General features: G+C 71.2%; 139 protein-coding genes and 2 pseudogenes (1 of these 141 only partly in view). 81 read left to right on the forward strand and 60 right to left on the reverse strand.

The window, feature by feature from the left end; all coding sequences use genetic code 11:
* The 6 genes from AWX74_RS12380 to priA form a co-directional block, all read right to left on the reverse strand.
* Positions 1-50: the start of an anthranilate synthase component I gene (locus AWX74_RS12380; protein WP_091275314.1), read on the reverse strand. Its footprint begins 1,498 nt before the window's first position; the window shows 50 of its 1,548 coding nt (coding positions 1-50); it begins with the start codon at positions 48-50; its stop codon lies beyond the left edge, outside the window.
* A complete protein-coding gene (gene hisI / locus AWX74_RS12385; RefSeq protein WP_091275318.1) occupies positions 47-493 on the reverse strand; it encodes a phosphoribosyl-AMP cyclohydrolase in 447 nt (148 codons plus the stop codon). Before hisI ends, AWX74_RS12380 begins: the two co-directional genes overlap by 4 nt.
* Positions 494-657: 164 nt before the next feature.
* On the reverse strand, positions 658-2,436 hold the full coding sequence (locus tag AWX74_RS12390) for an ABC transporter ATP-binding protein (protein ID WP_091275776.1): 1,779 nt from the start codon (positions 2,434-2,436) through the stop codon (positions 658-660).
* Between the two features lie 140 nt (positions 2,437-2,576).
* Positions 2,577-4,742, reverse strand: coding sequence for an ABC transporter ATP-binding protein (locus AWX74_RS12395; protein ID WP_091275779.1), 2,166 nt, complete (start codon positions 4,740-4,742; stop codon positions 2,577-2,579).
* Positions 4,743-5,053: 311 nt separating this feature from the next.
* The gene (gene hisF / locus AWX74_RS12400) at positions 5,054-5,818 is read right to left on the reverse strand and encodes an imidazole glycerol phosphate synthase subunit HisF (protein ID WP_006544432.1); all 765 of its coding nucleotides are present in this window, start codon (positions 5,816-5,818) and stop codon (positions 5,054-5,056) included.
* On the reverse strand, positions 5,815-6,567 hold the full coding sequence (priA, locus tag AWX74_RS12405) for a bifunctional 1-(5-phosphoribosyl)-5-((5-phosphoribosylamino)methylideneamino)imidazole-4-carboxamide isomerase/phosphoribosylanthranilate isomerase PriA (protein WP_091275321.1): 753 nt from the start codon (positions 6,565-6,567) through the stop codon (positions 5,815-5,817). The genes hisF and priA overlap by 4 nt, the downstream gene beginning before the upstream one ends.
* A 97-nt stretch (positions 6,568-6,664) precedes the next feature.
* On the opposite strand from priA, the gene AWX74_RS12410 reads away from it, so the two are divergent.
* From AWX74_RS12410 to AWX74_RS12420, 3 genes are read left to right on the forward strand one after another with little or no spacing between them, the layout of a single operon-like run.
* Positions 6,665-7,642 carry an ABC transporter permease gene (locus tag AWX74_RS12410; RefSeq protein WP_091275325.1) on the forward strand — a complete coding sequence of 326 codons (978 nt, stop codon included), beginning with the start codon at positions 6,665-6,667 and terminating at the stop codon, positions 7,640-7,642.
* Between the two features lie 38 nt (positions 7,643-7,680).
* The gene (locus tag AWX74_RS12415; protein ID WP_091275328.1) at positions 7,681-8,532 is read left to right on the forward strand and encodes an ABC transporter permease; all 852 of its coding nucleotides are present in this window, start codon (positions 7,681-7,683) and stop codon (positions 8,530-8,532) included.
* Positions 8,529-9,563 carry an ABC transporter ATP-binding protein gene (locus tag AWX74_RS12420; protein WP_091275332.1) on the forward strand — a complete coding sequence of 345 codons (1,035 nt, stop codon included), beginning with the start codon at positions 8,529-8,531 and terminating at the stop codon, positions 9,561-9,563. The genes AWX74_RS12415 and AWX74_RS12420 overlap by 4 nt, the downstream gene beginning before the upstream one ends.
* A 34-nt stretch (positions 9,564-9,597) precedes the next feature.
* Here the strand turns inward: AWX74_RS12420 and hisH are convergent, their stop codons facing one another.
* The 4 genes from hisH to hisD all read right to left on the reverse strand — a co-directional run bounded on the left by hisH (position 9,598) and on the right by hisD (position 13,513).
* Positions 9,598-10,212, reverse strand: a complete 615-nt coding sequence (hisH, locus tag AWX74_RS12425; protein WP_091275335.1) for an imidazole glycerol phosphate synthase subunit HisH — start codon at positions 10,210-10,212, stop codon at positions 9,598-9,600.
* Positions 10,209-10,796 carry an imidazoleglycerol-phosphate dehydratase HisB gene (gene hisB, locus AWX74_RS12430; protein WP_054564230.1) on the reverse strand — a complete coding sequence of 196 codons (588 nt, stop codon included), beginning with the start codon at positions 10,794-10,796 and terminating at the stop codon, positions 10,209-10,211. The genes hisH and hisB overlap by 4 nt, the downstream gene beginning before the upstream one ends.
* 66 nt (positions 10,797-10,862) lie before the next feature.
* Entirely contained in the window at positions 10,863-12,221 is a 1,359-nt protein-coding gene (locus AWX74_RS12435) for a histidinol-phosphate transaminase (protein WP_091275338.1), read from the reverse strand.
* Complete coding sequence (gene hisD / locus AWX74_RS12440; RefSeq protein ID WP_091275341.1) at positions 12,218-13,513, reverse strand: histidinol dehydrogenase; 1,296 nt, start codon at positions 13,511-13,513, stop codon at positions 12,218-12,220. Before hisD ends, AWX74_RS12435 begins: the two co-directional genes overlap by 4 nt.
* Before the next feature lie 268 nt (positions 13,514-13,781).
* Here hisD and AWX74_RS12445 point away from each other — a divergent pair, with 268 nt between their 5' ends.
* Entirely contained in the window at positions 13,782-14,495 is a 714-nt protein-coding gene (locus tag AWX74_RS12445; RefSeq protein WP_091275344.1) for an O-methyltransferase, read from the forward strand.
* Positions 14,496-14,537: 42 nt separating this feature from the next.
* On the opposite strand, the gene AWX74_RS12450 is transcribed toward AWX74_RS12445, so the two are convergent.
* The 4 genes from AWX74_RS12450 to AWX74_RS12465 form a co-directional block, all read right to left on the reverse strand.
* The gene (locus AWX74_RS12450) at positions 14,538-15,407 is read right to left on the reverse strand and encodes a YqjF family protein (protein ID WP_091275346.1); all 870 of its coding nucleotides are present in this window, start codon (positions 15,405-15,407) and stop codon (positions 14,538-14,540) included.
* A 25-nt stretch (positions 15,408-15,432) separates the two neighbouring features.
* Positions 15,433-16,380, reverse strand: coding sequence for a polyphosphate kinase 2 (gene ppk2 / locus AWX74_RS12455; protein ID WP_091275350.1), 948 nt, complete (start codon positions 16,378-16,380; stop codon positions 15,433-15,435).
* 461 nt (positions 16,381-16,841) lie between these two features.
* Positions 16,842-17,387 carry a PaaI family thioesterase gene (locus AWX74_RS12460; protein ID WP_091275352.1) on the reverse strand — a complete coding sequence of 182 codons (546 nt, stop codon included), beginning with the start codon at positions 17,385-17,387 and terminating at the stop codon, positions 16,842-16,844.
* Between the two features lie 159 nt (positions 17,388-17,546).
* Positions 17,547-18,053: a MazG-like family protein gene (locus tag AWX74_RS12465; RefSeq protein ID WP_091275358.1), complete on the reverse strand. Its 507-nt coding sequence runs from the start codon at positions 18,051-18,053 to the stop codon at positions 17,547-17,549.
* 255 nt (positions 18,054-18,308) lie between these two features.
* Here AWX74_RS12465 and AWX74_RS12470 point away from each other — a divergent pair, with 255 nt between their 5' ends.
* Together AWX74_RS12470 and AWX74_RS12475 are read left to right on the forward strand one after the other, a co-directional pair.
* Entirely contained in the window at positions 18,309-18,911 is a 603-nt protein-coding gene (locus AWX74_RS12470) for a TetR-type transcription factor C-terminal domain-containing protein (protein ID WP_226930988.1), read from the forward strand.
* A gap of 718 nt (positions 18,912-19,629) precedes the next feature.
* Positions 19,630-21,648 carry an MFS transporter gene (locus AWX74_RS12475; protein WP_091275367.1) on the forward strand — a complete coding sequence of 673 codons (2,019 nt, stop codon included), beginning with the start codon at positions 19,630-19,632 and terminating at the stop codon, positions 21,646-21,648.
* A gap of 194 nt (positions 21,649-21,842) precedes the next feature.
* On the opposite strand, the gene AWX74_RS12480 is transcribed toward AWX74_RS12475, so the two are convergent.
* Positions 21,843-23,201, reverse strand: coding sequence for a lamin tail domain-containing protein (locus AWX74_RS12480; protein ID WP_242666197.1), 1,359 nt, complete (start codon positions 23,199-23,201; stop codon positions 21,843-21,845).
* A gap of 477 nt (positions 23,202-23,678) precedes the next feature.
* Between AWX74_RS12480 and AWX74_RS12485 the strand changes: the two genes are divergently transcribed.
* The 6 genes from AWX74_RS12485 to AWX74_RS12510 all read left to right on the forward strand — a co-directional run bounded on the left by AWX74_RS12485 (position 23,679) and on the right by AWX74_RS12510 (position 36,076).
* Entirely contained in the window at positions 23,679-26,711 is a 3,033-nt protein-coding gene (locus AWX74_RS12485) for a TIR domain-containing protein (protein ID WP_165615577.1), read from the forward strand.
* A 284-nt stretch (positions 26,712-26,995) separates the two neighbouring features.
* On the forward strand, positions 26,996-28,378 hold the full coding sequence (fsxC, locus tag AWX74_RS12490; RefSeq protein ID WP_242666198.1) for an FxsC protein: 1,383 nt from the start codon (positions 26,996-26,998) through the stop codon (positions 28,376-28,378).
* A complete protein-coding gene (gene fxsT, locus AWX74_RS12495; protein ID WP_091275377.1) occupies positions 28,375-32,349 on the forward strand; it encodes an FxSxx-COOH system tetratricopeptide repeat protein in 3,975 nt (1,324 codons plus the stop codon). Before fsxC ends, fxsT begins: the two co-directional genes overlap by 4 nt.
* An 18-nt stretch (positions 32,350-32,367) precedes the next feature.
* Positions 32,368-33,351, forward strand: coding sequence for a hypothetical protein (locus AWX74_RS12500; protein WP_091275380.1), 984 nt, complete (start codon positions 32,368-32,370; stop codon positions 33,349-33,351).
* Positions 33,352-33,503: 152 nt separating this feature from the next.
* The gene (locus AWX74_RS12505) at positions 33,504-33,764 is read left to right on the forward strand and encodes a hypothetical protein (RefSeq protein ID WP_091275382.1); all 261 of its coding nucleotides are present in this window, start codon (positions 33,504-33,506) and stop codon (positions 33,762-33,764) included.
* 254 nt (positions 33,765-34,018) lie between these two features.
* The gene (locus AWX74_RS12510; protein WP_091275386.1) at positions 34,019-36,076 is read left to right on the forward strand and encodes an HEXXH motif domain-containing protein; all 2,058 of its coding nucleotides are present in this window, start codon (positions 34,019-34,021) and stop codon (positions 36,074-36,076) included.
* On the opposite strand, the gene AWX74_RS12515 is transcribed toward AWX74_RS12510, so the two are convergent.
* The 4 genes from AWX74_RS12515 to AWX74_RS12530 all read right to left on the reverse strand — a co-directional run bounded on the left by AWX74_RS12515 (position 36,057) and on the right by AWX74_RS12530 (position 41,729).
* Positions 36,057-37,175: a hypothetical protein gene (locus AWX74_RS12515; RefSeq protein ID WP_091275388.1), complete on the reverse strand. Its 1,119-nt coding sequence runs from the start codon at positions 37,173-37,175 to the stop codon at positions 36,057-36,059. The genes AWX74_RS12510 and AWX74_RS12515 overlap by 20 nt on opposite strands.
* 260 nt (positions 37,176-37,435) lie before the next feature.
* Positions 37,436-38,116, reverse strand: coding sequence for a response regulator (locus AWX74_RS12520; protein WP_091275391.1), 681 nt, complete (start codon positions 38,114-38,116; stop codon positions 37,436-37,438).
* Positions 38,113-39,372: a sensor histidine kinase gene (locus AWX74_RS12525; RefSeq protein ID WP_091275395.1), complete on the reverse strand. Its 1,260-nt coding sequence runs from the start codon at positions 39,370-39,372 to the stop codon at positions 38,113-38,115. The genes AWX74_RS12520 and AWX74_RS12525 overlap by 4 nt, the downstream gene beginning before the upstream one ends.
* A gap of 101 nt (positions 39,373-39,473) precedes the next feature.
* Positions 39,474-41,729 carry an MMPL family transporter gene (locus tag AWX74_RS12530; protein WP_091275399.1) on the reverse strand — a complete coding sequence of 752 codons (2,256 nt, stop codon included), beginning with the start codon at positions 41,727-41,729 and terminating at the stop codon, positions 39,474-39,476.
* A 256-nt stretch (positions 41,730-41,985) separates the two neighbouring features.
* Between AWX74_RS12530 and AWX74_RS12535 the strand changes: the two genes are divergently transcribed.
* On the forward strand, positions 41,986-42,939 hold the full coding sequence (locus tag AWX74_RS12535; RefSeq protein ID WP_242666199.1) for an LmeA family phospholipid-binding protein: 954 nt from the start codon (positions 41,986-41,988) through the stop codon (positions 42,937-42,939).
* Complete coding sequence (locus tag AWX74_RS40695; protein ID WP_193209712.1) at positions 42,936-43,073, forward strand: hypothetical protein; 138 nt, start codon at positions 42,936-42,938, stop codon at positions 43,071-43,073. Before AWX74_RS12535 ends, AWX74_RS40695 begins: the two co-directional genes overlap by 4 nt.
* A 106-nt stretch (positions 43,074-43,179) precedes the next feature.
* On the opposite strand, the gene AWX74_RS12540 is transcribed toward AWX74_RS40695, so the two are convergent.
* Positions 43,180-44,406, reverse strand: coding sequence for an oxygenase MpaB family protein (locus AWX74_RS12540; RefSeq protein ID WP_091275403.1), 1,227 nt, complete (start codon positions 44,404-44,406; stop codon positions 43,180-43,182).
* A gap of 398 nt (positions 44,407-44,804) precedes the next feature.
* Positions 44,805-46,118 (reverse strand): amidohydrolase family protein, encoded by a 1,314-nt coding sequence (locus AWX74_RS12545; RefSeq protein ID WP_242666200.1) that lies wholly within the window; start codon positions 46,116-46,118, stop codon positions 44,805-44,807.
* 100 nt (positions 46,119-46,218) lie between these two features.
* Between AWX74_RS12545 and AWX74_RS12550 the strand changes: the two genes are divergently transcribed.
* Positions 46,219-47,283 carry a zinc-binding dehydrogenase gene (locus AWX74_RS12550; RefSeq protein WP_242666201.1) on the forward strand — a complete coding sequence of 355 codons (1,065 nt, stop codon included), beginning with the start codon at positions 46,219-46,221 and terminating at the stop codon, positions 47,281-47,283.
* Between the two features lie 357 nt (positions 47,284-47,640).
* Here AWX74_RS12550 and AWX74_RS12555 read toward each other — a convergent pair whose 3' ends face one another.
* The 5 genes from AWX74_RS12555 to AWX74_RS12575 form a co-directional block, all read right to left on the reverse strand.
* Complete coding sequence (locus tag AWX74_RS12555; RefSeq protein ID WP_091275407.1) at positions 47,641-48,198, reverse strand: MarR family winged helix-turn-helix transcriptional regulator; 558 nt, start codon at positions 48,196-48,198, stop codon at positions 47,641-47,643.
* Between the two features lie 50 nt (positions 48,199-48,248).
* Positions 48,249-49,373: a nitronate monooxygenase gene (locus tag AWX74_RS12560; protein ID WP_091275411.1), complete on the reverse strand. Its 1,125-nt coding sequence runs from the start codon at positions 49,371-49,373 to the stop codon at positions 48,249-48,251.
* Positions 49,374-49,911: 538 nt separating this feature from the next.
* Complete coding sequence (locus AWX74_RS12565; protein WP_050796006.1) at positions 49,912-50,643, reverse strand: SDR family NAD(P)-dependent oxidoreductase; 732 nt, start codon at positions 50,641-50,643, stop codon at positions 49,912-49,914.
* 182 nt (positions 50,644-50,825) lie between these two features.
* Positions 50,826-52,055, reverse strand: coding sequence for a cytochrome P450 (locus tag AWX74_RS12570; RefSeq protein ID WP_091275795.1), 1,230 nt, complete (start codon positions 52,053-52,055; stop codon positions 50,826-50,828).
* Between the two features lie 115 nt (positions 52,056-52,170).
* Positions 52,171-53,130 carry a hypothetical protein gene (locus AWX74_RS12575; RefSeq protein ID WP_091275415.1) on the reverse strand — a complete coding sequence of 320 codons (960 nt, stop codon included), beginning with the start codon at positions 53,128-53,130 and terminating at the stop codon, positions 52,171-52,173.
* Between the two features lie 104 nt (positions 53,131-53,234).
* On the opposite strand from AWX74_RS12575, the gene AWX74_RS12580 reads away from it, so the two are divergent.
* On the forward strand, positions 53,235-54,200 hold the full coding sequence (locus AWX74_RS12580; protein WP_091275419.1) for a TIGR03619 family F420-dependent LLM class oxidoreductase: 966 nt from the start codon (positions 53,235-53,237) through the stop codon (positions 54,198-54,200).
* Positions 54,201-54,307: 107 nt separating this feature from the next.
* On the opposite strand, the gene AWX74_RS12585 is transcribed toward AWX74_RS12580, so the two are convergent.
* The gene (locus AWX74_RS12585; RefSeq protein WP_091275422.1) at positions 54,308-55,426 is read right to left on the reverse strand and encodes an LLM class flavin-dependent oxidoreductase; all 1,119 of its coding nucleotides are present in this window, start codon (positions 55,424-55,426) and stop codon (positions 54,308-54,310) included.
* 129 nt (positions 55,427-55,555) lie between these two features.
* Here AWX74_RS12585 and AWX74_RS12590 point away from each other — a divergent pair, with 129 nt between their 5' ends.
* From AWX74_RS12590 to AWX74_RS12615, 6 genes are all read left to right on the forward strand, one after another.
* Positions 55,556-56,134, forward strand: a complete 579-nt coding sequence (locus AWX74_RS12590; protein WP_207550300.1) for a TetR family transcriptional regulator — start codon at positions 55,556-55,558, stop codon at positions 56,132-56,134.
* Positions 56,135-56,577: 443 nt separating this feature from the next.
* Positions 56,578-57,744, forward strand: a complete 1,167-nt coding sequence (locus AWX74_RS12595) for a steroid 3-ketoacyl-CoA thiolase (protein ID WP_091275425.1) — start codon at positions 56,578-56,580, stop codon at positions 57,742-57,744.
* Entirely contained in the window at positions 57,744-58,349 is a 606-nt protein-coding gene (locus tag AWX74_RS12600; RefSeq protein ID WP_091275428.1) for an EthD domain-containing protein, read from the forward strand. The genes AWX74_RS12595 and AWX74_RS12600 overlap by 1 nt, the downstream gene beginning before the upstream one ends.
* 58 nt (positions 58,350-58,407) lie before the next feature.
* The gene (locus AWX74_RS12605) at positions 58,408-59,520 is read left to right on the forward strand and encodes an NDMA-dependent alcohol dehydrogenase (protein WP_091275431.1); all 1,113 of its coding nucleotides are present in this window, start codon (positions 58,408-58,410) and stop codon (positions 59,518-59,520) included.
* A gap of 4 nt (positions 59,521-59,524) precedes the next feature.
* On the forward strand, positions 59,525-60,622 hold the full coding sequence (locus AWX74_RS12610; protein ID WP_091275433.1) for an NAD-dependent epimerase/dehydratase family protein: 1,098 nt from the start codon (positions 59,525-59,527) through the stop codon (positions 60,620-60,622).
* A 441-nt stretch (positions 60,623-61,063) separates the two neighbouring features.
* Positions 61,064-61,897 carry a TetR/AcrR family transcriptional regulator gene (locus tag AWX74_RS12615; protein WP_242666202.1) on the forward strand — a complete coding sequence of 278 codons (834 nt, stop codon included), beginning with the start codon at positions 61,064-61,066 and terminating at the stop codon, positions 61,895-61,897.
* An 89-nt stretch (positions 61,898-61,986) separates the two neighbouring features.
* Here AWX74_RS12615 and AWX74_RS12620 read toward each other — a convergent pair whose 3' ends face one another.
* Complete coding sequence (locus AWX74_RS12620; protein WP_091275436.1) at positions 61,987-62,466, reverse strand: RrF2 family transcriptional regulator; 480 nt, start codon at positions 62,464-62,466, stop codon at positions 61,987-61,989.
* Between the two features lie 88 nt (positions 62,467-62,554).
* Here AWX74_RS12620 and AWX74_RS12625 point away from each other — a divergent pair, with 88 nt between their 5' ends.
* Entirely contained in the window at positions 62,555-63,802 is a 1,248-nt protein-coding gene (locus tag AWX74_RS12625) for an MFS transporter (protein WP_207550301.1), read from the forward strand.
* Positions 63,803-63,865: 63 nt separating this feature from the next.
* Here the strand turns inward: AWX74_RS12625 and AWX74_RS12630 are convergent, their stop codons facing one another.
* Positions 63,866-64,759: an SDR family oxidoreductase gene (locus AWX74_RS12630; protein ID WP_165615578.1), complete on the reverse strand. Its 894-nt coding sequence runs from the start codon at positions 64,757-64,759 to the stop codon at positions 63,866-63,868.
* A gap of 237 nt (positions 64,760-64,996) precedes the next feature.
* Between AWX74_RS12630 and AWX74_RS12635 the strand changes: the two genes are divergently transcribed.
* Entirely contained in the window at positions 64,997-65,710 is a 714-nt protein-coding gene (locus tag AWX74_RS12635; RefSeq protein ID WP_091275441.1) for an alpha/beta fold hydrolase, read from the forward strand.
* Between the two features lie 76 nt (positions 65,711-65,786).
* Here AWX74_RS12635 and AWX74_RS12640 read toward each other — a convergent pair whose 3' ends face one another.
* Positions 65,787-65,969 carry a type II toxin-antitoxin system HicB family antitoxin gene (locus AWX74_RS12640; RefSeq protein WP_165615594.1) on the reverse strand — a complete coding sequence of 61 codons (183 nt, stop codon included), beginning with the start codon at positions 65,967-65,969 and terminating at the stop codon, positions 65,787-65,789.
* A 275-nt stretch (positions 65,970-66,244) separates the two neighbouring features.
* On the opposite strand from AWX74_RS12640, the gene AWX74_RS12645 reads away from it, so the two are divergent.
* Positions 66,245-68,908, forward strand: a complete 2,664-nt coding sequence (locus AWX74_RS12645; protein WP_091275443.1) for a WD40 repeat domain-containing serine/threonine protein kinase — start codon at positions 66,245-66,247, stop codon at positions 68,906-68,908.
* 371 nt (positions 68,909-69,279) lie between these two features.
* Here AWX74_RS12645 and AWX74_RS12650 read toward each other — a convergent pair whose 3' ends face one another.
* Positions 69,280-69,888: a TetR/AcrR family transcriptional regulator gene (locus AWX74_RS12650; protein ID WP_091275445.1), complete on the reverse strand. Its 609-nt coding sequence runs from the start codon at positions 69,886-69,888 to the stop codon at positions 69,280-69,282.
* A 717-nt stretch (positions 69,889-70,605) separates the two neighbouring features.
* Between AWX74_RS12650 and AWX74_RS12655 the strand changes: the two genes are divergently transcribed.
* From AWX74_RS12655 to AWX74_RS12665, 3 genes are all read left to right on the forward strand, one after another.
* Positions 70,606-71,805, forward strand: a complete 1,200-nt coding sequence (locus tag AWX74_RS12655) for an RICIN domain-containing protein (RefSeq protein WP_165615579.1) — start codon at positions 70,606-70,608, stop codon at positions 71,803-71,805.
* A 96-nt stretch (positions 71,806-71,901) separates the two neighbouring features.
* Positions 71,902-73,038, forward strand: a complete 1,137-nt coding sequence (locus AWX74_RS12660; RefSeq protein WP_131799451.1) for a hypothetical protein — start codon at positions 71,902-71,904, stop codon at positions 73,036-73,038.
* A 185-nt stretch (positions 73,039-73,223) separates the two neighbouring features.
* Positions 73,224-73,874, forward strand: coding sequence for a LuxR C-terminal-related transcriptional regulator (locus AWX74_RS12665; protein WP_091275456.1), 651 nt, complete (start codon positions 73,224-73,226; stop codon positions 73,872-73,874).
* 1,243 nt (positions 73,875-75,117) lie between these two features.
* Here the strand turns inward: AWX74_RS12665 and AWX74_RS42280 are convergent.
* Entirely contained in the window at positions 75,118-76,254 is a 1,137-nt protein-coding gene (locus AWX74_RS42280; RefSeq protein ID WP_091275463.1) for an ATP-binding protein, read from the reverse strand.
* Between the two features lie 9 nt (positions 76,255-76,263).
* The gene (eccCa, locus tag AWX74_RS12680; protein ID WP_091275466.1) at positions 76,264-80,322 is read right to left on the reverse strand and encodes a type VII secretion protein EccCa; all 4,059 of its coding nucleotides are present in this window, start codon (positions 80,320-80,322) and stop codon (positions 76,264-76,266) included.
* 62 nt (positions 80,323-80,384) lie between these two features.
* On the opposite strand from eccCa, the gene eccD reads away from it, so the two are divergent.
* The 9 genes from eccD to AWX74_RS40705 all read left to right on the forward strand — a co-directional run bounded on the left by eccD (position 80,385) and on the right by AWX74_RS40705 (position 95,363).
* The gene (eccD, locus tag AWX74_RS12685; protein WP_091275470.1) at positions 80,385-81,842 is read left to right on the forward strand and encodes a type VII secretion integral membrane protein EccD; all 1,458 of its coding nucleotides are present in this window, start codon (positions 80,385-80,387) and stop codon (positions 81,840-81,842) included.
* 1 nt (position 81,843) lies between these two features.
* Positions 81,844-83,361, forward strand: coding sequence for a type VII secretion protein EccB (gene eccB / locus AWX74_RS12690; protein ID WP_091275473.1), 1,518 nt, complete (start codon positions 81,844-81,846; stop codon positions 83,359-83,361).
* A gap of 103 nt (positions 83,362-83,464) precedes the next feature.
* Positions 83,465-83,785: a WXG100 family type VII secretion target gene (locus AWX74_RS12695; protein WP_091275478.1), complete on the forward strand. Its 321-nt coding sequence runs from the start codon at positions 83,465-83,467 to the stop codon at positions 83,783-83,785.
* Between the two features lie 123 nt (positions 83,786-83,908).
* Positions 83,909-84,205, forward strand: a complete 297-nt coding sequence (locus AWX74_RS12700) for a WXG100 family type VII secretion target (RefSeq protein ID WP_091275481.1) — start codon at positions 83,909-83,911, stop codon at positions 84,203-84,205.
* Between the two features lie 196 nt (positions 84,206-84,401).
* Positions 84,402-84,935: a hypothetical protein gene (locus tag AWX74_RS40700; protein WP_091275484.1), complete on the forward strand. Its 534-nt coding sequence runs from the start codon at positions 84,402-84,404 to the stop codon at positions 84,933-84,935.
* Between the two features lie 3 nt (positions 84,936-84,938).
* Positions 84,939-87,968, forward strand: coding sequence for a hypothetical protein (locus AWX74_RS12710; protein ID WP_091275487.1), 3,030 nt, complete (start codon positions 84,939-84,941; stop codon positions 87,966-87,968).
* Between the two features lie 145 nt (positions 87,969-88,113).
* Entirely contained in the window at positions 88,114-88,554 is a 441-nt protein-coding gene (locus AWX74_RS12715; protein ID WP_091275490.1) for a YbaB/EbfC family nucleoid-associated protein, read from the forward strand.
* Positions 88,551-88,889: a hypothetical protein gene (locus AWX74_RS12720; protein WP_091275493.1), complete on the forward strand. Its 339-nt coding sequence runs from the start codon at positions 88,551-88,553 to the stop codon at positions 88,887-88,889. Before AWX74_RS12715 ends, AWX74_RS12720 begins: the two co-directional genes overlap by 4 nt.
* 24 nt (positions 88,890-88,913) lie before the next feature.
* Complete coding sequence (locus tag AWX74_RS40705) at positions 88,914-95,363, forward strand: hypothetical protein (protein ID WP_091275496.1); 6,450 nt, start codon at positions 88,914-88,916, stop codon at positions 95,361-95,363.
* Here the strand turns inward: AWX74_RS40705 and AWX74_RS12730 are convergent.
* Positions 95,346-96,725: an IS630 family transposase gene (locus AWX74_RS12730; RefSeq protein ID WP_193209640.1), complete on the reverse strand. Its 1,380-nt coding sequence runs from the start codon at positions 96,723-96,725 to the stop codon at positions 95,346-95,348. The two genes, AWX74_RS40705 and AWX74_RS12730, sit on opposite strands and share 18 nt — an antisense overlap.
* Here AWX74_RS12730 and AWX74_RS12735 point away from each other — a divergent pair.
* The 4 genes from AWX74_RS12735 (at position 96,717) to AWX74_RS12750 (ending at position 133,080) form a co-directional block, all read left to right on the forward strand.
* Entirely contained in the window at positions 96,717-125,702 is a 28,986-nt protein-coding gene (locus AWX74_RS12735; protein ID WP_091275500.1) for a hypothetical protein, read from the forward strand. The two genes, AWX74_RS12730 and AWX74_RS12735, sit on opposite strands and share 9 nt — an antisense overlap.
* Before the next feature lie 143 nt (positions 125,703-125,845).
* Positions 125,846-127,189, forward strand: coding sequence for a hypothetical protein (locus tag AWX74_RS12740; protein ID WP_131799452.1), 1,344 nt, complete (start codon positions 125,846-125,848; stop codon positions 127,187-127,189).
* A gap of 377 nt (positions 127,190-127,566) precedes the next feature.
* Positions 127,567-129,240, forward strand: a complete 1,674-nt coding sequence (locus tag AWX74_RS12745; RefSeq protein ID WP_091275505.1) for a hypothetical protein — start codon at positions 127,567-127,569, stop codon at positions 129,238-129,240.
* Between the two features lie 39 nt (positions 129,241-129,279).
* On the forward strand, positions 129,280-133,080 hold the full coding sequence (locus AWX74_RS12750) for an AAA family ATPase (protein WP_091275509.1): 3,801 nt from the start codon (positions 129,280-129,282) through the stop codon (positions 133,078-133,080).
* A 109-nt stretch (positions 133,081-133,189) separates the two neighbouring features.
* Here AWX74_RS12750 and AWX74_RS12755 read toward each other — a convergent pair whose 3' ends face one another.
* The 3 genes from AWX74_RS12755 to AWX74_RS12765 form a co-directional block, all read right to left on the reverse strand.
* Positions 133,190-133,852 (reverse strand): sigma-70 family RNA polymerase sigma factor, encoded by a 663-nt coding sequence (locus tag AWX74_RS12755; RefSeq protein WP_091275815.1) that lies wholly within the window; start codon positions 133,850-133,852, stop codon positions 133,190-133,192.
* A gap of 309 nt (positions 133,853-134,161) precedes the next feature.
* Positions 134,162-136,129: an Hsp70 family protein gene (locus AWX74_RS12760; protein ID WP_114476379.1), complete on the reverse strand. Its 1,968-nt coding sequence runs from the start codon at positions 136,127-136,129 to the stop codon at positions 134,162-134,164.
* A gap of 78 nt (positions 136,130-136,207) precedes the next feature.
* The gene (locus AWX74_RS12765; RefSeq protein WP_091275512.1) at positions 136,208-137,065 is read right to left on the reverse strand and encodes an SGNH/GDSL hydrolase family protein; all 858 of its coding nucleotides are present in this window, start codon (positions 137,063-137,065) and stop codon (positions 136,208-136,210) included.
* A 187-nt stretch (positions 137,066-137,252) separates the two neighbouring features.
* On the opposite strand from AWX74_RS12765, the gene AWX74_RS12770 reads away from it, so the two are divergent.
* The 4 genes from AWX74_RS12770 to AWX74_RS39960 all read left to right on the forward strand — a co-directional run bounded on the left by AWX74_RS12770 (position 137,253) and on the right by AWX74_RS39960 (position 139,060).
* The gene (locus AWX74_RS12770; protein ID WP_242666203.1) at positions 137,253-137,849 is read left to right on the forward strand and encodes a DJ-1/PfpI family protein; all 597 of its coding nucleotides are present in this window, start codon (positions 137,253-137,255) and stop codon (positions 137,847-137,849) included.
* Between the two features lie 62 nt (positions 137,850-137,911).
* The gene (locus AWX74_RS12775; RefSeq protein WP_091275517.1) at positions 137,912-138,247 is read left to right on the forward strand and encodes a hypothetical protein; all 336 of its coding nucleotides are present in this window, start codon (positions 137,912-137,914) and stop codon (positions 138,245-138,247) included.
* A complete protein-coding gene (locus tag AWX74_RS12780; RefSeq protein ID WP_091275521.1) occupies positions 138,244-138,849 on the forward strand; it encodes a hypothetical protein in 606 nt (201 codons plus the stop codon). The genes AWX74_RS12775 and AWX74_RS12780 overlap by 4 nt, the downstream gene beginning before the upstream one ends.
* Positions 138,836-139,060 (forward strand): hypothetical protein, encoded by a 225-nt coding sequence (locus AWX74_RS39960; RefSeq protein ID WP_165615565.1) that lies wholly within the window; start codon positions 138,836-138,838, stop codon positions 139,058-139,060. Before AWX74_RS12780 ends, AWX74_RS39960 begins: the two co-directional genes overlap by 14 nt.
* An 87-nt stretch (positions 139,061-139,147) precedes the next feature.
* Here the strand turns inward: AWX74_RS39960 and AWX74_RS12785 are convergent, their stop codons facing one another.
* On the reverse strand, positions 139,148-140,104 hold the full coding sequence (locus AWX74_RS12785) for an SDR family NAD(P)-dependent oxidoreductase (RefSeq protein WP_091275523.1): 957 nt from the start codon (positions 140,102-140,104) through the stop codon (positions 139,148-139,150).
* 187 nt (positions 140,105-140,291) lie between these two features.
* Here AWX74_RS12785 and AWX74_RS12790 point away from each other — a divergent pair, with 187 nt between their 5' ends.
* From AWX74_RS12790 to AWX74_RS12810, 5 genes are all read left to right on the forward strand, one after another.
* Positions 140,292-142,019: an FAS1-like dehydratase domain-containing protein gene (locus tag AWX74_RS12790; protein WP_165615582.1), complete on the forward strand. Its 1,728-nt coding sequence runs from the start codon at positions 140,292-140,294 to the stop codon at positions 142,017-142,019.
* Positions 142,016-143,197, forward strand: a complete 1,182-nt coding sequence (locus AWX74_RS12795; RefSeq protein WP_091275530.1) for a lipid-transfer protein — start codon at positions 142,016-142,018, stop codon at positions 143,195-143,197. The genes AWX74_RS12790 and AWX74_RS12795 overlap by 4 nt, the downstream gene beginning before the upstream one ends.
* A complete protein-coding gene (locus AWX74_RS12800; RefSeq protein WP_311983804.1) occupies positions 143,194-144,969 on the forward strand; it encodes an AMP-binding protein in 1,776 nt (591 codons plus the stop codon). Before AWX74_RS12795 ends, AWX74_RS12800 begins: the two co-directional genes overlap by 4 nt.
* A gap of 535 nt (positions 144,970-145,504) precedes the next feature.
* Positions 145,505-147,637: an NACHT domain-containing protein gene (locus tag AWX74_RS12805; RefSeq protein ID WP_165615583.1), complete on the forward strand. Its 2,133-nt coding sequence runs from the start codon at positions 145,505-145,507 to the stop codon at positions 147,635-147,637.
* Between the two features lie 277 nt (positions 147,638-147,914).
* Positions 147,915-148,832: a hypothetical protein gene (locus AWX74_RS12810; RefSeq protein WP_131799453.1), complete on the forward strand. Its 918-nt coding sequence runs from the start codon at positions 147,915-147,917 to the stop codon at positions 148,830-148,832.
* A 7-nt stretch (positions 148,833-148,839) separates the two neighbouring features.
* On the opposite strand, the gene AWX74_RS12815 is transcribed toward AWX74_RS12810, so the two are convergent.
* The 4 genes from AWX74_RS12815 to AWX74_RS12830 form a co-directional block, all read right to left on the reverse strand.
* A complete protein-coding gene (locus AWX74_RS12815; RefSeq protein WP_226932087.1) occupies positions 148,840-149,760 on the reverse strand; it encodes a cyclase family protein in 921 nt (306 codons plus the stop codon).
* A gap of 61 nt (positions 149,761-149,821) precedes the next feature.
* Positions 149,822-150,982, reverse strand: coding sequence for a thiolase domain-containing protein (locus tag AWX74_RS12820; RefSeq protein ID WP_091275543.1), 1,161 nt, complete (start codon positions 150,980-150,982; stop codon positions 149,822-149,824).
* Positions 150,979-152,121 (reverse strand): lipid-transfer protein, encoded by a 1,143-nt coding sequence (locus tag AWX74_RS12825; RefSeq protein ID WP_091275546.1) that lies wholly within the window; start codon positions 152,119-152,121, stop codon positions 150,979-150,981. Before AWX74_RS12825 ends, AWX74_RS12820 begins: the two co-directional genes overlap by 4 nt.
* A 1-nt stretch (position 152,122) precedes the next feature.
* Complete coding sequence (locus AWX74_RS12830; RefSeq protein WP_091275549.1) at positions 152,123-153,163, reverse strand: Zn-ribbon domain-containing OB-fold protein; 1,041 nt, start codon at positions 153,161-153,163, stop codon at positions 152,123-152,125.
* 320 nt (positions 153,164-153,483) lie between these two features.
* On the opposite strand from AWX74_RS12830, the gene AWX74_RS12835 reads away from it, so the two are divergent.
* The 9 genes and pseudogenes from AWX74_RS12835 to AWX74_RS12870 all read left to right on the forward strand — a co-directional run bounded on the left by AWX74_RS12835 (position 153,484) and on the right by AWX74_RS12870 (position 162,760).
* Complete coding sequence (locus AWX74_RS12835; RefSeq protein WP_091275553.1) at positions 153,484-155,685, forward strand: ABC transporter permease; 2,202 nt, start codon at positions 153,484-153,486, stop codon at positions 155,683-155,685.
* A gap of 73 nt (positions 155,686-155,758) precedes the next feature.
* Positions 155,759-156,205, forward strand: a pseudogene (locus tag AWX74_RS42475) (ATP-binding cassette domain-containing protein); the annotation flags it as partial.
* A 210-nt stretch (positions 156,206-156,415) separates the two neighbouring features.
* Complete coding sequence (locus tag AWX74_RS42480; RefSeq protein WP_369812861.1) at positions 156,416-156,517, forward strand: ABC transporter ATP-binding protein C-terminal domain-containing protein; 102 nt, start codon at positions 156,416-156,418, stop codon at positions 156,515-156,517.
* Complete coding sequence (locus AWX74_RS12845; protein WP_242666204.1) at positions 156,514-157,311, forward strand: ABC transporter ATP-binding protein; 798 nt, start codon at positions 156,514-156,516, stop codon at positions 157,309-157,311. The genes AWX74_RS42480 and AWX74_RS12845 overlap by 4 nt, the downstream gene beginning before the upstream one ends.
* Complete coding sequence (locus AWX74_RS12850; RefSeq protein ID WP_207550302.1) at positions 157,308-157,808, forward strand: hypothetical protein; 501 nt, start codon at positions 157,308-157,310, stop codon at positions 157,806-157,808. Before AWX74_RS12845 ends, AWX74_RS12850 begins: the two co-directional genes overlap by 4 nt.
* A 1-nt stretch (position 157,809) precedes the next feature.
* Positions 157,810-158,979, forward strand: coding sequence for an acyl-CoA dehydrogenase family protein (locus AWX74_RS12855; RefSeq protein ID WP_091275560.1), 1,170 nt, complete (start codon positions 157,810-157,812; stop codon positions 158,977-158,979).
* A gap of 78 nt (positions 158,980-159,057) precedes the next feature.
* A complete protein-coding gene (locus AWX74_RS12860) occupies positions 159,058-160,251 on the forward strand; it encodes an acyl-CoA dehydrogenase family protein (RefSeq protein ID WP_091275564.1) in 1,194 nt (397 codons plus the stop codon).
* Positions 160,252-160,314: 63 nt separating this feature from the next.
* Complete coding sequence (locus AWX74_RS12865) at positions 160,315-161,514, forward strand: acyl-CoA dehydrogenase family protein (RefSeq protein WP_091275567.1); 1,200 nt, start codon at positions 160,315-160,317, stop codon at positions 161,512-161,514.
* 7 nt (positions 161,515-161,521) lie between these two features.
* A complete protein-coding gene (locus tag AWX74_RS12870; RefSeq protein ID WP_091275571.1) occupies positions 161,522-162,760 on the forward strand; it encodes an acyl-CoA dehydrogenase family protein in 1,239 nt (412 codons plus the stop codon).
* On the opposite strand, the gene AWX74_RS12875 is transcribed toward AWX74_RS12870, so the two are convergent.
* Positions 162,695-163,729 carry a helix-turn-helix domain-containing protein gene (locus tag AWX74_RS12875; protein WP_193209724.1) on the reverse strand — a complete coding sequence of 345 codons (1,035 nt, stop codon included), beginning with the start codon at positions 163,727-163,729 and terminating at the stop codon, positions 162,695-162,697. The two genes, AWX74_RS12870 and AWX74_RS12875, sit on opposite strands and share 66 nt — an antisense overlap.
* Positions 163,730-163,818: 89 nt before the next feature.
* On the opposite strand from AWX74_RS12875, the gene AWX74_RS12880 reads away from it, so the two are divergent.
* The 3 genes from AWX74_RS12880 (at position 163,819) to AWX74_RS39480 (ending at position 166,518) form a co-directional block, all read left to right on the forward strand.
* On the forward strand, positions 163,819-164,433 hold the full coding sequence (locus tag AWX74_RS12880) for a dihydrofolate reductase family protein (protein ID WP_091275587.1): 615 nt from the start codon (positions 163,819-163,821) through the stop codon (positions 164,431-164,433).
* Positions 164,434-164,566: 133 nt separating this feature from the next.
* A complete protein-coding gene (locus tag AWX74_RS12885) occupies positions 164,567-165,358 on the forward strand; it encodes a TetR/AcrR family transcriptional regulator (protein WP_091275590.1) in 792 nt (263 codons plus the stop codon).
* A 581-nt stretch (positions 165,359-165,939) separates the two neighbouring features.
* Positions 165,940-166,518, forward strand: a complete 579-nt coding sequence (locus AWX74_RS39480) for a hypothetical protein (protein ID WP_131799454.1) — start codon at positions 165,940-165,942, stop codon at positions 166,516-166,518.
* Between the two features lie 63 nt (positions 166,519-166,581).
* Here the strand turns inward: AWX74_RS39480 and AWX74_RS12895 are convergent, their stop codons facing one another.
* Both AWX74_RS12895 and AWX74_RS12900 read right to left on the reverse strand, forming a co-directional pair.
* Positions 166,582-167,574 carry an LLM class flavin-dependent oxidoreductase gene (locus tag AWX74_RS12895; RefSeq protein WP_091275596.1) on the reverse strand — a complete coding sequence of 331 codons (993 nt, stop codon included), beginning with the start codon at positions 167,572-167,574 and terminating at the stop codon, positions 166,582-166,584.
* A gap of 30 nt (positions 167,575-167,604) precedes the next feature.
* Positions 167,605-168,396 (reverse strand): crotonase/enoyl-CoA hydratase family protein, encoded by a 792-nt coding sequence (locus AWX74_RS12900; protein ID WP_091275828.1) that lies wholly within the window; start codon positions 168,394-168,396, stop codon positions 167,605-167,607.
* A gap of 248 nt (positions 168,397-168,644) precedes the next feature.
* Between AWX74_RS12900 and AWX74_RS12905 the strand changes: the two genes are divergently transcribed.
* A complete protein-coding gene (locus AWX74_RS12905) occupies positions 168,645-169,991 on the forward strand; it encodes a CaiB/BaiF CoA transferase family protein (RefSeq protein WP_242666205.1) in 1,347 nt (448 codons plus the stop codon).
* A gap of 77 nt (positions 169,992-170,068) precedes the next feature.
* On the opposite strand, the gene AWX74_RS12910 is transcribed toward AWX74_RS12905, so the two are convergent.
* Positions 170,069-171,208 carry an LLM class flavin-dependent oxidoreductase gene (locus AWX74_RS12910; RefSeq protein WP_091275598.1) on the reverse strand — a complete coding sequence of 380 codons (1,140 nt, stop codon included), beginning with the start codon at positions 171,206-171,208 and terminating at the stop codon, positions 170,069-170,071.
* Between the two features lie 285 nt (positions 171,209-171,493).
* Between AWX74_RS12910 and AWX74_RS12915 the strand changes: the two genes are divergently transcribed.
* Positions 171,494-172,972 (forward strand): aldehyde dehydrogenase family protein, encoded by a 1,479-nt coding sequence (locus AWX74_RS12915; RefSeq protein WP_091275832.1) that lies wholly within the window; start codon positions 171,494-171,496, stop codon positions 172,970-172,972.
* An 18-nt stretch (positions 172,973-172,990) separates the two neighbouring features.
* On the forward strand, positions 172,991-174,082 hold the full coding sequence (locus tag AWX74_RS12920) for a Zn-dependent alcohol dehydrogenase (RefSeq protein ID WP_207550303.1): 1,092 nt from the start codon (positions 172,991-172,993) through the stop codon (positions 174,080-174,082).
* Between the two features lie 109 nt (positions 174,083-174,191).
* Here the strand turns inward: AWX74_RS12920 and AWX74_RS39965 are convergent, their stop codons facing one another.
* Positions 174,192-174,686 (reverse strand): hypothetical protein, encoded by a 495-nt coding sequence (locus tag AWX74_RS39965; protein ID WP_157474206.1) that lies wholly within the window; start codon positions 174,684-174,686, stop codon positions 174,192-174,194.
* A gap of 556 nt (positions 174,687-175,242) precedes the next feature.
* Here AWX74_RS39965 and AWX74_RS42485 point away from each other — a divergent pair.
* The 4 genes and pseudogenes from AWX74_RS42485 to AWX74_RS12940 all read left to right on the forward strand — a co-directional run.
* Positions 175,243-175,452, forward strand: a pseudogene (locus AWX74_RS42485) (helix-turn-helix domain-containing protein); the annotation flags it as partial.
* Between the two features lie 264 nt (positions 175,453-175,716).
* Positions 175,717-176,514 carry a hypothetical protein gene (locus tag AWX74_RS41210; RefSeq protein ID WP_091275601.1) on the forward strand — a complete coding sequence of 266 codons (798 nt, stop codon included), beginning with the start codon at positions 175,717-175,719 and terminating at the stop codon, positions 176,512-176,514.
* A gap of 131 nt (positions 176,515-176,645) precedes the next feature.
* A complete protein-coding gene (locus AWX74_RS12935) occupies positions 176,646-176,912 on the forward strand; it encodes a type II toxin-antitoxin system Phd/YefM family antitoxin (RefSeq protein ID WP_091275604.1) in 267 nt (88 codons plus the stop codon).
* The gene (locus AWX74_RS12940; protein ID WP_091275607.1) at positions 176,902-177,369 is read left to right on the forward strand and encodes a type II toxin-antitoxin system VapC family toxin; all 468 of its coding nucleotides are present in this window, start codon (positions 176,902-176,904) and stop codon (positions 177,367-177,369) included. Before AWX74_RS12935 ends, AWX74_RS12940 begins: the two co-directional genes overlap by 11 nt.
* Before the next feature lie 30 nt (positions 177,370-177,399).
* On the opposite strand, the gene AWX74_RS12945 is transcribed toward AWX74_RS12940, so the two are convergent.
* Positions 177,400-179,127 (reverse strand): N-acyl-D-amino-acid deacylase family protein, encoded by a 1,728-nt coding sequence (locus tag AWX74_RS12945; protein WP_091275611.1) that lies wholly within the window; start codon positions 179,125-179,127, stop codon positions 177,400-177,402.
* Positions 179,128-179,131: 4 nt separating this feature from the next.
* Positions 179,132-180,406, reverse strand: a complete 1,275-nt coding sequence (locus AWX74_RS12950) for an amidohydrolase family protein (RefSeq protein ID WP_091275614.1) — start codon at positions 180,404-180,406, stop codon at positions 179,132-179,134.
* A 366-nt stretch (positions 180,407-180,772) separates the two neighbouring features.
* Between AWX74_RS12950 and AWX74_RS12955 the strand changes: the two genes are divergently transcribed.
* Together AWX74_RS12955 and AWX74_RS42835 are read left to right on the forward strand one after the other, a co-directional pair.
* On the forward strand, positions 180,773-182,164 hold the full coding sequence (locus AWX74_RS12955; RefSeq protein WP_242666206.1) for an ABC transporter substrate-binding protein: 1,392 nt from the start codon (positions 180,773-180,775) through the stop codon (positions 182,162-182,164).
* Between the two features lie 100 nt (positions 182,165-182,264).
* On the forward strand, positions 182,265-185,792 hold the full coding sequence (locus tag AWX74_RS42835; RefSeq protein WP_242666207.1) for an AMP-binding protein: 3,528 nt from the start codon (positions 182,265-182,267) through the stop codon (positions 185,790-185,792).
* Positions 185,793-185,811: 19 nt separating this feature from the next.
* Here AWX74_RS42835 and AWX74_RS12970 read toward each other — a convergent pair whose 3' ends face one another.
* The 6 genes from AWX74_RS12970 to AWX74_RS12995 form a co-directional block, all read right to left on the reverse strand.
* Entirely contained in the window at positions 185,812-186,186 is a 375-nt protein-coding gene (locus AWX74_RS12970; protein WP_091275620.1) for a DUF5615 family PIN-like protein, read from the reverse strand.
* Entirely contained in the window at positions 186,183-186,413 is a 231-nt protein-coding gene (locus AWX74_RS12975; RefSeq protein WP_091275623.1) for a DUF433 domain-containing protein, read from the reverse strand. The genes AWX74_RS12970 and AWX74_RS12975 overlap by 4 nt, the downstream gene beginning before the upstream one ends.
* Positions 186,414-186,830: 417 nt before the next feature.
* A complete protein-coding gene (locus tag AWX74_RS12980) occupies positions 186,831-188,030 on the reverse strand; it encodes a flavin reductase (protein WP_091275625.1) in 1,200 nt (399 codons plus the stop codon).
* Positions 188,027-188,743 (reverse strand): acetoacetate decarboxylase family protein, encoded by a 717-nt coding sequence (locus AWX74_RS12985; RefSeq protein WP_091275632.1) that lies wholly within the window; start codon positions 188,741-188,743, stop codon positions 188,027-188,029. The genes AWX74_RS12980 and AWX74_RS12985 overlap by 4 nt, the downstream gene beginning before the upstream one ends.
* A 66-nt stretch (positions 188,744-188,809) precedes the next feature.
* Positions 188,810-190,273 carry an aldehyde dehydrogenase gene (locus AWX74_RS12990; protein ID WP_226931000.1) on the reverse strand — a complete coding sequence of 488 codons (1,464 nt, stop codon included), beginning with the start codon at positions 190,271-190,273 and terminating at the stop codon, positions 188,810-188,812.
* Between the two features lie 203 nt (positions 190,274-190,476).
* Positions 190,477-191,685: an amidohydrolase family protein gene (locus tag AWX74_RS12995; RefSeq protein ID WP_091275635.1), complete on the reverse strand. Its 1,209-nt coding sequence runs from the start codon at positions 191,683-191,685 to the stop codon at positions 190,477-190,479.
* Positions 191,686-191,905: 220 nt separating this feature from the next.
* On the opposite strand from AWX74_RS12995, the gene AWX74_RS13000 reads away from it, so the two are divergent.
* Complete coding sequence (locus tag AWX74_RS13000; RefSeq protein ID WP_091275638.1) at positions 191,906-192,670, forward strand: M50 family metallopeptidase; 765 nt, start codon at positions 191,906-191,908, stop codon at positions 192,668-192,670.
* Positions 192,671-192,861: 191 nt separating this feature from the next.
* Here the strand turns inward: AWX74_RS13000 and AWX74_RS13005 are convergent, their stop codons facing one another.
* On the reverse strand, positions 192,862-193,917 hold the full coding sequence (locus AWX74_RS13005) for an IclR family transcriptional regulator (RefSeq protein WP_091275642.1): 1,056 nt from the start codon (positions 193,915-193,917) through the stop codon (positions 192,862-192,864).
* Between the two features lie 195 nt (positions 193,918-194,112).
* Here AWX74_RS13005 and AWX74_RS13010 point away from each other — a divergent pair, with 195 nt between their 5' ends.
* From AWX74_RS13010 to AWX74_RS42005, 5 genes are all read left to right on the forward strand, one after another.
* Positions 194,113-194,970, forward strand: a complete 858-nt coding sequence (locus AWX74_RS13010) for a TauD/TfdA dioxygenase family protein (RefSeq protein ID WP_165615585.1) — start codon at positions 194,113-194,115, stop codon at positions 194,968-194,970.
* Positions 194,971-195,114: 144 nt separating this feature from the next.
* A complete protein-coding gene (locus tag AWX74_RS13015; RefSeq protein ID WP_242666208.1) occupies positions 195,115-196,197 on the forward strand; it encodes an ABC transporter substrate-binding protein in 1,083 nt (360 codons plus the stop codon).
* Complete coding sequence (locus AWX74_RS13020; RefSeq protein WP_091275653.1) at positions 196,194-197,147, forward strand: ABC transporter permease; 954 nt, start codon at positions 196,194-196,196, stop codon at positions 197,145-197,147. The genes AWX74_RS13015 and AWX74_RS13020 overlap by 4 nt, the downstream gene beginning before the upstream one ends.
* Positions 197,144-197,947: an ABC transporter ATP-binding protein gene (locus AWX74_RS13025; protein ID WP_207550304.1), complete on the forward strand. Its 804-nt coding sequence runs from the start codon at positions 197,144-197,146 to the stop codon at positions 197,945-197,947. Before AWX74_RS13020 ends, AWX74_RS13025 begins: the two co-directional genes overlap by 4 nt.
* A complete protein-coding gene (locus tag AWX74_RS42005) occupies positions 197,877-198,170 on the forward strand; it encodes a helix-turn-helix domain-containing protein (protein ID WP_091275656.1) in 294 nt (97 codons plus the stop codon). The genes AWX74_RS13025 and AWX74_RS42005 overlap by 71 nt, the downstream gene beginning before the upstream one ends.
* A 7-nt stretch (positions 198,171-198,177) precedes the next feature.
* Here the strand turns inward: AWX74_RS42005 and AWX74_RS13035 are convergent, their stop codons facing one another.
* On the reverse strand, positions 198,178-198,699 hold the full coding sequence (locus AWX74_RS13035) for a hypothetical protein (protein ID WP_091275660.1): 522 nt from the start codon (positions 198,697-198,699) through the stop codon (positions 198,178-198,180).
* Positions 198,675-199,046, reverse strand: coding sequence for a hypothetical protein (locus AWX74_RS13040; protein ID WP_193209725.1), 372 nt, complete (start codon positions 199,044-199,046; stop codon positions 198,675-198,677). The genes AWX74_RS13035 and AWX74_RS13040 overlap by 25 nt, the downstream gene beginning before the upstream one ends.
* A 1,026-nt stretch (positions 199,047-200,072) precedes the next feature.
* Between AWX74_RS13040 and AWX74_RS42500 the strand changes: the two genes are divergently transcribed.
* The 3 genes from AWX74_RS42500 (at position 200,073) to AWX74_RS13060 (ending at position 203,537) form a co-directional block, all read left to right on the forward strand.
* Positions 200,073-200,630, forward strand: coding sequence for a helix-turn-helix transcriptional regulator (locus tag AWX74_RS42500; RefSeq protein ID WP_091275665.1), 558 nt, complete (start codon positions 200,073-200,075; stop codon positions 200,628-200,630).
* Positions 200,631-200,635: 5 nt separating this feature from the next.
* A complete protein-coding gene (locus tag AWX74_RS13055; protein WP_091275850.1) occupies positions 200,636-201,046 on the forward strand; it encodes a VOC family protein in 411 nt (136 codons plus the stop codon).
* A gap of 70 nt (positions 201,047-201,116) precedes the next feature.
* A complete protein-coding gene (locus AWX74_RS13060; protein WP_091275669.1) occupies positions 201,117-203,537 on the forward strand; it encodes an ATP-binding cassette domain-containing protein in 2,421 nt (806 codons plus the stop codon).
* 89 nt (positions 203,538-203,626) lie between these two features.
* Here AWX74_RS13060 and AWX74_RS13065 read toward each other — a convergent pair whose 3' ends face one another.
* Positions 203,627-204,628, reverse strand: coding sequence for an SPFH domain-containing protein (locus tag AWX74_RS13065; protein ID WP_091275673.1), 1,002 nt, complete (start codon positions 204,626-204,628; stop codon positions 203,627-203,629).
* Positions 204,629-204,961: 333 nt separating this feature from the next.
* Positions 204,962-206,215 carry an ABC transporter substrate-binding protein gene (locus AWX74_RS13075; protein ID WP_165615586.1) on the reverse strand — a complete coding sequence of 418 codons (1,254 nt, stop codon included), beginning with the start codon at positions 206,213-206,215 and terminating at the stop codon, positions 204,962-204,964.
* Between the two features lie 504 nt (positions 206,216-206,719).
* On the opposite strand from AWX74_RS13075, the gene AWX74_RS13080 reads away from it, so the two are divergent.
* Positions 206,720-208,582, forward strand: a complete 1,863-nt coding sequence (locus AWX74_RS13080; RefSeq protein ID WP_091275684.1) for an ABC-F family ATP-binding cassette domain-containing protein — start codon at positions 206,720-206,722, stop codon at positions 208,580-208,582.
* Positions 208,583-209,016 lie beyond the last annotated feature (434 nt).

Below are 209,016 nucleotides of genomic sequence, written 5' to 3' on the forward strand. Positions count from 1 at the left end.
GCGAGCTGGTGGAACTCCTCGCGGGTGGGCGTGATCACGCCGGTCGTCATCGACCTGCTCCCCTCGTCGACGCCGTCACGGAGGCGCGCTCCCCGGCCGACGCTGCCGCGGCCGACACTTCCGCCGCGGCCGGGCCGGCCTCGACGGGCAGCTCCCGACCGACGAAGCAGGTGCGCTCCCCCGTGTGGCAAGCCGCCCCTACCTGGTCCACCCGGACGAGCACGGTATCCCCGTCGCAGTCGAGAGCGACCGAGCGAACCCACTGCACGTGCCCGCTGGTGTCCCCCTTGACCCAGTACTCGGACCGGCTTCGGCTCCAGTAGGTGGCGCGGCCGGTGGTGAGGGTCCGGTGCAGCGCCTCATCGTCCATCCAGCCGAGCATGAGGACCTCGCCCGTGTCGTACTGCTGGGCTACGGCCGGGAACAGACCCGCCCCGTCCCGCTTGAGCTGGCGGGCGATGGCGGGATCGAGAGCTGAGGCTGGTGCGGTCACCCACCCTATTCTGCCTGCCGCGGCGAGGCCGGCCGCGAGCCCGCGCTGTGAGCCGGCCCCATGAGCCGGCCGCGTGACCCGACGCTGTAACCCGACGCTGTGAGCCGGGCGCGACCTGGCGCCCCTGGCGCCGGCGCACCTGCCGTCGGCGGGCCGGCACGCCGTCAGCGGGAGGAGACTCCGGCGGCCCAGGACTCGTGCAGCCGCCGGTACACCCCGGGAACCGCGACGAGGTCGGCGTGCGTGCCGCGCTGGACGACCCGGCCCGCGTCCACCACGATCACCTCGTCCGCGGCCTCGGCCGTCGAGAGCCGGTGCGCGATCGTGACGGACGTCCGGTCGCGGGTCAGGGCCAGCAGGGCCGAGGCGATCCGGACCTCGGTGGCCGGGTCCACCGCGGAGGTCGCCTCGTCGAGGACCAGCAGGTCCGGGTCGGCCAGCTGGGCCCGGGCCAGCGCGACGAGCTGGCGCTCGCCGGCCGAGAGCAGATCGCCACGTTCACCGACCCTGGTGGCGATCCCGGCCGGAAGGCCAGCGAGCCACTCCCCCAGCCCCAGCTGCTCGAACGCCACCATGATCTCCTCATCGGTGGCGTCGGGGCGCCCGTAGCGGACGTTGCCCGCCACGGTCAGGTCGAACAGGAAGCCGTCCTGCGGCACCATGACCACGCGGCGGCGCAGCGAGTCGAAACGCACCTCACCCAGCGGGACGTCGCCGATCAGGACGGTGCCGTCGGTGGGGTCCATCAGCCGGGTCAGCAGCTTCGCCATGGTCGTCTTGCCGGAGCCGGTCTCGCCGACGACCGCCACCCTCGTCCGGGCCGCCAGGTCGAGGGTCACGTCGTGGAGCACCGGCGGTCCGCCCGGGTAGGCGAAGCCGACCTGGTCGAACCGGACGCCCAGCGGGCCGTCCGGCAGCAGGCGCCCTCCGCCGTCGGCACCGGGGTCGCGGATGTCGGTCGGCGTGTCGAGCACGTCGACGACCCGCCGGAGCCCGGCGATCGCGTTGGAGCCCTCGTTCAGCACCTCGGTCAGCGACTGGATCGGCATCACGAACAGCGTCAGCAGAAACAGGAAGGCCACGAGCTGGCCGGTCGTCAGCGAGTCGTCGACGCCGAGCGCGACCCCCAGCACGACCACCGACGCCGTCGTCAGCGCGGCGACGATCTCCACCCCCGCGAACACCCCGGCCACCAGCGTCTGCGCCTGGGTCTGCGCGACCCGGTAGTCCTCCACCGTGGTCCCGATCCGTCGGGCGGTCCGCTGCTGCGACCCGTACGCGCGCACCACCTGTGCGCCCACCACGGACTCGGCGATCGCGCCGAGCATCTCGCCGACCCGCTCCCGCACCACGCCGTACCGGCGGGCCAGCCGCTTCTGGAACCGGTGGGTCGCGAGGACCAGCGGCACGAAGAACGCGTACACCACCAGCGTCAGCTGCCAGGAGTAGACGAACATCAGGACCGTCGCGATGACCATCTGCCCCAGTGAGACGATCAACATGACGCCGCCGAACTGCAGAAACTGCGACATGGTGTCGATGTCGGTGGTCACCCGCGAGGTCAGCGACCCGCGCCGCTGCTCGGACTGGCTGAGCATCGACAGGTCATGCACGTGCCGGAACGCCCGGACCCGCAGGGTCGCGAGCGCGCTCTCCGACAGGCGGTAGAGCCGGACGTTCATCCGGTAGGCAGCGACGGCGGTGACTCCGATGGCGACAGCCGCGAAACCCACCGAGATCCCGATGACCCCCAGGTCGGCTCCGCCATCCCACACACCGCGGTCCAGTGCCTGCTGGATGACCACGGGGACGACCACCTTGCCCACCGTGGCGATGATCGCCAGTCCGAGCGTGCCGAGGATCCCGGCGGTCAGCTCCGGCACCAGCCGGTGCAGCCGGCCGAGGGTCGCCCACAGCCCCTCGCCCACCGCGCCTCCACCCATCACTGCACCACCGCCCACGGCCGCACCACCGTGCACCGCGCCATCCCTCACCGCGCCATCCCTCACCGCGCCGGCGCCCACAGCAGCACCAGGACTCACGGCACCGCGACCCACGGCACTGCGACTCACGGCACTGCGACTCACGGCGCGACCTCCGGAACGGCCGGAACCGCGGCGGCCGGCGACCGCCCGTCCGCCGCCTCGTCGTAGGCGGTAAGCAGCTCGGCATAACCAGGCGAGCGATTCAGCAGCTCCCGGTGCGTGCCCTGCGCGACCACCCGGCCGCCGGCCAGGAAGACAACCTCGTCCGCGAGCTCGACCGTCGAGCGGCGGTAGGCGACGATCACCACCGTGGCGGCGCCGGCCCGGGCCCGCAGATCGGCGAGGATGGACGCCTCGATCCGCGGGTCGACGCTGGAGGTCGCGTCGTCCAGGATGAGCAGCCGCGGGTGGCGGACCAGCGCGCGGGCCAGGCCGATGCGTTGGCGCTGGCCGCCGGACAACGTGGTTCCTCGCTCGCCGACGCGGGTGTCCAGGCCCGCGGGCAGCGCGCGCACGAAACGGTCCGCCTGGGCGCGGCGCAGGGCCTCCCAGATCTCGTCGTCGCCCACGTCGAGGCCCAGCGCCACGTTGGCCCGCACGGTGTCGTCGAACAGGAACGTCTGCTGAGGGACGAGCGCGACCGCGCCGGTGACCTCGCCGGCCGCGAGCTCGGGCAGGTCCACCCCGTCGAGACGGATCGTGCCACCGCTCGGGTCGATGAGGCGGGCGAGCAGGTTCACCAGGGTCGACTTGCCCGAGCCGGTGCGGCCGGTGAGCGCCACCACCCGGCCGGGCGGCACGTCGAACGTGACGCCGGACAGCGCCGCCCGCCCGACGCCCACCGCGTCCAGAGCGTCCACGGCGTCGGCGGCGACGTCCACGCTGTCGGCAGGATCCACGGTGCCGGCGGGGTCGGCGACGTCCTCGGCGGTGGGCCGGCCCGCCGCCGGCGCGGGATACCGGTAGCCGACTCCGCTCACCTGCAGCGCGGCCGGACCGGACCCGGCGAGCTGGGCGGTGCCGTGGGTGAGCCCGCCACTCGCCGCGAGCACCGCCGCCACCCGCTCATGACCGACCACCGACCGCGGGAGCTCGCCGAAGACCCATCCGATCGCCCTGATCGGAAACGCCAGCAGGGTGAACAGGTACGCCACCCGCACCAGCTCGCCGACGGTGAGCGAGCCGGCGTCGATACGGACCGCGCCGACCACGATCACGGTGAGCACGCCCAGGTTGGGCAGCGCCTCCATGACCGGGTCGAACATCCCGCGGATCCGGCCGGCGCGGACCATCGCGTCGCGCAGCTCCTGCGCCTTCACCTCGAAGCGGGACGTCTCATCGGCCTCCCGGCCGAGCGTCTTGACGACCAGCGCCCCGTCGAACGACTCGTGCGCGACGCCGCTGACCTCACCGCGCAGCTGCTGAACCCGCCCGTACAGCGGTGACACCAGGCGCCCGTAGATGATGTTGACGGCGCCGAAGGCGGGGAACACCACACACCCCACCAGTGCGAGCAGCGGGTCCGTCGCGACCAGCAGCCCCAGTGCGGCGGCCAGCATGACCAGCACGCCCGCGGCGAACGGCAGCGGCGCGATCGGTGCCCAGGTCGCCTCGACGTCGGCGTTCGCGTTCGACAACAGCGAGCCGGTCGAGTGCCGCTGATGCCATGCCAACGGCAGCTGAAGGTACTGGCGGGTGACCCGGCGCCGGTAGGTGGCCTGCAGCCGGTACTGCATCATCCCGGAGACCAGTCGGCGCAGGAACAGGCCGCACGCGCGCGCGAACCCGATGCCGACCATGATCGCACCGGCGCCGAGCAGCGTGCTCCCGTCGGCGTGCCCGTCCCGGATGCTCGGGACCACCACCCGCTCGGTGATCTCGCCGAGCGCCAGCGAGCTCGCCACCGTCGCCAACGCGTACAGCGAGCTGCCGACGAAGGCCGCGGCGAAGATCCGCGGCTCCTCGCGTACCGCGTTCGCGAGGATGCCCAGCCCGCGCCCGATCACCCCGGGTGCGTGACCGCCCGCGCCCGCCACCGCCGGACGGGCCGCCCTGGCCCGGGGCGCAGGAACGTCAACGGTGGCGGCTGTGGCGCCGGTGGCACCCGCGGCGGCGTCCGCCTCCGCGGCCACGGCCTCGGCCTCGGCGGCTGTTACGGCCTCGGCGCCATCCGTGGCACCCGCGGCGACATCCGCCACGCACGCCCGCGCCCGTCTGCGGGGAGCGAGGCTGGCTGCGACGCTGGACGCGAGGTCACCGGGCACCGCACTCCTCCGTTTCGCGGTCGCTGTCAGACCGCCGATCACCAGCATCGACTGCTCGTCACCAACGCGGCTGTCCTGGCCAAAAGTCCCGGTCAGCAGGTCAGCGGGTCCGAGCACCCGGTGGGTGGGTCGTTGTTTCACGGCGGCCGTGGCCGGTGGACGCCCCCGCGGTTCTCCGGCGCGCCGCCATCCTGGCCTGCCGCGGGGGTGTTTCACACCGTCATGGGTGAGCTGACCTCAGCTGGACAGCCGAAGTTCCGTCAACGTTCGCGCGGTGCTCCCCCACAGCGCCGCGCTCGCCCGGCGGCGCGTCAGCGCACCGGGATGTCCGCGTCGCGCAGCTCCTTCTTCACCTCGGAGATCCGCATCCGCCCGAAGTGGAAGACGCTGGCCGCGAGCACCGCGTCGGCTCCGGCCGCGACGGCGGGGGCGAAGTGGTCGAGCCGACCGGCCCCGCCGCTGGCGATCACGGGGACGTCCACCGCCGCCCGCACCGCACTGATCATCTTCAGGTCGTAGCCGTCCTGCGTGCCGTCGGCGTCCATCGAGTTCAGCAGGATCTCGCCGGCGCCCAGCTCGACGGCGCGCGCCGCCCATTCGACCGCGTCGATGCCGGTACCGCGACGCCCGCCGTGCGTCGTCACCTCGAACAGCGGGCCACCCGGCTCACGGGAGCGGCGCGCGTCGACGGAGAGCACGATGCACTGGCTGCCGAACCGCAGCGCGCACTCGCGGACCAGCTCCGGGCGCGCCACCGCGGCCGTGTTGATGCCGACCTTGTCGGCGCCGGCCCGCAGCAGCCGGTCGACGTCGTCGACCGCACGCACTCCCCCGCCGACGGTGAGCGGGATGAAGACCTGCTCGGCGGTGCGCCGGACGATGTCGTACGTGGTCTCCCGGTTGCCGCTGGACGCGGTGATGTCCAGGAAGGTGAGCTCGTCGGCGCCCTCGGCGTCGTAGAGCCGGGCCATCTCGACCGGGTCACCGGCGTCGCGCAGGTCGGTGAAGTTCACACCTTTAACAACCCTGCCGCCGTCGACGTCGAGGCAGGGGATCACCCGGACCGCGACCGTCACGGCGAGCCCGGTGCCGTCCCCGCCGCCGCACCCGCGCCCGCCGCGACGGACAGGGCCTCGGGCAGGGTGAACGCGCCGGCGTAGAGCGCCTTGCCGATGATGGCGCCCTCGACACCGGGCACCGCGGCGATGGCACGCAGATCGTCCAGGGAGGAGACCCCGCCGCTGGCGACCACCGGCCGCTTCGTCGCGGCCGTCACGGCCCGCAGCAGCTCGACGTTCGGACCGGTCAGCGTTCCGTCCCGGCGGACGTCGGTGAGGACGTAACGGGCGCACCCGTCGGCGTCGAGGCGGGCGAGAACCTCGTAGAGCTCGCCGCCGTCACGCGTCCAGCCGCGGGCGGCGAGGGTGGTTCCGCGGACGTCCAGGCCGACCGCGATCCGGTCGCCGACGCGGTCGATCGCCGCGCGGACCCAGTCCGGGTTCTCCAGCGCGGCGGTGCCGATGTTGACCCGGGTCGCCCCGGTCGCCAGCGCGGCGTCGAGGGACTCGTCGTCGCGGATGCCGCCGGAGAGCTCGACGGCGACGTCGACGGAGCGCACGACCTCGGCGATCAGCTCCCGGTTGGAGCCACGACCGAAGGCCGCGTCGAGATCGACCAGATGGATCCACTCGGCGCCGTCACGCTGCCAGGTCAGCGCCGCCTCACGGGGGTCGCCATAGGAGGTCTCGGATCCGGCCTCGCCCTGGACCAGACGGACGGCCAGGCCGTCAGCCACGTCCACCGCGGGTAGCAGCGTCAACGTCACGCGCCCACCCTACGGGTCGCGGCCCCACCTGGCGCAGACCACACGGGCTCACGCAAAACGTCTCCGCACCCGCGGCCGGCATTCTAGGTTTGCAACGATGATTCCCGACCGGGTGAATCCCCCACCGGCACAGGCGAATCTGGCGACGCTGCCGGCGTCCGCGGAGCCGGCGACAGCGGCGGCGGCAGCGGCGGCACCCGCCGAATCGCCCCTCCCGACGCGGCTGGTCGGCAGCCTGGCCAGTCCCGGCAGTTCCGGCAGGCTCGGCAGCGCGTGGGAGTCGGCGCGGATGTGGGGCGCGATCTCGTCCGCCTCCGCACGCCGGCTGGTCAGCTACCGGGCGGCGATCCTGGCGTCGATCGTGTCGAACATCGTGCTCACCGTGCTGCGCGGGCACCTGGCGCTGGCCGTGTGGACGCACCGCCCGGGCCTCGCCGGCTACGACAGCACCGCGGCGGTCACCTTCACCGTGCTCGGGCAGTCCCTGGTGACGACCTTCGCCGTCTTCGGCGGAATGATCGACATCCCCTGGCGGGTCCGGAACGGCAGCATCGAGGTCGACCTGGTCCGGCCGCTGGGCTTCCAACGCTGGTACCTCGGGCTCGAGGTGGGGCGGGCGGCCGTGTACCTGGCCAGCCGCGCCCTGCCGGCGGCGATCGTCGGGGTGCTCCTGTTCGACCTGCGGCTGCCGCGCACAGCCGGTGCGGCGGCCGCCTTCGCCGTGAGCCTGGGGCTGGCGCTGCTGGTGAGCTTCGGCCTGCGCTATCTGGTCGCGCTCAGCGCGTTCTGGATGACCGACTTCCGCGGCGTGCAGGCGGTCTCGGCGCTGGTGATGATGTTCTTCTCCGGGGCGGTCCTGCCGCTCGTCCTGTTCCCGGGCGCGCTCGGCACCATCGCCGGCCTGCTGCCCTTCGGCGCCGTCATCCAGACCCCGATGGACCTCTACCTGGGCACCGCGGACGACGGCCCGGTCCGCGCACTGGCCTTCCAGGCCGCCTGGGCCCTCGTGCTGCTGCTGGCCGGGCAGGCGCTGACATCCCGGGCGATCCGGCGTCTGGTGGTGCAGAACGGTTGACGAGCGGCGCGGAACCGATGGCCAACGATGCGGGACGGATGTCCGGTGGCGCTCGCAGCGCCGCCGGCGGCGGGCGGCTCGGTCTGGTGCGCGACGAGGCCGCGCTCTACCTGCTCCTCGTCCGCGCGGCGTTCCGGTCGGCGGCGCAGTACCGCGTCTCGCTGGTGATGTACACGCTCGTGGAGATGGCGGGCGCCGCGCTGGACCTGGCCACGATCGGCATCATCTTCGCCCACCTCCCCGACCTCGACGGGTTCGCGCTGTCCGAGGTCGCGTTCCTCTACGGGTCCTCCGCCCTGCCCTTCGCCCTCGCCGAGGCCCTGGTGGGCCCGCTTGACCAGCTCGGCTGGCAGATCAAGGACGGAAGGATGGACGCGACGCTCACCAGGCCGGTCAGCGTGCTCGTGCAGAGCGCGACGATGGACTTCTCGGCCCAGCGGCTGGGGCGTCTCGCGCAGCCCGCCGCCGTGTTCGCGGTGAGCCTCGCCGCGCTCCCGGTGGACTGGAGCCCCGGACGGGTCGCGATCCTTCCGATGATGGTCCTCTGCGGAACGGTGATCAGTATCAGCCTCGCGGTGGGGGTGGCCGCCGTCCTGTTCGTCGCCCCGGATGCCAGCGTCGCGATCGCGGCGGTCCGCCAGGGCTCGGCGCTGGCGACCCAGTACCCGCTGACGATCTACGGCCGCCGGATGGCGATGCTGCTGACGTTCGTCTTCCCGGTCGCCTTCGTGAACTGGCAGCCCGCGCTGTTCGTACTCGGCCGGCCCGACCCGTTCGGCCTGCCGGGCTTCACCGGCTTCCTCTCGCCGCTGGTCGCGCTGGCCAGCTGCCTGGCCGCCGGGATCGCGTGGAGCGCCGGGATCCGTCACTACCGCGGGGAGGGTGGTTGATCCTGTCATCCGATGCTTCCGTGATCGACGTCAGCGAGGTCACCCGTACGTTCGTGCTGCGGCGGAGGACGGGGTGGATGCGGCGGGAACGCAGCGACGTCCACGCGGTCCGCGACCTGTCGTTCAGCGTGCGGGCCGGGGAGATGGTCGGGTACCTCGGGCCGAACGGCGCCGGCAAGAGCACCACCATCAAGATGCTGGTCGGGATCCTCACCCCGTCCGCGGGGCGGATGCGGGTCGCCGGGCTGGACCCGTCCCGGCAGCGGCTGCGCCTCGCGCGGCGCATCGGTGTCGTGTTCGGGCAGCGGTCGGCGCTGTGGTCGGATCTACCACTCCGCGACAGCTTCGACCTCATCCAACGGATCTATCGAATCCCTCCGGCGCGATACCGCCGGAACCTCGACGAGTTCATCGAGCTTCTCGATCTCGCCTCCTTCATCGACACACCGGTCCGCCAGCTCTCCCTCGGGCAGCGGATGCGCGGCAGCGTCACCGCCGCCTTCCTGCCCGAGCCCGAGATCGTCTACCTGGACGAGCCGACCATCGGCCTCGACGTCGTCTCGAAGGCCGCCGTACGTTCCTTCCTCGCCCGCACCAACCGGGAGTCGGGGACGACGATCCTGCTCACGACACACGACATGACCGACGTGGAGCAGCTGTGCCGACGGGTGATGGTCATCGACCACGGCCGGCTCGGCTTCGACGGCACCCTGGACGAGCTGCGCACCCGGATCGGCGGCGTCCGGACGCTGCGGGTCGACCTCGCCGAGCCGCATCCGCCCATGACGATCGAGGGCGCCCAGGTCGTGCGGGTGGACGGCGCCCGGCAGTGGCTGGAGTTCAGCTCCCAGGACAGCGCGGCTCCGCTGGTCAGCGCGGTCGCGGCCCGCTACCCGCTGGTGGACCTCGCCGTCGGCGAACCGGCGATCGAGGACGTCGTCGCACGCCTTTACACCACCGACCGCCTCCCGGCCGTGCCGCCCAGCCGGACGGACCCGGACCCGGCGCATCCGCCGAGCCCGGTGCGCTGACCGGTCAGCTCGCCGTGCGTCAGTTCAGCGTGCGTCAGTTCAGCGTGCGCAGCCAGTTCTCCAGCACATGCGCGCCGGCGTCACCGGACTTCTCCGGGTGGAACTGGGTCGCCATCAGCGGGCCACGCTCGACCGCGGCCGCGAACGGCTCGCCGTGCTCGGCCACGGTGTCCCCCGCCTGGGGCCGAGCGGCGTAGGAGTGCACGAAGTAGAAACGCGTGCCCGCGTCCACACCGGCGAACAGGACGGACTCCGCCGGCGGGGCGACCAGGTTCCAGCCCATGTGCGGCAGGACCGGAGCGGACAGCCGGTCCACGCTGCCCGCGAGCACGCCGAGGCCCGCCGTACGCACCCCGTGCTCGTCCCCGACCTCGTAGAGGATCTGCATGCCGACGCAGATCCCCAGCACCGGCCGGCCGGACGCGAGCCGCTCGTGCACGACGGCGCCGCCGCCGATCGCCTCGATGCCCGCCATGCAGGCCGCGTACGCGCCGACCCCGGGCACCACGAGCCCGTCGGCGGCGCGCGCCGCGTCGAGATCCGCGGTGACGGTCACCTCCGCGCCGACCCGGGCGACCGCCCGCTCGGCCGAGCGCAGGTTGCCCGAGCCGTAGTCGAGGACGACGACCTTCGGACGGGCGCTGGTCAAAGCACACCCTTCGTCGAGGGAACCCCGGCGACCCGCGCGTCCAGGGCGACGGCGTCGCGCATCGCGCGGGCGACGGACTTGAACTGGGCCTCGACGACGTGGTGCGCGTTGCGCCCCGACAGCACCCGCACGTGCAGCGCGATCCGCGCCGACGCGGTGATCGACTCGAAGACGTGCCGGGTGAGCGTCGTGTCGTAGGTGCCGATCAGCCCGACCAGCTCCGGCTCGACATGCACGCAGTAGGGCCGCCCGGAAAGATCGACGGCCGACTGCACCAGCGCCTCGTCGAGCGGGACCGTCGCGTCCCCGAACCGCCGGATGCCGGCCTTGTCACCGAGCGCCTCGCGCAGCGCCGCACCGAAGGCGATCGAGGTGTCCTCGACGGTGTGGTGGGCGTCGATGTGCAGGTCGCCCTCGGTCCGCACGGTGAGGTCGAAGCCGCCGTGCTTGCCGAGCTGCTCCATCATGTGATCGAAGAACGGGACGCCGGTCTCGGACGAGGCCAGGCCCGTCCCGTCGAGATCGAGCTCGATCAGGACGTGCGACTCCTTGGTCTTGCGCTCGATCCGAGCGGTTCGCGCCATACGTGTGTGATCCCTCGTGGGTCTTGAACGTCTACTACGTGTTCGACGGCGTCGGTGCTGTTCGAGCTATCCGACCACGCTGGTGCCGGCCGGCGCTGCGGGCCCGGTCCGCAGCAGCGACGGGTTACCCGTGAGCACCGCGCGCAGGGCGGCGAGGAAGGCGTCCGTCTCGGCGGGCAGGCCCGCCGTCACCCGCAGCCAGCCGCCGAGGCCGACGTCCCGCACGAGCACCCCGGCGTCGAGCAGGCCCTGCCACACCGCCCGCTGGTCGGTGAAATGCCCGAACAGCACGAAGTTCGCGTCGCTCGGCGCCACCTCGCACCCGAGCTGCGGCAGCTCCCGCGCGAGCAGGTCGCGCTGGGCCTTCACCGCCTCGACCGTGCCGAGCAGCTCGTCGGCGTGCGCCAGCGCGGTACGCGCGATCGCCTGGGTGAACGACGACAGGTGGTAGGGCAGCCGGACCAGCGCGAGGGCGTCGACGACCGCCGGATGCGCCGCGAGGTACCCGACCCGGGCTCCGGCCAGCGCGAACGCCTTGCTCATCGTCCGCGTGACGACCAGGCGGGGGTGATCCGGCAGCAGGGTGAGGGCGCTGGGCACGCCGGCCCGGCGGAACTCCGCGTAGGCCTCGTCCACCACGACCACCCCGGAGCCCACCTCCTCCATCGCGTCGCAGGCGGCGGAGATGACATCCAGGCCCAGGGCGGTGGCGGTCGGGTTGTTCGGCGAGGCGAGGAACAGCAACGCCGGCCGGTGCCGGTGGATCGCGCCGGCGACCCGCTCGGCGTCGAGGGTGAAGTCCTCCGCCCGCTGCTCCCCGACCCAGCCGGTGGCGGTGGCCAGCGCGATCAGCCGGTGCATCGAGTACGACGGCTCGAAGCCGACCGCCGTCCGACCGGGCCCGCCGAACACCTGGCAGAGCTGCTGGAGGATCTCGTTGGACCCGTTCGCCGCCCACACCTGGGCGGTGTGCACACCGAAACCGGCGTCCGAGGTCAGGTAGTAGGCGAGATCGGCGCGCAGGGCCTCGGCGTCGCGGTCCGGGTAGCGGTTCGCCTCCGTCGCGGCGAGGGTCGCGGCCTTCCCCAGCGCGTCGACCAGGCCGGCCGACGGCGGATGCGGGTTCTCGTTCGTGTTCAGCCGGACCGGGACGTCGATCTGCGGCGCGCCGTAGGGCGACAGGCCGCGCAGGTCGTCGCGCAGCGGCAGGTCGTCCAGCGTGACCACGCGCCGCGCCGGACGTCCGCCCGACGTCGCCGCACCCGACCGGGATCCGCGGTCGAGACCGGGGCCCACGCCCGGACCGGCCCCCAGGCCCGCGGCCGGCGCGGAGATCGGCTCCACCCGCATCCCGTCGAAGGCGGGGGCGTCGGCCTCGAGGGGGCCGACGGCGTCGCTCGTCGCATCCACCGAATCTTCGGTCATCGTGCCCGCACCTCCACCGCGTCGACGTGCCCGGTCAGATCCTCGGCGGTGCCGAGCGCGGCGATCCGCGGTGCGATGTCGGCCAGCGCGTCGGCGTCGCAGGAGACGACGTGCACCTGCCGCTGGAAGGCGGACACCGCGAGACCACCGGAATGCCGTGCCGTCCCGCCCGTGGGCAGGACGTGGTTGGAACCAGCCAGATAGTCACCCAGCGGAACCGGGGCGTACGGCCCGACGAAGATCGCCCCGGCGTTGCGCACCCGGGCGGCGACCGCCGCCGCGTCCACCGTCTGGATCTCCAGGTGCTCCGCCGCCCAGGCGTCGGCGACGGCCAGCCCGGCGTCGAGGTCGGCGACCAGCGCCACCGCACCCTGCCCGGCCAGCGCCTCCGCCACCCGCTCGCGGTGCCGGGTGCGGGGAACCTGCTTGTCCAGCTCGACATCGACGGCGTCGGCGAGCTCGACCGAGGTCGTGACCAGCAGACAGGCCGCCATCGGGTCGTGCTCGGCCTGGGCGATCAGATCGGCGGCGACGAAATCCGGCCGGGCCGAGTCGTCGGCGAGAATCGCGACCTCCGTCGGGCCCGCCTCCGCGTCGACGCCGACCACGCCTCGCAGCAGCCGCTTCGCCGCCGTGACGTACACGTTGCCGGGACCGGTGACCACGTCGACCGCCGGGCAGCTCTGGGTGCCGTGCGCGAACATGGCGACCGCCTGTGCCCCACCGGCCGCGTAGACCTCGTCGACGCCGAGCAGCGCACACGCCGCCAGCACCACCGGATGCGGCCGGCCGTCGTTGTCCACCTGGGGCGGCGAGGCCACCGCCAGCGAACCGACACCGGCCTCCTGCGCGGGCACCACGTTCATCACGACGCTGCTCGGGTAGGCGACCCGGCCACCCGGCACGTAGAGGCCGACCCGTTCCACCGGGATCCACCGCTCGGTGACCGTCGTGCCGGGGGCGACCTCGACGACGACCGGCTCGCGCAGCTGAGCCCGATGCACCAGCCGTGCCCGCCGGATCGCCTCGGTCAGCGCGTCACGCACCGCCGGCTCGAGCGCCGCCAGCGCGGCCTCGAGATCCTCGGCCGGCACCCGCAGGCTCGCCGGCCGAACCCGGTCGAACCGCTCGGCGGCATCGAGGACAGCCGCGTCACCGCGGGCCCGCACATCATCACAGACCGGGCGCACCGCCTCGATCGCCACGTCGACGTCGACGGCCGCCCGCGGGATGAGGCGGCGGACCTCCGAGGCGCTGGGTCTCACGGAACGCAGATCGAGCCTTCTGAGCACGCCCCCGAGAGTATCGGCCCCACCCCCGGTCGGAGCAGTGGAATTCTTCGGGAATACCCACCGTGACACATGAAGACCCTGATCAGGCATCTTTTCCGGAGAAGTGACAGACCGACAGCGTGGTGTATCCACCATGTGCCCGTCGCGTGGTTGCCGCCCACCGCCGCCCACCGCCGCCCACCGCTGCCTACCGCTGCGTGCCGCTGCCTGCCGCGGCCGGCAACCGCGCGGGCGGCCGGACGCCGAGCCACTTCGATAGCCTCGACGCGTGACCTCCCGTTCGGACATCCCGCCCGCCGACGGGCACTCCTTCCACGGCAAGTCCGGTTTCCTGCCCCCGCAGCTGTATCGGTACCTCGTCACCCACGGGTCACCGACCGACGACATCCTCGCGGACCTCACGGCCGAGACCGCGGCCCTGGGCGGCGCCGCCGGGATGCAGATCCCCGCCGATCAGGGCGCCCTGCTGACGATCCTGACCGCGGCGATCGCGCCGTCCCGCGCCATCGAGATCGGGACCTTCACCGGCTACTCCTCACTGTGCGTGGCCCGCGCCCTGCCGCCCGGCGGCCGGCTGCTGTGCCTGGACGTCAGCGACGAGTGGACGTCCATCGCCCGGCGCTACTGGGAGCGGGCCGGGGTGAGCGACCGGGTGGAGCTCCGCCTCGGCCCGGCAGCCGAGTCGCTGGCGCAGCTGCCCGCGCGGCCCACCTTCGATCTCGCCTTCATCGACGCCGACAAGGAGGCGTACCAGGCCTACCTCGAGCTGCTGCTGCCCCGGCTGAACCCGAACGGCCTGATCATCGTGGACAACGTCCTGCAGTCCGGGCAGGTGCTCGCCGAGGACGGAGCCGAGACCGAGGCCAGCCCGAACGTCGTCGCCATGCGGGCCTTCAACGAGGCTCTCGCCCGTGACCGGCGGGTCCAGGTCGTCATGCTGCCCGTCGCCGACGGGCTGACCCTCGCCCGCAAGCTGCCGTAGGCCCACCGACCGACTCCCACCGGGCGGGCTGGCCGGGAGCGGTCACAGGTACCGTTCCGGGCGGCCGATCCGCACCTGCACACCGGGCGAGTAGTGCATCAGCGGCTCGACCACCGGCGGGGTGAACCCGGCCGCGCGCAGCAGCCCGTCGTCGAGCTCCACGGGATCCGCCCGATGGAGCGGCCAGGGCTCGTGGCAGGCCGGCACCGTCCGATGGCTCGACCCGGTCGAGCTGTAGAGGCGCCAGCGGGCGGTGAGAAAGTGATCCAACGGGCTGAGCTCGCCGGCCTGATACGCGGCGCCGATCCGGACCCGCACCCGGCTGGACGCCCCCCGCGGCCCCGGCCAGCGACGCCGCGTCCGGTAGAGGATCTCGTCCCGACCGATCTCGTCGCGGCCGATCTCGTCCCGGTCGATCCCGTCCCGGCCGAGCGTGCGACGCGGGCCCGACCAGCCTTCCCCGGTGCGGACGACCCGCATGGCGGACCACAGGTAGGGAAGCCGGAAACCCCCGCGCGCCATCAGGACCGCAGGGAGCCTGGCGGCGTCCAGGGAGAAGAACCAGACCCCGCGACGACCCCGCCGATCGACCACATAGGTGCGGACGTTCGTCTCCGGGAACGTGGACATCCACGGCAACGACCACCCGCGGCCGGTCGCCACCCGCATGGCGAACGGCACCAGGCTGACCCAGGCCCGGCCGTCGAAGGTGTCCACGGTCAGCTCCGGCGGCAGCCGGCGGCGCACCACCTCGGGCTCGAACGGCCAGTGCAGGAAGGTCAGCTGCTCCCAGCGCTGGATCGAAGCCGGGCGCTCGACGGCGAACGGGCACACCGGCCCCACCGTGGGACGAGCGGCGGGGCGAGCCACGGCGTCACCGCCGCCGGCCAGGCCCGACTGGTCCAGGTACATGCGACCATCGTGGCCTGCCGGCCGACTATTCGCCGGATTTCAGCAGTTCCGTCGCGGAGACGACGATTCGCGGGTCCGGCTGCCCGATGACCGACTCGTCCCGGCCGGCGTACTCCAGCTGCGACAGGACGTGGCGCATGGCCTCCAGCCGGGCCCGTTTCTTGTCGTTGCTCTTGATGACGGTCCAGGGCGCCTTCTTGCTGTCCGTGTGGACGAACATGGCTTCCTTGGCCTTGGTGTAGTCGTCCCACCGGTCCAGTGCCGCGAGATCGACGGGGCTGAGCTTCCACTGCCGCACCGGGTCGATCTGACGGATCAGGAACCGCGTCTGCTGCTCGCTGCGTGAGACCGAGAACCACAGCTTGATGAGGTGGATGCCGCTTTCGATGAGCATCTCCTCGAGCGCGGGCGCCTGGCCGAGGAACTCGTGGTACTGGGCTTCCGTGCAGAAGCCCATGACCCGCTCGACGCCGGCCCGGTTGTACCAGGAGCGGTCGAACATCACGATCTCGCCGGCGGTCGGCAGATGCTCGATGTACCGCTGGAAGTACCAGGACCCACGCTCGGTCTCGGTCGGTTTCTCCAGCGCCACGACCCGGGCCCCACGCGGGTTCAGGTGCTCGGTGAACCGCTTGATGGTGCCGCCCTTGCCGGCGGCGTCCCGGCCCTCGAAAAGCAGGACGACCTTCTGGCCGGTGTCCTTCACCCAGTACTGGAGCTTGAGCAGCTCGATCTGCAGCAGCCGCTTCTCCCGCTCGTAGGCGTCACGGGAAAGCCGGTGCGTGTACGGGTAGTTCTCCCGCCAGGTGTCGATGGACGTGCCGTCCGCACGGAACAGAGTCGCGTCGTCCGCGTCATCCTCGACCACTGTCAGTGAGCGGACGTCCGTGCCGAGGTACTCGGTGGGTGGCGTGAAGGGAAGTGAACCAACAACCAGCCGCACGTCGGATGTTCCTGCGGTCGTCTCGCTCATGGCAGCCTCCGGTAGGGCTCATCAGCCCCGATCCCATCATCGGCCCGCCCCCGCATGGCACGCCAAGCTGGGATTTCAACGCCTGTTCACCTGCCCCACACGTCCCGCCTGACAGGTTCCCGGGCGACCGCGCCAGCGCGGAACGGCTGTCGCCCGGCGCGGCTCCGGGGCCCCGGCGACCCTGCTTGTCGCGTCGCAAGGGTGAAGGATTTTGGTTGTTGCGATGACCAAAATCCTTCATCCTTGCGGGCCGCCAGGCGAATTTGCGCCCCTTTTGCCCCTCTTGGGATGAACTGTCGCCGCCGCTTGGCGGTGCGGGTAGGGTTCGCCTTCCGTCAGCGCGGCTCCGCCAAGCCCATGCCGGTGGTCCGGATCCGCCGCGTCTCTGGATTCTGCTACGGGCACCAAAACGACCAGAATCCTCAGCTCCTGCCCGGCGGCAACAGCGGCCGTCCCGGGCGTTAGCCCATGACGAGGCAGGTGCTGCTCGCGGTGGCCACCACGCGCCCGGCGGCGTCACGGACGTCCGCCTCCGCGAACGCGGCCCGACGGCCGGGGCGGGTCACCCAGCCATGGGCGGTCAGCGTGTTCGTCCCGCTCGGCACGATCTGGACCGGGCGAACATAGTTGACCTTGATCTCAAGCGAGGTGTAGGCGGTGCCGGCGGCCAGGGTCGTGTGCACCGCGCAGGCAGCCGCCGTGTCGAGGAGCGTGCAGACGAGGCCGCCGTGCACCAGTCCGATCGGGTTGTACGCGGACTCGTCCGGCTCGCAGGTGAAGACGACATCACCGACGTCCGCCGAGACCGGCCGGAAGTCGAACACCTGGGAGATCGGCGGCGGTGGGACCGTGCCGTCCATCATGGCGCGCAGGAACTCCAGGCCGGACATGGTCAGGCCCAGGGCCGCGCTGGGGGCCGGGTCGTACCAGGTGACGGTCTTGTGCCGCTGGTCGCCCCAGTGCTGGGCCGGGTCGTTCCCGGCGGCCGCCGGCTCCGAAGATGACATGGGCCGGAGCCTATGTCGCCCACCTGCGACGAGTTCCGCCCGCGCGACGCGCCCAGCCGCCTGCCCACCGACCACCGGCGGCCGACCACCGGCGGCCGACTGCCACGCACCTCGATCCGATCGCCGCGCACCGCAACACCCGCCGATCGCGCGCGCCGCTCACTCGCCGGGATACCGCTCCCCCACGGCCGCGATCAGCCGGGCCGTCCTCGCCTCGACATGGGCCGTGAACCGGGCCGCCCAGTCACCGGTTGTCGACGCGGCGGCGACCAGCGCGGAAAGCGCCACGTCGAGGAGCTCGTCGATCAGCTCCTGCTCCGAACCGCGGCTCTTGCGCGGGTTCTGTCCACGCAGGCCGATCAGCGCCGCGCTCGCCTCGCCGCACTCCTCGGCCACCTTGACCACCCGCAGCGCGAGGCCCTCGTCGGGACCGATCGCCATTCTTCGATCGTTCAGGTCGAGCGCCCGCACGGCGGCGTCGATCGCGGCCGTGGGCAGCATCGGCTCCGATGGCACGGCTGCCTCCGGCAGCACCGTGGGCGGCGTCGGCTCCGGCGACACGGCGGTCTCCGGCGGCGCAGCGGCCTCCGAAAGCGCAGCGGTCTCGGACGGTGCGGGACTGTTCGGAAGCACATCCACCAGCGTGAAGGTACCGGCCGGGAACACAGCGGCCGTGTCCTGACGAGCGGGACGGATCCACATCTGCCCGCGCCCGGATAGTGTGGAGGACAGGAGCAGGAGACCGTCTCGCGGGAGCGGGGGCGGTCGAGGGCCACATCGAGCCTGGCCGCCCGAGGGCGTGCCCGGTGAGCGTGGCCGATCAGGCGGCCCGCCCCGACCGATGCGGCAACGGCCCGCATACCTACCTGATGCTCCGCGCGCCGGGCACTCGCCATGGCCGCGGGCGAGAACGGACACGCCTTGACTCGGATCCCGGAGGCTTCGCGCGCCGACGCGACCCGCGCGCGCCTTCTCGCGGCCGCCCTCGACGCGTTCGCGACAAAAGGTTTTCACGGCACCACCACCCGCGACATCGCGGCGGCGGCGGGAATGAGTTCGGCAGCCCTGTACGTCCATCACAAATCGAAGGAAGAACTGCTTTACCTCATCTCGTTGACCGGGCACCAACGGACGCTCGCGAGGCTGCGCGCGGCGCTCGCCCACTCGGATGACCCGGTCGAGCAACTGCGCAGAGTGGCCCAGACCTTCGCCGAGTCGCATGCTCGCGATCACACCACCGCCCGGGTGGTCAACTACGAGCTCGCCGCACTGAGCTCGGAGCATCGGGAGGAGATTCACGCCATTCGGCGGGAGATCGCCGCGGAGATCGGCGGAATCGTGCAGCGGGGTGTCGCCGCGAAGGTGTTCGTCGCACCCGATCCGGCGATGACGGCGACCGCGCTGGTCTCCCTCGCCATCGACATCGGCCGCTGGTACCGGGACGACGGCTCGTGGACCCCGGCGGAGATCGGCCGCCGGTACGCCGAGCTGTCGCTGCGGATGGTCGGCGCAGCTCTTCCTTAGGCGAGATCCGCAGGAGGCGCGTTGACGGCGGCCGCGGACCGGTGAAAACGCGCACCAAAAGCGGCGAAGCGGCCACGGAGCGGCCGGCAGGCACGGAGAAACGAGAATTTCTGTCGCCGGGAGCCTGTAGCACGGTTCCGAGCTTCGGACTGCCGCTGCCGCCGGGCAGGATCTGAGGATTCTGGTCGCAGGAACGACGAAAACCATCAGATCCTCGAGCCATGCCTCGAGCTGCGGTTCCGGCCCGCCGCCGCTGCCCGGCAAATCCTGAGGATCGTGGTCGCCGGCACGACCAGAATCCTCAGATTTTCGAGCCGCGGCGTCGAGTTGCGGCCCTCGCCGCCCTTGCCGGGCAGCCCGGGTTCGCCTGCCCCCGGCGGCCTCAAACCGCGTTCACCTTGATCGTCGATCCTGATCTGCGTGACCTCGCGGCCGGCTCCGGAACGGCGCCCACCCACTCTTCGGACTCGCCCCGCCCAGGTTCCGGGCGCTGCAGGCGCTGCAGGCGCTACGGGTACCCGGAGCGTCGGTGCAGGTCACAGGTTCGCCTTCACAGTCCGGGAACCTGGTACTGACTAATCGCTTGCTTAGTTGCCGTCCCGTCGCTTACCGTGCCTAGCTGTGGCGCACGCCACATCGCCCGCCGGTCGCGCGCCGCCTGTCGCGCCGAGCGAGCGTCTCGCCTCGGCCCCGACCGACGACCGCGGAGGACAGTCATTTGAGTCTGACGATCGATCCGCCGGCCGACACCCGCAGCCCGGATCGAAATGGCATCCGCAGGCTCTGGTTACGCCAGCTCGCCCACTACCCCGCCAATGGACCCCGCGGCCTCTATCTCGCGATCACCGTCCTCGTGGCCGTTTTTCTCTACTACGCGTTGTACACCCAGGGCGCGGTCGCGACGCAGATCATCGAGCATTACCACTTCTCGTTCACGGCCTTCGTCTTCGTCAGCGTCATCGGCAATGCGATCGGCGCCTTCGCATCGCTTTTCGCCGGTCTCACCGACCGCTGGGGCCGGGCCAACCTCGTCGTGGTCGGCGTGCTCGCGGTGGCCCTGATCGCCCTGCTGGGGCTGCCGAACGCACCCGGCAAGGCCGGCTTCACCGTCATGTACTCAGTGCTGTGCTTCGTCGAGGGAATCGTGCTGGTGGCCACTCCGGCACTGGTCCGGGACTTCTCACCGCAGGTCGGGCGGGGCCTCGCCATGGGCTTCTGGACCCTGGGCCCGGTGCTGGGCAGCCTCACGGTCACCAGCGTGTCGAGCAACACCCTGGACGAGCATCCCGACTGGCGCTTCCAGTTCTACGTCTGCGGCGTGGTCGGTCTGGTGATGTTCGTGGTCGCCCTGGTCGGGCTTCGGGAGCTGGCACCGGCGCTGCGTGACCAGCTCATGGTCAGCATGCGCGACCGCGCGCTGATCGAGGCCCGGGCCGCGGGCATCGACCCCGAACAGGCGTCCGCCGGGTCCTGGCGACGGGTGCTGAAGCCCAACGTGATCGGACCCGCCTTCGCGATCAGCACGTTCCTGCTGCTCTATTACATTCTGGTCGGCTTCGCCGTCGTCTACTTCGCCACCGTCCACGGGTACTCCGAGGCGCGGGCGAACGCGGTGGCCAACTGGTACTGGATCTCCAACGCGATCGCCCTGGTCGTCGCCGGAGCGTTGTCGGACCACTTCCGGGTCCGCAAGCCCTTCATGGTCGTCGGCATGGCGATCAGCGTCGTCGGAAACATTCTGTTCGCGTTGTCGACGACCGACCCCGACACCGGCTACTACGCGATCGCCTTCTATTTCGTGCTCAGCGCCGCCGGCAGCGGAATCGCGTACGTGGCCTGGATGGCGGCCTTCACCGAGACCGTCGAGAAGCACAGCCCCGCGGCGACCGCCACCGGTCTCGCCATCTGGGGCTGGATCCTGCGCGTCGTCGTCAGCGTCGCCCTGATCCTCTTCACGTTCGCGCTGCCCGCCACCTCCGTCCTCGTCGACAAGGGGACCCGCGTCGAGCACATCGTCACGTCGCATCCCAGGGAGGTCGCGGTTCTCTCCGCGATCGACCCGGCGACCTCGGCCGCACTGGCCAGGAACCCCGAGGACACGGCGGCGCTGTCCAGGGCGCTCGGCCAGGTCGCGGCCGAGCAGGGTGCCACCGCCACCGAGGCAGCGGCGGTGTCGACAGCCGTGCGGGAGCGGTCCCGGGAGCTCGCCACCGCGCAGGCGATCGACCCGGACACGCTGAAGGCGTTGCAGCAGGACCCGCCCGACGGCACCGCGATCGGCGCGGCCCTCGCCGACATCGTCAAGGAGCTCGGCGTCCCGCAGCCGACGGCGGTCGAGCTGCTCACCAGGCTGGGCGACCCCGACGTCAAGGCCGATCTCGCCCTCGTGCAGAAGTACGGCGCCGTCCTGACCTCCGCCGAGGCCGCGATCCCACCGGACGACCTCGCCTACCTCAGCGCCCACGGCACGGAGGTCGCCGACGCGCAGAAGGACAACCCGGGCCAGTGGCAGAACTGGTGGTGGGTGTGCGTCGCGGGCCAGATCGTGTTCGTCCCGTTCATCTTCCTGCTGACCGGACGGTGGAGCCCTCGGCTGGCCCGCGAGGACGAGCGGGTGCACGAGGCGATGGTCGAGCGTGAGATGGCCGCCCTGCAGCAGGCCAGGTCGGCCGCCGCGGCCACGGCAACCTCCGGCGGATCGCCGGAACCCACTGCGGGCAGCCAGCCCGCTCCGTAGCGGCGGGCGGTCCGACGATCACCACGTGACGGTGCCGCCCCCCGCCGTCACGGGTGACCCTCGGCGTCCTCCCGCCTCCCGCCTCTCGGGTCCCGAGTCCAGGACCCGAGAGGCGGAACCAGCTCAGGACAGCAGATCCGGCAGGTCAGCAGATCAAGCAGGTCAGCGGATCAGCAGGTCAGCAGGTCAGCAGGTCAGCAGGTCAGGGTTCCGCTGCGCAGCGCGTGGCTGGCGTCGTTGCTGTCATCGGCCCAGATGACCGGCCTGCGGCCGGCCGCGCAGGCCTGCGGCGAGATGGCGAAGCCCTCGTTGTTGTAGTTGCCCATCCCCGTGGGCCGCTGGTAAGTGGCGGTCACGGCGAACTGGCCCTGGCCGTTGATGTCCGACGTGGTGGCCCTACCCGCGCAGGTGTTGTCACAGACGGCCCACAGATGGCCGGTCACCGCGTCGAACTCCAGATCCATCAGCGTTGCCAGGCCGCTGCCGAAGGTGGCGACCCTGGTGTAGCCGCCGCCGGCCTGGTCGAGCGCGTAGGCGTAAATCGTCCCGTTGGACTCGAGGCCGACGAAGTACAGGCCGGTGCCGTGGCCGGCGTAGTTGGCCGGGTTGTAGGTGCTGTTGGTGTGCTCGTCACGGAAGCCGTGCGCGGTCAGATAGGTGTCCGGCACCCAGGCGATGGACTCCAGCCCGCTGTTGGGGTCCGACGACGGCAGGTCCGCGGTGAGGTTCCACTCCGCGGTGGCGTTCAACGACGTCGCGGTGGATGAACCGTCGTACCGCAGGACCTTCAGCAGACTGACGTTGTCGTCGCTGTTGTTCCGTTCGGTTGCCACCAGGACGCCATCCGGGCTCACGACGACGCCTTCGGCGTCCGGGTCGCCGGAGCCGTTCGCGTAGTGCAGCACCTTGCCGCTGGACCAGCCACCGGTCGTGTCACGGATCCAGGTCGAACCGCTGGGAACGAGGCGGTACAACGTGCCGGTGCCGTTCTTCACCGCCCACAGAACGCTCGAGCTCTGGAACGACACACCGCTGAGGTTCGATCCGAAGACGTTCGTGGCGTCGGCCACCGCCACCGCCGAGTCACCGGGCCAGGCCGAGCCGGAGCAGGAGTTGGTGGCGCCCCGGGTCGAGGCGAGTGTGGTGGCGAACGAACCCGTCCCGTCCGGACAGCGCCCGTAGGTCGTCGACGCGTGCGACGTCCAGGTGTAGGAGTCGATCAACGTGGTGCCGCCGGACTGGTACAGCCGCACCGAGTCGGAGCTGCCCAGCCCGTAGGCCGACTCGACATCGACGACCACCCGCCCGCCGGCGGCCAGCGACGTACCCGACGCGATCGTGAACACATGCGAGTCGTCGTTGTCCTTCACCACCCATCCGGACAGATCCACCGCCGTGGCGCCGGTGTTCACCAGCTCCACCCAGTCGCCGGGCGAACCACCGCTCGACTCGACCTCGTTGATCCGCACACTCGTCGGGCCGTCGGCCGACGCCGGCAGGCCGGACAGTCCCAGCGCCGCCAGGGCAAGGGCACCGGCGACAGCCAGTCGCACTCTTCCTCGGGAAGATCCGAACAACGCAGCCACTCCTTCTCGCAGGGACAAAGGCAGAAGGGAGCAGAATCGCGCTCCTGACGGAGACTCCCGCGACGGGGCAACCGTCCTCTGAACGCAATACGAACAACGCCCGCCGGGCGCATGGCAACCTCGCGCGCGAGCAAAAAGTGGCCTCCGGCACAGTCGACGGCCAAGCCGGATACCTACCCGGCGCAGCCACCTGTCAGCCAGCCGTCATCAAAGACCGGCATATACCCGGGCACTTCCGAGTGTCGGGTGGGCTAGCATGCAGACAGAAATACGCGCGGTGCCGCCTGCCCGGGTCCCGGCAGTGTGGGATGTGGTACCCGGCTTGACGGGGGCGATATGAAGGACTGTTTTCTCCTGAGCTCAGCCTTCGACGCCGACACCCCCTGGATCAGGCACTTTCACTCCGATCTCGAGCGTGCACTGCGCGTCCGTGAGGGCGCTTCGATGACCGGTGTACTGAATGCGCGTCCACGCCCCGGCGCCCCTGACGTGCCGGTTCGCGGAATCGACGCCGCGGCCCGCCTGCCTGTCATGGTCGCCCTGTGCCGCGACGATTTCTTCGAGGACGACTGGTGCGGCCGGGAGTGGGCGGTATTCACCGAACGGCTGCGGCTACGTCCCACCAACCCCGCGCAGGCCACCCGCGGTGCGGACACCCCTCATCTGCTGCCTCTCGTGTGGAGACGCGGTCAGTCCGCGCACTGGTCGGCGGTCCATGGCCTGCCTGGCAACCCGGCCGAACGGGTGGCGGCGAGGCTCGGCCGTTCCTATGCCGCGCACGACCTGCACACGCTGATCCGGACCCAGCAATGGGGCAAGGGCGGCTACTTCGAGGTTGTGGAGCTGATCGCCGACCTGGTCGCGGCGGCCCGCCGAACACCGCCGCCCGTCCTGTCCACCGCGGCCGCGGAAGCGTTGCCGCCCGCCTTCGGGGTGCCGGCGGAAGGGCCCCGGCCCGCCGCATCTCTGCGCACGACATCTCCCTGGTTCCCGCCCCCGAATCCGTCCGCCGTGAGCTCTCCCAGCGCGAGCTCACCCGCCAGCGACCCGGCCGACCAGGGCCCGTCCGGCACGGGGGCCGGTCACCGTGCCGGCCCCGTGCATGTCGCGGTCAGCTATGTCGGGCCGAACCAGCCCTGGGCGGACTGGATCAGGGACCTTCTCCGCGCACGCGGGCATCAGGTTGACCTGATCCGCTGGAATCCGCTGCGTGGCGACCGGCTGTCCGAGACCTTGCGCGCGGTCGAGCAGTCCGGCGCGGACCGGCTGATCTGCCTGCTGTCCCGGGAGTACTGCGTCGCCCGCGCGGACCTGAGCGCCGCGGTGACCGAGCTGGAGCAGTGGGAGTTACTCGCCGGCGAGGGAGCACTGCGCGGCAGGATCCTGCGCGTCGTGCTCGATCCCGAGCCGCTGCCCGAACCTCTGCGCTCGATGTCCACCATCGACCTGCGGGGCGCCTCGGCAGCCGCACTGGAGCGACTGCTGGCCCAGGTCCAGGGCCAAGGCCAGGTCCAGGGCCAGGTCCAGCGCCAGGTCCAGGGCCGGGCTGGCCACCCCGCGCCGCAGGCCACGCCCCTGCCGGCCCGGGGCCCGCACTCGCCGCCGCGGTCCAACGCACCGGTGGAGAACGATTTCTTCACCGGGCGGGACGACGACCTGGACCGGATCGCGGCCCTGCTCGACCGGGACGGACACGCCGCGGTGGTGGCGAAGGACGCACTGCCGGACCTGGGTGAGTCCGAGGTGGCGATCGAGTACTCGAACCGGTTCCGGATGCGGTACGACGTGATCTGGTGGATTTCCTGCCAGGGCGACCTGAGTATCGCCGAGCAGCTCGATCGGCTACCCGCGGAGGAGTCGCCGGAATCCCAGGAATCTCAGGAATCCCTCGAACCCGCCGGAGGCCCACCGGAAGAAGGGGGGGCCACCCGGCCGGCCGGCGACACACCCAGGCGGCTGCTGGTGTTCATCGCGGCCGATGATCCCGACTCCATCAAGGAGTATTTCCCCCAGGACGGCTCGCACGTCCTGGTTGTGGCCAGGAATGCCGGCTCCTGGGCTCAGAACACCGTTGCGATCGGGCCGCTGAGCAGAGCCGAGTCGGTGTTTCTGCTCACGGAGACGGCGCCGGTGAACCGGGGAGAGGCCGACCACCTCGCACGCCTGCTGCGGGATCGCCCGGGTCTCATCGCCGAGGTGGCCGGCCACCTTGTCCGCCGTGAGATATCGCTGCAGCGGTGCATCGCGCTTCTGACCGACTCCCAGCGGTACAACGACCTGCCGCGCGACCTCCACCTCCGGCTGATGAGCATGATGGTCGACGATCCAGGAGCAGATCCCCGAGCAGCCCAGCCGAGCCTTTCCGCGCCCCCCGTGGAATCTCCGCAGACACCGCAGACACCACAGCCTCCGGCCGGCGGCAGGAGACGGCCGCCGACGGAGCCGCACCCGGCGTCTGCGCCGCCGATCGACCTGACCGAAGGCACCCAGCCCACGGCGGACGAGGCCGGCCAGTCCTCCGTGCCCCAACGGGACGTCTTCAGCATTCACGCCGCGCTCATGGGTGTCTGGATCATCAACGATCCGGATGCGTTCGACGCCTGGATGGCGCTGCTGTCCGAGCGCATCGAGCGTCGAATCCTGCTTCCTCGTCACGAGCCGCTTGCCGTACGGGTGATGGCACTCATCCGGCACGCCCTGGCGCAGACCGAGCCGGAGCTGCTCGACGCCATGGCGCGGGCGCTGGAGGAACGGGCCGCCGGCGACCCGTCGGTCCGGCAGTTCCGTCGACACGTCGACAACGTCCGGCACCGCTGGGGGCAGCACAGCGGAAGCGGATCGCTCGACAGCACCTTCCTCGTCGATCCGGGCAGTACGGCGGCCAGCCACCTGGCAGACGGAGTCGTTCCGTATTTCTTCCTGAGCTATGCCCGTCGGCGTGACAGCGATCTGGTGGAGCGGTTCCACCGCCGTCTCGAGACGGAGATCGGCCGGCGCGCCAGGCGGCAGGTGAACACCAGAGGGTTCCTCGACCGGGTCAGCATGGAGGGCGGCGCGCACTGGCGCGCGGAGCTCCAGGAAGCCGTCCGCCGCAGCCCGATGATGATCGCACTCTGCTCGGACGACTATTTCAGCAGCTCCTGGTGCGGCCGTGAATGGGCGGTCTTCCAGGAACGGATCCGGCGGGCGACCGCGCCGGGCGGCATGCCGCCGGCGGCGATTATTCCGGTTCGGTGGCTCCCGCTTACCTGTGAACCGCCCGAACCGGCGCAGGCGGTACAGATGCTGGACGTCAGCGGCGCCACCCGGTCCGACCTGCCGGTGATGGATCTCATCCAGGAGGACGAGAGCGTCGTGCTCCGCCTTATGCGGCTGCTCACCGAGCGAATGATGAAGATCGCGGCAGCCGCGCTGCCGCCGCTCGAACGAGATCTGACAGAACTGGTCGAGCCCCTGTTCGGGTCGACCCGAGGATGAACGGCCCACCCCGCGCCATCGGTGGCCATCCAGGCGAATGGTCGGCAGAGTTTTCGGGCGAAGCAGCACACCTGGCAGCAACCGTGCTTCCGCTGCCGCCGCTCGGCCGCGCGCACGGCCCTGGGAGGTGTAGAAATGCTGAACCATGGTCTGGCGACGGGGGCAGGAATGCCGTTGAATGACGGAGAGTCACAGCATAAGGATTTCGCCAGCGTGCCGTGCGGCCTGCCCCGGCGGTGGAAAACAGCACAGACGACCGGCGGCCGTATCCCTGGGAGACCGACGTGACCAGGAACTTCGTGCTGCATCACGCCGGCACACCCGGCGAGGACCGCTATGCCGAGCAGTTCCTTGACGACATCCAGGACGAAGTCGACCGGGCAGTCGGCACCGGCACCGGTGACACTGAGTCGATACGTGGCCGGTTCACCCGGGTCACGGGCACCCGCTTCGGCATTCCAGCAGACGGCTCCCAGGTAATCGACCCCGTAATCCTGAGCTGTGCCGCTCTGGTCTCACTCAACACGGACGGCTATCTCCGGGATCAGCAGAGGATGTGGGAGCGGCGGCTCTTCCGGGAACGCCTTCGCTGGCACCTGCAGTTCACCGGCAGAGCGTCACCGGCACACATCGGCGTCCGCTGGTTCAGCGACGCCGCCAGTCCGGCTCCCACCACCGCCGACGCGCTGATCGACGCAGACCTCGGGCCCGAGTACGCCACCACCGGAGCGCTTCGCCTGCTGCGGACCGCCCCGGAGTCGGAGTCCTACCGGCGGCTCGTCGTCGACATCGCGCGACGGATCCTGGACGCGGCTCACGACCCCGTCCCGGTGATGAGCGAGGAGGATGTCCGGTTCGTACCGAGGATTCCCACCGCGGCCTCGGCAGGCGCACCGCCGGGCGCCCCCTCCCCACCGGCCTGGGAGCGGAGCCGGGCGGGCGGCGGACGCGCGACCGTGGTGCTGGCGGTACCAGCCCAGGAGGACCTGCCACCGCAGCGGCGTGACCGCGGCTACTACGGACGCACCGCGGCCGAATGGCGGCCCTTCCTCCCCGGCACCGGCGCGTCCGCCTTCGACATCGTTCGCGCGACCATGGAAGACGCCGGAATCCACGACATCGCCTGCGAACAGTTGAGCGTGCGCACCTTCGAGAACCCGCCATCAGCCCTTGACGATGAGCGCGTCGTCGCGGTTCTTGTTGATCCATGGATTGCCTCCGGCGGCAATGCGGACGATGCACTGGCCCGGCTGGCGGAGTGGCGACGCCGCAGCGGAGCGGTGGTGGGAATATTTTTGATCACCGCTGAGGGTGACGAGGAGACGGCGGCACAGGCAGCCGTGCTGACCAACCGCCTGCGGCATCTGTTGAAGGAGGACGCCGCGCTGTTCCGCTCCCGCACCTGGTTGCCGGCCGTGGATGATGCCGCGCGGCTCGCGTCGTCGGCACGGCCCTTTGTCGTCCGTGCTCGCAACCGCCTGCTCGCGGAACGCCGCCGGGCCGCGCTGGTGTCCAGCGCCGCGCCTGGCGGGCCGGCCACCGACCGGCTGGCTCCGGAAAGGAATGTGTGGGCCAGGCCATACCATCGGATGTGGATGTCGGATGCCGCCGACACCACCCGGCCGGCCTCACATCGAACGCTCGGCGCGGGGGTGGAAACAGCGTGACCACAGACTCAGCTTCAGGCCGGGCCGCGGTGCCGGTGGAATCGACGGCACCCGTGACGGTGCCGGCGACGGTACCGTCGAACACCCGAATCGTCACCTTCTACTCCTACAAGGGTGGCACCGGGCGCACGATGGCGATGGCGAACGTCGCCTTCATCCTGGCGAGTGCGGGAATGAAGGTTCTGGTCATCGACTGGGACCTTGAGTCACCCGGTCTGCACCGCTATTTTCGGCCGTTTCTCACCGACCGGGACCTGACCAGCAGTGACGGCGTCATCGATATTCTGACCAAGTTCGTCACCGAACGGGACCTGTACCCGGTGAACGACCCCGCCGCGCCGGACCCGCTGCGGCACGCGGACTTCACGAACCACGTGGAGACGCTGCGGTGGCAGTACTTTCCGCGCGGGGGCAGGCTGGATTTCCTCGGCCCGGGCCGCCAGGAGTCGCGGGACAGCGACGCCGAGTACCAGTCGCTGTACGAGCTCAGGGTCTCGACCTTTCCCTGGAACCAGCTGTTCGACGGCCCGGACGAGACCGTTTTCATCAGCCGGTTGCGCGAGAACATGTTGTCCGCCGGCTACGACTACGTGCTGATCGACAGCCGCACCGGCGTCTCGGACGCCTCCGGGATCTGCACCATGCTGCTCCCGGATGTGGCGGTCATCGGCTTCGTCATGAACAACCAGTCGATCATCGGTGCGACCTGGGTCGCCAAGCGTATTCGCTCCAGCGCGCCCCGTCCCGTCCAGGTGATCCCGGTCCCGATGCGGGTGGAGGACGGCGAGCAGCGGCGGCTGGAGCGGCGGCGCCTGTTCGCCGCCTTCCGCTTCAACGACGTCCTGGATCTGGATGCCGATTCGGACCGGCAGGTCCAGCGGCTCGCCAAGGTGGAGATTCCCTACAAGCAGCTGTACGCCTATGAGGAGCTTCTCGCCTCGTTCGGTGACACTCCCGGCGTCCGGTCCAGTCTGCTGTCGGCCTATGAGGAGCTGGCGGCGACGATTCACGGCGGCCCACTACCGGAGCGGGCGCTCATCCCGTACGCGCAACGGCAGCGCATCGTGCGGCAGTTCGAGCTGGCGGACACGCCGATGCTGCGCTCGGCCGTGGTTCTCGCGGCCCCGGCCGACCGGGTCTGGGGCGACTGGGTGGCCGGCCAGCTGCGCCGCTTCGGTATCCGGGTGACCTCGACCGGCACGCTGAGCTCGCCCGGGCGGCTGCCCAGGTCCAGCGCGCTGCTCGTGATCGCCTCGACCGCGCTGGACCGCGAGGCACCCGAGGGCAGCACGGCCCGAGCGGATCTCCTGCGGTTGATCGAGGATTCCGGGGCGCCTGACCAGCGCATCACCGTGGTGCAGGTGACTCCTCCGGAGACCGAGTGGCTTTCTCGGGACACCGGCGGGGAACCCGTCACCATCAGCGGGCTCGATGAGGCCGCAGCCCGGGAGCGGCTGCTCAACCATCTTGGTTTCGTCGACGTGGCCACCCCCGACGGCGACGCGGGCGGGCCGCGGTTCCCCACGCTGAAGCCGGCCGCCTGGGGGCGGGTACCACCCCGCTACGGCTGGTTCGTCGGCCGGGAGCAGGAGCTGACGCGACTACGCGACCGGCTGACACCGGGTTCGGTGGTCACCGGTCGCCAGGTGCTGGCGGGCCCGCGCGGCGTGGGCAAGACCCTGGTCGCGGCCGAGTTCGCCTACCGTTTCAGCTCCGACTACGACGTCGTCTGGTGGATCCCGGCCGACGACCCGGCGTCGATTCGCCAGAGCCTCGTCGATCTCGCCGGCCGCCTGCGCCTCGATGTCGGCGGATCCACGCCCGTCGCGCAGAACGTGCCCGAGCTTGCCAACGCCGCGCTCGATGCGCTCTCGTTGGGCGAGCCGCCGCTGCGGCGCTGGCTGTTGATCTATGACAACGCCGCTCACCCGGACGCGGTGTCCGAGCTGATGCCCACCGGCACCGCCTTCGGTCACGTCCTGATCACCTCGTATCACACCGCCTGGGACGACGGTTCCGCCGTGAAGATCGGCAACTTCGCCCCGGCGGAGAGCATTCGGCTGCTGCGCCGTGGCCTTCCCGGTGCCTCCGACGCCATGCTCGCCCCACTCGCCGAGCAGGTCGACAACTTCCCGTTCGACATCAACCAGGCGGCCAACTCGTTGAGCCGCAGCACCCTGCCGGCGGCTGATGCGGTCAGGTCCTACCAGGCACGGCTGCTCGAGCGCGGCCGGTGGAGCGGCGGCAGCGCCTGGGCGATGGAGTACAACGAGCTGAAGACGAGCGCCGATCCCGTCGCCCGGGCCGCCGCGAAGCTGCTGGAGATGTGCGCCTACCTCGCCGAGGAGGGCGTCTCGCTGGCGCTGCTGCGGTCCGCCGCGATGGTCCAACGGCTCCACGACATCGGCTCCGACGCCCCCACCGCCGCGGCGCCACCGGATGTCGACTCCGTCATCGACCGGATCGAACGTCTCAACCTCGCCACCGTCAACCCGACCCGGGACCGGCTGATCGTGCCCGGCCGGTCCCAGCTGTACGTCCGTGAACGGCTGCCGGAGCCGGAGGCCACGCTCATCCGTGCGGAGGTCTGGCGGGTGCTGACCGCGCACGCGTCCCTCACCGCACTGGACGACCCCAGCGGCCGGGACATGTTCGTCGAGCTCCGCAAGCACATCCGCCCATCCGGTGCCGCCGCGTCGCCCGACCCGGACGTCCGACGCTGGATGATCTACGAGGTGTACCGGCGTTGGCGCGTCGGCGAGCTCGGCGACGCCCTGGAGCTCACGGACGAGTGCCTGGCGAACTGGCAGCCGCTCGGAGCGGATGATCCGATCACGTTGCAGATGTGCACGTGGCGGGCGACCGTGCTGCGCTCGTCCGGGCGCATCGACGAGGCGTTCGCGCTCGACGAGCAGACCCTCGCCGCGCAGCGCCATCTGCTCGGTTTCGCCGACCGGCGCACGCTGCTGACGGCGGGTGGGTTCGGCGCGGACAAGTGTGAGCTCGGCTGGTACAACGACGCTCGCGCCGAGGACCAGACCACCTACGACCTCTACTGCCGTGAGTTCGGGCCGAACGACCGGTCGGCGCTGGACGCCGGGGACAACCTCGCCGTGGCGCAGTACCTCGACGGGGACGTGGCGGCGGCCCAGCGAACCGTCCGCGCCGTCCTGCGCGGCCGGCTGGCCACGCTCGGCACGGACAACGCCGACACCTGGTGGTCGCAGATCCTGGTCGGCCTGTGCGTGCGCGAGCTCGGTGACTCGACCGAGGCCTGGCAGCTCATTCACGAGGCGCGCGAGCGGCTGCGCGAGATCGAGGGCCCGACCTCGACCCGGAGCCTGCTCGCGAGCAAGCATCTGGCCGTCACCCTGCGGCGCGGCGACGACCCGAGCGCGGCCCGTGTGCTGACCAAGGAGACCCTGGACCACTACGTCCACCGCTACCCGAGGCGGCATCCGGGTCGCCTGGCCTGCCTGTTGAACCGGGCCATCGACCTGCACGCGGCCGCCAGCCACCTCGACGCCGTGACGATCGCCCGGGAGGCACTGGCGGCCTACACGGACCTGTACGGCGACGACGACCACCCCGTCCTGAACATCGCCCGGACGAACGCCTCGATCTGCCTGCTCGGCGCCGGGCATGTCGACGAGGCACTCGCGCTGAGCCAGCGAGCCCACGACGGCCTGCGCGAGGAGCTCTACGAATACCACCCGGCGGTGCTGGCGGCGGCCATCAACCACGCCAACTGTCTGCTGGCCGCGGGCCAGGCGCAGGACGCGGCCAAGCTCGACCAGCAGACGCTGGACGAATGCGTCGCCTCGCTCGGCGCCGACCACCCGTACACCCGCATCAGCCGCCTCCACCACGGCTCGGAGGAACCGAACGGCCGCGCGCCGGCGGGCCTCGCCGCGGGAGACGACGTCCTGTCGGGGCGGCGCGGCGCCGACGTCGACATCACGGGCACCTGACGGTAGAGGCAGGTCTACATGACGAACGAGATGCTGTCAGCGCGGGCCCCCTACCACTACCGGGCGCCCTATATCGAGGCCGCGAAGTTCCGCGACGTCGAGGATCTCTGCCTGCGGGAGCTCGATCCGGAGATCCTCCAGCACGTGAGCTACTACACGGAGGGCGTTCTCGGGCTCTCCTTCGACGTTCTGGAACAGGCCGATCTGCCGGCCACCTCGCGCCGTTCGGCGGGCACCGGCCGGCGACGCCGTGACCTGGAAAGCTTCGGCCGCCAGATAAACCGGGCGGTGGAGGAGCTCAACCGGGTTCTGGAGCCGCTCGACACCGGTGTTCTCATCCGGGTGGTGTTCGACGCGGGCATCGGCGGCCTGATCTACAACCGGGTCAACACCCGGCAGTACCTGATCGGCGCAGCACTTCGCCCCGAAGGCCTCGCCGCGGCCGATGTGGCGATGTCGAAGCTCGCCACCAGGTGCAGGTCCTTACTCGGCCTGCCAGGCCAGAACCCGGGTGGGATCGACAGCGACACCGAGGGCCCACCCGGCGGCAGCCACATCACACCCCCCCTGGTGGAGCTTTCCTCGGACGCGGATCCCGAGGACATCAGGTTCTCCGAACTCGGCCGGCACGCCGTGCGACCGGACGACCTGCACTACGCGGCCCGGTGCAAGGACAACGATGTCAACGTGGTGGTGGACGTGTTCGACGCTCCCGCACTCGGTTCGTTCTTTCTCACCGTCGGTGTCAGACGGCACCGGGACCTGTACGAGACAATCTGCCGCGACCTGTCGACACTGACGGCGAACTTCGCGCGGGCAGCCAGAGCCGCGCTGGGCACCCCGCTGCGGACCAGCGTCGTGGACGTCGAAGCCGGCGCCCTCTACGTCCACGACGTGGGCGCCGGTGAATACCTGCTCGGCGTAACGCTGGACCAGCAGCGGGTCAGCGACGCGGAGCGGCGATTCCAGGACCTCGTCGCGCGATTCCTGGATAGCCGCTGACACCGGAAACCGTCGAAATCGGTGGTGGCTCGGGGAATTTCGGATCACCACCGCGGACCAAGGGTGCCGTGAACGGTGGGCACAGATATCCCGTGACGTCGCCGGGCAGTCGTTATAGTGTTCTCGCATCAGGTGGTCGAGGAGGTCGACTGATGGAGGCCACTGCCAGCCGCATCAGCTCTTCAGCGCAGCTCGGCTCTTCAGCGCAGCTCGGCTCTTCAGGGCAGCTCGGCTCCGCGGAACGCATCGAGTCTCCGGTGTTGGATCTGACCGGGGTCGACCTGAACGATCTGGACAGGCTGCCGGCCGGGGCACTCATCCGGTGCCTCCAGCACGTGCTGCGCGCCGTCGAGACAGACCAGGCGATCGCCGGCTACTCCCAATACCCTGGCAAGTCGGAAGGCGACTGGTGATCGGCGCGGGTAAGCCTTTCCACCGTCGCCTCCGACCTGCGGCATCTCCGACCGTCCACCGTGAGACGGAAAAGACTCAATGAGTTCCGACCACAACCGGCATCCGGGCAGCCGTACCCACGGAATGCCGGGCGCCGATTCCGGATTCAGGATCCGCCGCGACCCGGGCGGAGTTCACCAGGGTTTTTCGGCTGATACCACAGGGCCGGCGACCGGCCGGGTGACCGGCACCTGCCCCGGAGGCTGAGGCGGCAGTGCTTTTCGACAACTACATTCGGGCGGCCGCGGCGGAACCGCGCTGGCACCAGCTTTCCTGGTCGCAGTTCGACGAGCTCGCCGGTGGCCTCGGCGGAGCACAGGCCTCGTCGGTCCTGCGGTCGGCACAGGCGAGCAAGCGCCTGCTCATGCTCTGGTCACTGGTCGGCCAGGTCCACGACAGCGAGCTCGCCGTCGCCGCTCGCGAGGATGTCGAACGCCTCTTCGACATCCTCGCCGCCCTGTGGCGTGAGCATCCCGGGGAGGTGGAGGCGGTCGTCCTCCACCCGCCGGTGGGTACCTGGCTGCATCACTGCCTTCGGCGGCTGCGCCCACGGCCGGGCCAGACCTCAGGGCCCAGCCTGCCCTCACGGTCGGGCCAGCCCCCGCAGGCGGCCGGCCAGCACACGATCGAGGAGGATCTCGGCTACCTCGGGGGCCTCGTCGCCGCGATCGCGCTACGTGCGCGGATCCCCGTGGACATCCACGCGCCTGTGCGGGCCGGCGTCGTGACTCTTCCGACGTACGGCCAGATACGACTCCGCGGGCAGGGTGACCGAGCCCGGATCCGGATCTGGGCCCACACTCCTGATCCCGCCGGCCGCATTGCGATGCGGTTGGCCGTCGACACGGCCGACGATCACGTGCAGCTCACGTCGCGGTCGCTGGAGTACACGGACACCGACGCGGACGCGGACGCGGACACGGACGCAGACCGCGAACGCGACGACTCCCCCACCAACCAGTCCCCCGGCCACCACCCGGACCGGTGGTGGCCGGTCCGGCCGCTCCAGCTCGCGGGGGCCTCCGGAGGATCGCCCATCGTGCTCGACGACCTCGACCCGTTTCGGGAGCCAGGCGCGCTGGAGCCGACCCGACGGCTGACCGCGGCGGAGTTCCGTCACTGGCGTGCCGTCTTCGACGAGGCCTGGCACCTGCTCGTTCGCGACCATCCGCACCGCGTCGACGGCGTCGCCGGCCTGCTGCGGTCGCTGGTGCCGCTGGCCGCTCCGGCCGGTGTGACGTCCGTCAGCGCCAGCTCGCTCGAAGCCTTCGGTTCCGTGCTCCTGTCCGCTCCGACCGACAGCGCGCAGCTGGCCGTCACGCTCATCCATGAGACCCAGCATTCGAAGCTGGCGGCCATCGACGACCTCTCGCCCCTGGTCGCACGGCGCTCACCGGCGGTGCACTACGCGCCGTGGCGCCTCGACCCGCGCCCGGTCGAAGGGCTGCTGCACGGCGCCTTCGCCTTCCTCGCGGTCGCCGGCTACTGGTACGAGCGGTCCCTGATCGACGAGGGCGGCCAGGCCCTCCTGGCCGCCTACGAGTTCGTCTGGTGCCGGGAGTCCGTCCGCGATGTGGTGGCCACGCTGGAGACGGACGAAACGCTCACCCCGGCGGGCCGGCGGCTGACCGCGGGGATCGCCGATCAGGTCCGCCGCTGGTCGGGCGCCGCCGTGCCGGAGCTGGCCCACCGGCTGGGCATGCTGGAGGTCGGCGACTGCCGTGTTCGATGGCGCCTGCGCAACCTGACGCCGGAGCCAGAAGTGATCTCATCGTGGGCTCGGGCGTGGCTGCGAGGTGATCCGTGCCCGCCGTCAGGGGCACCGGTCTGCGGCGTGCGGGCCGGTACGCCGAGCGCCGCCGGGGGAAACCGGGTGGACGTCGCGCGCCGCCTGCTGGCGGGCGAGACCGTGGACGTGTCCGGCCGGGCCCGCGCCGACGTGCTCCTGCTGACCGGTCGGGCCGAGGAGGCCGCTGCCGAGTACCGGCGGGCGGTGCACGCCGACGGCGACGCGCTTGCCGCCTGGTCGGGACTGGTGCTGAGCCGGCTCGGCACCGGCGGGCGCTCCGCGCGCGGATACTCGACCCGGCCGGAGACCGTCCGGGCACTGTGGCTGGCGATCAGGCGGGCATCGGGAGACACCCCCGACCTCGATGCCCTCGCGGCCTGGATCGCCGATGTCGACGACGCGGATACCCGGCGTTCCCGACCCCCTGCCGTGGAGCGGCCCGGCCGAGCAGGTCGCGCGGTGGTCAACCCGCGGACCGCGTGACCGGCTCCGGCGCCTCCTCGCCGCCGATCCGACCGGCGACCGCCAGCATCAGGCGTGGGAACCGGGCAATCGCCTGGTTGCAGGCGAAGTGCAGGATGTTGATGGCCGCGATCGCCACGCCGACCACCCCGACAGCCGACGGAACGATCGGTTGGAAGGTCAGCGCGAGCACGATGCTGGTGATCCCGTTCTGCTGGGAGAGGGACAGGTACACCCGGTCGGTCGGCTGGAGGCCCCGGGTGAGGAGCAGCCCGACCAGAATCTGGGCGGCGAACGCCGCGACTCCCAGGGAGACACCGGCCGCGAGATCGACGTCCGCGCCACCCAGAAGGATGCCGAGCAGCACGGCCGCCGCCAGCAGCGCGGCCTGAACGGCCCGGTCGACCCAGCGGCCCCAGGCAGGCGACCTGGGCCGCAGGAAAAGGCCGGCGGCCGCCAGGCCGAACATCAGGAAGCGCCAGACGGCCACGGCATAGACGACGCCCACCGCGCCGATGATCAGCCGGTCGTGACCCGACCGGCGGTGGCGGATGATTCGAGCGAAGGTCCAGGCCGCGACCACCAGAGCACCGTTCACGACCAGATCGGCCGCGAGGGTGCCAAACCCGACATCCGCCATGAGGCCCGCGTGGTTCGTGCCGCTGATCGCCATGGACGGCAGCACCGCCAGCAGCACCAGCGTGGCGAGCACGGTGACCGGGTCGTCGAACGAGGACCACGCGATCAGCAACGACCGGGCCCGGCGGGACATGGGCGAGTTCTTCAGCAGCGCGGCGACCGAGAGCGGATCTATCTGCGCGATGATGCCGGCCAGGAGGAAGTACACCGGGTCACGAAAGATCAGCGCCAGAAGGCAGCCGATCAGGAGGACCTTGAGAACGACACCGACGGTCACCACGGAGACAATCAGGCGCGCGTCGCTCCTGGCCGCGCGGGGAATCGTCGACGTGGCCCCGTATAGCCCCAGACCGAGCAATGCGGCGGTCAGGTATCCATAGGCCGCGGTGTCGACCATTCCCACCGATCCGAGGACCCGCGACAGGGCATAGCCGGCGCCGACGCAGAGCGGCAGGCGCAGCAGAACAACCAGGGAGATCATGAGAATGGGTACACCGCTTCACTCCATTCTCGCTCCGCCAGCCGCAGTCGAATGCACAGCCACCTCAGGCGCAGCCGCCGCCACCGGCGCAGGCTGACGCGACAACAGCCGATGATCGCTCCCGTCGATCGACAACAGCGTACCGCGCGGCCTGTCGCCGAAACACGCATGTCGACGGGTTGTGGGAATCTGTGACAATTCCGCGAGGCGGCCGGCGGATCATGCGTAATGCGGCCACCTGGTACCGACCCCGACCCCGGTCATTCTGGCGGACTGCTGTGCAGCAGGCCGGTCTGGTACGCGATGACGACGAGCTGAGCCCGGTCGCGGGCGTCGAGTTTCGCCATTGCCCGGTGAACATGGGTGCGAGCGGTCAGCGGGCTTATGACGAGTTTTGCGGCTATCTCCTGGTTGGAGTGGCCTTCCGCGGCCAGGATCATGACCTCCCGTTCGCGGGCGGTGAGCGCGTCGAGGGCCGCGTGGTTCGCCGCCGCGGTGGCCGTGGGTTCGGGGATGGCGATGAACTGCGCGATGAGTGCACGGGTCGCCGCCGGCGACAGGAGCGCCTCGCCAGCCGCGACGGTGCGGACCGCGGCGAGGAGCCCGTCGGCTTCGACATCCTTGCCGAGAAAGCCGCTCGCCCCGACACGCAGCGCCCGGGCGACATATTCGTCGATCTCGAAGGTCGTGAGAATGAGAACGCGGGTGGCGGCGAGCTCTTCGTCCCGGCAGATGGCCGCGGTGGCGGCCAGTCCGTCCATGCCGGGCATTCGGATGTCCATGACCACAACGTCCGGACGATACTCGCGGGCGGCAGCGACGGCTTCGTTCCCATTAGCCGCCTCAGCGACCACCGTCATGTCGTCACACGAATCGATCAGTATCCGGAATGTTGCGCGGAGGAGCGCCTGGTCGTCGGCGAGCAGTACGCGGATGGTCATCCCTGTCCCGTTTTCGTCGGTTTTCCGGGCTGGAGCGGCAGGACTGCGGTGACGTGGAATCCGAACTCGGGATGACTGCCGGCCGCGAGGTGCCCACCGACAGAACTCGCTCGTTCACGCATGCTGATCAGGCCGAACCCGCCGCCGGCCCCCTCGCCGGCCCGGTGACCGGGCTTTTCACCGGGCTTCTCACCAGGTACGCCATCGGGCCCACTGCGACGGCGCCCGTCATCGGCACCATTCATGATCTTCAAGGTCAGGTCGCTCGGCGAGTAGGTGATGTCAACGTACGCGCTGCCGGTGGCCGCGTGCTTCGCCACGTTGGTGAGCGCTTCCTGCGCGATCCGGAAGGCCGTGAGGTCCACCACCGGGGAGAGCGAAGGCGGGTCACCGCGGGTGGTGATGGTGACGGTGAGCCCGGCCGCGGCGAACACACGGGCGAGCTCGGGGAGCTGCGCGAGCGACGGTGCGGGTTCCAGGGGTGCGTCCGGGTCGTCGCCGTCGCGCAGGAGGCCGACCGTGGCCTTGAGGTCACGCAACGCGGAGAACGTGGTGGCGGTCAGGCTGGTGAGGATCTGTGCTGCCTGGTCGGGGCGGGTGCGAACGAGGTGTGCGGCGGTACTCGCCTGAGCATGGGCGAGGGTTACGTGGTGGGCGACGACGTCGTGCAGCTCGCGGGCGATCCGGGTGCGCTCGGCGGCCACCCGGCGGAGGGCCTCGGCCTCACGGGTGCGCTCCGCGTACTCGGCGCGGGCCCGGACGGCGTCGAGGTAACCCTCCTTGGTGCGCTGTGCGTCTCCGAGCGCGGCCGACATCAGGAGCCAGGCGGTCGGTCCGACGCTCTTGAGCGGCCAGCCGTAGCTGGCGGGATCCGCGACCAGCGCGGTCCCCACCACCAGGACGCACGTCGAGACGGCGAAGACCAGGTTCGTCCGGCGGTCCGTGCGGGCGGCGAGCCAGTAGAGCGCGGCCATCACCGGAGCCAGCAACAGGGGGGTCAGCAGGTAGCCCAGCGCCGTCACCGCGACGGCGCAGACGATCGCCACCGCGGCGGCGGTGCGCGGGTGGCTTTCATGCCAGAACAGGGCGGCGCAGGCGATGGCCGCGAGAACGACCGCGGGCACCCACCCGCCGATGGGGGCGTTGGCGGGTGGTGTGATTCTGCTGCCGGGACCGGAGGCGACGAACGCCCCGATCACGATCACCACCGTGTTGCGGCGATGATTCCCGACCCACCGCCAGGTGGTGATCGTCATTGCTGGTTCCCGTCGAATGCTGGAGCCGTACCCCTCACCGTACGGGGTCGCCACCGTCCGAGGAACGCGCCGTGCCTCCGCGTTCCTCGGACGAGCGGTGCTCATCGACCGGAGGCGGGTGCCCAGGAAGCGGACGCCGCCTCCACGCAACCGGGGTCCGTGGCGACGGTGCCGTCCACCGCGGTGGACGGCACCGAGGCGCGCGGCCCGCTCAGTGCCTCGCCTTCGACGTCGACGCGGGGCAGCACCTTGTCGAGACCGCGCGGGATCCACCAGGCCCGTTCACCGAGCAGCGCGAGGACGGCCGGCACGATCGTCATCCGGACGACGAAGGCATCGAGCAGGACAGCGGTGGCGAGGCCGAAGCCGACCATCTTGATCATCGGCTCGGTGGCACCGACGAATCCGGCGAAGACCGCCATCATGATCAGTGCGGCGGCGACCACGACCCGGGAGCTGTGCCCGAACCCGGAGACGATCGCATGCCCGGCGTCATCGCCGTGGATGTAGGCCTCGCGCACGCGGGTGACGAGGAAGACCTCGTAGTCCATGGCGAGCCCGAAGACGATGCCCACCATGAAGATCGGCATCATGCTCATGATCGGCCCGGTCTGTTCGAGGCCGATGAGGCCCGCCAGCCATCCCCACTGGAAGACCGCGACGACCGTGCCGAGAGCGGCCAGCACCGAAAGCAGGAATCCGCAGGCGGCCTTGAGCGGGACGAGCACCGACCGGAAGAGCGCCATCAGGAGCAGGAAGGCGAGGCCCACCACGACCGCGAGGTAGGGCACAAGCGCGCCCTGGACCTTCTGGGCCATATCGATGTTGACCGCGGTGCTACCGGTGACCTGGAACGTCGCGCCGGTGGCGGACTCGACCGCGGATCGTTCGGCGCGGATGGCGTGGACGAGATCCACGGTCGCCGCGTCGCTCGGGCCGGTCGCGGGGACGACGGTGAGCAGCGCGGCGTCGCCGGCGGGACTGGACCGGGCCGGTGAGACCGAGACGACTCCGGGCGTGCCGGCGAGGCTCTCGATCGTCGTGGCGATCGCCGCCGCCGGATCGCCGGAAGCCGCTGCGTCGACCACGACGGTGAGCGGGCCGTTGAATCCGGCGCCGAAGCCCCGGGCGAGGTCGTCGTAAGCGCGGCGTTCGGTGGTGGACGTGGGTTTCGCCTCGTCACCAGCGGTGCCCAGGCGCAGGTCGAGGGCCGGCAGCGCGATCGTGACCAGGGCGAGCACCGCGAGGGCGAGGATCGGCAGCGGGCGGCGCAGGACCAGCCGGGCCCACCGGGTACCCGCATTGGGCCCGCGCTGTCGTGCCTTCGCCCGTCCTCTGCGGGCGGCGCGTGGGAGCACCGCGCGCTGGAAGAAGCCGAGCAGCGCCGGCACCAGGGTCAGCGCGACGAGGACGGCGACGACGACTGTTCCGGCGGCAGCCAGGCCCATCTTGGTCAGCGTCGGTATCCCGACGACGAACAGCCCGGCCAGGGCGATCACCACGGTGAGCCCGGCGAACACCACCGAGGAGCCTGCGGTGCCGGTGGCAATGGCCACGGCCTCCGACGGCTCATGCCCGCGGGCCCGCTCCTCCCGGTAGCGGGAGACGATGAACACGGCATAGTCGATCCCGACCGCCAGGCCCAGCATCATCGCCAGCGTGCTGGTGGTCGAGGACAGGCCGAAAGCACTGGCCAGGGCCATGATCGAGAGCATGCCGACCCCGACGCCCACGACAGCGGTCAGCAGCGGCAGCCCGGCCGCCGCCAGCGATCCGAAGGTGACCAGCAGGACTATCGCGGCGAGCGCGATCCCGACCACCTCGCCGATGCCGCCCGCCGCCGGCCGGGTGGTCAGCGCATCCCCGCCGATCTCGACGGTCAGACCGGCGGCCTGGCCGTCGGCGACCGCGCCCTTCAGACTTTCCAGGGTGGCGTCGGTGAGGTCGTCGCCGGTCACGGTGTAGGAGACCGTCGCGTAGGCGGTCGCCGCGTCCTGGCTCACCGCGCCGCCCTGGAACGGATTCACCGCGGTGAGGACCTGCGGACCGGAGGCGGCCCGCGCGACGGCCTTCTCGACCACGGCCCGGTTCTCGGCCGCGGTGAGCTTCTCCCCCTCCGGAGCGCCGAAGACGATGCGCGCGACCGCGCCGTCCACCCCGGAGCCGGGAAAACGCTCGTCCAGGAGGTCGAACGCCCGCTGGGATTCGGTTCCCGGAATGGCGAACTCGTCCTTGGGGGCGTCGGGGGCCTTCATCGCGGCGAAACCCATGGCCGCGAGAACCGCGATCCACAGGAGAAGAACGTGGCGGCGGCGCTGGAAGGACAACCGTCCCAGTCGGTACAGAAGAGTCGCCATGGAGTGGTTCTCCACATCTTTTCGGATACCCACAAGACTGCTCCGGCCCGGTGGGTCCCGTCGTCGTGCGCCTGCCGGCACTTACCACCGCCCACGTACTGCGTCTGCCGTAGCCGGAAGTGACTGCGCCCGACCGATGCGAGAACAGGCTGTTCTGCCACACAGTGGCCCTGGCCTGTTTCCGGCGCAGCCGGAATCCCGAACCGGCGGCGCCTCGCGGGAAATCCGGGATACCGCACGAAGCGAAGGGCACTCGGTGGATCACAGACCCGACGACGAAGTCCCCACCGGCTCAGGTGGTCAACAGCCGCCTGCCCACGCCGGGACGGCATCGCTCACCCCGCGGCACCGGCGGTGGTGGAGGTGGGATCGGCGGCTGCGGGATCGGCGGCCGCGGGATCGGCGGCCCCGACCGCGGCGGCGACGCCGTGCTCTCGCGTTCGGCGCGCTGGTCCTGCTCGTCGCCCTCATCGCGGGTGACCGGTACGCGGTCTCGACCGCCGAGAGTGAGATGGCCACCCAGATCAAGGCGAGTGTCACCAGGAGTCTCGCCTGCGACGCCACTCCGCCGACGGTCCGCGACGTCAGTATCGGCGGATTTCCGTTCCTCACCCAGATTGCATTCGGAAGGTTCAAGAACATCGGAGTGACCATCGACGGTGTGCCAACGCCGGGGCCACGCATCTCCTCGGTCGAGGCACATCTCAAAGGAATTCATCTTCCAGTCCGGAAGATGCTTGCCAATGATGTCGGCGAGATACCGGTCGACAACGTCGAGGCGACGGTCCATCTCGACTACGCCGACGTGAACGCGTTCCTGGCCGACCAGCCCGGAGATCTTCAGATCAATCCGGTGGACGGCGGGAAGAAGGTCGAGGTCGCCGGCCTGGCCGACGTACCGGTGCTCGGCGCCCAGGAGATCGGCGGGGTCATCGCGTTCGAGGTGCGGGACAACAAGCTCACGCTGATCCCGTCCGAGATCGCCCTGCACGGGTCCATCAACGTGGACATCCCGGTGCCCGGCGGCCTCGGCGGGCTGCTCCCCGCCATCCCGATTCCGGTCGGCGCCCTGCCGTTCGACCTCACCGTCGTCGAGGCCTCCTCCGACGCTGCCGGCCTGTCTCTGACCGCGACCGCGGCGGACGTCGTCCTTCCCGAGACCGACACGACAGCCCGCCGGTGCCCCGCACCGACCAGCAGCGGGCCGTGAACCCGAGCTCCGAGGTGGCCGCCGCGATGGCGACGACCGGCCGCTGCCGGCACCCGCCGCCCACGACGACGGTGTCGGGCGGCGATCGGGACGAGGTGCCCGGTGCCACCGCAGTGGCGCCGGGCGAGCCCTGACCTCGTCCCGACCTCACCTCACCTCAGCCTTGGCCACCCAGCCTTGGCCATCTCTCACCTGGCGTCGCCGGCGCGTGGCCTCGGCCACGCGGGGAGGCAGCGTCCGTCAGTAGTTGGGGTTGTTGGTGTCCGGGATCTGGATGGCGATGGGGAACTGGGCGCCCGACAGGAGGGTCAGGACGCCGATGCGCAGGATCTCGTCGAAGGCCCAGTAGACCGCCTGCAGCAGGCCGGGGGCCTTCTCCAGGCTCAGCAGGCCCTCACGGACGGCGACGAAGGGCTTCCAGGCGACCTGGAAGGCGGTGTCCCAGAAGGGGTACCTCGGCAGCTTGAGCCAGCCGGCGATCTCGTCACCCAGGAAGTAGCGGGTGAGGGCGCACAGGATGGGCTTGCTGAGGAGGGAGCCGTCGATGAACGACGCCAGGTTGACGAGGATGTCGGCGAGCTTGATGCCCTCGGGGGTCGGGGCGAGGATCGGGGTGAGAACCTGCGCCGCCTGGGTGTTCGCCGTGGCCCAGGAGTTCGGGATGTACTCGTCGAGCACCCCGAGCATGTGGGCGGTGACCTGCCAGGAGTGCAGGAACCCCGCGGACTCGACGGCGTTGATCGGCACGCCCCACGCGTTCAGGTTCTGCATGACGGTGGTGGGCAGGCTGTGCCAGGTCACCATGATGTCGGCCTGGGAGATCGGGATGTCCTCAGAGGCGACGTTGTTCCAGGCCGCGAGCTGGGGCAGCAGGTGGCGCACGCCGGCGTGGGCCAGGCGCGTCTTGACGCAGGTCACGATCATCTCGCCGCTGGGGTCGAAGGCGTTGTTCGAGCCGACGTCGTAGCCCAGCTTGGCGGTCTTGGTGATGCGGTCCCGCATGTCCGCACCGCCCTTGGAGTAATAGACGGCCAGGGCCTCGCGCGGGATGACCGTGCTCATCATGCCGCTGACGAAGCCGTAGGTGACGCCCAGGTACAGGCCGCGCTTCTGGTTGAAGTTGACCGCGTCCTTGAGCTTGGCCGTGTCGGTCCACGTCGGGAGCTGACGCGCGTGCTCCATGAAGTCACGCAGTTGCGTGGGCAGCCCGGCGGGCAGCGCCTGGCCATTCTTCGTCCATGTCTTCAGCAGCTTGTTGACCGCGGTCGTCTGGCCGCTGTCGATGATCGCGGCGACCACCGGGTCGGCCTCGGCATCCCAGACGTACTTCGGGTCCACGCCGACGCCGGCCCCGGCGACCGAGCCCTCGGACGACCACGACCACGCCGGAGTCGCCGCGGCCAGCGCCCCGGCGGCTCCTAACATGCCGCCGGTGACCAGTACCTGACGCCTGCTTCGCTCAACCATCTTCCGTCCTCCCCAGAGCCCGACGACCCAAGGGTGGATACAAAGAAACAATATCCGATTCTCTGTATCAGGGCCGCCGCGCTCATGGGACCACATCAGCTATATGCGATACAAGGCTCCTTTTTTCTTGCCCGACGCGACGAGGTGCATCACGAAATTCCGGAGATAAGCCACATACCGGACATACGAACGATGTCGGCACGCCACCCTCCGGGAGCGCGAGGCCGGCACGCGGCAGGCAGCGGGCAACCACAGGCAGGGAGCGTCCAACGCGGAGGGTTGCGGGTAACCCGGCAGCCAGCCCCCAGCAAGATGCCCGAAACCGCCCCCGGGCCCTTTCGGGCCATCGAGGACCGACCGAGGCCGGTCTCCTCGGCGGCACTCGGTTCCGACGGCGCTCAGGCCAGGTTGAGGCCCAGCATGCGGATGGCATTGCCACGCACGATCTTGCGGACGGTCGCCGCGGGCAGGCCGGCCATCATCTCCTCGGCCACGCGCCGCGTGTTCGGCCAGGTCGAGTCGGTGTGCGGGTAGTCCGTCTCGAAGGTGACGTTGTCGACCCCGATGGAGTCCAGGGACGCCAGCCCGTGCCGGTCGCGGAAGAAGCAGCCGTACACCTGCCGGCGGAAGTAGCTCGACGGCGGTTCGGGCACGAGATCACGCACCCCGCCCCAGGCCCGATGCTCCCGCCAGACGTCGTCGGCGCGTTCCAGCGCGTAGGGCAGCCAGCCGATCTGCCCCTCGGAGTAGGCGAGGACCAGCTCGGGAAAGCGAACCAGCACGCCGGAGAACAGCCAGTCGGCCAGCGAGGCCATCGCGTTGTTGAAGCTCAGCGTCGCGGCGACCGCCGGCGGCGCGTCGCCGGAGGTGGCGGGCATCCGCGACGACGAGCCGATATGCATGCACACGACGGTCCCGGTGTCGACGCAGGCGGCGAGGAACGGCTCCCAGCTGCCGCTGTGGATGCTCGGCAGCCCCAGATGCGGCGGGATCTCGCTGAAGCAGACGGCCCGGCAGCCGCGCGCGGCGTTACGCCGGACCTCCGCCGCGGCGAGCTCCGCGTCCCACAGCGGAATCAGACACAGCGGGATCAGCCGGCCGCCCGAGTCCGCGCACCACTCGTCGATCATCCAGTCGTTGTAGGCCCGGACGCAGGCCAGCGCGAGGTCGGTGTCCCGCGCCTCGGCGAACGTCTGGCCGCAGAAGCGGGGAAAGGTGGGGAAGCACAGGGACGCCTCGACATGGTTGAGCTCCATGTCGGCGACCCGGGCGACCGGGTCGTGGCAGCCGGGACGCATCTCGTCGTAGGTGATCGGGGACATCGTCATGTCGTCGCGGTCGAAGCCGACCGCCGCGACGTGCCTTTTGTGGATGTAGACGAGGTCCTCGTACACCCAGCAGTCGGCCTGCGGGCCGTCGTCGTCGAACGTCTGCCGGTAGTTGCCGCCGCCGATGTGCTCCATGCGCCCGATGCCGCGCCGCTGGACGCGGGGGCCGGCGTCACGCAGCCGGGCGGGCAGCCAGCGTTGCCACAGGTGGGCCGGCTCCACGACGTGATCGTCGACGCTGATGATCCGCGGCAGCTCACCGAACGAGTGGGCGGGCTTACCGAACGAGTGGGCGGGCTCGTCGAGGGAGCGAGCGGGACCTTCACCCGTGCGGTGCGCCGCGGGCGCTGTCTGGTGCGAGTCCGTCTGGTGCGAGTCGGTCACGGCGGATCCCTCCGGCTTGCACGGCGAGGAACGCAATCACGCTAACATCAGATCTGACTGATCATCAGAAAACAGGAAAGCCGACATCCAGGGGGTCGCGGTGCCCGAGGCCAGCATGCCCGCCTACCGCCTCACCGACTGGCTCCAGCAGCCCACACTGGTGGACATCACGGTCCCGCGACCGGGCCCGGGGGAAGTCCTGGTGCGGGTCGCGGGCAACGGACTGTGCCACTCGGATCTGACCATGCATCAGATACCGGCGGAGATCGGAGCCACGCTCGGCTGGCGGGTGCCGTTCACTCTCGGGCACGAGATCGCCGGCTGGATCGCCGACGCCGGCGACGAGGCAGCCGCGGCGACGGCCGCACCGGGCACGCCCGTCGCGCTGGTGTCACCGGCCTCCTGCGGGCGCTGCCGCTACTGCCTGCGCGGGCTGGACAGCGCCTGCCCCGACGGCCTGGCGGGCCGCGGCTACGGCCGGGACGGTGGGCTGGCCCCGTACGTGATCGCGCCGGCCGGGCGCGGAGTCGTCCCGCTGACCACGCTCGACCCGGTGGAGGCCGCACCGCTGACCGATGCCGGCGCCACCTCGTACCACGCGGTTCGCCGCGCACTCCCCCGGCTCGGCCCGGGATCGTGGGCCGTGGTCCTCGGCGCGGGCGGCCTCGGCGCGTTCGCCATCCAGCACCTGAAGGCGCTCAGCGCCGCCCAGGTGGTGGCGGTGGACCGCTCCGCGGGACGCCGCGCGCTCGCCCGCGAACTGGGCGCCGACGAGGCCATCGACGGGATCACCGCCGACACCACACCCGACCTCGCCGACGTCTGCGGCGCGCAGGCGGCGGACGTCGTCCTCGACTTCGTCGGGACCGACGCCAGCATCGCCACCGGCCTGCGCGCACTGGCCCCGGCGGGCGCCTTCGGCCTGGTCGGAGCGGCCGGCGGCACCCTGCGGCGCGGCTGGTACGGAACCCTGCCCCGCGAGGCGGAGATCTTCACCTTCCAGGGGTCGACCATCGCCGACCTCCAGGACGTGATCGCGCTCGCGGAGGCGGGCCGCATCCGCCCCCTCGTCGACCGGTTCAGCCTGGCCGACATCGACGAGGCCTACGCCGCCCTGGCCGCCGGCGCCCTACACGGCCGCGCCGTGGTCATCCCGCCCACCTGAACCGACGTTCCCGCTCGGCAGCAGCACCAACTGCTCGGCAGCAGCACCAGCTAGAAGCCGCGACTCGGAGAGCCGCCGCTCGCCACGCGGCGACCCACCGGGATCCCGCGCCGTTACACCGCGCCAGGATTTCACCCCAACAGCCACAAAAAGGGCGGAGAGCCAATTGACCGTCCGCAAGAAGTGAGGATGCTGGTTGTTGCAGCAGCCGAAATCCTCACTTCCTGCTCAGAAGCAGCGACAGCGGCGACAGCCGCGACAGCCGAAGCCCGGAATCCTGTGACGGGCCGTTCCGGTGGCCGGAATCCGCGAGCCTTTCCCGACAGCGAACGATGATTGGAATTCGACGACACAGGACTAGCGCGCCGGGGGGACCGAGCGGCCGGTCGGGTCGACCTGGGCGTCCAGCATCCCCAGCCGCATGCGGTCGAGAAGCTCGGCGAGCTGCCGGCGCTCGGCGGCGGTGAAGCCGTCGAGCGCCACGCCGATGTCGTGCAGGCCCACTTCGCGGACGGCGGCCAGCAGCGCCTCACCGTGCTCGGTCGGGGCGAGTCGGGCCACCCTCCGGTCCGTCCCGTCCGCGGACCGGCTGACCAGGCGATGTTCCTCCAGCGGCCGCAGCTGCCGGCTCACCGTCGACTGGTCGAGATCCAGCCAGCGGGCCAGGTCGGAGGACGTCGCGCTGCCGTGCCGGGCGATCCATCGCAGCAGGGTGAGGCTCGCGCCGGTGATCGGTGCGCCGGCGGCCCGCAGCATCCGCTCCCGCTGCCGCGGGCTGCGCGCGGCCAGCCCGACCAGCTCGACGAACTCGTGGATGCGGGCCAGGTCCTGATCCGACCCCGACTCCTGATCCGACCCCGACTCCTGATCCGACCCCGGCTCCCGGTCCGACCCCGGCTCTCGGCTCGCATCCACGCAGTCCACGCCGTCGCTGTCCCCACTTCGGTCGCTGTCGAGGCCGCCGGTCAGTCCTCCAGCACCGCCCCGAGCCGCTGGGTCGTCTCGATCCATTCCTCCACCATCTCGCGCATGACCTCGGCCGTCGGGCGCCGGCGGTCGAGGCTGCCCACGATCTGCCCGACGGGGAAGCCGCTCAGCGCCTTCGTTCCGGCGCGGGTCCAGCGGCGCGACGCCTCCCCCCACACAATGCCCTGCAGCGGCATCGGCAGGGTCTTCGGGGCGTCCTCGCGTTCCCAGGCGTCCGTCCAGGCGCTGCGCAGCAGCCGGGCGGGCTTGCCCGTCATCGCGCGGGAACGCACCGTGTCCCGCGAGGTGGCCGCGAGCAGGTTCTCGACGATGGGCTCGGCGGTGTCGGCCTCGGTGACGGTGAGCCACACCGAGCCCGTCCAGGCGCCCTGGGCGCCGAGCGCGAGCGCGGCGGCGATCTGCCGGCCGCCGCCGATCCCGCCGGCGGCGAGCACCGGGACGCCCGGCCCCACCGCGTCGACGACCTCGGGCACCAGGACCATCGTGCTGACCTCGCCGCAGTGCCCGCCCGCCTCGGTGCCCTGGGCGACGATGATGTCGACGCCCATCTCGACCTGCTTGACGGCGTGCCGCTTCGCGCCGACGAGCGCGGCCACCAGCACACCCTGGGCGTGAGCGCGGTCGATGACCTCCTCCGGCGGCGGCCCCAGCGCGTTGACCAGCAGCTTCACCGGATGCTTGAGGGCCACCTCGACCTGCCCCGGGCCCTCCTGCTCGATACCGAGCCCGGCCGCCTTCAGATCACCCCCGGCAGCCGCGTCCGCGGGCAGCGGCGGGACGTCGTGTTCGGCCAGGACGGACTCGGCGAAGCGGCGGTGCTCGTCGGGCACCAGCTCGACCATCTTCTCCCTGGTGATCTCCGCTCCGCCTCCCTTCCCGACGTACGAGTTCGGCATGACGATGTCGACGCCGTAGGGCCGGCCGTCGACGTGCTCGTCGATCCAGGCCAGTTCGACCTCGAGTTCCTCGGGGTTGAAGGCGAGCGCCCCCAGCACCCCGAACCCGCCCGCTCTGCTGACCGCCGCGACGACGTCCCGGCAGTGCGAGAAGGCGAAGATCGGGAACTCGATACCGAGCAGGTCACAGACAGGAGTACGGGCCATGCGCCCTCCTCAGGAGAATTAACTTGCATGTATACAAGCATGTTTTTGAGGGCGACGGAAGGCCCCGGAATGCCGTCATCCCGACCGGCACAGCCGCCGAGCAAGATCCGCCGCCTCTGGTCGCTCGGGAATGCACAGCAGAATCCCGAGCTCCGAGCGGCCGTTGCCGCCGAGCAAGATCTGACGAGGTTGGTCGCGGGAACGACGAGAATCCTCAGATTCCCGAACCGCGGCTTCGGGCTGCCGCTACCACCGGGCGAATGATGCCGATCACGGCTGACAGGCGGCCATGCGGGCGAGGTTCGCACGGCTCGCACTCCACGAACGCGGCTGAATCCCTGAACGCGGTGGCCGGACGGCGCGACCGAATCGTGAAGGATTTTGGTCGTTCTGGCGACCAGAATCCTTCTTTCTTGCGAGTTGTCAAATCACTCTGCATCCATTTTGTCTCACTTGTCGTGAATTTTCGGCGCTGCGCGGCGGGGTGGGATTCCCGGTGGGCGGTCGAGCGTCCCCCGGGCTTCGGACCTGCTGTTTCTCAGGCGGTCATTCCGCCGTCGACCGGGACGATCGTCCCGGTCATCAGGCTGGCCTCGGCGGATGCCAGGAAGGCGATGACGCGCGCGACGTCGTCCGGCTCACCGAAGCCCCCCGGCACCGTGAGCTTGCCGAGCAGCTTCATCGACGCCCCTTCCGGCGGCATGAAGCCGGCGATGATGTCGGTGTCGATGCCGCCGGGTGCCACCGCGTTCACCCGGATGTTCCTGCTGACGTACTCCCAGGCCAGCGCCTTGGTGAGCATGACGACACCACCCTTGGACGCGCAGTAGGCGGCGCTGTAGGGCTGGGCGCGCAGCCCGGCGCTGGACGCGACGTTGACGATGGTGCCGCCGTCACGAGCCAGGAAACCGGCCAGGCACGCCCGGCTCATCAGGAAGGTTCCGGTGAGGTTGACGTCGATGATCCTGCGCCAGTCGGCGAGGGGCTGCTCCGCGGTGTGCGCGAACCAGCCGATCCCGGCGACGTTCGCGAGCACCCTGGGTGCGCCCAGGTCATCCTCGACGGCGCGGACGGCGGCCGCCACCGACTCCTCGTCGGAGACGTCGCAGGCGAAGGCGCGGGCCGCGCCGCCGGCCTCGACGATGCCGGCGGCGGTCTTCTCCGCCTGGTCGATCCGGACGTCCAGGCAGGCCACCGTCGCGCCGCGGGTGGCGAGCCGGTGCGCCGTCGCCGCGCCGATGCCGCGCGCCGCGCCGGTGACGATCGCCACCGCACCATCGAAACCACCGAAACCACCAGCCCCGCCGAATCCGCCACCGGGACCGCCGCCGACTGCGCCAGCACCGCCAGCGCCAGCCGCACCAGCACCAGCAGCACCAGCACCAGCACCAGCACCAGCAGCACCAGGAGCACCAGCACCAGGAGCGCCAGCACCGCCGGAGATTTCGCCGCTCACTCGGCGCGCTCCGGCACGAAGCGGACCGGCATTTCCTTCACGCCGTTGATGAAGTTCGACCGCAGGCGGCGGGCGGGGGCGATCGGCTCGACCCGGTCCAGCCGGGTGACCAGCGTTTCGAGCATCAGCTCGATCTCTCGCATCGCCAGGTGCTTGCCGAGGCAGAAGTGCGGGCCGCCGCCACCGAAGCCCACATGCGGGTTCGGGTCGCGGCCGATGTCGAAACGGTAGGGGTCGGCGAACACCGACTCGTCGTAGTTCGCCGACGAGTAGTACATGACCACCTTCTCACCGGCGGCGATCGGCTGGCCGCCGAGCACCACGTCGGTCGTGGTCGTGCGGCGGAAGCCCATCACCGGGCTGACCCAGCGGACGATCTCGTCCGCCGCCCTGGTCAGCACCGCCGGGTCGGACCTGCCCGCCCTGAGCTTCTCCCACTGTTCGGGATGGTCCAGCAGCGCCTGCATGCCACCGGAGATGGCATTTCGCGTGGTCTCGTTGCCGGCGACCATGAGCAGGATGAAGAACAGGTCGAACTCCATCTCGGACAGCTCGTGGCCGTTCTCGTCGGCGGTGACGAGCTTGGTCAGGATGTCGTCGGCCGGGCAGCCGCGCCGCGCCGCGCCCAGCTCGTTCGCGTAGGCGTACGCCTCCATCGCGGCGGCCTGCTGGTCGGCCGCGTCGGCGGACAGCTCGGGATCGTCGCTGGCCAGCATCCGGTTCGACCAGTTGAACAGCCGGTGCCTGTCCTCGTGCGGGACGCCGATCAGCTCCGCGATCACGACGAGCGGCAGCTCCGCCGCGCAGATCTTCACGAAGTCGCCCTCACCGGCCTCGATCGCGCGGTCGACGATCTTCTCGCAGGAGGTCCGGATCTTCTCGGTGAGGCGCCCGATCATGCGCGGGGTGAAGCCCCGGTTCACCAGGCTGCGCAGCCGGGTGTGTTCCGGCGGGTCCTGGTTGACCATCATGAGCTGCTGCTCGGCCAGGGCTTCCGGGGTGAGCTCGGGCAGCAGGCAGGTCTCCCGGTTGGACGAGAACTGGTCCGGACTGCGGGAGATGTGCACGACGTCCGCGTGCCGGGTCACCGCCCAGAAGCCGGCCTCGCGCTCCGGGTCGCGGTGGTGGAACACCGGTGCCTGGGCCCGCAGGATCCTGAACTCGTCATGCGGCAGACCCTGGACGTAGCGGCCGGGATCGTAGACATCGATCTGGTCGAGCGACATGTCGGGACCTCCGAGATCCGTCTCGTCCGCCAAGCTCAAAACTAGAACAGGTTCTCTCGTCTCGTTTCCTGACGCAATATCAGAAACAGCATTGGGGCCGGACGGGCCGAGCGGGTCAGCGAAGCTCGTCGACGTAGGTCTGCGTGCCGGGCAGGGTGGGGACGAACGGGGCGAGCAGCTCCAGCCGACCGAGGCCCGACTTCTCCCAGTCCGCGGCCGCCGCGGTGAAGCCGGGCGCCCAGCACCGCGCCGGCGTCGTCTCGGTGAACCACAGCACGGTCAGGCGGCGTCCGAGACCGGCGACCTGGTCCACATAGGCCATCCGGTCCTCGGGCAGCGGCAACGGGGTGAACAGCAGGCCCATCGCCACCGCGCCACCGGGCGCGAGCACCCGCGGCGCGCGCTCGGCGCGCAGCCAGTCGACGAGAGCGGAGATGGCCGCGCCACCCACGCCACCCACACCAGCCACGCCGGCCGCGTCACCCACGCCAGTCGCACCAGCCGTGCCAGCCGCGGCCTCATCCACCAAGGCCTCGCCCACCGCGTCGACGACCTCGACCACCAGGCCACCGTACGGATGGTCCAGCGCGTGGATATCGAGCGCACCGCCGCGGCCGTCGCGATACACCGCGCCGAGATAGTCCTGGAACGCGGTGAAGACGTGGTCACGCCGGTGGAAGATGCGTCCGTCCGCGTTGAGCCGCTGGTTCGTGGCGACGGTCCACCGCATGTGGTCGCGGTGGCGGCCGCGGGTCAGCCAGTAGACCGCGATGTACTTGCCAGCCTCCAGCGGCCGCGCGACGGCCGAGTCGGCCGGCTCGCGCAGCGCCTGCAGCGCCCTGGGCGCCACCCAGCGCCGGCCGGCGAACATCCAGGGCATCGCCATGGCACCCGCGTAGAAGTGATCGTCCTCGTACCAGCGGTTGTACTCGGCCTCCGCGCCCGGATGCGGCTCCACCATCGTGATCAGCGCGGAGCCGATGGCGACGCCGTACGGGCCGGCGGCGGGAAGCACGGAGTAGGGGCTGTCGGAGTCGGGGCTGTCGACGGAATCTGCCACCGCGTCGTCCGGCACGGCTGAACTCCCTCCGCCCCGGGCGCGCGTCGGCCCGGAACGCGGTCCACTCAAGCACGGAATCTGGTGACCCGTCAGAAAATCTTTGAATACACTCTGCTGCCATGATCGTCTCTCGCGGCCCGTCCGTCGTGCCCCGCGGGGCACTCGCCTTCGGGATCCAGCTGCCGATCCAGGCGCAGAGCAGCCTGTTCGCCGAGCCCTGGGAGGCCACGGCCACGCCGGACGACCTCGCGGCGATCGCCCGCGCGGCGGATGAGCACGGCTTCCTCTACGTCGCGGTCTGCGACCACGTCGCGATCCCCCGCCAGCTCGCCGCCGCCATGGGCACCACCTGGTACGACTCCGTCGCGACCCTGAGCTGGCTGGCCGCGGCGACGACCCGGGTGCGGCTGCTCAGCCACGTCTACAACCTGGCCTACCGGCACCCGCTGGTGACGGCGAAGGCCTTCGCGACCCTCGACCGCCTCTCCGCCGGCCGGGTCATCCTCGGGGTCGGCGCGGGGCACGTCGCGGACGAGTTCGCCGGCCTGGGGCTGGATTTCGCCCACCGCGGGCGCATGCTCGACGACGCGATCGAGGTCGTCGACGCGGCCCTGCGCACCGAGTTCCCCACGGTCGCGAACGACAGCTTCACCGTCGACGGGCAGCTCGGGCTCGCGCCCCGGCCGGTGCAGGACCCGCGCCCGCCGCTGTGGGTCGGCGGCTCGTCGCCGGCGGCGGTGCGCCGGGCCGCGCGGCTCGGCGACGGGTGGCTGCCCCAGGGCACCCCGCTCGACCAGCTGCCGCCGCTGGTCGAGCTGCTGCGCACCGAACGCGCCGCGGCCGGCGTCACCCAGCCCTGCGACATCGGCGCGATCACCGACTGGCTGCACCTCGGCCAGCCGACCTGGGACGTCGGCCGCCCCTGCCGGGCCGGGACGCCCGCGCGGCTCGCCGAGCACCTGCGCCGCTACCGCGATGTCGGCGTCGACCACCTGCAGGTGCGGTTCCCCAGCCGCGGCCCGGCCGAGCTGATCGATCAGATCGCGGCCTTCGGCTCCGAGGTGGGGCCCCTGCTGGCCCCCTGACCACCGCCCCGGCCGTCAACCCCCTGGCTGCCTGACCGCTGGTCCTCTGCCTGCTCGCCCCTGGCCGCCGGCCTGCTGACCGCTGACCCCTGACGCCCTCCCCCGAGTCAGAGCAGCTCGATGAGCTTCCGCAGCGCCTGCGGGTCGCGGACGCCGCCGATCAGCAGGGTGTGGACGGGCGAGGCCCGCCACAGCTCGAGGCGCTCCCGGATCCGCGCCCAGGGCCCGACCAGCGCGATGCCGTCGGCGAGTTCGTCCGGGACGGCCCGCACGGCGGCCTCCCGCTCCCCCGCGAGGAACAGCTGCTGCACCCGCGCGGCGGCGTCGCCGAAACCGAACCTCGACACGACGTCCACATGGAAGTTGACGTCCTTGGCGCCCATGCCGCCGAGGTAGAACGCCAGCGTCCACTTGATGCGCAGCAACGCCGCCTCGACGTCGTCGTCCACGACCACCGTCACCGGGCAGGCGATCGAGAAGTCGGCGGGCGCCCCGGCCAGCGCCGCCGCGTACGCCGCGGGCCCGCGCTCGGGATGGTAGAAGATCGGCAGCCAGCCGTCGGCGATCTCGGCGGCCAGCGCCACGTTCCCCGGGCCTTCGGCGCCGAGGTAGACGGGGATCCGCGGCCGCAGCGGATGCGTGGTGATCTTCAGCGGCTTGCCGAGCCCGGTGATGCCCCGCGCCGGGCCAGCGCCCGCCGGCGGCAGACCCGAAGCCCCGGCTCCGGCCCCGGCTCCGGCTCCGGCCGCAGCCGACGGCGGCGCCGACGGGGGCGCCGACCGCAGTGGCAACGGGTAGTGCGGCCCGTCGCTGGTGACCGGGGCGTCGCGGCGCCACACCGCCCGCAGGATGTCGACGTACTCCCGGGTTCGGGCGAGCGGCCGGGCGAAGGGCTGCCCGTACCAGCCCTCGACCACCTGCGGGCCGGACACGCCGAGCCCCAGCAGGAACCGCCCACCGGACAGGTGGTCCAGGGTCGCCGCGGTCATCGCGAGACAGGCCGGCGTGCGGGCGGACAGCTGTGCCAGCCCGGTGGCGAGCGTGATCCGGCTCGTCCGCGAGCCCAGCCAGGCCAGCGGGCTGATCGCGTCGGAGCCGTAGGCCTCGGCCGTCCACACCGACGCGTAGCCGTACTCCTCGGCGGCGAGTGTCAGCTCCAGATGATCGTCCGGTGGCACCGCCGGCCAGTAGCCGAGCATCAGGCCGAGTGCCAGATCAGCGGTCACAACAATCCTCCTGGATGGTGTTATGTCCTGGTTGCGGATGGATTGCCGGCTGCTCGGATGTCCGCACCCGGGTTCGGGCTGATCACGGGTACGCTCCGGTCCATGGCGTCACCGGCGGTTCCGCCCCCCGTGGACAGTGACGGGCTGGACAGGCCCGCCCAGCGAGCACGGCGGGAGCGGATTCTGGACGCCGCCGTCGCGCTCGGGTCCGAGGGCGGCTACGACGCCGTGCAGATGCGGGCGGTGGCGGAGCGCTCCGGGGTCGCGCTCGGGACGCTGTACCGCTACTTCCCGTCGAAGGTGCAGCTGCTGGTGTCCGCGATGGCCCGCGAGATCGACGGCATCCGGCTGCCGTCCGCCGAGCGCATGGCGGGCCTCACCCCGGCGGACCGGATCCTGGCCGTCCTCAGCCGCGCCACCAAGGTCTTCCAGCGGGACCCGAACCTGGCCGGCGCGCTGGTCCGGGCGGTCATGTTCGCGGACGCGTCGGCCACCGCCGAGGTCGACCAGGTCACCCAGCGGATGAACTCGATCATCATTCGCATGATGCGCGGTGAGGACGGCGATCCGTCCCCGCGGGACATCGCGGTGGCGGGCCTGATCGCCAAGGTGTGGTTCGTCAGCGAGATCCAGTGGCTGTCCGGCCGCACCAAGGCCCGGCAGGTGCTCGACGACCTGGAACTGGTCGTCCGCGAGCTCGTCCACTAGCACCGCCGCCCGCAGAGCCGGGCCGCGAGCACGCCTGGTGTTGCTTCCGGACAAGAGTGAAGGATCCTGGCTGTCAGGACGACCAGAATCATTCACTCTTTCCACGCCCCGCCCCCTCCGACGCCTCATGGTTCTCAGGTGAGAGCGGGCAGTGACCAAACCCCGCCGGAAGCCCCCGGTCACGGTCGGGCGGGTGAGGATCGCGTTCCAGCAACGCGACTCGACCCGGGATCGCAACCGAGAAGTCGTGCCCCGACGGTCGGGCGCCGGCACCGAGTCCGCGCACACCCTCGACGCCACCGCTCCGACGAGAACGTGTTCTACCACGACTGGTAAGAACTCCTGACGGCCCATCAGATGATGATTGCCGAGAACTAGAACACGTACTAGTTTGGAGGGCGCCGATCCGCCGGTGGCAGCCGGCGACGACCGAGAGGCGTCCCATGCCGAATCCAGTGATCGTCGAGGCGACCCGCTCACCCATCGGCCGACGGCGCGGGGCGCTGGCGGGTGTCCACCCCGCCCACCTGCTCGGCCACACGCAGCGCGCGGTCCTCGAACGCGCCGGCCTCGACCCCGCGAGCGTCGAGCAGGTCGTGGGAGGCTGCGTCACCCAGGCCGGCGAGCAGGCGTCGAACATCACCCGCTACGCCTGGCTGGCCAGCGAGCTGCCCACCACCACGGCCGCCACCACGGTCGACTGCCAGTGCGGCTCCTCGCAGCAGGCGGCCCACCTCGTCGCCGGGCTGGTCGCCACCGGCACGATCGACGCCGGCATCGCCTGCGGCGTCGAGGCCATGAGCCGGGTGGGCCTGGGCGCGGCGGTGCAGGGCGGCCCCGGAGTACCACGCCCGCCGGGCTGGGACAGCGGCCTGCCCGACCAGTTCACCGCGGCCGACCGCATCGCCCGCGGCGCCGGCGTCAGCCGCGCCGAGCTGGACGAGTTCGGCGCCCGCTCGCAGGCCCTCGCCGCCCGCGCCTGGGCCGAGGGCCGGTTCAAGGCCGAGGTCGCCCCGCTGGAGGCACCCGTGCTGGACGACGCGGGCGACCCGACCGGCGAGTCGGTCACCGTCGAGATCGACGGCGGGCTGCGCGACACCTCCGTCGAGAAGCTCGCCGCCCTGCGGCCCGTACTGCCCGACGGCCTGCACACCGCGGGGACGTCGTCGCAGATCTCCGACGGCGCCGCCGCCCTGCTGATCATGGACGCCGACCGCGCGCGGGCGCTGGGGCTGCGGCCCCGGGCCCGGATCGTCGCCCAGGCCCTCGTCGGTGACGACCCGTACCTGCTGCTCAACGGCCCGATCGCCGCCAGCCGGCGGGTGCTCGACCGGGCCGGGATGTCCGTCGCCGACATCGACCGGTTCGAGGTCAACGAGGCGTTCGCGGCCGTCGTGCTCTCCTGGGCCCGGGCACTGCGCCCCGACCTGGACCGGGTCAACGTCAACGGCGGCGCGATCGCGCTCGGCCATCCCGTCGGGTCCACCGGGTGCCGGCTGCTCACCACCGCGCTGCACGAGCTGGAACGCTCCGGCGGCACCACCGCCCTGGTGTCGATGTGCGCCGGCGGAGCGCTGGCCACCGGCACGATCATCGAGCGGCTGTCGTGATGGACATCCTGCTGTTCCTGTTCATGCGGCGCGCGGGCATGACGGTCGACGCCTTCCGCCACCACTACCTCGACGTGCACGTGCCGCTGGCGATCCGGACGTCGACGGCGACCGGCCGGTATGTCATCCGGCTGACCGAGGACGGGCACGGCCCCGTCCCCGTCGACGCCGTCACCGAGATCGTGACCCCCTCCGCCGACGTCTTCTTCGACCCCGACCGCGGCTTCACCTCCCCCGAGGACGCCGTCGAGGTCATCACCGACTCGCTGAACTTCCTCGCCCCCTTCCCGATCTACCAGGTCCGCCGCACCGTGCTGCGGGCCACCGACCGATCCGGTGGCCTGGAGGAACAGGTGCCGGGCACCCGCTCGCCGGGCGTGACGCTGGCCCGGCTCGAGCTGGGTGACGGCGGCCCGGCCAGGCCGATGCCGGACCCACCGGACGAACTCGTCCGGGACCACCTCAGATATGACGTCCTGAAAACGATCGGTGAAGGCCCGGACCTGCGTTCAGTCGATCTGGTGCACCTGAGGCCCGGCGCAGACGTGGACCGTTACGCCGCCGACTTCTACCTTCTGGGGGAGTACGTCCAGAAGATTCGTTGACCCAGCGAGACAACCGCGCCGCGATCCGGCGCCGACCGCACAGAAAGCGGGTCCGCAGATGAAGACGAAGGCCGCAGTGCTCTGGAACGTCGGTGATCCATGGAGCGTCGAGGAGGTCGACCTCGACCCGCCGAAGGCCGGTGAGGTGCTCATCCGGGTGGTCGCAGCCGGCTTATGCCACTCCGACGACCATCTGGCGACCGGTGACATGCCGTCGGTCCTGCCGATGGTCGCCGGCCACGAGGGCGCGGGGATCGTCGAGGAGGTCGGGCCGAACGTCACCCGGGTCCGCCCGGGTGACCACGTCGTCGTGATGTTCATGCCCAGCTGCGGGCACTGCCGCTGGTGCGCCACCGGCCGGACGAACCTGTGCGACCTCGGCGGGTCGCTGATGATGGGTGTCGGCGTCGACGGGACGTCCCGGCTGCACGCCCGGGGCAAGGACGTCACGACGATGTGCTTCCTCGGCACGTTCAGCCAGTACGCCGTGCTGCACGAGGCGTCCGTCATCAGGATCGACGATGACCTGCCGATGGACGCCGCCGCGCTGGTCGCCTGCGGGGTGCCCACCGGTTTCGGCTCCGCCGTGCACACCGCCGGGGTGCGCCCCGGGGAGGCGGTGGTCGTGGTCGGCGCCGGCGGGGTCGGCATGAACGCGATCCAGGGCGCCCGGATCGCCGGCGCGGAGCTGATCATCGCGGTCGACCCGGTGGAGTTCAAGCGCGACCAGGCGAAGGTCTTCGGGGCGACCCACACCAGCCCGTCGATGGCGCAGGCCACCGAGCTCGTCCGCGAGCTGACCAGGGGCGTCATGGCCGACGCGGCGATCCTGACCGTCGGCGTGGCCCGCGGTGACCAGATCGCGCCGCTGCTCGGGCTCGTGTCGAAGGGCGGGCGGGCGGTCGTCACCGCTGTCGCGCCGGCCGTCGAGACCGAGGTGACCCTGTCCCTGTTCGATCTGACCATCTTTCAGAAGGAGCTGCGCGGCACGCTGTTCGGCGCGTCGAACGGGCAGGCCGACATCCCCCGGCTGCTGTCCCTCTACCGGTCCGGCCAGCTCAAGCTCGACGAGCTGATCACCACCCGCTACACCCTGGACGAGATCAACACCGGCTACGACGACATGCGGGCCGGCCGCAACATCCGCGGCGTCATCCTGCACGGGCACTGACGGCATGCGCACCGGCAGCACGATCCTCGTCACCGGGGTGACCGGGCAGGTCGCCAGGCCCCTGGCCGCCGCCCTCGCCCGGGAGCACACCGTCTACGGCGCGGCCCGCTTCCGCGACAGCGGCATCCGCGACGTTCTGACCGCTGCCGGTGTGCGCTGCGTACCGGTCAACCTGGTGACAGCCGGGCGGGACGGCCTCGCCGCCCTGCCCGAGCAGGTCGACCACGTGCTCCACTTCGGCGTGGTCAAGAGCAACCGGTGGGGCGTCGACCTCGACGGAAACGTCGGCGGGACCCTGGCGCTCATGGAGCGCTACGCCGCCGCCCGCTCCTTCCTGCACTGCTCCTCCGGCGCCGTGTACGCGGACGCGGGTGACGCGCAGAGCGCGCGGAGCGCCGGCGGCAACGGGCCGGCAGGCGCGGGCGGTGGTGGCCCGGCGGAGGCAGGTGCGCGGGCGGGCGACGGTGGCCCGGCGGAAGCGGGTGGCTGTGGGCCGGCGGGGGCGGTCCGGCCCCTCGCCGAGGGCGACCGGCTCGGAGACAGCCACCATGTCCTGCCGTTCCTGGCCACCTACAGTGTCTGCAAGATCGCCGCGGAGGGGGCGGCCCGGTACGGTGCCACCCGTTTCGGGCTGCCGACGACGATCGCCCGCCTGAACATGCCGTACGGGCCCTTCGGTGGTCTCCCCCTCTACCACCTCGACATGATCGCCGCCGGCATGCCGGTGACCGTGCACCCCGACGGCCCCAGCCGCTACCAGCTGATCCACGACGACGACATCGTGGCGATGGTGCCCGCGCTGCTCGCCGCGGCCGACGTCCCGGCGACGGTCGTGAACTGGGCCGGCGACGAAGCCGTCAGCGTCGAGGAATGGTGCGCCGAACTGGCCGCCCTCACCGGTCTGACCCCGGTCATCGAGCAGTCGCCGGAGAACCTGCGCGGGGTCGTGCTCGATCTGACGACCATGCACATCCTGGCCGGGCACGCCCGGGTCGACTGGCGCGAGGGGCTGCGCCGCAGCGTGGCCGCACGCCGCCCCGACCTGCTGCGTCCCGAGCACCAGCCGTCGGCGCGCCCCGGCCCCGGCCCCGCGCCCGTCTGACTGGCCCGCGGCCACAATCCCGAGCCCCGGGCTTCCGACGCTGCCGCCGCCGCCGCTGCCGCCGCCGCTGCCGCCGCCGCTGCCGAGAGCAAGAAGTGAGGATTATGGTCGCGACAGCAACCGAAATCCTCACTTCTTGCGGACCATCAAGCGACCCTGCGCCCTGTTTGCCCTATTAGCGCACTGGCGGCGATGTGCCGCAGCGCGGGATCCCCGGTTGGTTGCCATGCGGCGGATGGCACCGCCACACGATCCGGCCTCGCCGCCGCCCCGAGGCGCGCCCGGCATGGTCCGCCCCTCCAAGGGCACCGCCGGTCGCCTGGGTGCACGAGATCGGCGCACAGGGTGGCTGGCGTCACAACGCGAATCTGACGGGTCGCCAGAAACCGCCAGTACGCTTGCTACGTGCGCAGAGCTGACGCTGCCGTCGCGGTCCCCCCGGTGGTCGAGACCCCGGTGCGCGAGACCCCTGCGGTCGCCACCGCGGCGATCAAGACCACACCGGCGTCCGTCGTCGACGCGGGCTCCGGAGCTGGTACCGGCACCGCAGGCGTCGGCACCCCGGGCGTGGCCGCCACCGGTATCGGCACCACCGGTATCGGCACCCCGGGTATCGGCACGGCGGTGAACACTCTTCGCGCCTCGGACGGGCGGGTTCCAGGCCGGCGCGGCATGGCGACCCGGCAGCGGCTGCTCGACCAGACCTACGAGCTGCTGCGCACCACGCCGTACCGGGAGCTCACGGTCGCCGACATCGGCCGCGCCGCCGGCACCTCGGCCGCCACCTTCTACCAGTACTTCGTCGACATCGAGGCGGCCATGCTGACGCTGGCCGACCAGGTCGCCGCCGAGGGCGCGAAGCTGTCGGAGCTCGTCGACCAGCGGCCGTGGCGGGGCGCCGCCGGCTGGCAGAACGCCAGCACCCTCGTGGACGGCATCCTCACGTTCTGGGCCCACCACCAGCCCGTGCTCCGCGTCGTCGACCTGCTCACCGAGGAGGGTGACCAGCGCTTCCGCCGGGTGCGGGTGGCCATGCTCAACGAGATCACCCGCGCCCTCGCCGCGGTCATCGCCGAGGCGCAGACCCGGGCCGGCCGGGTGGCGGAGGTCGCCCCGATGGCGATGGCCGGGGCGCTGGTGTCCATGCTCGCGCACGTGGCCTCGCACCGGGCCGGCTTCGAGGCATGGGAGATCCCGATCGACGAGATGCGGGAAGCCATGACCAGGCTGGTCTTCTGGGGCGTCGTCGGCCCACGCGTCCCCAAGCACCTCTGACCACACCGGCGCCGTTGACCACACCAGCACCTCTGACCGCACCGGGCCAAGGCGGGCCGCTCCGGCACCGCTGACCGCGCCGCATCCGGCTATCGCGCGTCGGCCAGCCACTCCCGTACGGCGCGCATCGCGGTGCCCGAGCTGTCCTCGTCGATGCCCCGGCCGAGGTCGTCGATGGAGACGCCGGCCAGCGCGTCACGCCACGCCTGCTCCGCGGCTGCCATCGCCCGGGCGATGGCGCACTGCCCGGAGCACTGATCATCGGGCACGGCCAGCGGGCCGTTCCGGCGGATCTCGGTGCAGCGGAACGCGGGCTCGGGGCCGTCGATGGCCTGCACGACCTGCAGGACGGTGATCTGCGCGGCGGGTCGAGTGAAGGCGTACCCGCCGGTCGGGCCCGGAGTGGATCTCACGATGCCGGCCCGTGAGAGCGCCTGGAGATGCTTGGCGAGGTAGGCCGGCGCGACGCCGTGCAGCTCGGCGAGCCGTGCCGCCGGCACCGGGGCCTTGCTCTGCCCTATCGAGACGCAGCAGTGCAGCGCCCACTCGACGCCGTTGGACAGCTTCACGGCAACCAGCCTACCTATCCCGGATAGAAAACGTCCGCGACTCTGCTATAAACGCGGACAGGAAGTATCCGAGATGGAGGTCCAGCTGGTGTCCGAGATTCAGGATCGGCCGAAGGTCGCGGTCGCCGCCCAACCTCGACATGCCCCCGCCGCGCTTGGATTCGCGGTGATCGCCCTGTTCGCGGCCGCGGTGAACCTCCGCCCGGCGATCGCCGCGCTCTCCCCCCTCGTCGACCGGATCCGCGCCGATCTGGGCCTGTCGGCGACGGAGGTGTCGCTGCTGACGACCATCCCCACACTGGCCATGGGGCTGTGCGCGCCCCTGGCCGTCGCCGTCGGGCGCAGGTGGGGGCTGCACAGAGGCGTTCTGCTGGGGCTGGCCGTCGTCGGCCTCGCCACCGCGGCCCGCGGGCTCGGCCAGTCCGCCTGGCTGCAGCTGGTCTGTGCCGCCGCGGTCGGCATGGGCATCGCGCTCTCCCAGACCCTGCTGCCAGCCGTGGTGAAGACCCGCTTCGCCGACCGGCCCGGCCTGGTGACTGGCATCTACACCACCGGCCTCGGCCTCGGCGGCGCGGTGGCGGCGGGGGTGAGCACACCGCTCGCCGACGCCTTCGACTCGTGGCCGGCCGCACTGGCGTTCTGGGCCATCCTCGCGGTCGCGGGCCTGCTCCTGTGGTCAGCGGCGAAAGGATCGCTTCGGCTCGAGCAGGCGGGTGACCCGAAGCGCATCGCCACCTCCGGCCTGCCCTGGCGCTCCCGACTGGCATGGCGGATCACCGCCGTGTCGGCCGGCAACTCGGCGCTGTACTACTGCGAGCTGGCCTGGATCGCGCCCCTGCTCCACGACGACGGCGGACGAAGCGAGTCGCAGGCCGGCCTCATGCTGACCACCATGATCGCCATTCAGGTCGCGGCGATGCTGGCCGTGCCGGCACTGCACGGCGAACGGCAGGACAGGCGCGCCGGCCTGGCCGCCACCACGGTGCTCACCGCGATCGGCTTCCTGGGCTTCGCCCTCAGCCCGGAAGCGGGCGCCTGGCTCTGGATCGTCGCCATGGGCGTCGGGCACGGCGGCCTGTTCACCCTGGTGATGACCCTCCCGGTGGCGGCCAGCCGGGACGCCGCCCAGGCCGGGCGCTTCAGTGCCATGGCGTTCTTCATCGGCTACGCCTGCGCCGCCGCCGGCCCGGTCGTCGTCGGCGGGCTGCGCGACGCCACCGGCGACTTCCAGCTCGGCTTCGGCCTGCTCGCCGCCGTCGCGGCGCTGATGCTCCTGCCCATCGCCCGCCTCTCACCGAGACGGATCGCCCAGGCCCAACACCACCCATCCGCCTGAACGACACGCCGCATCCAAGCTCCTGACGCCCTTTCGAGGCACGGAAGAACGGCTTGCGGGCGGTCAGTCGGCCGGGTAGGCGGAACGGCCCTGACGGAGAAGGTCGGCGAGTGAGGTCGCCGGATGGCCGGTCAGCTCTGGCACGTCCGAGGTGACGGTGGCGAGTTCACCCGCGGCGATGGCCGTGTACGTCGACACCCAGGCGTCGACCTGCCACCTGGGTGCCCCGTAGCTGGCGCGGGAGGCGTACGCCTCGTCGACCGTCTCGGGACGGTAGACGATCCGCCGACCGGCTGCTTCGGAGATAACAGCGGCCACTTCATCAAGGGTCAGCGCCTCCGGGCCGGTCAGCGAAAAGGTCCGGTCGGCGTGTGGGAGCGGGTTGAGCAGGATCGCCGCGGCGGCGTCGGCGATGTCGTCCTGGGCGACGGGGGCTACCTGCCCGTTCCCGGCCGGGCCCCGTATGACGTCGTCCGAGCCGACCAGAGCGGTCATGAAATCGGCGTAGAGGTTGTCGCGCAGGAAGGTGAACCTCATTCCGGCGCCCGCGTCACGGATGTACTGCTCGGTGGCGGCGTGGTCGCGCCCCAACGTGAACGTGCAGGTCGGCGTCGCGCCGTAGAACGAGATGTACACCAGATGCTCAACGCCGGCGGCGGCCGCCGCGTCGACGAACGTCTGATGCTGCTGGACCCGGTCCGGGGTCTCCGCGGCGGACACCATCAGCAGCGTCGTGACCCCGGCCAGGGCGGCGCGTGCGTTGTCCGACTCGTCGAACGACGCCCGGAGGACGGAAGCGGCAGGCAGGCTTGGCGCGCGCGCCGGATCCCGGACCACCAGACGCTGCGCGACACCCGCCGCGGCGAGCCGGCGCGCGACGCGACCACCCAGCCGCCCGGATGCGCCGGTCACAGCGATCAGGCCCACGCTGGCTGTGCCTTCGGCATTGGCTGGCATCTCTGCACCGACCCAGCCAAGCACCATCCGGTCGGGTCCGCACGGACGCCGGATGATCCCGGGCGATGGTGGCTACCGCTCGGGTGCTGAGGAGGTCGCCGCCTGGTACGCGGCGACCTTCACGCCGCGCGCCCCATCCATGCCCGATTCCTGGCTTCGCCCTGCCTGACCGATGATTCGCGCCCCGAGCCGGGGTCTACCAGGAAGGCGGGGAAACCGAGGAAGGGTCTGGGTGAAATGACCGAGATGGACGAGCAGGTGCCGGGACGGCGGCGGACGTTCGCGCTGATCCCCGGGGCCGGTGGCGCGGGGATCTACTGGCACCGGGTCGTACCGTTGCTGCGCGCGGCAGGCCATGAGGTGGTCGCCGTCGATCTGCCTGGGGGCGACCCGGGCGCGGCGCTGCCGGAGTACGCCGCCGTGGTCGAGGCGGCGATCGGTGCGACGGTGGAAGGACGACCTGACGTGGTGCTGGTCGCGCAGTCGCTCGGCGGGTTCACGGCGCCGCTGGTCGCCGAGCTGGTTCCCGTGCGCGCGATCGTGTTCGTGAACGCGATGATCCCCGTCCCCGGCGAGACTCCGGGCGCCTGGTGGGACAGCACCGGCCAGCCCCAGGCCTGCGCCACCGCGGCCGAGCGCGGCGGCTACAGCCCCGAGTTCGACCTCGAGACATACTTTCTGCACGACCTGTCCGAGGACGACGCGGCAGCGATCTCGGCGGATCCTCGCCCCGAGGATGACGTGGTGTTCGGTTCCGCCTGTGCGTTCGGCGGATGGCCGCCGGTCCTGATCCGCGTGGTCGCCGGCGCCGACGACCGGTTCTTCCCGGTGGAGTTCCAGCGCCAGGTGGCACGGGTCCGGCTGGGCATCGACGCCGACGTCCTGCCAGGCGGCCATCTGCTCGCCCTGTCACAGCCCGAAGCGCTCGCGCGCTACCTGCTCGGGGTGTGATTGCGCAGGCTGCACTAGTCCAACTGAACCGCAGCAGGCCGCCAGAGGTCGCATTAGGCGACGTCCGGCACGATTGTCAGCCCGGTGGAACGCCGAACACGTCGATGACCAGGCTCACGGCCTCGTGGAGATCAGCGGCCGCTTCCTCGGGAGAATCACCGAGCCCGTGCGCACCACCGTTGGGAAACGACGCATGGGCTGCCCAGGTGCCGTCGTCCTCCTGCTCCAACTCGTAGGGGATCTGGACCATCCGCTTCATGGCGCTCACTGTACGCCGCCGGCCGCAAGGCTCGCAGTAGTCACGATCACGCTCCAGATCCACACCTGGCCGCATTCGCCCCGGGCCGGACCGCACCGAACAGCCGGACTACCGAGGGCGCGCATGCGTGACAGGACGCGGTGGAGACACCAGACCCGCAGGGCTTCTTTTGCGCGTAGCGCAACCACTCTGCGCGTATTGGTGGTCGCCGGCTAGGGTGATCTCACTATGGCCGGATCGGTGGGGGTAAGGCGGCATGCCTGCCTGAGGGTCTGGTGATCATCGGGCGGGAGCGGGTGGAGAAGGCGCTACCCGGCTACTCCATCGGTGACCGGCTGGGGTCGGGGGCGTTCGGGCTGGTACTGGCCGGGCACGACCTGCGGGCCGACCGCCCGGTCGCTATCAAGATCCTCGAAGCGGAGGGCGTCGAGCAGGCGACCCGCGGTTTCGCGTCCGAGGCCCAGGTGCTGAGCGGCCTCGACCATCCCCACGTGGTGAAGGCGTTCGACTACGTCGAGGCCGAGGGCCTGTGCCTGGTCGTGATGGAGCTGATGGCCGGCGGCACACTGGCCAGCCGGCGGGTGGCGATGGCGCCGGAGCAGGCCTGCTCGGTCGGGCTGGCCGTCGCCGCGGCGCTGGGGCACGCGCACAGCCGGGGGGTGCTGCACCGCGACATCAAGGCCGACAACATCCTGTTCGCGTCCGACGGCACCCCCAAGGTCGGCGACTTCGGGATCGCGAAACTGTTCGAAGGATCCGCCGCGACGGCCAGTGGGCGGATCGGGACACCGATGTGCATGGCGCCGGAGCAGATCGAGGGAGGCCGGCTGGGGCCGGCGACGGATCTGTACGCCCTTGGCATCGTCCTCTACCAGCTGCTCACCGGAGCACCGCCGTTCGACCCGAAGCAGCCGCTGCCCGCGCTCTGGCGCCAGCAGTTGAACGACCCGCCACCGCCGATGACCGGCGTGGCCGCCTCGGTGGAACTGGTGGTGCTGCGAGCGCTGGCGAAGGCAGCCAGGGACCGCCACCGTGATGCCACCGCGTTCGCGCTCGATCTGGCCCGCGCGGCCACCGAGGCGTACGGAGCGAACTGGACGGCACGCACCGAGCTTCAGCTGCACCTCGACGAGGATGTCCGCCACCTCACCGCCCCCTCACCCCCGTCACCGCCACCGTCGTTCCGCTCCGGCCAGGCCGCCGCTGACGCCGACGGACTCGACGAGCACGCGACCATCCAGGCGGAACCGGGCACCATCAAGGGTCGAGCCGATCAGGCGGATCGGGCCAAGCCTCCACGGCGACGGTTCCAGCTACGGGGCTCCCGGCGCCGGACTGGGGCGGCAACGGCAGCCGTGCTCCTGCTCATGGCGGTGTCCCTGACGATCTGGCAGACCGTCGGAACAGACCGTGGGACGGGCCCAGACCCGGTGGCGGTCTCCCGACAGCTGGCTGCCGAGGCGTCCCGACTCGCCGGCAGCCAGCCGGACCTCGCCCGCCGGATGGCCGTCGCCGCCTACCGCACCGCACCCACTCCCCAGGCCCGGGCCAGCGTGCTCGCGCTGCTCGTATCGTCGAACCGTCCGCTGGCCACCCTCACCGGCCATCTGGCTGCTGTCACCGGCCTGGAGTACAGCCCGGACGGGAAACTGGTCGTCACCCGCAGCTACGACGGCACCGCCCGGCTGTGGGACGCCACCGACAGCAGCGGAGATGCCCCCGAACCACTCGCCGTCCTCGGGCAGGTCAGTGAGAACAGACCTGAGAACGAGATGATCGACGCGGTGTTCAGCCCGAACAGCAGACTGCTCGCCACCCACAACAGCGGCATCGTCCAACTGTGGGACACCGCCACCCCCGGCAAGGGCGTCACGCTGCTCAGCAGCCTCGCCGCCGCAACTGAACCCGAACTCGCGTTCTTCAGCGACGTGGAGTTCGGCGCGGAGAGCGATCTCCTGGTGATATTCAGCCGAAACGCCGTCACGCTGTGGGACACCCCGACCGGAGGAATCGTCCAGTCGCCGATCATAATTAGCCCAGCCGGGGAAGTGACCGCGGCGGCGGTAAGCCCGGTCGGCGGACTGGTCGCCACCGGCGGCGTCGGAACCGTCCAGCTGTGGGACATTCAGCAAGCTGGGCCCCTCGCCATGTTGACAAACGAAGGCCTGGTCACCGACCTGGAGTTCAGCTCGGACGGGAAGCTGCTCGTGGCTGAATCCACCTTCGACAACACCGTGCGTCTGTGGGACGTCAGCGACCCACACCAGAATGTCCGTCGGGCGGTCCTGACCGATGATGCCGGTATGCGCGGTTCGGTCCTCAGCCCAGACGGAAAGCTGGTCGCCACCTACGGCGCTGGATCGACGAAGTTGTGGGATGCCACAGCCAGCGGCCAGAATGTCAGACCGCTGGCGGTCCTCACCGGCAATGCCGTCAACGTGGTGTTCAGCCCCGACAGCAGACTGGTCGCCACCACCACCTCCTCAGGCGTGGAAGTCCTGCTCTGGGACAGCAGTGCCCGCGGCGAGGCGGTGCTGCCGTTGGCCACCCTCACCGACGTCGCGGACAGCAGTGCCGGCGGCGGGACGGAAATAGCGTCTCTCGGCACGGACATGGTGTTCAGCCCGGATGGACGGCTACTCGTCACCGCCAGCAATCAACCCACCGGCAGCACCGCTCGCCTCTGGGACACCACTGCCCGGGGCGACGTCAGGCCGTTGTGGACCCTCCCAGGCGGACCCGACGCCACTCACACGACGGCGTTCAGCCCGGACCAGAAGACGCTCGCCATCAGCAGCTACGACAACACGGCCCAGCTGTGGGACGTGGATCCCGACCGCCTCGTCACGGCTGCCTGCACCTCGCGAACAAATGAGCTCACCGCGGCGGAGTGGGACGCCGTACTTCCCGACACCCCCTACGACCCGCCCTGCTCCTGACCGTGTCGCGGGTGGGCCGCTCGACGAGTTGAGGAATTCGGTCGCCCTGGAGCACGCAGCAGAATCCCGACAAGTAGCGGATCCAGGGCCACCGATCTTGGCCTGGCGGTCCACACCCACCCGCCGGTCGGCGACCCACCGGGGATCTCGGGTTGTCACACAGCGCCAGAAACTTGCACTAATACCAACAAGCGGGACATCGAGCCACTTGGCAATCCGCAAGAAGTGAGGATTGCGGTTGCTGCAGCAGCCAAAATCCTCACTTCTTGCGTGTAAGCAGCGGAAGCCGGGACTCGGGATTCCGCGGCGGGCCTCCTGACGGCCAGGATTCCCAGGTTCTCGCCCGGCGGGTCCTCGAGGGTCAGGCCGGACTACACCAGCAGGCTGACCCAGCTGTCGACGAGTTCGTCGAGCATCTGCTCTCGGGTGATCTTCCAGTCGGCGTCGCCCCAGTTCTGGGCGACGTAGTCGAGCTGGGCCATGGCCAGGACGCCTTTGAAGTGGCGCTGGTGCGGCGCGAAGCGATCGGCCTGCGTGAGGCCGTCGGCGACGTCGCTGATGGCCTCCTCCATCCACTTCTCGACCAGGTGGGCGAGCGCGGGTTCGATCACCGCGGCGTCGCGGCCGATGCGGATGATCGGCCGGATGTCGGGCCAGGACCGCACGGTGCGCCGGACCCAGGCGTCGATCGCCTCGCGGGTGCCGGCGGCGACGGTCGCCACCAGGTCGTGGGCGGTCGAGCCGTGCTCGGAGGACCGTTCCCGCGCCAGCGCCTCGTTGAGCTGCTCGTCGATGAGCGCCTTCATCAGCGCTCCCCGGGACGGGAAGTAGGCGTAGAAGGTCACCCGGGTCGTGCCGGCCGCGTTCGCGATGTCGTCGACGGTCGTCGCGGCGTAGCCCTTCGCCTGGAACTGCTCGAGGCCGGCGCGCAGGAGCAGCTGACGGGTCAGGCGCTTCTGCGCTTCCCGGAGCTTGGCCATGGCCGAAGCCTAGCGCGGGTGTTCGTTTTCCGGCCTCCGACACCGATTTTTATACATCAAGAACAAAAACTTGATGCTCTGCAAACCTTGTGCGAGCATCCCACCGGCAGGTGACGACAGTCACAGTGACTCCCGTTGCGGTGATTACTCGGACGGCGGAAGTCGCCGGCGGAAAGGAACCACTGAGGCGCCGCACCAGCGCCTCAGTGAGCAGCGCCCCGCCCGGCACGGCGCGGGTCGCCGAGGACGCCGAGGACGCCGAGGACGCCGAAGCAGCGGACACCGGCAGGTCCGGTCCGCCGCTTCGGAGTGTTCCGTCTCGGGGCCGGGCGGCGAGACGCGATGAACAGGCATGCCTCCGATCAGGCCGGCAGCACTCGATCGCGACAAACCAGAGGTGAACGCCACGTAAAAACTGTGGCGCCATGGTCCGGCATTACCGCCCGAGGCCCACCGGGCGACTCAACCTTCATGCACACCGTTCGACCTGGTCAGTGCCTTCGGAAGCCGCCTGGCGCCGGCTGACCTCAGCCGACGGCGGCCCGCGGGCAGGGATCGCGCGCTGCCTGCGGGCCCGCGACACACGATGGGCTCGGCTATTCTTCTCCGCGCACATCGGGAACGAAATCACTCGAAAGCAGATGTACCGCGCTGATCTCGCGGCACCGCGGAACATTTCATACCCCGGTGGCGGACAGGGAAAGGGCCCAGTACGCCGTGAAACTCGAGGCCGCGGATCATTCGGCTCCGCACGGGCAGAAGCCGTCAGCCGAACAGGCCGACACGGATCAGCCGTCTTCGCCAGACGGTCACAGGCCACCAGACGGGCACAGTCCACTGGAAGGTCGCAGCCCGTCGGACGAGATCATCCCGCCCGACGAAACAGTTCCGCCGGAGGAGATCATCCCGCCGGACAGCGGGAAACCACCCGCCGAAGGCATGCCCGGCGAGGACGTGCCCGGCGAGGGCGTGCCCGGCGGCCAGCGGTCCGCGGCACGGCGGCATCCGCCGGAGCTGCGGGCCCTGTTGCGGTGGTGGCCGAACTGGCCGAGGCGGCGCTGGCTGACCCACGTGCTGGCAGCGACCGCGTACGGGGCTGTCGCCGGGCTGCTCTTCCTCGTGGCCTCCGAATCGGTGCAGGGTATGGCCGGCCATTCCAGGCCGCCCGGAGCGCGTGCCGCCGGCCAGGAGGAGACGAACCCGGGGGCCATCGCCGGCGGCCTTCCCACCGCCGGGATGACGGGCCCCGCCAGTGCCTGGATGACATCGCCGCCGGCACCCGGCGAGACAGCCGCGGCGGACCCGACAGGCGAGCCCGGTACCGACGGGCAGGCTCCGCCCGGGCTCGGCGGGGCGGCGTCGCCGGGCGAGGCGGGGCCGGGGCGCGCGGGCTCGTCACCCTCCCGACCCACCACGCCGACGGCCGCGACCACCCAGGCCAGACCGAACCAGGTTTCCGCCGCACCCACCGCGCAGGCCGCACCCACCGCCGCGGCCGCACCCGTCACCCAGGCCGCGGCCGCCGCCACCGGGCAGGCGCAGGCGGCCGGCGGCCCGGGCACCCTGGTGAACTACGTGACGGGTGAATGCCTCGACAGCAACGGGGACGGCAAGATCTACACACTGAGCTGCAACGGCGGTTCCTACCAGGTGTGGAGAACCTCCGGCTCCGGCACCGTGGTGCTCACCGATGCCGGGACGGGCCTCTGCCTGGACAGCGACGGAGCGGGATCGGCCTACACGAGGACCTGCAACAGCGGCTCGACCCAGCAGTGGCGGGTTTCAACACAGTCAGACGCGTCGAGGATGTTCGTCAACGTCGCGAGCGGCAGGTGCCTGTCCACCAACGCCACCTCCTACGTCTTCGCGGGGATCTGCATCTCCGGCGGTGGCGGGACCTACGAGCGGTGGTGGTGAAACCGAGCGGGTCGCGCTGAACCATGCCGGGGGCGGCAGCCGTGCTATGGGTTGACCGTCGGCTCGACGCGCCGACCGGACCCGGAAGGCTCCCCCGTGACGGACAGGCTGACGAACAGCACCGCGGACGGTGCGACAGCGCCGTCACCGCCGGGCGCGCCGCCGCGGATCACCACCGTGCCGGCCGGGCTGTGGATCCGCTCTGCGCAGGACCCGCAGACCCAGCCGGATGACCCCGCGTTCACGACCGTTCCCCACGCACCGGACGTCCGGACGCTGATCGTCGGTGCGCCCGGTTGCCGGCCGCCCGCGCTGGCGGACGTCACCCGTGCGCTCGACGACCTGTCCGCGCAGGCGACGGTGATCGTCTCGATGTATGGCTGCGAGCCGGGTGACGGTCCGGGCCTCGCCCAGCGGCTCGCCGTGGCCGCCGGCCGGTCTGTCGTCGCCGAGTACGGCCTGCTGATGCCCGGGCAGGACGGGGTGTCGCGGGTGCTCGCCACCGACGCCGGCCGCCGGGAGTCGTGGGCGCCGTTCGCGCAGCGCGTCCTCCACCTGCCGGACGGCCCGCCGCGGCTCGTGCACTGGCACCCACCGGTGGCCGGGATGGTGCCGCACGGCAGGGCGGGCTACCGCCTCGTCGGCCCCTGGTTCGTCCGGGTCGTACCGGCAGGCCTCGCGCTTCGCCGGGTGGGGCTCACATCGGACGCCTCCACCGACCTCGCGCCCTTCGACCCGGCCCGTCTCGATCTCGCCGTCGACGGCCCGGTGGCGGAGCTGACCGACAACGTGCTGACCGCGTTGAGCCGGTTCGCCGACGCGCTGCCCGCCGCGGCGCGGGTCCGGCTGCGGCTCGTCCTCTCCGCCGGCACCGACGACATGGCGGCACGGCGCCTGCGCCTGGCCGTTCCCGCTCCCCAGCATGTCCGACGCGCCACTCCCGCCGAGGCACCATCCACCGGCGCCGTCCCGCGCGAGTCGACCCAACCGACCCAGCCGACCCAGCCGGCTAAACCAACCCAGACGACCCAGCCAGCTCAGCCGACCCAGCCAAACCAGACGACCCAGACGACCCAACCGGCGAGGCCGACCGGGAGGGCCAGCTCGGCCAGGCCTGCGAACGCCGCCCGGCCGACGGGCGGGGCGCCACGGAGGCACGCGGTCGGCCGGGCCACGGCGCTGACGCTGGTTGTCACCCGATCAGGCCGGATGTGCTTCCAGACATCCGGGTGACGTCCTCCCCCGCGATCGCTTGGCGCGCCCCACACATGGCGGCATCATTGGCGCATGCTGTGCAAAAGCGGTTACGGAATGACAAATATTCCGTATCGGGAGGATGTCGGTGCACCTGCCCGCGGCGCCGGCCACGGCCCGGGCCACCGCGTCGACCGCCGTTTCGGCCCCGGCGCCTTCGTGCCGTGCGGGTAGCGCTCGCCGAGGACGGCGCGCTGTTCCGTGAGGGCCTCCTCCTGCTGCTCGGCGCCGCCGGGCACCAGGTCGTCGGCAGCGTCGCGGACGGGGACGCGCTGATGGGGCTGCTGGGCACCGAGCCGGCTGATGTGGCGATCCTCGACATCCGCATGCCGCCGGGTACCGAAGGCGGGCTGCGCGCGGCGGCACGCGTCCGGGCCGCATACCCCGAGACGGGGCTGCTGCTGCTGTCGCACTACGCCGAGACGCACTACCTGATGCGGTGCCTGGAGATCGGCACCGAGCGGATCGGCTACCGGCTCAAGGAGCGGGTGGCCGGTACGCAGGTGCTGTCGGACACCCTGGACCGGATCAACGCGGGTGAGCTCGTCATCGAGCCGTCGCTCGCCGGGCGGCTCGTCAACCGCCCTGCCGGGGTGTCCGGGCCGCTGGCGCTGCTGAGCCAACGGGAGCTGGAGGTTCTCCGCCTGATGGCCGAGGGGCGCTCGAACGCCGGGATCGCCGGCATGCTGTCGCTGTCAGCCAAGGCGGTGGAGAAGCACATCGCCAGTATCTTCACGAAGCTGGACCTGCCCTTCGACGCGACGACCCACCACCGCCGGGTCCTGGCCGTTCTCACCTACCTCGGCGCGCGATGACGGACGTCCGGCGCGGGCCGGCCGGCTCGTCGCCCGCCCCGCCAGCGGTGTTCGCCCCGGCGGAGGTGCTCGCCCGGCAGGTTGCGCCGATGCCGGGCGAAGCCCGTCTACGGCAGCGGGTCATGCCCCTCCTGGAGAATCTCGGGACGGCGGGCGAGGGCTGTTACGCCGCACTGTGGGTCGTGGTCACCCCGGGCGAGGCCACCCAGGAGGCCACTTCGGAGGGTGGTCCGGCGTCCTGGGCTGTGCTGGGCTGGGCGCGTTCGCCGTCGTGGCCGCCCGCCGGCCTGGCACCGATGGCGGTGCGGGCGGGCGCGGCGGAGCATCTCGCCGAGCTGCGGAGCCGGCCTGGAGTTCGGCTGCTGGCGCCGATCCCCGGCCCGGGGCGCGGCGACAGCGGTAGCAGCATCAGCGGCCGTAGCGATGGCGGCGGCGAGGGGCGGACGCCGGCCGCGGCCCTCGTGATCGGCGGGATGCCGGGCCGCGCCATGGTCGTGCCGCCCGCCGACCTGATCGACCAGACCCGGGACTGCCTGGCTCTCGTGCTGCGGGTGCACGAGCTCACCCTGGCCGCGGACGAGCAGGCGGCAGGGGCCCGGCGGTGCGAGGAGGAGCTGGCCCGGGTCGAGGCCGATCTCGCCGCCGTGCGCGACGCGGAGCGGAACCGGTTGAGCGGCAGCCTGCTGATCGGTGTCAGCCGGCGACTGGGCGAGGTCACGGATCGCTGGCAGGCGTGCGTGGCGGCTGTCCGCGACGAGCCGGCACGGGCCGGCGACGAGCTGCGGGAGTTGCGCTCCGCCGTCGACGACCTGCTGGAGGACTTCCGGACGGTCGTGCGGGCCGTCCATCCCGTCCTGCTGCGCCGGGCGGGGACCGCCGTCGCGCTGACCGAGCTGGCATCCAGGCTGCCGCGGCAGGTCCGGATCGGTGGTGATCCGGGACGTCGGGTCGGCTGGGAGGTGGAATCCGGCGTCTACCACGCCTGCGCCGCGGCGCTGAACCTGCTGGGCGAGGCCGGGACCGGGCCGCTGTCGATGCGGTTCGTCCGCGGTGACGGCCGGTTCGGCGTGCGGGTGGACGATCCGTCCCCAGGTGCCGTCGCCCGGGCCCGGGACAGCCTGCGCGACGATGCCCGGCGGCTGTCCGCCCTCGGCGGCGCTCTGCACTGCACCGTAGCGGCGGACGGATCCGGCCGGATCGACCTGTGGCTTCCGGAGCGCCTCGACGGCAGGCTGCCCGGGGCTCAGAAGGGCACGACCCCGCAGATCCGCGTTCCGGCGTCCGGCGTCGACGTGACGGACAGCGTGCCGCCCACCGAGGCGAGCCTGTCGCGCGGCCCGCGCAGCCACACCGCCCCGGAGAGCTCCATCCCAGGCCCGTCGTCCTCGACGGTGAAGGCCAGCCCCTGGTAGGTGCTGTGCAGGCGGACCCGGACGGACGCACCGGACGCGTGTTTCTGCGCGTTGCTGACGGCTTCCAGGCAGGCGAAGTAGACCGCGCTCTCCACCGGCGGCGGATAGCGGCGTGACCGCACGTCCCGCCCGGCCTCCAGGGCCGTCCCGGGAGCCTCGCGCAGCGCCGCGGCCAACGCGGGCTCCAGGCCGGCCGTGCGCAGCAGGGGCGGAGTGATCCCGGCGGCGGTCTCGACCAGCAGGGTGTGCCCGCGTTCCAACCGCGCGCCCAGGTCGGCGAGGGCCTCGTGCAGGTCCGGGCCGGGCAGCTCGCCGGCTGCCAGCCGGTGCTCGACCACGGCGGCGGCCATCTGCAGCGAGACGAGGTGCAGCTGCGCGCCGTCGTGCAGGTCCCGTTCCAGCGCGTGGCGTTCGCTCTCCATGTCGGCGGCGGCGCGGGTTCGCGCGTCGGCGATCCGCGCCGTGGCCTGCCAGCACACGTCCGCGGCGGCGCGCCGGCGCACCTGCGCGGCGGCGGCTGCGAGGACGGCACCGAGGGCACCGGCGACGTCGCCGAGCGCCCGGTGCGTCCTGGCCGGGAGCGGGTGCTCGGCGCGGGTGCTGACCAACAGGCCGCCGATCTCCTCGCCCCGGTACACGACCGCCCACGCCGCGGCCGGACCGCCATCGGACCCACCGCCGAACGCGACGTCCCCGAACGCGACATCCCCGGACGCACCGCCGTCGAACGCGGCGCCGTCGAACACTGCGCCGGCTGCCGTACCTCCGCCTGGCGTGCCGCGCCCGGCGGGCCAGGTGTGGTCGACCGGGCGGCCCTCGACGAACATCCGCAGCCGGACCGCCGCGAGGTCGAGCCGCCGGCCGATCAGCTCCGCGAGCGGCGTGAGGTCGCCGCCGCGGGGCCCGGTCAGGGGGAGGTCGACAGCCCGCCGCAGCACCTGCGCCACAAGCTCCGATCCGATCAACACGTCCGCACGTTACCCGGCTGTCTCGGCGACAGGCTCCCCGATCGGGTCCGGCGCGACGAAGCCGGTCTGGATCAGCCGGCTGCCACGGCGGCTGCACAGCAGCGCCCGGCCCGGGGGCAGCTCCCGTGGCCGGGCGCCGCCGAGCAGCGGCCCCTCCGACCGGGGGCAGGACAGCGCGATGTCGGGGGTGTTGAGCTCCTGCATCCGGCGCAGCAGCGGGTCCATCGACATGCGCATGACCCCGGCCGCCGCGCGGGCGAGGATGACGTGCAGCCCCACGTCACCGCCCTGTGGCAGGAACCCGACCAGCGGGATCAGCGGGTTCTCGGGGCCGGTCAGCAGGTCGTAGTCGTCGACGAGGACGAACAGCAGCGGCCCGGTCCACCAGTCCCGGCGGCGCAGCTGCTCGGGTGAGATGTCCGGGCCGGGCAGGCGGGGGGTGAGGCCGGCGACGGCGTCGCGGATGGTGTTCTTCGTGCTGTCCGGTGAGACGGAGTAGCCGAGCCGGTATGCGTCCGGGATGTCGTCGAAGAGTCTGCGCCGGTAGTCGACCGCCATGATCCGGGCCTGCTGTGGGGTGAACCGGCTGGTGACGGCGCGGGCCATCAGCCGCAGCAGGTTGGTCTTCCCGCTCTCGTTGTCGCCCAGCAGGGTCAGGTGCGGGAGCTGGCCGAAGTCGTGCCAGACGGGTTCGAGGCGGCTCTCCTCGATGCCGAGTGCGACCCGCAGGTGCCCCGTTCCCTCGCTCTCCGGCTCGGGCAGCAGGTCCACCGGCAGGACGGCGGGCAGGGTCCGGACGGGCCGCACCTTCGGGCCTGACCAGGCGTCCACCACCGAGGCGACCAGATGGCGGGTGCCGTGGGCGAGATCGGCGACGGACCCGGCGCCGTCGATACGCGGCAGGGCGGCGATGAAGTGCAGCTCGGCGTCGGTGAGACCGCGCCCGGGCAGCTTCGGCACCGAGGCGGCGGCCCGCAGGTTGATGCCGGATTCGACCGGGTCACCCAGGCGCAGCTCCAGCCGCGATCCGATCTTGTCCCGCATCGAGTGGTGCACCTCGGACCAGCGGCTCGCCGTGAGCACGAGATGCAGCCCGTAGTTCAGGCCCCGCGCGGCGACGTCGCGGACCTGCTCCTCCACCACCTCGAACTCCTGGCGCAGGGTGGCCCAGCCGTCGACGACGAGGAACACGTCACCGAACTCCTCCTCCGGCACCTTCCCGGCCGCGACGGCCTCGCGGTAGGCGGCCATCCCGGAGATCCCGAGCCGGGCGAAGCGCCGCTCGCGGTCGGCGAGCAGGGCGACGACCTCGGCGACGGTCCGGCCCACCCGGTCCGGGTCGTGCCGGCCGGTGACCCCGCCGACGTGCGGCAGGTCGGCGAGCGCGGCCAGAGCGCCGCCGCCGAAGTCCAGGCAGTAGAACTGCACCTCGCGCGGCGAATGGGTGAGTGCAAGCCCCGCGACGAGGGTGCGCAGCAGCGTGCTCTTGCCGCTCTGCGGGCCGCCGGCGATGCCCAGGTGCCCGCCGGCACCACCGAAGTCCAGCACCAGCAGGTCCCGGACCTGCTCGAACGGCTTGTCGATCACGCCGACGGGGACGGTCAGCCGGTCCGTGGCGTCGGCGTCCACCGGACGCAGCCCGTGGTCGAGGTCCGGCAGCAGGGGCGGCAGGACCTGGTCGAGCGAGGGCGACTGCTCCAACGGCGGGAGCCACACCCGGTGGGCGGGCGGTCCCTGGCCGACGAGCCGGTCGACCAGCGCCTTCAGGACCGTGTCGGCGGTGGTCGCCGCCCCTGCCCCGCCGTCCGACCCGTCCGACCCGTCAGTTCCGGCGGAACCGGTCGAGGTCGATCCGGTCGATCCGGTCGGCGGATCCGACTCGGCCGCACGGGAGGCGACCGGAACGTGCGTGGTGCCGTAGGGGACGACCTGGCTCTCGATCACCTCCTGGCGCACCCGCGCGGAACGGGGCCGATACGGGCCGGAGACGTAGGCCGCGCGGAACCGGGTGATCGTCGCGACGTCGGAGCGCAGGTAGCCGTTGCCCGGGGCGGCGGGCAGCTCGTACGCGTCCGGCACGCCGATCACCGACCGTGACTCCATCGCGGAGAACGTCCGCAGGCCGATCCGATACGACAGGTGCCCTTCGAGCTGGTGGATGCGACCGTCGTCCAGGCGCTGCGAGGCCAGCAGCAGGTGCACGGCGAGCGATCGCCCCAGTCGTCCGATCATGACGAACAGCTCGATGAAGTCGGTGTGCGCGGCGATCAGCTCGCTGAACTCGTCGACGACCACGAACAGGGTGGGCAGCGGGTCGAGGGCCGCGCCCTGCATGCGAGCGGCCTCGTAGTCACGCACCGAGCTGAAGTTGCCCGCCTTGCGCAGCAGCTCCTGGCGGCGAACCAGCTCGCCGCGCAGCGCGTCGCGCATCCGGTCGACCAGCGACGCCTCGTCGGCGAGGTTGGTGATGGTCGCCGACACGTGCGGCAGCCGGTCGAGGCCGGCGAAGGTCGCCCCACCCTTGAAGTCGACCAGGACGAAGTTGAGCGTCTCCGAGGAGTGGGTGGCCGCCAGGGCCAGCACCAGCGTGCGCAGCAGCTCGCTCTTGCCCGAGCCGGTGGCGCCGATCAGCATGCCGTGCGGGCCCATGCCGTCCTCGGCGGACTCCTTGATGTCGAGCACGATCGGCGACCCGTCGGCGGCGACGCCGATCGGCACCCGCAGGCGCTCGGCACCACGGCGGGCGGGCCAGACCGCGCGGGGCTCATAGGTCTCCAGGTCGGTGATGCCGAGCAGATCGGGCAGGTCCTGGCTGGTGGTCAGACCGTCGGAGACCGGTTCCGCGCTGGCGCCGGCGCTGTGCCGGGCCATCAGCCGCGCCAGCGTCGTCGCCCGCACGCGCGACAGCGTGTCGGGTGTCGCGAGCCGGGAGCGCACCTCCCTCCCGACCCGGTCGGTCTCCACCATCTCGATGTCGTCGGGGGCGATGTCCAGGCGCAGCACCTGCTGGCCGCTGCCGGCCGGGTGGGCGTCGAAGTCGAGCAGCACCGCGTTGCGATATCCGGAGACGAGGAAACGGGCACCCGGGGAGATCCGGCCCCCGTCGACGATCACGACGACGAACGGCTCGGCGGTGGACGGGGCCGTCCCCGTCTCGAACCGTGCCCGCTCGCTGAAGGCGGAGCCCAGCAGCCGCTCGACCTCGTCGAGCGACTCCCCGAACAGCCGGACCGGCCCGGCGGCGTCCCGGTCGGTGGGGTGCTGGGCATGCGGGAACCATTTCACCCAGTCCCACTCGGCGCGCCTGTCGGTGTCGGTGCAGACCGCGATCCTCAGCTCGTCGGGGGCGTGGAAGGTGGCCAGGTGCGCGAGCAGCGCACGGGCCACACCGAGGGCGGTCGCCCGGTCGCCGTCCAGCCGGATCCTGGCGAACCCGCGGACGTACAGGGCGACCGGCTGGGCGGGAATCGTCGTGTAGGCGCGGGTGAATCGGCGCAGCGCCTTGGCCGCGACGGGTTCGAGGTCCTCCACCGGGCTGGTCTGCAGCGGGGTGATGCGCACGGCGAGCCGCTGGCTGCCGGTGCCGACCCGAACCTCGCCGAAGTCGGGGTGGGCCGGGCGGCGTTCCCACAGCCGGCTGGTCATGGCCAGCGACCACAGCGACGCCGGGTCGGGGTGACGCCAGGCCAGCGCCTCACGTTGCTGCTCGGCGTAGCCGCGGACCTGCCGGCGGGTACGGGAGAGGTAGCGCAGGTAGTCCCGCCGCTCCCCGCCGAGCTTGTGCTTGCGGTCACCGGACTGCATGAACATCTGGCTCACGCCCATGCCGGCCATGCCGGCGCCCATCATCGCCATCATGATCAGGCCGAGCGGGCTGTTCGCCCCGAAGCCGAAGAAGAAGAACATCATCCCGCAGGACATCAGCAGCGACGGCACGATCATCGCCAGGGTGCGCAGGCCCTGCCCCTGGGTCTCGGGGATGGTCGGCGGTTCCTGCAGGGTGATCTCGCCGTGCGGCAGATCCGGCCCGGAGCGGCGGGCCGGGCGACGAAAGGCGACCGTGGACATATCCGCACCACGGCTGGTGGGCCCTGCGCGTTTCGACCGACACCAGGCAGAACGCCGATGTGATGCGAGTCACTCTCGTGAACCTGATGGGTGGCGGACACCGTGCCGAGGTCATGGGCCAGTCCAGCGTGGCGGAGGTATGTCGCCTGCTTGTCGTGGGGCCGACGAGCCAGGTCGAGGTGTCGGTGCCCTGCCATGTGCCGCTCGCCGACCTGATGCCCGCCCTGCTGCGCGGCCTCGGGCCGGATCTCGCCGACCGCGGCCTGGAGCACAGCGGCTGGGTGGCGCAGCGCCTCGGCGAGCCGCCGCTGGACGAGGACGACAGTGTCGCCGACCACGGCCTGCTCGACGGCGACACCGTGCATCTGCGGCCGCGTTCGGACCAGATCCCCCCACTCGACTTCGACGACCTCATCGACGGAGTGTCCACCGGTATCAAGGCCCGCTCCGGGCTGTGGCGCCCGCGCACGACCCGCCTCGCCTCGCTGCTGGCCCTGGCCGGCTGGCTGCTGGTCGCGCTGGCCACCCTGCCCGCCAGCAGGTACCACTACCGCGCCCTGATCGCCGCGGAGGCCGTCGTGCTGCTCGGCGCGGTCACCGTGGCGACGTCCCGCCTCATCGTCGACCGGGCCGTCGCCGCCCTCGCCGGCGCCGCGATGGTCGGTTTCATCACCGAGGCGGCGGTCTTCGGGGTGGCCGACGCGGGCGTGGGCGGGGACCCGACGTCCACCGCCCGGCTCATGCTGATGGCCGGCTCGGCCGCGACCGTCGTCGGCGTCGGCCTCCTGCTGCTGCTCACCGCCGGCCATCCGTCGGCTCGCCCGCTCGCACTGGCCGGGACGGCCGTCGCGTGCGGCGGCTTCATCGGCTGCGGGCTGGGTACCCTCGCCGGGCTCGACCGCACCCAGACGGCGGCGGTGATCGCGTTGCTGTGCGTCGGTGCCCGGCCGCTGGTGCCGGTGGCCGCCTTCACGTGCGCCGGGCTGGCGCTGCCGCCACTGCCCGTCGAGCCCGGTGAGCTTCAGGACGACATCGACCCGGAGCCAAGCGCGGAGGTGCTGGCCCGCACCGCCGCCGCCGACTCCTACATGACCGCCCTGCACGTCGCGTGCGGGGCGCTGTCGGCCACCGCGCTGGTCATGATGGCGCTCGACGGCCGCTGGATTCCGACCACGCTCGTCGTCCTCGTCGGGCTGGCGCAGGCACTGACCGCCCGGCCGATGACGAGTACGTGGCACCGTCTGGCGCTGGTCCTGCCGGCCGCAGCCGGCCTGGTCGTGATCGTGCTGCCACTCGGCATGCGCGACGGCGGCTGGGAGCCCGGCTGGCTGGCGCCGATCGTGTCGCTGGCGTTCGCCCTCGCAGCGGCCGGCTGCGCCCGGGTGCTGCCCCGCCGCCGGATGACGCCGATGTGGGGCCGGGGCGGGGACTTCGCCCACATCACGGCGCTGGTTCTGGCTGTGCCGCTGGTCGCCTGGCTGCTCGGGCTGATCGGGCTCATCCGCTCGGTGGTGGGCTGACATGCAGTCCCGCCGCGACCAGGTCGACGCCCAGCGCTACCTGCTGACCCGCCTGTCGGCGGCGCTGGTGCGCGCCGACCCCGACACCCTCGACCCGCTGGGGCGCCGCGACGTCCGCGGCCTGGTCGGCGGCACAGTCCTGGCCGCCGTGGTTCTCGGGGTCGTCGCACTCTGGGCACTGATCTCCGGCTCGGGGTCGACCGAGTGGCGCAATCCCAGGACCCTGATCATCGAGAAGGGCACCGGCAGCCGCTTCCTGCTCCTGGACGGGGAGCTGCGCCCCGTGCCCAACATCGCTTCGGCGCGGCTGCTGACCGGCGGGGTCGTCACCCCCCAGGTCGTGCCGGCGTCCCGGCTGAAGGGCACGCCCCGCGGCACGCCGATCGGGATCGACGGCGGGCCCGACCTGCTGCCCGCCGCCGGCGCCCTCAACCGCGGGGTCTGGCGGGTCTGCTCCGGCCCGGGCAGCGGGGCGGGGCCCGCCGCCGTCCTCGATATCGGTGTCGCGGCGGCACCGCAGCCGGACCGCCCGGGCACCCGGGAGGCACTGCTCGTCTCCGCCGGCGGCAGCACCCACCTGATATGGCGCGGGCAGCGGCTGCGGCTGACCCGCCCCTGGGTTGCCGACGTGCTCGGCTTCGGCGATGTGCGGCCGACCCCGGTCGACCCGGTCTGGCTGGCGCTGGTGCCGGCGGGGCCGGAACTGGGCCCGCCGGCCGTCGACGGCCGGGGCTCGCCGGGCTGGGCCATCAGCGGGCGGCCCAGCAGGGTCGGTGATCTGTTCACCTCCGTCATCGACGGCGGGACGACCACCCGCTACATGATGTTGTCCGGCGGGCTGGCGGTGCTCACCCCGGTGCAGTTCGCGCTCGCCCGCGCCGAGGCCGGCGGCACCCCGCCCCAGGAGCTGACCCCCGCCGATCTCGCCAGCGGACCGAGAAGCATGGTGCCCGCGCCCTGGGACGCCCTCCCGGCCCAGCCACCGGTCGTTCGCTACCTCATGCCGGATCAGGCGGTCTGCGTCGAGTCGGGCGGCGCGGCCCCCCGAGCACCGCTGGACGTCGTGACGGCACCGACCCCACCCGTACCCGGCAGCGTCACGGACCGGGGTGTCGCGGTGCGCGTCGCGGCCGGCGGTGGTGCCCTGGTCATCGCGCAGCCCGTCCCGCCCGGCGCGACCGGCCTCGACGCGGTGACCGGCGTGTTCGTCGACGGCAGCGGAACGGCGTACCCGCTCAGCGGGCGCGCGATGCGCGCGCTGGGTTACAGCGCGGGCCAGGCCGTCGCCAGCCCCTGGCAGCTGCTGCCGCTGCTGCCCGTCGGACCCCGTCTCACCGTGCCCGCGGAAGACACGACCGCCGAGTCCCCCGAAGGCACGACCGCAGGGTCCGCGCAAGGCACGACCACAGCGTCCGCGGAAGGCACCGGCCCGGAGGCAGCGCAGCACCCGCCCGCGGCCGGTTCCGTCGCCGCGCCCGGTTCCGCCGCCCGGTCCATCACGAGCCCGCCCGTCTCCTAGCCCGAACGAGCCCGCCCCGTCCCGTCGCGCCCACTCCTCTCACCACCGCCACTCACCGCCACACCGTCAGAAGATCCAGTGCCGCCAGCAGAGAGGCAGCGTCATGCCCAATCCCGCTCTCATCTCCGACGAAGCCAGCACCGTCGCGATGATCACAGCGTTCGACAACTGCCAGGACGAATGCGCCGCCATCCAGAACGCCATCGACTCCGCGGCCTCGCAGCTCTTCAGCCCCGCCGGATGGCAGGGCGTCGCGGCCGCCAAGTACCGCGACGCGCTCAGTGGCTGGCAGGCCGGTTTCAACAAGGTTCAGCAGGGCCTGAACATGCTGAACGAGTCGATGGTCGTCTACGCGAACACCACGACCAGCGTCGAGGACAACAACGCCATGATCGGTTCGGGCTGGGCGGAGGGCCTCACCTGAGGCTCGCGGGCCTGCCGGTGTACGGGATTTCCGGACCTCTGATCCGGATCCCCTCCTCCCGTTCTCCGGTTCCCCGAACCCGGGCACCGGACATCCGTCCACCACAACCCCTGTGAGGCAGTGATGGCCACCTATCAGTTCAACCCGAACGGCGCTCTGGACACCGCGGCCGAACTGGATTTCGTCACCGGCAGGATCCGGGAGTCGCTGAACCAGCTGATGACCAGCGTCACGAAGTTCGCGCAGATGAACTCCGGCGCCGCGCCGGACAACTACGCGACGGCCCAGCAGTACTGGAACACCGGGCAGCAGGAGATGGAAGCCTCCCTCGTCATCGGCAAGGCAAAGCTCGAGGAAATCCACAACCAGTACGTGCTGGGCGACAACCGCAGCGCCGCGGTCTTCGGCGGGCTGGTCTGAGTCAAGGCGCCACCGGCCCGGGCGCCCCTGCGTCGGTGCCGGCACCGGGAATCCGCGGTGCCGGCACCGACGCAGGACGCATTGTTGCGGCCGCCTGGAACACATAGGCCCGAGCACCTCGGTGGCCTCCGACCGCCGGCCACCCATCACTCGGCAACCACATGGGGCACACCACACAGCGCACAGGGAGACATCCGTGGGTGATGAGTTCACCATCGTCGTCGACGAAGCCACGCTCAAGCGACTCAAAGGCGAGTACCAGGCACTGCTCACTGACATCGACCTGCGGATGAACTACTACAAGTGGACCCCCCAATCCACCACGGCGGTGAGCCTCGGCACCGCCTTCCCGCTGCGGCTCGGCGGCTCCGGCTTCACCGAGGCGGTCGGCCTCGCGCAGGGAGTGGAGCTGGTGCGGCAGAACCTCGTCGAACGGGTGAACAACCTCTACACCCACGCGACGAACCTGCGCTGGGGCCTGGAGTACCTCCTGGAGGAGGCCGAGAGGACCGAGGGCGAGAACGTCACGACCATGACCGCGGGCGAGTTCAGCTCCTACATGCCCGGCGAGTCGTCGACCACTGGTGCAGGCACGACAGGCCTAGGCGGCGCAGGCACCGGCACCGGCTACACGGGCGTCGGCGCCACGGGCGTGGGAGGTACGGGTGCGGGTTCGGGAGGCACGGGCGGCACGGGTTCGGGCACGACCTCCAGCACGACCGGAGCCTGAGCTATGGCCATCGCCGGGAAGATCGAGGACATCCTGCAGAACGTCCTCGGGTACACCCTGGGATCGGGCAGCGGTGCCACCCTAAGCCTCGCCGGATCCCCGGGCGCATCGTCGACGACCAGCTCGACCGCCGCCCCCTCAACCGCCGGCGGGTCCGTCGACGCCGGCCTGCGGCCCGACACCGTGCGAGCCACCGGGCCCGCCTGGCTGATCCCCGACGAACGTGTGGAGGGCTACCACGCCGGCGGCAGCTGGAAGCCGGGTTTCCACAAGAACGCGCTTACCTTCTGGCGGTGGATGGAGGGTGACAACAACACACATGCCGAATACCTCACCGTCTGGGTCGGCGCACGGGACCCGTCGGCAGGTGGCGAACGGAACTCGACCACCGCGGACACCGCCAGCAACGCACTCCTCGACGTCGGGAAGGCCTGGAAGGCCGTATCGGAGACCCTCCCGAACCTCGCCGGGCCCGGAACCCACTTCGATCCGGACACCCTGGGCGAGGTAGGGCTGGCTCTGAAAGGCATCGGGGAATGGGCGGGCGCCGTCTTCGCCGACCTTGACAACGACATCGCCCGCATTGATACGAAGAAGGACAATTTCGCCGGGTCGGCCGCGGAGGCGTTCCGGAACCGGGTCCTCGCGGCGCAGGCCGGCCTCACCGACGTTCTCGACCAGTCGAAGACATGGCTGACGCCGATAAGCGACGCGGTCGGGAGCGCGGCGGCGTTCGTCCACCAGCTCGATCTGGACCGGAAATACTGGATGGGAGAAAATGTCGGGGATGGCCGCCCGCCCATCGGCGGACCGCCCAAGGTGTGGGTGCAACCCTGGGATCTGATCGTCGCCTTGTTCAACAACTCACAGGTGTACGAGACCTGGGATCCAGGCGGATACTCGCTCGAAGGAAACCGGAACCATTCCGGTGGCCTGTGGGAGACGGGGCGTATACGCGGCGGCGAGGGCTACCTCCACGGATGGCGGGAGATGTACATCCGGTTTCCCGAGTGGAGCGGCCTGACCACCGAATACGCTGTTCTCCGGCAACCGTCGTGGATAGCGGCGGACATCGACGTGCGCAAGGCGTGGGCCGACCGCGTCCAGAGCAGTTTCAAGCCGAGTCTGGACAAGGCGCAGGACATGGTCGCGAAGTTCGCCGCGGCACAGACCGCCGTCAGGCTGGGCCGTATGCCACCGCCCCGTCCGCCCCGGCCGCCGAAGACCACGGAGCTCGCCGGGGGGCTGGGGAACCAGGATCTCGACAAATACCTGGACAGCCTCGAGGAAGAGATCAACAAGGCCCTCAAGGACCTGAACGACAGGATCAATCTGGTCGCCGGCGGGGCGAACGAGAACGCCACCAAGATCTACGATGACCTGAACAAGCTCAAGGAGGAGATCAACAAGGAGCTCAGCGGGATCACCGGGAAATACAACGACTCTCTCGACGACGTCAACAAGAACATCAACGACCAGGTCAAGAATCTCAACAACGGCGTCAACAAGGAGCTAGACAAGCTCTACGAGAATCTCGGCGCGTCCGGCGCGAACAACGGCCTCGGTGGACTGGGCGGGCCCGGCGGGGGCGGAACCGGCGGTGGCTACGAGCTCCTGCCCATGCCGCAGAATCTCGGCGGTGGAAGCGGCTCCACCAACGGCCTCGGTGATCTCAGCGGACTGGGTGGAACCGGCGCGGGCGGAACCGGCGGCGGCTACGAACTCCTGCCCATGCCACCGATCGCGGGCGTCACCAGCGGGCTCGGCTCGTCCGGGCTGTCCGATCTCGGCGATCTGAACACTCAGCAACTCGGGGCGCTCCAGCAGGCCGGCCTGCTGAGCGGAACACGACTGACCCCGGCGCAGTCCGCCGCCCTGCGGGAGGCGGGTCTCGACACCGACGCCACCACTCTCGGTGAGCTCAGCCCGGCGCAGCTGAAGGAGCTCCAGGCACGCGGCCTCCTGGACGACGTCCCGCTGACGTCGTCCGGCCTTGAGGCCTTGGGCGTGAGCGGGCTGCTCGACCCATCGCCCGCCACGTTGAACAACCTGGGTGACCTGAGCCCGGCGCAGCTCACCCAGCTCGGGTCCTCCGGCCTGCTCGACAACGTGCCGATCACCGCCGACCAGCTCGGCCAGCTGCGCGCCGACGGCCTGCTCGGCCCCACGTCCCAGGGCATCGGCACGCTGGGCGACCTGAACCCGACCCAGCTACAGGCGCTGAACGACGCCGGGCTGCTCGACTCCGTCCCGCTCAGCCAGCAGCAGCTCGGTGCGCTGCAGCAGTCCGGTCTGGTTCAGTCCGGACAGGGCCTCGCCGGCGCGCAGACACCGTTCGTGTCCCAGTCAGGCGTGACCAGCGGCCTGAACGGCCTGAACGTGCCCGACCTCAGCGCTCCCACCTCCGCCTTCCCCACCCAGATCGACGGGCTCGACGTCACCACGCCGACCTTCGACTCCGGTGTCAACGTCGGCGACATCCGTCAGCCCCTGTTCCAGACCCTTCCCGACGCGTCCACCAGCGGCTTCGGGGTCACCAGCGGGTTCGGGACGAACGGGGTGGACCTGGGCGATGCCTCGGCTCTTGTTCCGAGCATTCCCCACGGCGACGTCGCGGGTCTTGCTTCCGGCGCGTCTTTCGGCACCTCAGGCCTCGGCACCTCGGGCCTCGGCTCCTCGGGCCTCGCCAGCTCAGGTCTCGGAGGCACAGGCCTGGGCAGCAGCCTGGCCGCGAGCGGGGTCGCCGCGCTCGACGCCGTCGGTGGCACCGCCCCCGCCAGCGCCACCGGCGGCGGCATGCCCTTCATGCCAATGGGCATGGGCGGCGCCGGAGCCGGGGCCGGGGCCGGCGGGCGGGACCGGCAGCGCAACACCTGGCTGACCGAGGACGAGGAGGTCTGGGGCACCGATCCGGAGTGTGCGCCGGCGGTCGTCGGCCGGGAGGCCACCCCCGCCGAGGAGGGCACAGGACGGACCACCAGCGCGCCGGCACCGGCCGCCCCCGGGCGGGACCGCATCCGCCGCGGCCGCTGATCTCACTCACCCGCTCCCGCGGCAGGTCACGGGAACGGCAGGAGGGCTGCCGGCCGGTCACCACCGGCCGGCAGCCGCTCATCGACAGAGCAGCCCGGCATGCATCGGCAACTGTCCGGCAGGTTGGTAGAGGGAGGAGCACGGCGTGGGACTGTTCGACGAGAGCCTGCTGGAGGCCGCACGGGCCGAGCTGGCACGCACCGAGGAGGTGACGGCCCGCATCCGGCGCGAGGGCGCCGCCGTGCGCCATCAGGCCAGCGACCGCGGCAAGCTGCTGACGGTCACCGCGAGCGGCGACGGGGAGATCACCGCGATCTCCTTCCGGGGGGACGGCTACCGCGACCTGGCGCCCGCGGAGCTCGCCGACCTGCTGGTGAAGACCATCGAGCAGGCCCGTACCGGCGCCCGGAGCATCGCCCTGGCCGGCCTGCAGGACCTGATGCTGGACCTGCCGTCCCCCATCGGCCGGCTGGGCGAGGTCGACACCTCCGAGGAGCTGGTCGAGGAACTGCTCGGCATGTTCACCAGGAACATGCCGGACAGCGGCGCAGCACCCGTCGCGGACCGGAACGGGCACTGGTCATGAGCGGAGAGCAGATCCAGTTCGACGGCGACGAGCTCGCCGAGAAGGTGCCGATGCTCGCCGACTTCCGCGAGGCCTTCCTCGCGTTCGGGGAGGAGCTCGCCGAGGGAATCGCGCAGCACAACTTCGCCAGGGACGCGCACGACGAGGTGTCCAAGCTGTCCTATGCCATGTTCAAACAGCTGATGAAGTACTTCGGCAAGATCTACGACTCGCTCGGTGAGGCGATCGGTGTGCAGGGCGACCGCCTCGATGCCGTGCACACCATCGGCGAGACGACCGAGGCGGACGCCACCCACTCCGCCGGAAGCTGGTCCGGCGGCGGCGCACGCGGCTGACCTGCAGGGACGGGCTGCGAGACGATGTCGAAGTCGTGGGATGACGCGATCTACGCGTTCACCGGCATGCGGGTCACTCCCGCGGAGACCATCGTTGAGGTCCAACGTCTCGCGAACGTCCTGAGAAACTCGACGAGCAAGGTCGATCAGCTCAGCCTGGATCTCATCGCCATCATCCGCGCGGTGAAGGCGACGGTCGACAGCAGGGCCGGGCGGCGTTTCGTCGGGCAGACCGCGCAGTTCGTCGTCGACGAGCCGAAGCTGCTGCCCAAGGGCGGGCTCCTGCTGCAGGCGGCGGCGAACATGCTCGACGCCCAGGCACTGCGGATGGATCTGACCCGCAAGCAGGGCGAAGTGATGTTCTACTTCATGCAGATCCAGCTCGCGATCGCCGCGATCGAGGCGGCGTTCGGCGGTGGGCCGGCAGCGGCCGAACGCATCGCCACCACCCGCACGATCATCCAGATGGTCCTCTCGCGGGAGTTCGCCCTCACCACAACCAAGATCACCGGTATGCAGATGCTGTTCATGCCGGGCTCGTCGATCATCGCCCAGATCTGGCAGATCCTCGAGGGCAAACGCGGCGACCTCGACGGCGGCGAAGTCTGGCACATGATCAAGTACGGCCTCGCGGCGGCGGCCAGCTCCGTCGTCGCCGTGCCAGGGCTCCACAACGCCATGAACAAGTGGAACCAGGTCCTGGTCAACCAGGGTGTCCGCGGCGGCGCCGGCAACCCCATCGCCGACCTGTTCGCCTCCACGCTGACGTCGATCCTGCTGGAGAGCGGCGGTGGCTACTTCGCGTCCGGCATCGTGGACGGTGACTGGAGCGGCAAGACCATCGTCGACGACATCATCTCCGGCACGACCGAGGGGTCGACGGAGAGCGCCGCCCGCGGAATCGGCCGCGGCGCCCGGAACGGCATCGTCGGACCCGGCGGCGGCCCCGACGTCAACGGGATCAACGACCTCATCGCCGATCTGAAGGACGCCGACGCGCTGAACGGCAACGGGGACGACGACTCCCCGGGCGACTCCCCCGGCGGCGGACCGTCCAACACCTCGAATGGGAACCCGTCGCCGAACGGGAACGCGCCCTCGAACGGCGGTGCCGACTCCGGACCACCGAACAGTGGTCCCGGCGCCGGGCCTCCGAACAACGGCGCCCCCACGCCCGGCGACCCGACCGGGAACCCACCCCCCGCGGTGAACCTGCCGCCGCCGCCCGTCACAACCTTGGACGACAGCACCCGCCCCGGCCCCCACCCCGTCCCGGACCTCGACGCGATCTCTCTCACCGGCCTCGACCTTGACCTCGACGACAACGCCTCCGTGCACTCGAACGCCTCCGCGCACTCGAACGCCTGGTCTGTGATCAGCGGCATGTCGGGGGACTCGGTGGCGACCCAGATCACCATCCCCGAGGTCGACCCACCACCGGCACCTGTGATCACGGGGTATACGTCGAACCCGCTGGCAGCACCCGTCCCCGCCCCTGGTCCTGGTGGGCTCGACGGTTCCAAGCCCGGCCCGCCATCCCACGACAGCGCGCCCGGTCTGAGCTCCCCGCCGCCAGTCCCTCTCGCCGACGGCAGCCCACTGCCGGATCGGCAGGATGGCCCTGCGCCCACCAACAGATCCCTGACCGGGCCAGGGCCACTGGACGCGCCGCCCGTTCCTGCTCCTCTCTCCACACCTGGGCCGGACACTCACCCCTCACCGTCACCCCAGCCCACGCCCACACCGTCACCCCAGCCCACACCCACACCCACGCCCACACCCACGCCCGAGCCTCTGCCGTCGCCTGCGGCGGACGCGCCGACCAGCGGCCCGCTGAACCCGTCCTTCTCGGAAGACGCGCCTCCAGCACCGTCCGCCAGCGGGCCGCCCGGCCCTCCGGACGCGAATCCGCTCGACAGCGGCAGTCCACCCGGTGGAGCTCCCAGTCCCGCGCCGCTCTCACCCGAGCCGGTCGCACCCGCACCCGCACCACTCTCACCCGAATCACTCTCACCCGAACCGGCTCCATCGCCTCCGGCACCTGCCCCGTTCGCGGCACCGGAGCTCGGCGGGCATCCCAGCCCGCTGTCCGGCGAACCGCTCGGCGAGTCAGGAGCGGCCGCACCGAAGCCGGTCCCGTCCGCGGCGCCAGTGGTGCCGCCCCCGAACGCACCACCACCACCATCACCACCGGCGCCACCACCACCGACCCCGATACCGGATGTCACACTGGGCCCGGACGTCACGCTGGCACCGGACGTCACCCTGACACCGCCTCCGCCGGCGTCACCCATACCCGCGGCACCGCCCGGCAGCTGGGCGCTCGGCAGCGGCTCCGACTCGCTGGCGGCAGGTGCCTCACCGGTAGAGATCACCCCGGTCGGAGACGTGTCCGCGGACGGGCCATCAACCCTGAGCACACCGGAAGCACGCCAACCGCATCCGTTGGTGGTACCGGCCCTGGACCCGGACCTGATCACTGTCGCGACCGGCAGCGCACCCGAAGCGGACGCACCGCCGCCCCCGCGTGGCGTCGAGGTCGACGTACTGCACGTCGACGTACTGCACTGGGTGCACACCGGCCTCGGAGACAGCGCGGCCGGCCACGGGCTCACCGACGACCGCATCCTCGCGCTCTACGAGGAACGGCGGACAGGGCCCATCGGCCAACGGATGACCCCCCGAACGATCGCCGACGACGTAGTCCTACGGCTGCAGACCGGGGAGTGGCCCGGGCTGCGTGCCGGCGCGGGCGAGCCCCTGTACCCCGGCCCGGGGCATCCGTCCGCCCGACCTGGGCTCGACCCCGCCGCCGACGCGACCCTCACCCACGACTTCGGCGCCGCCGTACACCCGAAACAAATCAAGGCCGGCGAACGCGACGATCAGGGCAACCTCCGCGTCAACCCCCTCTGGACACCCCTCGCGGAATTCTCCCGCAACCACCTAGAAGCCACCCCCACCGGCGGGAAATGGCAGTACGCCGTAGCCGAAGACGGAACCGAATACCTCGGCAGCGAGGACGTCACCTCCATCATCCCACCCGATGAACTGCAGGAACTTTACAGCTGGGTCGCCGCCAAGAACCCAGACCTCACTTACGAACAGTTCCTCGACGCAATCTCCATGCACGGCCACCCCACCATCGTCGTCGGATTCGACCCGGCAACCGGCCAGACCATCGAAAAACCAGCACGTCTCAGCGGAGAACTCATCCGCGAACCAGACGGCACCTTCACGATCAACGACAAATCCGGCCGCTACATGAGCAAGAAGGTACGCGGCGAGCCCACCCTCGAAGAAATACAACGCTGGATCACCAACTTCGCCCAGCGCATGACCGACCACTTCGACATGCCCTTCACCACCCAGATCCTCAAACACGCCACCCCAGCACCGCCCCCCGTAACCACGGAGACACCCCTGGTGTCGGCGCCACCGGCACCGGCACCGCGGGAGATCCAGGCGCCACCGGGCTACCAGGCTCCCGCGGAAACGCAGGTACCCCCGGAATACCAGGCACCGCGAGGAGATCCAGCCCCCGCGGGCCCGGCAACCGAGAACCCGGACCTGATCACCGCGGTGACCGGCTACGCGCCCAGGGTCGACGCGCCCCCGGTGAGCGAACCGCGGCCCCCGCGTGGGGTCGAGGTCGACGTCCTGCGCTGGGTTCGGGAAGGACTAGAAGATGGCCCAGCCGGCCGGGGGCTCAGTGACGACCGCATCCTGGAGCTCTACCGGGGGCGGCAGACAGGGCCCATCGGCCGACGGATGGTCCCCCGCACCATCGCCGACGACGTGGTCCGGCTGCTGCAGACCGGGGACTGGGCCGGGAACCGCGCCGGCGCGGGCGAGCCCTCGCCACCCAGCGACCAGCCTTCCAGCGAGCCAGGGCCCTCGCACCAACCGGGCCCCAGCTCAGCCACCCCCCAGTCGCTGGATCAGATCCTCCTCACCCTGGACGTCCCGGAAGGCGTCCACGAGTTCTCCGGCGCCGATCTCTCCCCCGAGCAGCACACCGACTTCGCCGGGTTCGCCCATCAGGTAGCCACCGTGGTCATCGATCACGCGAACACCGACCAACCACCGCTCGTGCTCCACCTCGAAGGCGGCGACACCGCCGGGCCGGGCGGCGACGGGATCTTCCGCGCCTACCTCGACGGAAACCAGCGCTCCGACAGCGCCGCGGCGCTCCTCGCCCCCCTCATCACCACCCACCTCACCGCCGCCGGGCTACCCGCCGACCTCCTCACCATCAAGACCAGCAGCCGCGGGCCGTTCGCCACCACCGCACCGGGGCATCCCGCCAACGGGCAGGCATCCTCACCCTCCGCCGCGGAACAGCGCCAGGTCCTGGGCTGGCTCACCGAAGCCCCACCCCCAAGAACCACGGAAAGCACCGAAGGCTCCGAAGGCTCCAACAGCCCCACCAGCGCCCCTGCCTCGTACCCCGCCAGCGAGGCTGCCAGCGACCCCGCCACCGGATCCGAGGACGCCAGCGAGGCCGGACCGAGCAGCCTAGCGCGGTCGCAGTCCAGCCAGAACTCGACAAACAACTCCGAGCAGTCCGGTATCGAAGGCGTCCGCATCAACAACCGCGGATATCTCCTGGAACGGGTGACCCCCGGCGGCGGCACCTTCATCGACGCGCTCATCACCAGCGCACGCAACCAGGTCCCGGACGCCCCCCTCGGTCGCCTGACCGAGGGGATGACCCGAAGGACCCTGGCCGACTGGCTCACCGCGCCGGGACCCGACGGACGGCCGCGCTCACACACACTGGACGACCCGCGGGGCGGCTTCTACCAGAACGTCATCCGAGGACTGCTGCTCGACCTCGACACCGCGGACCTGACCACCATCCTCGGGCACCCCCCGAACAGCCAGGCCGAGACCGACCCGGCAGCCCTGCGAGAACTCGCCCGCACCGACCTCACCAGCGCCCCCTTCGGTCACACCTGGAGCCGACTACTCCAGATATCCCCCGCGCTGGACCCGTTCGGCGACCTCCGCGACACTGTCCAGGATTTTCGGGTCAGCGGTTTGGTGGAAGCCGCGATCCGGCTACCGGAGCTACGGAACACCCCCCTCTTCGGCCCGGTACCAGAAATCATCGCCCAGGCCCTCGGTATCGAAATCGTCGTGGTGCGGCAAAAACCCGACGGAGAAATCACCGCCGCAGCCCACAACCCATTCACCAGCCCGCAGCCAGACCGGACGCTGAGCCTCTTCGACAACGGAGACGGCAGCTACCAGGCGCTCGTGCCCGAATCGGCGGGCTCGTACTACGACGAACTGCGCGACCGAGTCCTCGACTGGCTCGGAGAAACCACAACACCCAGCGCCTCGGGAACCACCACACCGAACCCAGAACCCGCCGACCCCACAGCCGAACCAGCCACCGAACCCGGCCTCGGCCCCAGCCCCAGCCCCAGCCCCGGTCAGTCTGCGCCGCCCCTTCCCGAGACCGCGGCACCACTACTGATCGAACCCGCACCACCCCTCGCGGACGCACCACCAGCCCCAGCCCCCGAAACCCCCCAGCCACCCCGCACCCCCGACGAAACCGACACCGAACTCCTCCGCCTCGTACACATCGAGCTCCGCAACCGCCCAGCCCTACCAAACTTCACCGACCAGCAGATCCTCACCACCTACCACCTCCTCCGCGACCAGACCCAACACCGCAGAACACCCCTGCGCGAACTCGTCCTCCCCACCCTCACCAGACTCCTGGGCGCCCCCCGCCCCCACCTCGGCGGCGGCGCACCCGGCGACCACACCAACAACCGCCCAACCCGGGAACAATCCGACGCTCCCGCCGCCGAACAGCGCGCGGACACCCACATCACCATCGACGGCACCCGCTACCGGATACACCGCACCGCCCCGGGCCGCGACTCGTTCTTCGACGCCCTCACCACCGGCGCGCGCCTCCAGAACCCGAACAGCCCCCTCGGACGCCTCACGCCACAGGATGCCCAGAACGCCGTCACCGACTGGATGGAGGAACCAGAAAGTCATTCCGATCAGATACTGCAGATCGCGGACATCCCGGAGTCCACCACTCACCAAGGACTGGTGCGGCCCCTGATCCGCGGCCTCGACGCCCAGGCCCTGACGGACATTCTCCAGCGCCCCCCGGACAGCCCGCCCCTCGCCGACGACGCTCTCGTCGACGAACTCCTCGACCAGCTCGCCAACGAGCCGTTCGGGCCCACCTGGAACCGGCTACTCCAGGCCAGCCCCGCCCTCGACCTCCTCGGAGACGACCGCGGCTTCGTCCTCAACCGCCCGATGAGCGCCCTCATCACCGCCTCCATCCGCCACCCCCAGCTGGCACGGACATCTTTCTTCGTGCCGATCATAAATTTCGCCGCGCGGGCCCTCGGGGTCGAGCTCGTCATCACCGGCCCGGAACCTGACGGAATCCAGCGCACCTTCACCTTCAACGAACTAGTGTCCTGCGCCTGAAGTTTCAGGGTCTTCCTTTTCCTTGTTGTCGTTGCTGGTCGGCAGGGCGATCTTGTTGAGGTAGTCGGCGAGGGAGGTGAGGATCTCGTCGGCGGTCTTGGTCCAGGTGAAGGGCCGGGGGTCGCGGTTCCAGGTGTCGATCCAGGCGCGGATGTCGGCTTCGAGGGCCTGGACGGAGGTGTGGACACCGCGGCGGATGAGTTTGTCGGTGAGCAGGCCGAACCAGCGTTCGACCTGGTTGAGCCAGGACGAGCCGGTCGGTGTGAAGTGGACGTGGAAGCGGGGGTGGCGTTCCAGCCAGGTCCTGATCTCGGCGGTGTTGTGGGTGGCGTAGTTGTCGCAGACCAGGTGGACGTCGAGATCGACCGGGACGGCCTTGTCGATGCAGGTCAGGAAGCGGCGGTACTCGATCGCGCGGTGGCGGCGGTGGAGTTCGCTGATGACGGTGCCGTCGGCGATGTTGAAGGCGGCGAACAGGCTGGTGATACCCCGGCGCAGGTAGTCGTGGGTGCGTCGTTCGGGCATGCCGGGCATCATCGGGAGCACCGGTTGGGAGCGGTCGAGGGCCTGGATCTGGCTTTTCTCATCCACGCAGAGCACGACCGCCTTCTCCGGCGGGTTGTGATACAGGCCGACGACGTCGACGACCTTCGCGACGAACTGCGGGTCGGTGGAGAGCTTGAAGCTGTCCTGCAGGTGCGGTTTGAGGTCGAACCGTCTCCAGATCCGCCCGATCGTCGAGGGTGACAGGCCGGTGCGTCTGGCCATCGATGCTCGGGACCAGTGCGTGTCCGCGCCGGGGGCGGATTCCAGGGTCGCGACGATGACGTCCTCGACCTGGTCGAGCAGGATCGAGGGTGGCCGGCCGGTCCGCGGCTCGTCGGACAGGCCGGGGAGACGCTGCTCGGTGAACCGGGTCCGCCAGCGCAGCACGGTCGACTCGTCGACACCGAGTTCGTCGGCGACCCGCCGGTCGGTTCCTCCCTCGGCGCAGCGCAGCACGATCCGTGCCCGCAGCGCGAGGAACTGCGCGGTCTTCGCCCTGCGCGTCAGCCGCTCGAGCTCGACACGCTCGGCCTCGGACAGCACAAGCTCGGTGGCCTTTGAACGGCCGGACGGGGCGGCGTCGTCCAGGCCGGCCAGCCGGTCGCGGGCGAACGACCGCCGCCACCGGCCCGCTGTCCGCAACGACACCCCGACCGCCGCGGCGACCTGCACGTTCGACAGGCCCTCCGCTGCTGCCAGCACGATCCGAGCCCGCTCGGCCGCACGGCGGTCGACATCCTCGACCCGCCGGTCCAGCTCGACACGCTCATCCTCGGACAGCACGATCGGTACGGCGGCAGGGCCAGAATGCGCCATACCAGACAGGGTACTATTCACCTGCGAAACTTCAGGCGCAGGACACTAGAAACACCACAGCCAAACCGGACTATTCATCTCTTCCACCTGGGGGAGGGCCACTTTCAGGCACTGACCGAAGAATCCATCGACAACCCGACGCCACGCACCGCACCGCCGATCACCGAACCGGTCGCGGACACCCACATCACCGTCGACGGCAGCCGCTACCGGATACACCGCACGCCACCGGGCCGCGGTTCCTTCTTCGACGCGCTCACCACCAGCGCGCGCCTCCAGAACCCGAACAGCCCGCTCGGCCGGCTCACCCCACAGGACATCCAGAACGTCACCATCGCCTGGCTGCACAACGTGGGGAACATGGGGCCGGTCGCGTTCCGGGCATTGGACCTCCCGCGAGGCTTCACCTATTTGAACACCTTGCAGGCCTTGATCGAAGGCCTCGACACCCAGGCCCTGAACACCATCCTCCAGCGCCCCCCGAACAGCCCGCCTCTCACCGACAACGACCTCGTCAACGAACTCGTCACCCACCTCATCAACCAGCCGTTCGGCCCCGCCTGGAACCGGCTGCTCCAGGCGACCCCCGCCCTCGACCCCCTCGGCGACCTCCGCGGCCTGGTACAGAACCTCCCGCTCAGCGGGCTCGTAATGGCCGCTATCCGCGCTCCGGAAATGGCGCGGACAGCGTTCTTCGCACCGGTTCCCGTCATCGTCGCCCAGGCGCTCGGGATCGAACTCGCCATCACCGATCCGGGCACCGGCGCCGACCAGATCACCGGCACTTTCAATCCCCTGGGCCCAGCCCGGCAGGACCGCAGAATCCACCTGCTCCAAAACAGCACAGAACACTACGACATACTCATCCCCGACCCCGCCACGGACGCCGCGAACAGCGCGTACAGCGACGATGGGGCGCCGGAAGCCGAACAGTCCGGCCAGCGCCAGCCAGAAAGCTCAGTCCAGCGAAACGAGAACCCACCGCCCCAGCCTGCACCGTCACCCGTACACCAGAACAACGGCGACACCGGCGACGAACGGCGCCAGGTCCTCGGCTGGCTCACCGAGAACCAACCCGTCGACAACCTCGGCCCCGCGCGGCGGCTCCACCTCGCCAACACCTTCTACGAAAACCTCGCAGCAGCGCCGCCGAACACCGCGAACACACCCGTGCCGGACATCACCCAGCCCGAGCGGAACCCGCCGAACATTCCCGTCCGGCAGCCCGAAAGACCCGCACCCGTACCCGCGCCGCCAGACACGAGACTCGCTGTTTCCCGACGCCTGACCATTAACGGTCACCGATTCCGGATAAATCGGACAGCCCCAGGCGACGAATCATTCGTCGACGCACTGCTCGGCAGCACCCCCAGCCAGTTCCCGAACAGCAATTTCAACGATATTACCAACGCCAGCTTCTGGAACACCCTGGCCAACTGGCTCGCATCACCGCAGGGAGCGGCGCGGTCCGGGCTGAACGACCCGTCCAGCGCCTTCTACCAGGAAATCGTCAGATATCTCACGGGCGCTCTCGACGGAAACCGGGTGGCAAGCCTCGCGGACTCCCTCGGCATAATGGCGAGTTCCAGCGAGGATATCGCTCGGATCTTGATTCGCGACGAGCCGTTTGGCGACGCGTGGAACCTGCTTGTTCAGCTGCATCCCCTGCTGAACTCCGCGAGCGGCGACCGCGGACCAGCCAACTTTCGCATCAGCGATTTCGTCACCTGGGCGATCCGCACACCGGAGATGCGGGGCACCGCACTCGTCCGCGAGATCGTCCCCTGGCTCACAGCCGAGGCACTCGGGGTCAACCTCGCGCTCGTCACGCCCGCGGCCGGCGGCCCCACCATCACCACCATCACCAGTGGATCCAACCAGCCTCGGCCACGAACACCCCTGTTCCTCCTCCGCGGTGACGACGGCCATTACGACGCACTCGTCCACGAGCCCACACGCCGCACGGAGACGAACAACACCGCCCTGCGGGACCGGATCCGCACCTGGCTCGAAGGCGTCGAGGCCGCCACCTCCCAGCCCGTCACGTCCCAGCCCGTCACATCCCGGCCCGACGCGGTCCCTGAGATCGAACCAGCACCACCTCTGCCAGATCCGTCCCCCACGCCACACACCGTCCTCCAGCAGCCCCTCACCCCCACCGAGGCCGAAACCGAACTCCTCGGCCGGATACGCCCGCGCCTCGCCGACCTCCCGGCCGGCCAGAACATCACCGAGCAGCAGATCCTCACCACCTACCGCACCCTGCGGCAGCAACACGACTTCCCCCTCAGCCGCGGCTATGACGACTACGTGCTGGCCACCCTGCTCGGCGGCCCACCCCCAGGCACCCGCGCCGGAGCGCCCGGCGACCACAGCGTCAGCCGCCCGCCCTGGGAAGCCTCCATCTACGAGTCCTCCGACGGCTCGTCATCACCCGCGCCGGGGCACAGATACGACCACGTCACCGTGCACGGCAGCGGATACCAGATCGAACGCACAGCCCCGGACGGCGACTCCTTCATCAACGCACTGGTCGCCAGCGCGCGCAGCCAGCGGCCCGGGCGGTTCGGCTCGACGACAGACAGGGACGTCAGGCTTCTCATCGCCGGCTGGCTGGCGGGCCCTGAGGGCGCCACGGCCCGGCTCGTCCTCGACAACCCGGAGCACTTCCGCCACCACTTCTTCCTCAAGAATCTGCTGGCCGATCTCGATCGCGCCGGCCTGGCGGCGGTGCTGGGCGAGCCACCGGACGGTCAGGCCGATGAGGACTCCCTCTTCGACCGCGCCATCACCGAACTCACCAACGAGCCCGCCGGCGCCGCCTGGAACCGGCTACTGCAGGTGTCTCCCGCGCTGGCACCGGTAGGTGACCGCACCACCCTGGAGAACGCTCGGATCAGCGATCTCGTCGCGCTGGCGATTCAGACGCCCGGAATGGGGGAAACACCGTTCTTCGAGAGAGTTCCCGCAATCACGGCACAGGCACTCGGAATCACGCTGACGGTCACCGGTCTCTCGTTCACCGGAGGTATGACCACCAGGAGCCTCCGCGGCCTTGAGGATTTCGGGGCAGACACACCAGCACCAGACGGGCCAGCGCCGGACGACGCGATTCACGTTTTCCGGCACTTCGGCCACTACGACGCGCTCATCCACGAGTCCGCCGCCAGCCCGGCCGCGGCGGAGACACCGGCCGGCGACGACAGACCACCGAGTACGACGTCGGCACGGCCCGAAGAAGCACAGCCCAAAACGAGTCGGCCCGAGGAGAGTCCACCGGGCGAATCCAACCGGGCCGAAAACCCGGCGCCCTGGCCCGCGCCACCAGTCGTGGAGCCGGCCGGAAACGATCACGTGCTCCTGGACGGCCACCGATACCAGCGGCAACGCCCGGCCTCGGGTGGCGGTTCCTTCCTGGACGCACTGATCACCAGCGCGGGCAGCCTGTTCCCGCCCCTCCCACTCGGCCGTATGACAAACGAGGATGTCCGGCTGGACCTGGTCGAATGGCTCACGGAACCACGGCCCACATCAGGCGGGACGCCGATCTCCGACACGCTGAACGACCCACGCGACAGCATCCACCAGGACATCGTCCGGTATCTGGTGCAGAGCCTCGACATCACCGGCCTGCGCGGCGTCCTCGGACCTCAGCACACCGACAACACCGACCTGGCGAACCTTCAGAACATCGCTGTTTCCGAGTTCCTCGGCAACCCGTTCGGCGAGGCGTGGACGCGGCTGATCCAGACAACCCCCGTTCTGGACTTCCTGGGCGATGCCCGCGCCAAAATGCCGGACCTCCGGATCGCCACACTCGTGGCACTGGCGGCCTACGACCCGACGCTGCGGCAGACACCGCTGTTCACACCGATCCCCGTACTCGCGGCCCAGATGTACGGTGCCAACGTCGTCCTCATCGAGCCGGCGCCGGGCGCGGGCCTGACCGCGTCCACGCTCACCGGCCCCGGCGGACCGCAGCCAGGCCCGACCCTGCACGTCTACCGAGGCGGGAACGGCGCCTACGAGGCACTCGTCCCAGCGCCCGTCGGCGGGACCACCGAGGAACCCGCGCCGGTGTCACCCGTCGCGACGCAAACCGGCGACGACAGCGTGCTCGTGGACGGCCGCGAGTTCCGCCTGGAGCGGGCGGCGCCGGGCGGGCAGGCCTTCGTCGAAACGCTGCTCACCAGCGCGCGCGGCCAGCTCCCGAACTCCCCGCTCAGCCGCCTGACACCCGAGGACGCCCAACGCGCCCTGGCCGACTGGTTCGACGCGACGGGCCCCGACGGGGCACCGAACTCCACCATGCTGGACGACCCGGAGAGCGGCGCTTTTCTGGACATCATCCGACAGCTGATCGCGGGCCTCGACACCGCGGCCCTCAGCACCGTCCTCGGACGCCCTGCGGACAGCCAGGGCTATCCGGGGATCGGGCGGGAGATCGCCGCCGCGGAGCTCATCAACGAGCTCATCGACGTCCCGTTCGGAGACGCCTGGAACCGGCTGCTCGAGAACTCCCCGGCGCTGGCCCACGTCGGCCCGCTCCACGATCTCGTCGGCGACGTGCGGAGCCCGCGGATCAGCCATCTCGTGGCGGCCGCCATCCACCAGCCACAGCTGTCACGGACGCCGTTCGTCGACCCGGCACCCGCGATCGCGGCCCGCGCGCTCGGCGTCGATCTCACCGTCGTCACGCCGGAACCCGGCGACGGGCTGACCATCTCCGCCTACAACGGGACCAACCAGCCGCAACCGGATCAGTCGATCTTCCTCTACTCCGACGGCGAGAACGGCTACGCCGCGCTTGTCCACAGCGGCCACAGCGACCACAACAGGCACGGCGACCACGGGAACCGGGGAGACCACGGCGACCTCCAGCGCCTCGATGGACCACCAGCCGGCGACGCCCCGAACCTCGTCACCGCCCCCCAGGCCCAGCCAGCTCCCCAGCCCGAGCCCGCGCCACCCCTTCCCCAGCCCGCGCCACTCCTTCCCGAGACCGCGGCACCACTGCCCGAAACAGCGGCACCACTGCTGATCGAACCCGCACCACCCCTCACGGACGCACCACCAGCCCCAGCCCCCGAAACCCCCCAGCCACCCCGCACCCCCGACGAGAACGACACCGAACTCCTCCGCCTCGTACACATCGAGCTCCGCAACCGCCCAGCCCTACCAAACTTCACCGACCAGCAAATCCTCACCACCTACCACCTCCTCCGCGACCAGACCCAACACCGCAGAACACCCCTGCGCGAACTCGTCCTCCCCACCCTCGCCAAACTCCTGGGCGCCCCCCGCCCCCACCTCGGCGGCGGCGCACCCGGCGACCACACCGACAACCACCCAGCCCGGGAACAGATCCACTTCACCCTCGACCTCGACGAAGGCGTCCTCGACTTCACCTTCGCCGACCTCACCCCCCACCAGCGAACCCAGTTCATCACCATCGCCGACCAGGTCGCCGCCGAGGTCATCGACCGAGCAGGCACCGACCGGTCACCCTGGATCTTCCATCTCGAAGGCGGCGCCAGTGGGGTGCCCTTCCTGCCCGGCCGGGCTGTCAGCAGCGGCCAACAGCGCGCGGAAGCCGCGGCCCGAATCCTCACCAACCTCATCGCCGCCCGCCTCCTTGATGCCGACATGTCTCCCGACCTGGTCACCGTCCACACCAGCAGCCGTGGCGCGCAGCCCACCGGCGCACCGCCCACGCACCCCGCGCACAGCGATCCAGCCATCACCCCCGCCGCGCAGCGGCGCCAGGTGCTCGGCTGGCTCACCGAAGCCGCCGTGCCCCTGTCCACCGCCTCGCCGCACACCGCGCCGCCAGACACCCTCCCGCGCGCCGACGCCCCGCGCGCGGACAGCCCGCCGCCAGCGCCTCACACACCGGGGGCGCAGGCGCCGACATCGCAGGTACCGGTTGTGGAGCAGGCCGGCGCCGACGGCGTGATCATCGATGGTCGCGGCTACCAGGTGGAACCGAAGGCTCCTGGCGCCGACAGCTTCATCGACGCGTTGATCACGAGCCTGGGCAGCCAGTTCCCGAACGCTCCGATCGGCGCGGCGAGCAACGCGGCCGTCCGGGACGCCCTGGTCGAATGGTTCACGGGACCCAGCGCAGTCACGGCACGTCGCGCGCTGGACGACCCGCGGACCGCCACCCACCGGCACCTCGTTCAGGAGCTGGTGGCCGGCCTCGGCGCCGAGCACCTGCGGCTGGTCCTCGGCCACCCGGTCAACGAGACCGATCCGGCGGCCCTGCAAAGGCTTGTCGTCGCCGAGCTCGTCAAGGCTCCCTACGGCGCGGCGTGGCGCAACCTTCTCGCGCAGTCCCCCGCCCTGTCACCGCTGGGCGGCCACGGCGCGTTGGACGACTTCCGGATGAGCGACCTCGTCGCGGGGGCCATCGCCGATCCGCGGCTGTCGCTCACGCCGCTGTTCGATCAGGTCCCCGAGATCGCGGCGCGGGCACTCAACCTCACGCTGACCCGCGTCCGGCCGGTGGCCGGCGGCGGGCTGGCGAGCGTCACGATCGACGCGCCTGGCGGGCCGCGGCCAGGGCGGGCGCTGCACCTGTTCCACGAAGGCGCCGACCACTACGGCGCGCTCGTCCACGCACCGGCGGATCCGGACACCACGCGGACGCCACCCCGGCAACCGTCCCCCGCCCCGCGGACGGCGGAGCCCAGCTCGCCCAGCGCCCCCAGCCAGACCACCGTGGACGGCGAGGCCCGTCGGCGCGCCGACGACGCGGTCATCAAGCTGCCCGGCGGCCTGGCCCTGCCGGAACCCGGCGGCCGCGGGCCGTTCCCCCGCCGTGGCGGCCCTCCCATCCGCGCGGACCGGTTCGAGATCCACGACGCCGGCCTCCAGCAGGTCTCCGGCCAGACGGTGGTCGTCGTCAACCGGTCCGACGGGACGCCCCGCCACCTCGACGCCACCGCCGTCCCGGGCTTCCTTCGCGCGAACGGCTGGCAGCCGGGCAAACCGCTGGTGATCGCCGACGACAGCCTGAACACCTACGCGAAGGCCTTCTGGGCCGAGGTCGGAGCCGCCGCCGGCGTGCCGGTCTTCGCGCCGCCCGCCGGCGCGAAGCTGGGCGCGGGCGACATCAACGGCCTGGCGTACCTGGTGCCCACCGACGCGGCGCCCCGTCCGCGCTGGGACATGCTGCACAGCCCGGACGGCTCCCCGCCACCACTGGTCACAGACCCCCTCGGGAGGCTGTGGCGGCCGGACGGCCCCAGCTGGTACCAGCTGGCCTCCTTCGGCCTGGCCTCGCCCGGCCAGGCGCGGCTCGACCGCCCGCTCCAGGACGCGAACCTGCCCTATCCGGCGTCGGTCTTCGTGCTGGACCTTCCCGTACTGCCCGACGGCCGGCTCGGCGTCGTCTTTCCCGACGGCGGCGTCCGCCCGCTGCTGCCGAATCTGACCGCCGAGCTGGCCAGCCAGATCCGCGGCACACCGGCACGGTGGGACAACGAACCCACGGGGCCCGCGGACCCGGCCCGCGTCACAGACCCGGCAGGCACGACGAGCGAGGCGGACGCGGCGGCGCGGGGCGTCGGGGCCCCGAAGATCGAGGTGGTGATGCTGTGGTCGACGCCCCCGAAGCCGCCCGAGGAGACGAGCATGGCGGCCAAGGCTGTCGACTGGGCGCGGCAGCACTGGTCATCGAGGGCCGCGCGGGAACAGGCCGCGCGGGAGCAGGCCGCCAGGCAGGCGGTCGCCGCCTTCACGAGCGATGTGGAGACACTCGCGGAAGCACTCGGGCTCCCGGTGATCAGGATCGCTCCTGGAGCCGATCCCTTCTCCTATCGCTACGTTCCCGGCTCCGACGCGAACGTCGACAACCTCGCCCTTCTCACCGCGCCCGGCGCCACGGACGGCGAGCTCGTTCTCGTCACACCGGGCACCGCGAACGAGCTCCCCACCTACGTACAGGTAGACCAGAACGGCCTCCTGACCGAGGTGACAAGGACCGTCAAGAACGGGCCGGGCGCCTACAACAACGGCTCCTACATGTTCGGGACGCGCGCGAACTCGAACTCAGCACTCGATGAGATCATGGCGTGGAACGGCCCGCTCGACTGGCCCGCCGATCTCCCGGTGATCGTCGTCCACCTCGACGACGAGGGGCGGCTGTCCTGGCGGATCGACAGCTCCGCCCCGCTCTCCGTTCCGGAGATCGTGGCTGTGCTACAGGCCGATGCCGACGTTCAGGCCGGGCTTCGGCAGCTCCCCGGCGCCCAGCCGCCCGCCGCCGAGCCGGCCGCTGGCCCGACGCCGAAGGCAAAGCCGACGCATCCGTACCGGCTGATCGCCTCCCGCGCCTTCCCGGGGGCAAAGTGGTACATCCTGGAGGACATCGCCCGCCAGATCTCGGAGGCGTTCGACGGCCTGCCGATCTATGTGGGCCACCGGGCCAGCCCAGCGCCCGACCTGTCGGACATCCGGGCCGAGGTCTGGGCCCCTGTGGTCGCCCCGCGGCCCGGGACGACACCGCGGATCGACCATGTTCCCGACAGCCTGACGGGCCAGCTGGTTCCCATCGGCAGCGGTTTCGACGCCTACAACCGCCTGGACTACAGCCTGTGGAACTCCCTCGGCTCGCCGATCTCCGATGTGCTTTTCGAGACCCACTCCGACGAGCACGGTGTGTACGCCCTGAACCTGGCCCCGGCGGGACCCGACCAGAGTGACATCCGGTGGGTACCGGAACGGGTTCCCGGGGTCTTCCAGGTAGCCGTCAGGGGCGGGCTGGGCACGGCGACAGTTCAGCTGGACAACGACAAGGTCGGCACCGCCAAGATCCCCCCGGCCGCGCTGGCCGCCATCATCAGGCGGAACATGCCGACCACCCCGGGCGCCCCGGGCGCCGTCGCGCTCGTGACACCGCAGCCACTGTTGCCGGAGGATCTCGACCCGGCCACGTTCCCGGTGATGCTGGCCACGGAACTCGACCTGCCCGTCCATTTCAGACCGGTCGACCGGCCTCACGACGACGGCAGGCCCGCCACGCCGACGCCGGTCGGGCAATGGCCCCTGGTCGCCCCGCTGCCTCGCCAGCAGACCATTCTCGGCAACGGCGGCCGGCCGATCGCTTTGAATCTGACCGCCGCCCGCGGCGTGAATCCACTCGCCCAGGCGCCCACCAGGATCAGAACAGCCGTCCGCAACGGCGTTTATGTGGTCATCGTCGACAGTTTTCCGGACGGCCGGATGGCGCTCTCCGTCAACAACACCCCGGTGCCCACGTCTCCGCTCGTCATCGCCCGGCTCATCGTCGCGAACACCAGCCGGCCCCAGAACCAGGGAATCGACCTGGCCGACATCGAGTTCTGGGTCAGGCCGCCGGAGAAAAATCCGTCCGGCGGCAACGCCAAAGCCGGCTATCAGGAGCGGATCACCCGTTTCGAGGACGAGGTCCGAGACCTTCTGGAGGGTGCCGAGAGCACCCGGCAGCTCGCCGAGCCCGAACCCGCCTACCCGGGCCCGGGGAGCCTGATCACCCTGAACGACGGCACCGCGGCCAGGACGGTCCACCTCGGATCCACGATTCCGAACGACGTCGACGAGCTCCTCGCCGCCATCATCGCCAGCGCCGCCGCCCAGCACCCCACGAGTGCCTTCACCCAGCTGTTCGAGAACCTCACCGTCGCCCCCACCCTGCTGCTCTCCGGGCTTCGCTCCGGCCTCGCCGACCTCTACCAACAGCACCTCGGCACGCTCGCGCACTCCGGCGAGGGCGAGCCGACCGCCCAGCTCGACATCATCAGCGAAGCGGACGACCTGCGGAACGCCGCCCACACCACCACCGCGACCCCTGCCACGGCCGCCCCCGCTGCCACCACTGCTGCTGCCACCACTGCTGCTGCCACCACTCAGGCCGGCAGCGGCCTGCCGCGTCTCCTCGCCGACCTGCTCGGCGTGCGGCTTGAGATCCACACGCCTACCAGCGTCACCGCTCCCACCATCACCGGCGGGCTGGAGAACAGACCCAGCCAGCCAGGGGCGTCGACACCCGCCTTCGACCTTCCCACCGTCGCCGTCTTCGAGGACGACGCCGCCCAGAACGGCGACGTCCGTTTCTATGCCCTCCAGCCCATCGGCGCGGAGAACCCGCTGCCGAGACTGCGCGACGACCTACCCGTCAGTTACGACGAGACCTTCGAGAACGCGGCGCTGGAAAACAGCCTCCGCCTGCTTCGTGACCGCGTCAACGAACGCTTTCCCGACCTCATCCCCGCGACCGCGACTGCTCCCGAATCCACTCCCGAGCCCTCACCGGCTCCCGCACGGATGCCTTCGCCGCCGCCGCGACCCACGCCACCCAGCATCGCTGTCACACCGCCGGCGGACGACCCGGACGCGATCACCGTGGCACCGGCGGGGCAGGCCCAGCCGTTCGCCCCGTTCACCCTGACCACCCATCAGGAGGATGTGCTCAAACGGGTGCGCGCGAGGCTCGACCGTCACCCGGCGCGGCCCGAGATCTCCGACGAAAGAATCATCAGCGAATACCAGAATCTGCTCGACAGCCCCGACAGCCCCCTGTACCACCGGCGCCCGGCCGTGGCCTATGCCACGCTCCTCGAGGAAATCCTGCTCCACGGGCGGCCCGGCGGCCTGATCGGCTTCGGCCCCGGCGACCCCGCCGACGGGCACCTCCCCGCCGACCCGACAGCACCCGGCCAGAGTTCACGGGATGGCACCGGCCAGCGAACCGGCCCGCCGCCGCTGCCCGCGCCACCGGCCGTGATCTGGGCCGGAAACGACCAGGTCATCGTGGATGGCCGCAGCCATCGCGTCGACCGCGTGAACCCCGGCGGCGACTTCCTCACGGCGCTGATCACCAGCGCGGGCAGCCAGCTCGGCCAGCTTCCGAACAACCCGCTGAGCCAGACAACCGCGAACAGCCTGCCGGCGGACGTGGCTGACTGGCTCACATCGAGCGATCTCGGTAGCGCGGCCCGGGCCAGGCTGAACGACCCGGCCAGCGGCGAGTACCAGGATCTTCTCGACGCGCTCCTGGCCGGCCTCGGCGAGCTGTACGACGGAGTTCCCGTGGCCTCCCCGCTAGGCACCGTCAAGCGCGAACGCAGCTATGAGCCATCCGGTGAGGCGTGGGAGAACCTGCTCCAGCTTTCCCCCGTGCTGGCCCCCCTCCGCGCCCAGGGGAGTATCGCCGGCTCCCAGATGAGCGACCTGGTCGCGATGTCGATCAGCGCACCGGACATGTGGCGCACACCGTTCGTCGCCCTGCTGCCCGAGCTCACGGCGCAGGCTTTCGGCATCGATCTCACCCTGATCAGAGCGGCGGGTGACGGTGGGGAGCCGGTCACCTATCACGGTCTCGGCTCATCAGGGCCCCGCCCGAAGGTGAATCTGTTCCACAACGGCGTCGACCGCTACGAGGCGCTCGTCCACACACCTGTGGAGAGGGTGGGTGACCGCCACCTTCTCGTCGACGGCACCAGATACCAGACAGAGCCCACCGCGCCGGGGAGCGATTCCCTCATCAGCGCGCTGAACACCGGAATCCAGCAGGACCCGCGGCTGCGGAGCGTCGGGGTGACGTCGGAGGCCGACGTCCGCGCCCGCATCGCCGACTGGCTGGCGGGCGGTGACGGGGAGTCGTTCCGGCGCAGGCTGGACGATCCCCGGCACCCGTCCTACCAGACCATCGTCGTGGGGCTGCTGGAGAACCTCTCGGCGGCGAGCCTGAGAACCGTCCTCGACCTTCCGCCGGGCACTCGGGCCGATCCGGCCGATCTCCGAGGCCAGCTCTTCGGAGTGCTCGCCGGCGAACCGTTCGGCGACGCGTGGAACCGGCTGCTCCAGGTATCCCCCGACCTGGGCCCCCTGAACGACACGGGCGGCCCCGACGGCCTCGCGGGTCGCCGCATGAGCGACCTCGTCGCGATGGCGATCCGTACCCCGGGAATGGGAGGCACACCGTTCTTCTTCCTGGTGACCACGCTGGCGGCAAGGGCGCTCGACATCGATCTCACCGTCCTCGAACCGGACGACGACGGCCTCGGAACCGCCACCTTCCGGGGACACGGCACCACCCAGCCGCGCCGGACGCTACAGCTGTACTCCAACGGACCAAACACCTTCCACATCCTGGCCCCCAGCCCACTGCCGGACGCGGCGCCCACAGGCCATGCCGGCGTGCGGGCCCGCCCCGACCAGCGCACGATCTTCACCGCGGACACCGCCGAGCTCGCCGCCAGGATCACGCCCCTCCCCGATGTGACCGCGGTGTTCCTGCCGCGGGCCGCGGATGGCCGCCTCGCCCTGCCCACCCCGGCCGGCACGGCCAGCCCCGGCGGCACGGCCACCATCGGCCTCAGCGAGGGCACGCTGCGCGAACTGCTCACCGCGGCCGGCTGGCGCGGCGGCCCGGTGCAGTTCTGGGTCGCGCCGGAACCGGGCGGCGCCGACCCGGCCCGGCTGGCGGCGCTGGAGAACCAGCTGGCCTCGTTCTCCGAGGCACTGCGCACCGAGATCTGGGCGCCGCACCCCGGTGCCCAGCCACAGGTGACGAACGGCGCTTTCCGCGCCGTTGGAAGCGGCACCAGTTGGCTTTCCCATCAGCCGAAGCCCGCGCCCCGCGGCGGCGACCCCCTGGTCACCCCGCCCACCTGGCTGAAGCCCGCCCCGAGCGGCCGGCTGAAGCCCTCCATCGGCGGGCCGGTGGTCTGGCCCGGCGGCATGGCCGTGATGACGCTGGAAACCTACCTGGCCGCGCTGCCCGGCCTGCGGCTGATGGCACAGCGGCAGGATCCCGACTTCTTCGAGGTCATCCTGCCCGACGGGCCCAGAGGTGCCGGCGCGCTCTCCGCCAGCGGAAGGCTCGTGCCGATCACGGCGAGCATCCGCGAGACCCTGATCAGAGGCGGCTGGCTGCCGAGCGCGGCGACGGGCGCCACCGAGGACCTGCGGATCTGGACGGGCCGGAACCTCGGCGACGCCGAATCCGTCCTGGCGGAGCTGGCGCGCGCCGACGAGATCGAGATCCTCGTCCCGACCTTCGGCAGCCACTCCCCCTTCCACTCCTCCGACGGCCCACCGGCCGGCACCAGCCAGCTGCGTCTCACCGGCACCGAGGGAAACCCGGGCACCTGGCGGGCCCTCGGCCGCCCCGGCGACCTCGGCGCCAGCAGGTGGGAGTCCCGCGACGGCGAGCCGTACCGACGCCGCGACGACGCTGTCGCCGACCTCCCCGGCGGGCTGACCATGATCCGGCCGGGCGGGCGCGGACAGTTCCCCCTCGCCGAGGACGTCCCCACCCGCACGGACCGCTTCGAGATCCGCGACGCCGTCCTCGGAGTGAGCTCCGGCCGGACGACGCTCGTCGTCGGCCGCTTCGACGGGACGTCCCGCCACCTGCGTGCCGCCGACGTGCCGGCCTTCCTCGCCGAACACGGCTGGAACGGCAGGCGGCCGCTGGTCATCGCCAGCGGCGACCTCACCACCCAGGCGAGGAACTTCTGGGAGCAGGTCGGCAAGGCCGCCCACGTACACGTTTTCGCGCCACCCGCGGGGACCGGGGTGGGGCCGCGATCCCTCGCCGGCGACTCCTATCTCTGGCCCAGCGTCGCGAACCCAGGGCCACGCTGGGAGACGCTGCACAGCCCGGTGGGTGAACCACCACCACTGATCACGGACACCCTCGGGCGCCTGTGGCCGCCGAACACACCCGTCTGGTACCGGATGTCCGCCGCGGGCCTCGCCTCACCCACGGGCCCGAGTAGCGAGCTCACGCTTTCACCCGAGGACCTTCCGTACCCGGACGCAGTCCTCGCCCTGAAACTCCCGGTACTTTCCGACGGCCACCTCGGCCTCACCTACCCTGACGGCGGGGTCCACCCGCTGGACCTCCCGGCGCTGCCTGACAGTGACCCGGCCCCCACGGCCGGCCCGCTCGGCCGGTCCCGCACCGCCCAGCTGCTCGCCCAGATCCGTCAGCTGCCGGGAACTTTCGGGGCGGTGGTGCTGTGGTCGCAGCCACCACCGGACGGCGACCAGAACCCCGGCGATCCCGCCACCATCACCTTCAACATCGACGTCGAAGGGCTCGCGGAGGAGCTCGGCGTACCGGTGATCCGCATCGCCGCGGGTGCCGACCCGTTCGCCTCCGGCCGTGTGCCGGGTTCCCCGCCGCCGACGACCGGTGCGGCCGGCCAGCAGCCGCGGAAGCCGGAGATCCAGGTGGTCACCCCACGCGGCCAGCAGGATTCCCCGGCCTATATCCAGCTGGGCCCGGACGGCCGGCTGCGGACCTACGACCAGTTCGAGGCCCACGATCCGGTACACGCCTATGACAACGGCTCCTACATGTTCGGCAGACCCGCTCAGACCGGGGGCGTGCGCACCGAGCTGGGCAACTGGGACGCCGCGCTCAACGGGCTGGAGAACTCCCTCCCCGTCATCGCCGTGCACACCGACCGCCAGGGACGCCCCTCCTGGTCCCACAACAGGTACATCCCGATCAGCGCTCGGGAGATCGTCAGCGTGCTTCGCTCCGAGACGCGGGAGCCAGGGGCGGCGCTGAGACCTCACCGCCTGATCACCACCGATCCGGAGGCGCCGCTGACCTATCTGCGAAGTCTCGCCCAGGAGATCTCGACTCAGCTCGGCGGCCTACCGATCTACCTGGGCGACCGGCCACGCCGGCTGCCCGCGCTGAACGACATCCAGGCCGACGACTGGATCCCCGTGCCCGCCCCGCCCCTCACGGACACCGACGCGTACCCGCTGGCCGAACTGCGCGACCTCGAGCTCGATGTGCTGACGGCGCCGACCGCGCCACCCGCCGCCCCGACCGGCACCGGCACGGACACGGACCCGAACCCGCTGGCCGAACTGCGCGACCTCGAGCTCGATGTCCTGGCACCCCCGACCGCGGCACCCCCCATCACCACGACTCGGATCGACCACGTACGTGACAGCGCGACCGGCCAGCTCGTGCCCTTCGACCACCCCTTCGACCAGACGGGCGACTCCGACTACCTACAGTGGTACCTGATCAACCCGCCGCTCTCCCAGGTGCTGGTGGCTGTCCACTCCGACGGGCAGGGCCCCTACGCCATCGACCTGGCCGGCCCGCTCCTCGACGACCGCGACACGCCGCGCGCGCCCGAGCGGGTGCCCGGGGTCTTCCAGGTCATCGTGCAGGGCGGGCTCGACTCCGTGACCGTCCAACTGGACGGCCTCGCGGACCCGGTCAGGATTCCACCGGCGGCCCTGGCGACCGTCATCCGGCGGTACCTGCCCCCCGCCCCCACCCCCGCCGCCACCGCGCCGGCCATCGCCCTGGTCACACCGCGAGCGATCACGAGGACACTTCTCCACCCGGCCGCCATCCCGGTGATGCTGACCGCGGACCTCAACCTGCCCGTCCTCGTCCAGGAGACCGAGAACTCACCGATCGCGCAGTGGTTCCGGACAGACCCCGCGAAACATCCAGCGCCGGTCTCCGTACTCCACTGGAGCTTCACCGACAACGAAAACGGATCGACCGCCATCAACCTGGCCGGCCCCACCAGCCCGAGCGCGCTCACGCACGCTCCCGCGCACATCATCGCGGCCGCCAACGCCGGCGCCCGGGTGGTCATCGTGGGAAGTTCCTCCGACGGCCGGATGTCGGTCCACCTCGGCAGCGCCCACAGATCCTTCCAGCCGCACGCGCTCGCACACCTCGTCACAGCCGTCAACAACCACATCAATGATTCCGGCGACCCGTCACGAAAGATAGCCCCGAAGGCCGGAACAACGAATATCGAGGACGCGTCAGAGCACATCGCATTCTGGGTGCTGAATCCGGGGGACACCTATCAGGGAAGCCTCCCCGACCCGGGCTACAACGAACGGATCACCCGATTCGAGCGGGAGGTCCGCGAGCAGATCGGGCTCATCGAGCTCACCGCGCAGCCGGCGCTGCCGGAAGTCACCTACCCGGGAGCGGGCAGCGTCATCACGCTGAACGACGGGACCGAAGCGAGAACGGTCCACCTCGGCGGCACCATCACCAACGAGGTGGACGGGCTCCTCGCCGCCCTCATCGCCAGCGCCGCCGCGCAGCACCCCGACACCCACTTCCCCCAGATCCTCGACAACCTCGCCATCGCCCCCAGCCACCACCTCACCGGCCTGCGCAACCACCTCGCCGACCTCCACGACAACCACCTCGCCACCCTCACCGGCCAGACCGAACAGAGCAGCCAGACCAGCACCGACATCCCCCGCCTGCTCGCCGACCTCCTCGGCATCCGCATCACCATCCACACTCCCACCGCCAGCCGCACCATCACCGGCAGGCTCGACTTCCAGCCCACTCCCACTCCAGAAAGCCCGACGAACCCGGCCAACGGCCTCCCCACCGTCGCCATCTTCGAAGACCCCAGCCCCAGGCCCGGCGACGTCCGCTACCACGCCCTCCAACCCACCGGCACCAACACCCCCCTCCCCACTCTCCGCGACAACACCCCACCCAGCTACGACGACACCCTCGAAAGCGCCGCCCTCACCAACACCCTCCGCCACCTTCAGAACCACCTCCACCAGCGGTTCCCGGACATCATCCCCGCACCGCACATCCCCGCGGCCGGCATTCCCGCGATCCACACCCAGCCGCCGGCCCAGAACGCGCCCCAGACCACAATCCCCGGCACCACCACCCCGCTGCCGGAGGACCCCGACGCGATCACCCAGGCGCCGGCAGGTGAGCCCACGCCGGAAGAGCCGTCCCCCCCGCTTCCCCCGACAACCAGAGAAAACCTGATCCTCGAAAGAACACGCACCAGAATAGACCGCGCCGCGCCCCGGCCGGACATCACCGACCAGCAGATCATCGACACCTATCGAAACCTGATCCAAAGCCCGCAGTTCCAGAGAAGAACCACTCGTGACTACGCCGTCCTCATCGAGGAAACCCTCCTTTACGGCGAGACCGGCCACCTCCACGGCGACGGCCCCGGCGAAGTCAGTTCCGGCAACCACCGGACCCACCCGGAAAACGCCGTCGAACCAGCCCCCAGCTACCCCAGCTACCCCGGCCAGACCGGCACCGGCAGCGCCCGCGAGCCCCTCCCGGCCCTTCCTGACGACGCTCCACCCAGCTACATCGACGTCACAGGCCCCGGCATCCCCGTCACGCCGGCGCCGGACGCACAGATTCCGTCGCAGGTCTCCCACCAGGGGGCCGAGAACCAGGCGCCCACGGACGTCGCGCCGGTCGTGGAACAGACGGGCGCCGACATGATCGTGAACGGCGACCGATTCCAGGTGGAGCCGATCGCCGACGACGGCCGCTGCTTCTTCACCGCGCTCAGCATCAGCGCCCGCTCCCAGCTCCCGAACTCCCCGCTCGGCGCGGCGACCGAGGACACCATCCGGAACACCATCTTCACCTGGTTCACCGGACCCGCGGGAACCAGCGCCCGGAATATCGTCGACGACCCCAACCGCGGCAGCTACCAGCAGATCATCCAGGAACTCGTGGGCGGCCTCACCACCGCGGGCCTGCGGACCGTCCTCGGATACCCGCAGAACAGCGACACCGATCGAGACACCCTGCAAGGCCTCGCCACCAGCGAACTCATCAACGAACCATTCGGCGACGCCTGGCAGCGGCTGCGCCAGACATCCCCGCTTCTCACCTCCCTCCAGCGCTCCGGCGGCAACCCAGGCGACCAGCGGCTCAGCGACTTCGTCGCCCAGGCGATCCTCATACCGGGGCTGTGGCGCACGCCCTTCTTCGAGCCGGTGCCGGCACTGGCCGGCTCCGCGCTCGGTATCGACCTGAACCTCGTCCGGCTGACACCCGACGGAGGCCTCACCGCCTTCAGCATCAACTGGTTCCCAGGATCACCGTCCGGCCCGACGCTTCACCTCTCCTACAACGGCGTGAACCACTACGACGCACTCGTCCACCCGCCGGCCAGCCCGAACACCTTGAACCTCAACGCCCAGGTCCCGCGGGCCACGCCCGCACAGGTCCCGGGCCCCGAACCCGAACCCGAACCGATCCAGCCCGACACCGCCGAACCCCGCACGCCCGAACCCGACGGGTCAGCCTTCGAACACCCGGACTATCCAGGCGTACGCATCGACCCTGGCAAGCACACAGTCTTCACCGCCGACACCGCCCACCTCGCCGCCGGCCTCACTCCCACCCCGCACCTGACCACCGTCTTCCTTCCCCGAACCCCGGATGGCCGCATCGCCCTGCCTACCTCGCCCGGCCCGAACACCCCGGCCGGCCAGCCCGAAGGACCCCTATGGGCGCTCACCCTCAACGGCCTGGACTCGCTCCTCAGAGCAGCCGACTGGCAAGGCGGTCCCATCCAGTTCTGGGTGGCCCCGGAATCGCCCCGCGCCAGGTCCTTCGATTCGGAATCGTCCTACGCGGCATCGTCCGCCGCGGCATCGTCCAACGCCGTACCGCCCTCCACAGCGGCGAGCGACCTCAGATCGTTCCGCACGGGGTCATCCGCCGGGGGCTCCTCCCACACGGGGTCCTCCCACGGGCCCTCCGACACGGAGTCCTCCGACACGGGATCCGACGCGGGACCAGCGACCTTTCAGGTCGATTCGCACGAAATCGCACCGCTGGAATCCATTCCATACTGGTCAGGATCATCGAGTTTCCGAAGCGATGAACCGGATGACCCGCGGCCCGAGCCGATCTGGCAGGGAGCGCTGGGCCGCCAGCTGGCCTCGTTCGCCAACTCCCTGCGCACCGAGATCTGGGCACTTCACCCCGCCGCCCGGCCGCACCTGGCCGGCGGCACGCTGCGCTCCGGCTGGGGCCAGCTCGGCTGGTCCGCCTTCACTCCAGCCCGCGAGCCCCACGACGGCGCGCCGCTGGTCACCCCACCCACCTGGCTCGCCCCGGACGAGGACGGCAGCCTGACGCCGTCGATCGGCGGCCCGGTGGTCTGGCCCGGTGGCCTGGCCCTGATGACCCTCGACACCTACCTGTCCCTGCTGCCCGACCTGCGGCAGCTGGCGCAGCAGCCGCGGGACCCGCGGCTCTTCGACGTCATCCTGCCCGGCGGGCCCCACGGCGCCAGCACCCTGACACCCGGCGGAGCCCCCGCACCGCTGACAGCGGACATCTTCCACACACTGCGGGCCGGCGGGTGGAGACACGGCGACCTGCGGGTGTGGACGCCCCGGGCGCTCGGACAGGCCCAGACCGTGCTCACGGAGCTGGCGCGCAGGGACATGATCGAAGTTCTCGTCCCCGCCCCGGGCAGCCTGCCGTCGTTCCACAACCGCACCGTGGGGCCAGCCGCGGGCGAGCGACCGCGCCTGGTCACCGCCGGGGGAACCCCGGGCGCCTGGCGTGCCCTGGGCCCCTTCGGTGAACTCGGCGCCAGCAGGTGGCACTCCGTCGACGGCGAGGTGCGCGAGCGCACCGACGACGCGGTCATAGCCCGGCCCGGCGGGATCGTCATGCTCAGCCCCGCCAGGCTCCTGTCGTTGCCGCGCCCTCGGAACATCCCCACCCGCACGGACCGGTTCGAGATCCGCCGCCCCGAGTTCATCCAGAACGGCGAGCGGCTGGAGCTGGTCGTCTACCGCTTCGACGGCACGTTCTACACTCTGCCCGCCGCTGGCATCCCGGCGTTCCTCAGGCGACACGGCTGGGCGGGCCAGCCACTGGTGACCGAGAACCTTTCGGCCGGCGCGAGGACGCTTCTGGGCCAGAACCCCCTGAGCCAGATCGGCGAGGCCGCCGGGGTCCACCTGTTCACCCCGCCCTTCGGAGTCGAGCCGGAGCGGGAAGCCCTCAACGGCGTCAGCTCCCTGGCACCCAGCCAGACGAACCGGTACCCCCGCTGGCAGATCCAGTACAGCCCGGACGACTCCCCCGCCCCACTGACGACGGACCCCATCGGACGGCTGTGGCCGCCGGACTCCCCCGTCTTCGTCCAGATGGCCTTCCACGGTCTGGCCTCGCCCACCAGTGCGCTGGCCAGGGCGCTTCCTCTGCAGCGGCCGGACCTGCCCTACCCGGCAGGATTCTTCGTCCTGGCGCTTCCCGTGCTACCCGATGGCGGCCTTGGGCTGATGTACAGCGGTGACCCGACACGCTCGGAGTCGCCGCCCGAGGGCCCGCAGAACCCGTCGTACCGCGGCGGCTCGATACGCCCGGTCTTCCCACAGCTGGCGTCCACCCTCGCCACCCAGATCCACCACACACCCGCACCCGGAAACACACCCGCGGCCGGACGCGCGGCGTCACCGGCGGCGACGACATCGACGATCACCGCGGTCATCCTGTGGGCACAGCCCCCGAACCCCGCGGCGGCTGAGTCCGCTGAGGCGAGCCAGGCCGCCGTCACCACCTTCAACCGGAATGTGCGGGCGCTCGCGAACCTGCTCGGGGTCCCGGTCGTCCGGCTCGCCGCCGGAGCCCGCCTGGCCGCCCACCAGCTGCCGGGCAGCGATCTGCTGCGGTCCGGGTCGTTCGGTCAGGTGCCGGATATCGAGGTGGTCGTGCCGGAGAGCCTCAGCTACCTCCCGACCGACCTCGAGTCGAGGCTGAACTTCCTCCGCGCCAGGGCGGAGGAAGGAGCCAACCGAACGAGCGAGCGCTCCGCACCGGCACCGGTGCCCTCGGCCGAGATCGTCACGCCTCCCCTCGAACCGCGCGCGGCGTCCAGCACCATCACGGCCGACTCGCGGGGCGGAAACGACACCGTGGTCGTGGACGGCCACAGATATCAGCGCGGTGACGGTTCCCAGGGCGAGGGCTCCTTCGTCGACGCTCTGATCACCAGCGCGCGCAGCCAGTTCCCGGCCGCCTTCCTCGGCCGGATGTCAGGCGACACCACCCGGCTGGCCATCACCACCTGGCTCGCGGGACCCGACGGCCGCACCACCCTGAACACGCTCGACAACCCGTGGAGCCCCATCCACCAGCGGATCGTCCGGGATCTGGTGGCCGGCCTGGACACCGAGGGCCTCATCACCGTCCTCGGGCTCCCGCCGGGCAGCCACACCGATCCGGCGCCCCTGCGGCCACTCGCCGTCGCCGCGATCCTCGGTGACCCGTCCGGCCCCGCCTGGACCCTGCTCCTCCAGACCACTCCCGCGCTCGACGCCCTCGGCAACCTCCGCGACCAGGTGCTGGACTTCCGGATCAGTAACCTCGCCACCCTCGCGATCCGCCTCCCTGAACTGTCACGGACGCCCTTCTTCGAGCCGGTGCCCGCGATCACCGCCCGCGCGCTCGGCGTCGACCTCACCCTCATCACGCCAGCACCCGGCACCGGCCTGACCGGCGTCACCCACCTCGGGCTCGACCGGCCGCAGCCAGACCTGACGCTGCACCTCTACCACGACGGCGAGGACCGCTACACCGCGCTCATCCACCCGAACGCCGAGGAACCGGCCGCCGAACCAGACACCCCCGCGCCCACCCCGGCTCCGTCCACGCCCCAACCCCGCGCCCAGACCGCACCGCCCCCAGCCGACGCGGCTGACTCGGGTGACATCGAACCAGCACCACCATCGCACAGGAACCCCGAGCCCGAGCTGGTCCCCAGCGAGGACGAGACCGAACTCGTGCGGCTGGTGCGCCAGTATCTCGACAGCCGCCCCAACGGGCCGCGGTTCACCGACCAGCGAATCCTCACCGAGGCCCGCAAACTCCGCCAGGATCTGCGCTACCGCGCCCTCCTCGTCCCCGTCTTCGCCCCGGCCGTGATCGCCGTCCTCCACGGCAGGAGACCCGCAGGCGGCTTCAGCGGAGACCCGACCGCGCTGTCCGGATCCACGGTCCCGGCGCCGGAGGCGACAGGTCCCGGGAACATGAGCACCTCCGCGGACGGCGGCGAGTCGGTGAGCTCGGGCGGCGCGTCACACTCATCGACGGCGCCGCGGCGCGGCGGTTCACCTGTCCCGCGGCCAGGTGACGGCCTGCGGGCCTCCCGCTGGACCTGGCGGCCGCGACCGTCCCGATCCAGCACGGCGTCGTCGAGCCGGACCCAGCTCGACAGCGCGCCCCCGACACACCGCATGAACGGCCGGGTGGTCGACGGCCCGCCGGGGGTGCGGTTCGTCGTCCGTGAGGTGGGCAATCAGGGCGACCGGCTCATCGACGCGATCCACTCCAGCATGCGCCAACAGCTGCGCGGTGGGCAGTCGGCCTATCCGAGCGCCGGTGCGCTGCGTGCGGACCTCGCGGGTCGGCTTCGGGCACAACCGCCCCCGGACGACTTCCTGGACGTCGCCCCAATGTTGATCAATTCACTGAGCGACAGCGCGGTCACGATACTTCTGCGCGGCGCTGACCCGACTGTCGAACCGACGGCCGGGCAGCAGCCCGATCCGAGCAGCAGCCAGTCGACGCTGTCGAATTCGAACCTGCAGTTCTCCGGCCTCCAGCTGGCGGCTCGAGCGAGCCTCGTTGACTGGTTGCGGGAAGATCCCCAAGCCAGGTTCGGCCTGCTGCGGCCGTGGCTGCCGACGCCGATGCGCGGGCTGATCTCGCATGTGTACGTCGCACTCGCCAAGCACGGCCGCCTGCCGCACCGGGTCGAACTCGTCGCCGCGGCCCTGGAGGACCCGGCGTTGGCGACGACACCGCTGTATGCCGAGGTGCCGGCGGCGATCGCGGCGGTCAGTGACGTCGAGATCCAGGTGCTTCACCGCCACGGAGCACCAGTGCCGCTCAGCTCCACCACCGGGGACCCGAGGCCGACAGCGCGGCAGCAGTCAGTGATCCCGGGGCAGCCCACCGGGCGTCCGGTCGTCTACGTGGCCATGCACGACGGCATTTACCTGGCGCTCCATCCCCGGGTGGTCGGCCGGTCGGCACCCCGCATCATCCGGTCGGCCGATCCGGCCGTACCTACGATCGTGATCTCCGCGCCGACCGACGACAGGGCCAACCCCGCGGAGCAGGGGCGAACGGGTTCGCCGACGACGGATGCGGCCGCCGGCGGCAACCAGACGGTCCAGAACGGGCAGAGCGCTCTCGCCCCGCCGCCGGACACGGCGTCGGGGCGGGCCTCGGCGTCCCCGCGGGACACCCCCGCGCCGCCGCCGCGGCTCGCCGAGAACGGCCGCCTGAGCGCCGCCGACACGGTCATCAGCCTCTACCCGGGCGAGATGGAGGTCTACCGGTGGATCGAAGGGCAGCTGAAGCTGCCCCTCGGCGCCGCCTGGGCGGAGATCCAGCCCGACGTCCTGAACTTCGCCCGGGCGTCGGTGGTGCGCGGGCGCCTCGCCGGCATGACCCGGGGCGACCAGCGCACGCTGGTGATCAACCAGCGTGGCTGGCAGGGCACGATCGCCCTGGACGCCCGGGTACGCGACTTCCGCCATGTCAGGGACATACCGAAGTTCGAGTTCGAGGCGGGCGCGGAGTCCCAGGCGGTCGGCGGCGACCTGCACGACCACCGCTGGCAGTGGCAGCTCTCGTTGCCGCTGCGCCTCGTGCGGCCCGACCTGGTGTGGATGGGGATCTTCGGCCGCTCCTGGGACCGGCTCCGCGGCCAGGTGGAGACGACTGCCGCGCGCTCGGTGGCCAAGACGAAGATCGTCGAACCGGCCGCGATCTACGACGGCGTCGCGGAAATCCGGGTCAGAATCGACCTGCGCGCCGGTGTCGCGCGCAGGCTCGCGGGGGTCCTTCCGGGCATCGCCGGGCGGTCGATCAGCCCACCGCCGCGGACCTTCGAGATCGGGACGAGGGTCGCGACCCCGCTGGCGGAGAGCCCGGGTGCGGACGGCGGCCCGCGCCCGCCGACCCGGCACTTCGCGCCGCCGGAGCGGGTCACCCGCGACCACCGGCTCGGATCGACCGACGTCGTGCTCGACGTCCACCCGAACCTGCCGCCGGGTACCCGGACGATGCGGGACACCCGCGGTTTCGCCGGTGTGGTGGACGGCCTCGACGGGCCCGGGCGAACGGTCTACGGCGACAACTGGCCGCGGGTGAAGGCGGAGATCCTCGGCGAGGTCGACCTGGACCGCATCCAGCAGCACCTCAGGGGCATGATGTCCGGCCAGCCGCTGAGCGTGCTGCTGGAGTCGGTCAACGAGCACCTGGAGATCACGGCAGAGCTGACCGAGCTGGCCCATCAGAGGGCCACCGGCCAGACGGAGTTCAACGCGGGCACCGAGACCCACCAGTCGACCTCGGAGCAGCACTTCGTCGGCGACGCGCTGCAGCTACCGGCCGGCGGGCAGTTCATCGGGACGATCGACAACGTCGCCGGTCTGACCGGGACGGGCACCGCCCAGATCGGCCGGGACACGTTCGCGCTGCGAGACCAGATCACCAAGGCCGGCATGGCGACGAGGACCAAGACCGCGGACGGGCAGAAGTTCGGCGGCCAGGTGCGGCTGACCTTCGCCATGCGCGACCGGCGCGTGGCCGGAGCGAATCGCTCGGCGGATCCGACCGCCGACCTGGCCATCGAGGCACTGATCGAGACGGCGGAGGCCCGCCCCGTCGACCGGCCGACGCCGTGGTCGGCCGGCCCTCCGCCCACCCCGCCTGACCCGATCGCGCCCGACCCTGCGGTGCCCGACGGGACGGCGGTGCCCGACGGGACGGCGCCGGCGCCGGCGCCGCGGGACGTCCTGCTGCCACCGGAGCGGATCTGGGGTGGCCGTCCCGGCACCGGCATGCGCGACACCGACACCGTGCGCGACCTGTACCGGATGGACCGGGTGCGCGCGGCCCTCGATCAGGAGGGCCAGCGGTTCTTCGGCACGCAGAGCTGGAGCCTGATCCGTCAGGACGTGCTGAACTGGTTCGACCGCGACCGGCTGATGTCCGGCCTGCCGTCGATGACCCGCGGCGCCGTGTTGGACGGCCCGGAGCTCAACCAGCGTGTGGTGCCGCCGGGGTCGTTCATCCAGGCCCGGGCCTCGCTCGCCTCGGCGGCCTTCCGGCGGATCACCCCGACCGAGCTCTACTCGCAGGCGGATGTGACGAACCAGATCTCCCGGCGACGGCTGAACTGGTGGAGCCAGCAGACGACGGCGGTCCCCGGGGGCATCGCCTCGTGGCCGGGCGGGGAGGGAACCTTCGGCGGGTTCGGCGGGGCCGAGTACCGGCGCCGCCTCGGCTGGCGCACCCTGCGTTCCGGGAAGGTGGTCGCCGGAGCGAAGTTTCCCACCCGCGCCGGGATCTTCGACAATGATGTCGAATTCACCTTCACGTTCGGGGCCGCCGCGAAGAACGACGCGACAGCGCAGGCCACGGCGAGGGCCGAGACCACCATCCCCCAGGGCGAAGGCCTGTTGTTCCCGGGCTCCACCAGGCCGGCGGCGCCGCTCACGCCGGCGACCCACCAGGCGGAGGTGGCCGCCTACCAGGCCGAACAGACCATGGGAGACCCCAAGGCGGCCGTGGTCCGCCCGAGCGGACGCCTCGTCGAGCCACCCGCGGCCACCGCGTCGGGTATCCATCCGCCGGCCCGGCTCGCCGACGAGCACCGGATCAGCCCGAGCGACACCGTGCTCCGGCTCGGCGACGACGACCACGCGGTCATGCGGGAGATCTCCCGGGTCGTCCGCCCGCTGGTCGGCTACCGCTGGCGGACCAACGAGCGCAGGCTCAACCGCCGGTTCGGCGCAGACCCGCTGCGGGCGAAGCTGCCTTCGCTGTCGGGCGGAGAGTCGGTGACCACCCGGGTCGGCGGCCTGCTCGTCCGCGGCAAGGTGACCGTGACCGCCGAGGTCGGCAACCTGGGCTACCGCGAGACGGTGCCCGGTGTGGACGCGGAGACAGGCATCGAGACGGCGCAGACCGCCGGTGGGGCCGTCGACAGCCGCGTCCGCCTCCTCGTGCAGCTGCCGCAACGGCTGCGGTTCCCGTTCTTCCGGCTCAACGTCACTCCCTACTACAGCCACGACACGTCGATCTCGCACACCGGCCACGGTGGCGGCCGTGCCGTCGCCCGCGCGAAGACCGTCGAGGACGGCGCGCTGTTCACCGGGCCGGTCCGCTTTGTCGTCAACTACGAGCTGCGCCGCCTGGGCTTCCGCCTGAACCGCCCGCCCGGCACCATCGAGCTGCCCGACACCGGCATCATCTTCCCGCTGCGCGACACCCGCGTCAGCGGCCCGGACGGCCAGCCACGCGACCGCACCCCCGACAAGGCGTTCACCGCACCGGCGCGGATGATCGACAGCCGGCGTCTCGGCTCCTCGGACGTCGTGCAGGACCTGCGCGGCAACCCGGCCCGGCCCGGCGACCGGCTGCGCGGGATCGACGACATCCTGCGCGACGTCGCGCCGGCCGGCCGGGAGATGTTCGGCCGTCGCTGGGACGCGGTCCAGGAGCGCATCAGGACCGAGGCGCCACTGAACCGCCTGCAGTACGAGTTCCGGGCGATGACAGCCGGCGACCCGATCGAGGTCCAGGTGCCGGGCGGACGGGTGCTGATCACTGCCTCGGTGCCGGCGACGAACGGCGGGCTGCCCCACATGAGCAACACCGCGCAGACCGAGTTCCACACCGGGACCGAGCAGACGAGCACCCTCGCGACCACGGACGGCATCACCGCCTTCGGCCGCTCCAACGCCGCCGGGGTCACCGTCCAGGCCCAGGGCACCACGGACTCCTCCGGCGCCGACCCGGTGTGGGGGCGGGCGGGAGTCGCCGTCTCCGCAAGCACCGGCGGCGATGACGTCGTGACCGTCTCCGTCTCCACCCGCACCGCCGTGTCGACCAAGACCAAACAGCCTGGGGCGGTGTTCGACGGACCGGTTCTCCTGCACTTCCGCCTGGAGCGCACGCCGCTGATCGGGCGCGACCGCATCAGGATCAGTGACGCGAACGCGCGGCTCCAGGTGCTCACCGAGCAGTCCGAGGCCACGCCACGCCCGCCTGCGCCGAGCCCGCAGGGCAGGAGGCCGGACGCGCCGATCCCGCCGACCCGGATCTGGAGCGACCTGGCGGATCGCGGACTTCGCGACACCGACGTCGTGCGCAGCCTGCCCGACACCACCGGGCTGCACCGGGCGCTCGACATCTACGGCCCGCGGGTCTTCGGCGCGAACAACTGGACGAAGATCGGCGACGTCGTCAAGGCGACCTTCAGCAACGCGAACCTCAGCGCGTCGCTCCCCGGCATGACCCGCGGCGAGCCCCTGACCACACCGCGGCTGCTGAACAGCGCCGTCTCGCCGGACACCACCGCCTCGGCCACCGCGGAGATCCTGCATCTGCGATATCTGCGCAGCGATGACAAGGCCGAGCTCAACCCGGTGAACGAGACCACGACGCAGATGACACAGCAACGCCAGTACTGGTCGCAGGTCGGCGTGGCGGCCCAGGCCGGGGTGGAGGGCGAACTCACCGCCGGTCTGGAGGGCAGTGCCGAGGTCAGCGGCGGCGGAGCCTACCGGGGCCGCAGCGCCGACATCACCGGTTCGACCGGCAGGGTACTGGGCAACGGGAAGTTCGCCAGCCCGACGGCCAACTTCGAGGGATTCGCGAAGATCTCCATCGAGCTGAAGGCGGACGGGCGGACGGAGAGCATCACCGGCGTGGTCCCGGTGGAGCTCGGATTCCCCGTCGACGAGCTGGCGGTCATGCTCAACCCGCTGATCTCCACGACGTTCGAGCTGCCGGGAGAGGACGGCACGCCCGTCCAGTGGCACGGGCCCCGCGGCATGGACCTGCCGCTACCGAAGCCCGAACCGCAGCCGACACCGGGGGTAGCGAACCTCCCGGAGATCGCGCTACCCGACCTGTCCTTCTCCGACGATTTCTTCGGCGCGGTCTCCAAGCTGTCGTTCACTGAACCGTCCAGCACCCCCCAGCCCAGAACCACACCCCAGCCCGAGGAAAAACCCACACCCCTCACCACCCCGACACCCAAACCAGCAGAAAAAACCACCCCAGCACCTGAAACCATCCTTCAGCCCCTGCCCGGGCCGTCCTTCATCGAGGAATTCCTTGATGCGATCGCCGCGCTGTCGTTCGCTGAACCGTCCAGCACCCCCCAGCCCAAAACCACACCCCAGCCCGAGGAAAAACCCACACCCCTCACCACCCCGACACCCAAACCAGAAGAACCGACGACCCCAGCACCAAAGGCAACCCCCCAGCTCGAAACAACATCTCCAGATCCAGTCAGTGGCACTCCCGCGGAGGCCGCGGTGCGGCCGGCCCCCGTGACGTCAGAACCCACGCCACGGCGGTCCGCTCACTGGTCGAGCCCAGGAGAGGTGACGGTGGGTTCCCGTGTCTTCCGTCAGCAGCAGGTCCCCAACGACGGCCGCTGCTTCTTCGAGGCGCTGCTTCAAAGCACGCGCAGCCAAAATCCAGGCACCATGCTCGACGGGATGTCGGCGGCCGACCTGGCGAACCTCGTACACACCCGGTTCATGGGACTGGCCGGCGTGGAACTGCGGGCGAATCTCGACGCCACGGGTTCCGCCTGGTACGGAGACATCACGGCAGAGCTTCTCAGGCCACTCACCCGGCAACAGCTGACGCAGGTCATCGGCCCATCGGCCATACTGACCCGAGAATCAGACGACGAGCTACGGACACGCGCCGCTGAAGTGGTTCACCGCAAGCATTTCGGGCCGGCATGGACCCGCCTGCTGACAGTCTCCGGCCTGACCTCGCAGCGAGGGACACGGATCAGCGACCTCGTGGCCCAGGCGATCCGATCTCCAAGGCTCTGGGAGTCGGCGTTCTTCGACCGCGTGCCCGAGATAGCTCTGAACCTGCTCGACATCGATGTCATCCTGGTGCGCCCCACCCATCCAGGAATCTGGACGAGCCCGCTACAGGCCTACAAGGTCGGCGCGAACTCCGGACGCCCGACACACAGCCCCGTTCACCTGCTTTTCAACGGGCACAACCACTACGAGACGCTGCTGATCACCACGGCAGGTCCTCCCCCGCAGACCGAGGCCCAGTCCATACCCGTGTCGTCGACCGATCAGAACACCACGACACCCACCAGTTGACCAGGCATGTGCGTGGTCCGGCGAGCACCTGGGCTGGCCCCCGGGACGCGGACCGGCCACCGGGGTGAACCGCCCCCACTGGCGGAGGCGTGTTCTCGGCAGGAGCCGCACACCGCCCGGCAGCGACGATCACGGAGGTAGCTTTGTCCCAGGTGCAGGAGTGGGACTGGCCCGTCACACCGACACGCCTCCGGCCCGGCGGCACGACATCCGAGGAACCGGTCGGCGAGACGCCGGTGGTCGCGGACGTCACTGGTGCGCAGGCCCCGGCGGTCGCGGAGGCCCCGGCGGTCGCGGAGGTCACCGTCGCCGTCGACGCGACGGCCGCGGTCGACGCGCACGACAGGGAGATGACGGAGGCCTGGCACTGGGCGCTGCTGGGGCTGGCCGGCTATCTCCCCGACGAGCTGCTCCACCAGGCACGAACGTGGCTCGCCGCCGGCCGGCGCCTGGAGGTCGCGAGCGCGGTCGCCTTCGCCCTGCTCTCCGGGCAGATCGATGTGGGCGGCGGGGAGATTCCGCTGATCCGCGAGGAGCTGGCCGCCACGGCGTCCGACCCGGACCTGCTGCGCGCGCTGGACGCGGTGCCCCTCGGGGAGCGGCAGCCCAGTGCCTGGGAGTTCCTCGCCACCGACCCCGCCCTGGCGGGCCCGTCCTTCGCCCTGCCGCTCGATCTCACCGGCCCGACGCGCGGCGCCCTCGACGGCGGAACCCCCGGCGGCGCCCTCGACGATGTCGACCGGGCGATCATCGCGGCCGCCGCCGACGAGCCGGACGCCATCGGGATCTGGCGTTCCTGGCGGCTGCCCGCCTGGGCGACGCCGTATCCGCCGCCGCGGCGCGTCTTCGTCGTCACGATCGACCCGCACCTCATGGCCCTGGCCGCGGCCGTGACCGGACGGCTGCAACAGGCGCTGGTCGCCGCGGGCGATCTCGACGCCCAGGTCGAGGTGCTGCCGGCCGGCGTCGACGCTCCCCCTTACCAGGTACTCGCCCGGATCGGCAGCGCCCTGCTGTGGGCCCGTGAGGCCGCCGGCGAGGTGCGGGTGGCCCGGGTGTTCGACGACGTCGACCCGGTCGGGGGCCCGGCCTTCGCCGCGGACCGCCCCCGTGTCGACGACCCGTGGCTGCGCGACGACCTGCTGGCCTATCTCGACGCGGGGCAGCCGGTGATCGGCACCACCGCCCTGATGCCCGACCTGCTGGATCCGGCGCGCGGTGAGGTGGTGCCGATGACGATGCGCACCGACGGCCACTGGGTCTGGACCGACACGGTCAGCTACTACCTGGAGGAGCACGGCCTCGCCCCCGAACCGGACCTGGTCCGGCACATCAGGCTGGCGGGGGTGCCGGCGGCGGTGGACGAGGTGGCACAGCACCGGGTGCTCGCCCACCTGCTCCGGATGGAGCCCGCCGAGGAGGACGGGTGGGCCGTCCCGCAGACCGCCGCCCCGCCTGATCTGGACGTCAGGCCGGGCGCGGCGTGAGCCCGACGGCGCTGCGCGCGGCACCGCACCCTCCGCCCCCACGCGCCCGGCCTGCCGTCCCTGCCCGTGCTGCCGTCCCTGCCCAGCCAGCCAGACCCTCACGTACACCGAAACCCACCAGCGGACGATCACCGATACCCGGGCGCCGGACCGCACCCGAACGGTCGCTGCCGCGGCACCGGGCATGGGCGCGGCCGCGGCCAGCCGAGGGGAGCGTGCCCGCCGTGCCGGCACCGCTGCGAGGCGCCGCCTTCGCCTGGGACAGGTCTGGGCGCCCCGTCCCGACCGCCGTCAGCCCTGCCGTGCGGGTGACGCATGGGACAGCGACTCGTCCGCCGGTCCGTGCCGCACAGGCGGACGAATCATCGGACCCCGAAGTGGACGAGCTCCTCGACGAGAGCCTCGTCACCGCGGCCGGGCGGTTCTTCGTCTCCGCCTGGACGAATCCCGGACGGTTACCACTCGCCCCGCCCCGGTTCTTCGTCGTCCATCTGGGTGCCGACCAGACCGGGTTCCAGGCGAACGGCCGTCCTGTCACACCGGAGACCCTGGCCCTGGTGATCGAGAACTGCCACGAGTGGGGCCACCGCCCGGTGCTGGTACTGGCCCGGTCGCGCCCGCCGGACGAGCTGGTGGCGAGCCTCGCGCACGTGCTGGCGACCCGTCTTCGGGTCAGCGTCCACACCGCGGACACCGGGGCCTGGCAGCTGCCCGGCATCGTGTTCACCGCGGGAACGGTACGACGCTGGGACGTGCCCGGCCCGGGTGTGACGACTGGCGGCCTCCTAACCGGACCTGTGGCCGAATCCGAACCAGCCGTCGCACCCGAACCGGCGGGCGAATCCGAGCCTGCAGTCGAATCCGAACCGGCACCGGTGGCGATGGCGGCGGTTCCCGGCCCGATTCCGGAGATCGTTCCTGTTTCGGAGGCCGCGCGGAACGTCTGGCAGCCGGTCGCCCTGCCCCCGGCGATCCGCCGGGAATCCCCCGTCGTCGCGCGGTGGTCGCCGGTCCAGCGGCCGCCCGACGCTCCGCCTGGGGCCGAGGTGGCCCCGCCTGCCGATTCGCACCCGCCAGCAGACCTGCACCCGTCCGGCGACCCAGGCGGATCGCCCGCCCAGACCGGGCGGCCGGACTCGGTGGGCGGTGCCCGGCAGAAGCCCGCCGGCTTTCTGCCGTGGATCGCGGTGGCGCCCGAGGCGGAGCCGTCGGACCGCGAGCGGCTGCGCGCGTTCCTCGGCTGGCAGTACGAGGCGCACGCACGCGCGGTTCTGGGTCTGCTCGCCCTGCAGCCGGGACTGCGCTCGGCGTCGGGCGCGATCGACGTCCTGTCAGGTCTGGTCGCGCTGCGGGCCTACCTGCGGGCCGAGGACCCCGCCGGCGCGGCGCGCATCGCGGCCGAACCGCCCGCCGTGACCGCGGGACTTGTCGACGCCGTGCTGCGCGGCGCCGCCGAGGGCGGGGACCGGGACGGACTGTTGCTGCTGGCCCGCTGTGCGGCCGCCGGCCTGGGGCGGCTCCCCTCCGCCGCCGGGCCGGTGGTCCGGCCGACACTGGCCGATCCACTGCTGGCAGCCGGTCTGCGCCCGGGGCAGGTCCTGGTGGAGCCCGGGTTCCTCCGGGTCTCCACGACACCGTGGGCCGTCCAGGGGCAGACGGTGGCCTACGCGATCTGGTCCGCCACCGCCCGCCGCACGGACCGCCTGGGATCACCCGGCCAGCCGGACGGCCACGCCGCCCACGCCCTCTTCGCCCCCGGAACCCGCTTCGTCGTCCTCGACGTCTCGACCCGGGCCGGCCCGCCGGAGTCGCCGGCCGGCGGGATCTGGGTCCTGCTGCGCGAGTTCGTCGGCGGGCGCGCCGACCCCACGTTCGACGAGCGCGTCCGTGGCCGGCTGCAGGCACTCGTCAGCCGCGTCGACGGCGATGCCACCCCGACGCCGTCCGGCATGGCCGAGGACGGTGGCGTGGACGGTTCGCTGATCGGCCTCGGCGACGACGGCCGGCCCTACGCGCCCGAAGGCGGCGACGTGCCGCCATCGGAGTCATGACGTCCCGTCGCCGCGACGGGAGAGAGCCGAGGAGCAGCGATGATCGCGGGTGTGCTGTCCGTCTCCGCCACGGACGAGGACTGCCTGCGCGGACTCGCGCGGGCCCTGCTCGTGGCCGCGCCGGGCGACACGGTGGCCGTCCGGCCCGGGGTGTACCGGGAGGCGCTGGTGTTCACCCGCGACGTCATCCTGGTCGCCGAGGAGGGCCCTGGCACGGTGGTCGTCGAGGTGCCTCCGGGCTCGGCGCTGCAGTGCGCGGGCGGTGATGTCCGCCTCGACGGGCTCCGGCTTCGGGGCGGTGACGAGTACCTACCACTGGTCCAGGTCACCGGCGGCCGCCTCACCCTGGAGAACTGCGACGTCGACGCGTCGGCGGCGGCGCTCCTGCACGTCCACGAAGGCTGGGCGCGGGTGCATGCCAGCCGGATGGTCAACCCGACCGGCTCCGGCCTGGTCGCCGAGGGCGGGCACGCCGAGCTCACCGAGGTCGAGATCTCCGTCGGCGGCGGAGCGGCCGACGCCGACGTCGACGCGGCCGGGAACGGGAACGGGCGAGGCGGCAGCAGCGGTGCGGGCGGTGCGGGCGCGGGAACGACGGGAGCCGGAAACGCGGGAGCCGGAAACGCGGTCGTCCTTGTCGGCGGCACCGGCCACCTGCTGCGTTCATGCTCGATCGCGGTGGCGAACGGTGTGGGCGTGCTCGCCGCGGGCACCATCGACCCGCTGCTGGAGCGATGCTGGATCGACGCGGGCAACGGCGTCGGCGTGGTCGCCCACGCGGGCTCCCGGCTGCGGATGACCGACACCCGCCTCGCCCGGGGCGTGGTGGGCGTCCATGCCGCCGACCAGGCCCGGCCGACCTTCGAACGCTGCGAGCTGCGTGGCATGGCGGGCCATGCGCTGATGACCCTGGATCAGGCGGCGCCGACGTTCGTCGACTGCCTCGTCGAGGCACCCGCGGGCCACGGTCTGCACGCCGCCGGCCGCTCCACGCCCGTGCTCCAGGGCTGTGTGGTGCGCGGCAGCGGGGCAGCCGGGCTGGTCGCCATCGAGGCGGCACGCCCCGAGGTGACCGGTGGAGAGATCGCGTCCTGCGGCGACGCGGGCGCCCTGCTGATCGCCCGCTCGGCGGCGCTGTTCGACGGCACCGCCGTGCACGGCAGCCCGTCGGGGCTGGTGATCGAGGACGCGGCCGCGCCCCGCCTGCGCGGCCTGGACATCACCGACGTCAACCACGGGGTGCGTGCCACCGGTGGCGACGGGTATCTGGAGGAGTCCCGGATCGCCGGCGCCCGGCGATCCGGCCTCGACCTGGCCGGCGACGCCCACCTGCAGGTGCGCAACCTGCAGGTTGCCGGCTGCCGGATCGGCGTCGAGATCCGTGAGCGTGCGGCACCGCACCTGGCGGCGGTGGACGTCGACGGCGCCCGCGAGGTGGGGATCCTCGTGCGGGAGGCGGCGCACCCGCTGATGGCCGGTGCCCGGGTCCACGGCACCCGTGGGCCGGGCCTCGTCCTCGCGCCCGGCAGCGGTGCGTCGATCACCGACGTGGACCTGGCCGCGAACGAGGGACCCGGCCTGCTCGTCGAGACGAACGGCGAGGTGTCGGTCGTCGGCGGGGTGGCCCGCGGCAACGGCGGAGGTGGCGTCGAGGTCACCTGCCAGACGTCCAACCTGCACGTCAGCGGCATCGACACCGGGCACAACAACATCCCGGTCTCGTTCACGACCGCACCGGGCGGAGGGTGGGCACCGACACCTGGCGGGCAGCCGGGGGTGCGGCCCGGGGGGCTCGCCGCCCCGCCCGGCGACGTCGCCGGCATACCGGACCGGTCCGTGTTCGACGGGCCGCCACCCGCTTCGCCGCCGGGCCGCCGGCCGGCCGGCGGCGCGCCAGCAGGCGCCGAGCCGCCGATCTCGCGAACGGCGGACGGCCCGTACCCCTCCGACGGCAGCCCGCGCAGGGACGATCCGCCGCACGATCGCACGGCGCAGTCCGACCCATCGGACGTCAACGCTGCCGGTGGTGCCGGCAGCGGCCTCGGGGGCGGTGGCGGCCTCAGGGGCGGTGGCGGCACCGACGGCGGCCCTGGCGCCGGTTCGGGCGGCCCCGGCAACGGCTCCGGCACCGGCGACTCCGACAGCGGCTCCGCCAGGGCTTCCGGTGACCAGCCCTCTGACCAGGTGACCGCGCTGCTCGCCGAGCTGGACGCCCTGGTCGGCCTGGAGGGCGTCAAACGCGAGGTCGCGACCCTGGTCGGGCTGCACCAGATCGCGCGGCGACGGCGGCAGGCCCGGCTGCACGCACCGCCGACGATGTCACGTCACGTGGTCTTCGCCGGTCCGCCCGGCACCGGCAAGACCACGGTGGCACGCCTGTTCGGGAAGATCCTCGCCGCCCTCGGCGTGCTGGAGACCGGCCAGCTCGTCGAGGTCGCCCGCGCCGACCTCGTCGCCGAGCACGTCGGCGGCACCGCCGTGCGGACGACCGCGAAGTTCGAGGAGGCGGTCGGCGGCATCCTGTTCATCGACGAGGCGTACACGCTCGCCCCGTCCGACGGCAGCCACGACTTCGGCCGAGAGGCCATCGACACCCTCGTGAAGCTGATGGAGGACCGCCGCGACGAGGTCGTCGTCATCGTCGCCGGCTACTCGCCACAGATGCGCTCGTTCCTGGCCGCGAACCCGGGCCTGCAGTCCCGGTTCTCCCGCACCATCGAGTTCGACAGCTACACCAGCGCCGAGCTCGTCACCATCGTCGAACGCCTGTGCCGTGACCATCACTACGCCCTCGAGTACGAGACCCGGGAGGCGATGCACCGCCATTTCGACAAGGTTCCGCGCACCGAGACGTTCGGCAACGCCCGTGCCGCCCGCCAGCTGTTCGAGACGATGCTGGGCCGCCAGGCCTACCGCCTCGCCCGCACCCCCGACGCCCCGGACCTGGAGCTGGCCCGCCTGCTGCCGGAGGACCTGGGCGACACCGTCGGCCCGCAGGCCGAGGACGCCGCGGCGGAACGAAACCGCGTCGTCGAGAGCCTGCTGCGCCGCCTGCACGCGATGACCGGGCTCGCCGAGGTCAAACGCGAGGTCTCCGACCTGGTGGACCTGCTCGCCTCGGTGCAGGCCCGGGCCGATGCCGGCCTGCCCGCCCCCGCGGTGTCCCGGCACCTGGTCTTCGCCGGCCCGCCCGGCACCGGCAAGACCACCGTCGCGCGGCTCTACGGCGAGCTGCTCGCCGCGATGGGCGTCCTGCGCACCGGCCAGCTCGTCGAGGTTGCGCGCGCCGACCTCGTCGGCCGGTACGTCGGGCACACCGCGGCGAAGACCGCGGAGGTCTTCGACTCCGCCCGCGGTGGGGTCCTGTTCATCGACGAGGCCTACGCGCTGTCCGCCCGCGGCGACGGTGCCGACTTCGGCCGCGAGGCCATCGACACCCTGGTGAAGCTCATGGAGGATCACCGCGACGACGTCGTCGTCATCGCCGCCGGCTACACCGCCGACATGGAGCAGTTCCTCGCCAGCAACGCCGGGCTCGCGTCCCGGTTCAGCCACCGCATCCGTTTCTCCTCGTACTCCGCCGACGAACTGGTGGCGATCTTCGAGAGTCTCGCGCAGGCGAGCGGCTACCAGCCCCACGGCGGCACCCTCCAGGCGCTGCGCGAGCACTTCGACGGTCTGCGCCGCGACGAGGCGTTCGGCAACGGCCGTTACGCCCGCCAGATGCTCGACCGCATCATCACCCGCCAGGCCAGCCGCCTGCGACGGATGCCGGCGCCCACCGTCGACGACCTGCAGCAGCTGCTGCCCGGCGATGTCGCCGCGGCCCTGCTGCGCTAAGCGCCGGGCCGGGCCGGGCCGGACAGGGCAGAGGCCGGGACAGGGCAGAGGCCGGGCCGGAACCGGCCCCGGCGAGGGCACAGCACCGGCCGGGGCGGGTCGACCGGCGTCAGGATGTCGGCGTACCGCGCCGTCCGCCGCAGGTCCGGCGGGAGTGGTGCCCGGTGGAGGCGGACCGGACCGCGGCGCGGGCGGAGGTGGGCCGGGCCGCGGTGTGGCCTGGGCCCAGGCCGAGCTGGTCCGCGACCTGGCGCAGCGCACGCCGACCGTAGTGGACGCGGCTCTTCACCGTCCCAACCGGCACTCCGAGCCGTGCCGCCGCCTCCTCCGACGTCCGCCCGTGCAGGTAGACCTCGACGAGGGCGGACCGGTGGACGGGCCAGACCTGCCGCAGGGCCTCCTCGACGACCACGGACAGGACCACGGCCTCGCAGGTGTCCCAGGGCATGGCGATGTCGGCGTGATCGGCGGTGAGCTCAAGCTCGGTGGGACGGGCCTGCCGGGCCCGGTGGCCGTCCACGGCCAGGTTGTGCGCCACCCGGCGCAGCCAGCCGTGTACCGACCCCGGCTGGGTCGTCAGCCGCTCCAGGTGATGCCAGGCCCGCAGGAACGTCTCCTGGACGACGTCCTCCGCCCGCCCGCGGTCCCCGCCGGTGAGGCGTGTCGCGTAGGAGAGCAGCGGCCCACGATGGGTCCGCACGAGTTCCTCGAAGACCTGCTCCCGGGGCAGAGCCGCAGGCGCGGTGATGTCAGGTTCGCTGTCGGAAAGCATGCGGTAAACGTCGCGGAGAACCGGCATGCCCCGACAGGGAGCGGACCCTCCACCCGGTGACGCCCACCCCCGCTCCGGGTAGGGACAGCCCTACCCGGAGCGGGGGTGGCGGGGAGGTTCGGGCTCCACAGACGCGGCCGGACCTCCGAGCGCCCGACAGCCCTGTTTGGCGAGTCGCAAGAGTGAACGATTTTGGTCGTCCCAACGACCAAAATCCTTACTTCTTGCGGGTCGCCAGGTGAACCTGCGCCCCTTTTGCCGCTCTTGAGGTGAACTGCCTGCGCGGCACGGCGGTAACGACCGAAATCGTCAAATCCTGCTCGGCAGCAACGACAACCCCGAACTCGTACGACTTGCGGTCGGCGGCAGGGCCCGAGCCTGCGGAACGCCGGCACCCGGGGTTTCCACCACGGGTGCCGGCAGGGAGGACGCGGTGTCGCGGTGGGTGTAGCCATAGACCGCGCCGGCGACGACCGCGAGGAGCAGGCCGACAACAGCGAGCACGAGACGGCGCCCGAGCGGTTGTGCCGCCGCGGGCATGCCGCTGTTCCCGCCGGCTGCCGGTCCAGCACCGGCGGCTGCATCCCCCGGCTCCCCCGGATCTCCTGGCTCCGCTGGCTCCGCTGGATCCCCTGGATCCCCTGGATCCCCTGGATCCGCCGGATCCGGTGATGCTTCGCCCTTCCCCGGATCTCCCGCGTTGCCGGGTACGGCGGCCGACACACCGGCCTGCCCGGCAGCCGCGGGCTTGCTGGCCGCGGCCCCTCCGAGCGCAGGTTCGGCGACAGCGGGCGCCGCGGCGGAGGCCTGCGCTCCCGCCGTCGCCGATGGCCTCGGGTTCTCCCTGGACGGCGAGGAGCCTGACCCAGCCGGTGCCGGGGCTTCGCGCCCGTCCGTGGGGCGTGCGGGCCTGGGGGCGTCCGTGGGCGGAGACGACACGGCGGTGGTGCGGGCGCGGACGGAGATCGTCGGCCGGGGCGCCATCTCCGGCGCGGGCGCAGGCCCGGCGGCGAGCAGCGCGGCGCCGAGAGCCACGGTGCGCTGCGGGTGGGCGTCGACGATCACGGGGCGACCCAGGCTTTCCTCGACCATCCGCGCCACCAGCGGGATGCGCGAGGAGCCGCCGGAGAGCAGCACCGCGGTCAGGTCCGCAGGTTCGACGTCCGCGGACCGCAGGGCGCGGTGCAGGGCCTCGACGGTCGAGCTCAGGGCCGGGCGAATCAGTTCCTCGAACTGCGCCCGGGTGATCTCGACGTCCCGCCGGACGGTGCGCAGGAACACGGGTATGACCGCCTCCGCGTCGAAGGAGAGCGCCTCCTTCGCGAGGATGCAGTCGGACCGCAGCCGGGCGAGCGCGGCAGCGTCCTCCCGCGCTACGGGGTCGGCGGCGGTCGACGCGGAGCCGCCGAGCGGGCCGGAGGCGGCGATGTCGCCGAGGGATCCGGCCACGGGCCCCAGCGCGGACACGGCACCGTCGAGGGCCCGGTCCACGTACTGGAACACCGCCTCGTCGAAGTCCGCGCCGCCCAGCCACTCGACGCCTTCGGGGGTGCCGAGGACGCGGGCCCTGCCGTCCTCGTAGTGCAGGACGGCGGAGTCGAAGGTGCCGCCGCCGAGGTCGTAGACGGCGATGACGCTGCCGTCGGCCAGCTGCTGGCGCCCGGCCCCGGCCGGCCCGGCGGCGTACCCGGCACCCGCCGTGCCCGCGAGCCCACCCACCGCCGCGCCGCCCGCACCCGCACCCGCACCCGCGAGCGCATCCGCACCCACGAGCGCATCCGCCGCCGCGGCGACGTTGTCCTCCCCCAGCGCGTAGTAGATGGCCACGGCCTCGGGCTCGGTCACCATCCGAACGGCGTCCAGACCGGCCAGCCGAGGCACCTCGTCGAACTGTTCGAGCCGGTACTGCCCCCACACCGCCGGCCGGCTCAGGACGATCCGCGCCGGTGGGTGGCCGATCCGCGCGGTCGCGGCCGCGACGGTGTCGGCCAGCACGGCGGCCAGGAGCCGGACCGGTGAGAACGGCGCGCCACCGAGGAGCAGCGGAGTGGGGTCACCGAGCCGGCGTTTGAACTCCCACGCCGCCCGGCCCGGGTCTCGGCGCGCCTGCCGGTCGGCGGCGTCGCCGGTGAGCAGGCTCGAATCGGATGCCGCGAACGCGACGGACGGCGTGAGCAGGTCGCGACCACCGAGGCCGACCATCTCGATCCGCCCGGGACGCCCGATGGCCGCAGCCGTGGAGGTCGTCCCGAGGTCGACGCCGAGACCGTAATCCACCGTGGCCGCTCCCGGGGCTGAACCGCACGATTCCGCGCCGAATGATATCGGCGCCCGGTGTACGCCGGTACGTCCATCTCACCCGGCGTCCTGGGAGACGAACGCGACGGCCTCGACGGCCCCGGTGGTCTCGGTCGTCTCGGTGGTCTCTCCCGGGCGGGTGCGCCCGGTCTCGAGGTGGTGGCCGAGCTCCTCGATCGTCCGGCTGGCGATGAGCCCGTGCCCGCGGGCGGACATGTGCATCCTGTCGGAGCTGTAGGCGTCGCGGTCACCGGCGGCGGGATGTGCCCACAGCTCGACCCAGATCGTCCCGTACCCGCGGGCGATCTGGTGCGTCGCGTCGTTGAGCTGTTCCAGCCGCGGCCGGATTCCGGCCAGCTCCGGCAGCCCGGCGGTGATGTCCATCAGGCTGTAGAGGAAGATCGTCGCGCCGGCCCCGGCCAGCGCGCCGACCATCGCGTCGAGGTTCTCACGGTAGACGTCGGGGTCGAAGGCCGGCGCCAGGATGTCGTTGCCGCCGCAGACGACGGTGACCAGGTCGGGCCCGAAGTCCAGCACACTGCCCAGCTGGGTTTCGCGGACCTCGGTGGACAGCTGGCCGCGGCGGCCGGTGTTGAGGTAGGCCAGCTCGGGCCGGACGCGCCGGAGCGCGGCGGCGATCCGGTCCGCCCAGCAGGTCGGGTCGTAGCCGGCCAGCGGCTCGAGGATGCCCTCGGCCATCGAGTCGCCGAGGGCGGCGTACCGGTTCCAGGTCGCGGCCCTGAGCAGGATGTCCGTCCGCTCCGGGGTGGCGATGTACCTGTCCCGCCGTTCGGCGGTCGGCAGCGCGTAGTGACCAGGCACATGGTCACCAGACACGCGGTCACCAGGCACGCGGTCGTCTGGCACATGGTCACCAGCCATCTGCGCACCCGCCTCGCTGAGGTCGTCGCTCATTGCTGCCTCACGTTCCCGTCTGCGTCGAGAAGGTCTTCGGCCGGAGTTCCCCGCGGCGCACCTCAGGGACGCCGCGCGACCGTGTCAAGCACGTGTCGAGCACGGCGACGGCGGAGCGGGAGCCCGCCGCGGCCATCAGCATAGCGATCGATCGTTCGCTATTGAAGTGCGAACGTTCGGTCGCTAGGTGCTCGCCGCCGGCGGGGACACGCTCGGCGGCGGCGAGCTGCGCGTCGAGCTTGTCTCCGCGGAGGGCCCGCGGTTGGTCATGTCCGGGACGCTCGGGCTGACGTTGACCGCGACCTCCACGCTGGACGCACGGCAGCCCGGTTACGTGATCGTCCCGGGCGCGTCCGGGCCCGTCGACGGGGATCCGGACAAAGGTGTTCCCACCGTGCCCGTCGTCCTCGCCCGCTTCGCGGCCAGTAGCGCCGTTCCGCTGCTACGGGATGCGCTCGCCAACCCTGGGATCACCGTCGCGACCGTCTGCGGCGGCGCCCTCGGGCTCGCGATGGCCGGCCTCATCGAAGGCCGCAACGCCGTCACCCACACCCTCGGCATGGACGTGCTGGACGCCACGGGCGTCAACGCCGTCCGGGCGCGTGTCGTCGACGACGGCGATCTCATCACCTCCGGCGGGGTGACATCCGGCCTGGATCTGGCCCTCTATCTACTCGACCGCGAGTTCGGGCCGGAGATCGCGCGGGCCGTCGAGGAGCTGTTCGAGTACGAGCGGCGCGGCACCGTCTGGCGCGCGGGCGGCCGCGTCCCCGCCTCCGTCTGACGCCCCTCGCCTGCCCTCGCCCGGCCTTGCCCTGACATGTCCCCTGATTCTGGAGCGCGATTGTGGAAACGCAGGCGGCGTCCCTCGCCGGCACCTGGAACCTCGATCTGAAGACCCCCGTCGGCACGTTGGCAGTGCGGTACCACTTCGAGCGGGCGGCGGACGGAGCCGTCCGCGGCACCGCCACCGGTGCCTCCGAGACCGTCCCGCTGGAGGACATCACCGTGAGCGAGGGCGTTGACGGTGCTCTTCGCGTGACCTGGCGGCAGAAGGTGACCAGGCCGATGCGCCTGAACCTCGCCTTCGACGTCCTCGTCGCAGGCGGGCGCATGACCGGGTACTCCCGCGCCGGCCGGCTTCCCCGCACGACCGTTTCCGGTACGCGGGTCCGCCCGTGACCGGGCTTCTGCTGTCCGTGCATGTGATCGCCGCGATCCTCGCGATCGGGCCGGTCGCCGTCGCCACGAGCATGTTCCCTCCCGCGCTGGGCGCCCACCAGGCCATGCCGCACGACACCAGGACCGCCGGCACGCTGCTGGTGCTGGCGCGCATCACCCGCGTGTACAGCGCCGTCGGGCTCGTCGTGCCCGCGTTCGGTCTCGCGACCGGGGCCAGTCTCGGTGTGCTCGGCGATCCCTGGCTGATCGCGTCGATCGTACTGACCTGCGCGGCGGCCGTGATCCTCGCCGTGCTGATCCTGCCCGCGCAGGAAAGGGCACTCGCGTCGGTGCGTCCCGTGTCCCGCCGCACCGTCCCCGCCTCGGCGGTTCCCGTCGCGACTCCCGCCGAGGCTGGTCCCGCCGACAGCGATCCCGGCGGAGCCGTCTCAGCCAGCGCAGTTCCAGCCGACGCCGATCGAGCCGACGCCGGCGAGCTGGAGATCGGACGGGCGTCCACCGCCCTGCTCGCCATGCGGGCCGGCATCTTCAACCTGCTGTGGGCGATTGTCGTGGTCCTCATGATCTATCGTCCCGGCTCCACCACCGGTGCCGGGGGATGACGGACGTCTGCTCGCGCCCGATCGGCGCGCGCTGGACGGGACGCCGGCCGGCCCACGTCGCCGTCATGGGCACCTGGTCCTGGCCGTGTTCGCGGCCGTGGCGGTACCGATCGACCTCGGTGGTGCCGACGACGGCGGCGGCGATCCGACGTCGATGAGCACCCGCCGCGCCTACGACCTGCTCAGCACGGAGTTCTTCCCGGGGTCATAGTGACCAGCGGGCAGGAGCAGGGTCGAACCGCCGACCTGCCGCTTTCGGGCGGGGCCTGACGTCACCCCCCGAATGAGCTGGTTCTGGTCACGGTCCGTTCAGGCGCAGTTCGGCGGGTGGGACGGCGTAGCCGTTGTGGGCACCGGCTCTGGCTTCGGCGCCGAAGGTCTTGGACAGTTCGTCAGCCGTCCAGGTGTCGCCGGAGGCGGTGTAGACGGCCTCGACGCGGGGCCGCGCCAGCACCCCGATATGGGTGCTGTAGGTGATGAGGACCTGGCCGGTTATCGGTGCAGAGGCGGGTGACGCGAGCCAGGTCACGACCGTCGCGACATGCTCGGGGGCGAACGGGTCGGGGCCCTCGGCGGGTGCCGGCCGGAAGGTCGCCGACGTCATCGCGGTGCGGGCCCGCGGGGCGACGGCGTTGGCGCGCACGCCGTAACGGGCCGCGCCCTGCGCGGTCGACAGGGTCAGCGCGGTGACGCCGGCCTTGGCCGCGGCGTAGTTCGGCTGGCCGGGCGGCGCGAGCAGGAAGGACTCCGAGGTGGTGTTCACGACGCTGGCCTCGACCGGGCCGCCGACAGCCTTGGAGCACTCCCGCCAGTAGGCCATCGCCGCACGGCTGGTGCCGGCGTGCCCGCGTAGGTGTACGCGCACGACGGCGTCCCAGTCCTCCTCCGGGAGGCTGAACAGCATCCGGTCGCGGATGAAGCCGGCGTTGTTGACGAGGATGTGAAAGCCGCCGAAGGCGTCGACCGCCGCCTGCACGAGGCTCGCTCCCACCTCCCAGTCGCCGATGTCGCCGCGCATCGCGAGGGCCGCTCCCCCGCTCGCGTTGATCTCCTCGGCGGTGTCGGCGACGGACTCCGCCAGGTCGTTGACGATCACGCTGGCGCCGGCCGCGGCGAGGGCGAGCGCCTCCGCGCGCCCCAGGCCCTGCCCGGCTCCGGTCACCACCGCGACCCGGCCGGCGAGCGGGCCCCGGCCCGCCGGACCGCCCGCGCCGCCGCCTGTGTCATCCCGATCGGTCGCCGCGCCACCGGACATGTTCGACCTCCCGTCCACCGCCGGGGCCCACCGTGACCCGCTCCAGGCGGAAGTAGAACACGTTTCATTCGATCTGGACAACAGCCCTGACGACTCATCAGGTTTTCGTCCATCGTGGTTGTGCGCGACTGGAACTCGTTCTAGATTCGCTCTGCGAACGGGAGCGCCGCACCCACTGGGAGGACGCGTGCCGACGGCTGCCGACACGACCATCACGCCCGCGGAGGACGGCTCCGGACCCGCCACTCCGACACCGGAGCCGGCGCAGGAACCGACGCAGGAACCGGAATCGGAGCAGGAGCAGGTGCAGGCCGGGCTCGCAGAGCGGCTACGCGCGGAGGTAGGTGCCCGGGCACCCCGGCGCGTCGCGCGCCATCGGGTCAACGAGGCGATGATCGCGCACTGGTGCGACGCGATCGGGGACGCGAACCCCGCCTACACCGACGCGGCGCACGCCGCCACCACGGTGCACGGCGGCCTCGTCGCTCCTCCCGCGATGCTCGACGTCTGGGACCGGCATGGACTGCTCGAACGCCGCGAGGCGGACGACCCGCGGGCGCGCGTCATCGCCACGCTGGAGCAAGCCGGGTTCATCTCGGTGGTCGCCGTCAACGCCGAGCTGGAGATCCACCGCTACCTGCGGCCCGGCGACCTGCTCGGCAACGTGCAGACGCTGGCGGACGTCTCCGCCGAGAAGCGGACGGCGCTCGGCGTCGGGCATTTCGTGACGTCCCGGCACCGGTTCACCGACCAGGCCGGCGAACACGTCGGCGACCTGCTCTTCCGCATCCTGAAGTTCCGGCCGGGCAGCGGGCAGCGCCCACCGGACGCGGCGAAACCGAACTCCGCGAACGCTTCGGGCGCCAGCTCCGTCACGACGCGGTCAGGACGGTCAGGGCCGTCAGGGCCGCAAGGGCCGCCTGATCCGGATCCCGCTCGGCGGCCGCGGCCCGCGATCAACCGCGACAACCAGTTCTTCTGGGACGGAACACGAGCCCGGGAGCTGCGCATCCAGCGGTGCGACGGGTGCGGGGCGTTGTTCTCCCCGCCCACCGCCAGGTGCTGGCACTGCGGCGGCTTCGAGCTGGGATGGATCGTCGCCTCCGGCCGCGGGCGGCTGTATTCGCACGCCGTCGTCCACCACCCGCCGGCGCCCGGGTTTCGCTATCCGCTGCCGGTCGGGCTGATCGAGCTGGCGGAGGGGACGCGGGTGGTCGCCGACCTCGTCGGCTGCCCCCCGGCCGGCCTGCGGGTCGGGATGCCGGTGGAGCTGACCTGGGTCGAGACCCACCCGGCGCTGGTCGACGGCGCGGCCGACGAGCGCGGGCCGATCGTCCTGCCCGCGTTCCGCCCCGCTCCTCCACCACGGCGCACCGACACCCTGACCGCCCCCGAGGCCGCGGCAGCCGTCCAGCGCTCCGAAGGACCCGAGGGCCGTGAAGGCCCTGAAGGCCCTGAACGCTCCGAAGGCTTCGGAGGCTCCGAGGCGGAGCTGGCGTTGTGGTCGGTTCCGGTCACCGCGACCCTGATCGTCTCGGGTGCGATCGCCACCCGGGACTTCCAGCCCGTCCACCATGATCGGGAGCTGGCCGTGCGGCGCGGGTCCGCCGACATCTTCCTGAACATCAACACGTCGGTCGGCCTGCTGCAGCGCTATGTCAGCGACGCGCTCGGCCCCGACCTGATCGTCCGCGCCATCCGGGTGCGGCTCGGAGCACCCGCCTACCCCGGCGATCATCTCGTCTTCACCGGCCGCCTCACCTCGGCGGACGCCCGGACGGGACGGGTCACCGTCACGGTCCGCGCGACCGGCGGCCTCGGGGACCATCTGGTCGGCACCGTCGAGGTCGTCCTGCCCGGCGGCCGGGAACACGACGAGGCCCGCGCCGCCGCTGCCTGGCAGTCGCCGTCGTGAGCGGGCACAGCTATGCCAGGCGGACGGCGATCGCGGGCATCGGCGCCACCGACTTCTCCAGCGACTCCGGGCGCAGTGAGCTGCGGCTCGCGCTCGAGGCGTGCGTGGCCGCGCTCGACGACGCCGGGCTGCCGGCCTCCCAGGTCAACGGGCTCGTCACCTTCACCATGGACGGCAACCCCGAGTCTGACCTGATGCGCGGGCTGGGGATCAGCGAGCTGACCAGCTTCAGCCGCATCCATTTCGGCGGTGGGGCTCCGTGCGCGACCGTGCAGCAGGCGGCGCTGGCCGTCGAGGCGGGCGTCGCCGACTACGTGCTGTGCTACCGGGCGTTCAACGAACGCTCCGGGCGCCGGTTCGGCTCCGGTGTCGGTGACCGGCCGACCGGCACGACCACCGAGCAGGCGTCGTTCGCCTGGACGTCGCCGTACGGGCTGCTGACCCCGGCGTCGTGGGTGGCGATGTTCGCGACCCGGATGATGCACGAGCACGGCGTGACCACGGAGGACTTCGGGCGGGTGGCGGTCGCGTGCCGCCGGCACGCCGCGACGAACCCGCTGGCCCGGTTCCATGGACGTCCCATCACCCTCGCCGACCACCAGGCGAGCCGGTGGATCGTGGAGCCGCTGCGGCTGCTCGACTGCTGCCAGGAGACCGACGGCGGCCAGGCCATCCTGGTCACCACCCTCGAACGGGCCCGTGACCTGCGCCAACCGCCGGCCGTCATCGAGGCCGCCGCGCAGGGCATGGCCGACGACCAGCAGATGATGCGCTCGTTCTTCCGGGAGAGCCTGGTCGGCCTGCCCGAGGCCGCGACCTGCGCCCGGCAGCTGTGGGAGACGTCCGGGCTCGGCCCCGACGACATCGCCGCGGCGGTGCTGTACGACCATTTCACCCCGTTCGTCCTGACCCAGCTGGAGGAGTTCGGGTTCTGCGGGCGGGGCGAGGCGGCGGACTTCATCCGCGACGGCGCGATCGAGCTCGGCGGGCGGCTGCCGGTGAACCCGCACGGCGGGCAGCTCGGCGAGGCCTACCTGCACGGGATGAACGGCGTCGCGGAAGGTGTCCGTCAGGTGCGCGGCAGCGCGGTCAACCAGGTCCCGGGCGCCGACCACGTGCTGGTCACCGGCGGCACCGGCGTCCCCACCAGCGCACTCGTTCTCGGGAGGGACCGTTGACGACCCCCAGCCCGGCGCAGACGTCCGACCCGGCGGCGGGCATGGCACCCGAGAGGCTGGGCCTCGACGACGGGGCGACCGTGTGGGAGCTGGTGCGCCAGCGCGCCACGCTCACTCCGGACGCGCCACTACTGATCCTCGACGCCCCGGCGGCAGCCGACCCCGGCGCTCGCACGGGCGCCGTGACCACCCTGAGCTGCGCCGAGTTCGCCGTGGAATGCGAGCGGGTCGCCGCCGGCCTGTACGCCCTCGGCATCGGGCCGGGGTCGGCCGTGAGCTGGCAGCTGCCGACGAGGCCGGAGACGGTCGTGCTGTCGACGGCGCTGGCCCGGCTCGGCGCCGTCCAGAACCCGATCATCCACATCTACCGGGAGCGCGAGGTCGGCTTCGCACTGGCCCAGACCGGGGCGGAGCTGTTCTGCGTGCCGGGCCGCTGGCGCGGCACCGACTTCCGGTCGATGGCGGACTCCGTCGCCGCCACGCTGCCGAACCCACCTCGGGTGCTGTCCATCGGCGACCCGACCGACGGGCCCGACGGAAGCGGTCGCAGCGCCGGGAACGACCGAAGCGGCACGGCCGGAAGTAACCGTTGGAACGGCGGGCTGCCGACCGGTGACCCGGCGACCCTGCCACCGCCGCCCCCGGCGACCCGCGAGTCGGCCCGCGCGGTCCGCTGGATCTACTACACGTCCGGGACGACATCCGACCCCAAGGGCGTGCGGCACAGCGACAGCACTTTGATCGCCGGCGGGCGGGGCCTCGCCGCGGCGCTCGGCACCGGGCCGGCGGACGTCGGATCCATCGCGTTCCCGTTCGCCCACATCGGCGGCCCGGACTATCTGATCATGATGCTGGTGAGCGGCTTCCCCGCGCTGCTGCTGGAGACGTTCGACCCGGCCGCGGCCATCGCCGCCTACCGGCGCGCCCGGGTGACGATCGCCGGCGGGTCGACCGCCTTCTACGCCGCGGTGCTCGGCCAGCAACGCGCCGCCATCGCCCGGGGTGAGCGCGGGCCCGTCGTGCCGACCCTGCGGATGCTGTCCGGCGGTGGCGCACCGAAGCCGCCGGAGCTGTTCACGCAGCTGCTGGCCGAGGCCGGTGTGCCGATCGTCCACGGCTACGGCATGACCGAGGCCCCCATGATCACCTCCGGCTGCCGCTCCGACACCGGCCGGCAGCTCGCGCACACCGACGGCCGCCCTGTGCTCGGCGTACGGGTACGGATCGTGCGCCCGGACGGAACAGTCGCCCCGCCTGCTCCTGGCGCCGAGGGCGAGATCCGGGTTCGCGGCGCGACCGTGTTCCACGGCTACACCGACCCGGCACTGACCGCCGCCGCCTTCGACGACGACGGCTGGTTCCGCACCGGCGACCTCGGGATCCTCGACGCGGACGGGCATCTCACCATCACCGGGCGGCTCAAGGATGTCATCATCCGCAAAGGCGAGAACATCTCGGCGAAGGAGATCGAGGATCTCCTGTTCACCCATCCGAAGGTCGGCGACGTCGCTGTCATCGGCCTGCCGGACCAGGAGCGCGGCGAGCGTGTCTGCGCGGTCGTCGAACCGCTCGCCACCGCCCCGGCAGCCGGTGACCCGACGCCCGGCACCTCGGCCCACCTGACGTTCGCCGAGATGACGGAGCATCTGCGGGCCGCGGGGCTGGCCCGGCACAAGGTCCCGGAGCAGCTCGAGGTCGTGACCGCGCTGCCCCGCAACGCCACGCTCAAGATCCTCAAGCACGTCCTGCGTGACCGCTACGGAAGCAGCTGACCGGCCGCTTACCGACGGCATCCGCGGTCGCCCAGCGCCGGCCGTCGGCTCGGGCTCGCGGCTCTGGGACCGAACCGTCGCATTCCCTCCTCTCCTGCGGCACGAAACACGATCTCCAGAATCGTGAAACGAGTGCGGCGGCAACGAAGGTTTCCCACCCCAGGTGACGTTAAACCCACCGGCTGTGAGCATCTACTCGACTCCCCCGATTGCGCGTTATCCTCACGGGCCCTACCGTCATACAGAAGGGCCTTGCCGGCCCAGCTATCGCCACCGAGCGACTGGAGTGAAATTGTAGTCTTCCGGGAAGGGCAGCACGATGGGTGAGAGACCTGGACGGTCGTGGGTACGAATATCTTTCTCCGGCCCGCCCGATCCAGCTGCCGGCCGAATTCGGCGCCGCGCCGATCAGGCTCTCTGGCTAGCCCTGGTTCCTTTACGCGAGCTGAACCGCAGGCGGCTGCTGTGGCCCAGAAACAGTCCACCGGGTCGCTGGCGACACTACCGGACCTTGGTCGCGAGGATGCTGCTCTTCGTGACAATCGCACTCATTCTCGCCTGGATCACGCTCGCCTTCCTCGTGGTGTTCGATGTGAGGGAGGACATGTGGTGGTGGGTTCCTGACGTCCAAGACGAGCACGGTGTGGACAAGGACCGCCGTGAAGGTTTCAACGTGCTGGTCAGCGCACTGGGACCAACGCTGCTCGTCACACTCGCCGGCCTGGCTGTCTACTTTCGACGGCTAGGTCAGGTCCGACGTTTCTACCAGCGCAAGGCAAAGCGGAACCCAGAGAGGCTCGTGCAGACCACGGGAAGCATCATCGGTGAAGTGGTGGGCCGCGACAGCCTGTGCGACGCCATCATCGAGAACTTACGGGACACCACCGAGCGGCGGGTGCACATAGTCGTCGGCGGAGTAGGAGCAGGAAAGACCGCGCTGCTGGTGCGGATGACCCAGCGGCTTGCCCACAAGGGCGCGATTCCGATTCCTATCCGCCTCAGGGACTACCAGAAAGATCTTGATTTCTGCAAGATGGCACGCAGACGCTTCGAGGAGGAGATTACTCCCTTCGTCTACTCTCAGGCCTCGGTGGACAGAATCTGGCGCCACCTCCGGTATACGGAAAACCGTATCGTCGTGCTCGCGGACGGCCTCGAGGAAGCATTGAAGGAGAAGAATGGCGAGCGGGACTCCTACTTGCGAAACGCGATCCGCCAGGCGCAGGAGGAGGGATTGCCGCTGGTCGTCACCTCCCGGCCACACGACCCCCTGAAGGCGATAGAGGCGGCGATTATCACCTTGGAGCCCCTGAGCCAGGAGGCCGCATTCGAGTACGTGTCCGCCGTGGACAAGGGACTGGACAGCCGGCGCCTCAACAGGGCAGTGGCGGCCGCGGGAGTGGCGGAGTCTCCCCTGTACCTTCAGATCACCAAGGAGCTGAACGAACTGGATATGCTCGGCCACATTCTACTCGACGACGAGGACGGGGCCGGCGACCCTCGTGACCGAGTGGACTGGCAGATTCGATTCGACCTCGCCGAAACATGGATCGAGGCCCTGGTCTCCGGTCGCCTGCATCCGGAACTACCCATCGGCGAAGAGGAACGAAAGGCTACCGTGGAATATCTTTCCGCGCTGGCAGCCGTCGGGCTCCGCAAGGACCGGGCCGAGGTCAGATTCGACGAGCTTGTCCCTGCGGTCAACTACCACACCGAGGACGACGTGCAGGGCCCGCCTCCGCCCGGATCTCATGGAGCACTGTCACGAAACGCCGAGGCCGAGGACCAGAACCCGAACGTCATGGTCCGCAGGGAGCTGGACCGACGACTGAAAAGAATCCTTTCCGGGAACCGGCCGGAAACACCCGATAACTCGACAGAGCTCTGCCCTGGCATTGACATCAGAGTGGCGACCACATGGGGAATGCGGATGGGGGTCATCGAGGAGCAGGACGGCGAGCAGGTACGCTTCCGGCATTCGATAATCCAGGCCTTCCTTGGATCAAGGTACATCGAGGAGATCCTCGCAGGAGAGCTACGTTCTTCCGGTGCCCTGCCGGATTGCCGACCGCGGGCGGACCAGAAGTTGATGGAGCCCGGACGCGAGATAACCATGGCCCTGATCTTCTATGCATGCAAGGAGAGCTTCAGGTGCTCCTGCAAGGTCGGTAAACAGCAGGAGAGCTGTCCTGTGGCCGCGGCGCGGCAACTATTGATCGACATGGCGGAAGCACTGCTTCAGAACACCCTGGAGAGCAGAGGGGGCCGAGAGTTCGCCGTCCTCACGGAGAACCGTGGAAGGCACCTCAAGGTGATCGACCTGTACGCCTCCGCTCTCGATGTCGACTGCTTTGACAACGCTCCTCACCACAAGGACATTGCGGCCGCCATCAGCGGCGAATGGGGAGAGCTCTGGGACTACGACCAGCAGACGCTGGTCACCGCGAAGAAGTCCTTGATCAGAAGAATGGGCGCTGCGGCCAGGCTGGTCGGCGCCATGAACGCCGGCAGACCATGCTACCGGGAAATGTTTCTCATCGGCCGTCAGGATCCGACGTACTCGGTGCGGTTCGCGGTCGGCCAGGAGATCGGCGACGGCGGCGACGCCGCTTACCGGGAGATTCCGGCCGAGGGGGGTGTCGCAGGTGTCGCAGGTGAGCCACGATGACGAGTGGCCTGACCACAGGTGGCAGACCGAGCGACAGCGCCGCCGAGCCATGCACCAGGAGATGGTCGATCATTCGCAGCAGGAGCGGGAGCGGGAGAGCAAGGAGCGACTGAAAAATCGCGAGAACTGGCAGGAAGCCGAGCTACGGGCGCGAATCCACCCCATCCTGGTGGCCACGGCAACCACCGAAAACCGCGGGAGTGCCCCATACAGCCTCGTGGAGACCCGAGTGAGGCAGGTACGTGATCACCTGCTGCCGAGGGACCAGGAGATTGCGTTGGCTCAGGGTTTCAAACTCGCCGCCAACCGCCGGGCCCGCGCGCGGGACAACGCGCGCGCCCGTGAGTTCCTCTCGGAACAGGCCTGGGAGATGCTCAAATATGCCAGGTTCTGGTATTCGCGCCTCACCCTGCTGCACGCGCTCACTCTCTGGGCGCTGCCCGATGACACCGAGCGGCCGCAGGACCTGCATGGCAAGGGCTCGGACCCGCAGGAGCTGGTCCGACAGTGGCTGCGGCCCGCCGATGATCGCATCGACATCCCTGAGCACCCGTTCGTCGACGCCGCTCGCCGGCTCTCAATATGCGCGTTGCAGACTCGGAAACCCGAGAAGTTCCTGTGGATCGATGAGGCTGGCACCGCAGCCCAGGTCGGGTCGGAGAACGCGGGTCTGAAGGACCGCCGCAGGGAGTGCCTGTGGATCGCGCCGTCCGCTGGCTGGAGCACCCTTGAACCGACGGCCCAGCAGCTCCTCGCGGACGTCCTGATACTTCTGATCCTGGCGGAGCGCGGCGACAGAATGGACGACCGGATGCGTCGCTTCGAGCGCACGGAGGTCGACCGGCCACCTCTGCTACCGCCCTGTCTGACAAGAAGCCGTCGTCCGTTGGATCCGATGCGGACCGAGGTACGTTCCGCCGATTCTCCGCCTGGCTCGAACTGCTCCGACAGGTGCTCCTTCGAGCTTTGCCCATTTCCACCAAAAGGGCCTGAAAGTCGAATAGAGTTCAGCGAGACCTTCTGCATGACGCAGCGGGCAATGCTGCGTGCCTGGCGCCCCAGATCGTGGGTGAGCCTGCGGTTCCGTCGCAAGGCACGCTGGCAGCGGCATGTGCCGGTGGCCGACCTCCGTCAGTTCTGGAGTGAGATGGAGGGCCGAGCCTGGGACCGACCAGTGGAAGAGGTCCGTCCATAGCTCGGATCTACTTCACCGCGGTGGGAGCGACAGGGGCGCCGAGGGCGCCGGTGAACGGTTCGGGGGTCGCCGTCAGCAGGAAGGTGTACTCGCCGTCGGCGCCGCAGTCCGCGGCGAGGGCTTCCAGGTCGAAGTTCTGGCCCTGCAACAGGCCCATCTCGACGAGGTGGAGCAGGTGCACGGGCAGCAGCAGGTCGGGCCGTTCGCAGGGGAAGACCTCGAAGGTCAGGGTGTCGATGGCCACGGCGGCCACGTCCCGGGCGCGCAGCCAGCGCACCGTGCCCAGCGACATCCCCGGTGACGGGTAGGTGTAGCCGGTGCGGTCGCCGGCGTGGAGCAGCTGGATGTGCCCGGTGCGCACCAGCAGGATGTCGCCGGGCGCGACGGTGGTGCCGGCGAGGTCCGCGGCGGCGTCGAGGTCGTCGGCGGTGATGGCGTGGCCGCCCGGCAGGCGGTCGACGCCCCTCACGCGGGCGACGTCGAGCAGGACACCCCGCCCGGCCACGGCACCGATCTTGTCAGCGCCGCAGCGGGCGGCGCCGGCAGCGGTCACCGTCGACGCCGGGAAGCCGTTGTACAGCCGGCCGGCGTAGGTGGCGTGCGCGAGCGCGTCCCAGTGCGTCGCCGCCTGCAGGCCCATGACGACGATGTCGTCGCTGAAGCTGACGTCGGCCGGGTCGCCGGTCAGCGGCTCGTTGACCGACAGCATGGTGCGCAGCGGGTTCAGGCGGCCGGGCACCATGCCGGTCTGCGGGCCGTTCGCCGACAACGGCAGCGCGAGCGGGAACAGCCGGCCGTGGCGGGCGAGGGCGGCGCCGGCCCGCACCGCCTCGGGGGTGAGCAGGTTGAGCGTTCCGCGCTCGTCCGCCGGGCCCCAGCGGCCCCAGTTGTTGACCGCCCGCGCCAGTTCGTGGAACTCCTCCGGCATCACCAACCGACCGGTCCCCTCCCTGCCACGGTGAAAGCGGAACGACGAGACGACGAGACGGTCAGCCGTCGAGGGACGTCCGGACCACCCACATCGAGAAGTACTGGGCGGCGCCGCCGTAGGCCTGGGCGAGGGCGACCCGGGCACCGTCCACCTGGTGCTCCCCCGCCTGCCCGCGGACCTGCTGCGCCGCCTCGGCGAAGCGCAGCATGCCGGACGCACCGATCGGGTTGGACGACAGCACCCCGCCCGACGGGTTCACCGGGAAGCTGCCGCCGATCTCGGTCTCACCGCGGTCGACGAGCTTCCACCCCTCCCCCGGCCCGGCGATGTCATGGCCTTCCAGCCACATCGGCTCGTACCAGGAGAACGGGACGTACAGCTCGGCGACGTCGATGTCGGCCAGCGGGTCGGTGATGCCGGCCTGGCGGTACAGGTCCGCCGCGCATTCGACGCCGCCGCGCGGGCGGATCGGGTCGCGGCCGGGGAACGACGACGGCTCGCTGCGCATCGCGGTGGCCGCGACCCAGGCCGGCGCCCGGCCGTCGGCGGCGGCTTCGAGGCCGCCCGCCTCGTCGGTCAGGACCAGCGCGCAGGCGCCGTCCGACGACGGGCAGGACTCCAGCCAGTGCAGTGGGTCCCACAGCATCGGCGACTCGCGCACCTTCTCGATCGTGATGTCGGGCAGCCGCAGGTGCGCGTACGGGTTCTTCAGCGCGTTGAGCCGGTCCTTGACCGCGACCTGCCAGCCGATGTGCTCCGGCGCCCCGCTGCGGCGGATGTAGGCGCGGATCCACGGCGCGAAGATGCCCCCGGCGCCCATGCTGCCGGACTTCCCACCGCTCAGCCCCCACTGTGCGTTGCCTTCGGACTGCTTCTCGAAGGCGACCGCGAGCACCCGCCGGTGCGCCCGGGCGTGGATGAGATGCGCGGCGACGATGGCGGTGGAGCCGCCGACACTGCCCGCGGTGTGCACGCGCATGATCGGCTTGCCGGCGGCGCCGAGCGCGTCCGCCAGGTACAGCTCCGGCATCATCACGCCTTCGAACGCGTCCGGCGCCTTGCCGATCACGATCGCGTCGACGTCCCGCCAGGTCATCGCCGCGTCCTCCAACGCGCGCAGCGCGGCCTCGCGGACCAGGCCGGCGAGTGAGACGTCCTGGCGCTTCGTCCGGTGGTGGGTCTGGCCGACACCGACCACCGCGCACGGCTCAGCGCTCACCGCGCACCTCCGGTCGTCTCGAGCACACAGACGAGGTTCTGTTGCAGGCACGGCCCGGACGTCGCATGCGCCACGGCGCGGGCGGCACCGCTCTCGCGGGCGGCGGCGTGCTCCCGGGCAGCCCGGGCTGCCTCGGCGATCCGGACCAGGCCGGTCGCCATCACCGGGTTCGCCGCCAGCGCGCCCCCCGACGGGTTGATCTGGACGGCGCCGGGGTCGAGGCCGAGGGCCTCGGTGAGGATCAGCTCCTGGTGGCTGTAGGTCGCCGACAGCTCGGCGACGTCCACCGGCCCGTCGCCCACCCCGGCGGCCTGGCCGGCCAGCCGGGTCGACGTCGAGGTGGTGAGGTCACGCATGCCGGGCTGGTGCGGTTCGACTCGGTGCTCGATCGCCCTGATCCAGACCGGGACGATGCCGTGCTCGGCGGCGAGCCGCAGCGCGACCGGGCGGGTGGCGAGCACGACCGCGCAGGCCCCGTCCGTCACCGGCGGAAGGTCGCTGGCTCGTAGCGGGTCGCGCACGTATGGGTTGGCGAGCAGGTCGTCGGCCGTCTCGGTGCCGGAGACGACGGCGTGCGGGCTGCCGACGCCGGCCCGGCGGGAGCGGGCTGCCACCTCGGCGAGGTCGCGCTCGGTCGCCCGGCCCGCCTCGATCAGGGCCCTGGCCTGCAGTGCCGCGAACGTGTGCGGGTCGGCGCCGAGCGGCGCCAGGTAGTAGGGGTCGCCCTGCAGGGCCAGCACGATGTCGAGCTCGCCGGTGGACGACTTCCCGGAGCCGAAGACGAGCGCCGTCTGCTCGGGGTCGGCGCCGGTGTGCGGGGCGATCCGCAGCCGGATCCACGCCTCGTGCAGCGCCCAGGCGCCGTCCATCTCGACGTGGGATTCCTTGATGGGTGGCCAGGCGCCGACGGCGTCCAGGTTGGCGACGAAGGTGAACGTGCCGCCGGAGAGGTAGTCGCTGCTGCCGGAGCAGGTGAAGTCGATCTCCTGGCGGGTCAGGTGCGCCGCGGCGAGCGCCTCCGTCACGGTCGCGAGGCACAGCTGCACCTCGGTCTGCTCGGCGAACGACACCATCGGCGATACCGCGTAGCCGACGACGGCAACCTCGGGCTCGGCGGCGCCGGTCCTGTTGTCAGCCATCTCAGAACACCCGCTCGATCGCGTCGGCGACGGCGACGTCCGGCTCGCCGGTCGGCCGCCAGCCTTCGATGACCCCGTCGACAGCGCCCCAGCCCCGGTTGGTGAGCGCGCTGGTGTCGCGTTCCTCCGGCGGCAGCCACGCCGCCGCCACCCGCATCCCGACCCGGACGTCGGCGTTGTCGACGTCGACGACGGCCTGCAGGCCGAGCAGCGCGTCGGCCTCGTCGAGCAGCACCGACACCCGGGCGAACGGCTCCGTCTCGCGCTGCCCGGGGTAGGGCACGGGGGTGACGATCGTGAAGTTGGTGACGACCCCGCGGTCGGGCAGCACGACGTCGTCGTCCGGGCCGAGGGGGACGGCGTCGATCGGGCAGAAGTCGCGCGGCGGCACGTACACGAGGCCGCACCGGGTGCAGCGCTGCCCCATCAGGACTCCGGCGAGCAGCGAGTCGGCGTACCGGGAGCCGGCCGGGGCGAGCCGTTCGACGTACCGCAGCGACGACGGGATCTCGACCACCGAGACCGGTTCCAGCGCCGGGGCCGGCTCCTGCTCCGAGGCGGGCTCGGGCTCGGCGGCCTCAGCCGGAGCAGCCGCCTCCGGCGGTTCCGCGGAACCGCCGGGAACGAAGCAGACGAGGTCGTCGAGGTGCCCGCGCGGGGTGTCACGCCAGCGCGGGACGACCCGCAGGCCGGTCGTCATCGCGGCCGGGTCACCGGCGTCGACGGCGTGGAACAGGGCGGTGTCGGCACCGTCGAGCTGGATGAGCGCGAAGGCGAACGGGTGGTCGAACGGGTGCGCGCGGGTCGGCTCGGGCACCCAGGTCCAGGTGCGCACCGTGCCCGCCGGGCCGACGTCGACCGGGGTGGGATCGCTGGCCTCGCCGGTCTCCGGGTCGTATTCGAGCGGAGGGACCAGCACCCGGCCGCCGGCGCGCACACCGGTCAGGCGGCGCTGGCCGAGGGCGGCCACATAGGCGCCGACGACCGGTCCGAGGCTGCGACGGTAGGGAAACTCGACCTTGCTCTCCAGCAGCCGTGCCACGTCTTTCGACCTCCCGTTGGCCGGTGGGTCCGTTCGCTCAGGGACGGTAGGGGCGGCAGCACCTGCGGTCAAGCGCTTGCTTGGGAATGGTGAAACCGACCAGGTCGGCCCGTAGGTGGCGGGTGGGCCGTTGCGCACCCATACGAGAACGTGTTTCATTATGTGACCCGAAGCACAACATCGGTAGTCCGTCGGGCGATCCGTCGGCCGCGGTCTCCCGCACGGACCGCACACGGCCCGGCCACCGCCGGCCACCGTCGGCGACCCCGCGGCTTCCACCACCGGCGGGCCGGGCGACGTCACAGAGAAACGGCAACCGGATGCACGAGTTCCTCGTCTTCACGATCAGTGGTCTCACCACAGCCGGCATCTACGCGATCACCGCCAGCGGACTGACGCTGACCTACGTGACAACGGGCGTGTTCAACGTCGCCCACGGCGCCACCGGCATGATCGCCGCGTTCGCCTACTGGCAGCTGCGCGTCGGCTGGGGCTGGCCCACGCCGGTCGCCCTGCTGCTGTGCGTCTGCGTGCTGGCCCCGGCGCTCGGCATCCTGATCGAGCGCCTCGTCATGCGGCGCCTGGACGGGACCTCACCGACGACGCGGCTGATGGCGACGGTCGCACTGCTCGTCAGCCTGCTCAGCGCCGCGCAGTGGATCTGGGATCCGTCCGACTTCCGTGCCCTGAGCGAACTGTTCCCCGGCTCCGGCTTCACCGTGGCGGGTGTCGCGGTGCCCTACGACGACGTGCTCGTCCTCGGGCTCGCGGCGCTGGTCGCCGCCGGGCTGTGGGCGCTGCTGCACTTCACCCGGGTCGGGGTCGCGATGCGCGCGGTGGTGGACGACCGGACGCTCACCGTGCTGAACGGCGCCCGCCCGACGGCGACGTCCCGCCTCGCCTGGGCCATCGGCACCTCGCTGGCGGCGCTGGCCGGGATTCTGGTCGCGCCGAAGCTGACGCTGTCCGCCATCCCGCTCACGCTGCTGATCGTCAACGCGTACGCGGCGGCGGTGATCGGCGGGCTGCGCAGCCTGCCGCTGACGTTCGTCGGGGCGTTGGTCGTCGGGCTGGCGAACGACTACGGCATCGGTTACCTGCCGAAGATCCACACCGGTGCCCAGTACCTGACCGGCCTGGTCGCGATCATCCCGGTGGTGGTGCTGGCGCTGGCGCTGCTGGTGCTGCCGTCGTCCCGGCCGCGAGGCCGCCCGGCCTCGCGGATCCGAGAGATCACCCCGTCGCCGAGCTGGCCCGCGGCCGGGCTGCTGGTCGCCGGCACCCTGCTCGGGGCGGCCATCGCCGTCACCACCGTCACCGAGGCGGACCTGTTCTCCTCCACCCAGATGTGGGGCCTGGGCATCGTCGGGCTGTCGGTGGTGCCGCTGGTCGGCTACGCCGGTCAGACGTCGCTGTGCCAGCTCTCCTTCGCCGGGATCGGCGCGGTCGTCGTGGCGCACGCCGGCGCGGACGGCAACCCGCTCTCGCTGCTGCTCGCCGCGGCCGTGACGGCGCTGGTCGGCGCGCTGGTGTCGCTGCCCGCGCTGCGGCTGTCCGGCATCTACCTGGCGCTGCTCACCGGCGCGTTCGCGGTCGCGCTCGACGGCTGGATCTTCCAGCTGCCGGCGTTCACCGTGTTCGGGCACCGGTTCGACCTGTTCGGCGCCGGCTCGCTCACGTTCACCCGGTTCCACGCCTTCGGCGCCGACACCGCCGGCACCCGGCCCTACTTCGTCTTCGGCGCCGTCGTGTTCTGCCTGGTCATCCTCGGCCTGGTCGGGCTGCGCCGCAGCGATCTCGGGCAGCGCCTCATCGCGCGCAAGGAGAGCCCGACCGCCTGCACGACCATCGGCGTCAACCTGCGAACGACGAACCTCGCCGTGTTCACGCTGTCCGCGGCCATCGCCGGGCTCGGCGGCGGCATCTACGCGGCCGGGCTGCAGTCGGCGACCCCGGAGACGTTCACGTTCGTCACCGGCCTGACCGTGCTGCTGATCGTGGTGGTGGCGGGGGTCAGCTCGCTCGGCAGTGGTCTCGCGGTGGCCCTGCTGCTGGGGACGTCCAGCCTGTCGAACGCCTTCGGTGGTGACGCGACGAGGATCACCGCGACCGCGGTCGGGCTGTCCGCGATCGCACTGGCCGCGAACCCGAACGGGCTGATCCCGGGCTTCCTGCGGCCCGCGTTCGCCCCGGTCGCCCGGGCCCCGGGCGTCGCGGTCGCCGGGCTCGGGGTGCTGGGCCTGCTCTGGGCAGCCCGCCTGGTGGACCTCATCGACGGCTACTCGCTCGTGCTCGGTGTCCTGCTGCTGGTGGCGGCGGTGCCGGTGCTCGCCGCGATGGTCGCCGGCAGCCGGCTCGCCGCCCGCCAGGACGGGCCGTCGTCCGGCACCGGCGGACTGCCGGACGGCGGCCTGTCCGAACCGCTGGAGTGGCTCGGACTGCGGGGGCAGGTGGGGCGGGCGGACATCGCGGCCGTCGACCGGGCGCTCGGCCTGCCGGAGGTGGCGCATGCCCGCCCCTGAGACCAGCCCCGCCCTTGAGGTGCTCTCCGTTCTCGAGGTCGACGGCATCACCGTCCGCTACGGGGCGCACGTGATCCTGGGCGGTGTCAGCCTGGCGGTACCCGCCGGGCGGGTGACCGGCCTGATCGGCCCCAACGGGGCGGGCAAGACGACGTTGTTCAACGTCATCACCGGTCTCCTGACACCGACGGGCGGCGGCGTCCGGCTCGGCGGGCACCAGCTCGCAGGCCTCGCCCCGCACGAGCGGGCCCGCCTGGGCATGGCCCGCACCTTCCAGCAGCTGGAGCTGTTCGGGCAGCTCACCGTCCTGGAGAACGTGCTGATCGCGGTGCGCATGCGCGAACGGTGGACCAGAAGCCGCCGGCGCGGCGGCCGGCACAACGCCGCCGGCACGGGCCGCCCCGCCGGCGCGCGTCCCGCCGGGGGGCGCGCCGAGGCGGCGGGGCTCATCGCCCGGGTCGGTCTCACCGCGGTCGCCGACGAGCGCGCCGACTCCCTGCCCACCGGGCTGGGGCGGCTGGTCGAGCTGGCCCGGGCCCTCGCGATCCGTCCGTCGGTGCTGCTGCTGGACGAACCGGCGTCGGGGCAGGACGGCCAGGAGACGGCGAGGTTCGCGGCGCTGCTGCGGGAGCTGGCCGCCGACGGCATGGCCATCCTGCTCGTCGAGCACGACATGGACCTGGTGATGGATGTGTGCGAACACCTCTACGTCCTCGACTTCGGGGAGCTGATGGTGGCCGGCAGCCCGGCGCAGGTGCGGTCCGACCCGCGGGTGCGCACCGCCTACCTCGGCGACACCGGATCGGACCAGCTCGTCCGGGAACCTCGGTGAGCGCCGCCCGGACGCAGCCGCCGCTGCTGGCGCTGCGCGGCGTGGAGGCCGGCTACGGCGCCATCACCGTGCTGCACAGCATCGATCTCGAGGTCGCGGCCGGCGAGGTGCTCGCCGTGCTCGGGCCCAACGGGGCGGGCAAGAGCACCACGCTGCGGGTGGCCGCCGGGCTGCATCGTCCGTCCGCGGGCGATCTGCTGCTCGACGGGCGGCCGGTGACCGGCGCGGATCCGGTCGCGCTCGCCCGCAGCGGCCTGTGCCTGATCCCGGAGGGGCGCGGGATCTTCCCCACGCTCACCGTCGGGGAGAACCTGCGGATGGTGACCTACCGGGGGGTTTCCCGGGCGGAGGTCGAGCACCGGGCGTTCACCGCGTTTCCCCGGCTCGCGCAGCGGCGGCGCCAGCGTGCCGGCACCATGTCCGGCGGCGAGCAGCAGATGCTCGCCATGGCCCGCGCGATCGCCGGCGACCCCGCCGTCCTGCTGCTGGACGAGCTGTCCATGGGGCTGGCGCCGCGCATCGTCGGGGAGCTCTACGACAAGGTCCACGAGATCGCCGCGACCGGCGTGACCATCGTCGCCGTCGAGCAGTTCGCGGCGGCGGTGCTCGGGGTCGCGACCACCGCCGTGGTGATGGCGGACGGACGGATCGTGCTCGCCGGCGCACCGGACGACATCCGAGGCGAGCTGCAGGGCGTGTACCTGGGCGGGCCCGCGCAGCCCGGCCGGCCCCGCCCGGGTTCACCGCCGCCGACGGCAGACCACCGCAACGACGTGTTGACGGAGAGGGCATGAGCGCCGAGACGACCACGACCACGAGCACCGCCGCGAACACCATGAACACCGCGACCACCCCGACGGACACCGAGACGAGCACCGCGACTGCGACGGACCGGTCGGACCGGTTCCGCGCCGAGCTCACCCGGCTGCGCATCCGCGACCCGCGGACCCGCCTCGACGCCCAGCTGCTGCGCCTCGGCGTGGTCCTGATGGCGCTCGGGATCCTCCTCGCGGTCTTCGGCTACACCATCTCGCACGCGACCACGAACCCGTTGCAGCAGCGGGACGCCCTCAACATGTCGCTGATCGGCGTCTGCGTGACGGTCACCGGGACGGCGCTCTTCCTGCGCTACTCGCTGACCGGCTTCCTGCGCTTCTGGCTGGCCCGCATCCTGTTCGAACAGCGGGAGCAGCACGAACAGCGGGAGCAGCGGGAGCAGCGGGAGCAGCGGGAGCAGCGGGAGCAGCGGGAGCAGCAGGCCTGTCTCGCCGAGCGGGGCGGGGCGTGCTGAGATGCACCTCGCGTACACACCCGAGCAGGAGAAGCTGCGCGCCGAGCTGCGTGACTACTACGCCGAGCTCATCGACGCCGACACCCGGGCCGCCCTCGACGCCGACCTCACCGGGCCGGTGATGCGCCGGCTCGTCCGCCGGATGGGTGCCGACGGCTGGCTCGGTCTCGGCTGGCCGGCCCGCTACGGCGGACGCGGGCTCGGTCATGTCGAGCAGTTCATCTTCTTCGACGAGTCGCTGCGGGCCCGCGCGCCGGTGCCGATGCTGACGATCAACACCATCGGGCCGACGCTGATGCAGTTCGGCACGGACGCGCAGCGGGAACGGTTCCTGCCCGCGATCCTCGCCGGCGAGGTCCATTTCTGCGTCGGCTACAGCGAGCCGGAGGCGGGCACCGACCTGGCGTCGCTGCGCACCACCGCCGTCCGCGACGGCGACAGCTACCTCGTCAACGGGTCGAAGCTGTGGACGAGCTACGCCCAGACCGCCGACTTCTGCTGGCTGGCGGTCCGGACGAACCCGCACGTGCGCAAGCACCGCGGGATCTCGATCCTGATCGTGCCGATGGACACCCCCGGCATCACCGTCAGCCCGCTGTCGCTGCTCGGCGAGCACGAGATCGCCGCCGTGCACTACGACCAGGTGCGGGTGCCGGCGGCGAACCTCGTCGGCGGCGAGGACAACGGCTGGACGGTCATCACGAACCAGCTCAACCACGAGCGGGTGACGCTGGCCAGCCCCGGCATGGTCGACAGCGCGTTGACGGACGTCCGGCGCTGGGCCGCGAGCACCCGGCTGCCCGACGGCCGCCGTGTCATCGACCAGGACTGGGTGCGGGCGAACCTGGCCCACGCCTACGCCGGGTTCTCCGTGCTGCGCCTGCTCAACTGGAAGGTCGCCGCGGACGGCGAGCGCGGCGTGCTGGACGTCGCCGACGCCAGCGGCATCAAGGTCTTCGGCACCGAGCACTACCTCGACGCCCTCACCCTGCTCATGGAGATTGTCGGCGAGCCCGGCTACCTTCGGGCCTCGTCACCCGGCGCCGTGCTCGCCGGCCGGCTGGAGTCGCTTTACCGCGGCCTGGTGATCCTCACCTTCGGCGGCGGCGTGAACGAGCTGCAACGGGACCTGATCGCCCAGTTCGGCCTCGGGCTCCCCGTCACCCGCTGACGCGTACCGACGCGTACCGACGCGCGCCGACTCCGCTGACTCCCGCTGACTCCCGCTGACGTCCGGAAGGACCTGACCGTGGACTTCACCCTGAGCGAGCCGGAGCTGGCGGTCGACGAGCTCGCCGGCCGCCTGTTCGGCGACCACGCTTCCCCGGAGCGGCTGCGGGCCGCCGAGGAGGGCGCCGGTCCTCCCTTCGACCGCGACCTGTGGACCGCGCTCGCCGACGCCGGCCTGCTCGGCACGGCCGTTCCGGAGGAGGCGGGCGGTCTCGGCCTCGGCCTGGTCGCACTCGCCCGGCTGCTGGAGCACGCCGGACGGACGGCGGCGCCGGTCCCCGCCCTGGCCACCCTCGGGTACGCCGTGCCCCCGATCGTCCGCTTCGGGACGCCGGCTCTGCGGGACGCCCTGCTGCCGGGGGTGCTCGACGGCTCCACCGTGCTGACGGCGGCGCTGGCCGAGCCGCTCGGCGACCCACGCCGCCCGGCGACGACCGCCCGCACCGAGGTCAGCGGCGAGGTCAGCGGCGCGGGGGCCGAGGGCGGCGGCCCGGGCAGCAGCGGCGCGGGGCCCGGCCCGGGCGGAGGCTGGGTGCTCTCCGGGACGAAGACCTGCGTCCCGGCCGGAATGATCGCCGACGCGATCCTGGTGTCGGCGACGACCGAGACCGGCGCCGGGCTGTTCCTCGTCGACCCGGCCGCCCCCGGTGTGACCCGGCGGGCGCAGCGGACGATCGCCTGGGCCGTCGAGGCCGAGCTGGAGCTCACCGACGTCCGGGTGGCACCCACCGCGGCGGTCGGCCCACTCGACACAAGCGCGCTCGACTGGACCCTCGCCCGGGCGACGACGGCGAGCTGCGCGGTGATGGCCGGCGTCGTCGACGAGGCGCTGCGCCTCACCTCGCTGCACACCCGCACCCGCGAGCAGTTCGGACATCCGATCGCGGGCTTCCAGGCGGTGCGCCAGCGCCTCGCCGACGGGTTCATCGACGCCCGGGCCATCCGCTGGACGGCCGCGGAGGCGCTGTGGCGGCTCGACGAGGGACTGCCCGCGGCGAAGGAGGTCGCCGTCGCGAAGCTCATCGCGGCGAGCGGCGGGCGGCGGGTCACCCGGGCCGCGCAGCATCTGCACGGCGCGACCGGCGTCGACCGCACCTACCCGGTGCACCGCTGCTACGTGCTGGCCAAGCAGCTGGAGCTCGCCCTGGGCGGGGTCAGCCGCCAGGCCGCCGCGCTCGGCGCGCTGCTCGCCGACGAGCCCCTGCCAGCCTGACCCACACTCCCGGCCCAGCCCCGGGCTCCCCGCCCAGCCCCGACATCGATTGGTGCGAACGACGTGTTCCTGGACTACACACCGGAACAGCTGGCGCTGCGCCGGCGGCTGCGCGCGTACTTCGCCGAGCTGCTCGCCCCAGCCGACCGCGCCGACCTGGCGTCGCCCGACACCGCGAGCCCGGCCTTCCGCCGGATCGTCCGCCGGCTCGGCGCGGACGGCTGGCTGGGCCTCGGGTGGCCGGTCGAGTACGGCGGCCAGGGCCGGCCCGCGACCGACCAGTACGTCATGTTCGACGAGGTGCAGCGGGCCGGCGTCCCGTTCCCGTTCGTCACCGTGAACACGGTCGGGCCGACGCTGATGCGGTTCGGGTCGGATCAGCAGAAGGAGCGGCACCTGCCCGCCGTCCTCGCCGGTGAGTCCGTCTTCGCGATCGGCTACAGCGAGCCGGAGGCGGGCACCGACCTCGCCTCGCTGCGGACGTCCGCCCGGCTCGACGGCGACGAGTGGGTGGTGCGCGGCGGGAAGGTCTTCACCTCGGGCGCCAACCACGCCGACCACATCTGGCTGGCCGCCCGGACCGACCCCGACCTGCCCCGCCACCGGGGCATCTCCATCTTCCTGGTGCCGACCGCGCAACCAGGCTTCCGGTGGACGCCGATCATGACCGTGGGCGGTGTGATGACGACGGCGACCTACTACGACGACGTGCGCGTCCCGGCGGCGAACCTGGTCGGTGAGCGGGGCGGCGGCTGGCGCATGATCACCACCCAGCTCAACCACGAACGGGTCGGCCTCGCCGCGCTCGGCGGCCACGCCTGGCGGATGTGGGGTGAGGTGCGCCGCTGGGCGCTGGCCACCCCCGACCCTGCCCCCGCCGCCGGGGCGCCCGCGGGCGCGCGCATCGCCGACCGGCCGTGGGTGCGCGCCGACCTGGCCCGCTGCTTCGCCCGGCTCGAGGTGATGAAGCTGCTCAACTGGCAGATGGCCACCACGATCGCGACCGGTGAGCTGCGCCCCGCCGACTCCAGCACCGTGAAGTTCTACGGCACCGAGACGCACGTCGAGGTCTACCGGCTGCTGCTGGGCATCCTCGGCGCCGGCGCCTGGCTGCGCACCGGCTCCCCCGGCGCCCTGCTGGCCGGCGAGATCGAACGCGCCGCGCGGGCCGCGCAGATCAACACCTTCGGCGGAGGAGTGAACGAGGTGCAACGGGAGATCGTCGCGAGCGCCGGCCTCGGCATGGCCCGCCGGGCCAGGTGACGCAGCGATGGACCTGACCTTCGACGAAAGCCAGGACGCGCTGCGCGAGCTCGCGGCGGAACTGTTCGCCAAGCGGTCCCCGGTCGCCCGGGTGACGGCCGTCGAGGCGACCGAGGAGCGCGTCGACCGTGAGCTGTGGGCCGATCTCGGCGGCGCCGGCCTGCTCGGGGTGGCCCTGCCCGAGGAGCTGGGCGGCGCCGGCCTCGGCCTGGTCGAGGCCGCCATCGTCTGCGTCGAACAGGGCCGCGTCGTCGCCCCCGTACCCCTGCTCTGGACGATCGCCGCTGCCCGCGTCCTCGCGCACGCGGCCCTGGTCTCAGGCCCGACTCCGGTTCCGGTTCCCGTTTCGGGGGTTGCGGCGGCCGACCCCGATCCCGCCGAGCCATTCGGTTCCGCGGAACCGGCACAGCCCGGCGGTTCCGCGGAAACGCAGCATCCCACCGGTTCCACGGAGCCGGCACGCCCGGCCTGGGCGGAGGACATCCTGGCACTGCTGCGCCGGGTGGTCGCTGGCGCGGCGATACTGACCTGCGCACCGGAGCAGGTCGCCGCACCGCTACGGGTGACCGCGACCGGCCCCGCCGCCGGGCGGGTGAGCGGACGGATCGCCGGAGTGCCGTACGCCCACGTCGCCGACCGCATCCTGCTGCCCATCGGCGCGGACGGCTGGCTCATCGACCCGTCGAGCCCGGGCGCCACCGTGCGATCGGGTCCGTCCACCAGCGGTGAGCTGCACGGCGAGCTGGAGCTCGACGACGTGCCCGCGCTGCGCCTGCCCGGCGCGGCCACCGACCTGCGGGCGCATCTGCTGGTGCTGCTCGCCGCCCTCGCCGCCGGAGTGACGGCCGCGGCGCTGCAGATGGCCGCGGAGCACACGTCGACCCGCACCCAGTTCGGCCGACCCCTGTCGACCTTCCAGGGCGTGGCCCTCAAGGCCGCCGATGCCTACGTCGACACCGTCGGCATCTCCGCCACCGCCATGCAGGCCGCCTGGCGCCTCGATCAGGGCCTGGACGCCGCCGCCGAGATCCTCACCGCGGCCTGGTGGGCCGCCGAGGCCGGCCAGCACTGCGTCCATCTCACCCAGCACCTGCACGGCGGCCTCGGCGCCGACGTCTCCTACCCCGTCCACCGCTACTTCCTCTGGGGCAAACAGATCGAGCTGCTCACCGGCGGCGCCTCAGCGCTGCTGAGCGAACTCGGCGACACCCTCGTACACCTCGACGACCCCGGCGACGCCTGCTGAACCGATCCCTGTGACACATGACTGGGGAGACGCAGGCGCCGAGGCCGTCGCGACCGGCGCGCTGCAGACCGACCTGGATCTTCCCCATCGGAACCCCGGCCGGGGCTCCAGCCCAAGCGCGGTGTGGGCGGTGGGGCGGCGCTGGGCGGCGAGCACGCCCGGCGGCTCGCCGGCGTAGCGCACGACCTCGCGGGTGAGGTGGCTCTGGTCGGCGTAGCCGTGCCGGGCCGCGACCTGGGCGAGTGGGAGCCGGCCGAGGTCCGCCGCCGCGTGTTCGAACCGGACCACGGCCGCGGCGGCCTTGGGCGTCAGTCCGACCTGGTCGCGGAAGCGGGCGACCGCGTGCCGCCCGCTCCAGCCGGTGCGCTCGACGAGCTCGCCGATCCGGGCCTGGCCGCCGGACGCCTGGATCCGGTCCCACATCCAGGCCACGAACGGCTCCGGTTCGGGGCCGGCGCCGGCCGCGGCGAGCCGGAGCACGGCGTCCTCGACGAGTGCGAGTCGTTCGCCCCATGAGCCCGCGGCGGCGAGCCGGTCGGGCAGCGATCCCGCCAGTGCCGGCGCGACGTCGCCCACCGGCAGGATGCGTCCCGCGAGGTCGCGGCCGGGTGCGCCGAGGAGCCGGTACGCGCCGAGCGGGGTCAGGTACACCTGCACGCAGCGCTGGCTGCGCTCGAAGCGGGTCGTCGCATGGCCCCGCATGAAACCGGCCACGAAGGATCGGTGGCGACCCGCGCCCTCCCCGTCGGAAAGGGCGACCACCTCGAGTGGGTCGCCGAAGGACAGCACCAGCGGCAGCAGGCTCCCGGCCGGCTGCCGGCGCTCGACCGGTCGCTCGGCCCGCTGCTGGTAGCCGACGATGCCCGCGACCAGCCCGGCGAGAGCCGGGTGCGCGGGACGCCGGACAAGCTCGGGGGCTGAGGCTGTGGCCGACATGGGCCGAGGGTAGCGGCGGTCAGATTTCTTCAAGCCGACACCGGTCCCGCCACGGCAGCATCACCGCTGGTGAGTCGAGTGGTCGACTGATCGCATGAACGATCGAGGACGGGAGAGATGACATGCGCAGGCTGGTGGCCGTCGAGTTCCTCAGCGTCGACGGTGTGATGCAGGGGCTCGGTTCGCCCGACGAGGACCGCGACGGTGGCTTCGAGCACGGCGGCTGGGGTGTTCCCTACGCGGAGGCGCTGCACGAGGTGATCGATCCGGCCGGGCTCGGCGGGACCTCGGCATACCTGTTCGGGCGCCGGACATACGAGAAGATGGCCGCGTTCTGGCCGTTCCAGCCGAACGACAACCCCATGGCGGCGACTCTGAACACGACGCCGAAGTACGTCGCGACCCGGACGCTGAGCGCCCCGCTCGGCTGGGAGGGCGCGGAGCCCCTCGACGGCGACCTGGTCACAGCGGTGACCCGGCTGAAGAACACCGCGGGCCGCGGGGACGTCGTGGTACTCGGCAGTGGGGCGTTGGTCCGGCAGCTGATGGAGGTCGATCTCGTCGACGAGCTGCGGCTGTTCGTGCACCCGCTGTTGCTCGGGGCCGGGAAACGCCTGTTCGGTGGACTGCCGGCGCCACGGCCACTCCGGCTGACCAGCAGCGGCACGACGAGTAGGGGAACAGTCGCCCTCACCTATGCCGTCGAAGGCCGCCGTCCCGCGCCGGCGAGCGTGTAGGCAGCGGAATCAGCGTGTCTGCCCCACGGCGTTGAGCTGCCGTGCGACGTGGATCTCGGGGTACTGGCCGGACCGGGTGCGCACCGGACAGGCCTCTCGACAAGCAAGCGCTTGGTAGGAGCATAATCCGGGCATGGCCCGAAGCCCAGTATCGTCGCCCGACCAGCCAGCTCGCCGCCCGCGCCGGGGCGCGACCGCGCCGGCGGCTGACGCCGAGCCCGCTCCAGCGAACGGCGACCGGCGCAACGCCGCCAACCGGGGTGGCAGCGGCCGGCGCGCTGGCGGTGGCCGGGCCGGCGGAGCGGGCGAATCGGAGCGCCGGGCCGCGATCGTCGGGCTGGCCGCCGACCTGTTCGCCGAGCGCGGCTACCGGGCTACCACGGTACGCGAGATCGCCGACGCGGCCGGAATGCTCTCCGGCAGCCTGTACCACCATTTCGACTCCAAGGAGTCGATCATCGACGAGCTGCTGTCCAGCTATCTGGACGATCTGCACCGCGAATACGAGGCCATCGTCGAGCGGGGCGGGACGGCCGTCGACCTGATCGACGGTCTCGTGCGGGCGGCGTTCTCCTCGGTGGCCCGGCACCGCGCCGCGGTCACCGTCTTCCAGAACGAGCGGGTGCACCTCATCCAGCTTCCGCGCTTCGCCTATCTGACCGCCGCCGAGCAGTCGACCCAACGGCTGTGGATGAAGGTGCTGCGCGACGGCATCGCGGCCGGCCAGCTGCGCGCCGACCTGGACCCGAAGATCACCTACCGGCTCCTGCGTGACTCGGTCTGGGTGTCCGTCCGGTGGTATTCCCCCAGCGGGCGGCTGTCACCCGACCAGCTCGCCGACCATTTCCTGCGCATGCTCCTGGACGGAATCCGCCCACACGGCCCGGCCACCGACGCCGGCGACCCACCTTCCAGCATTCCCTGACATACCCGATCACAGCCGACCGTCCGAGGAGCGGAGAATTTTCGTCGCCCCAGAGCCGTCGCGTCGCAGAATCCCGAACCTCGGGCTTCCACTGCCGCCACTGCCACCGCTTCCGAGCAAGAAGTGAAGATTCTGGCTGTTGCGGCAACCAAAATCCTCACTTCTTGCGAGCCATCAAGCGACTTTGTGTCCCTTTTATCGCCGTTGGCATGAATGGTATGGCGCCGTGCGGCGATGCGGGATCACCGGCGGGTCGACGCGCGGCGGGCGGCGGGCGGCGGGCGGCGGGCGGCGGGCGGCGGACCACCAGGCCCGTATCAGCGGCCTCGAATCCGCCACTTCTCGAGGTTTTGCGAAGCGACCCCCAGCAACAAACACCCTCGCCCCTCACCTCGCCCCCTCGATCCTCCGCACTGCCCGACAAGAACTTGCAGGTCAGCGGTCCGCCCGACGGAATACTTCCACGACCGGCATTTCACCTACGTCGTGATCAACATCACAAATTGTTGCTTCCGAATTCTCGCGACGCAATCCTTGACGCCGGTCCAGAATCTCTGCATCGGGGCGGGAGCGAGAGCCGGATGAAACGCGTCATGCGATTTTCCGTCATTGTCGCCGGAGCTCTCGGGGTGGCACTGTCGGCAGGTTGCGGTGGGGACACCGAGGGCGCGACGGTCACCGCGGCCGGCGCCGCTACAACGGTTGCCACCGCCGACACCGCTGCTCCTGTTGCGACGGCGGGCGCCACGCAGCCGGCGGGGAGTTCTGGTCCTCCGTGCACCAGGGTCGACGTGCCGGCGGAGCTCCTCAGAATTCGTGCAGGCAAGCGCGAGATGGCGACGGCGCCGCCACCGAAGCTCTCGGCCACATCCGAGCCACAGACGACGAACAGCGGCGACTACGCCTACGCCTCACTCCCGATTGACCTCACCGGGCCTGGCCGGTACACCCTCAGGTTCGGCCCGGTCGACGACTTCTTCGATGTGCCGAGGATTCAGATGGGGGTCGCGTTCCAGCAGGCAGACGACTTCACCGCCCAGGTACACCCTGTAGGCCGCTCCGAGATGACCACCGATCCCGACGGTAAGCGCTATCTTAAGTTCGACGTGCAAATCGAGAATGTCAGTCCATGCACGTCCTATGTGATGTTTGTTTATTAGTTGGATTTCAAAGGACAACTGCAGCCGACTCAGTAGGACGGTTCGAGCCTCCGTATGCCGGGCTCAGCCGGAGGTGAGCGCGAGCGCGGGCAGGACCTTGTCGGTGTAGAGGTGCAGGCTCTGCCAGCCGTCGGCGGGCGGCAGGCCGCCGACGAGCGGGTGCAGGACCATCGTGTCCATCGGGCCGGCGGCGCGGGCGCGTTCGACGCATTCGGCGGGGGTCAGCACCTCGTAGACGCCCTCGGCGCGCAGTTCGTCGACGGTGTCGGCGTGTGAGCGGACCGCCGACGTCTGGCCGGGCTGCTGCCAGGAGGCGTAGGCGCGGGCCTCGTGCAGAAAATGGTGACCGAGCCGCGCCCAGGCCCGGTCGGGGTCGTCGGCGAGGAACGTCAGCCGGGTCCGTTCCGGCGGCATGATGACGAAGCCGGACGTCCCGTGCGCGGTGAGCTGTTCGGTGTAGTAGGCGGCGAGTGCGGGGTCGTTCCTGGGCATGCAGAACGGCAGGCCGAGGCGGGCGGCCCGGCGCGCCGACACCGGCTTTCCGCCGCCGACCCACACCAGCGCGGAGGGGGCGCGCCGTGGCACCGGGGTAAGCCGCACCTGCCGGCCCTCATGCTCGAACGGCTCGCCCGACCAGACAGCGAGCAGGGTTTCCAGGGCTTCGTCGAGCGCCCGGCCGCGGGTCTTCCAGTCGCGGCACAGCGCGGCGTACTCCTCCGGCCGGTATCCGAGACCGGCGACGATGGTGAGCCGCCCACCGCTGGCGAGGTCGAGAACCGCGAGCTCCTCGGCGAGCCGAGGCGGGTCGTACAGCGGCACCAGCAGCGCCTGGATGATCACCCGCAGCCGGCACGTCGCACCGAGGATCATCGCCGCGTTCAGCAGCGGCGCGGGGCTCCAGCCATCGCCGGACGCATGATGTTCCTCCAGGCTGATCAGGTCGATGCCGTGCGCGTCGGCATGGCGGGCCATCTCGATGCCCGCGGCGTAGGCGGCGGAAAGGGCGGCCGGGTCCAGGCCGGGCACGGCGAAGTTGAAGCGCAGCACGGTGAGCACGCCGACTCCTCTCGGGTGATCCGTCCAGGGTCAGCGGCCGGTGTAGACGGGGGGACGGCGTTCCTTGAAGGCGCGGGTGCCCTCCTTGGCGTCCTCGGTGGCGAAGACGGGCAGGCCGATCTCCAGCTCGCGGGCCAGCGCCTCCGTCTCGGGCAGCCCCTCGGTCTCCCGCACCGAGCGCTTCACCGCCTGCACAGCCAGGGGCGCGTTGGCGGCGATGCGCTCGGCGACCCGCAGGGCCTCGTCGAGGGCCTTTCCGTCCGGGACGACCCGGCTGATCAGGCCGATGTCGGCGGCCTCGGCGGCGGTGATCGTCTCGCCGGTGAGCAGCAGCTCCATCGCCCGCGCGTAGGGGATCTGCCGGCGCAGCCGGACCGTCGACCCGCCGAGCGGGAACAGCCCGCGGGTGACCTCGACGACGCCGAACGTGGCGCTCTCGGCGGCGATGCGGACGTCCGTCGCCTGCAGGATCTCGGTGCCGCCGGCGACGGCGGGCCCCTCGACCGCGGCGATCAGCGGCTTGGCCAGCTGCTTCGAGCGCAGCAGGGCCCGCCAGGCGATGCCGGTGTCCTCCCGGAAGCGCTTCGCGGCGCCGTCGGCGCTCACCGCGCTGTTCATCGCCTTCAGGTCGGCGCCGGCGCAGAAGACCCCGCCGGCTCCGGTGAGGATGGCGACGCGGACCGCCGGGTCGGCGTCGATCATCTCCCAGGCGTCGGCAAGACCCACGATCATGGATGGTGACAGGGCGTTGCGTGCCTCGGGCCGGTTCATCGTCACCACGACGACGGGGCCCGAACGTTCGACCACAAGATGTTCGCTCATCGTGTCCTCCACGGTTCGTTCACACGGTGGAGCGCGCTGCCGCCGACTGGCCCCACAGCGCGGCCCCAGACTAGAACACGTACTAGTTTCTGTCGCCCGCCATCGCGAAAGTCCCTGGTGAGCAGGGTGTTGCGGGATCCGTCCCGGTTGCGCGGTTCGTCGTCCGCGGCCGAGCGCGGCGCGCTACCGTCGAAGATCTGACGGGTAGTCAGATCCGTCGGATCCGTGGAAGTGGAAGGGGAACAGGCGTGCCCGAGACAGTCACCCCGCTGGCCGGCGTCCGCATCATCGAGTGCTCGATGCTCGGGCCCGCCGCCGTCACCACCGCGCTGGCCGACCTCGGCGCCGAGGTCATCAAGGTCGAGCCGCCCCAGGGCGACTACGTCCGGTCGATGACCTGGCCGATCGTCGACGGGACGTCCCTCATGCACCTGCATGTGAACCGGGGGAAGCGCGGGATCGTGCTGGACCTGCGCACCCCCGGCGGGCGGGCGGTGTTCCTCGACCTCGTCCGCGGGGCCGACGCGGTGGTGGAGGCGATGCGCCCGGGCGGGCTCGCCCGCCGCGGCCTCGGCTTCGAGGCACTGCGGGCGGTGAACCCGGCGATCGTCCTGCTGACGATCTCCGGTTATGGCCTGACCGGCCCGTACAAGGATTATCCAAGCCACGGCGTGGCGTACGACACCTGGGCCGGTGTGGTCACCCCCGTCGTCGACGACGACGGTTTCACCGCCATTCCCGAGCACGTCTCGCTCGGTATCAACGCCGGCCCGCTCTACGGTTCGCTGGGCATTCTCGCGGGCATTCTGGCTGCCCGTGCCACCGGTGTCGGGCGGTGGCTGGAGGTGGCCCAGTCCGACGCGGCCGCCGCCGTGGACTGGCTGCGCTCGGAAACCCACCGGGCCTACGAACGCCCGCCGCACGAGGTGACCGGAAACGCCTCCGATGGCGGTAGGCGCCGCCTTCCCGGCACCGCCGGAATGGCCGAGGGCGTCCGTTACAACATCTACGCGTCCAGCGACGGCCACGTTCTCTTCATGGCGTCCGAGCGGGAGTTCTGGAGGAACTTCTGCGTCGGGGTGGGCCGAGCCGACCTGTTCGACCGCTATCCCGGGGAGCGTTACGCCGACCACGCCGCCGGGAACATCGCGCTGCGCCGGGAGCTGCGGGCCGTCTTCCTGACCCGCACCAGCGCGGAATGGATCGCCTTCGGCGGGCGGGTGAACACCCCGATCGCCCCGGTCAACACCCCCCGCACGCTCGCGGACGACCCCCAGTTCGCCGACCGGCTGCCCTGGATTCCCAGGGAAAGCCTCGGCGCCGACCAGCTGCCGATTCCCATCAGGATCGTCGACGGCGACCTTCCGCACCCGGCCCGCGCGCCGCGGGTCGGCGAGCACACGGCCGAGGTGCTGCGTGACGTCCTCGGCTACGACGACGCGCGGATCGACCGCCTGCGGGCCGAGGGAGCGCTCGGCCGTGGCGACGCTCGGGACGACACCCCGAACCGCCAGCACACCCCGACCCCCGAGGGCGCACCGAACCCGCAGACCGCGCGGGACGCGCAGGACGCGCCAGCCCGCTCGCCCCGCTGAGCTGCGGCGGGGCGAGCGGGCCTGCCGCGACTCAGCCGGCGGCGGCGACTCAGCCGGCGGCGGCGGTCGACGCGTCGTCACCCGGCTGCGTCGTCACCGAGCTGCGCCGCCCGCTGGCGGGTGGTGCTGTGCACCGGGTCCCGGTCGAAGATCGGCAGGACGTGCCGGCCGAACACCTCGACGGCCTCGCAGGCCACCTCGACCGGCATCGTCGTCGACAGCATGCCGAAGGTGAGCTGGTCGGCGCCGATGTCGGCGTAGGTGCGCACCGCCCGCTCGCACTCCTGCGGGTCACCGATGACGATGTGGCCGGCCCCGATCGCGAGGTCGAGCAGCTCGACGGTCGGCTCGGGCAGCACCTGCGGCCAGTCGGGTATGTAGGCCGGCTTCGGGAAGGTGTCGAGGTACCGGTACACGAGGCTGTTCTGGTAGCTCATCGTGATGTCGGTGGCGATCTCCCGGGCCCGGGCGCCGTCCTCCAGGCAGAGCATCTGGCTGGTGACCATGACGTTGTTGTTGACGTACCCGCCGACCGGCTCGGCCTTCTCGATGTTCTTCTTGTAGATCTCGATGAGCGGGGCGAGCTGGTCCGGGGTTCCATGCGCGAAGCAGAGCACACCGAGCCCCATCCGCGCGGCCTTCTCGAACGTCCCGGGATTTCCCGCCGCCACCCACATCGGCGGATGCGGCCGGGTGTACGGCTTCGGCAGAACGTTGCGCGCCGGCATCGAAAAGAACTCGCCGTCGTGTTCGTACTCGCTGTCCGCCCACATCTTCGGCAGCTCGGCGACGACCTCGTCGAACATCTTCTTGGTGAGGTCCGGGTCGGTGATCCCGAAACCGCGCTGCTCGGTGGTGGACGAGCCACGCCCCATGCCCAGCTCGAAACGCCCGCCGGAGAGATGGTCGAGCATCGCGGCCCGCTCGGCGATGCGGGCCGGGTGGTTCACCGGCGGCGTGATGTTGAAGATGCCGCTGCCGATGTGGATGCGTTCGGTGACCCCGGCGAGATAGGCCAGAAAGCTCTCGTTCGCCGACAGGTGCGAGTACTCGTCGAGGAAATGGTGCTCGGTGGCCCACGTGTACTTGAAGCCGGCCCGGTCGGCGGCCCTGGTCCAGGCCACCTCGTCCATCAGCCGGTTGTGCTCCGCGTTGCGGGGATCGCGCTCCGACAGCCGGCGCGGCAGGTAGAGCGAGTTGAAGATCCCGAATTCCATGGCCGGACCACCTCTCACCGTTCGACTGACGGCCGCGACGCGACGCGCGCGACCCACCCGGCGCGGCCCAGCCCAACCGGCCGACCCGAGCCTCGCTGACCTGACGCCCCGTCCGGAGCTCGCGACTCGGCAGCGACAGCATCTAGAACGTGTTCTAGACTCTAGCGACTGGAACCGTGGGTGCAAGAGTCACCGGGCGCCGCCGCGAGCCGAGCTATCCCTGACTCATCGTCAGGTATGGGCCCGGGCGTCCGGATGCTTCTCACCGGGGACGGAAGGATGGTCATGAGCGCTCTGGAGACGACCGCCGCGCACGCCGGGTCGCTGTTCATCGGCGGCGACCCGGTGCCGGGCGCGGCGGGGCGCTACCCGGTGATCGACCCAGCCAGCGAGGAGCTGGTCGGCGAGGCACCGCAGGCATCACCCGAGCAGGCCCACGAGGCCGCCGCGGCGGCCCGCGCAGCCTGGGGCTCCTGGTCGCGGACCGCCCCCGAGCGGCGCGCGGAGCTGCTCGGGCGGATCGCGGACCTGCTGATCACGCACAACGACGAGCTGGTCGGGCTGGTCCAGGCGGAGACCGGCGCGACCGCACGGGTCGCACAGACCATGCAGGTGCCGGTGGCCGTCGACCGCTTCCGCCGCTACGCCAAGGAGGCTCTCGACCCGGTCACCGTGCCACTGCCTCCGCAGCCGATGCCCGCCACCCCGCTCGCGCCCGGCGGCCTGATCGGCGCGGTCGCCGTGCGCCAGCCCGTCGGCGTCGTCGCCTGCATCACCCCGTACAACTTCCCGCTGGTCAGCCTGGCGGGGAAGGTCGCGCCCGCGCTCGCCATGGGCAACACCGTCGTGGTCAAACCGGCGCCGCAGGATCCGCTGCAGATCCTTCGCTTCGCCGAGATCGTCGCGGAGGCCGGGGTGCCGCCCGGCGTGGTCAACGTCGTCACCGGGTCGGCGCCGTCGATCGGCGCGGCGCTGGTCGACTCCCCCGACGTCGACATGATCAGCTTCACCGGGAGCACCCAGGTCGGGCAGGCCATCGCCGCTGCCGCCGGGCGGGACATGAAGCGGGTGCTGATGGAGCTCGGCGGAAAAGGCGCCGCGATCGTCTTCGACGACGCCGACCTCGACGCGGCGGTGGGCGGCATCGGCTCGACCTGGAGCTTCCACTCCGGGCAGATCTGCACCGCGCCGACCCGTGTGCTGGTCCAGCGCGGCGTGCGCGACGCCCTCGTCGACCGGCTCACCGCCTACGCCGGCGTCTGCCGGGTCGGCGACCCACGCGCCGCGGACACCGTCGTCGGCCCGGTCATCTCCGCGGCCCACCGGGACCGGGTCGAGGTGATGATCGAGAAAGGTGTGGCCGAGGGCGCGACCCTGGCGGTCGGTGGCCACCGGCCGGCGTCCGGCACCGGCTTCTACGTCGCGCCGACGCTGTTCACCGACGTCAAGCCCGGGATGTCGATCGCCCGCGAGGAGTTCTTCGCGCCCGTGGTCGTCCTCATGACGTTCACCGACGAGGACGAGGCCGTCGAGCTCGCGAACGACAGCCCGTTCGGCCTGAGCGACTACGTCTGGACCGCGGACACCGGACGCGGGTACCGCGTCGCCCGCCGGCTGCGCTCCGGCAGCGTCGGGATCAACACCGTGCAGCGCAACCACGAGACGCCGTTCGGCGGTTTCAAGCACAGCGGCGTCGGGCGCGACTGCGGCACCTTCGCGATGCACGCCTACAGCGAGTTACAGAGCATCGTCTGGTCAAGCTGAAGCTGAGGAGCGACGAGCATGGGTGATCTGCTGCGTGGCATCGTCTGGGACGGTTCCGCCTACCACGTGGTCGACGACCTGGAGGTGCGCCCGCCCGGGCCCGGCGAGGTCGAGGTACGGATGACCGCCGCCGGCCTGTGCCACAGCGACCTGGCGGTCGTGCGGGGAACGATCCCCTTCCCGACCCCGGTCGTTCTCGGCCACGAGGGCGCCGGCGTCGTCTCGGCGCTGGGGCCGGGAGTGACAGGGCTTGCGGAGGGCGAGGCGGTCGCGCTCACCACCCTCGGCAACTGCGGGGCCTGCGAGCACTGCGACGCCGGCCAGCCGACGATGTGCCGCTCCACCTTCGGCCGCCGGCCGCAGCCGTTCACCTGGCGCGGCACGCCCACCTACAACTTCGCGAACACGTCCTGCTTCGCCGAGCGGGTCGTCGTCGCCGCGAACCAGTGCGTGCCGGTTCCCGACGACGTCCCCGCCGCGTCGGCGGCGCTGCTCGGCTGCGGGGTGCTGACCGGCGTCGGCGCCGTGCTCAACCGCGCCCAGGTGCGGCCCGGGTCGACGGTCGCCGTCATCGGCGTCGGCGGCATCGGCCTGAACGTGATCCAGGGGGCGGCGCTCGCCGGCGCGACCCGCGTCGTCGCCGTCGACACCAACCCCGCGAAGGCCGAACTCGCGTACCGGTTCGGGGCGACCGACTTCGTCGACCCGTCCGGCCGGGACACCGCCGGTGCCGTCCGCGACCTGCTGCCCGCCGACAGCACCGGCGTCGACTACTCCTTCGAATGCGTCGGGCACCCCGCCCTCGCCCGAGCCGCCGTCGACATGCTCGGCTGGCACGGCACGGCCGTCCTGCTCGGGGTGCCGGCGGAGGCCGCCGAGCTGTCCGTCCCCATCACCGACCTGTACCTCGACAAGTCGGTGATGGGCTGCCGGTACGGCTCGTCCCGCCCGCAACGGGACGTCCGCACCTACCTCGGGTTGTACCGCGGCGGCCGCCTCCTGCTCGACGAGCTGGTGACCCGCACCTACCCGCTCGACGCCGTCGGCCAGGCGATGCACGACCTGGAGACCGGCGACCTGGCCCGCGGCGTCCTCACCTTCACCAGGTAGCCCCCGCATCGACGCGTTGACGGGCGGCCCGCGCTTCCCGCCATCGGTCCGGGACCCGCCGGGTACGCGCGCCGTTGAGCGCACCCGGCGGGCGGCCCGGTGCGTCCCGTCAGCCGCAGTGGACGGAGGTCGCCTCGAAGTGGGAACGTCCGATGCTGCCAGACCATGTGATACATGAATCGGGCGCATACACATATTTCGGCTCGCTGCGCCTGGCCGGGGAACCCGAGATGAAATCGCCGTTGATTCCCGCGGCGCCGCCCGCGATTCCGGGGGCTATCCCTGCACCTCCCGCGATTCCGGGAGCCACCCCACCTCCACCTCCGGCGATTCCGGGGGCAAAGCCAACGCTGGCGGTCTCAGCCAGCGAAACGTCCGCGGCCAGACGGCCGGACCCTCCCGCACTGTCGCGGATCGCGACGACGCAGTTCTTTCCGGAGGCCGGACTGTAGGTCAGGAAGACCTTGCCACCGTCCAGCCCGATCGAATCGATCACACTGTAGCCGGTGCCGCATTCTCCGTTATACGTTGCTCCGGCGCTGGCAGTTCCCGAGGACACGAGAACCGTACTACCAGTCACCCCCGTCAGGATGGCGGCCAGCAAGGCCGCTCGCTTGACTCCACCGGCGCCGAAGATTCTGGTCCCGCGCATTTTTCCGTAGGCTCCGCTTCTGTGAGATGAATCTTTTACGGGCAGCATTTCGACCGGAGTTCCGCAGCGACCGGCGCCCCTTCCGGGGCTCCGCCGGCCGCGCGGCCCACACCCGCCTGTCGATCAGGTCTCTCTTTCTTTTGAGCAACCAACGGGATCGCGGGCGCGCCATTGCCGGCGGACGAACCAGAGTGGAGACGACGCGCCCCGCAGGGTTCGGCTGGTCGATCTCCCGGACAGCCGCCCCGCCCTGAGTAAGCCAGCCGAAACGTTGAACGACCAGCAGGTTTGCATCCGATCAATCAATCCCGGACAATCTCGACCAGGTCGCGCAGGTCAGCGCGGCCTGGCCACGGGGGGCCGTTCAGAGACCACGCAGGGTTCTTTCGGGCCACCGCGGTTCACCGCGTGCGACATCCGTCCGCTGAGCAGCAGATCACCGGCAGCGGCGGGAGTAGTCGCTCTCCAGAGGAGTCCGATCCTTGACCCGATCCACCCCGCGGTCGTAATGGCCCGACAGCAACGACCGGTCGATCCCAGTGCCGGACCGGTACAGGAATTCGCTCATGACCTCCGGCAGCTACGCGAGAAGGCCGGCCAGCCGACCTACCGGGTCCTGGCGAAAAGCGCGGGATACTCCGCCACCACACTCTCGGAAGCCGCCGGCGGAGCTCGACTGCCAACGCTGGATGTCACACTCGCTTTTGTCGGTGCCTGCAATGGTGATCGCGGCGAATGGAGCGACCGGTGGCTGGCCACGTACAAGGCCCTACAAGCCGAGGAGCCGCTCCCAGCAGCGGATCCGGAACCCCCGCAACCTGTCGATCCACCGACACCCCGACAAGAAGCCGATGAGCCCCCTGACGAGAATTCATCCGGAGGCCCGAACGGGCAGCCGGGCGGTTCAGGGGCGCGGCTGGCCCCGCCGCCACCACAGCCTCCGCCACCCCCTCCTCCGCCGCGAAGTCGACTGTTGATACTCGTGGCGATCGGCCTCGTCCTGGTCTCCGTCATCGGCATCACGGTTGCCGTGGCCATCCGCAGCCAGTCGGGAAGCACCGACGCGAGTCGGTGCCCGGCGGTGGGAAAGGACGCCCTGTTCACCGGGACGACCTACGACAACGGAGCCAACGTCCGGTCAGGCGCTCGGCTTGATCGCCCGTTGCTGACGACCGTTCCGCCCGGTTGCACGATCGGATTCGCCGGCTTCTGCGTCGGGGAGAAGGTCCTGGACCCGACAGCCGGAATCGCCGACACCCGCTGGTTCGCCCTCCCGCACGACGGCGGCTTCGTCGCGTCGGCGATCATCCACGGAAACCCGCCGGCTGGCATCACTGCCGCCACCTGTCCGGATGGCTATCCGATACCCACCGAGATTTCGCTCGAGCTGTCCGGCGATCCGGCCAGTCCACTCACGGCCGTTCTGCAGGCGCACGGACCGAATGCTCAGATCGTGGGGTTCGCCGCCTACTACGCGGAGGACCCTGCCAGCCCGTCCCTTCGACGCTGGCATCAGATCGGCATCACCAGTGAGGCCAGCCAGGCGTTCTCGGTGAGCTGGCGCCCGGATGGGCTACGGCTTCCTCCGCAGGCAGGCGATCGGGTGCCCGTCGCCGCGGTCGCGTGCCTGGGCGGCGGCGGCCCCACCGAGGCCGTGGACTTCGGCACCCTGCGCGCGGCTGCACCCGGAATATCAGCCGAACTCACCGCCTCCTCCGGGCCGCCGTCGGCGCAGGACCGCGAGGACGCCCGTCGGGCCGCCTGCCAGTACCCGCACTGACCGCTCACCGCAGGCAGGACAGGCCGGCAGGCACAGGAGCACGTCAGGTGCTCGCCATAGTCGAAACCGGCCACAGACATCCACGGCGCACCCTGTGACACCAGGTGCTACAGGGTGCTACCGTGGATGTCATGGGCAGCCTGGAGATCACCCAGCGAGATCTGCGGTCGAGATCGCGGGAGATCATGGATGCCGTCGAGCACGGCGAATCCTTCACTGTCACCCGGGATGGTCGTCAGATCGGCCAGCTGGTGCCCATTCGGCGTAGGCGCAGGTTCATTTCCCGCCAGGAGTTCGCCGCGATGTCACGCAACGCGCCCGACGTGGATCTGGCTGCCTTCCGCGCCGACCAGGACGCGGCGGTCGACCACGAGGCCACCGGCGCCTATGACCACTGAGGCTTTTCGGCAGGGCCTGCTCGACACCAACATTTTGATCCTGCGTCGATGGATAGATCCCGCCGAGCTCCCCGACGAGATGGCGATCAGCGCCGTGACGCTTGCCGAGCTGTCCGCAGGGCCGCATCAGGTCCGGCGCAACGATGACCAGAACCTGTACGACGAACACGAGGAACGCGCACGACGGATGGAAACCCTGCAGCGCGCTGAGAACGAGTTCGACCCGATCCCGTTCGATGCCGAAGCGGCCCGTGTCTACGGTCGTCTGTCGGCAGCCGTCGTCGCCGCTGGGCGCAGGCCACGCCGCCGCGTCGCGGATCTCATGATCGCAGCCACGGCGATCACGGAGAGCCTGCCCCTGTTCACCACGAATCCCGGTGACTACGTCGGCCTGGAAAAGCTCATGGACGTAGTCCCGGTCACGAGGCCGTCGACGCTTCCTGAGAAGAAGCCCTGACGCCCGGCCAGCACCATCCGAACTACGAGGTCATGCGGTCGGCACGGTCCTGGTGTCGCGGCCGGAGCGCAGCAGGGTGCCCGGGGTGGCGCCGGTGCTCGTCCCGTCCCGGACGATCTCGACGCCGTTGACCAGCACATGGGCGACGCCGACCGAGCCGGCGGTGAGGCGGGCCGCGCCGCCGGGGAGGTCGTCGACCAGGGCGGCGGGCTCGGCGTCGACGGTGGCCGGGTCGAAGACGGTGATGTCGGCGTGGCAGCCCGGTGCGAGCCTGCCCCGGTCGCGCAGGCCGAACAGGGCCGCCGGTTCGCCGGTCATCATCGCGACGGCCGTCTCCAGGCCGACGAGGCGGCGCCCGCGCAGGCAGTCGCCGAGGAACCTGGTCGGGTAGGGCGCGCCGGCCATCCGGTCCAGGTGCGCACCGGCGTCCGAGCCGCCGAGCAGGACGTCCGGATGTGCCCAGGTGTCGCGCCGCAGCGCCCACGAGTCGGGGTCGTTGTCGGTCGGCATCGGCCACAGGACCGTGCGCAGGTCGTCGGCGGCGGCGATCTCGAAGAGTGCGGCGAACGGGTCGAGGCCGCGTTCGGCGGCGATGTCACCGACGACGCGGCCGGTCAGGCCGGCGTTGGCGGGTGCGTAGGTGTCGCCGATGACGTAGCGGCGGAAGTCCGCGAGCCGGCGCAGGACGCCGGCTTCCGGGGAGCGGGCCCGTTCCAGCAGGCGGGCGCGAACCGCCGGGTCGCGCAGCGCGGCGATCCGCTCGGGGATCGGCAGGCCGAGGACGTCCCCCCAGCCGGGGATGAGGTGCAGCGCGCAGAAGGTGCGCAGGCTCATGTTCATCGGTACCAGCGTCGGCATGGTCAGCGCGACGACCCGGCCGCCGAGCTCGCGGGCCCGGGCGGAGGCGGCCAGCTGGCGCGGGACCCGGTCGGGGGCCGCCGCGTCGATGGTCAGCACGTTCCAGTTGAGCGGGCGGCCGGCCGCCGCGCTCATCCGCGCGAGCAGGTCGATCTCGTCGTCGCCGAAGGTGTTCAGGCAGCCGGGGACGATCCCTTCCAGGAACGTGCCCTCGTGCTCGCCGACGGCCGCGCACAGCGCGAGCGTCTCCTCGTGGGACGCCCAGCGGGAGGCGACCGGCCGGCCGTCACCGTCGACATGCGTCGAGGAAAGCGTGGTGGACAGGCCGAGGGCGCCGGCGGCGAGCGCGTCGTGCAGCGCCGCCGTCATGGCGGCGACCTCGCCCGCGGTCGCCGCCCGGCCGACGGCCTCGGTGCCCAGGACGTAGGAGCGCAGCGCGCAGTGCCCGACGAGGAACCCGGCGTTGACGCCGATCCGCCCGTCGAGGGTGTCGAGGTACTCGGCGAACGTCTCCCAGCTCCAGTCGACGCCGGTCTCCAGCGCGGCCAGCGGCATCCCCTCGACGCGGGCCATCATCCGGCGCAGGTAGTCGGCTCCGCCGGGGCGCAGCGGAGCGAGGGTGAACCCGCAGTTGCCGCCGATCACCGTGGTGACCCCGTGCACGTTCGACGGGGTGGCGTACGGATCCCAGAGCAGCTGCGCGTCGTAGTGCGTGTGGACGTCGACGAAGCCCGGCGCGACGACGAGCCCGTCGGCGTGGATCCGTGCCCGGGCCGGCGCGGGCTCACCCGGTGGGGTGACGGCCACGATCCGGCCGCCCTTGATCGCGACGTCGGCGTGCCGGCCCGGCGCGCCGGTGCCGTCCACGACGAGACCACCGGTGATCAGCGTGTCGAACATGGCACTACCCCCGGGGGCCCGGCAGGTCGGCGCTCGGTAGATCGGCGCTCGGCAGATCGGGGGCGGCGGCCCAGCGTCCGTCCGGGGTGAGGCCGAGCATGCGGATCGCGTTACCGCGGACGATCTTCTCGATGGTCTCCGGCGGCAGGTGCTTCATCTGGCGTTCCGCGACGGCCCGGGTGTCGGGCCAGGTGCTGTCCGAATGCGGGTAGTCGCTTTCGTAGGTGACGGTGTCGGCGCCGATCTCGTCCAGGCTGAGCAGGCCGTGTGGGTCGTCGAAGAAACAGCCGTACACGTGCCGGCGGTACAGCTCGCTCGGGGGCACGGTCACGGTCTCCCCCAGCCCGCCCCAGCCTCGGTTCTCCCGCCAGACGACGTCGGCGCGGTGCAGGATGTACGGAATCCAGCCGATGGAGCCTTCCGAGTAGGCGATCGTGAGCTCCGGAAAGCGCTCGAACGTGCCGGACAGCAGCCAGTCGACGAGGGAATAGCACGAGTTCGCGAATGTCAGGGTGGAGCCGACCGCCGGCGGGGCGTCCGCCGACGTCGAGGGCATCTTCGACGACGACCCGATGTGCATGTTGATGGTCGTCCCGGTCTCGGCGCAGGCGGCGAAGAACGGATCCCAGTAGTGGTCGCGGTCGTGGATGGACGGCAGGCCGAGAAACGGTGGGATCTCGCTGAAGCAGACGGCGCGCACACCCCGGGCGGCGTTGCGGCGGACCTCGGCGGCTGCGAGCCCGGCGTCCCACAGCGGGACGATCGCGAGCGGGATCAGCCGGCCGGCCGCCGCACCGCACCACTGCTCGACCATCCAGTCGTTGTAGGCGCGTACGCACAGCAGCGCCAGTTCGCGGTCGGCGGCCTCGGTGAAGGTCTGGCCGCAGAAACGCGGGAAGGTGGGAAAGCACAGGGACGACTCGATGTGGCTGACGTCCATGTCGGCGAGCCGGTCGGCCACAGTGAAGGCGCCCGGGCGCATCTGGTCGTAGCGCACCAGGCGCAGGTCGACCTCGTCGCGGTCGAATCCGACCGCGGCGTCGAGGCGCATCAGCGGGCGACACAGGTCCTCGTAGCGCCACCAGGCGACGTCCGGGCCGCTGCCCGGCGCGCCCATGGTCACCGTCAGCCGGCCGCCCACGAAGGTGACCTCGCCCTTCGGGGCATGGACCACCCGGGGCCCGACATCGCGATACCGCGCCGGCAGCCGGCTGCTCCAGACATCGGGTGGCTCGACGACGTGATCGTCTACCGAGACAATCTTCGGGAAGTCGTGCATGTGGGCAGGGTAGCTCCGTTTCTGACGATCCGTCAGGTGTACGGGGCGACCCGCTCTCTCAGTACGTGCAACCAGTGCCGGTATTTGCGCCACAGCCAGCAAGCAGGGCCTGAGGTGGCGTCAGAAACCTTTCGGAAACCTCTATCGCGGGAAGAGAACGTGTTCTAGTCTGTCGGTCTGTCGGCGCGCCCGGTGCAACGAGCGCGTTTCGCCGCCTCACACGCCCCGCCGAGTCGCCGCGGCCTGCCTCCCCGCGGCCGCCGGCCGCCGGCCGCCGGCTGACCGGCCGACCGGCCGACGTGCGGGCGTCAAGGGAGAGGACATCCCCCGATGAGACCCCACCCCCGCCGTCGTAGAACCCGCTTGGTGCCCGCGCTGACCGTCGCCATGGCCGTCAGCGTTGCCCTGACGGCGTGCACCCGGTCCGCCGACGAACGTGAGACGGGGGGATCCGAGCCCGCCGTGACGGCGGCTGGCGCATCGCCGGCAACGGCCGCGGCCGGCGACTTCGGCGACCTGCGGGGCGTGTGCGGCCCCGGCCCCGCAAGCGGCGGCGGGGGCAGTAACGGTAGCGGCGGCGGGGCCGCGGGCGGTGCGAGCGTTCGCGGGGTCACCGACTCGGAGATCACGATCGGCACCACCGCCGATGTGGGCAGCAACATCACCCCCGGCCTGGGCCAGGAGTTCTTCGACGTGGGCGACGCGTTCGTGGCCTGGTGCAACAAGGCCGGCGGCATCAACGGCCGGAAGCTCAGGCTCATCAAACACGACGCGAAACTGTCCGAAGCCGCCGCGCAGATGATCCAGGCCTGCCAGACCGACTTCATGATTGTCGGCGGCGGAATGGTCGGTGACGCCGCCGCGGTCGGGCCGCGGGTCGACTGCGGGCTCGGCCAGATCTCCGGCTACACCGTCTCCCCGGAGGCCATCAGGGCACCGCTTCAGGTCGTGCCGATTCCGGCACCCTTCGACCAGTACCCGATCGGGGCCTACCGGCAGCTCGTGAAGCGCTATCCCGACGCGGCCGACCATCTCGGTGTGGCGGGGAACAACCTCGCGACCCTGCGCCCGCAGGGCCTGCGCCTACGGGAGGCGCTCACCACCAACGGTTTCGGGGTGAGCTCCTACCAGGAATGGCCCCCGCTGGTGGCGAACTACCGGCCGTACATGGAGGAGATGCGGGCCAAGGGAACCCGGGGGCTGGAGGCGATCGCCCTGCAGGACCTCACCGCGCCGCTGACCGCGATCAACAACATCGGGTGGAAGCCGGACTTCGTCGTCATCGCGCACCAGCTGTACGACCCGGGCACGATCAAGGCGGTGACCACGGCGAACTTCTCCAACGTCTACCTCACGCTCGACCACGTTCCGTTCGAGCTCGCCGACACGGTGCCCGCGGTGAAGGAGGCCGTGACGATTCTGCGGGACACCCACCCGGAGGCGAAGCTCACCGACTTCACCGCCATCGGCTTCAACGCCTGGCTGCTGTGGGCGAAGGCGGCGACCGAATGCGGGGCGGACCTGACCACCGCCTGCGTGCTGGAGAAGGCCGGCGCGACGAAGCAGTGGTCGGCCGGCGGCCTCTATCCCGCGCACGACATCGCCCCCGGCGGGAAGGGCGATCTCAGCACCTGCGTCCTGCTCATGAAGGTCACCCCCGACGGTTTCGTCTACGACCGCGAGCTCACCCAGCCGAACAACGGCATCTTCAACTGCGATCCGTCCAATGTGGCCAGGCTGACGAACACCTTCGAATAGCGGCCCGAATCCGCCCCGACCCGGCCTCGATCCTGATCCGATCCCGACGATCCGCCACCCGAATCGAATTCCATCCGCCAGGAACGTCGAAAGGGATGCTGTGAGCACCGGGGTCAACTTCGCGGACATGATCGAGCTCATCGCGGACACGGTGCCGGGCCGGCCGGCCATCGTCGCCGGATCGTCCCGACTGACCTACGCCGAGCTGGACGCCCGTGCCGACCGCGCCGCGCGGCTGCTTCGGGACGCCGGAGTCCAGCCCGGCGAGCACGTCGGCATCTACGCGGTGAACCGGATCGAATGGGTCGAGGCGATGATCGGCTGCCTCAAGCTGCGGGCCACCCCGGTGAACATCAACTACCGGTATGTCGCGGCGGAGCTGCGGTATCTGATCGACAACGCCGACCTGCGCACGATCGTCGTCGAACGGCGCTACCTGCCCACCCTCACCACGGCGCTGGCGGACGTCTCACCGGTACGCGCCGTCGTCGTCCTCGAGGACGGGTCCCCGCTCGCGGCCGACGTCCAGGCCGACGTCCAGGCCGACGGCGGGAGCGGCGCCGAGGCCCGGACCGGCGGCGCGGCCGGGAGTCAGGCGACGTCGTGGCGAACGGTCGGATTCGAGGAGCCGACAGCCGATCCGGCGACCGATCCGCGACCGGTGCGGATCCCCCGCGACGGTGATGATCACTACATCATCTACACGGGCGGTACGACAGGACTGCCCAAGGGGGTGGTGTGGCGGTCCGCCGACCTGTTCCGGGCGGCGATCGCCCGCCCCCTGCCGGACGGCCGGATCCCGACGGGCATCACCGACTTCGTCGAGCACGCGGCGAACCCGCCGCTGAACTACTTCACCCTGGCGCCGCTCATGCACGGGGCCGCCCAGCTCGGCGTGCTCATCGCGATCGCCACTGCGGGCACCACCGTGCTGTGGACGGGCCGCAGCTTCGACGCGCCCGCGATCTGGGATCTCGCCGCCGCCGAGCGGGCGACGTCGATGACCGTGGTCGGCGACGCGATGGCGCTCCCACTGGTCGACGCGCTGGAGGCACGGCCCGGCGGCTGGGATCTCTCCGGGCTGTTCGCGCTGGCCAACAGTGGCGCGCCGCTGTCCAGCGGGGTCCGGGCCCGGCTGGCGCGGCTGCTGCCGAACGTGCTGCTCATCGACTCGTACGGCGCCACCGAGCTCGGGCACAGCGGCGCCGAGGAGGGTGGGCCGGCCCGCTTCCGGCTCAGCGGCGACACCGCCGTCCTCGACGAGCACCTCGTCCCGATCAGCCCCGGAGCGGGCACGGTCGGCCGGATCGCGCGCCGCGGGGCGATCCCGCTCGGCTACTACAAGGACCCGGAGAAGACCGCGGCCGTGTTCCAGACCGACGCCGACGGGGTGCGCTGGGCGGTGCCGGGCGACCTCGCCACCGTCGACGCGGACGGCACGGTCCGACTACTCGGCCGTGGTAGCACCGTGGTGAACTCCGGCGGCGAGAAGATCTTCCCCGAGGAGGTCGAGGACGCGCTGAAAACGCATCCCGACCTCGTCGACGCGGTGGTGGTCGGGGTCCCGGACGCCCGCTTCGGCGAGCGGGTCGTCGCCCTCGCCGTCCTGCGTGCCGGTCGGATGCCCGACTCCGCGGCGCTCATCGCGCACTGCCGCGGCCTCGTCGCCGGTTTCAAGGCGCCGCGGGAGATCCACACCGTGACCGCCATCAGGCGCAGCCCGGCCGGAAAGGTCGACATCCCCTGGGCCCGCGCCCGCGCCGCCGACCTGTCCGGTTCCGCGGAACCATCCGGTACCGCCGACTTCGCCGGCTCCGCGGAAGCGCCCGACATCACCTACCTGTCCGGTTCCGCGGAACCGCCCCGCGTCATCGACCTGCCCGGCGCCGCGGAACCACCCGACGCCACCGAACCTTCCGGTCCCCTGGAACCGCTCGGTCCCCCGGAATCGCCCGGTTCCGCGAAACCGCCCGGTTCCGCGGAACCGCTTGGCGCCGTCCCTGCTCCCGCCCGGAGCCCGGCGGGCATGACCGGCGATCCGGCGGCCGATGGGGCCGCGGCCGACGTGGCGGGGCGGGAACGGGCGTCGTTCCTGCCCGACCTGCTCATCGCGGCGCTCGAACGCGGCCGCGACCTTCCCGCGGTGCACCTCGACGGCCGGGTGCTGACAGGGGCCGAGGTGCGCGACGAGATGAGCCGGTACGCGCAGGCGTACGCGAAGCTCGGCCTGGGCGTCGGCAGCCCGACCGCGATGATCTCAGCGAACCGCCCCGAGGTGCTCTTCACCATGGGCGCGAACATGCTGACCGGATGCCGGTCGTCCGCGCTGCATCCACTCGGCTCCGTGGATGATCACGCCTACATCCTCGCCGACGCCGAGATCGAGACGCTCGTGTTCGACCCGGCCTTCGCGCAGCGGGCGACGGAGCTGGCGCGGCGGGTGCCATCCCTGGTGAACCTGCTGTCACTCGGCCCGGCGGAGGTGGGGACGGACCTGACCGCGCTGGCCGCCGGGTTCACCCCGCGCCCGCTGGTCGCGCCCCGGGTGGGGCCCGAGGACGTCTCCGGCATCACCTACACGGGCGGTACGACGGGACGTCCCAAAGGGGTGATGTCGACGTACCGTGGCGCGGCCACGATGACCCAGATCCAGCTCGCCGAATGGGAGTGGCCGACCGAGACCCGCTTCCTCGTCTGCACACCACTGTCGCACGCGGGCGCCGCCTTCTTCGTACCGGTGCTGCTGCGGGGCGGGTCGCTGGTCGTGCTCCCCCGGTTCGACCCCGCCGCGGTGCTCGACGCGATCGAGAGGTACCGCATCACCGCGACGATGCTCGTGCCGACCATGCTCTACCACCTGCTCGACCACCCGAAGCTGGCGGCGGCGGACACGTCGAGCCTGCAGACCGTCTTCTACGGGGCCTCGGCGATGAGCCCGACTCGGCTGGCGGAGGCCATCGAGCGGTTCGGGCCGGTCTTCTTCCAGTTCTACGGGCAGAGCGAATGCCCGATGACGATCAGCGTGCTGCGCCGCGGGGACCACGACGTCAACCGCCCCGACCGGCTGGCCAGCTGCGGGCGTCCGGTGCCGTGGGTGCGGGTGGCGCTGCTCGACGACGACGGCGCCGAGGTGGCCGACGGTGAGCCCGGGGAGGTCTGCGTCCGCGGGCCGCTGCTGTCCGCCGGCTACTGGCGCCGCCCGGACCAGACTGCGGAGCTGTTCGAGCACGGCTGGCTGCACACCGGGGACATCGCGCGCCGCGACGCCGACGGCTTCCTGACCATCGTGGACCGCAAGAAGGACATGGTCGTCACCGGTGGGTTCAACATCTTCCCGAAGGAGGTCGAGGACGTCCTGTGCGCGCACCCGGCGATCGCGGCGGCGGCCGTCATCGGCGTCCCGGACGACACCTGGGGTGAGGCGGTGAAGGCGGTGGTGACCCTGCGCCCCGGCGCCGAGGTCTCCGCCGCCGAGCTGACCGCACTCGTCCGGGAACGAAAGGGCCCGCATCACGCCCCGAAGAGCGTGGACGTCGTCGACCAGCTACCGATGAGCCCGGTCGGCAAACCAGACAAGAAGGCTCTGCGCGCCCGCTACTGGTCCGACGGCGAACGCCGGGTCCACTGAAGGCCGCTTCCCCAAAAGATCATCTGGCGTGGAAGGGCAGCGGACGGATCCGCATCCGATCACGCAGAAGCGTGACGACCGCGCCCGCCGCGAGATCGTCCTCCACATGCGGAAGATTGGCGAGCAACAGATCCGCCTGCTGGTCAGGCGTCAGATCGTTCAGATGCCGCAACAGCACGAAGGAGGGTGCAGCCAGAAGCTGTGTCGCAAGAATCGTGCCGAAATCGCTGTCACTGGAGACGATGACGTGATAATGCCTGGTTGCCCACACGACAATCTCGGAATCTTCCGCCGTGCCCAGGCCGACGTCGAAGACATGGCAGGCCTCGTAGCCGGCCTTCTGTAAGGTTGCTGCCACCCGCGGAGACAGGTTGGCGTCGACCAGAATCCTCACGCAGGCTCAGCCAGCGGCAGCTCACGTTCACTCACAGCGGCCGCGGCATATTCCAACGCGGCCAGGACGTCAGCGCGCTCAAGGTAGGGGTAGTCCGTCAGGACCTCGTCAATCGTGCGGCCGGCCGCGAGCTGCCCGACGACGGCACTGACCGTGACCCGCATCCCCCTGATGCAGGGCAGCCCACCCATGCGCGCGGAGTCGACAGTTATCCGTTCGAAGGCCATCCATCCATGCTAGTCGCGCCCTCCGCACCTGCGTGTGGTCTGCCGGTTCCACCTGAGCGTTCTCGGTCGACCAGCCCCGCGGAGGTTGTCGCACTGCCTGCCGATGTGCCGCCGCCACTGCCGCGCTGTCACCGAGCAAGGAGTGAGGATCTTGGCTGCTGGAACAACCGAAATCCTCACTTCTTGCCGATCGTCAGCGCCCGCTTGCACCTTTTGGTGCGAATTTCTGGCGCTGTGCGGGGTGCGGGATCCCCTCGTGAGCAGCCGCGCCGTGAGCGGCGTCCAGGCATGTCGAGGCCGAGACCAGGGTGATCCGCCGCGGGACCATTCGCGGCGGATCACCGTGGTTTTTACGATTTTCCGGCGCGGCGGTGGCCGCGGCGCCCGTCTGGAAGTGGGGGTAGGAGTCCGTCGGAGTCAGGAGGCAGGGGTGTCGGCGAGGGCGGCGGTGACCTCCCGCGCCGTGGCGAGCAGCTGGCGGGCCTGCGCCCGCGGCCCGGTGTGCCAGCCCGAGTCACGGCCGATCACGCTCAGCACCAGCACCACGCTCCCGTCCGCGTCGAAGACCGGAGCCGACAGCGTCTCCACCGCCTCGCGTCCCCCGGCAGGCTCCTCCCAGTCGGGTGCCTCCCAGCCGGGCGGCAGGGCCCGGATCAGGTCCCGGGCCTCGGTCTGAGCCCGGTCGGTGAAGTCGGTGCGCATCAGCGCGCGCAGCAGCGACACGTGCCACCCCGGCCCGCGCCCGACCGCGTAGCCGTGCCGGCGCACCGAGGCGAGTGTCGCGTTCAGCGCCTCGGACGCACCGGGCCGCGCCCCGCTGCCGATCTGCGCGCACCAGGCACGCTGCACGTTCTCCGGAGCCCAGGCGACGAAGGCGGTGCCCAGCGGCGGCAGGAACGGAATCCGCTGACCGACCCGGGTTGGCAGCGCGTGGGAACGCGTGCCGCCCGCGTTGGCGACGAGGACCAGCTCCTGGCCGACCGCCGCGCTGGCGACGCATTCGGCGCCGAGGGCGTCGGCGAGCGCCTCCATGTGCGGGCGGGCGATGTCCGCGCAGCGCAGCTGTACCGCGAGGTCGCCCTCCCAGGCCGCCAAGGACGGCGACGCGAAACGGCCGTAGCCGCCCTGGAAGAAGACAAGCGGAGCGATCTCACGGCCCACGTCGAGATGACGCACCCGGCCGATCACGATCCAGTGGTCGCCGGCCGAGTGCACCGCTTCGATCTCGCAGTCGATGAACGCGACGACCCCGTCGAGCAGCGGCGAGCCCGAAGGTGCCCGCTGCCAGGAGAGATTCGCGAACTTGTCGCCACCGCGGGCCGCGAACGCCCGGCACACCGCCTCCTGGTCGCTGCCGAGGACGTTCACGCAGAACCGGCCCGAGGCCTGGATCCGCGGCCAGGACGTCGAGGACCTGTCCGGGAAGAAGGCCACCAGCGGAGGATCGAGGGACGCGGAGGTGAAGGAGCCGACGGCCATCCCGACCGGCTGCCCGTCCGCGCCCATCCCGGTGACGACGGCGACCCCGGTGGGGAACGTGCCGAGCACCCGCCGGAACCAGGCCGCGTCCGCCGCCGGGTTCGGGGTGCCGGGCCGGGGGTTCGGGGTGGTGCTCATGCGGTCACCAGCCGCCGGCCGAGCTGGAAGGTGGCGCGCAGGCCCTCGCCCCACACGCAGCTGTCGGGCGCCACCGGCAGGCCGAGGCCGCGCAGCTCGTCCGCGAGCGGGCCCTCGCCCAGTTCGAGGGACACCTCGGACGGATCCACGGCGTCCGAGCCGATCTCCATCTCGGCCGCTGTCGCGTAGGGGTGGCCGTCGAGGTAGGAGTAGCTCTCCACGGTGAGCACCACCGGCGGACCGAGAGGTGCGGGGCGCCGGGGAAACCCGAGCGTGAGGGCCGGCAGGCCGGCCGGACTGCTCACCCGGAAGGTGAACCCGCCGCCGTCGTATCCGGCGGATATCGTCTCGACCGTCTTCGGGAATCCCATCACCATGTTGCCGGCCTCGCAGGTGAAGGGCTGGTTGACCGGCATCCGGTAGATGAACGATCCGACTGTTTCGTCACCGGCGCCGGCCGGCCGGCTCAGAAAGCCGACGTTGAGCTCGTTGTAGTCGCCCCATGGATTGCGCCGGAAATCGCACGCGGCGATGACGAGGCAGCCCACACCGGGCGCCGTCTCCACCAGTTCGAAAGAACTCCCCGGCAGGAGGGCCGCAGCCTGCCGCGCCGGGACCGAATACGTCAGCGTGGCGGCGTTGAACTCCTCCACCCGCATCGGGAAAGTGATCTCGGTCCCGTCAATCGTGCCCCAGAGATGTGTCGCCGCCATCGCACCGGTTCCCCTTTCATGCCGTGTGCCAGGACGTCATTCAGCCTGCGGAACGGGTGGGGTCGGTCAGCTGCCGGCCCATTCCGCCGGCATGTTCACGGTCTGGTACTCGATGTAGGCGGCGAGGCCTTCCGGCCCGAGCTCACGGCCCAGCCCCGAATCCTTGAAGCCGCCGAACGGTGCGCAGTTCTCGAGCATGAAGGTGTTGACGTTGAAGGTCCCCGTCCGCACCTGGCGGGCGACGGCGAGGCCGGTGTCGTGATCCGCCGTCCAGACGGATCCGGACAGCCCGTAGTTCGAGTCGTTCGCGAGGCGCACCGCGTCGTCCACACCGTCGTACTCGATCACGGAGAGCACCGGGCCGAAGATCTCCTCCTGGGCGATCCGCATCCCGTTGTCGACGCCGACGAACAGGGTCGGCTCCACGTACCATCCGCGGTCGAGGCCGGCCGGGCGCCCACCGCCCACCGCAACCTTGGCGCCCTCGGCGACCCCGGCGGCCAGGTACTCCTCGACACGCCCGCGCTGCCGGGCGCTCACCAGCGGCCCGACCTGCGTCTCCTCGTCGAGTGGCGCGCCGACCTTCACCCCTTCGACGCCGGCGACCAGCGCTTCCACCACCTCGTCGTAGCGGTCGCGCGGGGCGAGGACGCGGGTCTGCGCGACGCACGCCTGGCCGCTGTTCATCAGGCCCGCGCCGAGCAGGGCCGGGACGGCCGCCGCCAGGTCCACGTCGGGCAGCAGGATCGCCGCCGACTTGCCGCCGAGCTCAAGGGTCACCCGGCGCAGCCGCTGCCCGCAGAGGGACGCGATGTGCCGGCCCACCGCCGTACTGCCGGTGAAGCTGACCTTGTCGACACCGGGATGGGTGACGAGATACTCGCCGACCACACGGTCGGCCGGCACGATGTTCACCACACCCGGGGGAAGGCCGACCTCCTCCAGCACCTCACCGAGCAGCCGGGCCGACAGCGCGGCCTCCTGAGCCGGTTTCAGCACGACGGTGCAGCCGGCGACGATCGCGGGCGCGAGCTTGAGCATGGTGGCGTAGACGGGGACGTTCCAGGGAACGATGGCGGCGACCACACCGACCGGGGTCCGGCGCACCACGGACGGCCCGAGGAGCCCGGCCCGGGTCTCCTCCCAGGCGGTGTTTCTGCCGAGTTCGGCGTAGTAGTCGGCGACCATGGTGGCGGCCAGTACCTGCCCCAGGCGCGAGAAAGTGATGGGCGCGCCGATCTCGTTGCTGATCGTGCGGGCGAACTCCTCGGAGCGGGCGCTGATCTGTGCCGAGATCCGGGCGAGAGCTTCGGCCCGGGCCGCGCCGTCGGTGTTCTTCCAGGGGCCGCTGTCGAACGCCGCGCGGGCGGCGGCCACGGCCGCGTCGATATCGGCGTGGGCGACCGACGGAATCCGGCCTATCACGTCCTCCGACGCGGGGCTGATGACGTCGACGAAGCCCTCCCCCGCCGACGGGACCCACTTTCCTGCGATGAACAGGCGGTTGTCGGTACCGATGTCGGAACCCATGAGACCGGCCTCCTCGCTCAGTCCTGCGACGCGCGCGCCCGCCCGTCTGGTCGGCCGGCGGACACCCCGACAGACTAGAACAGGTTCTTATTCGCGTACAGGGCACCCGAACCGTTTCCTGACACCCCTTCAGGAAACGGTTCGGGCGGCTGAGGCACCCACGGCCGTGGCCGTGGGCGTGGGCGTGGGCGACCGGCTACGAGCTACGGGAGGAGGGCCGGCCAGTCGTCACCGGTGGGCAACGGGTGGCGGAACAGCCGGGCGGCGTTGCCACCGGCGATCATTACGGCCTCGTGCCGCGGCAGGTCCGCGAAACGCTTGCGCAGCAGGTCCTGCGAGTTCGGCCAGGTCGAGTCGGCGTGCGGGAAGTCCGTCTCGAACAGGATGTGGTCGATCCCGATCATGTGCCGCTGGTCCAGGGTGCCGGGGTCGTCCAGCATGCAGAAGTAGAAGTTGCGGCGCAGCGCCTCACTCGGCGTCACGTCATACGTCCACGGCGTGCCACCGCCGCCGGAGTGTTCCATCACGTAGTCGAGCCGGTTGATGGCCATCGGCACCCACCCGATGCCACCCTCGCTCAACGCGATCTTCAGGTTCGGGTACAGCGCCGGGATGCCCGCCCACACCCAGTCGATGGCGGCGCAGTACGCGCCGGCCGGGAACAGCGACGTCTGCACGTTCAGCCCGCCACCGGGCGAGCCCTGCAGGACGAAGCCGCTCGCCCCGCAGTGCAGCGAGATGACCGTGTCGGTCTCCTCGCACGCCTTGAAGAACGGCTCCCAGTGCTGGTGGTTCGTGATCGGCGGCAGCTTGAGCAGGTGCGGGGACTCCAGGAACGACACCGACGTGAAGCCGAGCTCGGCGTTGCGCCGGATCTCCTCGGCGGCGATCTTCGGATCCTTCAGCCAGGGCAGCTGCATCGGGATGAAGCGCTCCGGGTACGCGCCGTGCCACTCCTCGATCATCCAGCTGTTCCAGGCCCGGATCGCGGCGAGCCCGACCTCGGTGTCGTTGTTCATCGACAGCACCCGCCCGGTGAAACCCCACGCCCCGGACGGGAAGCACAGCGACGCCCAGATGCCGTCGAGATCCATGTCCTTCACCCGGGCATGGACGTCCCACGCCGACCGGCGCATCTCGTCGAAGTTCAGCGGGTCGAGGGTCCACTGCGACTTCGGGCGCCCGGCGACGACGCTCATCCCGTTGTCGCGGTAGAGCCGGTCGCGGTAGAGCCAGGCCTCCGAGCCGTCGGGGGTCGTGATCACCTGGGGGGCCCACTCACGCAGCTTCGCCGGGAACCGCTCGACGAAGACGTCAGCCGGCTCGGTGAGGTGATCATCGACGGAGACGATCGAGTAGCTGCGCTCCTGCGGTTCGGGGTCCCCAAGCAGCTGCCAGTTCGGCCTCGGCATCGTGAGCTCCTGGTTCTCGCCGTCGTCACGTCAGCGGTGCAGCGGCGTCAGCAGTAGTACGTAAACGCTCACTTTTGATCCTAGCCGCTCCCCCACCTCCCGGACGACCGGTTCCCCGTTTGACCGATCCACAGCACGGACCTCCCGCAGCTGCGGAGAATCCGCCTTCTCCCTGCATGAGGTGAGCGATCATTGCCTCTTGAGGGACGGGGGTCTCGGCATGAAGGTCGATCAGGCCTGGCCACTGGCGGCGACCGTGACGGCCAGCGCGCACGCGACCGCGCACGCAACCACCTCCGCGGCCGCGGTTGCGGCCGCGACCACGGATCTGGCTCCGTCGCCGTCGACGGGGCTCAGCTCAGGGCTCGTCGCGCTCGCCCTGGTCATCGCCCGGCCGCTGTGGAACCGCACCGGGCACCTCAACACGGCCGCACACGAGGGTGGCCACGCCCTGATGGCCTTCCTGCTGGATCGCGAGTTCCTGGCCGTCCGGCTCGAAGCCAACCAGAACGGCCTGACGTCCTACTTCGGCCGGCCGCGCGGCTTCGGGCGCATGATCATCTCCGCGTCCGGCTACACCGCGCCGTCACTGTTCGGACTCGCGGCCGCCGCCCTGCTGGCCGCCGGCAACGTCACCGCGGCCTTCCTGCTCGCCGGGCTGGCACTCTGCGGCCTGTTACTGCTGGTCGTGAACGCCTTCGGACGACTGACAGTCGTGGTCATGACCCTGCTGCTCGTGCTGGTCACGGCCCGGGGCTCGGCGGGATCGCAGCTGTTCGTCGCCTGCGCGGTGAGCTGGTTCCTGCTGCTCGGCGCGATCCGGTCGCTCGGCGAGCTGCGCCAGGCCCGCCGATACTCGCTGCACACCGACGCCGACACACTGGCATCCGTGAGCCATCTCCCGGCGTGGGTGTGGGTGGCGATCTTCTACACGATCGATCTCTACTGCCTGCTGCTCGGCGGCCGCCTGCTGCTCGGCGGCTGACCGCCCCGCAGATCAGGCACCGGGCCGCCTGACAATCGGCAAGAAGTGAGGATCTGGGCCGCTTCAACAACCGAGATCTTCACTTCTTGCTCTGAAGCAGCAACAGTCCCCCGGGTCTCGGGCGGCCCAGGAGTCCGTACCGGGCGACCGGAACCTGGCAGCCGTCACGCCTGCCGGCCACGCACTCGCGGTCAGGCGCTTGCCGGCCGGACGGGTTCGGACGTCCAGTCCGGGTAGTCCGGAGGGAAGAGGCCGTGCAGGCGGCGAGTCGCCTCCGCCGTCCTCGCGGCGAGCGCCGCACCGATGGCGTTGACCCTGGCACCGGGTAGCGCCTCACCCCCCAGGTGCAGGAAGACGATGAACCGGGTCCGGCCCGAGCTGTCGAACACCGGCGCCCCGATCAGGCCGACAACATAGGACTGGTCCTCGATGATCGACCCGAAGCCGTACTGGATGTCCTCCGGGGCTGGGCCGAAAGGAGCGGGCTCACCCGCGGGCCCGTCGGCGGGGACGGACCCAGCGGCGGCCGCGGAGGGAGCGGCGGCAGACGCGGCAGAGGCGGCGGCGGGCGCGGAGGTGCGTCCCGGACGGGCCGCCGCGTCGTCGTCCAGGTCGGCGATCACCGAGAGGATCGCGCTTGGGGTGAGCAGGCCGATCCCCTCGACGCCGAAGCCACGGCGTCGGGTGTGGGCCAGCAGATCGGGCAGGTCCAGGTGCCGCGCGACCCGCGGCGTGCGGGCCTGCCAGGCCGCGCGGTCCTCGTCCGACGCCCAGGCGGTGATCAGCAGGCCGAACGGGGGCGCGAAGGGGTACCGGACGCCGATCACCGCTTCGACGAAGCGCTCCGACGGGCCGAAACGGTGCGCCATGACGAGCTCGTCGTGGTCGCGCATGTGGATCGAGCACCCGTAGCCGAGTGACCGGCTGAGCGGTTCGAGCTGGTGGGCGAGCGCGCGCAGGGCCGGGAACCTGGCGTCCGCGGCCTTGCCGAGGGCGAGCAGCGCGGGGCCCGGGGTGTAGCTCTTGTCGGATTCGTCCCGGACCACCAGCGCCGAGTGACGCAGCTCATTGAGGATCGCCAGCGCCGTGCTCGGGACGAGGCCGAGCTCCCGGGCGACCTCCGCGAGGGTCCACGAGCGGTCCGGGTGGGCGCCGAGAAGCTCCAGGATGCGGATCACCCGTCGCGTCGGTGGTGACACCCGATCACTACGGGTGTCGGCGGGGATAACCGTGTTGCGCGCCGTCATCGCTCCTCACTCAGGGCCATGGCGTGGTCGACACCCGACAGTCTGCCCGAGTCACCCCGGCCGCCTACCGGCTTACCACCGGCGTTGACGGACAGCCTTGACAGACGAGGAAGCGAGTTGCGATATTGCAACACGCTACTTCACCAATCCGATCGAAATTATCCGGCGAATCGACGGACCCCGCGGAGGGCTGACGTGACCACGATCGAGGCTCCCACCACCCTGCTCCGAGTCGAGCCCATCCACCCCACGATCGGCGCGGTCATACACGGCGTCGACGCCAGCCGACCGCTCGACCCCGCGACCGTCGCGTTCGTCCGCCAGGCCCTGCTCGACCACAAGGCGATCTTCCTGCGCGGCCAGCACCTCGACCTGGAGCAGCAGGGCCGGTTCGCGGAGCACTTCGGCGACCTGACGCCGCACCCCATCCAGGAGCTCGCGGGCGGCTACCCCGACTTCGAGTGGCTGATGCAGCAGAGCATCCGCACCCGCGCCGAGGGCTGGCACTCCGACATGGCCTTCCTGCCGGAGCCGCCGTTCGCGACGCTGCTGACCCTCCCGGTGATCCCGCCGGTGGGCGGCGACACGCTGTTCCTCGACCTGGAGGCCGCCTACAACGACCTCTCCGAGCCGGTTCGCACGCTCGTGGACGACCTGACGGTGATCCACTACGCCGACAACTTCCAGGACTGGGCGTGGGGCCCGAACGTCGACGAGGCAACGCGCAACCAGATCCTCTCCTGGGCGGCCCGCCCGGTCGAGCACCCGCTGGTGCGGGTGCACCCGGAGACGGGGCGCCGGACGCTGTTCGCCGTGACCGGCTTCGCCCGCCGGATCAAGGGCCTGACCGAGACGGAGAGCAAGGGCATCCTCGACCTGCTCGCCGCGCACGTCTCGCGCACCGAGTACGTCGCCCGGTTCAGGTGGAGCCCCGGCGACATCGCCTTCTGGGACAACCGCACGGTGCTGCACCGGGCCTCGATCGACTTCGGTGACGCCCCCCGGCCGCTCCAGCGCGTGACCATCAACGAGTTCGCCGTCAACGGCCACTGACGTCACCCGCGAACCGCGGCTCCCCCGCGCCGCGCCTCATCCCCCACCGCGGCTCATCCCCCACCGCATGCCGCATGCCCCGCCGCATGCCGCATACCCCACACCAAACACAATTCGCCAGACACATTCACTGAAAGAACTGCTGTGACTACTGAGCTTTCCGGCGGACGTCGGTCCCGCCGCGCCCGACTCCCGCTGCTCGCCATGCTGATCGCCCTGGTGGCACTGTTCGCGGCCGCCTGCGGGAGCGACGACGACACCGAGGCGACGTCCGACGCGACGGCGCCAGCCGCCTCCGCCGGTGCCAGTGCCGCCGTCGACCTCACCGATGTCACGCTGCACGTCGGCGACCAGTACAACATCCTCAGGTCCCAGCTCGAGGCGGCCGGCGTGCTCGACGACGCCCCGTACAAGGTCGAGTGGAGCCAGTTCCAGGGCGGCCCCGCGGTCATCGCGGCGGAGACCGGCGGCGACGTCGACCTGGGCATGATGGGCGAGACGCCGGTCGTCTTCGCCCAGGCGGCGAACAGCCCGGTGAAGGTCGTCGGGGTATCGAAGATCAGCGACCCTGCGAAGTACAACTTCGCCCTGATCGTCAAGAACGACTCCCCGATCCGCACCATCGCCGACCTCAAGGGCAAGAAGATCCTGAACTCGCAGGGCACGGTGGCGCAGTACCTGATCGGCAGGGTGCTGGAGAAGGCCGGCCTGACGACGAAGGACGTCGAGCTGGTCAACATCCAGCAGGGTGCGCAGGCCGCCTACGACCGTGGCGACGTCGACGTCGCCGGCAGCGGCGGGGCGCCGCTGGTCACCACCCTGGCCAAGGGCCAGGACCGGGTCCTCATCTCCGGCGCCGGGCTGCTGCCCGGGTTCAACTACCTCGTCGCCCGCGACGGAGCGCTGTCCGACCCGAAGACCAGCGCCGCCCTCGGCGACTTCCTCGGCCGGGTCGCGAAGTCCCAGGACTGGTACAACGCCAACCCGGACAAGGCCGCCGAGATCGTCAAGCCGATCTACAAGGTCGACGACGCGATCGCCAAGAAGATCGTCACCCTCGCACCGTTCACGTACGTGCCGATCGACAGCACCATCATCGACGCCCACCAGTCGGAGGCCGACTTCTTCACCGAGCAGGGCGTGCTGAAGTCGACCGTCGACGCCACGAAGGTCTTCGATGACCGCTACAACTCGGTCATCACAGAAGCCACCTCAGGCAAGTCATGACCGATCTGCCCGTCGCGGGGGTGGCCCCGGCCACCCCCGCATCTCCTCCGGTCTCCGAAGCCGCTGCGAACTCGCAGACCGCTCCGGCCTCGGGAACCGCTCCTATCCTGGAAACCGCTCCGATCTCGGACGTCGCTCCGGCACCGGGGCTCGTCCGGCCGCGCGCGGCCAGGAAGCGCGGGCATGGCCGCGGCCTCACACTCGTCCTGCGGGCGCTGCTGCCACTGGCGTTGTTCGGCCTGTGGTGGTGGGGAACGGAGACGGGCTGGATCTCCGCCAACGTCCTCGTCTCCCCGCCGGAGGTCGTCCGGACCTTCGGTGACCTGGTCAGCGAGGACCATCTGTTCCACCAGCTGTGGGTCTCGCTGAGCCTGTCGCTGCGCGGCGCGCTCATCGGCGGCAGCCTCGGCCTGCTGTTCGGCGCGGTCGCCGGCCTGTGGCGCATCGGCGAGGAACTGCTCGACGCGACCATGCAGATGCTGCGCACCATCCCGTTCCTCGCGGTGGTGCCGCTGTTCATCGTCTGGCTCGGCATCGGTGACACGCCGAAGGTGCTGCTGATCTCGCTGGCGACGCTGTTCCCGATGTACCTGAACACCTACAACGGCGTCCGCAACGTCGACCGGCGCGTCATCGAGGCGATGGACGTCTTCGGCCTGCGCGGCGCCCGCCTCGTCGCCAAGGTGATCATCCCGCTGGCGCTGCCGTCCATTCTCACCGGCCTGCGGTTCTGCCTGGGCGTCTCCGTGCTCGCCCTGATCGCCGCCGAACAGATCAACTCCAGCGCCGGCCTCGGCTACCTCATGTACCAGGCGCAGTCGCTGCAGCAGGTGGACATCCTGGTCGTGGTGCTGGCGATCTACGCGATCCTCGGTCTGCTCTCCGACCTCATCGTCCGTGTACTGGAGAAGGTCCTCATGCCCTGGCACCGAGGAGTAGCAGCGAGATGACCGTCACCTCAGACCCGCCCTCGACCTCGGCTGCGGCTCCGGCTGCGGACTCGGCTGCCGCCACGAGCGCGGCCTCGGCTGCGGCCGAGGGACAGCTGACCGTGCGGGTCCGGGACGTGCGCAAGACGTTCGCCCGCCCGGTCCTCGACGGGATCAGCCTCGACATCCACGCCGGCGAGTTCGTCGCGCTGCTCGGCGCCAGTGGGAGCGGAAAGACCACGCTGCTGCGGATCCTCGCCGGCCTCGAAGCCGCCGACAGCGGCAGCGTCTGGGTTCCCCCGACCCGCACCGTGGTCTTCCAGGAACCCCGGCTGGTGCCGTCGCAGCGGGTCTGGCGCAACGTCGTCGTCGGGCGCAGCGGCGGGCGCAGCGGCGGGCGCAGCGGCCGGGCCGCCGCCCGGGCCGCGCTCGCCGAGGTCGGTCTGGAGGACTGGGAGAACGCCTGGCCGGCCACCCTCTCCGGCGGCCAGGCCCAGCGGGTGGCACTGGCCCGCGCGCTCGTCCGGGAACCGCAGCTGCTGCTGCTCGACGAGCCGTTCGCCGCCCTCGACGCCCTGACCCGCATCAGGATGCGCCAGCTCATCGGGGATCTGTGCGCCCGGCACCGCCCGGCTGTCCTGCTGGTCACCCACGACGTCGACGAGGCCATCGTGCTCGCCGACCGCGTCGTCGTCCTCACCGACGGGCAGATCTCCCTCGACCGCCGCATCGACCTGCCCCGGCCGCGTTCTGTGGGCGACCCCGGCTTCGCCGAGTTCCACCGGCTGCTGCTCGCCGAGCTCGGCGTCCACGAGCACTGACCCCGCACCCGACCAGCGTCACGCAAACCGACGCGCCGGCGCGTCACACCAGCGGCGGGGCTGGAGTCAGGCGGAGCTGGCCCACGCGGCGCGCATGACGCAGTCCACGGTGGCACGGTTCGAGGCCGGCGGAACCATACCGACACTCCCGGTACTGGAACGGCTCGCCGAGGCACTCGACGCCGACCTCGACGTCCGCGTCGTCCCGCGCTCCGCGGCGTAGGCCGCGCTCATGCTGGACTGGCAGCACCGAGGTGGCCGGTGAGGTCGGTACCCAGAGCCCGGACCAGTGCGTCGACGTTGCGGCGGCCCCGGCCATAGTCGACAAGTGTGCACCGCAGACGCGGGACGCTGCGGATCGTCACCTCGGTGTCGTCCGCGCTCGGATGGACGTCCACCGTGATTCGCTCACCCCAGGACTGCATGTTCGCCCGCGTACGCGCCACCACATGCACGCCGTCGTCGGCGACGACCCGCGCCGGCAGAACCGGAAGGATTTCCAGCACCCGCCGGTGCACCACCGCGGAGTCCGCGGGGACGCGGACAACCGACGTGACCCGCGGTGAGAAATCGCTGCCCAGCCCCCGATACCTGTACAGAGTGATACTGCCGAACACAATCGACATGAACACCCCGAAGAACAGCCCTGCCACCAGCCCGACCTGCACCTCGCCGGATTCCAGACCGGCCAGCAGACCGAATGGCAGACCCATCCCGAAAAGCAGCTTCAGGTAGAGACGAACGACGTGCACCAGGCCCCCTGTCGATACCGTTTTGAACGCCCTGGTCGGGCGTCAACGCGAAATCCGCACTGCCGCAGACGGTCCCGCGCCGCGTCGAGATCGTCATCGGAGAAGAGTGAGGAAAATCGAGGATCCAGCACGGCGGCCTCCACGGTCAGGTCGAGCCTGCCTCGCTCCCAGAGCGCGGTGAACCCCTCAGAGGGCCGAGCATTCCCAATCAGCCTGATCGCCGCCGCCACGCCACCGACATCCTCGACCATCTGAAGGAAATAGCCGGCCCGGTAACCGGCGTCCTTCGAGGCTCGACGACAGATGTCGAGCATCGCGCCGTGAAAGGCGCCCTCCCTCTCGTTCACCAGCCGATTCCCCCGCTTCTACGCAGCCGCGATCTTAGCGCCCCCGTGCCCCATCCGTCCGCGCCGCGGCCTTTCCCCTCGCCAACCGCCCGCCTGTTCACACCATCTGTCCGCCGTCTGTCCGCCATCTGTCCGCCATCTGCCGGTCGGCCGTCCGTCCGTCCGTCCGCCGTCGGCGTCGTTCCGCCATCTGTCCACCGAGGTCCACCTTCCCCACCGTGCGGCAACCGCGCGTGACCGCCCACTGCTGTCGCCCACCGTCACGCTCGTGTCGGCAGCTCCTTTCTTCGCGCATGCGGGAACCTCGCGACCTGCCGACCACGACCCCCGCCCGCAAAGGTGACGTGAGCGTCTGAAACCTGAATCAGACCTATCCACTGGACAAGTCAACGGCGCATCGCGAACCCGCGAACCGGACCTCACCCTGCCACAGACGACCCATCCACCCCAATCATCGGCCCTGCGGCGGCACGCCAATGGCCAACGAAACCCGCCGCACCACCGCGACCAGCACCTTCAGGACCGCCGGCGAAGCCCACAGGCCGTGGCACGGACGAAAATCCGCGTCCGGCGGGCCGAGAACGCGGCGCGAATCCGTCATCTCAGCTCGCCGCATCTTCCGGAAAAACCACCACCCGAAGGCTTGCAGAAACCGAACCGACATGGATGTCGAGATTCCACGAGAACGAGACCACGAGGAGCCCTTTAGTAGCGGGGACGCGACAGACGCGCGGACGCCGAAAGCTGGCCATTGCTGTCAGAAACTCCAACGGATCGGCGATGCAGGCTGCCGTCATGCGAGGAGCCCTCGATCCCTGGCCACCGCGCTGGAAGCCAGGCCGGACCAGGCCGGACCAGGCCGCACCGCGCGGGACCGGGCGGAGGCCTGGCCTGGCCTGGCCGGAGCGACGCGGGGCGAGCCCAGCTCCAGCACCGCGGACCGGCCGGAGGACCGGACGCTAGGTAACGCCAGCCGGACGTGGCACGATTTCGGGGGTGACGAGCAGACCCACCGCAGCGCAGCAGATGCGCGAGATGGAGCGGCTCCGTGACCTTGCGCGACTGCGGCGCGTACGCGACCGGATCGACCGGGAGTACGCGCAGCCGCTGGACGTCGAGGCGCTCGCCCGCGGCGTGCACATGTCGGCCGGGCACCTCAGCCGCCAGTTCCGCCTCGCCTACGGGGAGGCTCCGTACGCCTACCTGATGACCCGGCGCATCGAACGCGCCATGGCACTGCTGCGCCGAGGTGATCTCAGCGTCACCGACGTCTGCTTCGCGGTCGGGTGTTCGTCACTGGGCACTTTCAGCACCAGGTTCACTGAGCTGGTCGGGGTGCCGCCGAGCGTCTACCGGCGCCAGGCCGCCGAGGCGGAGGCGAGGTCACGGATCGAAGCCGCAGGCGCGGCGGCCACGAGCACACCGGTCACAGGCACGCCGGTCACAGGCACGCCGATCGCGGACACACCGACCGCGGAGATCGCGGGCCTGCTGCCGTGCGTCGCGAAACAGGTGAGCAGGCCCGTCCGGAGCAGACCGGTCAGGAATCGAGAAGCGCAGGTCACGGAGCCGCGCCTAGCGTGACGGCCATGGACATCAGCATTCACTCCACCTTCCTTCCGCACACCGACCCGGAGGCCTCGCTCGCGTTCTACCGCGACGTCCTCGGCTTCGAGGTCCGCAACGACGTCGGCGGTGGCACGATGCGCTGGATCACCGTCGGCCCCGCGGGCCAGCCGGGCACCTCGATCGTGCTGCACCCGCCGGTCGTCGACCCGGGCGTCACCGACGACGAGCGCCGCGTCGTCAACGAGATGATGGCGAAGGGCACCTACGCCATGATCGTTCTGGCCACCAAGGACCTGGACGGCGCCTTCGAACGACTGCAGTCCGGCGATGTCGAGATCGTCCAGGAGCCGACCGAGCAGCCGTACGGGGTGCGCGACTTCGCCGTGCGCGACCCCGCGGGCAACATGGTCCGTGTCAACGAGATCCGCTGACAGACGAAGCTGACAGACGAAGAACTCCCGCGACGCACGCCCTGCACGCCCAGCTCTGTTTGGAGGCACGTTGACCACGGCCGCGAGATCAGAAACGTCCTCGCCCGCACCTGAACCCGCGCCGCACGCCGCCGACAGCCATGATCTGATCCGCGTGCAGGGCGCGCGGGTGAACAACCTCAAGGATGTCAGCGTCGAGATCCCGAAACGCAGGCTCACGGTGTTCACCGGGGTCTCCGGCTCGGGCAAGAGCTCGCTGGTGTTCGGCACGATCGCCGCCGAGTCACAGCGGATGATCAACGAGACGTACAGCGCCTTCGTCCAGGGTTTCATGCCGACGGTGGCCCGTCCCGAGGTGGACGTCCTCGAAGGTCTGACGACCGCGATCATCGTCGACCAGCAGCGGATGGGTGCCGACCCCCGTTCCACCGTCGGCACCGCCACCGACACGGGCGCCATGCTGCGCATCCTGTTCAGCCGGCTCGGGCAGCCGCATGCCGGGCCGCCGAACGCGTACTCGTTCAACGTGCCGTCCGTCCGGGCGAGCGGTGCGATGACGGTCGAGCGCGGTAACAGCAGGACGGTGACGAAGACATTCACCCGCGCCGGCGGCATGTGCCCAAGGTGTGAGGGGCGGGGCGCGGTCACCGACATCGACCTCACCCAGCTCTTCGACGAAACGAAGACGCTGGCCGAGGGGGCGATCACCGTCCCGGGCTTCAGCGCCGACGGCTGGTACGGGCGCATCTTCGCCGCGGTGGTTCCCGCGGACGTCCCGATCGCCAGGTTCACCAAGAAGCAACGCGAGGAGTTCCTGTACGGCGAGGCCCGCCGCATCAAGGTCGACAACATCAACCTGACCTACGAGGGGCTGGTCCCCCGCATCCAGAAGTCGTTCCTCGCCAAGGACGTCGACTCCCTGCAGCCGCACGTCCGCGCGTTCGTGGAACGGGCCGTCACCTTCACCACCTGCCCCGAGTGCGACGGCACCCGGCTGGGCGAGGCGGCCCGGTCGTCCAGGATCGGCGGGGCTGGTGGGCCCGGTGGAACCAGCGGGATCAGCATCGCCGACGCCTGTGCGATGCAGATCAGCGACCTGGCCGACTGGGTCCGCGGCCTCGACGAGCCGTCGGTGGCACCGCTGCTCGCGGCGCTGGCGCACGCCCTCGACGCGTTCGTGGAGATCGGTCTGGGCTATCTTTCCCTCGACCGGCCATCGGGCACGCTTTCCGGCGGTGAGGCGCAGCGGGTCAAGATGATCCGCCATCTCGGCTCCTCACTCACCGACGTCACCTACGTCTTCGACGAGCCGACCATCGGCCTGCACCCGCATGACATCGAGCGGATGAACCAGCTGCTGCTGCGGCTGCGCGACAAGGGCAACACGGTGCTTGTCGTCGAGCACAAGCCGGAGACGATCGCCATCGCCGACCATGTCGTCGACCTCGGCCCCGGCGCGGGTTCGGCGGGCGGCAGCGTCTGCTTCGAGGGCACCCTCGACGAGCTGCGCGCCAGCGACACCGTCACCGGCCGCCACCTCGACGACCGCACCGTGCTCAAGGTCTCGGTACGCGCACCCACCGGCCAGCTGCCGATCCGCGGGGCGGCGACGCACAACCTGCGTGACGTGGACGTCGACATCCCGCTCGGGGTGCTGGTCGTCGTCACCGGCGTCGCCGGTTCCGGCAAGAGCTCGCTCGTGCACGGGTCGATCCCGCCCGGGGCGGGGGTGGTGTCGATCGACCAGAGCGCGATCCGCGGCTCCCGCCGCAGCAATCCGGCGACGTACACCGGGCTGCTCGACCCGATCCGCAAGGCGTTCGCGAAGGCCAACGGGGTGAAGCCGGCGCTGTTCAGCGCCAACTCCGAGGGTGCCTGCCCCACCTGCAACGGCGTCGGCGTCGTCTACACCGACCTGGGGATGATGGCCGGCGTCGCCAGCCTCTGTGAGGAGTGCGAGGGGCGGCGCTACCAGGCGTCCGTGCTGGAGCACCATCTCGGCGGCCGCGACATCAGCGAGGTACTCGCGATGCCGGTGGCGGAGGCCACCGAGTTCTTCGGCGCGGGCGAGGCACGGACCCCGGCCGCGCACCGGATCCTGACGCGGCTCGGCGACGTCGGCCTGGGCTACCTGAGCCTCGGCCAGCCGCTCACCACCCTGTCGGGCGGTGAGCGGCAACGGCTGCGGCTGGCCACCCAGATGGCCACCGACGGCGGCGTCTACGTCCTCGACGAGCCGACCACCGGCCTGCACCTGGCCGACGTCGAGCAGCTGTTGGGCCTGCTCGACCGGCTCGTCGACGCGGGCCGGTCGGTCATCGTCATCGAGCATCACCAGGCCGTCATGGCGCACGCGGACTGGATCATCGATCTCGGCCCCGGCGCCGGCCACGACGGTGGCCGCGTCGTCTTCGAGGGCACCCCGGCCGACCTCGTCGCCGCCCGCTCCACCCTCACCGGCGAACACCTCGCGGCGTACATCAGCACCTGATCTGTGGTGCTGGACCAGGCCTTGGCCGCGCCTGGTCCAGCAGGCACAACACAGCCAAGGCCTGGTCAGGCCTGGTCCGGCCGGGTTCGTCAGGGCGAAGTGATCGCGAAGCCCGCTCCCGGAGCGAACGTCGTCACGTTCGGCGGGATGGCCTTGAGCTCGTCGATGGCCGCGCACGCCGGGCAGGCCGCGTAGCCGGACTGGTGGATCTTGTTCGCCTCGGCGTCGGCGCGGGCCTGGGCGACGCGGGCCTGGGCCTCGCTCACACCGGCGAACGCCGCCTGCGCCTTGTTCACCGCCTCCTGCACCTGGGCCGGCAGGGTGATCCGAACAAGATTGAACTTCAGGTCGACCAGGAACGCCTCGCCCAGGGTCGATTCCAGATCGCGGGCGAGCGACTCGTTGATCGCCTTCTGCACCGCGGCAATGTTCCCGTTGGACGATTCGACCGGACCGGTGGGCGTGTTTCCGGTGACGGAGTCCGGGTTCACGGCCTGGTTCGCTCCGAGCTGCACCAACGCGCACGAGGAGACCAGCTGGGCGCAGTCGAAGGTGTTTATCTGCTCGCGCAGGTCGTTGTCGATGACCGGCCGGATGATCGTGTCCAGGAAGGCGGACCAGCCGTTGTCACCGTCATAGGGCGCGTACTGCTTGCCGTCGGAGAGCAGCCGGAACTTGCGAGTCCCGAACTTGTCGTCGAAGGTCCGCAGGACGTCCGGGTCGGTGTTGAGGGAGAAATACAGCGTCCCCTCGATGCCCATTTCGACGCCGTCCTTCGACGGCACCCGGACGACCTCGTGGTCAGGCCGGTCGCCCTGCCCCTCGTTCGCGGTGATCGTGTAGAAGCGCTGTTGGGCAGGGTACTTGTGCACGTCGGAGTAGAGGCCGACCCAGACCCGTCCGGATGCCGGCGCAATGACCTGCCGAATCCGGTGGTTGTCGAGTGGGCCTCCGTTGCGCACGACGGCCACCTCGCCACCGTTCGTACGGTCGAAGGAGCCCAGCGTGCTGAACCCGAGGACCAGCAGATAAATGCCGAGCAGGGCGAGGACGGCGATTCCCGCGCGGGATCGCCAGGACCGGAAGCGCATTCAGGCTCCTCGAGCCGGACGCGAATCGACAGACCGCCGAATCGCAAAGCAAATGGTGCAACATGAATATCAGTTCGCACCGCCCGCCAGAAGCGCGTTCCATTGTCAGGCACCCGACTCCGTTTCAACGCCAGAAGCCCGCCTCCACGGAGACCGTTCCCGCCCGCCTGCCGAGTCTCAGAAGGTTTCCCGCGCATCCGCGGCGGCGCCCCGGACGGCCCGCGACGTCCGCCCGGACGCTGAGCGGGGCACTGCCGCGGCGGCCGTGCCCCACCCGCGGCGCCACGCCGGAGTGCAGCGCGCCGGCACGCCGAACGCACCGGCGCGCTCGCCTCAGTCCTCGATCGGGGTGACGCCGACCGCCTTGTAGGTGGTGGGCTTGCCCTTGTCGTCCAGCGTCGTCAGCAGACCGCCGCGGGCGCATTCGGCCGGGCTGTCCGGGTAGGCCTTGCCGTTGCAGCGGAACCGCAGCCCGGTCGCGCCCGGCAGGTCCTTCTCCGGCATGCCCTTGAGAGCGGCGGTGACGGCAGCCGGTGTGATGTCGCCGGTCAGGCCCTCGAGCCCGGTCCGGAAGGCCGACAGGGTGATGAACATCGCGGCCGCGCCGGCCTCGGTGACGTCGATGCCCTTGTCCTTGCCGTAGGTGTCGACCACGGCCTCGAAGACGGCGATCGCCGGGTCGTCCGAGCCGATCGGGGCGGTCGCGGTGATCGTCATGCCCTTGAGGAAGTCGCCGGGCACGGCTTCCCGGGTCGCATCCGTGATGCAGTGGGCGATGGCCGCGAGGGGGCCGTCGTACCCGACGGCACGCAGCCCGTTGAACGCGCTGATGCAGAAGGCGTCGCTGCCGACGACCTGCACGATCCCGGGCTCCCCGTCGACGATGCGCTGCATCTGCGGCGTCATGTCGGCGGTGCCGGCCGGGATCTGGACGACGTCGAGCGCTATGCCCTGCTTCTCGAACGCGGGCCTGGTCACCTGGTAGAGGCCGGTGGTGACCGGCAGGTCGATCGCGACGACCGTGACCTTCTTGGCACCCGCGTCCTTGGCGACCTGGACCGGCAGCGTGACCAACGGGAAGAACTGGTCACTCAGGATGAAGGTCGAATCGGGGTCGCCCAGCGAACCGGCGCCGTTCGCGGTGTAGAACATCACCGGCACCTTCGCCGCGTGCAGCGGCTCCCAGATCTGCTCCCCGGCGCCGGACGAACCGACGACGACGGCGACGACGTCCTTCTCGATCATCTGGTTCGCGCAGTCGGTGGCCTTGGCCGGGTCGGCCTGCGCCTCGCACTGCAAGACCTCGATGGGCCGGCCCGCGATGCCGGAGCGGTGCTCGTTGAGGTACTGGACGGTCGCGTCGGCGACCTTGAACTCGTAGGACAGGTCCGCGGCCGGGCTCTGGCCGTCCGAGATCACGCCGATCCTGACCGGTTCGCCCTTGGCCTGGGCCACCGGCCCGAGCGCCTGCGCGGCAGCGGCGGTGTCGGCCGGCGCCGGGCTGTCAGAGTCCTCGTCGCCGCCACAGGCCCCGAGCAGGAGGCTCGCGGACAGGGCGCCCAACGCTCCTAATGCCGCTAAGCGCACTCCCGCGCTCCGTCGCGGTGACCGCCGCTGCCCCGCTCCCCCGCCGGGCCCGGACCTGATCGCCAGCTTCTGCATGTAGATGCCCCCATCTCACGGTCGGACGGCCGAACTGCCTGGCCAGACGGTCGATCCGTCGAAACGGATCTCCCGGCCTGGATGCACGGCTACGGTACGGACCAGCGGTCCGCTTCACAAGCGAAACTTAAGGAACGACCCTGGCCGGAGCCTGGTCAGCGAGGCCCGGCCGAAAACCGGTTTCCGTGGCCCGGCGAGGCGGGCTATCGTGTCCGGGCAGACTCCCCCAGCTCGATGGAGGCGATATGGAGGGCGACGACGACATCTCCGGCTGATCCCGGTGATGTTCGGCCTGCCGGCCGGTGCGCGACAGCGGCACCGCCCGGGCCGATGAGTCGTCCTGCCCTCTGCCGCTGAGCAGCCGCGCCATGCGCGCAGGCGTGCCATGCGGGCAGCCACGTCACGCCATGAGCCGAGGTCTTCTTCCGCATGTCCGTCGTAGCCGACACCGCCGTCGCCTGTTCCAACCTGTCCTTCTCCTGGCCGGACGACACCCCCGTCTTCCAGGGCCTCTCCCTCACCGCCGGTGCCGGCCGTACCGGGCTCGTCGCCCCGAACGGGGCCGGCAAGAGCACGCTGCTCCGCCTGGTCGCCGGCGAGCTGCGGCCGACCGGTGGCAGCGTGACCGTCACCGGCCTCCTCGGCTACCTGCCGCAGTTCCTACCGCTGGCGGACCACCGGACGGACACCCTGACGGTGGCCGAGGTCCTCGGGGTCGCCCCGGTGATCCGTGCGCTGCGTGCCGTCGAGGCCGGTGACGCCAGCGAGGAGAACTTCACCACGATCGGCAACGACTGGGACGTCGAAGAGCGCACCCACGCCGAACTCGACCGCCTGGGCCTCGGCGCGCTGGCCTTCGACCAGTCGCTGCGCACGCTCAGCGGTGGCCAGATCGTGTCTGTCGGCCTGGTCGCGCAGCTGCTGAGACGTCCGGACGTACTGCTGCTCGACGAGCCCACCAACAACCTGGACCTCGCCGCGCGCCGTCGGCTGTACGACGTCGTCGGCGCCTGGGCCGGCTGCCTGCTGCTGGTCAGCCACGACCGTGCCCTGCTGGACCGGATGGATCGCATCGTCGAGCTCGACCACGGCGACGTCCGCTCGTACGGCGGAAACTTCACCGCCTATGAAGAGGCCGTCCAGCTGCGTCAGGCCGCTGCCGAACGTGAGGTCCGAGGTGCCGAGCAGGAGCTGCGGCGGGAGAAGCGGGACAGGCAGCAGGCCCGGGAACGGGCGGCGCGCCGGGCTGGCAACGCCGCGCGGAAGCTGCCCGACGCCGGTATCCCGAAGATCGTCGCCGGGGGCATGAAACGGCGGGCACAGGAGTCGGCGGGACGGGCCCAGGAAGCCCACACCGAGCGGGTCGGGCAGGCGCAGGCCAGGTTGGACCGTGCCGAGGAGGCGCTGCGCGACGACCGGCCGATCGTGCTCGACCTGCCCGCCACCCGGGTGCCTGCCGGGCGGACGGTGTTCGCCGGCGAAGGCCTGCAGGTCCGGTACGGCGAGAAGGCCGTCTTCGCCGCCGCAGCCGCCGGTGGCAGTGGCGGTGCCGGTGCCGGTGGCAATGGCGGTGCCGGTGGCAATGGCGGTGCCGGTGGCAGTAGCGGTGGCGGTGCCGGTGGCAGTAGCGGTGGCGGTGCCGGTGGCAGTAGCGGTGGCGGTGGCGGGAGCGAGGTCGGCCGCGGCGTTGACGCAGGCGGCGTTGACGATCGCGGTATCGACGCCGGCGGCGTTGATCTGACGATCCGGGGCCCGGAGCGCATCGCGCTGACCGGCCCGAACGGCGCCGGCAAGTCCACACTGCTACGGCTGGTCGGCGGGCAGGCCCAGCCCTCCGGCGGCCGGATCAGGACGGCTGACGGCCGGGTCGCCTATCTCTCCCAGCGGCTCGACCTGCTCGACCTCGACCGCACCGTCGCGGAGAACCTTGCCGCGTCCGCCCCGGAGATGCCGCCGTCGGAGCGCATGCACCTGTTGGCACGGTTCCGGTTCCGCGCGGGCGGTGCCGACCGGCAGGTGGGGGCGCTGTCCGGCGGGGAGCGGCTGCGGGCCACGCTGGCCTGCGTGCTGTTCGCCGAGCCGGCTCCGCATCTGCTGCTGCTCGACGAGCCGACCAACAACCTCGATCTGGTCAGCATCGGCCAGCTCGAAAATGCGCTGAACGCCTACCAGGGCGCGTTCGTGGTGGTCAGCCATGACGAACGGTTCCTGGCCCGGATCAACGTGAACCGCTGGCTGCACCTCGAGCAGGGCGTACTGTCGGAGCCCGGCATGCGCTCGTCGATCAAGTAGCTACACCAGCCTTCGAGACCGGCGAGGACGTCACCGGCCAGACCTCCGAGAGCCCGGTAGCCGGTATCCCGGTAGCCCGGCGGCCCCGGCCGCCCGGTTTGGCGAGTCGCAAGAGTGAACGATTTTGGTCGTTCCAACGAGGTGGTCTCAGTCGGTCATTGCACACCTGTCTGGATGGGGGTGTGGGATGCCGGCTGGTCGGCGACCGTTGGGGTGGGATGTGCGTGGAAAGTTCTGGGATGCGTATGGGGCGGGAGACAGCATCACGGTGGCGGCGGGGAGAGCGGGAGTGAGTTCGTCGGCGGCTCGGTTGTGGATGCTGGCGGTGGGTGGGGTCCGGCCGCGGCCACCACAGCCGCGGTCACCGTTGCGGTTGTCGATGGCGGAGCGGGAGGAGATCTCGCGGGGCCTGGCGGAAGAGCTGAGTTTCTCCG

The organism is Parafrankia irregularis (genome assembly GCF_001536285.1).
GTDB lineage: Bacteria > Actinomycetota > Actinomycetes > Frankiales > Frankiaceae > Parafrankia > Parafrankia irregularis.

Coding starts and splice junctions, on each gene's coding strand:
- AWX74_RS12560 (WP_091275411.1), bottom strand. CDS start 49,373: ATGGCCCGTACTCCTGTCTGTGACCTGCTCGGTATCGAGTTCCCGATC.
- eccB (WP_091275473.1), top strand. CDS start 81,844: ATGCAGTCCCGCCGCGACCAGGTCGACGCCCAGCGCTACCTGCTGACC.
- hisB (WP_054564230.1), bottom strand. CDS start 10,796: ATGGCGCGAACCGCTCGGATCGAGCGCAAGACCAAGGAGTCGCACGTC.
- AWX74_RS12870 (WP_091275571.1), top strand. CDS start 161,522: ATGGACCTGACCTTCGACGAAAGCCAGGACGCGCTGCGCGAGCTCGCG.
- AWX74_RS12580 (WP_091275419.1), top strand. CDS start 53,235: ATGATCGTCTCTCGCGGCCCGTCCGTCGTGCCCCGCGGGGCACTCGCC.
- AWX74_RS40705 (WP_091275496.1), top strand. CDS start 88,914: ATGTCGAAGTCGTGGGATGACGCGATCTACGCGTTCACCGGCATGCGG.
- AWX74_RS12525 (WP_091275395.1), bottom strand. CDS start 39,372: ATGACGATCACCACCTGGCGGTGGGTCGGGAATCATCGCCGCAACACG.
- AWX74_RS12950 (WP_091275614.1), bottom strand. CDS start 180,406: ATGCACGACTTCCCGAAGATTGTCTCGGTAGACGATCACGTCGTCGAG.
- AWX74_RS12945 (WP_091275611.1), bottom strand. CDS start 179,127: ATGTTCGACACGCTGATCACCGGTGGTCTCGTCGTGGACGGCACCGGC.
- AWX74_RS12835 (WP_091275553.1), top strand. CDS start 153,484: ATGCACGAGTTCCTCGTCTTCACGATCAGTGGTCTCACCACAGCCGGC.
- AWX74_RS12980 (WP_091275625.1), bottom strand. CDS start 188,030: ATGAGCACCACCCCGAACCCCCGGCCCGGCACCCCGAACCCGGCGGCG.
- AWX74_RS12500 (WP_091275380.1), top strand. CDS start 32,368: ATGACGAACGAGATGCTGTCAGCGCGGGCCCCCTACCACTACCGGGCG.
- AWX74_RS12880 (WP_091275587.1), top strand. CDS start 163,819: ATGCGCAGGCTGGTGGCCGTCGAGTTCCTCAGCGTCGACGGTGTGATG.
- AWX74_RS12540 (WP_091275403.1), bottom strand. CDS start 44,406: ATGGTTGAGCGAAGCAGGCGTCAGGTACTGGTCACCGGCGGCATGTTA.
- AWX74_RS12755 (WP_091275815.1), bottom strand. CDS start 133,852: ATGCTTTCCGACAGCGAACCTGACATCACCGCGCCTGCGGCTCTGCCC.
- AWX74_RS12990 (WP_226931000.1), bottom strand. CDS start 190,273: ATGGGTTCCGACATCGGTACCGACAACCGCCTGTTCATCGCAGGAAAG.
- AWX74_RS13065 (WP_091275673.1), bottom strand. CDS start 204,628: ATGCGCTTCCGGTCCTGGCGATCCCGCGCGGGAATCGCCGTCCTCGCC.
- AWX74_RS12450 (WP_091275346.1), bottom strand. CDS start 15,407: ATGTACCTGGACCAGTCGGGCCTGGCCGGCGGCGGTGACGCCGTGGCT.
- AWX74_RS12610 (WP_091275433.1), top strand. CDS start 59,525: ATGCGCACCGGCAGCACGATCCTCGTCACCGGGGTGACCGGGCAGGTC.
- AWX74_RS12635 (WP_091275441.1), top strand. CDS start 64,997: ATGACCGAGATGGACGAGCAGGTGCCGGGACGGCGGCGGACGTTCGCG.
- AWX74_RS12650 (WP_091275445.1), bottom strand. CDS start 69,888: ATGGCCAAGCTCCGGGAAGCGCAGAAGCGCCTGACCCGTCAGCTGCTC.
- AWX74_RS12935 (WP_091275604.1), top strand. CDS start 176,646: ATGGGCAGCCTGGAGATCACCCAGCGAGATCTGCGGTCGAGATCGCGG.
- AWX74_RS12855 (WP_091275560.1), top strand. CDS start 157,810: ATGCACCTCGCGTACACACCCGAGCAGGAGAAGCTGCGCGCCGAGCTG.
- AWX74_RS12415 (WP_091275328.1), top strand. CDS start 7,681: ATGTCCGGTGGCGCTCGCAGCGCCGCCGGCGGCGGGCGGCTCGGTCTG.
- AWX74_RS12600 (WP_091275428.1), top strand. CDS start 57,744: ATGGACATCCTGCTGTTCCTGTTCATGCGGCGCGCGGGCATGACGGTC.
- AWX74_RS12570 (WP_091275795.1), bottom strand. CDS start 52,055: ATGTCGCTCGACCAGATCGATGTCTACGATCCCGGCCGCTACGTCCAG.
- AWX74_RS12975 (WP_091275623.1), bottom strand. CDS start 186,413: ATGGCCTTCGAACGGATAACTGTCGACTCCGCGCGCATGGGTGGGCTG.
- AWX74_RS12700 (WP_091275481.1), top strand. CDS start 83,909: ATGGCCACCTATCAGTTCAACCCGAACGGCGCTCTGGACACCGCGGCC.
- AWX74_RS12720 (WP_091275493.1), top strand. CDS start 88,551: ATGAGCGGAGAGCAGATCCAGTTCGACGGCGACGAGCTCGCCGAGAAG.
- AWX74_RS12435 (WP_091275338.1), bottom strand. CDS start 12,221: ATGACCGAAGATTCGGTGGATGCGACGAGCGACGCCGTCGGCCCCCTC.
- AWX74_RS12515 (WP_091275388.1), bottom strand. CDS start 37,175: ATGATCTCCCTGGTTGTTCTGCTGCGCCTGCCGCTCTGCGTCGGCGCC.
- AWX74_RS12885 (WP_091275590.1), top strand. CDS start 164,567: ATGGCCCGAAGCCCAGTATCGTCGCCCGACCAGCCAGCTCGCCGCCCG.
- AWX74_RS12765 (WP_091275512.1), bottom strand. CDS start 137,065: ATGAGCGACGACCTCAGCGAGGCGGGTGCGCAGATGGCTGGTGACCAT.
- AWX74_RS12530 (WP_091275399.1), bottom strand. CDS start 41,729: ATGGCGACTCTTCTGTACCGACTGGGACGGTTGTCCTTCCAGCGCCGC.
- AWX74_RS39480 (WP_131799454.1), top strand. CDS start 165,940: ATGAAACGCGTCATGCGATTTTCCGTCATTGTCGCCGGAGCTCTCGGG.
- AWX74_RS42500 (WP_091275665.1), top strand. CDS start 200,073: ATGCGCGAGATGGAGCGGCTCCGTGACCTTGCGCGACTGCGGCGCGTA.
- AWX74_RS13055 (WP_091275850.1), top strand. CDS start 200,636: ATGGACATCAGCATTCACTCCACCTTCCTTCCGCACACCGACCCGGAG.
- AWX74_RS12460 (WP_091275352.1), bottom strand. CDS start 17,387: ATGTCATCTTCGGAGCCGGCGGCCGCCGGGAACGACCCGGCCCAGCAC.
- AWX74_RS12815 (WP_226932087.1), bottom strand. CDS start 149,760: ATGCCGGAGGAGTTCCACGAACTGGCGCGGGCGGTCAACAACTGGGGC.
- AWX74_RS12410 (WP_091275325.1), top strand. CDS start 6,665: ATGATTCCCGACCGGGTGAATCCCCCACCGGCACAGGCGAATCTGGCG.
- AWX74_RS12390 (WP_091275776.1), bottom strand. CDS start 2,436: ATGGGTGGAGGCGCGGTGGGCGAGGGGCTGTGGGCGACCCTCGGCCGG.
- AWX74_RS12985 (WP_091275632.1), bottom strand. CDS start 188,743: ATGGCGGCGACACATCTCTGGGGCACGATTGACGGGACCGAGATCACT.
- AWX74_RS12710 (WP_091275487.1), top strand. CDS start 84,939: ATGGCCATCGCCGGGAAGATCGAGGACATCCTGCAGAACGTCCTCGGG.
- AWX74_RS12900 (WP_091275828.1), bottom strand. CDS start 168,396: ATGAGCGAACATCTTGTGGTCGAACGTTCGGGCCCCGTCGTCGTGGTG.
- AWX74_RS12630 (WP_165615578.1), bottom strand. CDS start 64,759: ATGCCAGCCAATGCCGAAGGCACAGCCAGCGTGGGCCTGATCGCTGTG.
- AWX74_RS13005 (WP_091275642.1), bottom strand. CDS start 193,917: ATGACGGCGCGCAACACGGTTATCCCCGCCGACACCCGTAGTGATCGG.
- AWX74_RS12595 (WP_091275425.1), top strand. CDS start 56,578: ATGCCGAATCCAGTGATCGTCGAGGCGACCCGCTCACCCATCGGCCGA.
- AWX74_RS13025 (WP_207550304.1), top strand. CDS start 197,144: ATGACCGTCACCTCAGACCCGCCCTCGACCTCGGCTGCGGCTCCGGCT.
- AWX74_RS12750 (WP_091275509.1), top strand. CDS start 129,280: ATGATCGCGGGTGTGCTGTCCGTCTCCGCCACGGACGAGGACTGCCTG.
- AWX74_RS12850 (WP_207550302.1), top strand. CDS start 157,308: ATGAGCGCCGAGACGACCACGACCACGAGCACCGCCGCGAACACCATG.
- AWX74_RS13080 (WP_091275684.1), top strand. CDS start 206,720: ATGTCCGTCGTAGCCGACACCGCCGTCGCCTGTTCCAACCTGTCCTTC.
- eccD (WP_091275470.1), top strand. CDS start 80,385: ATGCGAGTCACTCTCGTGAACCTGATGGGTGGCGGACACCGTGCCGAG.
- AWX74_RS12735 (WP_091275500.1), top strand. CDS start 96,717: ATGCGCCATACCAGACAGGGTACTATTCACCTGCGAAACTTCAGGCGC.
- AWX74_RS12940 (WP_091275607.1), top strand. CDS start 176,902: ATGACCACTGAGGCTTTTCGGCAGGGCCTGCTCGACACCAACATTTTG.
- AWX74_RS42480 (WP_369812861.1), top strand. CDS start 156,416: ATGGTGGCCGGCAGCCCGGCGCAGGTGCGGTCCGACCCGCGGGTGCGC.
- AWX74_RS12910 (WP_091275598.1), bottom strand. CDS start 171,208: ATGGAATTCGGGATCTTCAACTCGCTCTACCTGCCGCGCCGGCTGTCG.
- AWX74_RS12785 (WP_091275523.1), bottom strand. CDS start 140,104: ATGTCCGGTGGCGCGGCGACCGATCGGGATGACACAGGCGGCGGCGCG.
- ppk2 (WP_091275350.1), bottom strand. CDS start 16,380: ATGAGCGAGACGACCGCAGGAACATCCGACGTGCGGCTGGTTGTTGGT.
- AWX74_RS12730 (WP_193209640.1), bottom strand. CDS start 96,725: ATGGCGCATTCTGGCCCTGCCGCCGTACCGATCGTGCTGTCCGAGGAT.
- AWX74_RS12920 (WP_207550303.1), top strand. CDS start 172,991: ATGGGTGATCTGCTGCGTGGCATCGTCTGGGACGGTTCCGCCTACCAC.
- AWX74_RS12695 (WP_091275478.1), top strand. CDS start 83,465: ATGCCCAATCCCGCTCTCATCTCCGACGAAGCCAGCACCGTCGCGATG.
- AWX74_RS13000 (WP_091275638.1), top strand. CDS start 191,906: ATGAAGGTCGATCAGGCCTGGCCACTGGCGGCGACCGTGACGGCCAGC.
- AWX74_RS12485 (WP_165615577.1), top strand. CDS start 23,679: ATGACCGGTGTACTGAATGCGCGTCCACGCCCCGGCGCCCCTGACGTG.
- AWX74_RS12995 (WP_091275635.1), bottom strand. CDS start 191,685: ATGCCGAGGCCGAACTGGCAGCTGCTTGGGGACCCCGAACCGCAGGAG.
- AWX74_RS13020 (WP_091275653.1), top strand. CDS start 196,194: ATGACCGATCTGCCCGTCGCGGGGGTGGCCCCGGCCACCCCCGCATCT.
- AWX74_RS12520 (WP_091275391.1), bottom strand. CDS start 38,116: ATGACCATCCGCGTACTGCTCGCCGACGACCAGGCGCTCCTCCGCGCA.
- AWX74_RS12605 (WP_091275431.1), top strand. CDS start 58,408: ATGAAGACGAAGGCCGCAGTGCTCTGGAACGTCGGTGATCCATGGAGC.
- AWX74_RS12915 (WP_091275832.1), top strand. CDS start 171,494: ATGAGCGCTCTGGAGACGACCGCCGCGCACGCCGGGTCGCTGTTCATC.
- AWX74_RS12640 (WP_165615594.1), bottom strand. CDS start 65,969: ATGAAGCGGATGGTCCAGATCCCCTACGAGTTGGAGCAGGAGGACGAC.
- AWX74_RS12505 (WP_091275382.1), top strand. CDS start 33,504: ATGGAGGCCACTGCCAGCCGCATCAGCTCTTCAGCGCAGCTCGGCTCT.
- eccCa (WP_091275466.1), bottom strand. CDS start 80,322: ATGTCCACGGTCGCCTTTCGTCGCCCGGCCCGCCGCTCCGGGCCGGAT.
- AWX74_RS12825 (WP_091275546.1), bottom strand. CDS start 152,121: ATGGCTGACAACAGGACCGGCGCCGCCGAGCCCGAGGTTGCCGTCGTC.